A 226,475-nucleotide genomic window follows, 5' to 3' on the forward strand; every position below is an offset into this window, starting at 1 on the left:
GCCCCGGCCCAGTCGGATGATGCGACGACGGTCGATGAGGTTGTGGTCACCGGCATCCGCGCCCAGCTCCGCTCGGCCCAGGCCATCAAGAAGAACTCAGAGGTCATCGTCGATTCGGTGACCGCGGTGGATATCGGCGCCCTGCCGGACCGCTCGGTGTCGGAGGCCTTGCAGCGCATTCCCGGCGTCACCCTTCAGCGCACGAACGCCGCACGCGACCCGGCCCGTCTGGCGGCAGAGGGCGGCGGCGTCTTCATCCGCGGCCTGTCGTGGGTGCGTTCCGAAACCAACGGCCGCGACATCTTCTCGGCCTCGAACGGTCGCGGGCTCAGCTTCGAGGACGTGTCGGCCGACCTGCTCGCCGGCGTGGACGTCTATAAGAATGTCGCCGCCAACATGATCGAGGGCGGCATCGCCGGCACGACCAATCTGCGGACCCGCGTTCCCTTCGACAACAGCGACCCGCTGTTGGCGATCAACGCCGACTACAACTACGGCGACCTGTCCGAAAAAGGCTTCTGGTCTGGCAGCATCCTGGCGACCGATCGTTGGCAGACCGGCATCGGCGAGATTGGCCTGCTGGCCAACGTCAGCGTGTCCAACGTCGGCAACCGCACCGATTCGATTTCGGTCGACCGCTATGATCCCGTGACCCTCAACGCAGGCAACGCCAGCACCGACGGTTCGGGAACGGCCGGCGAGACTGTGTTCGTGCCCAAATATCTGGGCTGGCGTACGATCGACTGGGAGCAGAAGCGCACCGCTGTCGCCTTGGCCGCCCAATGGCGCCCGAACGATCAGTGGCTGTTCACCCTGCAGGGTCTGGCTTCGCAGGCAGACGCCTACAACGTCGAATATGCGCTGGGCACCGACAGCATCGTCTCACCCAACTCCAGCTATCGCTATGACGACCAGAACGTCTTCGTGAGCGGTAATATCCCGGCCGCGACCTGGAACACCGACACCCGCGTCGGCGACGACACCAAGAAGACCAGCGATGTTGCGCTGAACTTCCAGTACACGCCCGGCGGCGCCTGGTCGTTCTCAGGCGATCTGCAATATGTGAAGTCCTCGGCCGAAATCTATTCGCTGACGGCCTTTACCCAGCTTCAGAACCGTCCGGACCTGTCGATCACCATCGACGGCGATCTGCCGACCGTGACCTCCACCGGCGGCACGCCGGAAGACAAATCCGCCTACTGGTGGGCGGCGGCGATGGATCACATCGAGGACAACGAAGCCGACGAACTGGCGGGTCGTCTGGACGCCCGTTACGACTTCGACGAGAACTCGTCCTTCTTCAAGTCCGTCGCCTTCGGCGTTCGCGGCACAGAGAAGAACTACACCAACCGCCAGACCGGCTATAATTGGGGCCTGTTGTCCAATCAGTATTGGGGCAACGGCGGCGGCGCGGTCGTCTATCTGGACGACACGGGCTATCCGGGCGGCACGCAGGATCCGCGCCTGCCCAACTCATCGACCCTCTATCGTTTCGACAATTTCTTCCGGGGCGACGCGCCGGTGCCCGGCGTAGCGTGGTTCCCGGCTGAAAGCCTGCTGAACCAGGGCACCGCCTACGCCTACGATATCTTGCGCAACACAGAGAGCTCGGGCTGGGGTTGGACGCCGCTCAGCGACGACTATGAAAGCTATCGCCTGGGCGGCGGCAACGGCGGCATCACGGAGCTGACCGAAAAGACGCAGGCCGCCTACGTCTATGCCCGCTTCGGCAATGACACCGGCTTCTTCGGCCGCGCCTTCGACGGCAACATCGGCCTGCGCGCGGTGGACACCAAGACCACCTCCAACACGGTGACCACCCTGCCGTCCATCCAGGGCGCCTGTCCGCCGGCCAACGCGCCCGGCGCCAACTGCGCGGCCTTCAATCAGGCGGTTCAGTTCGTGAACGGCGGATCCCTTGACGGACAGCCGGTCGAAAGCAGCTACACAAACTGGCTGCCCAGCCTGAACCTGCGTGGGTTCCTCAACGACACCCTGCAGGCTCGCTTTGCGATCTCGCGCGCCATGGTGCGGCCCGAGATGTATCAACTCCAGCCGTTCACCAACCTGTCGATCAACTTCCAGCCCGACGGCTACACCCTGAACCCGACCACGCCCTTCACCGGCGTGGGCGGCAATCCAGCGCTGCGTCCGATCACGGCGACGAACTACGACGCCAGCCTGGAGTGGTATTTCGCGCCCACCGGAAGCCTGACGTTCGCGGCCTTCCATAAGGACATCAAGGACTACATCTTCACCGGCACGGAAACGCAGTCGATCACCAACGGCGGCGTCACCTACGACTTCCTGATCACGCGCTACACCAACGGCGCCGAGGGCACGGTGGACGGGTTCGAGCTGGCCTATTCGCAGTTCTTCGACTTCTTGCCTGGCGCTCTGAGTGGTCTCGGCTTCCAGGGCAACTTCACCTACATCAGCTCGGACGGCGGCAAGAACACCAGCCAGAATATCCTGGACACGACCCAGAACGGCGCCGCCTCGGACAGCACCCTGCCGCTCGAAGGCATGTCCCGCACCAGCTACAACGCCGCCATCCTGTATGAGAAGTACGGCATCTCCGCGCGCTTGGCCTACAACTGGCGCGAGGAATATCTGCTGACGACCTCGGCGGCGAACGTGAATGCGCCGGTATGGGCCAGCGACTACGGCCAACTGGATGGCTCGATCTTCTATAACCTGACCAAGGACATCAAGATCGGCGTCCAGTCGACCAATATCCTGAACGAACGGACGGTCTTGAAGGTGGGCAGCGAGACCCGCAAACCGCCTTACAACTGGGTCGATACCGATCGCCGGATCGCGGTGGTGCTGCGCGCCGCCTTCTGATCGGGCTTGGGCAACGGGGCGCCGGCGGTCGTCGGCGTCTCGATCTTTTTCTTGTCGACGTTGGGAGGCGGCGATGGGCTATTTCACACGCGGAATCGCCGTAGCCTTTTCGGCCGCGACCCTGGTCGCTGCAGCGTCCTCGCCAGTTCTGGCCCAGTCGCCCATTCCGCAACTGGTGGAACAGAACGGCCGTCACGCCCTGATGGTGGACGGCGCGCCCTTCACCGTTTTGGGCGGACAGGTCAACAACTCGTCCAATTATGCGGCGCCCCTGGCCCAGGCTTGGCCGGCGCTCCGTTACATCGGCGCAAATACGGTCCAGATCCCGCTGGGCTGGGAGCAGATCGAGCCGGAGGAGGGGCGTTTCGACTTTTCCTTCGTCGATCACGCCATCCAACAGGCCCGCGCCAACGACATGCGCGTGGTCTTTCTGTGGTTCGCCACCTGGAAGAACACGGCCCCCGCCTATGCCCCCGCCTGGGTCAAGCTGAACCCCGAGCGGTTCCCGCACCTGATCGAGAAGAGCGGCAAGGAAAGCTATGCCCTGTCGCCGTACGGCGCCGAGACCCTGGCCGCCGACGCCCGCGCCTTCGCCGCCCTGATGCGCCACATCCGCCAGGTGGATGAGCGCGAACGCACCGTCATCATGGTCCAGCCCGAAAACGAGGTCGGCACCTACGGCCCCGTGCGCGACTATTCCCCCGCCGCCCGCGTCGCATTCGACGGTCCCGTGCCCCAGGCCTTGCTGGACCGCACCGGCAAGGCCCCCGGAACGTGGGCCGCCGTCTTCGGCAAGGATGCGGACGAGTTCTTCCACGCCTGGTCCATCGGTCGCTACGTCGGTCAGGTCGCCGCCGCCGGCAAGGCGGAATATCCGCTGCCGATGTACGTCAACGCCGCCCTGCGCGACCCGACGAACGATCAGGATCCCGCCACCTATGCGTCCGGCGGTCCGACATGGAACGTGATCGAGATCTGGAAGGCGGCGGCCCCGTCCATCGATTTCCTGTCGCCCGACATCTACACGCGCAAGTCGGGCGAATACGAAGCCCACCTGGATCGTTACACCCGCCCCGACAACGCCCTGTTCGTCGCCGAGACCGGCAGCGACACCCAGTACGCCCGCTATCTGATGGAGACGCTGGGCCGGGGCGGCATCGGCTTTTCGCCCTTCGGCATCGATTACACCGGCTATTCCAACTATCCGCTGGGCGCCAAGGAGATCACCGAGAAGACGCTGGAGCCGTTCCGCGATCTCTACAGCCTGATCGGCCCGTGGCAGCGGACCTGGGCGCGCCTGGCCTTCGAGGGGAAGGTCTGGGGCGCCGCCGAACCCGACGACCGCAAGCCCGAGGTCATCGACCTGGGCGACTGGACCGCCACCACCGGCTATCAACGCTGGCAGTTCGGCACGACCAACCAGCCCATCGATCCGAACGACGTGCCCGCCGCCTCGGCCCAGCCCAACGGCGCCATCGCCATCGCCGAGATCGAGCCGGGCCAGTTCATCCTGGCCGGCCACCGCATCCGCATCGACTTCGCCGCCAAGCCTTCGACCGACGGCAAGCGCCGCATGGTCCTGCGCGTCGAGGAAGGCCATTTCGACGACGCTGGCAAATGGGTGTTCGAACGCATCTGGAACGGCGACCAGGTCGATTACGGCCTGAACTTCTCCACCGATCGACCGCAGCTGCTGCGCGTCGTCACGGCCACCTACTGAACCCTGCAAGAGTAACGCGAGCGCCCGCCATGATCCCGACCCTCGCCCGCCGCCTGTTCCTGGCCGCCCTGATGACCGCCCCTTTGGCCGCCTGCGCAGGGCAGGGGCTGATGAACGGCGCCTCCGCCGGGGCCATCCACCAGGCCGCGTTCGAACGCACGACCAGCGGCATCGTCGTCACACCGGCCGAGGGCGCCGCCCGCCGCGTCCGGCTTGAGGTCTATGGTCCCGAGACCATCCGCGTCACCGCGACCGAGAATGCGGACCTCGAACTGCCCGCCAGCCTGATGGTCACGGCCCAGGCCTCGACCACGACGCCGTTCCAGATCGAGACCCGCGGCGACCTGGTCGTGCTGAAGACCGCCGAGGCGACGGCGGAAGTCTCGCGCGAGACCGGCGCCGTTCGCTTCCTCGACGAAAACGGCCAGGAGGTGCTGAAGGAGCGGCCCGGCAGCCGCGAACTCAGCCCCGTCACGGTCGAGGACCAGAAGGGCGATCACCGCTTCCTGGCCACGCGTCAGGTCTGGGAAAGCCCCGACGACGAGGCCTTCTACGGCCTGGGTCAGCACCAGCAGGGCGTGATGAACTACAAGGGTCACGACGTTCAGCTGGCCCAGCACAACATCGATGTCGGCATTCCTTTGGTGGTGTCCAGCCGCAACTACGGCGTCCTGTGGGACAACAACTCGATCACGCGCTTCGGCGACCCGCGCCCCTACGGCATGATTGCGGACCAGTTCATCGTCCGCGACGCCACTGGCCGGTTTGGCGGCCTGACCGCCAGCTACTATCAGAATGACCAGCTCAAGGTTCAGCGTCAGGAAACCGAGGTGAACTACGAGTTCATCCGCGAATGGTCGCGCTGGCCCGAAGGCTTCAAGTCGCAGCCCGGCCAGCCGGTCCAGACCGGCGACATGGGCAAGCCCGGCCAGGCGGGCGTCAAGGTGGTCTGGGAAGGCACGCTGGAAACCGCGACCGCCGGCCTGCACAAGTTCCGTCTCTACTCCTCCGGCTATGCCAAGGTCTGGATCGACGGGCGGATGGTCGAGGACAACTGGCGCCAGAACTGGAATCCTTTCGATCACGACTTCCAGGTTCAGATGGCCGCCAATACGCGCGTGCCGATCAAGATCGAATGGATCCCCGAAGACGGCTATATCTCGCTGCGTCACCAGGATCCGCTGCCCGCCGCCGATCAAGGCGCGCTCAGCCTGGCGTCAGAGGTTGGGACCGCCATCGACTACTACTACATCGGCGGCGCTGATCTGGACGGGGTGATCTCGAACTATCGCGGTCTGACCGGCAAGTCGGTGATGCTGCCCCGCTGGGCCTACGGCTTCTGGCAGAGCCGCCAGCGCTACAACACCCAGACCGAGGTGGTGGACACGGTGCGTCGATACCGCGAGCTGGGCCTGCCGATCGACAACATCGTTCAGGACTGGTTCTACTGGCCTGAAAACGCTTGGGGCTCGCATCAGTTCGACCCCGCGCGCTTCCCCAACCCCACCCAGATGGTCAAGGACGTTCACGACATGAACGCCAACATCATCATTTCGGTCTGGCCGAAGTTCTATCCGACGACCGAGCACTACAAGCAGTTGGACGCGATCGGCGGCATGTATACCCGCAACGTCGATGTCGGTGCGCGCGACTGGGTGGGACCCGGCTACGCCAACAGCTTCTACGACCCCTATCTGCCCGCCGCCCGCGACCTTTACTGGAAGCAGATGTCCGACAGCTTCAAGGGCATGAACTTCGACGGCTGGTGGCTGGATTCGGTCGAGCCGGACATGCACTCCAACCTGGACATTCCCGAGCGCACCTTGCGGATGGGACCGACCGCCATCGGTCCGGGCGCCTATGTCTTCAACTCGTATCCGCTGGTGAACGCCGAGAACGTCTACAACAACTTCCGCCGTGAAAAGGGCGACGAGCGGACCTACATCCTGACCCGCTCCGCCTGGGGCGGCCTGCAACGCACCGGCTCGACCTTGTGGTCGGGCGACGTGGTGGCGCGCTGGGACAATCTGAAGGACCAGATCTCGGCGGGCGTGAACACCGGCCTGTCGGGCCTGGCCAACTGGACCCATGACATCGGCGGCTTCTCGGTTGAGGCGCGCTACTCCAATCCCGCCGGCATGAAGCCCGAGGACAAGGCCGAGTGGGACGAGCTGAACCTGCGCTGGTTCCAGTTCGGCGCCTGGTCGCCGATCTTCCGTTCGCACGGCGAGTTCCCGCTGCGTGAGGTCTATAACCTGGCCCAGCCCGGCACGCCGCTTTACGACGCCTACGCCGCCCAGCTGCGGACCCGCTACCGGCTGATGCCCTACATCTACAGTCTGGCCGGCGACGTCTATCAGCGTGACGCCACCATCATGCGCGGCCTGGTCATGGACTTCCCGTCCGACCTCAAGGCGCGCGACATCAACGACCAGTATTTGTTCGGCCACGCCCTGCTGGTCGCGCCGGTGACGGAATACAAGGCGCGCAGCCGTTCGGTCTATTTCCCGCAAGGGGCCGACTGGTACGACATGCTGACGGGCCAGAAATACACCGGCGGCCGGTCGGCGACGGTTCAGGCGCCCGAGGACAAGATCCCGGTCTTCGTGCGCGCCGGCTCCATCCTGCCCACTGGTCCGGCAATCCAGTACACGGCCGAAAAGCTGGACGGCCCACTGACGCTGATCGTCTACACCGGCGCCAACGGCTCCTTCTCCCTGTATGAGGATCAGGGCACGACCTACGCGTACGAGCGGGGCGAGTTCTCGAACATCCCCATGACCTGGAACGACGCGACCGGTGTCCTGACCATCGGTGCGCGGACGGGTTCGTATCCGACCATGCCGACCAATCGCACCATCAATGTGCGTTTCGTCAACGGGCCGGGCGCTGATGTCGGAAACTTCGATGCGGCTCCGGCCAGGACGATCCAATACAATGGCCAGGCTGTGGAGGTTCGGCGCTAGATCGAGACAGAGCATCGACATCGGACACGATGTCGATGCTCAACCTGTTGTCTTGACGAGACTTTGAAGAAAGATCGGGGCGCTTCCCATACAGGGTGTCCAGCGGCCTTATGATCGGGACCTGATCTTTGACATCCTCGGCCCCCGATCCCGACGGCGGCGAAGAATTCACTCGGCCTTCCGGCTGATGGTCGGACGGCCGGAAATTGCACTGTCTTGCACTTTGCACGCCATTTCGGGGTGCAGTGCAATTTCGAACCTTCCGCTGCGGCGGACAGACAGGAGGCGCGGATGCGCTCGTTCTTGCTTGCCGCCGCGGCTGTCGCCGCGCTCACAGGGGCTTCGCCCGTCCAGGCGCAGGTCCAGCCCCAGACGGTCGTCACGTCCGCTCTTTTCGACGCCATGTTCCAGGACCACGCCGTCCTGCAACGCGGCCGTCCGATCAAGGTGTGGGGCAGGGCCGCGCCCGGCGCCGCCGTCTCGATCAGCCTGGGTCAAGCGCAGATCCAGGCGACGGCCGGCGCCGACGGCGTCTGGCGTGCGACCCTTCCGACCCTGACCGCCGGCGGCCCCTATGTCCTGACGGCCCGGTCGGCCGGCGCGAGCCAGAGCGTCTCCGACATCATGATTGGGGATGTCTGGCTGTGTTCGGGCCAGTCGAACATGGAGTTCGCCGTCCGTCAGGCCACGAACGCAGAAAGCGAGATCGGCGGCGCGAACGACGCCAAGATACGCCTCTTCCTGGTCGGTCGTTCCAGCCTGCCGGCGCCGTCCGCCGCTCCGCGCGCCGTCGGCCAGTGGCGCGTCACCAGCCCGCAAAGCGTGCGCGACTTCTCGGCCGCCTGCTACTTCATGGGCCGCGACCTGCGTCGTGCCGAAGACCTGCCGGTCGGCCTGATCGCCGCCTCCTGGGGCGGGTCGATCATCGAGGACTGGCTGAGCCGCGACGCCGTCGAAAAGCTGGGCGGGCATCAGGAGGCGTTGAAGGCGTTGGACGCCTACGCCCGTGATCCGGGCCAAGGCGACGCGATCTGGCGTCGTGTGACCCAGGACTGGTGGCGGACCAACGATCCCGGCACGAAACAGGGCTGGCACCTGGCGCGCACGAACGATGCCGACTGGGCGCCGATCCTGGCCGAGGGTTTTTGGGAGTCCACCGTGCCGGGGCTGGCCACCTTCGACGGCATCGTCTGGCTGCGCAAGGAGGTCGAACTGACCGCCGCCCAGGCCCGTCAGGCCGCGACGCTGGAGCTGGGGCCCGTGGACGACGCCGACGTCACCTGGATCAACGGCCAATACATTGGCGGCCAGCAGGGCTGGGATACGCCGCGCACCTACGCCGTACCTGCCGGCACGCTGAAGGCCGGCCGTAACCTGATCGCGGTCGGCGTGCTGGACACGAACGGCGGAGGCGGCGCCTGGGGACCGGCGGCGAACAAGCGCCTGGTGCTCGCAGACGGCACGACCGTCAGCCTGTCGTCTGGCTGGCGTCACCGGGTCGCCGCCCCGCTGGGCGACCTGCCCAATCCCCCGCGCACGCCCTGGATCGGTGGCAGCGGGACGACGACCTTGTACAACGGTATGATCGAACCCCTGGGCGCCTATGGCCTGAAGGGCATGGCCTGGTACCAGGGCGAGTCGAACATCGGCGACTATGTCGGCTACCGCCGTCTGCTGCCCGCCCTGTTCGCCGACTGGCGCGCCCGGTTCGAAAACCCCGAGATGCGGATGCTGGTCGTGCAACTGGCGAACTTCGGCCCGATGGCCAGCCAGCCGACCAACTCCTATTGGGCGGCCCTGCGCGAAAGCCAGCGCACGGTCGTCAACGCCGATCCTAAGGCGGGCCTCGCCGTCGCTATCGACATCGGCGACCGCTACGACATCCATCCCACCAACAAGCTGGAAGTGGGGCGACGTCTGGCGCTGGAGGCCCGTCGTCTGGACGGCGAGACGCAGCCCGTCTCGCCGCAGCCGGTGTCTGTGACCCGCGCCGCCGATGGCGTCCACGTCCGCTACGCCGCCTCGGCTCAGCTGATCGCCTATGGCTCCAACCGCCCCCTCGGGTTCGAGCTGTGCGGGGCCGACAACGCCTGTCGCTTCGTCGACGCCACGCTTTTACAAGACGAAGTGGTGCTGCCGTCCGCCAGCGCGACCGACCTCAAGGTCCGCTTCTGCTGGGCTGACAGTCCAGTCTGCAACCTTTACGGCGCCGCCGGTCTCCCGGCGGTTCCGTTTGAGGCGGAGATCCGCTGATCAGGGATTTTGCGGCAACCGCGCCCGATCGTAGTCGGGCCCGAAGTCGAACAGCAGGGCCGGACCCAGCTCCAGCGTCTGCACGGCCTGGCCCATCTAGGATGATACTGCTCTCGCCTGGTGCGACGTCCTTCGGGGCCACGCCCGAGGCGTAGAGCATCGTCCAGCCCTCTCCGACGGCGACGTTCGACGCCTGGGCCAGCGCGACCTTCGGCTCACCCTGCGCCTCCAGCAGAACGACGGGCATGCGGGCCTCGCTCTGGCCTTCGGGCCGTTGGGTCGCCCGCACCCAGACGCCCAGCAGCAGCACGTCTCCGGCCTTGATCGCGCCTGAGTTCGTCATCACCGCCCCGACCGACCAGGGGTCGCCCGCCCGTTTGACATCGATGGTCAGGGCCTTGCCGCCCGTGACGCCCTGAACATCGTGCGGCGTCGGACTGGGCGTCAGGCCCCAGGTGTTCCAGTTCTGCACGAAGGGCGAGTTGATCAGCTTGTCGGCCATCGTAGACCGTTGCGCCTGTGGGGGCGCCGGTGGGGGCGCCGGTGCGGCTGCGGGCTCCGTCTGGGCCATGGCCGGCGCGCCCAGCAGCAGGGCCGCCGCCATCCCGGCCCGGGCGGCCTTCTTCAGCGTCTTCATGGCGTTTCTCCTCCCGTCGTCGCCGTTTTGAAGTTCAGATCAGTCCCGCGCCCCGCAGGCGCACCGCCGGCGCCGTGACCACGGGGCGTTGCGAAGGCAGGTCGATCGTTAGGCCTTGATCCGTCTGGCTGAACGACAGAGGCCCGCCGCCCAGCAGTTCGACCGCCTCGATGCGTCCGGCCCGTAGAGGAAGCGCCTGGATCGCCATCCGCCGATCCTCGGGCCAGTCCAGCGCGAAGGCGTAAAGCGTCTGGCCCTTGGTGGTGAAGCGGATGTCCTGACCCGTCCACGGCCGCGCCGCCCCCTCGCCATGCATCCCGGCGACCACGGCCGTCGGCCCCTCGCCATAGATGCGCCAGGGCCGGGTGTCGAAGATGGCCTCGCCGCTGACCGTCATCCAGGCGGCGATGTCCGTCAGGATCTGGCGCTCGTCGCTGTCGATCGATCCGTCCCCGCGCTGGGGGATGTTCAGCATCAGGTTGCCGTTCTTCGACACCACATCCACCAGCCGCTGCACGACGCTGCTGGCCGGGACGTAAGAGTGGCTCGTGAAGCGGGCGCGGTTGTAGTGCCAGTCGCCGATACAGGTGTCGGTCTGCCACGGTTCAGGCTTCAGACTGTCTGAGAAGCCGCGCTCGACCGTCTCGGTGATCGCCTTGCGCTGCCGGTCGTCCAGCCGCTTGCCGTTCACGACCGGCAGCTCGCCCCGCCAAGCCAGCGAAGCATTGTACAACTCGGCCGTCGCCTCCAATCCGAACTGCCCCAGCGGCAGGCCGTAGTTGTCGAAATAGACCATGTCCGGCTTGTATTTGGTGATCAGGTCGCGCTGCCGCGCCACCCAGGACCGCACGAAGGCCGGGTTGTTGGCGGGCGGCGTCTCGATCCACTGGCCGTCGCGCTCATCGTGCCAAGCGTTCATCTCGGCGATCGAGCCGATGCCGTCCGGCGGGGCGAAGGTCGGGCCGGTATAGAGCTCCTGTGGGTCCAGCCCATCCCACCATTTGCCGGCGCCGTCCGCCCTGGTCAGGCGCGCCGCGTCGTATCGCACGCCCTTCAGCGGCCCCTCGGCGTCATAGCCGTACGCCGTCTGCCACCAGTGCCAGGCGTGCGCCGCGTGGTTCGACACGGCGAACCGGAGGCCCCGCGCCCTGACGGCCTTCTCCCATGTGCCGACGATGTCGCGCTTGGGCCCCACCCGCATCGTGTTCCAGGCATGATGGCTGCTGTCGAACAGGTCCAGGTTGTCGTGATGGTTGGCCATTGACATGATGTAGCGGGCGCCCGCCGCCTGATAGAGGTCCAGCAGGCCCTCGGGGTCCCACTGGTCGCCCTTGAACTGGTCGATCAACTCCATGAAACCGAACCGGCTGGGGTGGCCGTAGGTCGCGACGTGGTGGTCGTAGAAGGAGTTGCCCTGGATATACATCTGGCGGCCGTACCAGTCGCCGAACTCCGGCACGCACTGCGGCCCCCAATGTGACCAGATGCCGAACTTGGCGTCCCGGAACCAGTCCGGCGTCCGATAGCCCGCCGCCAAACTGTCCCAAGTCGGCTTGAACGGACCGGCCGTCGCGGCGCTCGGCGTCGTCGCGCAGGCTCCCAGCATCGAAGCCGACGCCCCCGCGCCCAGCAGTCCACGTCGTGACAGGGTCATGCGGGTTCTCCATAGACGACGCCGCGTCCGTCGGTGGCGACATAGACCCGGCCGAAGACGCGCGGATCGCCGGCCACAGCCCTGAAGCGGCACCCATATTCATGGCGGTCGTCGTTGACGCGCATCCACGTCCGTCCCTTGTCGTCGGAACGGAACACGCCCCGCACCGGACCCTGCGTGCCAATGGCGAACAGGGCAGGGTAGGTCGAACCGGCGGGCGGCTTGCCGAAGTCCATCATCTCCACGCTCAGCCCGCCATCGATCCAGTCGAACCGCTGACCGCCGTCGCGGCTGTAGTAAAGGCCGCTGCGTGATACGACCCACAGATCGCCCTCATGATCGGGCGTCGCCTTCAGCGGGAAGGCGGTCTCGCGCCAGGTCGGGCGATCATCGGCGGTGTTCGCGGGCAGGCCGCGCGACGGCACGGCGGCGAAGCTCTCGGCGCCGTCCACGCTGACGAACCAGGCGCCGGTGCGGAAATCCAGGGCGTAGAACAGCATCGGATCCTTGCGGTCGGCCACCGGCCGCAGCAGAGGCGGCAGGCCCGCCGTGGGCTTCCACGTCCGTCCCCGATCCCGCGACCAGACGACCTGGGGCGTCGCCAGCACGAAGGTCGAACCGTCCGCCGACACCGTGATCGGGGCGTCGCGATACAGGTCCATGCGCGGATTGTCGGCGACGACCGGCGTCTCGCCCGAAGCCGGCCGGGGTCGGCCCAGCGGCTTCCAGGTCAGCCCGGCATCGTCGGACCAGGCCAGGGTCGAGCCGTCGTGCCCCTCCGAGGCGACGCCCTCGTGCGGCGTGCCGCTGCGCACCACGATGTCGGGCGCGGCGCCCGCATAGTCGATCTGATTGGTGTTGGCGAAGACGGGGGTGGTGAACTGGCGCTGGGGCGAGCGGTTCAGGTCTTCATGGGCGAAGCCGGATATGTCGCCGAACCCGGTCAGCAGTTGCGGTCCCTTCGGCGGACTGACCAAGGTGATGACGGCCGTCTGTTCGATTCCCTCGACCCATGGGGTCCAGTCTGTCGGCTGTTCGCGGTCGGCGGCAGACAGGTTGCGCGTCTCATAGACGGTGGCCCCTGTCGCATAGACCAGCCGGTCCCCGTCGAACGGATCCAGCGCCAGGGCCGCGATCCACCAGCCGAAGTCCGGCCGGTCGTTGCCCCAATTCAGATAGGGGGTCGCGCTGACGTCGTGGCGGGCCGCCTCTCGCAGGCTGATCCAGCTTCGGCCGTCGTCGGTGCTGCGCCAGATAGTGTCGCCGGGCTGCCAGCGGTTCAGGGTCGAGACCATGATCACGCCCGGCCGTTTGCGATCCAGCGCGATCCCCATGAAGCCGCCGGACGGTCGGGGCGGGCTGATGTCGGTCCAAGCGCCGGTATTCGTATCCAACCGCCAGACCGCGCCGTCCGTCACCCCGTTCGGTCCGATGCCCAGCGTACATGTCACATAGAGGATGCCCTGGTCGTCCAGTTCCGCCTTGGCCGCCGACAACTCGGGGCGCGGTCCGCCCTCCACTGGCCGCCACGTCCGACCGGCGTCGTCGGAGCGATACAGGGCGTGTTCGTGCGGATCGGCGACGCCGACGAGTAGGGTCTTCGACTGCTGGCCGCGCGTCCCGCTGCGCGCATCGAAGACGACGAAGCTCAGCCCGCCGTGGGTGGCGCGGTCGCTGGGCATTCCTAGGCCCTTGAGCGGAAACCCGTCCACCTTGCGCCAGCTTGCGCCGCCGTCGGTGGAACGCTGCAGGCCGTCGTGGCGCGATCCGAAATAGAGGATGCGGTTGTCGTTGGGATCGATCGCCAGCCGTTCGCCCAGGCCCCGGCCGTCCTCGTTGCCGCCCATGCGGAAGGGAACTTCGGTTCGCCGCCATGTCTCGCCACGATCGGTCGAGCGCAGCATCGCGCCGGGGTCGCCCCTGTGAACGCCCACTGCTGCATGGACGATTTTGGGATCAACCGGGTCGGCGGCGATGCTCTCGATCCCGAAATCGCCGGACCGGGGACTGGAGTCCATCAGCGGCGACCAGCGACCGTCGGCCGCATCGAACCGATAGGCTCCGCCCATGTCCGACCGCGCATAGGCCAGGCCTCGCTCGATCGGACTGAATACGATGCCGGGAATGAAGCCGCCTGCGCCCACGACGACATTGCGCCATACATAGGGCGCAGGTTCGCTCGCCAGCACCTGACCAGCTGTCGCCATGGCCCCGGCGATAAACGCCATTAAGCCGGCTGTTCGTCGTGTCACGCCTGTCGTCATGCGGCCGTTTCTCCCTCATCGGCGACGTTGCTCCATCGCTCAATGTTAGCGCTAACTTCAGTAGTTGACATCATTGTCATAGGTGCATCAAGTTGCGTCTGTAAAAATCAAGGCGTCGATCAACGACGTGTCGAGAGCGAACCTCGGGTTCAAACGGATTTCGCCGCTTTCGGCGCGGGGGGCGACGCCTGGATTTTTTCACACCCTGAGCGAACTTCCGGTGCGGCCTGAATGGTCGCGCCGGGTTTTTCGCCACATAGTTTCGCCGACAGCCCGACGGACCCGACATGACTCTCCGTATCCCGAACGCGCGCCGCAGCGCTGTTTCCGCCCTCGCACTGGGCGTCGCGCTCGCAACCGCCGCCTGCGCGGCAACGGGAGCGACCCGGACGTCGCCGGTTAAGGCCGTCACGCCCCAGGGCTCCATCGTGACCGACGCGACGCGCGCCCATCCGGCGCTTTGGCCCCGCGCAGCCTCGCCGGCTGCGATGATGGATGCGGCGACGGAAGCCTTCGTCACCGAACTGATGAGCAGGATGACGCTGGAGGAGAAGGTCGGCCAGACGATCCAGGCGGACATCGGCTCGATCAAGCCTGAAAACCTGCTGACCTATCCGCTCGGCTCGATCCTGGCGGGCGGCAACTCCTCGCCGGGCGGCGACGAGCGCGCCTCGGCCCAGAAGTGGGTCGAACTGGCTCAGGCCTTCCGCGCGGCGGCCGCCCAGCGGCCGGGCGCCAGGATCCCGCTGATCTACGGCATCGACGCCGTTCATGGTCACAACAACATCGTCGGCGCCACCATCTTTCCGCACAACATCGGCCTGGGCGCCGCGCGTGATCCCGACCTGATCCGCCGCATCGGCGAGGCGACGGCGCTGGAGGTGGCGGTGACGGGCGCCGACTGGACCTTCGGCCCGACCCTGGCCGTGCCCCAGGACGACCGCTGGGGCCGCGCCTATGAAGGCTATGCCGAGAACCCGGAAGTGGCGCAAAGCTACGCCGGCCCGATGACCCTGGGCCTTCAGGGCGCGCTGTCGGCCGATCATCCGCTGACGCCCGGCCATATCGCGGGATCGGCCAAACACTTCCTGGCCGACGGCGGCACCACGGGCGGCAAGGACCAGGGCGACTTCGCCGGGTCCGAACAGGAGATGATCCGCACCCATCTGTCCGGCTATCCCCAGGCCATCGACGCCGGCGTGCTGTCGATCATGGCCAGCTTCTCCAGCTGGAACGGCGTCAAACATTCGGGCAACGAGACCATTCTGACCGACGTGCTGCGCGGCCCGCTGGGCTTCGATGGCTTCGTGGTGTCGGACTGGAACGCCCATGGCCAGCTGCCGGGCTGTTCGAACGAAAGCTGCGCCCTGGCCTTCAACGCCGGCATCGACATGTTCATGGCCCCCGACAGCTGGAAGCCCCTTTACGAAAACACCCTGGCCCAGGCCAAGTCGGGCGAAATCCCGATGGCGCGCCTGGACGAGGCGGTGCGCCGCATCCTGCGCGTCAAGGTCAAGACCGGCCTGTTCAACGACAGCCGCCCGGTCGAGGGGCATCTGAACGAGCTGGGTTCGCCCGCCCACCGCGCCCTAGCGCGCGAGGCGGTGCGCAAGTCGCTGGTGCTGCTGAAGAACGAGGGCTCGGTCCTGCCGATCCGCTCGGGCGCGCGGGTGCTGGTCGCCGGTCACGCCGACGATATCGGCCAGGCCTCGGGCGGCTGGACCCTGACGTGGCAGGGCACGGGCAACTCGAACGCCGACTTCCCCAACGGCCAGTCGATTTGGAGCGGCATCCGCGAGGCGGTCGCCGCCGGCGGCGGCCAGGCGACGCTCAGCGCCAATGGCTCCTTCACCCAGAAACCTGACGTGGCCATCGTCGTCTTCGGCGAAACACCCTATGCCGAATTCCAGGGCGATGTGGACACGCTGGACTTCCTGCCGACCGAACCGCTGGAGACGTTGAAGCGCCTGAAGGCGGCGGGCGTTCCGACCGTGTCGGTCTTCCTGTCGGGCCGCCCGATGTGGACCAACCCTGAGATCAATGCATCCGACGCCTTCGTCGCCGCTTGGCTGCCGGGCACTGAGGGCGGCGGAATCGCCGATGTGCTGGTCGGCGATGCGGCGGGCAAGCCGCGCAACGACTTCACAGGAACCCTGTCCTTCAGCTGGCCCAAAACCGCCAAGGGCGAGCCGCTGAACGTGGGTCAGCCGGGTTACGACGCGCAGTTCGCCTATGGCTACGGCCTGACCTACGCCCGTCCGGCGCGGGTCGGCGCCCTGTCCGAAGACAGCGGCGTCGTCGGGTCCGGCAGCAATCTGGATCGCTATTTCGTCGATGGCCGCTTCGTCGCGCCCTGGTCGCTGATGCTGCGCGACGCGGGCGGCGAGTTCCGTCTGGGTTCTGAAAAGAGCGGCGCCAGTCCGCGCGGCGGCGTCTCGGTGCGCTCCACCGACGGCGCAGGCCAAGAATCGGCGCGCGCCCTGACCTTCTCGCACGGCGGGGGGCAGGCCATCATCGCGGCTCAAGCGGTCGATCTGACGCGCCAGTCGAACGGCGAGATGGCCATCGCCTTCCGCTATCGCGGGGACGCACGGCCCAAGGGGGCCGTCTTCCTGACCTTGGGCGCCGGTTCGGTCGACATCTCCAGCCTGATCGCCGCCGCTCCAGTGGGCGAATGGCGCACGCTAAAGGTGCGTCTGTCGTGCCTGCGTGACCGCGGCGCCGACATCGCCGCCGTCGATCAACCCTGGGGCCTGCGCACCAACGCCGACTTCGCGGTCACGGTCGAGGATATCCGCCTGGCGTCGAACGAGGGCGACGCCGTCTGTCCGACGCAGTAGGCTGGCGCTCGCCAAGGGGGAACCGGCCGCATGACCAATGCTGAACTGAGCGTGGCCTTCTTCCTGCAGATGGCGATCATCATCGCCGCCTGCCGCATCGTGGGCTGGCTGGCCAAGCGCTACTTCGGCCAACCGCAGGTGGTGGGCGAAATGATCGCCGGGGTGATCCTGGGCCCGTCGTTGTTCGGCCTGTTGGCACCGGACTTTCAGGCAGCCCTGTTCCCTAGGGAGTCGCGGTCGATTCTGTTCGTCGGCGCCCAGTTGGGCGTCGGCCTCTACATGTTCCTGATCGGGCTGGGCTTCCGTCGCGATCACTTCAGGGCCAATGCGAAAAGCGCGGCCGCCGTGTCGCTAGCGGGCATGGCGGCGCCCTTCCTGGTCGCCGTAGCCATTGCGCCCTGGCTGGTCGCTGAGGGTCTGTTCGGGCAGGGCGTCCAGACCTGGCAGGCCATGCTGTTCATGGGCGCGGCCATCTCGATCACCGCTTTCCCCATGCTGGCGCGCATCATCCATGAGCGGGGCCTCAGCGGCACGCGGCTAGGGTCGTTGTCTCTGGCGGCCGGCGCCATCGACGACGCCGGCGCCTGGTGCGTCTTGGCCATCGTTTTGGCCAGCTTCGGCGCCGGGCCGATGCTGGCCGTGACGGCCATCGCGGGGGCGGCGCCTTCGCCCTGTTCATGCTGACGCTGGGACCGAAGCTGCTGGCGCCGCTGGGCCGGATCGTCGAGCGGGAAGGGCGGCTCAGCCCGACCGTGCTTGGGATCGTGCTGATCCTGTTCATGCTCAGCGCCTGGGCTATGGACGCAGTCGGCATCCATGCCGTCTTCGGCGGCTTCATCCTGGGCGTCGCCATGCCGCGCGGTCTCTTGAGTGACGAAGTCAAGCGTCAGCTGGAGCCGTTCGCCGTGCTGGTGCTGCTGCCGATGTTCTTCACCTTCTCGGGGCTGAACACCCAGCTGACCATGGTCAATAGCCTGGGGCTGCTAGCCGTGACCGTCGTTATCCTGCTGGGCTCCATCCTCGCCAAGGGCGGCGCCTGCTGGGCCGCCGCGCGCCTGACGGGTCAGGACAACGCCACGGCCATGGGCATCGGCGCCCTGATGAACGCGCGCGGCCTGATGGAGCTGATCATCATCAACATCGGCCTGCAAAAGGGCGTCATCGGCCCGGCCCTGTTCTCCATCCTGGTGCTGATGGCGATCGTCACCACCCTAATGGCCTCCCCCCTGTTCGAGTGGGTTTACGGCAGGAAGGCGAGAGAGCGGGGCGAACTGGGGGCTGGAGATGATCCCGATGATACTGCGCCGATACACGCCCGAACAACCGGCTACGATCAAGGACTATACCCATGAAGCGCTCACACATCAGAAGCCTGGCGCTGGTCGCAGCGCTTGTCGGCGCCCCGTTGACTGCGAGCGCCCAGACGGCAGATCCGAGGGTGATCTCGGTCGATGTCGGCGGGCCGTCCACACCCCGCGACCGAATGGCCGATTTTTCGGTCGGCGCCGACTATCCGGGCACGACGATCCGTGAGGATGCCTTGGCGCAGTTGAAGACCGCGCGCGAAGAACTGGGCTTCCGCTACATCCGATTCCACGACATTTTCCACGACGACATGGGCGTCTACCGCGAAGTCGACGGCCGTCCGGTCTATGACTGGACGCGGATCGACCAGCTTTACGACCGCTTCCTGGCGATGGGGATCAAGCCCTTCGTCGAGCTGGGCTTCACCCCAGATGCGATGAAGACGTCGGATCAGACCATCTTCTACTGGAAGGGCAACACGTCCCATCCGCAGCCGGAGAAATGGACAGGTCTGATCGACACCTTTGTGCGGCATCTGATCGACCGCTATGGCGTCGAGGAAGTGCGGAGCTGGTATTTTGAGTTCTGGAACGAGCCGAACCTGGCCGGCTTCTGGGAGGGCGCGTATCAGGCGGCCTATTTTGACTACTATGGCCGCACGGTTCGGGCCATCAAGGCGATCGACCCCGCCTTGCGTGTGGGCGGGCCGTCCACCGCCGGTGCGGCGTGGGTTCTCGAGTTCCTGGCCTATGCCGACCAGCATGATGCGCCGGTCAGTTTTGTCACCACACACACCTATGGCGTCGAGGGCGGCTTCCTGGACGAGAAGGGCGAAGGGGACAACAGGCTGTCGCGCAATCCAGACGCCGTCGTCAGCGACGTGCGCAAGGTTCGGGCCGAGATCGAGGCCTCACCCACGCCCGGCCTGCCGCTGTTCTTCACGGAATGGAACACCAGCTATAATCCGCGTGATCCTATCCACGACGACTATTTCGGCGCGTCCTATATCCTGACCAAGCTGCGTCAGAGCGAGGGTCTGGCGCAGGGCATGAGCTATTGGGCCTACAGCGACCTGTTCGAAGAGCCAGGCCCGCAGACCAAACCATTCGATGGCGGCTTCGGACTGATGAATCCCCAGGGCGTGCGCAAGCCGACGTGGTTCGCCTACAAATATCTGAACAGCATGGGCGACCGCGAACTACCGACTGGCGACGAACAAAGCATCGCAGCGCTGAAAGACGACACGGTGCAGGTGCTGGCCTGGCGCTACGAACTGCCGGACCAGCCGATCAGCAACCGACCCTTTTTCCGCCAGGTGCGGGAGCCTGCGACGGCTGCGCCTTTGAGGATCGCATTGAGCGGCCTGCGCCCCGGCGTTCATGTCGCCACGATCCGCCGCGTCGGTTTCAAGTCGAATGACGCATACACCGCCTATCTGGAGATGGGATCGCCGGCGACGCTCAGTGAAGAACAGTTGGAGGCACTGCAAACGCTGACGCTGGACCAACCAGAGACCCTGACGGTCACCGCTCGTGCCGACGGTGAGGCCCAGATGGAGGTGCCTATGCGTGTCTACGACGTGGTCATGGTCGAGATCGCGGCCTCGCAGGGACGCTGAAGCTCAAAGGCGCGGCTGTGACTTCAAATCCCTCCAGCTCAATTCGCTAGCCGCCGTCTTGGCGAATGGGGCGAGCCGGGTGTCGTCCAGCCTATTTCCGCAGAGATAGTCAGCAGATGGGCGTCGTCCGTGGAGCCTGGACCGACGGGCATTGCAAATGGTGGACGTAACTGCGTGAGCGTGCTGCTGTCTCTGACGTGACTGATCAACAGAATCCCCGCCGCAACCACACCATGGGCGATATCGCGCGCCTAGCCGGCGTGTCGCCAATGACGGTGTCGCGCGTGGTCAATGGCGATGCGCGGGTGCGCGAGGCGACGCGTGAGCGCGTCGAGGCGATCATTCGAGAGACCGGCTACGTGCCCGATCCCGCGGCGCGAATCCTGGCGCGGGCCGGAGGTGGACGGATCGGCCTGCTCTACGCCAACCCGTCCAGCGCCTATCTGGCCGAACTTCTGTCGGGCGCCCTGGATGGGGCGCGATCGGTAGGTTTGCTGCTGCTGATCGAGCCATCGCGGCCCGGCGCGCCTGATGAAGAGCGCGAAGCGGTTCAGCGGCTGGCGGCCGGCGGAGCACAGGGTGTGATCGTTCCGCCGCCGCTGGGCGAATCGGACGCCACCCTGGACGCTATCGGCAAGAGCGGGATGAAGGCGGTGGTTCTGGCGGCGCCCGCGCTTCGGGACGGTCTGATCTCCCTGCGGGTGGACGACCAGGGTGCGGCCCACGAGATGATGCGGCATCTGCTGGGGTTGGGCCACCGCGCCGTCGGCTTCGTCGAAGGGCGTCGGGATCAGAGCGCCACTGCGGATCGTCGCCACGGCGCCCAAGTCGCGGTCGATGCGGTGAAGGGCGCGACGATGTGGGCCGAGGCGGGCGACTTCACTTATCGTTCCGGCTTCCAGGCGGGGCAGCGGCTGCTGGGGCGCTCACCCCGGCCGACGGCCATTTTCGCCAGTAACGATGACATGGCCGCAGGCGTTCTGGCGGCCGTTCACGCTGCGGGCCTGTCGACACCGGGCGACATATCGGTGGCCGGGTTCGATGATACCTATTTGGCCGCCAGCGTCTGGCCGACCCTGACCACCATCCGCCAGCCGGTCGCCGAAATGGCCCGATCGGCCGCGGTCATCCTGGGGCGTGGCGGCGAGGCGGACGGTCCAGTCCCCCACCAATTCATCGCCAGAGAAAGCACCGCGCCTCCATACGATTGACATCCATCCCTTGCTCAAAGATGTTAGCGCTAACACGTCCGAGAGCGTGGGGAGGATGAGATTGTTGCTTGCCGATTGCCTGCCGGCGGACTGGCGCAATGCGCGCCTGCTCGGACGGGTCCTTACCGAGGTCGGACCCTCGCCCGTTCTGGTGCGGGGCGGGCGGCTCTATGATCTTTCGAACCACGTCGCCACAACGGCCCAGGCAGTCGCGCGGGACGATCTGGACGCGGCCGGCATGGATATGGGGCCGCTGGACGAACTGACCGTCGCCTCGGCCTGGTCGGCGCAGGGCGTCCAGTTGCTGTCGCCGCTGGACCTGCAATGCATCAAGGCCTCGGGCGTGACCTTTGCGGTCTCGGCCTTGGAACGGGTGATCGAGGAGCGGGCGCGCGGTGACGCCGACGCCGCCAACGCCGTGCGCCAGTCCATCCTCAACCGGATCGGCGGCGACCTGAAGAATCTGCGGCCGGGTTCGGATCAAGCCGAGGCCGTCAAGGCGCAGCTGATCGCCGAGGGCTTGTGGTCGCAATATCTCGAAGTCGCCATCGGCCCCTATGCCGAAATCTTCACCAAGGCGCCGGTGCTGGCCTCGGTCGGCTGGGGCGCCGAGGTCGGGGTGCGGGCGGACTCAGCCTGGAACAACCCGGAGCCGGAGGTAGTCGTCGTCTGCGATCCGTCCGGCCGCCCGGTCGGCGCCAGCCTGGGCAACGACGTCAATCTGCGCGACATCGAGGGCCGGTCGGCCCTGCTGCTGGGCAAGGCCAAGGACAACAACGCCTCGGCCTCAATCGGCCCCTTCATCCGCCTGTTCGACGACGACTTCACGATGGACGACGTGCGCTCAGCGACGGTCCGGCTGGAGGTCGAGGGAGCGGACGGCTTCATGATGACGGGCGAAAGCTCGATGAGCCTGATCAGCCGCGATCCCGAGGAACTGGTGCGTCAGACCCTGAGCGCGCATCAGTATCCCGACGGTTTCGCCCTGTATCTCGGGACCATGTTCGCGCCGATCGACGACCGCGATGCGCCGGGCAAGGGCTTCACCCACAAGATGGGCGACCGGGTCCGCGTCTCGTCCGAGAAACTGGGCGTGCTGGAAAACATCGTCGCGACCTGCGACCAGGCCCCGCCCTGGAAGTTCGGGGTGCTGGAGCTGATGCGCAATCTGGCCGGTCGCGGCCTTCTCGGAGTTTCCGCATGAGCGGCGCCATCTATCCGTCGCTAAAGGGCCGTCTGGTCGTCGTCACCGGCGGCGGGTCCGGCATCGGCGCCGGTTTCACCGAGGCCTTTGCGCGTCAGGGCGCCCGTGTCGTCTTCTTCGACATCGCCGAGGCGGACTCGAAGGCGCTGGAGGCATCACTGGCCGAACTGTCGCCCGCCCCGACCTTCCGCCAATGCGATCTAATGGACGTGGCCGCCTTGCAGGCCTGCCTGGCCGAGATCGTCGCCGAACAGGGTCCCATCGATGTCCTGATCAATAACGCCGCCAACGACGACCGTCATACGCTGGCGGAGGTGACGCCCGACTACTGGGACAACCGGATCAACGTGAATCTGCGTCACCTCTATTTCGCGGCCCAGTCGGTCGCCGCCGGGATGCGCGAGCAGGGCAGGGGGGTCATCATCAACCTGGGCTCGATCAGCTGGCATCTGGGGCTGCCGGATCTGTCGCTTTACGAAACCGCCAAGGCGGGCATTGAGGGCATGACTCGCGCCCTGGCGCGCGAGCTGGGCGGTGACGGCGTGCGTGTCGTCTGCATCGTGCCGGGCAATGTCCAGACCCCGCGTCAGATGAAATGGTACACGCCGGAAGGAGAGGCCGAGATCGTGGCGGCGCAATGCCTGCCGGGCCGGCTTCAGCCCGACGACGTCGCGGCGCTCGGCCTGTTCCTCGCATCCGACGATGCACGTTTGATTACAGGCCACGAGTATTTCGTGGACGCTGGCTGGCGATAGGTTTTCTGAGTTTCACGCCCGCGTCAGACGGGCATTCGGAGGGAATATCGAGATGGCAGGACCGACGGGGGGCACAGGCCCCGACATCGCGGGTGACGACCGCGTCAACATGGCGTTCATCGCCCTGATCGTGGCGGTCGCCACCATCGGCGGCTTCATGTTCGGCTATGATTCCGGCGTCATCAACGGCACCCAAGACGGGCTGGAGGCGGCCTTCAACCTGTCGGCCTTGGGCACCGGTTTCAACGTCGGCGCCATCCTCTTGGGCTGCGCCGTCGGCGCCTTCATCGCGGGACGTTTGGCCGACGCTATCGGCCGTCGCACGGTGATGCAGATCGCCGCCGGCCTGTTCATCGTCTCGGCCTTCTGGGCGGGTGCGGCCGACAGTTCGGCCCACTTCATCATCGCCCGGTTCATAGGCGGCCTGGGCGTGGGCGCGGCCTCGGTCCTGTCGCCGGCCTATATCTCCGAAGTTACGCCGGCCTCAATCCGTGGTCGACTGTCGTCGGTGCAGCAGATCATGATCATCACCGGCCTGACCGGCGCCTTCGTGGCCAATTACGCCCTGGCCAAGACCGCCGGCGGATCGACGGCAGAGTTCTGGCTGGGCTTCCCCGCCTGGCGCTGGATGTTCTGGCTGCAGGTCATCCCCGCCGCCGTCTATCTGATCGCCCTCCTGGTCATCCCAGAAAGCCCGCGCTTTCTGGTCGTCAAGAAGAAGGACGCCCAGGCCGAGGCCGTGCTGTCCAAACTGTTCGGTGCGGGCGCCGGTGCGCGTAAGGTTCAGGAAATCCGCGCCTCGCTGGCGGCCGACCACAAGCCCAAGTTCGCCGATCTGCTGGACCCCGCGACCAAGAAGGTGCGCCCGATCGTCTGGGCCGGCTTGATCCTTGCCGTGTTCCAGCAACTCGTCGGTATCAACATCGTCTTCTACTACGGCGCGGTGCTGTGGCAGTCGGTCGGCTTCTCCGAGAACGACGCGCTGCAGATCAACATCCTGTCCGGCGTCCTGTCGATCGCCGCCTGCCTGGCCGCCATCGCCGTCATCGACAAGATCGGCAGAAAGCCTCTGCTGCTGATCGGTTCGGCCGGCATGTTTGTGACCCTGGCTGTCGTCGCCTGGTGCTTCTCCAAGGCCGCTCTGATCGACGGATCGCTGCACCTGGACGACCAGACCGGCCTGATCGCCCTGATTGCGGCCAATGCCTATGTGGTTTTCTTCAACTTCAGCTGGGGCCCGGTCATGTGGGTCATGCTGGGCGAGATGTTCCCCAACCAGATGCGCGGTTCGGCCCTGGCCGTCGCCGGCTTTGCACAGTGGATCGCCAACTTCGCCATCTCGGTCAGCTTCCCGTGGATGGCCGCCACCCTGGGGCTGGTCTTCACCTATGGCTTCTACGCGGTCAGCGCCCTGATCTCCTTCTTCCTGGTCCAGGCTTGGGTGAAGGAAACGCGCGGTCGCGAACTGGAAGACATGACGGGCTGATTTTCGCCTCCCATACCCATCTCCCCGAAACGGGCGGCGCTCCCCGCCGCCCGTCAGCCTTATGAAAAGGACGTCCCATGACCGACACGCTTGAACTTTCGCACTGGATCGGCGGCGAGAAGGTCGCGGGAGCCCTGGCGGGCGAGAGCCTGAACCCGTCGGATACGCGCGACGTCGTGGCCCGCACGCCCAAGGGCGGCGCCGCCGAGGTGGACCAGGCCGTTCAGGCCGCCCGCGCCGCCTTCCCCGGCTGGTCCGACGCCTCGCCCGAGGTCCGCTTCGACGTGCTGGACAAGGCCGGTTCGCTGATCATGGAGCGCGCGGCCCAGATCGGCCGCCTCTTGGCTCGTGAAGAGGGCAAGACCCTGCCCGAAGGCATCGGCGAGACCATGCGCGCCGCCCGCATCCTGAAATATTTCGCCGGCGAGGCTCTGCGCGTCCACGGTCAGAACCTGGCCTCGACCCGTCCGGGCGTGGAGATCCAAACCTATCGCCAGGCGGTCGGTGTGTTCGGCCTGATCACGCCTTGGAATTTCCCCATCGCCATTCCGGCCTGGAAGATCGCCCCGGCCATCGCCTTCGGCAACACCGTCGTCATCAAGCCCGCCGGCCCGACCCCGGCGACGGCCGAGGCCCTGATCGCCATCCTGCATGAGGCCGGCCTGCCCAAGGGCGTGGTCAATATGGTCATCGGCGACGGCGACGTCGGCCGCGCCATCGTCGCCCACCCAGGCATCGACGGCATCAGCTTCACCGGCTCGCAGGCCGTGGGCGCAGGCGTCGCCGAAGGCGCGGTGAAGCGTCAGGCGCGCGTTCAGCTGGAGATGGGCGGCAAGAACCCGCTGATCGTTCTGGACGACGCCGATCTGGACCGGGCGGTGAACATCGCCCTGGACGGCAGCTTCTTCGCCACCGGCCAGCGCTGCACCGCCTCCAGCCGCCTGATCATTCAGGACGGCATCCACGACCGCTTCGTCGCCGCCCTGGCCGAGAAGGTCGCCGCACTGCGCGTCGGCAACGCCCTGGATTCCAATACCCAGATGGGTCCGGCCGTGACCGAGGCTCAGCGCGAGGTCTCCTACAAATACATCGACATCGCCCGCGAAGCCGGCGGCCGCATCGTCACGGGCGGTGAGCGCCTGAGCTTCGACGCCCCCGGCTGGTACGTCCAGCCGACCCTAATCGCCGACACCGCCGCTGACGCGCGCATCAACAACGAAGAGGTCTTCGGCCCCGTTGCCTCGACCATCCGCGTCGCCAGCTATGAAGAGGCGCTCGCCGTCGCCAACGGCATCGAGTTCGGCCTGTCGGCGGGCATCGTCACCCAGTCGCTGAAACACGCCCGCGACTTCCAGAAGAACGCCAAGGCCGGCATGACCATGGTCAACCTCGCCACCGCCGGCGTCGACTATCATGTGCCCTTCGGCGGCTCCAAGAAGTCCTCCTACGGTTCGCGTGAACAGGGCTTTGCGGCTGTGGAATTCTATACCCAGATCAAAACCAGCTACTCGGCGAGCTGATTGATGAGCGAGCCGGAACTGATCTGGGACGTGCAGGCGGAGCTGGGCGAAGGCCCGGTCTGGGACGCTGCGCGCGGCGCGGTGTGGTTCGTCGACATCAAGGGTCGAAAGCTGCATCGCTACACCCCCGCGACCGGCGAGAAACGCTCGTGGGACACGCCCGATCAGACCGGCTTCGCCTTGCCCGCCGAGGACGGTTCGCTGGTCTGCGGCGTGAGGGGCGGTCTTTATCGTTTCGACCCGGAGGAGGGCGACTTCTCCCGCTTCCAGCCGGTCGAGGAGGACCGACTCCAGAACAGGCTGAACGACGGCTTCGTCGCGCCGGACGGCTCCCTGTGGTTCGGTTCGATGGACGACAGCGAACAGGTCGAGACCGGCGCTCTCTACCGCTGGTTCCGGGGCGAGCTGACGCGGCACGACGACGGTTACGGCGTCACCAACGGCCCGTGCCTCAGCCCCGACGGCCGCACCCTCTATCACCACGACACGCTGAAGAAGACGATCTTGGCTTTCGACCACCAAGACGGCGTGATCTCGAACCGGCGCGTCTTCGCCGTGACCGAGGACGGCTATGCCGACGGTCCCAGCATGGACGCGGAGGGCGTGCTGCACGTCGGCCTGTTCAACGGCTGGGGCGTCGCCCGTTTCGCCCCGGACGGCACGCGGATCGGCAAGATCGACGTGCCGGTCCAGACCGTGACCAAGGCGGCTTTCGGCGGCCCCGACCTGCGCGATCTCTATATGACCACGGCTTGGTTGGGGAACGCCGACAAGCGCGCGGAGCAGCCGACCCTGGGCGGCCTCTATCGCGTCCGCGTCGAGACGCCGGGCCTGCCGCAGAACCGGATCCGCCTATGATCGCCCTGACGGCCGGCGACTGGCGCGCTACCCTGGCCCCGGAGCAGGGCGGGGCGGTGCTGAGCCTGGACTGGCGCGGCCGGCCGGTGTTTCGCTCCACGCCCGAAGGCGCGACCGATATTCTGGAGACAGCCTGTTTCCCGCTGGTCCCCTATGCCAACCGGATTGCGGACGGGCGCTTCGTCTTCGAGGGGCGTGAGGTCCGCTTGCAGACACTGGATCGGTTCGCCCCCCACGCCCTGCACGGCGACGGCTGGCTCTTGCCCTGGACCGTCGAAAGCCAGACGACCAACCGCGTCGAGATGACGCTGGAATGGTCCCCCAAGGCCGACGCTGATGCACAGGGTTGGCCCTGGCCGTGGCGCGCTAGCCAGACTGTCGAATTAAGCGACCAGGGCCTGACGATCACCTTGTCCGTGACCAACTTCGGCGATGCGGTCATGCCTGCCGGGCTCGGCCTGCACCCCTATTTCCACCGCTACGCGGACAGCCGACTGGCTCTGTCCGCCGAGAGCGTCTGGATCACCGATGCGCGCGAGATTCCCGAACGCCTGGCACCGCCCACCGAGATTGTGGACTGGTCGAAGGGCCTGGCCCTCGCCGACGCTCCCTTTGTCGATTGCGCCTATGCCGGCTGGACGGGCGAGGCGGTCATCGACGGCGGCGGTCGCCGGGTGACGCTGAGCGCCGACGCACCTGCATGCTTGACCCAGGTCTATGCGCCGGTGGGCGTCGATTTCTTCTGCGTCGAACCCGTCACCCACCGCCCGGACGCTCACAATGCGCAGGCCGGCGAGGATCAAGGTCTGAAGCGCCTGCCGAAGGGGCAAACCCTTTCGGTGGCTATGAGGATCAGCGCGATCAGTTCTTGATCAGACAACAGAGGCTGCAGCCTCAAGCGAATCCGCAGCAGGACTGATGCCGCTTCTGCTTCGCTACAGCCATCGCCGGCTTCGCGGTTCAACTGGCGAACGACACCGAAGGCGACAGCGGGAACCGTACGCTTTCTACACCTGCTCAAGCCAAGTCAGCTTGTCAGCGGAGGGACGAGACGTTGACGAGGCCTGCCGCGAACGATTGCGGAACAGACTGTGAGCGATTTCGTAGCGCTGTCCCTCCCGATTGTGTCGCAAAGGCCCTGCTTGTTCGGCTTCTCAGGCCCTTGCCGGAACGGTGAAACATCCTTAGAAGGCCCCGTCCTACTCGATGCGGATGTGGCGGAACTGGTAGACGCACTGGATTTAGGTTTCTGCTCATCCAGCTCCCTCCGCCTTGTTTTCACTGATGATTTCCGAAATCTCCGCTTCGGTGGGGGGGCTACGGCCGCCAGCACGTCGGCATCTGAGACGTGGGCATAGCGAGCTGTCGAGGTGATGCTCTCGTGCCCGAGAAGTTGAGGATCTTAAGCAGCTTTCTGATCTGACGATCGGACACACCGGCCATCTCGCCGAGGGTGGCTTGGCTGGGCCAGGCATCGCCGGTTTCGCGGTTCAGGTGGCGCGCGATGCCGAACGCGACCGCGAAAACTGTGGCGCTCAGCTCACCATCGTCCTGCACCTGCTCCAGCCACGCGAGCTTGTCGGCGGTGAAACGGTCAGACATGAGCAAGTCGCACCGTGAACGCTTGCGGAACAGACTGTGGGGGATTTTGTGACGCGGTCCCTCCGGATTGTGTCGCACAGACCCTGTTTGTTCCGGTTCGTTGGCTCTTGCCGGAACGATGAAACGCCCCTAGAAGGCCCGTCCTACCTCAATGCGGATGTGGCGGAACTGGTAGACGCACTGGATTTAGGTTCCAGCGCCGAGAGGCGTGGAGGTTCGAGTCCTCTCATCCGCACCAAGACAAAAAAGGCCCTGGAGCGATCCGGGGCCTTTTTTTTTTATTCCTAGCCTATCGCCCTTGCGGGCTACTTGAGGCCGAACATGGGCCTGCCGCGATTGGTGCGACAGGCCCAGTTTGGTCTTAGCTGATCGGCGGTACGGGCGGCGGCGGAACGTCGCCATCCGTTTCGTGAACCTCGACCACGCCGCGACCCAAGTGGCTCTTGCGGTAGCCGTAGGCGAAGTAGATCAGCAGGCCGATGCCGCCCCAGATCGGCAGCACCATCTTGGCGTCGTGCGGCAGGTTCCAGAACAGGAAGGCGCAACCGAATGCCGACAGGGGCGCGAACACCCAGATCAGCGGCGTGCGGAACGGACGGCGACGGTTCGGATCCTTGACCCGCAGCACCAGCACCGCGATCGACACCATGAAGAAGGCGAACAGGGTGCCCGAGTTCGAGATGTCGGCCAGCTGACCGACCGGGAACAGGGCGCCGGCGATGGCGACCGCGATGCCGGTGGCGGCGGTCACGATATAGGGCGTCTTCCACTTGGGGTGGATCTTGGTCAGGCCTTCCGGCAGCAGGCCGTCGCGCGCCATCACGAAGAAGATGCGGGTCTGACCGAAGATCATCATCAGGATGACCGACGGCAGGGCCAAGAGGGCGGCGGTGCCCAGGGCGTTGCCGATCTGGGGGTGCCCGACGACGCGCAGAACGTGGGCCAGCGCCTCGTTGGAGCAGACCAGCATTTCGGCGTTGGCAGGCAGGGCGCAGGCGGCGACGAAGGCGGGCGAGCCCGGCTGTACCGCTTCACCGGCGGCGCCCAGAACCGGCTGGGCGCCGATCGCGCCGGCGGCGCCGAGCGCAACCAGCAAATAGAAGATCGTGCAGATGGCCAGCGAGCCGATCAGGCCGATGGGCACGTTACGCTGCGGATTCTTGGTTTCCTCGGCCGCCGTCGAAACGGCGTCGAAGCCGACATAGGCGAAGAAGATCGAGGCCGCGGCGCCGACGATGCCCATCCCCGAATATTGGCCGAACAGGCCATTGGGGGCGAACGGCGACAGGTTGGCCGACTTGATGACAGGCAGGGTGATGACGATGAAGACCGTCAGGGCGATGACCTTGATCGCGACCAGGATCGCATTGACCCGAGCCGATTCCGTGGTGCCGACCATCAGCAGAGCCGTCACCAGCAGGGCCACGACGATGGCGGGGATATTGACGATACCGGCCGAGAAGTCAGGCGTGGGGATGAAGCCGTTCATCGACCAGGTCGGCCCGGCGGATAGAAGATCAGGGAAGTCGAACTTGAACCCGTTCTCTATCAGCCCGAGCACATAGCCCGACCAACCGACCGACACGGCCGAGGCCGCCACGGCGTATTCCAGGATCAGCGCCCAGCCGACCGTCCAGGCCAGCAGTTCGCCCATCACGGCGTAGGTGTAGGTGTAGGCCGAGCCCGAAACCGGCGCCATCGACGCCAGTTCGGAGTAGCAGAGCGCCGCGACCGCGCAGACCGCGCCGGCGATGACGAAGCTGATCATCATGCCCGGTCCGGCCTTTTGGGCGGCCGAAGCAGTCAGGACGAAGATCCCGGTGCCGATGATGGCCCCGATCCCCAGAAGCGTCAGTTGAATAGGACCAAGCGACCGGTGAAGCGACTTCTTCTCGGCCGTGGCAAGGATCGCGTCGAGCGACTTAACGCGCCACATAAAATACCCCCACGTTTTGATGCAGCCCCTCGGCTGCTTGGGGCGGACGCTAGCGACGGATGAGGCGGCGCGCAACGCGCATGACGGGGTGGTTAAGGCGCGACGACGCTTTCGTGATCGCCCCTCGGCAGGCTAGAGGCGACGCATGCTGCCCATCCACGCCGTTCTGGAACCGCTGAAGGTCGCGCTGAGTGCGGGCAATACGGCCGTGCTGGCGGCGCCGCCGGGGGCGGGCAAGACGACGGTCGTGCCGCTGGCCCTGCTGGATCAGCCTTGGCTGGAGGGCAAGGTGCTGGTGCTGGAGCCGCGACGCCTGGCCGCACGGGCGGCGGCCGACCGGATGGCTGCGAGCCTGGGCGAACAGCCGGGCGGGACGGTGGGCTATCGCACCCGGCTGCAGAGCAGGATCGGGCCGAACACGCGGATCGAGGTGATCACCGAGGGCGTCTTCACGCGCATGATTCTGGACGACCCGGGCCTGGAGGGCGTGGGCGCAGTTCTGTTCGACGAGTTCCACGAACGCAGCTTGGACGCCGATCTCGGGCTGGCGTTGGCGAGAGATACGCAAGGGCTGCTGCGTGAGAATCTGCGACTGCTCGTTATGTCGGCGACGCTGGATGTGGTCGGGGTCTCGCGCCTGCTCGACGGCGCGCCAGTGATTGAGGCCGAAGGACGGGCCTGGCCGGTCGAGACACGGTATCTGGGCCGCAACCCATCCGAACGGTTCGAAGAGGCTGTCGCGCGAGCCTCTCTGACCGCCTTGGGCGAGGAGGCTGGGTCGGTGCTGGTCTTTCTGCCAGGGCAGGGCGAAATTCATCGGGTGGCCAAGCTGGTGAATGCGCGGCTGCGGCTGCCGAACGTCGATGTCGTGCCCCTGTACGGCGGACTGGACCGGGCCGAACAGGACCGAGCCATCGAACCGGCGGCTGTGGGGCGGCGCAAACTGGTGCTGGCGACCTCGGTTGCGGAAACCAGCCTGACCATCGAAGGCGTGCGGGTGGTGATCGACGGGGGGCTGTCGCGCGTGCCGCGGTTCGAACCCTCCAGCGGCCTGACCCGGCTGGCGACGGTCAAGGTCAGCCGATCCTCGGCCAAACAGCGGCGCGGCCGGGCCGGGCGCACCGAGCCGGGCGTCTGCTACCGCCTGTGGGATGAGGAACAGACGCGCGGGCTGGTTCCGCATCAGCGGCCGGAAATCCAGGAGGCGGATTTGACGGGCTTGGCGCTGGACTTGGCCCGATGGGGCGCCCGCTCGGTCGAGGGGCTCGCCTTGTTGGATCCACCGCCGGCCGGGGCGATGGCGGAGGCGCGCAAGGTGCTGACGCGGTTGGGGGCGCTGGATTCCGATGGGGGGCTGTCGAAACACGGGCTGCGCCTGACGAAGATTCCGCTGTCGCCGCGGCTGGCCCATATGGTGGCCGTGGCGTCCGACGCCGGCGACGCGGTGACGGGCGCACGGATCGCGGCGGTGCTGAGCGAGCCGGGTCTGGGCGGATCGAGCGTCGATCTGGCGGATCGCCTGACCGGGCTGGAGCGCGATCGGACGCAGAGAGCGCGCGATTCGATCAAGCTGGCGGAGCGCTGGGCGCGGGCGGCGGGCGGCGGATCGGGACGGACGATCGATCCGGGACTGCTGCTGGCCGAGGCCTTTCCCGAGCGGATCGCAAAGGCGCGGGGCAGAGCGGCTGAATACCTTCTCGCCAGCGGGAGAGGGGCCGTGCTGGAGGCGACTGACCATCTGGCGCGCGAGCCTTGGTTGGCGATCGCCGAACTCGGCGGCGGCGACACGCGCGACCGGGTGCGACTGGCGGCGGCGCTGGAGGCGGACCGGATCGACAGCGATCTGGCGCGCCTGATCTCAACGGAAGACCGGCTCGTGCGCGAACCGTCGGGGCGGTCGGTGATCCGGCGCTCGCGACGCATCGGGGCCATCGTGCTGGACGAAAAGATCGTCGGCGCGCCGGATGCGAAGACCTTGACCGCCGCCCTTCGGGCCGAGATCGAGGCGGATGGGGTGGGCGCGCTAAAATGGGGCGAGCAGGCGTCGGGACTGCGCGCCCGTCTGGCCTTCCTGCACGCGCACGACCCAGCTTGGCCTGATGTGTCGGACAATTCTCTGCTGGCCGCGCGTGAGGACTGGCTGTGGCCTTTGCTGGACGGGGCCAAGTCGCTGGAAGGGCTAGCTGACGGTCGTCTGGCCGAGGCTCTGCGTGGACTGATCCCTTGGGACCTACAGCGGCGGCTGGACGAGCTGGCGCCCCCGCGTCTGGTCACGCCGCTGGGCTCGGCGGCTATCGATTATGCCGCCGAGGGCGGGCCGCGCGTGGATATTCGCGTGCAGGAACTGTTCGGCGTCACGACGCATCCGACTGTCGGCGGCGTGCCGTTGACCCTGGCGCTGTTGTCGCCGGCGCGACGGCCGGTGCAGGTCACCAAGGACCTGCCCCGCTTCTGGTCCGGCTCATGGGCGGCGGTGCGTGCAGAGATGCGCGGCCGCTATCCCCGTCATCCGTGGCCGGAAAACCCGGCTGAGGCGCAAGCGACGAACCGGGCCAAGCCGCGCGGGACCTGATCACCTTGACGCGGCGTGCGGGAAACGGGCATCGCTGGGACAACCGGGAGAAGAAGATGTCCGACGTCCTGCCGAAGAACTCCACCGGCCGCGTGCTGTTCGCCAGCTTGATTGGCACGACGATCGAGTTCTTCGACTTCTATATCTATGCCACGGCGGCCGTCCTGGTGTTCCCGACGCTGTTCTTCCCCGGCGAAGATCCGGGCACGGCTCTGCTGTCCTCTTTCGCCACTTTCTCCATCGCCTTCTTCGCGCGGCCTATCGGCGCCCTGGCCTTCGGGCATTTTGGGGACCGGGTGGGGCGCAAGGCGACGCTGGTCGCGGCGCTGATGACCATGGGCCTGTCTACCGTGGCCATCGGCCTGTTGCCGACGCACCAGCAGGTCGGGCTGCTGGCGCCCCTGCTGCTGGCCCTGTGCCGGTTTGGTCAGGGGTTGGGTCTGGGCGGGGAATGGGGCGGGGCGGTGTTGCTGGCGACTGAGAACGCGCCGCCTGGAAAGAAGGCCTGGTTCGGCATGTTCCCTCAGCTGGGCGCGCCCATCGGCTTCATCCTGTCCACCACATCCTTCATCGTCCTGACCTCGACGATGAGCGAGACCGCGTTCGAGGGCTGGGGCTGGCGCATTCCGTTCCTGGCCAGCGCCGTGCTGGTGTTCGTCGGCCTGTGGGTGCGACTGAAGATCACCGAGACGCCCGAGTTTCAGAAGGCGGTCGACCGCGACGAACGGGTCAAGGCGCCGGCCGTGACCCTGTTCGCCCATCACAAGGCTGCGCTGGTTCTAGGGACGTTCAGCGGCGTGACGACCTTCACCCTGTTCTATTTGATGACCGTTTTCGCCCTGGGCTGGGCGACGACAGGAATGGGGCTGGCGCGGGCCGATGTGCTGCCCATCCAGTTGATCGGCGTGCTGTTCTTCGCCGCCTTCATACCGGTGACAGCCTTGCTGGCGGATCGATACGGGCAGGTCAGGGTGCTGATCGCCTCTTCGGTCGGGATCGGCCTGTTCGGCTTTCTGTTCGCACCGCTGTTCGGGGGCGGTCTCAGCGGCCTGCTGATCTTCTTTGCGCTGGGGTTCGCCCTGATGGGTTGCACCTATGGCCCCATCGGCGCGGCCATGGCGCGGCCGTTCCCGACGGCGGTGCGCTACACCGGCGCGTCGATGGCCTTCAATCTGGCGGGCATCCTGGGGGCGTCGCTTGCGCCCTACATCGCGCTGAAGCTGGCCGAGCGGTTCGGGCCGGGGGCCGTCGGCGGCTATCTGGCGATCTCGGCCCTGATCACCATCGCCGCGCTTTGGGGGATGGGACGGGTGGCGCCGGAGGAGCAGCGCTAGGCTTCGTCGGTCGCGGCATAGACCATGATGCCGGTGGCGATGGCCAGGTTCAGGCTGTCGGCGCGGCCGCGCATCGGGATCTTGACGTTGACGTCGCAGGCGGCGGCCAGGCCGTCGGTCAGGCCCGCCTGCTCATTGCCCATCAGGATCAGCGACGGCCGTTGCATGACCGCCGACCGATGACTGACCTTGGCGTCCAGTCGGGTGCCGACGACGCTGCCTGGCCAAGTCTTGCGCCAGGTCAGGAAAGCCTCGGGCGTCGTCTTGGTGATCGAGACGGCGAAGACCGAGCCCATGGTCGCGCGCACGGCCTCGACCGAATAGGGATCGACGCAATCGCCGATCAGGATGACGCCGCCGCAGCCCGCCGCGTCGGCCGTGCGGATGATGGTGCCCAGATTGCCGGGATCACGCACCTGCTCCAGCGCGACCCAGCAGGGCGCCGAGGCGGGGTTCAGGCTGTCGAGAGGCGCATAGGCCTGTTCGAACACGCCGAGCACGGTCTGCGGATTGTCGCGGCGGCTGATCTTTTCGAGGATGGCGTGGGTGACGACGATGATATCGCCGCCGGCCTTGAGCGTGGCCGCCTTGGCGCGGTCCAGCAACGGATGAGGACGCGCGTCCTCGCCGACCAGCAGCATCCGGGGCGCGCGCCCCTGGTCCAGCGCCTCGCCGATGAACTTCAGACCCTCGGCCAGGAAGGTGCCGGTCAGGTCGCGTTCCTTGCGCATATGAAGGGCGCGAACGCTCTTGACCGTGTCGTTGGTCAGGGAGGTGATGACACGTTCCGTCATTGGCTCCACCGCGCGAAAAAGGACAGGCCGATGGCGCGGGCGTTTGGACCGTCTTCGGACAGGGCCAGTTCGCCCCAGTCGATCCGGCCGCCGCGATTCTGGGTCGCCTCGACCATCAGATGCGCCAGGGACAGGCCGGACACGCGCGCTGCATAGGCGTTCAGCAGCAGGAAGTCGGCATTGTCCGCCAGAAGGGCGGCGCAGTCCTTGAGCAGGCCCGGCATGTCCTCGAACAGGCGCCAGACTTCGCCCGTAGGGCCGCGACCGTATTTGGGCGGATCCAGAATGACGCCATCGTATTTAGAGCCGCGACGAACTTCGCGCGCGACATATTTGCGGGCGTCCTCGACGATCCAACGGATTGGGTGCTGGGCCAAGCCCGACTGTTCGGCGTTCTCGCGGGCGTAGGCGACCGACTTCTTGGACGCGTCGACGTGAGTGACCTCTGCGCCTGCGGCGCCTGCGGCCAAGCTGGCGACGCCGGTATATCCGAACAGGTTCAGGACGTTCGGCGCGCGGCCGGCTGAACGTGTGAAGTCACGCACCCGTCCGTCCAGCCATTCCCAGTTGGCCGCCTGTTCAGGGAAGAAGGCGAGGTGGCGGAAGGGGGTGAAGCGGCCGGTGAACTTCACATCGCGCCATTTCAACGGGAAGGCGTCGATGGGGCCGTGCTTGTCGAACCGCCAGCGACCGCTGTCTTCCTCTTCCTGCTGCGGATCGAACGTCGCTGTCGCGTTGTCGAAGGCTTTCGGATCGCGGGGCGACCAGAAACACTGCGGTTCGGGCCGGACGACGGTGTAGCGGCCATAGCGTTCCAGCTTCTTGCCGTCGCCGCTGTCCAACAGGGCGTAGTCCGACCAGCCGGAGGTCACGAGGGTTTCGGGAGTTTTGGAAAGGACGGGCGCCATCGTCGGGCTGATAGGCGCTCAGGCCGCCTCGCGTCCAGCGTCCAGCGCCACGACGGTCAATTCCGGCATCTGATCGTCGCGATCGTGCGGGGTCTTGTCCCAGACGTACGGTTCGACCGCCAGCCGCCAGGCTGCATGGACGAAGGCCAGGCTGAGCAGCGCCCAGTACGCCGGCGCAGCCAGCACATCGCCCAGCCGATAATCGAGCCCTGCCCGCCGTGCTCCCACCGCACAGCTCATCCAGGCGGCGATGACGCCCAGCGCCAGCACGCCTAGCGAGCCTTCGGGCAGGGGCGGCAAGACGCCGGAAAGCGCCCAGACGGCGATAGCCAGAACCAGCCAGGCCAGCGTTGGCGCATGGGCGGCCGCCGAAAGGATCGCCGCGCCCAAGGTCATGACCAGCGACAAGATTCCGCGCCGGCCCAAGGCGTTGGGACGCCGCGTATGCACGCCCCAGGTTTGCATATAACCCTTCAGCCACCGGGTGCGCTGGGGCAGCCACCGGTCCATTGCGCCCGGCGGCGTCTCCCAGGTCGGACTGTCGATGACGCCGAGCTTCCAGCCCAGCGACCATAGCCGGAAGCCCAGGTCGGCGTCCTCGGTGACATTGTGCGCGTCCCAGCCGCCGGCGCCGCGCAGAGCCGTCATGCGGATGTGATTGCTGGTGCCGCCCAGCGGGAAGGGCAGGCCCAGCCGCGCCATGCCCGGCAAGGTCACTTCGAACAGGGCCGCATATTCAAAGGCGAACTGCCGATCCAGAAACCAGGAGCCAGGCTTGCCGGATGCTCGGATACGCAGCGGCGCCTGAAGACAACCCAGCCGGGGCTGGGCGACGAAGCGCGCCGCCGCCTGGCGGAGCTGTTGCGGATGCGGTCGGTCCTCTGCGTCATAGATGGTGACCAGATCGCCCCGCGCTTGACCCAGGGCGTAGTTCAAGGCGCGCGGCTTGGTCTGGGGGCTGCCCGGCGGCGCGATCAGGATCTTCAGCCACGGCGGTTTGGGCGTCGCCTGGGCTGCGGCCAGGGTGGCCTCATCATGCGCCTCCAACACGATGAAGGCCTCCAACCTGTGTGCCGGATAGTCGATCCGGCTGAGGTTCGCGATCAACTGCGACGCCACGGCCGCCTCGTCATAAAGCGCCGCCAGAATGGTGTAGCGCGGCCATTCGATCGGACGAGCAGCGGGCGAAGGGCGTCGCAGGCTGGCGATGCCGATGACGGCCTTCCACAACGCGCAGATCACGAAGGCGGCCTGAAATAGAACCAGCCCCAAGTCGATCGCGACGGCGGGCCAGCGGATCAGCGCTACGACGGATGTCAGGATAAGCAGGATCAAGGTCGTGATCTGGAAACCGCTCCACGTGCGTCGTGAGGCGCCGTTTCTGCGGGGCCTGATCCCCGGATGCGCCCAATCCTTCACCGCAACCGCCCCCAAAGCACCACAACCCCCAATCGCTATTTGAAGCAACCGTGTTCTGCAAGTCGGTTGGCGTCCGGTACGGATTGTCGCTATTCAGGGCGCCTCACCCGGAGCAGCGGCTTGTCTGAACTTTCGAACGCCTCGCGCACGACACGAAAGCCCAAGGGCGAAGGCCATTCGCGGAGGGGCGAAATCCTGGCGGCGGCCGAGCGCATCTTCGTCGAGCACGGCTATGAAGGCGCGACGATTCGCAAGATCGCGGACGAGGTCGGGTTGTCGTCGACGGCGCTCTACATGCATTTCCCGGACAAGGGCGCGATCCTGCAGGAAATCTGCCGTGACGCCTTTGCGCGGCTGATCGCATCAAACGCCGCCGTCGCCGATGAGGCCGCGCCGCCCGAGCAGCGGCTGCGGCGGATGATCGAGGGCTATATCGACTTCGGTTTCGCCCATCCCAACGCCTATCGCCTGATCTATCTGACGCGACCGGTGGAGGCGCGAGACGGCGCTCAGGACGCGGCGCGCGAACTGGGCTCCAGCCTGTTCACAACATTGGAGGCGACCGTCGGCGACGCCGTGAAGGTCGGACGCATGAAGGGCGATCCCGCAACGATCGCCCAGGCGATCTGGGCTGCGGCGCACGGCGTCGTGTCTCTCATAATCACCAAACCCTACTTCCCGTGGTCCGATCGGCAGGCGCTGGTTCGCACGACTTTGGACGCCCTGTTCGCCGGTCTGATCGAAGGATGAAGAGTATCTGCGTCGCCTTGGCGGCTCTGGCGTTCAGCAGCAGCGTGGCTGAGGCGCGGCCCTTGCGGATCATGGCGCTGGATCAATGCGCCGACCAATATGTTCTGGCCTTGGCACCCGATGCAGACATCGCGCTGTCGCCGCGCGCGGACGACCCGGACGCCTGGTTGCGTCAGCAGGCGGTCGGTCACAGGCGTTTGCGTCCGACACTTGAAGCCGCCGTGGGTTTTCAGCCTGACGTTGTGGTGCGCTACTGGGGCGGCGAGCTGCGCCTGCTGACGGCGCTAGCGCAGCGCGGGACTAAGGTTGTCACGATCGATGATGCGGTGGACCTAAACGGGGTGCGCCGAAATATCCAAACCGTTGCGCGCGATCTGGATCAAACGCGGCGCGGGCGGGCGTTAGAGCAACAGATGGACGCCAAGTTGGCGAAGGCGGCGCCGGTCCCGCGTAAGACCGAAGCGCCTGGCTCCGTCTATCTGACATCGGGGGGTTTCACTGCGGGGCCAGGCACGCTGATGGATGCGATGATGCGGGCGGCCGGATTTAGAAATCTGTGGGCCGCGCCCGGTTTTGGCGCACTCAGCGTCGAGCGGATCGCGATGAATCCGCCGGTGCGATTTGTGCTCGGCTTCTTCGATCAGTTGCGCGCCGACCTGCGCGGACCGGGGCGGCATCCGGTTGTCGCGCGAGCGGCCGAGGGCCGAACGGCTGCGCGCCTGCCTGCCGCGACCTTGACCTGCCCCGCGTGGTTCGCCGCCGACGCGGTCGAGATGATGGCAAAGGGGCGGCCGTGAACAGAACGGTTCGGCTGTGCCTGGTTCTGATCGGCTTGATCGTCGCGGCGCTGGCCCTGGCTGTGCTGGCCGGCGAGACGGCGTTCAGCGTCGATCAGTACGCGGCTGCATTCAGCGATCCGACATCCGGCCCGGCCGAGGTGCTGTGGCAGGTGCGGGCGCCGCGCGCGGTGTGCGCCCTGGTCGTCGGCGCGGCCCTGGGATTGGCAGGGGCGGTTATGCAGGGGCTGTTGCGTAATCCGCTAGCTGATCCCGGCGTGCTTGGCGTGTCGGCGACGGCGGCCCTGGGTGCGGCGCTGGCCATCGTGCTTGGTGCTGCGGCCGTGCCGGGACTCGTCGAGGTGTCGGCCTTGGCGGGCGCGGCGCTGGCGGGCGGACTGTTGATCGTGGCGTCCAGGGTCATGCGGGCCCCCGAGGCCCTGATCCTGTTCGGGGTGGCGCTGTCCAGTTTCGCAGGCGCGGCGACGGCCTTGATCTTCAACCTGTCGCCATCGCCCATCGCCTCGGCCGAGGTCATGTCCTGGCTGCTGGGATCTGTGCAGAACCGAAGCTGGGTCGATGTGGCCTGGGTGACGCCGGCCGTCATCGTCGCGGGGGGCTTTGCGGCCTTGTCGGGCGCCGGTCTGCGGATGCTGACCCTGGGCGACGAGAGTGCGGCGGCGTCGGGCTTGGATATGGGACGGTTGCGGGCCTTCGCCCTGATCGCGGCGGCCTTGGCCACAGGGGCGGCGGTGGCGGTGGCGGGCGTCATCGGGTTCGTGGGTCTGGCCGCACCACATCTGGTGCGCGAGGCGGTGCGCGGCGATTCGAAACGGATTCTGGCGCCCTCGGCGCTGGCCGGGGGGCTGATGCTGATCGTGGCGGACCTGTTGGCGCGACTGACGCCGACGGACCAGGAGCTGAAGCTGGGAGTGTTCACCGCCCTGATCGGCGCGCCCCTGTTCGCCCTGATCGCGTGGCGAGCGGCGCGGGAGTGGCGGCTGTGAGCCTGTTGTCGCTGGAGAAGGTTCAAGCACGCCTAGGCAAGGCCGTCGTGCTAAATGGGGTGAGCCTGTCGGTCGCGGCGGGCGAGGTCGTGGCCCTGTGCGGGCCGAACGGCGCGGGCAAGAGCAGCGCCATCCGCGCGGCTGCGGGCCTCTTGGCCACGACCGGCGGACAAATCAGGTTGGGCAACGCGGACATCGTCGATCTGTCCCATCGCCAGCGGGCGGAACGCGTCGCCTATCTGCCGCAGGAACGGCGCATCGCCTGGAATCTGCCGGCGGCAGAGGTGGCAGCCCTCGGCGCGCCGTTTCTGTCGGGCGCGGATGCGCTGGCGCGAGCGCGAGCCGCTCTGGAAGAAGTCGGAGCTGGTCATCTGGCGGACCGCGGCGTTGCAGAGATGTCAGGCGGCGAGCGTGCCCGGGTTCTGCTGGCCCGCGCCCTTGTCGTCGATGCGCCGCTGCTGCTGGCCGACGAGCCGATCGCGGGGCTGGACCCGGATGCGCAGCGTCTGGTGCTAGAGCGCCTGAGGGCGCGCGCTGACGATGGGGCAGGGGTGCTGGTCAGCCTTCACGACCTGACCCTGGCTGCAGCCGTGGCGGATCGCATCGTCGTGCTTGGTCAGGGCCGGGTCGTCGCCGACGCGCCACCGATCCAGGCCCTGTCGCCCGCCGTCCTGCGCGAGGTCTTCGGACTGAACGGCGCGTGGATCGAGGGGCCGAACGGGCCGCTGCTGGCGGCCCGCCGGGCTCAATAGGCGATATAGGGCCGCGCGCCCGCCGCCGATCCGCGCGAGATGTCGGCCGAGGGCGTCAGCGGGGCCGTGCCGCCGTTCAGGCGGGCCTTGTATACCGCCATGTTTTCCATCACCCGCATCATATAGTTGCGCGTCTCGGTGAAGGGCGCGCACTCGATGAAGTCGATGGTCTTGATCGCATCGCCGCGCGGGTCGCCGCAACGGGCGATCCACTGGCTGGGGCGTGCCGGTCCGGCGTTGTAGCCGACCGTCGCCAGCAGCATGGAGCCGTTGTTCGCGGCCATCAGCTCGCCCAGGTGATAGCTGCCCAGGGTCATGTTGTAGTCGGGATCCCACAACTGCTCGGCGGAATAGCTCATGCCCAGACGGCGGGCGACGCCGGAGGCGGTGGACGGCAGGAACTGCATCATGCCGCGCGCGTCGGCGCCGGAGCGGGCGCGGGGATCGAAGCTGGATTCCTGGCGCGTGATCGCCTGGGTGAACTCAAGCGGCGCGGCGCCGGCGACCTGGGGCGGGACGCGGACCGGATACATCCGCTCGGGCATGACGAAGCCCCGCTGGCTGGCGGCGCGGCCCACCATCATGGCGGTGAAACCCTCGCCATAGCCGCTCGACAGGTCCATCAGCAGGGCCAGGTCGTTGATGGTCGGCAGGTCATTGTCCAACTGATAGGCGAACACGCGCAGCAGGCTCATTTCGCCGGTCTCGCCAAGGATGCGCGTGGCGCGGACGATCTCATTGCCTTCGAAGCGGGCGATATCTGCTTGGGACGGCACAGGTTCGCTGGGCAGCTGAAGCGTGGTCATGCCCGCCTTCTCGGCCGCCAACTGACCATAGAAGGTCTGCCAGTGCTGGGCGCCGTTGCGATAGTAGGCGAGGGCTGCGTCGCGTTCGCCGCGCGCCTCGGCGGCGCGACCCAACCAGTAGAAGGCGCGGCCCTGCGTGATCGGCGTGGATGAGGCCGTGCGCAGGGCTTCGAAATGGCGGGCGGCGACTTCGGGCTGGTTCAGCTTGGTCAGGGCGACCCAACCGGCGAAGAACTCGGCGTCCACCATCCGGTCGCCCGAAGTGAAGCCGTGGCCGTTCATGGCGTCGTAGGCCGCGCGCCAGTTGCCCTGTTGCAGGGCGTCGAGGAAGTAGTTGCGGCGCTCGCTCCACAGGGTGTTGTCGCCGGTCGTGTGGCCCGGCGCCGGCGGAAGATTGGCGAGCAGCGCAAAGCCTTCGGATTGCCGGTTTTGTGATCGTAGCAGGCGAACGCGCTCCAGCACGACCGCCGGATCGGCGGCCTGGGCCGGCGTCAGATTGGCGATGACGGCGTCGGGGCTGTAGGCCGAGCGAAGGGTCATCACCGTGTTGGCGATGGCGGCGCGATCGGGCGAGACCAGATTGATCATGCTGCGCGTCGCCGGCCCGTGCGGACCGAGCAGCAGCATATTCAGCCGGGCCTCGTGATCGGCGGGCGTCAACCAGGAGCCCCATTGGCCGAGGATACGCGACTGCGGCGCGTCGTCGAACGAGCGGGTGCGCCACCAGTCGCGGACCAAGGCGCGGGCCTCATCCTGGCGGCCGCGCTGCTGCAGCGCGGAGGCGTAGGCGATGGCCCCCTCGACCGTCGTCGGCTTTCCGTCGGACATTAGGGCCAGGGCCGCGTCCGCGCCCATCCCGGAGCGGTCCAGCACCCTTTCGGCGGCGGCGCGTCGCGATTCGCCGCGCGGCCATCCCGCCAGATCGGACTTACCGCGCGCGAGGTCCGAGTAGGACAGCTGCTCGCCCGAGGTGTCGATCAGCGCCCATTCGACCAGTTTGCGAGCCGAGGCGTCCCTGATCTGCGACATGGCGGACTGGGCTCCGAACACATCGCGCGCACGAGCCGCCGCCAGCCCCTGACGAAACAGCGCCGTGTCCTGATCGTTCAGCACGCGGCCCTGATAGGTCGCCGAATAGCCGGGCACGGACGAGGACGCCGAGGCATAGGGCACAGGCTGGGTGGGCAGGACGTCCTGCGGGTTCGGCGCAAGGACGGCGAGGGCCGCCGCCAGACTGGTCGCGATCATGATCTGTCCTGTTCCCATTCAATCCCGGTTGCGGCGGAGCCGCTGGCGACCTAACGTCCCGCGCTCATTGCAAAGGCGATGAACATCCGTCCATCGTCACTCCCCACGCAGGCCAGCTTAGTCTCATGAACGCCCCCTTGTTCAAGGGCGTGATCACCGCCCTGATCACACCACTTCGTGACGGAAACGTGGACGAAGCCGCATTCGCCAAACTGCTCGAGCGTCAGATCGCCGCAGGGGTTCACGGCGTCGTCCCGATGGGCACGACGGGCGAGGGCGCCAGCATGGATTTGGATGAGCACAAGCACGTCATCGAACTGTGCGTGCGTCTGACGGCCGGGCGCGTCGCCGTCATCGCCGGTACCGGATCGCCCTATACCAAGGAGGCCATCGACCTGACCCGCCACGCCAAGACGGTGGGCGCGGATGGGGCTTTGATCGTGACGCCCTATTACATTCGCCCGTCCCAGGCGGGCATGGCGGCCCATTTCGAAGCGGTGGCCGACGCCGTGCAGCTTCCAATTCTGCTCTACAATGTGCCGGGACGGACGGGGGCAGATCTGTCCATTGAGACAGTGGCGCGGCTGGCGGCCCACCCTAATATCGTCGGCATCAAGGACGCCACGGGCGACATGAGCCGCGTCAGCTGGATGCGAGCGAACATCGATGGCCAGTTCGACCTCATCTCGGGCGACGACCCCAGCTATCTCGGCTACCACGCCCATGGCGGCGTCGGCCTGATCTCGGTGGCGTCCAATGTCGCGCCGGAGGCCATGGTCGCCTTGCACAATGCGATGACCGCCGGAGATTATGCGACAGCACGCGACTGGCAGGACCGACTGATTAGTTTGTGCAAGGCGCTGTTCCTGGACAACTCGCCCGCGCCGACGAAGTACGCCCTGGCCAAGCTTGGCTTGTGCAATGAGGAGGCGCGTCTGCCGCTGTCGCCGACCTCCGATGCGGTCAAACCTTTCATCGACCGCGCCATGGCGGCGGCGGGCGTCATCTGATGGCCCCCAAGCCGCAATCGAAATCCAAGGTCATCGCCGAAAATCGCCGCGCGCGGTTCGACTATTTCCTGGAAGACAGTATCGAGGCCGGGATCCAGCTGCTGGGCACCGAGATCAAGGCGCTGCGCGACGGCCGGGCCAATATCGCCGAAAGCTATGCGGCGGTGGAGGGGCGCGAGATCGTGCTGATCAACGCTGATATCCCGCCGTACAAACAGGCAAACCGCTTCAACCACGAGCCGCGCCGACCGCGTAAGCTGCTGCTGCACAGAAAGCAGATCGATAAGCTGATCGGCGCGGTCCAGCGCGACGGTCAGACCATCATTCCCCTGAAGCTCTACCTGAACGATGCAGGCAAGGCGAAGCTGGAGATCGCGCTGGCCAAGGGCAAGAAGCTACACGACAAGCGCGAGGCTTCTGCCGAACGCGACTGGCAGCGCGACAAGGCCCGCCTGATGCGTGACAAGGGCTGAGGTTCAGGCCTCGATCAGAATTCGGGCGCGCACGAAGATGTCCTCGAACATCTGCGGCGTCAGGCGACCGGTGTTCGTGTTCAACCGGGAGCAGTGATAGCTGTTCAGAATGACGTATCCGCCGGCTTCGCCCTGCGCCCCGTGACCCGCCGGCATCGCTGACGCAAGCCGCCCGAAGGCTTTCAGGATATTGCGGCGCGAGACGTCGCCCAGGGTCACGATCACCTTCAGATTCGGCAGCAGTTTGAGCCGGTCGATTAGGAAGGGACGGCAGGTCGTTTCCTCGATTGGCAGAGGCTTGTTCCCGGGCGGGGCGCACCGGACCGCATTGGTGATCATGCAGTCCGTCAGCGTCAGGTCATCGTCGCCGTTGGGATCGTAATGGCCGTGCGCAAAGCCGGCCTTCTTCAGGGTGTCGTACAGCAGCCAGCCGGCGTGATCGCCGGTGAAGGGACGTCCCGTCCGGTTGGCGCCGGTCCGGCCGGGCGCAAGGCCGGCGATCAGCAGACGCGCGTTCGGATCGCCGAACGAGGCGGCCGGCCCGTTCCACCAGTCTGGATTCTGACGCGCATTCTCCTGACGATAGGCGACCAGGCGCGGGCACAGCGGGCAGTCGCGGGGCGGTTCGGGCGTCAGGGTCATTGGGCGGCCTTCGGGCGGCCGAAGTCGGCCATCAGATCGTTCAGATCGACGAAGGCGTCGGCCTGACGACGCAGTTCGTCGGCGATATGCGGCGGCTGGGTCTTTTGGGTCGAGATGACCGTGACCCTCACGCCCCTAGCCTGGATCGCCTGAACCACCCGCCGGAAGTCGCCGTCGCCGGAGAACAGCACCGCATGGTCGATGTGCGGAGCCAGCTCCAGCATGTCCACCGCGATCTCGATGTCCATATTGCCCTTGATCCGGCTGTGGCCGCTATTGTCCGTGAACCGCTTGACCGGCTTGGTGACGACCGAAAAGCCGTTGTAGTCGAGCCAGTCGACCAGCGGCTTAACCGGCGAGAATTCTTCGCCCTCGACCACGGCCGTATAGTAGTATGCGCGGGTCAGGATGGACCTCTCGCGGAACCAGTCCAGCATCCGCCGGAAGTCCATGTCGTGCTGCAGGGCGCGGGCGGCGGAGTAGAGGTTCGAGCCGTCGATGAAGATCGCCAGCCGGTCGGTGGGATGGAACATGGTCGAAGCCGTCGAAAGAGATGAAAAATCGGATCGCGCGGTCGCCGTCGGAATCGATGATGGGTTCGACCTGAATGACGCAGTCATCGTGGCCCTGGGCTGCAATGACAAGGGGGCATGGTCTTCCTGCACCGAAGCGCTGGAGGCGGCGCTCGCACGTTTTCGCAGCGAAGGGATTGATGTCGTCGCACGCTCGTCGTGGTGGTCATCAATGGCCTGGCCCGATCCGCACGATCCCGCCTTTCTGAATGGCGTGGTGATCGTCCGCACCGACCATGATCCGCATTCGCTGATGGCGGCGCTCGGCCGGATCGAAGATGCGTTCGGCCGCGAGCGGGCGGTTCGCAATGCGCCGCGGACGCTGGATCTCGACCTGATCGCCTACGGACGATTGAGCGGTGATCTGCAGGGGTTGATCCTGCCCCATCCCCGCGCGGCCGAGCGCCAGTTCGTCATGGGCCCCATCGCCGAGATCGCGCCAAATTGGGTGCATCCTACCAAGCGCGCGAGCGCCGAAAATCTAGGCCAAGCCGCGTCGGTCGGTCGCGATGCGCACCCATTGAAGTAGGCAGCTGTTCGTGAGCTGATCCGGCTGACACCGGGAGACATATCATGCTCAGCCTCGCCTTCGCCGCCGTGCTTTTGTCAACGTCAGTTCAGGAGTTGCACCCTGAGCCAGCTTCACCGCCGATGGGCGTGGGTCTGGTGATTCATGAGGCGGACACAATGGTGCGCCAGCCGCCGCCGCACAACGGCACGGGAATGAGCACGGCCTATCGAATTTCGGGCATGGCGCCGAACCGATCGATGGAGTTCAGAAAGCGCATCATGCATCCAGGATCGTCTATCGGCCTGCACGTCATCGCGCACGACGAGGTCTATCATGTCGTCAGCGGGGAAGGAGATGTCACCACGGACGGCGTGACGACCCGGATAAAGGCCGGCGACACAGCCTATCTTTACGATGGCGGCAACGTCGGTATTCAGCAGGTGGGCGAGGACGATCTGGTGCTGATCATCGCCTACCCTTTGGCGCGTCGTACCGACTGACGCCCAACTTCCGCCCCTGTGGCGTTGCAAAAAGCCGTCCTCATCTGTATTTGACGCGGTTCTCCCCCGCGTTCGAGGAATTTCATGGCCCGCGTCACCGTCGAAGACTGCATCGAGAAAGTTCCGAACCGCTTTGGTCTGGTGCTGATGGCTGGCCACCGCGCCCGCAGCATCGCCAACGGTGCCGCCCTGACGATCGACCGCGACAACGACAAGAACCCTGTCGTCGCCCTGCGCGAGATCGCCGACGACACCGTCGTGCCCGACGAATTGCGCGAGACCATCATCACCACGCTGCAACGCGTCGATGAGCGGACGGAAGCCGAGGATGAGGCCGAAACGGTCGCTCTGCTGGCCTCGCCGCAGCACATGAACATGGCTGAGGCGGAACTGATCCGCGCTCTTCAAAGCGACCGCGACGGCGGTCAGGAGGAGCGGTACTGACGCCCGAAGGAGCCCCTGGCGTCACTATCCTGCCGGCGCTGACCGAGACGGTTCCGCCGGCGCCCCCAGCTGCAAACAAAAACGACCCCCAGACGGCGCTCGTCGATCCGGCGCCGCAGCCCAAGCGTGCGCCGATCCTGCGTCAGTTCGAGCTGATCGAGGCCGTCAAGGCCTACGATCCCACCGCCGACGAAGCGCTTCTCAACCGCGCCTACGTCTATGCGATGAAGATGCACGGCTCGCAGTTGCGAGCCTCTGGCGATCCCTATTTCGCCCACCCGATCCAGGTCGCGGGGATACTGACCGACTATAAGCTCGACACCGCCACCATCGTCACCGCCCTGCTGCATGACGTGGTAGAGGACACGACCGCGACGCGCGACGACATCGCCGGCATGTTCGGTGAAGAGGTCGCGGTTCTGGTCGAGGGCGTGACAAAGCTGTCGCGGCTGGAGCTTCAGGCTGAACACACGCGCCAGGCCGAGAACCTGCGCAAGTTCATCCTGGCCATCAGCCGTGACGTGCGGGTGCTGCTGGTCAAGCTGGCCGACCGCTTGCACAATATGCGCACGCTCCAGTTCGTGAAGCCGGAGAAGCGCGAGCGGATCAGCCGCGAAACGCTGGAAGTCTATGCGCCCCTGGGCCGGTCGATCGGTATCCACTCGATCGCGTCCGAGCTGGAAGAGCTGGCTTTCACCCATCTGAATCCAACGGCCAAGACCGCCATCGAGCGGCGGCTGGAGGCGTTGAAACTGGAGCACGGTCGCGCCATCGACGGCGTGGCGAGCGAGGTTGAGCGCGTTCTGTCCGAGGCGGGCCTGAAGGCCAATGTCTATGGCCGGCAGAAGACGCCCTATTCGATCTGGCGCAAACTTCAGCGCAAGTCGGTCGGCTTTTCGTCCCTGTCGGACATTTACGGCTTCCGCGTCATCGTCGAGGCGGAGGACGACTGCTACCGCGCGCTGGGTGTGATCCACCGCGAATGGCCGATGGTGCCCGAGCGGTTCAAGGATTTCATCTCGACGCCTAAGTCGAACAACTATCGCTCGTTGCACACGACCGTCGTCGGCCCCCGGGGCCTGCGGATCGAGATGCAAATCCGCACCGAGGACATGGACCGGATCGCCGAGGACGGGGTCGCCGCCCACTGGCGTTACAAGAACCAATCCTACGGCTTCGACCGCGAGGCGATGGAACAGGGCGGCGGGCGTGACCCGCTTCAGAACCTGCGACACTTGGTTCAGGTGATCGAGCACGGCGAGGGCGGCGAGGACTGGGTCGAGCACGCCAAGCTGGAAATGTATCTGGACCAGGTTTTCGTCTTCACGCCGAAGGGGCAACTGGTCACCCTGCCGCGCGGGGGAATGCCTCTGGACTTCGCCTATGCCGTCCACACCGAGGTCGGCGACACCGCCGTCGGCGTCAAGGTCAATGGCGAGTTGAAGCCCATGCGCACGCCACTCCAGAACGGCGACGTGGTCGAGATCATCCGCGGCTCGAAGCGCGAAGTGCCTGCCGACTGGCGCAGTCTGACGGTAACGGGCCGCGCGCGTTCCGCCATTCGCCGTCATATCCGCACCTCCGAGCGCGAAGAGTTCATCAAGCTGGGTCGCGTCGCGCTGGATCAAACCCTGGGCCGGGTCGACAAGACCCTGACCGACGTGTCGCTGAAGCCGGTTCTGGAACTGCTGGCGGTCGCGAGTGACGACGATCTGTTCGAAGGCTTGGGTCGCGGGCGGTTGTCGCCGACCACGGCGGCCGAAATCCTGTTCCCCGCACTGAAGGGACGGCTGAAGGCCGGGCCTGAGAAGCAGCGCATCGAGGGCGACAAGGCGCGGCTGTTCGTGCGCGGCGGGGGGCTGACGCCCGGCGTGTCGGTGCATTTCGGCCAATGCTGCACGCCCGTGCCGGGCGACCGGATCGTGGGCATTCTGGAGCCGGAATCCGGCCTGACGGTGCACACCATCGATTGCCAGACCCTGGCCGCCTTCGCCGATGACGATTCGGTCTGGCATGACCTGCAATGGACGCCTCAAGCCGAGACGGACGCGGTCGCCGCCGCGCGTATCCGTGCGACAATCCGCAATGCGCCGGGCGTGCTGGGTCAGGTCACGACTCTCATCGGCGAGGCCGGCGGCAACATCATCAACCTGTCGATGGCGCACCGGCAACAGGACTTCTTCGACGTGGACGTGGATGTTGAGGTCGAAGACGCCAAGCACGCCACCACGATCATGGCGGCGCTGAGGGCCAATCCGTCGGTCGACTCCGTCGAGCGCGCGCGGGGCGAATGAGCGATCCGATAAAGCCGAACGCGGCGCAGATGGCCTCGCCGTCCTATCGCATGGCGGCGATGGATCAGGACTTCCTGCTGGGCGATTCGATGCGCGGCGTGCGGTTCCTGATGGAATACGCCAAGCCTGAGGAGGCGTTGAGGGCCTGGGGCGTGCGCTCGACCCTCGTCGTCTTCGGCAGCGCGCGCATCCGCGAAGGGCACCGTTGGTATGAAGAGGCCCGCGCCTTTGGTCGATTGGCGTCCGAGCGCGGCGGAGCGCTGCGCGGTCGCGTCGGCGAACCCCGCGACAATGTCATCGCCACCGGCGGCGGCCCGGGCATCATGGAAGCCGCCAACCGCGGGGCCGTCGACGCGGGCGCGCCGTCCGTCGGTTTCAACATCACCCTGCCGCATGAGCAGGAGCCGAACGCCTATTCGACGCCGGAGCTGACGTTCCGCTTCCACTATTTCGCGATGCGGAAGATGCATCTGGCGATGCGCGCCAATGCGTTGGTGGTGTTTCCCGGCGGCTTCGGAACCTTCGACGAGATGTTCGAGATGCTGACCTTGCGCCAGACGAAGAAGGCGCCGCCGGTTCCGGTCGTTCTGGTGGACAAGGCCTACTGGACCTCGGTCATCGGTTTCGACGCCTTGGTCGAGCATGGGATGATCGCCGCGTCCGACCTGGACCTGATCGGTTTCGCCGAGGACGCGGAGGGCGTCTGGGCTGAACTGCTCTCGCGCGGGCTTCGGCCGAACGAAAACATCGAATGAAGCGTCGCCGCAGGGTTCATCCGCGCGCGATCCGGGTCTAGAACCCTGTCATGAACACTGAAGACGTCCTCAACGAGTTTCGCGACGCCGGCGCCCTGCGCGAAGGCCATTTCGTCCTGTCGTCGGGTCTGCACAGCCCGGTCTTCCTGCAGAAGAATCTGGTCTTCATGGACGGCGCGCGATGCGAGCGTTTGTGCAAGGCGCTGGCGGACAAGATCACGACCACGGTTGGCCCAGTCGATGTCGCCATCTCGCCGGCTGTGGGCGGCATCATCCCCGGTTACGAGACGGCCAAACATCTGAAGGTCCGTTCGATGTATGTCGAGCGCGAGGGCGGGGATTTCAAACTGCGTCGCGGCTTCTCGGTCGAGCCGGGCGAAAAGGTCGTCATGATCGAAGACATCGTCACGACAGGCCTGTCGTCACGCGAATGCATCGCCGCGATCCAGGCCGCCGGGGGTGAGGTGATCGCCGCCGCCTGTATCGTCGACCGGTCGGGCGGCAAGGCGGATGTGGGTGTGCCGCTGATCGCCCTGGCGTCGCTGGACGTGCCCGCTTACCCAGCCGACGCTCTTCCGCCGGAATTGGCCGCGCTTCCGGTGGAAGATCCCGGCAGCCGCAGATTGTCGAAGTAGAGCCATGCGCGAACGGGTCAGGCTGGGCGTCAACATCGACCACGTCGCCACAGTGCGAAATGCGCGGGGAGGGACGCATCCCGATCCTGCGCGTGCGGCCGAGGCGGCGCTGGCGGCCGGAGCAGACGGAATCACCGCTCACCTGCGCGAAGACCGCCGCCACATCACCGACGCCGACATCGACGTGCTGAGCGCCCTATGCGCGCGAGCCGGCAAGCCGCTGAACCTGGAAATGGCGGTGACGGATGAGATGCTGACGATCGCTCTGCGCCACCGGCCGCACGCCGCCTGTCTGGTGCCCGAGCGGCGCGAGGAGGTTACGACCGAAGGCGGTCTGGCGGTCGCCGGTCACGAAGGCCGGATCGCGCCTTTGGTGAAGGCGCTGGCGGACGCCGGCATCCGGGTCTCGCTCTTCATCGAACCGACCGAAGCGCAGGTCGAGGCCGCCGCTGCCGTCGGCGCCCAGGTGGTCGAATTCCACACCGGCCGCTACTGCCATCTGACAGATCCGGCAGAGCGAGAGGTCGAGTTCGAACGCCTCGCCGCCGCCGCCGCCCAGGCCGACATCTTGGGGCTGGAGGTCCATGCAGGCCACGGTCTGGATTACGACACGGCTCCGCGCATGCTGGCGATCCCGGAAATCCGTGAGCTGAACATCGGCCATTTCCTGATCGGCGACTCGATCTTCATCGGCTTGGATGGCGCGATCCGACGGATGCGAGCGGCGATGGATGCGGCCAAATGATCATTGGCGTCGGCGCGGATCTGTCGGACATCCGTCGCATCCAGGCGTCTCTTGATCGGTTCGGGGATCGCTTCAAGACCCGCTGCTTCACTCAACTGGAACGCGCCCGATCGGATCGGAAGCCGGACCCGGCCTGGAGCTACGCCAAACGCTTCGCCGCCAAGGAGGCTTGCGCTAAGGCACTGGGCACGGGAATGCGGGCCGATGTCTATTGGCGCGACATGGGGGTGGTGAACCTGCGTTCGGGCCAGCCGACGATGGCGCTCACCGGCCACGCAGCCGAGCATCTGGCGCGTCTGACGCCGCCCGGACACGAGGCGAAAATTCACCTGACGCTGAGCGACGAACATCCCTATGCGCTCGCCTTCGTGGTGATCGAAGCCTTGCCGCAGTCGTAATCAGGTTATAGGCGTGCGCGATGACCGCGCGGACGCGGCGAGGATGCTTGATCGCATGAGCGAAGACCAAAAGCCCGACGACGCCTATCGCGACGCCACCCCCGAAGAACGGTTTGCGGCCTCGGAAGCGGACGCTCCGATCAAGTCGGTGCAGGAGCCCACGACGGCGAACCAGAAGGTCTATGCCAAGACGCCCAAGGGCGGCGACAAGGCGACCTCGGCGGCCAGTGAAACCGGCGAAATCTTCAAGACCATCGTCTTCGCTCTTTTGATCGCGATGGTGCTGAGGATCTTCCTGTTCCAGCCCTTCACCATCCCTTCGGCCTCGATGGAGCCGAACCTGTATGAAGGCGACTATATCGTCGTCTCCAAGTGGTCGTACGGCTTCTCCAAGCACTCGATCCCGTTCAGCCCGCCGCTGTTCGACGGGCGCATCATGGGTTCGGCGCCCAAGCGCGGCGACATCGTCGTGTTCAAACTGCCGCGTGACAACAAGACCGACTTCATCAAGCGCGTGATCGGCCTGCCCGGCGACCGCATCCAGATGATCGCCAACAAGCTGTATATCAACGACAAGCCCGTCCAGGACGTCGTGGTCAGCGAGCAGGAGATCAACGACATCTTCGGTCCGCGTCCTGTGACCGAGGTCCGCGAGACCTTGCCGGAAGGCAAGAGCTTCATGACCCAGGACTTCGGTCCCGGAAACGATCTGGACGACACCCCGGTCTATGAAGTCCCGGCTGGCCACTACTTCATGATGGGCGACAACCGCGACAACTCGATCGACAGCCGTGTCGAACAGTCCAGCGGCGTGGGCATGGTCCCGGCCGAAAACCTGGTCGGCAAGGCGCAGATCATCCTGTTCTCGTGGAAGCCCGGTTCGTCGTTCGTGAAGCCTTGGACTTGGTTGAACGTGCGGCTCGACCGGTTCTTCAACGTCCTTCACTGATGGCCAATCTGAGAGCCGAAGCGGTCGCGGCGCTGGAAACGCGCCTGGGACACAGGTTCAAGGACAAGGCCCTGCTGGAGCGCGCCCTGACCCATGCCAGCGTGGGTGAGGGAGCGCCGGTCGGCATCCACGGTCCACGCGACAACGAGCGGCTGGAGTTCCTGGGCGACCGGGTGCTGGGTCTGCTGGTCGCCGAGCGCCTGTCGGCTCAGTTTCCGACGGCGGATGAAGGCCAACTCTCGTCCAGCTTGCACGCCCTGGTCGACAAGGGCGCCTGCGCCCGCGTTGGTGAAGCGCTGGGCGTGGGGCCTGCGCTGCGGCTTTCGCCCGGCGAGACCAAGACCGGCGGGCGCCGCAAGGCCGGCGTCATCGCCGATGCGGTCGAGGCCATACTGGCGGCGGTCTATCTGGACGGCGGGCTGGATGCCGCCAAGGCCGTGTTCGAACGGGCCTGGTCCGACGAACTGTCGGCGCCGCCATCCCGCACCGTGACCAATCCGAAATCGGCGCTTCAGGAATGGGCGCAAGGGTTGGGGCGGCCGCTGCCGACCTATCGCGTCGCCGATCGGACGGGTTCGGATCATGCGCCCACATTCACCGTCGAAGTGTCCGTACAGGATGTGCAGCCCTTGACCGCGCAAGGGCGTTCGCGTCAGGAGGCGGAGAAGGCGGCCGCAACGGCTCTCCTCAAACGTGAAGGCGTCATTTGACCGATATCGAAAACCAGCGCGCAGGCTTTGCCGCCATCATCGGCGCACCCAACGCCGGCAAGTCCACGCTGGTGAACCGGCTGACCGGGTCCAAGGTCTCGATCGTCACGCAAAAGGTGCAGACGACGCGCTTCCCCGTGCGCGGCATCGCCATGGAAGGCGACGCCCAGATCGTGCTGGTGGACACGCCCGGCATCTTCACACCACGTCGTCGCCTTGACCGGGCCATGGTCGCCTCGGCCTGGGGCGGCGCGGAAGATGCGGACATCGTCGTTCACCTGATCGACGCCCAGTCCCACATCAACGCCGAAGGCCGCGAGGGCACGGCGGCCGATCGCCGCTCGGCCGAGGACACCGAGACCATCATCGCCAACCTGCAGGCCACCGGGACCAAGGTCGTTCTGGCGCTGAACAAGATCGACGGTATGCGCCGCGACACCCTGCTGGCGCTGTCGCAGAAGCTGTTCGCAAGCGGCGTCTATTCCGAGGTTTATATGATTTCGGCGGCCAATGGCGACGGTGTCGAGGACCTGAAGCAGCGTCTGGCCCTGTCCATGCCCAAGGGGCCGTGGCTGTATCCCGAGGATCAGGCGGCCGACGTGCCGGTGCGGGTTCTGGCGGCCGAGATCACGCGCGAGAAGGTCTATCTGCGCGTCCATGAGGAGCTGCCCTATTCTGCGGCGGTGGAGACGACCAGTTTCGAGGATCGCGCCGACGGCTCGGCTCGGATCGAACAGACCATCTATGTCGAGCGCGAGAGCCAGCGGCCCATCGTGCTGGGAAAGGGCGGCCAGACACTGAAATGGATCGGCCAGAAGGCGCGCGAGGAGCTGAACGAAATCCTGGGCCGCCAGGTGCACCTGTTCCTGACCGTCAAGGTCGATCCGAAGTGGCAGGACAGCCGCGCCCTCTATGCCCAGTTCGGTCTGGATTTCGACGTCTGAGTTCCTGTGTTTGATGTGCCGCGTACCGCCGGGGGGCATCCCCGGCTCGTTCTGGGCGTCCTTGGGGCGCTGATCCTTGGCGGCGCGGTCTGGGGCGGCATCGCCACGGCCGTGGCGCCCAAGACCGATGTGGAACTGGCGACCGAGCGCGCCGATGCGCCGCCACGACCACCCGTGGTCGTGGTTCAGGACCTGCCGCAACTGGCGGCGCGCCTGGATCGCGAAGCCGCTTCAGGACGCTTCATGGGCGCGGTTCTGGTGGCCAAGGGCGACAAGGTCCTGTTCCGCCAAGTCTATGGCAAGGCGAACTACGAGCAGAATCAGCCGCTGGCGCTGGGCTCGCGCTTTCGCCTGGCCTCGATCTCCAAACAGTTCACGGCGACGGCGATCCTGAAGCTTCAGGACGAGGGCAAGCTCAACGTCTCCGACCCGGTCTGCAAATGGATCCAGCCCTGTCCGCAGGCCTGGGCGCCCATCCGCATCAGCCATCTGCTGTCGCATACGTCGGGCATTCCCGACCTGATGGCGCGGCCCGGTTGGGGCATGCGCCGCACGACCCCGGCGACGCTGGACGAACTGACCGAGGATTCACAGCGCTTCGGTCTTCAATTCGAGCCGGGCGCCAAGGTTCAGTACGACAACGCCGGTTTCAATCTGGCCGCCGCCATCGTCGAAAAGGCCAGCGGCAAGCCCTTCCAGACCTATATGCGCGAGACCTTCTTCAAGCCTCTCGGTATGAAGGATAGCGGGCTTGATCTCGATGGCGGCGATCACGGCGTCATCATGGGCTACGCCAACTTCCCCGGCGGCCTTGCGGCCCAGCCGAACGCCAACACCTCGATCGTGGCGGGCGCCGGCGCGGTCTATTCGACGCTGGACGATCTGCTGGTCTGGCAGAGGGCGCTACACCGCGGCGGCCTGCTGACCCCGGCCAGCTATCAGCAGATGCTGGCCGACCACGCGCCGGCCGACACCAAGCCGAACGAGCGCAGCCATCCGCGTCGCGACTGGGGCTTCGGCATCTTCGCCAACCGTCTGGGCGATCAGGTGCGACCCAGCTTCCAGGACCGCCAGATCTATCACACCGGCAGCTGGGGCGGGTTCCGCAACCTGATGCTCTATCAGCCGGACGCCGACGTGACGGTGATCGTCCTGTCCAACAACTATCACCTGCGTGACCAGGTCTTCCTGATCAGTCAGCAGGCGATGGCCGAGGCCTTGGGCCACGAGTTTCCGACGACGCTGGCGCGCTGAGGCGCCCGACTGTTTCCCGACGAGGAGAACAGGAGTAGAACGGGACCATGATCGCTCTTCTTACCGCTCTCGTCCTTTCCGCTTCGCCGACGCAGGCCGCAGGCGATCCCGTCGTTGAGGCGGGCGCCGTTCTCGACCGAATGCATGCGGCGGCCTCGCGTGCGGACGGCGACGCCTATTTCGATCTGTTCACGCCTGACGCCCGGTTCATCGGCACGGATGCGACCGAGCGCTGGTCGCTGGCTGAGTTTCGCGCCTACGCCACGCCCTATTTCTCGCAAGGGAAAGGCTGGACCTATCGCCCGCATGACCGGGTGGCGACCCTGGCGCCGGGCGATTGCCGCTGCATCGTCTGGTTCGATGAGTTGCTGGACAACGACGCCTACGGCCTGACGCGCGGCTCAGGCGTGCTGCGGCTGACCGACAATGGCTGGAAGATCGAGCAATATGTGCTGAGTTTCACCGTGCCGAACGACAAGGCCAAGAGCGTGGTCGGGGTGATCGCTCAAGGTCCGGCGGACTGATGGACTTCCACGAAGAGGCGTTCGTCCTGTCGGCGCGCAGCCACGGCGACACGGGCGCCGTGGTCGATTTGCTGACCGAGAACCACGGCCGGCGCTCGGCCTACGTGGCGGGCGGAGCGTCACGCAAGATGAAGCCATTCCTGCAGGCGGGCGCGCGGGTCGTGGCTGATTACCGCGCCCGCACTTCGGATCATCTCGGCGCGGTGCGGCTGGAGCCGGTAGGCGAGGGGCCCAGCGCCCTGTTCGACGACGCCCTGGCGCTGACCGGGCTGGCGGCGGCGGCGAGCGTGACACAAGGCGCGTTGCCGGAGCGTGAGCCGCATCCCGGCGTCTTTCTGGCTTTCGAGGCGCTGATGGCGGCGTTCGAGATGCCGGCGGTCTGGCCAGCGATCTTTGTGCGGTTCGAAGCTGGCCTGCTTGAAGATCTGGGCTTTGGCCTGGATCTGTCGAAATGCGCCGCAACCGGCACGGCCGACGACTTGATCTACGTCAGCCCGCGCACCGGCCGGGCGGTCAGTCGCGACGCCGGCGCGGCCTATGCCGACAAGATGCTGACCCTGCCGCCCTTCATGCTGGGCGCCCAATCCGGTCTGATCGAGGGCGACGTCCGGGCCGGGTTCGACCTCACGGGGCATTTCCTGGAGCAGTTCGTTTTCCACCCGCAGAACAAGCCCCTGCCGCCTGCGCGCGTGTGGATGCTGGACAAGCTGGGCGACGCCGGCCGCCTCTAGCCGAAGGTGAAGGCGAAGACCTGAACGCCGGGATCCAGGAACTCGATCTCGAACGTCCGTTCGCGCACCGCGCCCGTCTGCCGCACCAGTTGGTACAGCCGCTCGCCGTCCACCCGGCCAAGGCCTTGGGCATTGATGTCGCTGCCGGCGTTCGCGCCCGGCGCCGCGCCATCGATCCGGACACGGAAGCGGACGGGTGCGCCCGGCTTGCTGGGCCCCATGACCAGATGGAGATCACGCGCCTTGAAGCGGAAGGCGATACGGCCGCCAGCGGTCTGCAGGTCGGCATGCTCACGCGTCACACGCCAGCGGCCCGACAGGCTCCAGTCGTTCAGCTTCAGCGGCGCGGCGACATAGTCCTTGATCACGTCGTTGGCCAGGCCGCCGGGCGAGCGGAAGTTCTCTGCGCGGCCATATCCGACGTAGGTCTCCGGCGATTCGACCTGGGCCATGTCGGCGGCGGCCTCTGCGCCCACAGCCTGGACTGTGACGACGTTGCTGGCGACGTTCGCTGCGCCCGCTTCCTTCAGAAGTTGCTGGATCACGCGTTCGGAGCCCGCATAGTCGCCTTCGCCGAAGTGGTGATGACGGATCTGCCCTTTGGCGTCGATGAAGTAGTGGGCGGGCCAGTACTGGTTCTTGAACGCCCGCCAGATGGCGAACTCATTGTCCATGGCGACCGGATAGGTAATGCCAAGGCGCTGAATGTTCTGGCGGACGTTGGCCTCGGATTTCTCGAAGGCGAACTCGGGCGTGTGCACGCCGATCACCACCAGACCCTGGTCCTTATACTTCTCGGCCCAGGCGCGGACGTAGGGGATGGAGCGGATGCAGTTGATGCAGGAGTAGGTCCAGAAATCGACCACCACCACCTTGCCCCTCAGCTGCTCGGTCGTGAGCGGCGGGGTGTTGATCCAGGTCGTCGCCCCGGTCAGCGGCGGCATCACCCCTTCGACCGGCAGATTGGCCAGATCGGCCGGCGCCTGGTTCGTCGGCATTCCGCGCCCGATCCCGCCCAGCAGCGCCTGTTCGATCCGGCCCGTGCTGGCGGCCGAAATCCGGGTCAACAGTCCCGTGTCCGCACCCAGGCCAATCACGACCACGCCGATCAGCACCAGAACGCCCAGACCGCGCCGCACCCATTCGCCGACGCCCAACGCGCCCTTCATGGCCTTGAACACGCGACCACCGACCAGCAGGGCCAGACCCAGTGATGTCGCCGCGCCTGCTGCATAGGCCAGCAGCAGAACCGTCGTGCCGACGCCGGCGCCCTGAAGCGCTGCGCCTGTCAGGATCACGCCCAGAATGGGTCCGGCGCACGGCGCCCAGAGCAGCCCTGTCGCGACGCCGAGCAGCAGGGACGAGCGCACGTCGCCTTGATCGCCACCCTGGCGCTCGGCGCGATCGGTCAGCCAGGCCCCCGCCGCCACGAACGGCCGCATCAGGCGATCGCCCACGGCTGGAAACAGCAGGCTGACGCCCAGCACCGCCATGACGGCCAGGGCGATCCAGCGCCCGACCTCATTGGCCCGAACCGCCCAGCCGCCGCCCAGCGCCGCCAGCGTCGCCACCCCCGCAAAGGTCACGGCCATCCCGACCAACAACGGCAAACCGTTGCGGATGAACGGCCGATCCGCCCGTGCGAAAACGAAGGGCAGAACCGGCAGGATGCAGGGACTGACGATGGTCAGAACGCCGGCGAGATAGGACAGCAGGAAAAGGATCATGGCGCGGCCTGACGAGGGTGTGTCTCTCACATACGCACGGCGGAGCGGTTTGGTGACTCCCCAGCGCGCTTATCCCCCAATCTGGCGTCTTACGGGCTAGACTTCCCGTCTCCGATCCCCGATTCGCAGAGCCATGACGATCCACGCCCCGCCGCCGGAAGGCGGCCGCATCATCGACGAGCCGATGGAGACGGCGCTCAGCCGCCGCTATCTGGCCTACGCCCTGTCGACCATCACCAATCGCGCGCTGCCGGACGTGCGTGACGGTTTCAAACCCGTGCACCGACGCATCCTCTACGCCATGCATCAGATGCGGCTGAACCCGCAGGCGGCGGCGCGCAAATGCGCCAAGGTCGTCGGCGAGGTGATGGGCGGATACCACCCCCACGGCGACGCCTCGATCTATGAGGCCCTGGTGCGCCTGGCCCAGGACTTCGCTCAGCGTTACCCACTGGTCGACGGCCAAGGGAACTTCGGCAATATCGATGGCGATAGCGCCGCGGCCATGCGCTACACCGAGTGCAAGCTGACGCCGGCCGCCGTGCTCCTGCTGGACGGGATCGATCAGGATTCGGTCGATTTCCGCGCCACCTACGACGATCAGGACGAGGAGCCGATCGTCCTGCCAGCCGGTTTCCCCAATCTGCTGGCCAACGGCTCGTCAGGCATCGCCGTCGGTATGGCTACCTCGATCCCGCCCCACAATGTCGGCGAACTGATCGACGCCTGTCAGGCCTTGCTGGAGCGGCCCGAGACGACGACCGAGGAACTGGTGCGCCTGGTTCCCGGCCCGGATTTCCCGACCGGCGGCGTGGCCGTCGAAGGTCATGCCTCGATCCTGGACGCCTACGAGACGGGGCGGGGCGGGGTGCGACTGCGGGCGCGCTGGGAAACAGAGGATCTGGGTCGTGGCGTGTGGCGGATCATCGTCACCGAGATGCCGTACCAAGTGCAGAAGTCGCGCCTGATCGAGGCGCTGGCGGACCTGATCGAGCACAAGAAGGCGCCGCTGCTGGGCGACGTGCGCGACGAGTCGGCCGAGGACATTCGCCTGATCCTGGAGCCGAAGAACCGCACCATCGAGCCTGAAATGCTCATGGAAAGCCTGTTCAAGCTGTCCGATCTGGAGGTCCGCTTCCCGATCAACATGAACGTGCTGGACGCGAGCGGCACGCCGCGCGTCATGGGTCTGAAAGACTGCCTGCGCGCCTTCCTGGATCACCGACGCGAGGTGCTGAACCGTCGTTCGCAATGGCGGATCGCGCGGGTCGAGAAGCGTCTGCACCTGCTAGAAGGCCTGCGCATCGTCTTCCTCAACCTCGATGAGGTGATCCGTATCGTCCGCGAGGAAGAGCAGCCGAAGGCCGTCTTGATCGCGCGCTTCGGTCTGACGGAGGTTCAGGCCGACTTCATCCTCGACACCCGACTGCGTCAGTTGGCGCGTCTGGAAGAGATGACGATCGAGAAGGAATTCAACGCTCTGTCCGAAGAACTTGCCAACCTGAAGGCGCTGACGTCGTCAGAAGGCAAGCAGTGGAAGGCGATCTCCAAGGAACTGGAGGCCGTGCGCAAGGCGCTAATCTCGCCGCGCCGCACCACGATCGCCGAGGCGGTGGATACGTCCGCCTTCGTCGCGCCCGAGGCCTTTATTCCGCGCGAGGCGATCACCGTCATCCTGTCGGAACGCGGCTGGATCCGCGCCGCCAAGGGCAAGGTCGAGGATCCGTCGGAGCTGAAGTTCAAGGAAGGCGACCAACTCGCCTACCTCGTCCCGGCCTATACGACCGACAAGCTGCTGGTGGCGGCGTCGGACGGGCGCATCTTCACCATAGGCGCGGACAAGCTGGCGTCCGGACGCGGCCATGGCGAGCCGCTGCGCCTGATGATCGATCTGGACGAAAAGGCCGAGATCATCAACGTCCTGGCGCACCAGCCGGGCGGCAAGCTGCTGATCGCATCAAAGGCCGGATACGGCTTCATCGCACCGGAAGACGACACCCTGGCGCAGAAGCGCGGCGGCAAGCAGGTGCTGAACGGCGAAATGCTGGCGGTGCTGCGGGTGACCGGCGATCACGTTGCGACCATCGGCGAGAACATCAAGACTCTGATCTTCCCTGTTGCCGAACTGCCCGAGATGGGACGCGGCAAGGGCGTGAAGCTGCAAAGCTTCAAACAGGGCGGCCTCGCCGATATCGCAGTCTTCAACGCCGAAAACGGGCCGGAATGGGCCGACGGCGGCGGACGTCGTCGCAACTGGCCCGACTGGAAAGACTGGCTGGGCAAACGCGCCGGCGCCGGTCGCCAGGGCCCCAGAGGCCTGCGGAAGTTCAGATAGGCGGCCCGCCCGTCGGTTCTAGAACAGGACCGACGGGTTCATGATCCGCTTGGGATCGATGGCGCGGCGGATGGCGGCCATGGTTTCGATCTCGAGCGGGGACTTGTAGCGCTTGACCTCTTCGGTCTTCAGCCGGCCCAGCCCGTGTTCAGCCGAGATGGAGCCGTCGTAGGTTCCGACAACATCGTGAACCACTTGCGAGCCTTCCTTCCAGCGGCTGATGAAGGCGGGGATGTCCTGACCGACGCCCGGCAGAATGTCGTAGTGCAGATTGCCGTCACCGACATGGCCGAAGACCGAGATGCGGGCGCCGGGATGGAAGCGTTCGACGGCGGCCGAGGCTTCGTCGATGAAATCGGCGATGCGGCTAATGGGGACGGAGACGTCGTGTTTCCAGCCGCCGCCCTCGGGCTTCAGAGCCGCCGAATGTTCTTCACGCAGACGCCAGAAGGCGGCGCGCTGTGCGTCGTTCTGGGCGATGGCGGCGTCGGTGATCAGGCCTTCCTCGAAGGCGACCTCGAGCAACGCCTCCATCTGGGCCTCGGCGCCGCCGGGCGTGCCCGAAGCGATCTCGATCAGGACATACCACTCGGGCGTCGAGTCCAGCGGCTCGCGGGTGTCGGGGATGTTCTTTAGGACCAGTTCCATCCCGAGGCGCTTCATCAGTTCGAAGGCTTCGACCCCGCCGCCCGTCTCGGCCTTAGCGCGGGCGAGCATTTCGACGGAGGCGGCGGCGGTTTCCAGCCCGACCACCGCGACGGCGCGCGAGCGCATGATGGGGAAGAGTTTCAGCGTGGCGGCAGTGACGACGCCCAACGTACCCTCGGCGCCGATCAGCAGCTGTTTCAGGTCGTAGCCTGTGTTGTCCTTGCGCAGACGCTTCAGGCCCCGGAAGATTTTGCCGTTGGGCATGACCGCCTCAAGGCCCAGGACCAGGTCGCGCATCATGCCGTAGCGAAGAACCTGGGTGCCCCCGGCGTTGGTGGAGATGACGCCGCCAATGGTGGCTGAGCCCTCGGCTGCAAGACTGAGCGGGAAATAGCGGCCGGCCGCTGTCGCCGCCTGCTGCGCCTCCAGGAGGGTCAGGCCGGCTTCGACCGTCATGGCGTCGTCAAGCGGAGTCACATCGCGGACGGCGCGCATCTTGCGGGTCGACAGCAGGACCTCGCCGAATGGAATCTGGCCGCCGACCAAGCCGGTGCCGCCGCCTTGGGGCGTGATGGCGACGCCCTCTCGAGCGCAGATCGTCACAGCGCGCGCAACCTCTTCCGTCGAACGAGGTGTCAGCAGGATCGGCGTGTCGCCCGTCCAGCGATTGCGCCATTCGGTCAGCGACGGCGCGATGACCTCGGGATCCTGGGTCCAGCCGCCCGAACCGAGCGCGGCTTTCAGTTGGTCAAGCACGGCGGCGGAGGGGGCGGGCGTCTGCATGCCTCCCTTTTGTCAGGCGTCGCCGTGCGTTGGAAGGGCCGCGAGGCCGTTAGACGTCGAGTTCTTCTTTCACGAACTGGGCGTTTTCCTGAATGAACTGGAAGCGCGCGTCGGCGCGCTTGCCCATCAAGCGTTCGACCAGGTCTTCGATGCTGGCCTCAGCGTCGGGCACCGTAATGCGGGCCAGGGTGCGCTTCTTGGGATCCATGGTGGTCTCCTTGAGCTGGGAGGCCATCATTTCGCCAAGGCCCTTGAACCGGCCGATCTCGGTCTTTTTGCCTTTGAACACGGTCGCCAGCAGCTCGTCGCGGTGGGCGTCGTCGCGGGCGTATTCGCTCAAAGGACCGGCGCTGATGCGATAGAGCGGCGGAAGAGCCATGAACACCCGGCCCTGACGGATCGTTTCGGGCATCACGCGATAGAAGAAGGTAATCAGCAGGGCCGCGATGTGGGCGCCATCCACGTCGGCGTCGGTCATGATGACGATCCGCTCGTAGCGCAGGTCATCAATGTTGAATCGGTTACCGGGCTGAACGCCCAAGGCCAGGGCTAGGTCGGACAGTTCGACATTGGCGCGCAGCTTGTCGGCGGTGGCGGAAGCGACGTTCAGGATCTTGCCGCGCAGGGGCAGGATCGCCTGGGTGGTGCGGTCGCGCGCCTGTTTGGCCGAGCCGCCCGCCGAATCGCCTTCGACGATGAAGAGTTCGGTGCCTTGGGCCGACTGGCGGCTGCAGTCCGACAGCTTGCCGGGCAGGCGCAGCTTGCGGGTAGCGGCGGCGCGCTGGACCTCCTTGTCCTTACGGCGACGTAGCCGATCCTCGGCGCGATCGACGACGAAGCCCAGCAGGGCGTTGGCCTGTTTGGGGCTCTCGGTCAGCCAGTGGTCCAGCGGGTCGCGCAGCAGCTGCTCCACGATGCGCGCCCCCTCGGGCGAGGACAGACGGTCCTTGGTCTGGCCCTGGAACTCGGGATTGCGGATGAAGACGCTGATCAGGGCGCCGGCATTGGCGATGACGTCCTCGGCCGTGATGATCGCGGCGCGCTTTTCATTAGTCAGTTCGCCGTAGGATTTCAGACCCTTGACCAAGGCGGCGCGGAAGCCGGCCTCGTGCGTGCCGCCATCGGGCGTGGACACGGTGTTGCAGTAGGACTGGATGAAGCCGTCCGATTCACCAAAGCCGATCGGCGACCAGGTGACGGCCCATTCGAAGGCGCCCGCTTCGCCTTGGCGCTCGGCGCGGCCGGCGAAGGTCGGGGTGACGGTTTCCAACTGACCGATACGGTCGATCAGGGCGTCGGCCAGGCCGCCGGGGAAGTGCAGACTGGCCTGAGCGGGCGTGGCGTCGGTGATCCGCTCCGGCGCGCAGGTCCAGCGGATCTCAACACCGCGGAACAGATAGGCCTTGGACCGCGCCATGCGGAATAGACGAGCGGGCTTGAAGGCCGCGCCCATGCCGAAAATCTCATCGTCGGGCTTGAAGCGGATCAGGGTGCCGCGCTTCTTGGATGGGCCGATCTGCTGGATCGGGGCCAGGACGTGGCCGCGACTGAAGGCTTGTTTCCATTCGAAACCGTCACGCCAGACCGTGACCTCGACGCTTTCGCTCAGGGCGTTGACGACCGAGACGCCGACGCCGTGCAAACCGCCAGAGGTTTCATAGGCTTTTCCGGAAAACTTGCCGCCGGAGTGGAGGACGGTCATGACGACTTCCAGCGCAGACTTGCCGGGATGTTTGGGGTGAGGATCGACGGGGATGCCGCGTCCGTCGTCGCGAACCGACAGATATCCCTCGGCGTCCAGATCGACGGTGATCAGCTTGGCATGCTTCGCCACCGCTTCGTCCATGGCGTTGTCCAGGACTTCGGCGAACAGGTGGTGCAGGGCGCGCTCGTCGGTGCCGCCGATATACATGCCGGGGCGTTTGCGAACGGGTTCCAGCCCTTCCAACACCTCGATGGACGAGGCGGAATAGCCGGTGGCGGCCGCCGTCGTGGCCGTGGCCTGAACAGCAGGCGGCGCGGGCGTGGGGACGATAGACGGCGCAGCCGCAGGCGGAGCTGCCACAACAGGCTTGGGCGGCTCGGGTTTGCGAGCTTCGGGTTCGTCGTCAAAAGCGAAGAGGTCGGCGGCCATTCACATAGTCTGAGGCGATTCGGGACCGGGTCTGGTAGGCCCGTGACGCCTGTCGAGCAAGCGCTGCACGAACCGGCGCCGGATCAAAGGTCACGGCGCGGGCCATAATCGCCAGCATCAGGATCCACGGCAGGTTGGCGTGGGTTAGCAGGACGCTCTCGGACAGGCTTAGGGCCGTGAAGACCGCCAGATAAGCGACGCTCCAATAGCCTTCGCGCGCACCGAGCCCGTTCGTGCGCGCGACGACGAAGATCGCAGAGATCGCCATGACGGCGCCCACCGCCACCGCACCGGGCCAACCCAGTTGCACGAGAAGGTCGATCCAGCCGTTGTGAGCGGAAGGCACGGGCCATTGGGTCTCGATGCGGATTTCGCGTGCGGGGATCGAGTCCACGCCCCAGAAGGCGCTGAAGCCGTATCCGGTCCAAGGGCGCTCTGCGACCTTCCGCATCAAGGCTTCCCAGATGAGGGTGCGGCCTGTCAGCGACGGATCCTTGCCCAGCGCCGCCAGGATCGCAGCGGAATCGGAGTTCCACAGCCAAGTCGCGCCCGCCGCAATGATGACGGCAAGCCAGATGCCTATCACGGTGATGACCGCGCCGCCCTGTTTCAACGCCCACCACCCACCGATCATGCCCAGGCCCAGGCCCCAGCATAGAAGCGATGTCTTGGATTGGGTGGCGAGCACCAGGAGCGTGGTCAGGCCCAATGCTAGCAGGCAAATCCAGAACCGATGGTTGCGTCCGGCGATATGTTCGGCGGCCAGGGTCGCTGCGGCGGAGACGGCGCCCACCACCATGACCAGCCCCATCTGGTTCTTCTCGTACCAGAGCCCGCGCCACAGGCCGGCGTTGTCGAACTGGTGCACCCCGACCTTCGGATAGCCGAACACCATGATCAGGCTGCCGACCGCCATCACCAGACAGGTGTACATCAGGACGCGTGGCAGGGCGTCGTGACGGAAGCGGGCGCCCAGGTAGATGGCGAAGGCGCTGTTGATGGCCATGGCGATGACGCGGCGCTCAGTGACCTCGGGGTCGATCGACCAGTATTTCGAAACGAAACACAGGGTGACCAGGGCGAACATCATCAGCCAAGCGGGCCAGGCGCGGATGACCTTGTCGAAGCGAAAGACGATCAGGCCGGCGATGACGGCATAGACCGGCAACCAGATGAACCGCAGGATCGGCGTTTCGACCTGGGTCGGCGCGATCACGGGCGCGATCAGGGCGCCGGTCAGCATGAAGATGACGAAGCCGGCCGCCCACTGTTCCCACAGCGGCGGCGAATCATCCGGGGTCTGAACGGGCGGTTCGCGCACGGGCGCACAGTCCTTTGCGGCGCTTAAGGAACCGTGAGCGCGGCGGTGAAGGCGGCGAGACCTCGTTCCAGGTCGGCGATCAGTTCTGAGGGGTCTTCCAAACCGACATGCAGTCGGATCAGTTCGCCCTCAAGCACGGGCGGATGGCAGCGGTAGTCCATCTGATGGGTCTCGTGGGTGATCAGGCTTTCGAACCCGCCCCAGGAATAGCCGAGGCCGAACAGGGTCAGGGCGTTCAGCAACGCCTCGCCCGCCGCCTTGTCGCCGCCCTTCATAATCAAGCCCATCAGGGACGCCGCGCCGGTGAAATCACGCCGCCACAGGTCATGGCTGATCGAGTTGGTCAGGGGCGGGTAGAGCACGCGGGAGACCTCTGGCCGACCGTGCAGCCACTCCGCGACGATCAAAGCCGACCGCGCCTGTTCGGCATACCGCAGCGGCAGAGTCCGCAGGCCGCGCAGCGCCAGCCAGGCGTCGTCGGGCGACACATGCCAGCCGAGATCCTCGATCGTGTCGCCGATGGCTCTCAGACAGGCGGGATCGTTCGAAGCGATGCTGCCCATCAGCACGTCCGAATGACCGCCGACGTATTTGGTGACGGCCTGGACGCTGACGTCCACGTCATGGGTGAGCGGGCGATAGGCCATGCCAGCGGCCCAGGTATTATCGACCACCGTCAGAACGCCTCGCGCGCGGCAAGCCCGTGCCACGGCGGTGACATCGACCATCTCGAATGTGAGAGAGGCTGGCGACTCCATCAGCACCAACCGCGTGCGTTCGCCGATGGCGGCCAGAACAGCCTGCGCGTCTGCGTCTGCGGGCAAAAAGCGGGTCGTGACGCCGCGGGTCGATTGATACCGGCTCAGGAACCGGCGCGTCGGACCATAGACGGCGTCAGTTGTGATCACCTCATCGCCTGGTCTCAAAAGCGCCAGTAGCGGAACCGTGACGGCCGCAAGACCCGACGGAACCAGAAAGGCGTCCTTTGCCCCTTCCAGATCGGCCAGGGCGCGGCGAAGATCGCGGGCGGCGCTGCCGCCGCTGAGGCCATAGGTCGGCCCGTCGGTCTCGTCGCGCATGACGGCCGCGCTATCGCTCAACATCGTCGAGGCGCGTTCGATCGGCGGATTGACGCCGCGGCGGCCCTGGCCGCGTCGCGTGGCGGCGGCGATCAGGCGGGTGCGGTCCGAAAGCAGCGACATGGCCCCTCCCATGGGTTGCGGATCGGTCCCTAAAGGCCTCTAAAGCCACCGGGGCGCAAGCGGCGAGGGATAGGAACGCGATGCGGTGCTGGACGATCGGAGCGATGACCGTTGTGCTGATGACGACGGCTTGCGGGCGCCAGGACGCCAGCCCTGCGCCGGAAACCAGCCCCGCCACGCCCGCGCAAGCGTCTTCGACTGCGGTCGCAAAAAGCCCGACGCTGGCCGCCATCAAACGCCGCGGTCGCCTGAATTGCGGTGTGCATCAGGGTTTGGTCGGGTTTGCCTACACCGACAATCGCGGCCAGTGGCGCGGCTTCGACGTGGACTTCTGTCGCGCGACGGCGGCGGCAGTGCTGGGCGATGCCGATGCGGTGCGGTTCGTGCCTCTGTCGGCGTCGGATCGTTTCACGGCGCTGAACGACGGCCGCATCGATGTGCTTTGGCGCAACTCGTCCTGGACCATGAGCCGTGACGCGGGCGAGGGGTTCGTCTTCGCCGGCGTCAACTATTACGACGGCCAGGGCTTTCTGGTCCGGCGTTCGCTGAACCTGAATAGCGCGACTGAACTGACGGGCGCGCGGGTTTGCGTTCAGTCGGGTTCGACATCCCAGGCCAACGCCGCCGACTATTTCCGGTCTCGCGGCATCGAATATCGACCTGTCGTGTTCGAGACGGAGGAAGCGGCGCGCGACGCCTATGGCCGTGAAGATTGCGACGCGTTCAGCGCCGACATCTCTGCGCTAGCCGCCGCGCGGACCGTGCTGACCAATCCCAACGAGCATGTGATCCTGTCCGATGTGGCGTCCAAGGAGCCGCTGGGGCCGGTGATCAAGGCGGGCGACGAACGCTGGGCCTCTACCGTCCGCTGGACCCTGAACGCCCTGATGCTGGCCGAAGAACTCGGGGTCACCAAGGCCAATGCCAAAGATCAGTTCAAGACGACGACGGACCCACGCGTGCGACGTCTTTTGGGCGCCGAGGGCGAGTTCGGACCCATGCTGGGGCTGTCTAACGCCTGGGCCAAGGACGCCGTGGGTGCGGTTGGAAACTATGGCGAAATCTTCGAGCGGAATCTGGGGTCGCAATCGGCGCTCGACCTGGCGCGGGGTTTGAACGCACAATGGAACGCGCGCCCGGCCGGCTTGATCTATGGCCTGCCGATCCGATAAGCGCCGACGCTTGCATCGCTTCCTGGGGGACAGATGACCGAGACGAAACGCGGCGGCCTTGCGCTGCACTGGCTGATGTTGATCGGTTTCGCGGTCGGTCTGATCGGGGGATTGCTGGTCAATCTGACGCTGGGAGCGGATACGGCCTGGGTGGTCTGGCTGACGGACAACGTCACCGGACCGCTGGGCCAGATTTTCCTACGCCTGCTGTTCATGATGGTGATACCGCTGCTGTTCTCGGCCCTGGTGGTCGGCGTGGCCGAGATGGGCGATCTGAGCTCGCTTGGACGAGCGGGAATCAAGACCCTGTTGTTGACCATTCTGGTGTCCAGCATCGCGGTGGTTATCGGCCTGGTGATGGTCAATGTGTTCCAGCCCGGAAGGGGCGTGGACCCAGTCCTCGCTCAGCAACTGCTGGACCAGGGACGTGACGGCGCGGCCGGTATCGTCAGCGGCGCGCCCGAAACCATCCAGCTGGGTGATTTCTTCCTGGATCTGATTCCGTCGAACGTCTTCACCGCTGCATCCGAAAACCAGATCCTGCCGGTGATGGTGTTCGCTCTGTTCTTCGGCATCGGCCTGGTGATGGCCAAGTCGCCTGCGACCGACCGCTTGCAGCAGGTCATCGAGGGCATGTTCGAAGTGACGATGAAGCTGATCAACCTCTTCATCAAACTGGCCCCCATCGCCATCGCCTGCTTGATGTTCAACCTCGCGGCCCTGTTCGGCTGGGACCTTCTGGTGCGCCTCGCGGCCTATGTCGGCGTCGCGGTGGGCGCGATGGCGATCCACATGTTCGTCGTCTATCCGCTGGTGATCTGGATTCTTGGCGGCCGGTCGCCGATCGCCTTCTTCAAGGGCGTGCGCGAGCCGATGGTGGTGGCCTTCTCGACCGCTTCATCCAACGCGTCTCTGCCGGTGTCGCTGAAGGCGGCCGAGCAGGAGCTGAAGCTGCCGCGCAAGATCGCCCGCTTCGTCCTGACGGTCGGGGCCACCGCCAATCAGAACGGCACGGCCCTGTTCGAAGGCGTGACGGTGCTGTTTCTGGCTCAGTTCTTCGGCATCGACCTGACGATCACGCAGCAGATCATCGTCATGCTGGTCTGCATCCTTGGCGGCATCGGTACGGCAGGCGTGCCGGCCGGTTCGCTGCCGGTCGTGGCGATGATCCTGGTGATGGTGAAGGTGCCGCCGGAGGGCATCGGCCTGATCCTGGGCGTCGACCGCTTCCTGGACATGTGCCGCACGACGCTGAACGTCACGGGCGACCTGGTTCTGGCGACTGTCGTTTCGCGTGGCGAGGAAGACGAACCGATCGACGCCGATGATGTCGTCCCCGTGGCGCCGCCGGCCTGATCTCAGCCAGTTTCCACGGGGGTGTCCGTTCGGGCGCCCCATTCAGCCCAGGAACCGTCATAAAGCCGCGACGGACGACCGAGTTCGGCTAAGCCCAGCGTCAATATCGCGGCGGTCACTCCGGATCCGCAGGTCGTGATGATAGGTCGGTTGATATCCACGCCGGCGTCCGCAAAGGCCTGCTCCAAAGCTGAGCCACGCTTCATCGTGCCGTCGTTGCTTAGCAATCGGCCGTAGGGGAGGTTGCGTGCGCCGGGCATATGGCCGCTGCGAACGCCGGCGCGAGGTTCGGGCGCCGTGCCGTTGAATCGTGGTGTGCCTCGCGCATCCACGACCTGGACGTCCTGGGCCAAGGCCGCCCGCACGTCATCCAACGAGGCGACAGCATCGGGCGCCATCTTGGCATGAAAGTCTTTTGCATCTGCGACTGAAGGCCCGGAGACGGTTGGTAGGCCGTCGCCACACCAGCGCGGCAGGCCGCCGTCGAGCACCTGAACCCTCGTCGCGCCCATAGTCTTCAGCATCCACCAAACGCGCGCCGCAGAGAACAATCCGGCTGTATCATAAACGACGATCTGGTCATCGACGGAGAGGCCCAGCGTCCCGACCGCCGCCCCAAAGGCCTCTGGCGTGGGCATCATGTGGGGCAAAGCGCTGTCGCGATCCGATATCGCATCCAGATCGAAGAAGACTGCGCCAGGGATGTGGGCCTGTTCGAAATCGGCGCGCGCGTCGCGGCCGTCCAGATGCCAACTGCTATCGACGATCCGCAAATCGGGCGCGCCCAATCGCGCGGCAAGGTCCATTGTCGAAATTAGCGGGCTCATAGGCGAGACAGGCTCAGTTGGATGACGTCGGTGCGGCGAGAGCGGAATCCGGCCTCGCAATAGGCCAGATAAAAGTGCCAGAGCCGGCGGAATCTTTCGTCAAAGCCGGAAAGCTTGCTGATTTCGCCCCAGGACGCCTGGAAACGTTCATCCCAAAGCTTGAGCGTCGCAGCGTAGTCGAGGCCGAACCGTTCCACCGACTGCCATGACAGTCCGGCTTTCGACACGACCGGTGCCAGCCGGTCTTCGGAGGGCAGCATTCCGCCGGGGAAGACATACTTCTGGATGAAATCCGTCCGGGCATTGTATTCGTCGAACAGGTCGTCCTGGATCGTGATGATCTGCAGTCCGGCCTTGCCGCCAGGTTTAAGCACGTCGTGGACCTTGCCGAAGTAAGCGGGCCAGTACTCCATGCCCACAGCCTCGAACATCTCGATGGACGCCACCCGATCAAATCGACCCTGCACATCGCGGTAGTCGATCAGCTGAATATCGGCGCGGTCGCTCAAACCCGCGTTGAACATGCGCTGGCGAGCGAAATCGTGCTGCTCTTTGGAAATCGTGATCCCGGTGACCTTGGCGCCGATCTCGCGCGCCGCGAACTCGGCGAAGCCGCCCCAGCCGCAGCCGATTTCCAGCACTGACATGCTTGGCCGAAGATCCATCATTCGGGCCAGGGCGGCGTATTTCTCACGCTGCGCCACCTCCAACGCCTCACCATCGCGGCTGAAGCGGGCCGATGAATATGTCATCGTGCCGTCCAGCCACTGGGAATAGAAGGCGTTGCCCAGATCGTAGTGGGCGTGGATGTTTTTCTTCGATCCGGTCTTGCTGTTACGATTGGTGCGGTGGCTCAGCCAGTTGACCACCCACATGATCAGGTTGCCGTCGAACAGGCGCCGGATGTGATCGTAGTTGTCCACCAAGGTTTCGAGCAGACCGGCCAGGTGCGGACTGTCCCACTCGCCCGCGATATAGCCTTCGGCGAAGCCGATATCGCCGGCCGCCAGGACGCGGCGTGCAAACCGATAGTCGCGCACGGTCATCATGCCGCTGGGACCCGGCCGCTTGCCTTGAAGCACATGGGTCTCGCCATTGGGCAGTTGCACGGTCAAGCGGCCGAAGGTCCAGTTGGCGGCCAGAAGCCGCAGCAGCATGGCGAACACGCGCGGTGTTCGGCTGGCGACGGCTTCGATATCGGCGTGTGCGACGCTCATCTTTTGACTTTCAACGCGGAATACAAAGGGGGTCAATCACGGTCGCTGTGGTCGTCGCCGCGACCGGAAACGGTCTTCAGGGCAGCGAGCGCCCGGGCGCGGCCCTTCTCGTGTTCGACGATCGGTTTGGGGTAATCGCGCCCTAGAACGATTCCGGCGTCACGCAGCACTTCAGCGGGTGCGCTCCAGGGTGACTGTAGCCAGCGGTCCGGCAGGCGGCGAAGTTCAGGCACCCACCGACGGACATACCCGCCGTCGGGATCGAACTTTTCACCCTGCGTGATGGGATTGAAGATGCGGAAGAAGGGGGAAGCGTCTGCGCCAGAGCCTGCGACCCACTGCCAGTTCTGCGCATTGCTGGCCCGGTCGGCATCCACCAGCGTGTCCCAGAACCAGGCTTCACCTTCGCGCCAGTCGATCAGCAGATGTTTGATCAGGAAGGAAGCGACGACCATCCGGACCCGATTATGCATCCAGCCCGTCGTCCAGAGCTGGCGCATACCGGCGTCCACCAACGGGTATCCGGTCCGCCCCTGTCGCCACGCCCTGAGGCTCGCGTCGTCCTTACGCCAAGGCATGGCGTCATATTCGGGACGGAACGCGCGCTCGGTGATGTAGGGAAAATGGTGCAGCAGGTGCGCCGAGAACTCGCGCCAGCCGATCTCAGCAATGAATTTGTCGGCCTCCGATGATGACACCTTGCCGTCTTTGGCCTCCTGTCGGGCGCGGTCTATCGCCCGCCAAGGGCTGATCTCGCCCCAGTGAAGATGCGGCGACAGGCGGCTGTTGGCGCCTTGCCGGTCGGGAAAGTCGCGATCCTTCGCATAGGTCTTCAGGCCGGATGGTATGAACCTGGATAAGGCCTGCGAGGCCCCATCCTCCCCCGGCGTCCAGTCGAAGCTCTTGGACCAATCCGGACGGTGGGGGTGCAGCTTCCAGCCGTCGAGGTCGTCGGATTGAACCGTTTCGGGCGTCTGTATCTGGCGAGGTCCCGTTGTGTGAGCCGGCGCCTCGGCCGTGGCCAGCAGAGCTCTCAAGAACGGCGTGAAGACTTTGTACGGCTGGCCCGAACCGTTCAGCACCTCGCCCGGGCGGCAGAGCAGGGCGCCATTGAAGCCACGGCATTCGACGCCGTCCGCCTTGAGCGTATGGGCGATTTCGGCGTCATGCTCAAACGCCTCTGGTTCGAACAGGCGGTTCATAAAAACAACGTCGGCGCCGGTTTCGGCGATCAGCGCCTGAAGCTGGCTCAGCGCATTGCCCTTGCGCAGAATCAGGCGCGAACCGCGATATTGAAGCGCGGCATCCAGCGCCCTCAACGACTTGTCGAGCCACCAGCGCGACGCAGCGCCCATCGGCCGTTCGCTATGCACGTCCAGAATATAGACGGGCAGAATTGGCCGCCCCGTCTCCGTCGCGTGGTTCAGGGCGGGATTGTCATGCAGTCGCAGATCGCGGCGAAACCACAGGATGACAGGTTTGGTGGCCACGCGGGCGAACTCCGTGATAACTTGCGCTCATCCCTTCAGAGCGCCACCTGATGGCCCAATAGCTGCGGCAAAAGCCGCCTCCACAACACCGAACGTCGAAAGAGCCGCCTCGTGAGCCGACCCAACGCTGTCATTACGTTGTCCGAAGGTCTTCGGACGCCTGTCGTCATCGGCGGCGGCGCAAGAATCGCTTTCATCGCCGGTCCTTGCCAGATGGAGAGCCGCCAGCACGCGCTGGAGACGGCCCATGCCCTGAAGGAAATCGGCGAGCGGTTGAATGTCGGCATCATCTACAAGACCAGTTTCGACAAGGCGAACCGGACCAGCGCCAGCGCTGCGCGTGGCATCGGTCTGAAAGACGCCATGCCGATCTTCGCCGAGATTCGCGAGGTGACCGGCCTGCCAACCCTGACGGACGTCCACTCCGAGGTTCAGTGTGGTCCGGTCGGCGAGGTCGTCGATGTGTTGCAAATCCCGGCCTTCCTCAGCCGCCAGACCGACCTGCTGCTGGCCGCCGCCGCCACCGGCAAGGCGATCAACATCAAGAAGGGTCAGTTCCTGGCTCCTTGGGACATGAAGAACGTCATCGCCAAGGTCGTCGGCGCCGGCAATCCGAACGTCATGGCCTGCGAACGCGGCGCCAGCTTCGGCTACAACACTCTGGTCAGCGATATGCGGGCGCTTCCGGTGCTGCGAGAGATCGGCTGCCCCGTCGTCTTCGATGCGACCCACAGCGTTCAGCAGCCGGGCGGGCAGGGCGCGTCGTCGGGCGGTCAGCGCGAGTTCGTGCCGGTGCTGGGGCGCGCGGCGGTGGCCGTCGGCGTTGATGCAGTCTTCATGGAAACGCACCAGGACCCGGATAATGCGCCGTCGGATGGCCCAAACATGGTGCCGCTGAGCCAGTTCGAGGCCCTGGCCGCCGAACTGATCGCCTTCGACGACCTGGCCATCAAGATCGGGGCCAAGGCGCCGGTGGCGCAGGCCGCCTGAATCCTCTAGGTCGGACCCATGTCTGACACCCTGGACCTAGGTGCCCTGCAAAGCCTGCTGGAGCGCGTGCGCGGCTTGAAGATCGCCTGCGTCGGCGACTTGATGCTGGATCGCTACGTCTACGGCGAGGTCAGCCGCATCTCGCCCGAGGCGCCGATCCCTGTGCTCCGCACCAGCCGAACCGTCGCCATGCCGGGCGGCGTCGGCAACGTCGCGCGCAATATTGCGGCTCTGGGTGGGGTGGCGCGGCTGGGCGCCGTGATCGGCGACGACGCGGCTGGAGCGGAACTGACCGCTCTGATCGCCGCCGAGCCGCACATAGAAGACGTCGTGGCGAGGCCAGCAGGCGCGTCCACCATCGTGAAGACGCGCTTCGTTTCGGGAGGGCAACAGCTGTTGCGTTTGGATGACGAGGCTGCGCCTACCTCGATCCAACATTCGGCTGCCTTTATAAATGCGTCGGTCTATTTGCTCTCAGATTACGCCAAGGGTGTTGTCAGCGACGCGCTGCTGGCTTCCGCGCTGAACGCGGCGCAGACATCCGGGGCGCCGGTTGTCGTCGATCCAAAGGGGAGGGACTTCGCTCGCTACGGCGCCGTCGATGTCATCAAGCCCAATGCTTCGGAACTGGCCGGCGCTACCGGCCTGCCGGTTGGGACGGACGCCGAGGTCGAGACGGCGCTGGCTGCCTTGCTGGCCGCCACGACCGCCAAGGCGATCATCGTCACCCGTGCGGGCAAAGGGATGAGCCTGGCGCGGCGCGGCGAACCGGTAAAGCACTTCCCTGGCCGGGCGCGCGAGGTCTTCGACGTGTCTGGCGCAGGCGATACAGGCCTGGCCGCGATCGGGTTGGCGCTGGGCGCCGGCGCATCGCTGGAGATGGCGGTCGAGTTCGCCATCCTGGCCTCGGGCGTGGTCGTTGGGAAGGCCGGCACGGCAGTGGTTACTCCCGCCGAGCTGATCGAAGCCGAGCTGAGTCAGCACGCCACCGCTGCGTTATCCAAGGTGACGCCGCTCGACGAGCTGGCGACCGAGGTCGAAGGGTGGCGACGTCAAGGACTGAAGGTCGGATTCACCAACGGCTGTTTCGACATCCTGCACCGCGGCCATGTGGCCTATCTGGCGCAGGCCCGCAGCTGGTGCGATCGTCTGGTCGTGGCGCTGAATACCGACGCATCGGTCAAGCGATTGAAGGGCGAGGGGCGTCCGGTGAATGATCTGGATAGTCGCGCCGTCGTCATCGGCGGGCTGGCCAGCGTCGACCGCGTCACCAGCTTCGATGATCCGACGCCGATCGCCCTGATCGAACGGCTGCGTCCTGATGTTCTGATCAAAGGCTCGGACTATACGCGAGAGGGCGTCGTGGGCGGCGATCTGGTCGAAAGCTGGGGCGGCGAGGTCAAGCTGGCGGATTTCAAGGACGGCTATTCGACCACGCGAACGATCGAGAAGATGACAGGGAGCGCGCAGTGACGCCGAGAATGATCGTCGTGACCGGTGGCGCCGGTTTCATCGGTTCAAACATCGTTGCGCGGCTGACAGCCGAGACCGCCTATGATGTCGTCGTCTGTGATCGGTTGGAGACGGCCGACTTGGCCAAGTGGAAGAACCTGGCCAAACACGCGATCGCTGACTTCTGGTCGCCCGAAGAATTGTTCGAACAGCTGGAGCGTCATGCCGAGCGGATCGAGGCCGTGGTTCATATGGGCGCGATTTCTTCGACGACCGAGCCGGACGCTGACCTGATCCTGCGGACCAACTTCACCCTGTCTCGCGACCTATGGGACTGGTGCGCAATCCGAGGCTCGCGGATGTTCTACGCGTCTTCCGCTGCCACCTATGGCGACGGCGAAACGGGCTTCAACGACGATGACGATGCAGAATCATTGTCGCAGCTTCGCCCGCTAAATGCGTATGGCTATTCGAAAATGCTGTTTGACCAGTATGCTGTTCGGCAGGCGGATCGGGGTCAGGCGCCGCCCCAGTGGGCGGGGCTGAAGTTCTTCAACGTCTATGGCCCAAACGAAGGTCACAAGGGCGGAATGAAATCGGTCGTGGCTCAAATCTGGCCCCAGGTCGAGGCTGGCGAGACCGTGACCCTGTTTCGGTCGCACAATCCGAACTATGCGGACGGCGGCCAGATGCGCGACTTTGTCTACGTCGACGATGTGGTGGATATCATCGAGTTTCTGCTTCAGTCGCCGCAGGTCTCGGGCATCTTCAACGCCGGCTCGGGTCAGGCGCGGTCGTTCGCCGATCTTGCACGCGCCACTTTCGACGCCGCCGGCAAGACGCCCTCCATCGACTATGTCGATACGCCGTTGTCGATCCGCGACCGCTACCAATATTTCACTGAAGCCCGCATGGATCGTATCCGCGCCGCAGGCTTCGAGGGTCAATCCACGCCGCTGGAAGAGGGCGTGCGGCGCTATGTACAGGACTTCCTCGCCACGGCTGATCCGTACCGCTGATGCGTCGGCTGACCTTCAGGCAATGGGTCGGATATGCAGGCTTCGCCGCCGTCTTCGTGCTGACGGCCGCCGTTGCGGTGTGGAGCGGCGACATTCTGAGGGCAGGGCTGGACCCGCAGGTGCCGTTCCAGACCTACAAGCCGCCGCCCGCCCCCGACTATCGAAAGACATCCTCCTGGGCGCTGGTTGACCAGGGCACACTCAACCAGGCGGCGGTCTTCTTCGTCATGCCGACCACGTTTGACGGCGGGGCCGAGTGGAATGGGCCGATCGACGATGCGCGGGCCAACGCCTATATGCGGCGCGTCGTGCTGCCGAATTATGCGTCGCCCTTCGCCCGAGAAGGCCGGGTCAGCGCGCCGCTGTACCGCCAAGCCAGCCTTTACACACGGCTGACCTTACGCGATGACGCGCGCGAGGCGCGTGCCTTCGCTTATGAGGACGTAAAGGCCGCCTTCGAACTGTGGCTGCAACGGCATCCCGCCGGCCCCATCGTTATCGCCGGCGTCGAACAGGGCGGAGAGCTGACAGCGCGTCTGGTTCGCGACCAACTCCGCGCCAATCCGGCCCTGAAGGACAGGCTTGTTGCCGCTTATCTGATCGAGACCTTGGTCGGGCGCGAGATGTTCCGGCAGGCGATCTCGCCTTGCGACGCCGCCGATCAAACGGGGTGTATCGTGGCCTGGGCGTCGGTGCAGGACGGCGACGAAACGGGCGCGCGACGCAAGCTGAGACGCGCTCTGGAATGGGACGATCGCGGCGATCTGGTGAACCTGTCCACTGACCCCATCTGCGTGAATCCGGTAACGGGTGCTGCGAGTCAGCTGCGTGCCGCGGCGCGTCAGCACAGCGGTGCCACCAATGCGACCGGCCTGGAATGGGGCGCCCGACCGGCCCTGACTGGCCGGCTGATCTCCACCGAATGCCGTGGCGGCCTGTTGTGGCATAGCGCGCCGGACGCCGATTTCTTGACGGCTGGCGGGAGTTGGGCGGATCGGCGCAAGATCGTCCCCTACAATCTTTTCTACGGCGACATCGAGCGTGACGTCAGCGTGCGTCTCGCGGCCTGGCGGGCCAAGCACGGCCTTTAAGGCGGCCGTCCTCTCGGTTTGTCTGGCGCCGCTCGCGCGCAGCGGGTAGGCTTGCCGCGTCAGGGAGGGATCTGAATGGACGTGACCACCATCTTCGCCGGCGTCGTGCTGCTGCTGGCCATCGTGCTGTTGATCAGCGTGATCAAGATCGTGCCGCAAGGCCGTGAATTTACGGTCGAACGCTTCGGCAAGTACACCAAGACGCTGAGCCCTGGCATCGGCTTCCTGACGCCGTTCGTGGAACGCGTCGGCCGCCGCATGAACATGATGGAACAGGTGCTGGACGTGCCGACCCAGGAGGTCATCACCAAGGACAACGCCATGGTGAAGGTCGACGGCATCGTCTTCATCCAGGTGATGGATTCCGCCCGCGCCGCCTATCGCGTCGACGATCTGCCCTATGCGATTTCGCAGCTGTGCATGACCAATCTGCGGACCGTGGTCGGTTCGATGGAACTGGACGAGGTGCTGAGCCAGCGCGACAGCATCAACACGCGCCTGCTGCATGTCATTGACGCGGCCACCGAGCCGTGGGGCGTCAAGGTCAATCGGATCGAGATCAAGGACCTGACCCCGCCGACCGACATCACCAACGCCATGGCGCGCCAGATGAAGGCCGAGCGTGAACGTCGCGCCGTCATCACCGAGGCCGACGGCGAGAAATCCGCCGCCATCGCCCGCGCCGAGGGCGCCAAACAGGCCGCCATCCTTCAGGCCGAGGGTCGAAAGGAAGCCGCCTTCCGCGACGCCGAGGCGCGCGAGCGTGAGGCCGAGGCCGAGGCCCGCGCCACGGCTATGGTGTCGGAAGCCATCGCCCGCGGGGACGTCAACGCCATCAACTATTTCGTGGCTCAAAAATACGTCGAGGCTTTCGCGGAACTGGCCCGCAGCCCGCAGCAGCGCACCGTCATCGTGCCCGCCGAAATGGGCGCCTTGGTCGGCACGATCGCCGGCATCGGAGAGATGGTCGGCCTGGCCAAGGATCAAAACTCGGCTGCGACGCCGCCTGTGCGGCCCGCGCCGCCGCGCCGCCCCGTCGGGGGCTCCGTTCCACCCTCGGCATGATCCAAGGAGGCTGACCGATGATGTCGCTTGCTGATCTGTATGTCGCCCAGCCGTTCTGGATCTGGCTGGCGATCGGGGTTCTGCTGCTGGCGGTCGAAGCGATGTTCTCGACCGAATGGCTGCTATGGCCCGCCGTTTCGGCCGGGGTTGTCGCGGTCATGACGGCGGCGGGCGTGCGGTTAGGGCTACCGGGCGAGGTCGCCGTCTTCGCGGTTCTGACCGTCATCGCCACACTGCTGTCCCGCCGTCTGATCTCCAAAGCCAATCCCGACGGTCCCGACATCAATGACCGCGACAGCCGTCTGGTCGGTCAGCGTGCGCGGGTGGTCGAAACGTTCGTCTCGGGCCGCGGTCGCGTTTTCATCTCCGGCGCCGAGTGGCCGGCGGAGATCGTGGGCGAGGCGCCGGTCGAAGGACAAGATGTCGTCGTGATGCGCGTGAACGGCTCTTTGCTGACGGTGCAATCACCCGTCTGAACGCAACGGTCGCATCGGCGTTCGTCAGGCATGACAGACAGCCAGAACGCCGTCACAGACGGCTTGCCGACGCCTAGTCGCTACTGGGCCATCGTATCCATCGGCTTGGGCATCACGCTGGCCGTTCTGGATGGCGCAATCGCCAATGTCGCCCTGCCGTCGATTGCGCAGGATTTGCAGGCGTCATCGGCCGCCTCGATCTGGATCGTCAACGCCTATCAGATCGCCATCGTGGTCGCCCTTTTGCCGCTGGCGTCGCTGGGCGAGATCGTCGGCTATCGGCGTGTGTCACAGGCGGGTCTGGCCGTGTTCACCCTGGCCTCCATCGCGTGTGTGTTCGCCAACTCCATCGAAACGCTCAGCCTCGCGCGCGTTGTTCAGGGCTTCGGTGCAGCGGGCATCATGAGCGTCAACGGAGCCTTGGTCCGTTACACCTATCCGCAGCGACTGCTGGGTCGTGCAGTCGGAATCAATGCGGTGATCGTTTCGCTCGCGGCGGCGGCGGGGCCGACCATCGCAAGCGCCATCTTGGCTGTCGGACACTGGCGCTGGCTGTTTGCGATGAATGTGCCGATCGGCCTGCTGGCGGTGTCGCTGGCGGGTTTCACCCTGCCGCACAACCGACTTCAGCCGCGAAAGCTGAACTGGCTCGGCGCTGCGCTCAACGCTGCGGCATTCGGCCTGCTGATCACAGGCCTTCAGTCGCTAGCGCACGGTGAGGCGGCTGTTCTTGGCTTTGGTCTGACAGGAACAGGGCTGGCGGCCGGGTCTTGCTGATTCGCCACGAGCGCTCACGGACGTCGCCGCTAATCCCGCTCGACCTCCTGGCGCGACCGATGTTCAGCCTGTCGGTCGCAACATCGGTCATATCATTCACAGCCCAGATGATGGCGTTCGTGGCCTTGCCCTTTTTTCTCCAGGGCGCGTTGGGGCTTACGGCGGTCGAGACCGGCTTGCTTATGACGCCTTGGCCACTGGCGACCATGATCGCAGCGCCGCTGGCCGGCCATCTGTCTGATCGCTATTCGGCGGGCGTGCTGGGCGCCATCGGCCTTAGCCTGTTTGCTTGCGGCCTGATGGCGCTCAGTTTTCTCAATGCCGATTCGAGCCATTTCGACATCATCTGGCGCATGGCCCTATGCGGCGCGGGCTTCGGATTTTTCCAGTCGCCCAACAATCGCGCCATGTTGTCGGAGGCCCCGAAAGATCGCGCCGGCGCAGCGGGCGGCACCCTGGGCATGGCGCGGGTCGTCGGGCAATCCCTGGGCGCCGTGGTGGTGGCTTTCCTGCTATCGGCCGCGCCGATCAACGGCGTCGGTCACGGGTTTCAGATCGCGGCCGTCACGGCCCTGTTTGGCGCGGTGATGAGCGGATCGCGCGTGCGCCGACGTCCAGCCGAGCCGGACAAGGAGGTCGAGGCGGTCTAGCGCCGGGGCAGTTCCGCGACACCGCGATTCGCCAGTTGGTCGGCGCGTTCGTTCAGTTCATGGCCGGCATGGCCCTTCACCCATCGCCATTTCACGTCGTGACGCAGGCGCGCCGTGTCCAGCCGCTGCCACAGGTCCGCGTTTTTCACAGGCTTCTTGTCGGCCGTGAGCCAACCGCGCGCCTTCCAGCCGCGCATCCATTCGGTGATTCCCTGCATGACGTATTTGCTGTCGGTGTGCAGTTCGACCTTGCAGGGGCGTTTCAGGGCTTCCAGCGCCATGATGGCGGCCATCAGCTCCATGCGATTGTTGGTCGTGTTGGGCTCGCCGCCCCACAATTCCTTTTCATGACCGCCGCCGGCCTGAAGCACGGCGCCCCAGCCTCCGGGGCCCGGATTGCCCTTGCAGGCGCCGTCGGTGTGGATGATGACGTGATCGGAGGGACTCATGGTCGCGCAGACCTACAGCCTCACTTGGCGCGGGGCCATCACTGCGCCTATATGCGGGTCGAATAAGAGTGGATGGGATCGGATGACCGATCCCCGCGAGGAGATTAGCCATGGGCTCCATGAGCATCTGGCACTGGGCCATCGTCATCGTCGTCATCGCGCTGCTGTTCGGCGGCCGGGGCAAGCTGTCGGGCATCATGGGCGACGCCGCCAAGGGTATTCGCGCCTTCAAGGACGGCCTGAAGGACGAAGACAAGAAGGACGGCCCGCACGAGGGCGTCAGTTCGCTGCCGCGCACCGAGGCGGAAAAGGAAGAGCTGAAGCGCTAGTCGTCGTCTGTAAGGGCTGACGCATGGGCGGGCTCGGCCCCGGTATCGGGGGTTTCGAATTAGTGGTGATCGGTCTGGTGGCCCTGCTTGTCGTGGGGCCAAAGGACCTGCCTGTCCTGATGCGTCGCGTCGGTCAGATGGTGGCCAAGGCGCGCGCCATGGCCAACGAATTCCGATCAAGTTTCGACGAGATGGCGCGTCAGTCCGAACTGGACGACCTACGCAAGGAGGTCGAGGCGCTGCGGACGGGGCAGGGGGCTATGTATCCTCTGGGCGCCGAGGCGGACGCCGCCTTCAAGGACATAAACGCCGGATTGACCGGGCCGACTGCGGCGGCTGCCCTGCCTGCACCGGAGCCGGAGGCGCCAGTCATGACGCCTGCGGTCGACGAATGGCCGGACACGCCGGCGCCTGTTGAGCCCGTCACGGCGACGAAACCTAAACGAACAGCCCCCAAGGCAAAGACGGGGACGGCTGTCGCCGGATCGGCGACGGCCAAAACTCGCTCAGCCGCCAAACCCAAGGCCGCCGCGCCTGCGGCCAAGACCAAGCCTGTAACCGCCAAGTCCAAGACCTCGCGCAAGAAAGCCGCTGACCTGTGACGCCTTCCGATCGTGACGAGGCCGAGATCGAGGCGTCGCGCGCGCCTCTGATGGATCACCTGATCGAGCTGCGCGGGCGGCTGCTCATCTGTGTGGTGGCTTTCTTCCTGGCCTTCATCCTTTGCTTCGCCTTCGCCAATCAGATTCAGATTGCGCTGATCAAGCCGTATCAGGCCGCCGTGGCGATCCATGCCGCAGCTTTGGCGACCGGCGGGCACGCCAATCCCATCGAACTGATAGCGGTGATGACGGGAATCAGACCCTATCCGCCAGGGAGCGCCGCAGTTGTCCAACTGATCGCCACGGCGCCGCTGGAACAGCTCTTCACCAAGATGAAGATCGCGGCCTTCGGCGCGGCGGTCCTGACCTTCCCAGTCATGGCGTGGCAGATGTACCGGTTCGTGGCGCCGGGTCTCTATCGCAACGAGCGCGGGGCGTTTCTGCCGTTCCTGATCGCCGCGCCTGTGATGTTCTGCTTGGGCGGGGCGCTGGTCTATTACGTCATGCTGCCGTTCGTGATGCTGTTTTCGCTGAGCCAGCAGGTCGCCACCGACGGCATATCTGTGGCGCAAACCACCAAGATTTCCGACTACCTCAGCCTGGTGACCTCGCTGCTGCTCGCCTTCGGTCTTTGCTTCCAGCTTCCTGTGGTGACGACGCTGCTGGGCCTCGCCGGTCTGATCAGTTCCAAGGTCATGGCGGCCGGTCGGCGCTACGCCATCGTCGCTGTCGTCGTGGTCGCAGCCGTGGTCACGCCGCCCGATCCGATCAGCCAACTGATGCTGGCTGTGCCGCTGGTCATTCTCTACGAGATTTCTATCTGGTGCGTGCGACTGATCGAGCTGCGCCGCAAGAAGGCGGACGATCTGGAAGCCGAGATCGCTTAACGCCACGATGGCTTGTCGATCGCTGCTCGAAGCAGTCAGGCCATGCAAAAAGGGCCGGGGAGCGATTCCCGGCCCTTTGTCTTGACTGCGATCAGGTGATCAGCAGCTGTAGTACATGTCGAACTCGACCGGGTGCGGGTGCAGTTGCAGACGCATCACCTCTTCCATCTTCAGTTCGATGTAGCTGTCGATGAAGTCGTCATCCATGACGCCGCCCTTCTTGAGGAAGGCGCGGTCCTTGTCGAGGTTCTCGAGCGCTTCACGCAGCGAGCCGCAGACCTCGGGGATCGAGCCGCGCTCTTCCGGCGGCAGGTCGTAGAGGTTCTTGTCGGCGGGCGCGCCCGGATCGATCCGGTTCTCGATCCCGTCCAGGCCGGCCATGAGCAGGGCGACGAAGGTCAAATAGGGATTGCCCATCGGATCTGGGAAGCGGGCTTCCAGACGCTTGGCCTTGGGCGAGGAGACGTGAGGGATGCGGATCGAGGCCGAACGGTTGCGGGCCGAATAGGCCAGCTTCACCGGGGCTTCATAGCCGGGGACCAGACGCTTGTAGCTGTTGGTGGTCGAGTTGGCGAAGGCGTTGATGGCCTTGGCGTGTTTGATGATGCCGCCGATGTACCACAGACACTCCTGAGACAGACCGGCGTACTGGTCGCCGGCGAACTGGGGCTTGCCGTCCTTCCAGATCGACATGTGGACGTGCATGCCCGAACCGTTGTCCGCAAACATCGGCTTGGCCATGAAGGTCGCCGACTTGCCGTAGGCGTGGGCCACATTGTGGATCACGTACTTATAAAGCTGCAGGCGGTCGGCCATGGTCAGCAGGTCCGAGAACTTCAGGCCTAGTTCGTGCTGAGCCGGAGCCACCTCGTGGTGGTGCTTCTCGGGCTGAAGGCCCAGATCGCGCATGACGCCCAGCATTTCGCCGCGCAGGTCCTGGCCGGAATCGACCGGATTGACGGGGAAATAACCGCCCTTGGGCCCAGGGCGATGGCCCATGTTGCCTTCGGAATACTCAGCGCCGGTGTTGGCGGGCAACTCGGTCGAATCGTAGCTGTAGCCGGTGTCGTGCGGCTGGGTGGACCAGCGTACGTCGTCGAAGATGAAGAACTCGGCCTCCGGTCCGAAGAAGACCTGGTCGCCCACGCCCGACGACTGGACGTAGGATAGCGCCTTCTTGGCCATCGAGCGGCTGTCGCGGTTGTAGGGCTCGCCGGTGTCCGGGTTCAGCACGTCGCAGAACAGGAACATCGTCTTCTGCTGATAGAAGGGATCGATATAGGCCGTGGTCAGGTCCGGCTTCAGCAGCATGTCGGACTCGTTGATAGCCTTCCAGCCGGCGATCGACGAGCCGTCGAACATCGTGCCTTCGTTCAGGAAGTCCTCGTCGACCAAATCGACGTCGAAGGTGACGTGCTGCAGACGGCCGCGCGTGTCGGTGAAGCGGACGTCCACATATTGGACCTCCTCATCCTTGATCTCTTTGAGGATCTTGCTGGCGCTCATTCTCGGAAAGTCCTGTTCTTGTCGTTTGGGGAGGAGACCGGACAGCGACCCGAGGGCCGAGGGCCGGGGAGGGTAGTCAGGTCAGACGGCTTGGGCTCCGGTTTCGCCGGTGCGGATGCGGATCACCTCGGCGACATCGGACACGAAGATCTTGCCGTCGCCGATCTTGCCTGTGCGAGCCGAGGTCTGAATGGCCTCGACAACCGCGGGCGCGAGGTCGTCGGCGACGACTACCTCGATCTTGATCTTGGGCAGAAAGTCGATGACGTATTCCGCGCCGCGATACAGTTCGGAATGACCTTTCTGGCGACCATATCCCTTGGCCTCCAGCACAGTCATGCCTTGCACGCCCACGTCCTGGAGCGCCTCTTTGACGTCATCCAGCTTGAAGGGCTTGATGATGGCTTCGATTTTCTTCATGGCGACCCCGGAGCGGCGCACGGAATGCAGCGGCGCTCGGGCGCGAATGGGACACAGCAGGGCCGCTCAAAGCAAGCGATTTTCGCAGGCTGGCGAAGGATAATCGGAACGCGGATGATAGAAACCAACGACCCGGCGATCTGGCGCAATTTTCTGCCTTGGCCGAGCGCAGAAACGCACAAGCATACGCGCGGACGCTTGGCGGTCGTTTCAGGAAAGGCGCATCACACCGGCGCTGCGCGACTTGCAGCTCATGCGGGTCTCAGGATGGGCGCTGGAGTCGTGCGAATCCTCTGTCCGCCAGATGCGGCGTCGGTGATCGCGCCGGCTGTGCAAGCGGTGATGTTGAAGCCTTTTTCTTCACCCGAAAACTTAAGTCGGGAAGCCACCGGCAGTGACGCCATCGTGATCGGACCTGCCGCAGGGTTGGACGACGCGACGATCGCAAACATTCAGGCGCTTGGCTCGACCGGCGCCGTTTTGGTGATCGACGCGGATGGTCTGTCGGTCTTCAAAGGTCGGACTGCGGAACTATTCGCGGTGTTGGATCGTGACGATATCCTGACGCCGCATGAAGGTGAGTTTGAGCGACTTTTCCCAGGCCTGCTCGCCCAAGGTCGCGAAACGGCCGTTCAAGACGCGGCGCGAGAGGCACAAGCCACGATCGTCTTGAAGGGCGCCCAGACGCTGATCGCATCGCCTGATGGTCGCATCCGCCGAAATGAAAACGGCTCGCCGTGGCTGGCGACGGCCGGAACCGGCGACGTCCTGGCCGGCATGATCGGCGGATTGGCAGCCCAACGCATGGACAGCTTCGAGGCAGCCTGCGCCGCTGTTTGGCTTCATTCCGACGCCGCAGAGCGTTTCGGTCCGGGATTGACCTCGGATGACCTCTACGATGCCTTGCCGAAGGCATTGTTTGAGCAGTGGAGTGTCGGAAATCAAAAATGACCTTTCGAGTTTCGGTTCCGCATTTCTGGATTAATGAAAATCTCTAGATCCCGGCAGGATTCGCACATCACGGGGATGGCGATGGGGCGGATGGCGGGGTGTCTGGGGATGGGCGACGACGTCGGCGCGGGCGAGTTGGACCAAAGTATCGTGATCTTGAGATAGGCGTGACAGTTCGCTGGAGCGGTCGATGACGCGGCGGGCGACCAGGTGGACGACGCCTTCGGGGCTTTTCTCAACCACGCCCTCGACCGCCATCAGCTGGGCGGCCATGACCTCGCGGCGGAACTGTTCGAACATCCGCGCCCAGAGGACAACGTTGATGATGCCAGTCTCGTCTTCCAAGGTGACGAAGATGGTGTTGCCCTTGCCGGGACGTTGACGCACCAGAACCACGCCGGCGACCTGCACCAGGGCGCCGCCGTGACGGGCTTCGGTCCGGGCGCAGGTCAGCAGGCCTTCGGCGTCGAAGATGGTGCGCAGGATGGCCATGGGGTGCGCCTTCAGCGACAGGCGCAGGGTTTGGTAGTCGGCGGCGACATGCTCGCCTAAGGCCATGGTCGGCAATCGCGCGTCGGGTTCGGCGCCAAGCTCGCGCGCATGGGCGGCGGCGAACAACGGCAGGGGCGCGTCGTCAGGCAGGCGTCGCACGGCCCAAAGGGCTTCACGCCGGTCCAGCCCCAACGATCGGAAAGCGTCTGCGTCGGCCAGCTTGCGCATGGCGGCCGACGGCAAGGCGACGCGGCGGGCCAGAGTTTCGATGTTGGACAGAGAGAAGGCGCGGGCGGCGGCGAGCGCCTCTGCCCAGTCTTCGCGGAAGCCGTCGATCTGGCGCAGGCCGATCCGCAACGCCGGCGTCCTGTCCGAACCTTCCAGACTGTTGTCCCAACCGCTGTAAGAGACATCTACCGGCCGCACCTCGACGCCGTGTTCGCGGGCGTCGCGCACGATCTGGGCCGGGGCGTAGAAGCCCATCGGCTGGCTATTCAGCAGGGCGCAGGCGAAGGCCGCCGGATAGTGGCGTTTGATCCATGAGGAGACATAGACCAGTTGGGCGAAAGAGGCGGCATGGCTTTCCGGAAAGCCGTAAGAGCCGAAACCCTTGATCTGGTCAAAGCAACGCTGGGCGAAGGTCGGGTCATAGCCGCGTTCGATCATGCGGCCGACCATTCGATCCTCATAGGTGTGCAGGGTGCCGTCGCCCCGGAAGATGCCCATGGCCTTGCGCAGACCATTCGCTTCCTTCTCGTTGAACTCGGCCGCGACCATGGCGACCTTCATCGCCTGTTCCTGAAACAGGGGAACACCCAAGGTCTTTTCCAGAACCCGTTTTAGCTCGTCCTGAGGATACTGCAGTCGAGGCTTGGAATAGTCCGGCTCCTCCAGCCCGTTGCGGCGGCGCAGATAGGGGTGAACCATGTCGCCCTGGATCGGACCGGGTCGGACGATCGCCAGCTGAATCACCAAATCGTAGAGGCGGCGTGGCTTCAGACGGGGCAACATGTTGATCTGGGCGCGGCTCTCGACCTGGAAGACGCCGATGGAGTCGCCCTTGCACAGCATGTCGTAAACGGCCGGATCATCACGCGGAATCGTATGCAGCGCCCAATCGTCGCCGTGATGAGCGCGGATCAAGTCGAACGCCTTGCGGATGCAGGTCAGCATGCCGAGCGCCAGCACATCGACCTTCATCAGGCGGAGTGCATCAATGTCGTCCTTGTCCCATTCGATGAAGGTGCGATCCGGCATGGCGGCATTGCCGATAGGGACCAGTTCGTCCAGCCGGTCCTGGGTCAGGACGAAGCCTCCGACGTGCTGGGACAGGTGGCGGGGAAAGCTCAACAGCCGCATGGCCAGCTTCACCGCACGCTGGATCATGGGATTGGCGGGGTCCAGACCAGCCTGTTCGACATGGCGTTCGCCGATCTCACTGCCCCAACTGCCCCATTGGCTGGAGGCCAGACGTGCGGTCACGTCCTCGGTCAGGCCCAGCGCCTTGCCGACGTCACGGATGGCGCTCTTGGGACGATAGCGGATCACGGTGGCGGCGATACCGGCGCGCGCGCGGCCATAGCGTTCGTAGATGTGCTGGATGATCTCCTCGCGTCGCTCGTGCTCGAAATCGACGTCGATGTCGGGCGGCTCGCCACGGTCGGTGGAAAGGAAGCGTTCGAACAGCAGGTCGGATTCCGCCGGGTCCACCGCCGTGATGCCGAGTACGTAACAGACAGCCGAGTTGGCCGCCGAACCTCGACCCTGGCACAAAATCCGCTTGTCGTTCGCTACCCTCACGATGTCATAGATGGTTAGGAAGTACGGCGCGTAGCCGGCCTTTGCGATGAAGATCAGCTCTTTATCCAGCAGCGCCTTGACCTTGTCGGGCACGCCGTCGGGATAACGCATCTCGGCGTGTCGCCAGGTCAGCTGTTCCAGCCAGCCCTGCGGCATCTCATCAGGCGGGGTTGTCTCCTTCGGATACTGGTAACTGATATCGCCCAGATCGAAGCCGATGCGAGACAAGACGTGCTGGGTCTCGACCAGCGCCTCGGGCGCATCGCGGAACAGGCGGGCCATCTCGTCGGGCGGTTTCAGCCAGCGCTCGGCATTGGCGTTCAGACGTCGGCCTGCGTCCTCGATGGTCACGCCTTCGCGAATGCAGGTCATCACGTCCTGCAGATCGCGTTGGATCGGGTCGTGATAGAGGACATCATTGACGGCCAGAAGCGGTGCGCCGCTTCGCTCTGACAGTGTTTTCAGCCGGGCCAGTCTTCGACGGTCGTCGCCGTTGCGCCCCATCACCGCGCCCAGCCAGACTGCGCCGGGCGATGCATAGGTCAACTTTGCCAAGACCTGATCGATGCCGTTCAACCGTTCGCCCGGCATGAGGATCAGCAGCAGATCCTCGTGCGCGGCCAGCAGATCGCGCAGTCCGATCTCGCACTGCCCCTTCACCGCCCGGCGATTGCCCAAGGTCAGCAGCCGCGTCAGTCGCCCCAGCCGGCGCGCGTCTCGGGATAGGCGAGGATGTCGGGCGTCCCGTCGTTGAAGACCAGACGCGCGCCGGTCGCCAGTTTGAACGTCGCGGCCCGATCCTTGACCATCTGTGACAGGGCTGGATCGTTCAGCGGATCCTCGACATAGGTCACTTCGCCCGGCTCGCCGCCGTCGCGCACGACATCGGGCGGCGACAGGCCGTCCTCGCGGATGGTCCGCAGGGCGCTCCAGGCCCGCACAACGCCGGAGACCGTGTTGCGATCGGCCAGTCCCAGCCCCGTATGCCCTCTCAGGATCGCGGTCAGCACGAGATCTTTCGGATGCGACGCCCCGCGCAGGAAGGAAAAGTTGCTGGTCGCCGCCAGCTCGGCATAGGCGGGCGCGGTCAAGCGAACAGGCCGTGGACGAACCACCGCGGCTCGTCGGTCTCGCCATACAGGCCCTGACGGAACAGCCAGAAACGGCGGTCCTCGCGGTCCTCGACGCGGTAATAGTCGCGGGTCTTCTGATCCGGCGCGCGCCACCATTCGCCGCCGATCCGCTCTGGTCCCTCGGCCAAGGCCACCTCATGCAGAACCCGGCGCCATCGGAAACGCAGGGGCGAACCGTCCGGCACCTCCGCCAGGGTTTCCACCGGCTGGGGCGGGTCGAACATCTGCAAGGGCCGCAAGGGCGGATCGTCGGGATCGAGATCCGGCCAGTCATGAGCCGTTCGCAGCGCGTTCATCGTCGCCGGGACCAACCGTCCGGCGCGCTCGGGGATGTGCGACCCTAGAGGTTCGAAACTCAACACCGCCTCGGGGCCCAGCCGCGCCGTCAATCGGTCGATCAGACGACTGAAATCCTCGCCGTCGGGGCTGTCGCCGTCGAGGCCGCGCTGAACCGGTTTCAACGTCTGGGTTTCCAGAACCGATAGCCGCATCTGATCGAAACCGAAGCCGGGATCCAGCGGGCTTGCCAAGGCCGCCAACCGTTCGCGAAACAGACGCAGCACCGTGTCCACATCGCGTGTCGGACGGCCTGTCCTCGCGACGATGCGGCGAACTTGGCCATCAACGCGGTAGAAGCCGGCCTCGAACGCCCGCCCGCCCTGGCCCGCCCGGTCCAGGCGATCGGCGGTGTCGATCAGCAGGTCGGACAGGACGCGATCCACGTCCGCGTCGGTGAGAATGGGTTCGAAAAAGACTCGATCCACGATGATGGGGGGCGGCAGTCGGTGCGGGGTGATGCGGACATCTTCATCGCCGAGCACACGAGCCAGATGTGAAGGGAAGTCCGTCCCAAAGCGGGCCGCAAGAGGCGCGCGCGGCCGGTCGTCCAGATCGGCGATCCGCTTGAGGCCGGCGCGCTGCAGCGCCTGGGCGTCACGCTCCGGCAACTCTAGCGCCGTGATCGGCAGCCGACGCACCGCCTGTCGATCCTCGCCCGAAGCGAAAAGGCCACCCCGCCCGAAACGAGCGAGGGCGCGCGCCGCCTGGGGTGTGGACGCCAAGGCGCTGCGGGCCTCCAGGCCGATGCGCCCTGCACGCTGGTGCGCGGCGCGCACCAAGCCAGCCTCGCCGCCGAACAGATGGGCGCAGCCGGTGACGTCCAGCAACAGACCGTGCGGCGCATCCTCGGCGATCATGGGCGTGAAGCGGCCGAAATCCTCCAGCACCTGTAGCAGCAAGGCAGAATCCGCCACGGACCTATGGACGATGGTGCGCAGGGACGGCGTTCGCGCCCTCGCGTCGGCCAGAGTCAGTCCGGGCGTCAGCCCCGCCCTTGCCGCCGCCGGATCGACAGCCGCCAGACGCAGGGTGCCGCCGACCTTCTCGACCAAGACGACCGGCGCGGGATCAGACCCAGTCTCGAGCGACGCGTCGCCCGCTCTGGCCACACGCCTGAGCCGGTCGCTGGGCAGCCACGGGAACCAAAGCGCCAGATAGCGGCGCCGGTTCACGAAACGATCTGGCGTCACGATCCCACTCCAAGATCCAATTTTTCAGTTCGCCCCCGCCACGCCGCCGCAGCAGGGTAAGTGAGAAAGATGGATGACCAGGCGCGCCTCCAGCCAGAGAGGCGGAGGCTGTGGCCTTCACAGACCATCTTGTCTCTGCCGCACTGGGTGATGGCTCGGCTCCAGCACGCACACAGAAAAGCGTTGCGCCTCCCAACTTGGCCGCCAAAGCAAGGCGTCGACTCGAGTTCAACGAGAAGGCTTTAGAATTGCCCCAAGCGCTAATAACAATAGATCCGACAGGAGGCGATTTTAGTTATTCCTCACCAATAATGAGGAGACTTTTTATATTTTGGGCTTTGACTAGCAAAACTCTAGATGAATCAATCCCAATTTCTTCAACGCCAACGCCAACGCCATAGGGAGTCCCATGTTCTGAAGCCATCATTGCATCCAATGCCCAGACAACATGCTGTCCATTTGCGGAAAGCATTCCGACCGCCAAGGCAAAGGCGTTTACCGCAACTGCGTCTGCGGCACTGGCTGCATAGAGTTCGTGAATCGCTTCCCGCTTAAAAGCACCAGAAAGCAGTCCAGGCATCTGTTTTAAATGACGAACTTCTGGACAGCCTTTGTCTAAGGCCCTCAGTCGCTGCCGGACAAAGGGTATACGTTCAGCCCTGCACATGTTCTCCATTTGTTCTTTCTTGCACTGTGCAGAGAGCCTTCGTCAAGCCGCTATGTGGCGGCCAGATCGGGCATGACGCGCGCGCCAGACTAAATCTGAACCGATCGCGGGACACAAAACGTCATGCATCCGTTCAGCAACCGATGCCTCGATAAAGACCCATCTTCATGCCCACAAAACGCGTGAATTATGATCAACGGTGAGCAAGGACGGGGTTCTAACGCTGTCGCTTGCAGAGACTGTGCTGGATGATCCGGCATTCGACGAAATCATTGTCCGTGTCGAGGCGGCGCCCATCAATCCCAGCGATCTCGGTTTGCTGCTTGGTCCGGCGGATGCAGCTTCTGTCCGTAGGGATGTGTCGGACGGCGCCCCCCAGCTTAGCCTCGATATTCCACCAGCGCGGATGGGCGGCATGGCTGGCCGGATCAACCAGTCGCTTCCGGTCGGCAACGAAGGGGCAGGGACCGTCATCGCCGCCGGTGATCAAGCGAAGGACTGGATCGGGCGTCGGGTCGGCATTATCGGGGGCGGCATGTACGCCGATCTGAGAAAGATCAAAACACGCAATGCCCTGCCGCTTCCCGAAGGTGTGACGGCCGCCCAAGGCGCAGCCTTGACAGTCAATCCCATGACGGCGCTCGGATTTGTTGAAACCGCTCGGGCCGAGGGACATTCCGCGGGCGTCCCTACTGCGGCCGGATCCAGCCTGGGCCAGATGCTCCAGCGGATTTGCGCCCAAGACGGTGTGCCACTCGTCAATATCGTGCGTTCTGAAGATCAGTTGCGACTGCTGAAGGACGCGGGGGCGACCCATGTCCTGAACAGCCGCGAAGATGATTTTCGAACACAACTCACCGACGCGGTCACTGAAACCGGCGCCACTGTCGCGTTCGACGCCATAGGCGGCGGATCGCTGGGCGGCGAAATCATGCACGCGATGGAACGTGGCGCAGTCAACCATATGACCGAATACAGCCGATATGGCTCATCAACATTCAAACAGCTCTACGTCTACGGCGCGCTCGATACTTCGCCGATGATTCTGAATCGTCTTGCTTTTGGTTCCAGTGGAGCGTGTCCTGGTGGCTATTGACGCCTTTCATGCAGAAGGTTGGTCCCGATACCGTGTCGAGAATGCGCAAACGCCTCTTTGACGACCTGACCACCACATTCGCGACGCGCTACACACGCACAATAGGACTTGCTGAAGCGCTCGACCCAGAAACTCTGCTTGCTTACGAGCGGAAGGCGACGGGAGAGAAATTCCTGATCGATCCAACTACAAACTGAAGGCTAGAATTTCACATACCGCACAGTTTCGGAAGCTGTTGCATCAGTAACTCTCTGAATTGACGCCAAAATTATTGTAATTTGAGAGAAGGGTCCGTTGCATTCGGCGACGGCGCTTCTGTTGCAAACCCGAAGGCGCTCGGATGGCTGCAGAGGCGCGATGGCCACGAAAACCTGAGGTGTAGATAGGTTGTGGATAAACGCCAGAGCGAGACGGATGTCCGCTTCTGACTCTTGGTTGACCTTCCACCTGTCCGCTTTCGGGCTGCATCCGAACCAAACCCAGTGAGCCTCTTGCTGATTGAGGGTGGCGGTTCGGAAAGACTGGCCCCCCGGCTCGGAAGATGAAGGATCAAGCCACGTCTCAGGCTAATAATAGAGCCGCCTTCAACGCATCCTAGGTGATCGGCTTGGTCAGGGTGGCGTGGGCCCCCAGGCCGGAGGCCATCTGCAGGATCGGGCCGGGGCCCAGCCGGCCGCCGCCGGTGATGGCGACCACCCGCATGATCTCCCTCAGATGCCGGGTCTCGAGGATGAAGTTCAGGCCGTCGCGATCGGGCATCAGGATGTCGACAACGACCGCGTCAGGCTCCCAGGTCCGCACGATTTCCAGACCCTCATAGACCGAAGCGGCGGTCATGACCTGGTAACCCATGCGCTTCAGCATATCCTCCAGATGGCCCAGCATCAGGGGATCGTCCTCGATGACACACACTTTCACGGTCAACCTGCGGATGTATCTGCCTTTGCGGTTTAACCGATGACTCCCGTCGCGCGTCAATCCGAAAAACGGCGATACCAGCTGGTGGTCTCCCTTGCGGCCGCCATTTTCAGCGTTCTGCTGGTGTTGACCGGGGTAGAGCTCAGGCGAGAGTTCGCCAGCGCCGGGGCCTTGCGGGCGGCGGTGCAGCGGTCCTACGACACCCGCCTCCAGATTCAGTCGGTGTTCTCGCTGATGCAGGACGCGGAGACCGGCCAGCGGGGGTACATCATCACCGGCAACGCCAGTTTCCTCGAACCCTACGATCACGCGCTGGATCGTCTTGATAGCCAGATGACGGCGCTGGGCGGCCTCTACGAAGGCAATGCCGAGCAGACCGGGAACTATCGGAACCTGTCACGCCAGATCGCCCGGAAGCGGCAGGTCATGCAACGCTCGATCAGCCTGCGGCAAGGCGGTGACGCCGCGGCCGCCTCCGCGCAGGTCTCGACCGGCGAGGGCAAGGCCGCCATGGACGATATCCGCCGGGTGGTGGATCACATGACCCGATACGAGGCCAATCATCTGGCCCAGCTGTCCGACAGGGCCCAAGGCCGCACGGCGCGAACCGAAATCCTGGTGGTGGCCCTGTTCCTCGCGCTGGTGCTGACAGCAGCGGGCGCGGCGTTTCTGGTCTGGCGCTATCTGGCCACGCGCGGCGCACTGCTGGAACGCCTGGAGGCGGCCGCGGCGCGGCATGCCGCCACCCTGGACAGCGCCTTCGACACCATCATCACCCTGAACCCCAGCGGCAGCATCGAGACGCTCAATCCGGCGACCGAACGGATGTTCGGCTGGCGCGCGGAAGACCTGGTCCGGCGCGACGTTGGCGTCCTGATCGATCTGGCGAATAACGGCGAAGGCTCGTTCCTGGACCGTCTGGGCGCCAGCCAGGGCGCCTTGGGCGACGGTCTGCTGCGGGAGCTGAACGGCAAGCGGCGGGACGGGCAGACCTTCGCGGCCGATGTGGCGCTCGGCGCCATGGACCTGCCGACCGGGCGACATGTTGTGGCGGTGGTGCGCGACATCACCGAGCGGCGGCGGGTGGCCGAGATGAAGGACGCCTTCGTCTCGACGGTCAGTCACGAACTCCGGACGCCGCTGACCTCCATCGCCGGGTCGCTGGGCCTGCTGGCCGGTGGAGCCGGGGGGGAGCTTCCGGACAAGGCCGCGCGCCTGATCGGCATCGCCCATTCCAACAGCCAGCGGCTGGTGCGGCTGATCAACGACATCCTGGATGTCGAGAAGCTGGAGTCCGGCAAGCTGATCTTGGCCATGTCGCCGCTCGACCTGAGGGAGATCGCCGCGCGGTCGATCGACGGCGTTCGGGGTTACGCGGATCAGCTCGGCGTCTCGCTGAGTCTCGGCGAGGGTGATCCGGCCCCGGTGCGGGGCGATGCGGACCGGCTGATCCAGGTGGTGACCAACCTGCTGTCCAACGCGGCGAAATTCTCGCCCGCCGGCGGGGAGGTCGCGGTGACTGTCAATCCCGAGGCCCGGATCGCACGCCTCAGCGTCACCGACCACGGTCCAGGCATTCCGGAGGCCTTCCGCTCGCGCATCTTCGGCAAGTTCGCTCAAGCGGACTCGACGGACACCCGGGCCAAGGGCGGGACGGGGCTGGGCCTCGCCATCGCCCGTGAGATCGCCGAACGCCACGGCGGGCGGCTGTGGTTCGAGTCCGCCGAGGGAGACGGCGCCACCTTCCATCTGGACCTCCCGCTCGATCTGCCTGAACAGGCCAGCAGCCGGGGCGTGGGCCGCATCCTGATCTGCGAGGACGATCCGGACGCCGCCAGGATCCTTGCCGAGATGGTGGCGCAGGAGGGTTATGACGCCGACGTCGCCGCCACCGCCCGCGAGGCCCTGACCATGGCCCAGGCCGGGCGCTATGCGCTGGGGCTGGTCGACCTTCATCTGCCGGACGCGGACGGCGTCAGTCTGATCCGGGCTCTGAAGGCCGGCGAGGACACGCGCGCCATGCCCGTGATCGTGGTGTCCGGCGACGTCGCCCGCGGCAAGGTGAGGGGACGGTCGCTCGAGGTGGCGGACTGGATGGAGAAGCCGGTCGATCCATCGCGTCTGCGCCTGGCGGTGCAGGCCCTCGCCCGGGCGGACGCCAAGCCGGTCGTGCTGCATGTGGACGATGATCGCGACATTCTGGAGGTGACGCGACAGGCCCTGACCTCAGTCGAGGTTCGCGGCGTCGAGAGCCTCGCCGAGGCGCGTGAGGCCCTGCAGGACCGCCGTCCGGACCTCGTGATCCTCGATCTGGGGCTGCCGGACGGGCATGGTCTGGACCTGCTGCCGGAACTGACAGATAAGGAGGGGCGAACCATCCCCGTGGTCATCTATTCCGCGCAGGATACGGACCGTCAGGCGGCGCCGGCGGTTCAGGCGGTGCTGACCAAGTCTCGGATGTCCCTGACCCAGCTGGCGCGGACAGTTCGTCGCCTGACCCGTAGTTCCGGAGGCTGCTCATGAGCACCGCACTGACCGTTCTTCATGTCGACGACGAGGACGACATCCGCGAGGTGGCGGCGTTCGCGCTGGAGCTGGACCCGGGCATAAGCCTGACCTCGGCGGCCTCCGGACAGGCGGCGCTGTCGGTTCTGGACGGCGGCCTGCGCCCGGACGTCATCCTTCTGGACGTGATGATGCCTCACCTCGACGGGCCCGGCACGCTGGGGTGTCTGCGGGAGCGGCCCGAGCATGTGCAGACCCCGGTCATCTTCATGACCGCGCGGGCGCAATCAGGTGAGGTTGATCACTACCGGGCGCTTGGAGCGCTCGACGTCATCATCAAGCCGTTCGATCCGATGACCCTGGCCAAAGACGTGCGGGCCATTCTCGCGGCCCGGCGATGACGGACGTCCTCCCGGCCTTGCGGGCGCGCTTTCTGGAGCGTTGCGCCGGTGATGTGGTGCGGCTTGAGGACCTGCTGGCGCGCGATGACCTCGGCGCTGAAGCGCTAAGCAGTCTGGTGCACAGCTTGTCGGGCGCGGCGGGCACCTTCGGCTTTCCGGAGATCAGTCTGGCCGCCGGCGCGGCGGACGACGCGTTCGCCGCGGGCGGGACACCGTCACCCGACGAAATCCATCACCTGATCCGGACCTTGGAGGCGGCGCTGGTCACACCGGAGGGCTGAAGCCCCGGCGGGTCATCGTTCCCCACGATTGGCTACGGCGCAGGTACTGCCAGACGCCGCGCAGGCGCCAGAGGTTGTTCAGCTGGCGGTAGCCGAAATTCTCAAGCACCGCGATGCCGGTCAGCAGCAGGAGGTCCCGGGCGCGCGGGAACCTGCGCAACTCGGATTCCTCGAGCGCCAGCGCGCCGACCGAAATCACCACGCCGAAGGTGAAGCTGACCGCCAGGAAGGCCAGCAGGTACTCGAGCGACAGCAGGCCCAGCACCCAGAAGGCCGGAATCAAAATGTAGCCCAGCATCTCGACGATCGGGCCCAGCACATCCACGAGGAAGATGTAGCCGAAGCCGACGGGCCCCAGTCGGCCGTAACGGGGTCGGAACATCACATCCCAGTGCCGCTCGAAGGTTTCCAGCGCGCCGCGATGCCAGCGGGCGCGTTGACGGCCCAGCACCCTCAAGTCCTCGGGCGCCTCGGTCCAGCAGACAGGCTCCGGCACGAAGGCCACCCGGTACGGGCGGCCCTGGTTGCGCATCAGCCGGTGCAGCTTGACCACCAGCTCCATGTCCTCGCCGACCGTCCCGTGGGTATAGCCGCCCGCCTCGATTACGCGCGCCCGCCGGAACAGGCCGAAGGCGCCGGAGATGATGGTCAGGGTGTTGATCCGACTCCAGGCGAGCCGGGCCATCAGGAAGGCGCGCAGGTATTCCACCGTCTGCAGCAGGGCCAGCAGGTTGCGGGGCGGGCGCACCTCCAGAACTCGCCCGTCGCGAATGACGCAGCCGTTCGCGATCCGGACGGTGCCGCCGACGGCGACCGTACGCTCCGGGTCCTCCACAAAGGGACGGACGGCGCGCAGCAGGGCGTCAGGCTCCAGCAGAGAGTCGGCGTCCATCGAGCAGAAGATGGGCGCCCGGGACACGTTGATCCCGGCGTTCAGGGCGTCCGCCTTGCCGCCGTTTTCCTTGTCCACCACGATCAGGCGAGGCTGGTGCGTCGCCGCGTAGACGCCCCGGATCGGCTGATGGTCCAGCGCCTGGTCATAGTGCCGTTGGACGAGCTTCAGCTCATACGCGTCGATCAGCACCTGCAGGGTGGCGTCCTTCGACCCGTCGTTGATGACGATCACCTCGAAGCTGGGATAGCGGAGCGACAGCAGGGAGCGCACGCTCTGAACGATCGTCATCGCCTCGTTGTAGGCGGGCGCCAGCAAGGCGATCGGGGGCGAGGCTTCCGCATAGCGTCGCCACAGGACCGCGGGCTGGGGAATCGGGGGACGGGTCGCCAGCGCCCGGGCCGCCAGCAACAGCTGGAACATATAGATGAGGTTCTGGGCCACCCCCGTTCCGATGACGAACAGGGCGATGGAGCGGGCGAAACCGACCATCAGGACGGCGATCTCGTGGGTCACGACGTCGCCTCCGAGAGGCCGCGTTCCGCCAGAACCAGCGAGGCGGCGCGCCGCATGAGGTCCTGATCGGCTCGGGCGGCGATCCGCAGGCTGGCGACGCCCTTGTCGCCCAGCATGGTCAGTGCCTCGCCGGCCCGGAACCGCACCCACCAGGCGGGATCGGCCAGGGCCTGGACCAGAAGGGGCGCGGCCTCGAGCAGGCCGATGCGTCCGGCGGCCTCGCATGCGGCGGACCGGACTTCCCAGATCTCGTCTTCCAGCGCGGTCATCATCGCCGGCGCGGCTGCGGGATGGCCGAGCACGCCCAGCGCGCGGATGGAGGCGATCCGGAGTTCGAGCTCAGGCGCAGCCGCGTTGCGCATCAGGGGTTCGACGGCGCGGTAGTCGCCCGCTGCACCCAGAGCATCCGCCAGAAGGGCGCGGGTCGCCGCCGGCGCGGTCGACAGCATGAAGGCGTCCAGCGCCTGGGCCGGCGCGGCCTCGGCCGCGCGCCGGATGACCGGTTCGTACAGCAGCGAGTCCTGCAGCCCACCCGCGGCGATGTCGTTCAGCAGAGCGTTCAAAGGCGGGGCGGCATCCAGATCAAGCAGCGAGATCAGGATGGCGACCCTCAGGTCGCCGTCACGCGAGCGTTGAAGGACGCCTCGCAGGGCGTCCACCGTCGCCGTCTCGGGAAAGGCGCAGAGGGCCTCGGCCGATGCGATCCGGCCGGCCTTGCTGCCGCGATCCAGACGCGCCCGCAGCCGGTCGGGGACGCCCATCCCGACCAAAACCTCGATCAGCCGTTCCCGCTCCGCGCCACGGATTAGACCCAGCACATCCAGCACGGCCTCGGCCATTAACCGCGCGCGGCGCCGGTAGGGCTTCAGGCGCATGAGCGCTTCGAGGTCGCCGCCGAGGATATCGAGGAATGCGGTGCGTACGCGGGCCTGGTCCGCGGCGCGGCGGGCGTCGCCGCGTTCCCGGAACAACCGGGCGATGATCAGCCCGAACATCCACGCGACCGCCGCCAGCCCCATGACCAGCGAACCTGCCCACAGGAGACCCAGCAGGCTCACCAGAAGCGCCAGCCAAGCCCGAGGCTGATCGCCTCGCGGTCATAGGCCCCGCGGTCCTCCTTCAGGACGCCGAAACGCAGACTGGTCCGGTCCGTCAGATCGACTTCGCCGCCGAGGCTGATGGCGCTGACGTCGACGGTCACGCCTTCGCTGGTTTCCGGTGCATCAGCGTGATCCAGACGGAGCCGCACACGGTCGGTGGCCGCCCACTGGACGCTGACGGCATAACCGTCCCGCCGTTGATCGGTTTCGTCCCAGACATTGATCCAGCGCGCGGCCAGCCGTAGGCGGCCATCGGCCAGCTGGGCGGCCAGACCGGGCTGCAGGCTGTTCACCGTCCCGCTGGCGAAGCGCGCGGTGGAGGCGTCCAGCGTCGCGCTGATCCCGCCGCTCAGGGGGACGTCGGCGCCCGCCCGCAGCGAGGCTTCCGGCCGGTAATCGGCCTCCACCGCAGCGCCCAAGGCCACATAGACGCCGCCGGCTCCGATACGGTGGTCCAGGCGCCCCTCAAGGAAGACGTCGTCCTGACCGAACCGTTCGGTCCACTCGGCCGCGGCGCCGAAGCTCCACCGGTCATTCAGCGTCCGCACCGCGCCCAGGCGGGCCTCGCTCCAGTCCGGAAGGCCTGCGCCGAGGCGGCTGCGGGAGACGTCGAAATCCACTCTCCAGACGGCCGGCAGCCCGAGAGTCGGCCTCAGCGCGCGGACATCGGGACGGTCCGGCGCGGCGGCCAGCGCCCGTCCCGCCTCGACCCGGGCCTGTGCGAGATCGCCCCGGCGTTGCGCGGCACGGGCCAACCCGACGCGGGCGTCGACATAGTCCGGTGCGGCGTCCAGAACCGCGCGGAAATCCGCCTCGGCCTCGATGGACCGATGCAGCGCCAGCAGGGCGAGCGCGCGGTTCAGGCCGGCGTCCACATCTCCGGGACGGGACTGAAGGACGCGATCCAGTTTCTCCAGGGCCGCTTCGTTGCGTCCCGCCCGCCGATCCGCGACCGCCGCTTCATACAGCGCCGTCGGGTCGATGCGGACCTCAGCCGGGACGTCTTGAACGATCATGCCCCTGCTCCATCTGCGCCGTGGCCAGCAGGCGTCGGATACGCTGCACCAGTTCGTCGGGAATGAAGGGCTTGGCCAGATAGTCGGCGGCGCCCAGTTGCAGCCCGCCGACCACATCCTGTTCCCGCTTCAGGGCGGTCAGCATGATCACGGGGATGTCGCGCGTACCGGCGCCGGCCTTGAGCCTGCGCAGCACCTCGAACCCGTCCATCACCGGCATCATAGCGTCGAGAACGATCAGATCGGGCGCATGATCCCTGACCATGTCCAGAACCTCGCCGCCATGCTCGGCCGCGAAGATCTGGTGATCCTCCGCCGCCAGCTTGTGCTGCAGCAAGGCCCGCAGTAGCGGGTCATCGTCCGCGATCAGAATGCGCGCCATTACTCGCTCCATAACTGGCCCGCCCGAACCTGGCGGCATGATGCAGTTGAGAGTGTGAATCAAGCCCTAGGGAAGAGACCACAATGCCGGTCGTCTGAAACGCAGGACGTTTCGGGAAGCTCACGCGACAATGCATTTCTCAAGGCGCCCTATGCCGCTCCAGGGTTCGACCGGGGTCCCGATTACGTCCGATGTCCCGCGGGGAGCCAACGTCCGCTCATGGCGCATCAGCGCTGTCTGAAGCGTATGGTGAGGAGGGGGGCGTTGATCGTGGGAGGTGGCCATGAGCCAGCCCGATCTTTTTTGTCTACCTCGTAAGCCCTGGAATACTGATCGGATGACTGGAGCCGAGACTCCACTCAAGCCTAAGCACATCTGGGCAATCCGACAGCATCTCAAATCGGTTGGATCGATCCGGGATCTGGCGATGTTCAACATCGCGCTGGACGCGAAGCTCCGAGGCTGTGATCTGGTGAAGCTTCGGCTAGCGGATATCGCTCAAGGCGGAGCCATTCGCCAGCGCTCGACCATCATTCAGCAAAAGACAGGTCGCCTGGTCCCGTTCGAGATAACTGAGGCCGCGAGGGAGGCGCTAGCGCATTGGCTGGAGCGCCGGGGGCGCCGACGCGACGACTGGCTGTTTCCCAGCCGTAGCAAAGAGGGCGCGCACATAGGCACGCGCCAGTATGCTCGGCTGGTCGATACCTGGGCAAGAATGATCGACCTAAACCCAAGTGCGTATGGGACCCACAGCCTGCGACGGACAAAGGTAGCGTTGATTTACAAAAAGACCGCAAATCTGCGCGCGTGTCAGCTTCTGCTCGGTCACGGAAAGCTGGAAAGCACCGTTAGATACCTCGGCATCGAAGTCGATGACACATTGGAGATATCGGAACAGATCGACCTCTGAGCCGGCTTTCGGGCAGTTCTTTGGAGAGCGGACTGTCCAAAAGTCCGCTTAGGGTGGGGAGCAGACCTTATCATGCCGCTTGCCACAATCATTTCAAGGGCGTCTCAGCTATCACAACGGCGAGATCTTCTTCGATAAAAGGTGCGAGAAACGCTCTTACAGGCCGGTTGAAACAGTCGATCCACGGCAGATTGTTGAAGTAGAACGACCAGAAATCTCGGCCCTCCACACTTGCGGCGAAAGACTTTAGAGCTAGTAGATCGGGAACACTCAGCCGCTGCGCTAGCGGCTCAGCAACGCACTGGATCGCTTGGTCGATTAGCGCGTCAGGCGTTGCAATCGCCCTATCCGCCAACCGTTCCGACAGTCGGAAGTCGCGATCATACAGGTTCGCGCCACGCGCATTCAGCGTTTCCCCCGACAGGCGCGCAGCGGCCATTTTAATCCCGTGGCGGTATTCGGGTGTGTAAGCCTGTCTAGGAAATAAAGCGGCGGCAGCGGCGCGGCGCTCAGATCCAGGATCTTGCGGCAGGGCTGGCGGGATCGGAGCCACTTGAAGGCTCAGGGTGAAAATAAGGGCTGCAATCATTCTTTGGAACTACTGCGCGCTTTGACTGTCCGCAACGGGTGGATCTTGCCGTGGCATGTACTGACATTTGTCAAAGTCACTCGTCAGTCACTCCACTATCGAGCTTCTGAAGCATACCATCGCTATAGCAATCGTTGCGATGATGGTCGGAGCTGAGGTTGGGTCGTTAGAGTTGCTTGTGCAGTGTCCAACCTGTGATTACGGAAATCGAGATGCGGAATGGTTCGAGTATCGAAAGGCGCACTTCTGGCGATGGTGCTTTTACCCACGGCGGGTGCGATGACTGAGCAACGGGGTCGGATCACCGGCATCGGCGGTGTCTTTGTCAAAAGCGCCGACCCAACGGCCCTGGCTGCGTGGTATCGCGAGGTGCTGGGCCTTGACGTCGCTTCATGGGGTGGGGCGGCCCTGGCTTATGACGCGCCCGGCCATCCGCCTAAGGTGTCGTGGATGGCGTTTCCGCAGGCCAGCGATCACATGGCGCCGTCTTCACGTGAATTCATGGTCAACTTTTCCGTTGACGACATGGACGCGATGATTGCGCGGCTCAGGGCGAACGCTGTATCCGTTCTGGCGCACGATGAAGACAATCCGTTCGGCCGCTTCATATGGATCCAGGATCCAGACGGTACGAAGATCGAGTTGTGGCAGCCGAAATAGACTCGGCCGGTGGACAGGAGTCGGGCTAGGCGCTGCGCCAAGGCGTCAGCACCGTATAGCAGTTAACCTCCCGGGCGCCCGACCTTGCCGCGCGAATCAGGTTGCGATCGGCGAGGTGGCGCACCGCGTCCTGGACGCCGCGCTTGGAAAGGCCCGTTTGCTCTGCCAACTGGGCGTGACTGATGCCGACATCGCCAAGCGCCGACAGGCATAGATAGACCAGGAAAGCCGATGGCCGATGGTCATGACCGACCAGGTCTCGCATCAGCGTGTCCAGAACATAACCATCGATCTTGTACTGCTTATTGGTCATTTGCCTACGCCCGCGCGATTGACCTAGGCTGGGGGCATGCGATGCGCCGAGCCTACACTCACGTGATCAAAAAGCTCAACTACGTCGGAATTCCAACGGGCGATCAGGCGCGAGCCCTGGCTTTCTGGACAGATGTGATGGGGTTCACCATCACAACGGACCGGCCCGTCGGTGAGCGCCGATGGGTTGAGCTGAAAATTCCGGGCGCCCAGACAGGGTTGTTGCTGTTCACGCCAGAAGGCCAGGAGGACCGGATCGGCACCTTCTTCAATGGTTCGTTCGGGTGCGAGAACGTTCAGTATGAGTACGAACGCCTGTCGGCCAAGGGGGTCAAATTTCTGGGGCCGCCGGAGTTGAAACCGTTTCCCCACGTCTATTTTCGAGACCCTGACGGGAATACGTTTTTTCTGTCCAGCAGATAAGGCTGCAGCAATTCAGACGGTCTGTGGGTCTGCTACGGGTCGATTTCAGTCCTGGTCTTAGAGGCCGAAAGCGGACGTTGGCCCTCAGGCCGGAAAGCGATTGCGGTCGACGTCAGCCAGGGGTGGTCAGGCGACGTTGGCGATCTCAGTTGACCGAACTGCCGTGATCGCCCGACACACTTGGTCCAATAGACGTGTCGCCTCTATCGGCTTGGAGATATGCCCGTCGGCTCCAGCTGCCATAGACTTCGCGATATCTTCTGGCATGGCGTTCGCCGAAAGCACGTAGATCGGTGTGGTGAGAACCTCGCCCGTTGCCTCTAACGCCCTGATTTTGGTGATGGCAGTGAGGCCGTCCATGATCGGCATCTGCATATCCATAAGGATCAGGTCGAAGGTCTCGCATTTTGCTGTGTTGACGGCGTCGGCCCCATTCTCGACGGACGTCAGACTGGCCCCAGCCGCGCCCAGGATGAGCTCAACGACACGGCGATTGACGGGATGATCCTCGGCCAGAAGTATGCGGAAGCCTCTTAGTGGCGCAGCTTCGATTTGTTCTTCCTCGTTGGCCCGAACGGTCTGAGTATTTGAACGAGCCTTGGCTAAATCCAGGGTCAAGATGAACATCGCCCCCTGTCCGGGAGCGCCATCTGCGGTCAGCGTCCCTCCCATAGCACCCGCTAGTGCATGGGAAATCGACAGGCCCAGGCCTGACCCGCCAAAACTCCGAGTGATTGACCCATCAATCTGCTCGAACCTGGAAAACAGCTTTGCTTGGGCGGTCGCATCGAACCCGATGCCGCTGTCTCGAACCTTAATGGTGAAGCGGGTGTGAGAGGCGTCAGGTTTCGCAGCCACTGTCAGGTGGATGCTCCCGCTGCGTGTGAACTTGACGGCGTTGCTCAGCAGATTGGCAATGATCTGCCTGACCCTCACGGCGTCTCCTATGTAAGCGCCAGCAGCGTCGGGATGGACGACGACTTGAAGGTCCAGCCCCTTTGCCTGTGCCTGAGGGTCGAACAACGCCGCACAGGCATTGACGGCGTCAGCCACGTTGAAGGGCTCGGCCAATACAGTGAGCTTTCCCGCTTCGACCCTCGCAAGATCGAGAATATCCGTGAGAAGCGTCTCTAGAGTTTTCGCGGACCCCTCGATCAGTTGGACCATTTCACGCTGATTTGAATCAAGATTCGTACGCGTCAGTGCACCGGCCACCCCCATGACCCCGTTAAGGGGCGTGCGTATCTCATGGCTCATGTTCGCCAAGAATTCCGACTTGGCCTGGTTGGCAGCCCCCGCTTTTTCAGCTGCGGCCTTCAACGCTTCAGACGTCTTTTCCGCGAGATCCAGCGATGCAGATACGGCCCTGCTGTCCGCCAATCCCCGTCGCGTCGCCGCAGCGAGATGAGCCACATACATGAAATTGGCGAGACAGACGAAGGCAGCGGTCTGTTTGCCCGGCTCCGTCACCAGCGAAATCAGAGGCAACGCCAGAAGCAGCAGGCCAAACGGCGCCGTAGCAGCCCAAACCATTGCGGCGGAGGAACTGGCGTGCAACCGCACATTCATCACCCCACCTGCAAGCACAGTGACGGCGAGCACTCGCCCCTGCCAACCTTCCATGAACCATGCCAACGGCGCGACGCTCGCAAACACGGTGGTGCTGACAACGACAGACGCGACAAAAAGCTGTTTACGCCAGTGGGGTGCGACAAACCCCTCTCTACGCATCGGCGCGCTTACCCAAGACGTGGCGAGTTGGGCAGCGACTGTCGCAATCAACCAAATTACCGGCCATGCTGCCGCAGCATGTAGAAACACGGCTGCCGCGATTCCCACGCTAAAGAATAGCCGGATAGGAAACTCTCGGACGCGGCGGCGCGCAATGTCGGTCCAGTCTTGATCTCGCATCTCGGCAAGATCACAGCGTTTGGTTGAGAGGCCGTGAACTTGTCTGAAAAATGTCAAAAATGTTGGCTGCCATCAGGTGGCTGTCATCGGCTCGATGACCTGCCACCATCCGCACTGGGTCGGGAACCGTCATGGGCTGTCAGCTGGAATTACGACTTTCGATCACACTGAATGTCGTGTTTGCGGCAGCCGTCGAATGACCGCTTTTGGCGCAAAGCGGCTGTGTTGGCCGCTCAGGGTAGATCGGGAAAAATCCACTGAGCGAGCGGGCCCCTTGGCGTAGCGGGCCAAACGCGGTGAGCGGGTAGGGACCAAAGACGGCTTCTGACTCATCGCGGACCTTCGCTGCGGCCGCTTTCGGGAACGTCGTTGGCGGTTCGGATTTGTGACAATTCGCCATATCGCCTTCAGGGTCGCCGCGAACTTCCCCCGACGATATAGCTCAAAGCTACTTCTGTGACAGCGATCGATAGAAGGCTTTGGGTCGGGCCGGATCAGGTTGATGCATGAAGCAATCCTGCAGCGCATCAATCGCCGACATCACGGTCTGAAGAGCGACAGCTGAATAGGCGCTGGTGCTGCCTGTCGCCCAATGGGAAATGAAGTTGCTCGAGATCGTCATACCGCGCTGCTCGAGCGCGGCTTCCTGCCCCGGGTCGAGCACTAGATCGCCGGCCTTCTTGTGAAGTTTGACGGCCTCATGAATGGCGGCGAGGAGGCGTCCGACCATCTTCTGGTCGTCGTTAAAAGCCACGTCGAACGGCACGGGGATTTTGCAGCGGGTGATGATGTTGCCAAGTTGATATTCGAGGTACTGCCGGATGAACGGTGCCGCATCCGCCGCCCGCCCTTGGTTGAGCAGGTCGTTGGTCCCGTCCCGGACCTTGTTGATGGCGCCGGACTGAGGAAGTACCGCCATCTGCGGGGTACCCTCGAGGCGCCGGTGCTGCCACTCGGTGCTGCAATTGTGTGCGTTGAACAGTTTCTCCAGCATCGTCGTGTCATGGCTGAGGAGAATGATCTGGGGGCCATCGGCCACCCGGGGACGGGCGAACTGAAGGCGGATGACGTCGATAAGATTGAGCTGGTGTCCCGCGTCCAGGCTTGAGGTGACATCGTCGAGGATCATGAATTTGGGCGCACCCCCATAGAGAGAAGCGGCGGCCAAGTAGAGCCTGGTGGCGGGAAAGGGTGTCGCGAAACTCGTCGATCCAGCGCTTCTGGAACTCTATCGCTGAACTCTGTCCAATCGCAGTGATGATTGTAATCAATAAGTTTTTATGGTGGAGCGCCTGATAAACGTGCGAGAAGTTCACACGGTCGTCACCGATCCGAGCAGCTTCTCGCAGAGGTGAGCCCGCAAAAAATGATCAACCCACGGATCGCCAAAACTCAACGATAAGCTGGCTACCCCTCCGTTATTATGGAGGCGCCACTCGCCCGCCCCAGGCTGATGCAACGTAGCATCGCATCGTCTGAACTGATCTCTGTATCGGATCAGCGATGGCAGAGTGGGAAGTGAGGGCAGGGGGGCTGCCGGTTCCTCATGATGGAACAGATCGTACTGATCCATTAGCAACCTATCCCTTCGCGAAGGGCAGCCAGCGCATCGTCGAACGTTTCGTCCCACAACTTCGCGTAACGCGGCTCGAAAAACTTCCGAGCGTAGTGGAACGGCATTTCTGATCCAGGTGCCCAACTCATGAAAGGCCGGATTCTTCGGCTCATCTCCTCGTGATCCATCCCGCTCGAAGAAAACCTCTGATATCTAACGACGCTAGCGGTATGGCGCAGACTGTGCGGCGAAAGCTGATTGCCTGCGCGCGCAGCCAAGTTTTCGCGGGCCGAGGGACTGAGGTTGCGCTTGATCACCTGGAATATCTCTTCAACGGATTGTTCAGAGAGCGGCAACCGCTGAGAGGATGAAAAAAGGAAGCCGTGGTCCGCATCCTTCCTGTACTGTGACGTGTAAATATCAATCGCAGAGAGCAAGGTACGAGATAAAGGCAAATCTCGCACTGCCCACCCGTTCTTCAACCGTGGCGGGCTTGCTCGAGTATCCTCAAGATCGGGTTGAGTTATTCTAATCCAGTGAACTTGACACCCCAAACGAAAGTCGAACTCAGAATGAATGCTATCCGGCGTCAAGAGAAGCATTTCGCCACGCCGGAGACCTAGCTGAAAAAGCAGCAGGACCATCGTGTAATTTCGCCACCGAGCCGTCGCCGTTCTGAAAGGATTCCGACAGCTCGTGGGATCAACAAGCTCGAACATGTCTTCGAGAACGTCCGCCGGCAACGACCTCGCTGTCTGGCTGGTGGGCCTCGCAGCTGGCGCATTTCGCAGTTGAGAATATGACCTTTGGAGCGCTTTAAGCTGCCGCGACAACTCATGCGCCTGTCCGGCGTTAACCATGTCCAATATGCCGAAGACAAACCGCTTCTGAAGCGCCCAGCGCTTATCAACCGCCTGGCGCGACTGGTGGCCTAATAGCGCCGAGGAGAGGACTGCCCCTATATCCCGCAGGTTCGTCTCTATGAGCGCCTTATCGAGATCCACCGGTGGCTGCATAGCTTCTGCATCCCGATAGAGACTGGAGATCGCCCGCGCATACTTCTCACGTGTTGCATTCGCCGCATGCGCATTCACGAAGTCGAGCCAAATGGTGGCTGCGTACCTAGGGAAACCTAGTGCGTCGACACACGCAGGTCCGCATAGCGATGGCGGTATCAAACTGATTTTGGAGACAGCGGGAGAATGCATAGCTGGCGGAAGCTACAGCAGTTTTAGTTCAGCGCGATCAACCCCAATATGTGTCGATGCGGTCCGCTCAAACCCACGTCGCTGCGACGTTTGGATAGCTGCGCGCCGTGGGTTTGCGCTACAGCTGCAACAGAAATGAAACTGGCCGGCCTGCCGATAATATATCTTAGGCGATAAAACTATTTTTGCTGCTTTGGGTTACAGACGGTTCTCTTGAGCTTGGCGTTGAATGGTCACTGGATTGTTTGCCGGTTTGGGCTGCTGTGTGAGACGGACGCCCTTCAGCCACAGCTTCAGCGCCTCCCAGTGGATCGCCGCGACCACCTTAAACGTCATCAACGGTATCGTTGCTGTCGCGGCAGCGATGTTTCGATCATTCAAGTGTTCACGCTTGGCTGCCATTGCGGCCGTGATCAGCACGCCTTCGGCGTCCAGCCCATCGATCGTCATGTCCAACCGATCGCCCGGCGTATGGCCACGGAACTGGTAATCCATCTCCATGCCCATGAATGGCGACACATAGAGCGCCTTGGCCGCGCCCTGACGAATGACGCCTGCGGCCTGATCTTCGATCGGGATCGGAATGACATAGGCGTGGCGGATGCCGAAGGTGCTGGTCACCTCGTACACCATGGCGGCCAACCGTCCGTCGGGCCAATGGCAATAGTAGATGCTGATCGGGTTGAAAACGTAGCCGAGAACGCGCGGCATGGTTAACAGCCGGACAGACCCTCCCTCAAGATTGATGCCGGCTTGAGCCATCCACGCATCCACCTGAGGACGCAGCGCGCCAGAACCGTCTCCGTAATCCTTGTCGTGGAAAGACAAGAGATTGAACCGATTGCGTGAGAACAGGCGCAGGCGCGCGTCCACATCATCAATTTCCGACAGGTCGAGCATGAGCCAGAAGACGCGATAGTTCAGCTTATGGATCTTGGGGCGAAGGCGTCGGTGCATGACCCGGCCGCGATAAAGGGCCGAGCTGAGTGTCACGAGGCACGTTCCAGTTGTGCGCCCATAGGCGTCGTCAAATGAATGCGCCCGCTTTCGTTCGCGACGGACCAAGGGCGACGCACGCCGCCGAGTTGTTCGGCGACGGCGAGGCCGGATTGCAGGCCATCCTCGTGGAAGCCCGCGCCGAAGTGGGCCCCGCAGAACCAGACGCCCCCCTGCCCTTGCAGGCTCCACAACTGCTTTTGAGCCTGTATGGCGGCGGGATCGAAGATGGGGTGCTCGTACAGTTCGCTGCGTAAAATCGTGTCGGCCCGCGGCGGACGTGGCGGGTTGAGCGTCACGAAAAGGTCGTCGCCCGGCAGACCTTGCAGGCGGTTCATCCAATAGGTGACGCAGAGGCCGTCGTCCGCGCCGATATAATTCCAGCTGGCCCAGGCGCGACGACGATGCGGCATCAGGCTGGCGTCGGTATGCAGGACGGTCAGATTTCGGCTGTACCGGAAAGCGCCGAGCAGCGCCTTCTCCCGCGCCGTCGGTTCGGCCAGCATCGCCAGAGCCTGATCGGCATGGGACCCAATCACAACCTGGTCGTAGCGCTCGATCCCGCCTTGGCTGTCGTGAACGAAGACGCCTTGATCGCTACGCCGCACGGACGTGACGCCGTGGTCCAGCCGAATGTCCTGGATGGCGCGAGCGAGATGTTCGACATAGACACGGCCGCCACCCTCGACGGTGCGCCACAGCGGCCGCCCCACCAGTTTCAGCAGGCCGTGATTACCGCAGAAACGGATGAAGGACTCGGCCGGATAGTCCATCAGCGTGTGCGCCGGCGATGACCAGATCGCGGCGGCCATAGGCAACAGGTGATCGTCGCGGAACGCCTCGCTGAACCCTTCCCGCTTTAGATAGTCACCGAGCGTCAGCGAGGAATCGGACATCGCAGCCAAATCCTTTGGCGCGTCGCGATAAAAGCGCAGGATTTCGCTCAGCATAGACCAGAAGCGAGGACGCAGGGCATTGCGACGCTGAGCAAACAAGCCTGGCGCGGCATATTCGAACTGTCCGTCATCCAGTGAGACAGCGAACGACATATCCGTCGCGCGTGTCGGGATCCCCAAATGCTCGAACAGGGCGATCAGATTGGGATAGGTCGCGTCATTGAAGCAGATGAAGCCAGTGTCGACCGCAATGTCGCCGGAAGGCACGCTGGCCATCACCGTATTCGAATGCCCGCCCAGGCGGTCGCCCTTTTCGTAAAGCGTCACGTCATGGCGTTTCGACAGAAGCCAAGCCGAAGACAGCGCGGCGACGCCAGATCCGACCACAGCGATCTTTTGACGTTCGACAGAGGGCGTCGCGGACGACAGAGGCATGAAAACTCCGAAAGATACGCCGCAGCGCAATCGCTAGGGCATGACGGATTACGGGTCGCCGTCATGTTCGGATCGCGATTGATCCAGACATTTCCGCTGAGCGTATTAGTGTTCATGCATGCCGAGCCGTTATCCTTCGCATCAACGCCATGTCGGTCCAACCGCGTGAAGGCGCTCGACAGCTTGCCTGATCCGCTGCTGCACGATCGGCTGATCGAACAGATCGCCCTGAGGCGCGATCGTGACGCCTTCGCTGCGCTCTTCGCCTATTTTGCACCGCGGCTGAAGGCCTGGCTGATCAAGTCGGGCGCGACGCCCGGAGCGGCCGAAGACTTCGCGCAAGACGCCATGCTGACCGTGTGGCGCAAGGCGGATCTGTTTGATTCGTCCAAGGCGCGCGCCGCCACGTGGATTTTCACCATCGCTCGCAACCGTCGGCTGGACATGCTTCGTCGTGACGCGCGTCCCCTGCCGACGCCCGAAATCGAGCTGGCGGGGGACGATGTCCGCCGACCTGATGAACTGCTGTCGATGTCGCAAGACGCAGATCGCGTGCGCGACGCCCTGGCGCGGCTCAGCGCCGACCATGTCGAGGTCCTGCGTTTGGCCTTCTTCATGGACAACTCTCATTCCGAGATCGCCAAACACCTCGGCCTGCCGCTCGGCACCGTCAAATCCCGTATTCGTAATGCCATGACCAAGCTTCGTCTGATCCTCGCGCCATCCGAAGAGGCTGCGCGATGAAACCTCTGCGCAATCCCTCCGAGGAACGTTTGCTGGCCTATGCGGCCGGCACGCTCAGTCCGCCCGAGGCTGTGGTGATGGCGGCGCATCTGGCGATGCGGCCGGCCAATGACGCCTGGGTGCGCGACCTGCAATCCGTCGGCGGCGAGTTCTTGAACGAGACGCTCCCCTCCCCTTTGTCGAATGATGCGCTCGCCTTGGCGATGGCGCGGATTGAGACGGATACGGGCAAAGCCAACCACAGCGCGCCGTTGAACGACATGCCCGAACTGCCCGAGCCGTTGCGACGCTATGCGCTGGGTCCATGGCGCTGGGTCGGGCCCGGCATGCGCGTGCGCGACGTCCATGCGCCGCGAGATGGGGATTGCCGTGTCATTCTTCTGAAGATCGAATCGGGTCGTGAGACGCCAAAACACACGCATGGCGGCGTCGAGCTGACCTGCGTCATCTCGGGCGCCTATGCGACCGAAACCGAGCGGTTCGATGTGGGGGATTTCGAAGAGGCGGATCCGGAGGTGCTGCACCAGCCCCGTGTCGTGTCGGACGAGCCGTGCCTGTGCGTCGTCGCGCTTGACGGTCAGATTCAGCTGGATGGATGGGTCGGCAAACTGATCCAGCCCTTCGTTCGCCTGTGACCGCTTTTGCGACCATTTGGGGTGTCGCCGCCCTATTTCTCGTTCTCGTTATGTCTGCGGCCTGGCTGGTTCAGAAACGAACGGGCCAAGGCGGTTGGGCGGACGCCTTCTGGTCGCTTGGACTGGGAGCGGCTGGGGTCGGCGTCGCACTCTTCCCGATCGACGGCGCCGCTCCGTCATTGCGCCAGTATCTTGCAGCGCTTCTGATCGGCCTTTGGGGCTTGCGGCTGGGGTCCCACATCGCTGTTCGCGCCGCCCACGAGGAGCGCGAAGACGCTCGCTACGCGCGTCTGCGAGAGGACTGGGGCGCCGGTTTTCAGGTCAAGATGTTCGGCTTTCTGATGTTGCAAGCCGGAGCCGCCGCCTTCCTGGCGCTCAGCGTGATGGCGGCGGCGCGTAACCCGGCGCCCGGCCTGACGCTTCAGGATGGCGTGGCGACACTGATTTTTGTCGGAGCCCTGGTTGGAGAAGCCGTTTCCGATCGCCAGCTGGCGGCCTTCAAACGCAACCCGGCCAACAAGGGTGGAATCTGCGATGTCGGTCTGTGGGCCTGGTCACGCCACCCGAACTATTTCTTCGAATGGGTGAGTTGGTGCGCTTGGCCTGTGTTCGCCATCAATCTGAGCGGTGAATGGCCCTGGGGTTGGCTGGCGCTGACAGGGCCAGCCTATATGTACTGGCTTCTGACCCAGGTGTCCGGCGTGCCCTTGCTGGAAGAGCATATGCGACAGTCGCGACCCAAGGCGTTCGAGGCCTATGCCGCCCGCACCAGCGCCTTCTTCCCTCGCCCGCCCCGTCGATGAGGGGATCTTATTCTTTCTGAGCTGATCCCAGATGCGTTTCGCCGCGCTCACGGGCCATTTCCATCTGCCTATGACGCTCGGCATATCGCTGCCGCTGGACCTCGTCGCGGGCGTTGTGACAGCGCTCGCAGCATACGCCTTCGACATAGTGAGGCGAAGCACGACCCGCCTCATCCACAGGCAGACGACATCCCCGGCACAAGGTGTGGGGACCTTGGCTTAGGCTGTGCCCGACCGAGACGCGTTCGTCAAAGACGAAACACGCTCCATGCCATAGGCTCTGATCCTCATCCACTGTCTCAAGATATCGAAGGATGCCGCCTTCCAGATGGTGGACGTTCCGCACACCCTCGGCTTTCAGGAAGGCGGTCGATTTTTCACAGCGAATGCCGCCGGTGCAGTACATGGCCACGCGCTTGGCGCCGGTCTGCTCAATCAGCGCGCGACCTTCGCTCCGAAACCAGTCGGGAAAATCGCGAAAGCTGCGGGTATTGGGTTGGACGGCCCGTTCGAACGCGCCGATCTCACCCTCATAGTCGTTGCGCGTATCGATCACCAAGGTCTCGGGATCGGCGATCAGGGCGTTCCAGTCCGTGGGCGTAACGTAGACGCCCGCCTGATTCGCAGGGTCCAGATCCGGCTGTCCCATGGTGACGATCTCGCGTTTGACGCGCACCTTCATCCGGTGGAAAGGCAGGGTGTCGGTCCAGGCGTATTTGAGTTCGAGCGTCTCGAATCCTGGCATGGCGTGGATCGTGGACAGCACCGCTGCGATGGCCGCCTCGGATCCGGCGATGGTGCCGTTCAGACCCTCCGGCGCGACGAGCAGGGTTCCCCTCACCTGCCCAGCGTCGCAGACCGCCTGAAGCGTCTTGCATACGGCTTCGGGGTTGGCCACAGGCGCGAACCGGTAGAGTGCGGCGACACGGACGGCTTGATCGGACGAGGTAAGACGGTCGGTCATGGATCAGCCCCTCGAAGGCGCCGGAGGTGGCGCGCCCAGCAGGACTCGAACCTGCAACATCCCGCTTAGAAGGCGGGTGCTCTATCCGGTTGAGCTATGGGCGCTCTGGCAAGACGTCAGGCGTCAGTGCGTCCAAGACTGCTTGCGGTTGGTGGCGAAATTGTCGGCATAGGCCTTGATGATCACCGGCGGATCGTTCGGCTCGTGCAGACGGAAGGCGATGCCGTGACGCTCGGCGTATTCGATCGCCTCTTCCTTCGATTCGAAACTCAGACGGACCTGGCCGTTCATGTCGGTGGAGCTGGTCCAGCCCATCAGCGGATCGATGGTGCGCGCCGAAGCGGGTTCGAATTCCAGCCGCCAGTCGCGGCTCTTGGCCTTGCCCGACTGCATCGCAGTTTTGGCCGGGCGGTAGATGCGAGCCAACATGGCGAAATCCTTAGTGACGGCGGGGTCTGTGACCCTGCCATAACGCGCGCTGGACATATGATCCAGCGGCCTTCCGTTGGTCGGGGCGAGAGGATTCGAACCTCCGACCCTCTGGTCCCAAACCAGATGCGCTACCAGGCTGCGCTACACCCCGGACCGAACGGAGCGCTCTATTGGCACTTCGCGACGCGATCCGCAATCAAGGCTTGAAATAAGGATGTAAAACTTTGTCACCCGGCTTGGCGTTGATTTCGGCCGCCCGCCCTGCCCGCAGTTCCAAGACGCCGTTGGCGGCGCCGTTGGAAGGTATCGGCGCCTCGGAGAAGGGCGTGGCGTGCGAAGCGATCGAGACGATCCGGCCCTGCGGATCGATATACAGAATATCCAGGGAGCTCGGCGTGTTGCGCATCCAGAAGCTTTGCTCGCGCGGCGCTTCGCCCGGCCACTGGAACAGCATGCCGCGGTCGGCTTCGAGCGGCGGACGGAACATCAGTCCGCGTTGACGTGCGGGCTCTTCGTCGGCGATTTCGACCCAGAACTGATGCTCGCCCGACGTGGTCACGACGGCCAGCTTCTGCAGCGGTTCGCCATTGGGGCCGACAGGCGCCTTGGCCGCGCATCCGGCGAGAGCGAGCATAACCAAGCCCGCCATTGCAAAACGTCTCGTCGCTTTGATCATACGCCTCTCCTGGGCGCTCGATTAGTCGCCCGTTCTGATGTCTGCAACCACCAGACCTTTGGGCCCGTTGGCGAATCGCACCCGCACCGCATCGCCAGGAATCAGATCATCCAGGCCGCAACGACGCAGGGTTTCGATGTGGACGAAGATATCGCCCGGCTCACGATCACGCACGACGAATCCGTAGCCCTTGGTCCGATTGAACCATTTGACCAGGGCGGTCTCCAGCTGTTCGTCACTTTCGGCGACCGGCCGCGGCGGCGGCGAAGTCACGGGTCGACGCACGGCGGGCGTCGCTTCGCCCTCGCCCAGGTCATGGATCTCGATCGTCTGCCAACCCTTGGCGCGTTTGACGCAGTCGCAGGTGATGGTCGCACCTTCGTCGGCCGCATCACGGCCGAGATCCCGCAGGCTGCTGATATGCAGCAGGACATCTCTCGTTTCGGTCAGGGTCGGATCGTCAGGGACGATGAAACCGTAGCCCTTGACGGCGTCGAACCACTTCACGCGCCCAGTGACGCGAACGGTCTGCGCCGTTTCCGTCTCTCTAAAGTCAGACACTTAAAAACCCCCGCCCGCGCCTCCAGCGGACTCGTTTTATATTTAACACCGTTCCGCGAAATTTTGAAAAGCGGAAAATGCGCGTCTATGCAGAAGCTTGCGTTTGGGGGCATACAGACGCGCATCGTTGGCGCCGGCGAATGACCGCCAGTTTCGTCAGCAATCTGGGTTAGGCTGCTTGTCAGGAGCCTAAAAGGCTCAACCATAGTCCTGCCCGCGTGGCAGTCCCTAGGGGAGTCGAACCCCTCTTTTCAGGTTGAAAACCTGACGTCCTAACCGATAGACGAAGGGACCGCTGCGCGGGAGAGCCGGCGATATAGCCGCGCCCTCGGAGCGGTGCAAGCGTGGATTTTCAGTTTTTTGGAGCCGCCGTCAGATCATTCGAGGATCGGCGACATCCTCGATCTCGAACTGCACGCCCTTGCGCCCATTCCAGTCGTCAGCCTTCAGCCGGCCCACGATGCTCAGCCCGCCCTGCCCCGACAGCAAGGCTTGGCCCGTCGGCAGATCGGCGCAGCGCCAGGCGATGGCCTTGACCGAAGCGCCATCCGGACCGATCAGCCGGCACCGCACATGACCGCCGTTCATGGCGACGGGTTCGCGGGCTTGAACGCCGCTCAGGGCGAAGCTGGGTTCCGGGTTGGCGGGGCCGAATGGGGCCAGACGCTCAAACGATTCGAACAGATCGCGCGTCGCCGCCGCCGGGTCGATCAGCGCGTCGATCTCCAGCACGTCCTGTGCGACAGCTTCGACCCTTTCGATAGCGAGTCGCGCGTTCAGGAAGGCGGTCAGCTCGGACACGCGCGCACCGTCCATCGTCAGGCCTGCCGCCATGGCATGACCGCCGCCAGCGAGCAGGATTCCGCTCTCCCAGGCCGCCTGGATCGCGCGGCCCAGGTTCATGCCTGGCTGTGACCGGCCTGACCCTTTTCCGAGACCGGTCACGGGATCGACGCCAATGACGATCACCGGCTTGCGCCAGCGCTCGCGCAAACGGCCGGCGACGATCCCGACGACGCCCGGATGCCAGTCCTCGCCCGCGACCACGACGACCGCGCTCTCGTCGGCATGGGCGCCGGTCGCCTCGACACGTCGAACGGCCGCCTCGGTGACGGCCCGCTCGACATCGCGCCGCGATAGATTCAGTGCATCGAGTTCGATGGCCAGGGCCTCGGCCTCGGTCGGATCATCCGTCGACAGCAGCCTTGCGCCGAGGTCGGAGCGACCGATGCGTCCTCCCGCATTGATGCGCGGTCCCAGGATGAAACCGGCATGATTGCTCTTGGCCGGTCCCGGTTCGGCGCCCGCCGCCGCCAACAGCGCGCGCAGACCCGGATTGCGCCAGTCGCTCATGACCTTGAGACCAAGGCCGGTCAGCGCGCGATTGAAGCCGGTCAGACCGGTCACGTCGCAGATGGCGCCCAGGGCCGCCAGATCCAGCCACTGACGAATGTCCGGCTCGGGCCTCTCGGCAAACAGGCTACGACGCCGACCTTCACGATTCAGCGCCGCCAGAAGCACGAAGACGACGCCTGCCGCCGCCAGATTTCCCTGACCCGAGTTGCACCCCGGCCGGTTCGGATTGACGACCGCCAGCGCCGTCGGCGGCTCGGTGCGCATCAGGTGGTGATCGATAACGACGACGTTCAGGGCGATGGCGGCCGCATGGGCCAGGGCTTCGTTCGCCGCCGCCCCGCAATCCACCGTGATGACCAGGTCTGCGCCCGACGCCTTCAGCGTATCGAAGGCCTTGGCGCTGGGACCGTAACCTTCGGTCATCCGGTCTGGAACATAGATCGAAAGCGTATGCCCCATCGCCCGGAACCAACGCACCAGCAGCGCCGCGCTGGAGGCCCCGTCCACGTCGTAGTCGGCGAACACATGAATGTTCGCCTTGGCCTGAAGCGCGTTCAGGATCGCATCGGCCGCTGCGTCCATATCTATAAAGCTGGACGGGTCGGGAAACAGGGCACGCAGGGTCGGGGTAAGGAAATCTTGGCCCTGGTCTGCGCGAACGCCCCGCGAGGCCAAGGCCCGGGCCAGCGGTTCTTCCAGGTTCAGGGTCTGCATGTGCGCGCGCGTCGTTGCGGCATCGGCTGGACGTTGACGCCAGGCGCGCCCGGACAGGGACCGAGACACGCCGAGAAATGCGTTCAGTGTCTTTGCGCCGCCGTCGTCTGCCATCAGCGCATTATCGCGGGATTCTGCATCCCGCGCGACCGCTCATCGCGCCGGGCGGCGGTCGAGCGGCGGTGGAGCCTTGGCCTTGTCACGCAGGCTTTGGGCGAAGGCCTCGATATCCGCCTGGGTTCGGACGGCGTCGGGCGACACCGGAACGGCGTTCACGGCTGCGCGTGTTTCGGCGGCGAGCGCCTCGGCGTCGCCGAGCGTCCAGTCGATGCGTGCGATCTCGCTCGTCAGCATCGCGCTGTCGCCTTGGAGACGCTGCACATTCGATGCGACCTGAGTGACCGGCGGCAGATCGGTCGGCGCTGCCGGAAAGTCCTCCCAGCGCGGATAGCGCCGATTGGCGTCGACCAGTTCCTGGATACGCGGCGCCAACGGCGAGACAGCCTCCGTCTTCGAGGCGGATGCGCCGATACAGCCGCTCAATGGCGTCACGATCGCGGCTGCGGCGATCAGGATCATCTTTTTCGAGTGCGACGCGTTCATTTCCTTGATGGTCTTATGCCATCATCGCGGTGCGCGGAAGGGTGGATGAACCACCCTCTGGCGCCGGAAGCGCGAAGGACGATCATGGCCAAGACTCCCAGAACGCCGACAGACGCCCCCGACCGCCCCGCACGCAAGGCCGGACGTCCGACGTCCGCCAAGCCCCGCCCGCCTCGGCAGCCTCGGCAGCCTAAGTCGAAACCTGCCGAAACGCGGGAGGCCGTCTCTGAAACCCATGCAGAGCCGACTCTTGAGCCGACCGCAGCGACGTCCAACCAGGCCGAGGTGATCGAAACCCTGTCGATGAATCTGGCCAAGGCGGCCATGATGGCTCAGAGCGCGATCGCCGAGGCGGCGCTGACCCAGGCCGATCGGCCGGCCGCCCTTTCCGCCGATCCCTTCAACGTCGCGCCAGCCATGACGTCAGTCATGACCAGCTTGGCCGCCCAGCCCGACAAGATGATTCAGGCCCAGGCCGACCTGTTTGGCCGCTATATGCAGCTCTGGTCATCGACGGCGCGTCAGGCGGCCGGCGAGGCGCCCGATCCCGCCCCGGTCGACAAGCGGTTCAAGGACCCGGCTTGGTCCGAAAACCCCATGTTTGACATGATGCGGCGATCCTATCTGCTGACGTCAGACTGGATGAACGGCCTGATCGCCGGGGTCGAGGACGTCGATCCGACGCTCAAACGTCGCGCGCAATTCTTCACCCGCCTGCTGACAGACGCCTTCTCGCCGTCGAACTTTTTGGCCTCCAACCCCGTCGCGCTGAAAGCCTTGGCGGAGACCAGCGGCGAATCGCTGGTGAAGGGCATGCAGAACTTCGCCGCGGATCTTGAACGTGGCGGCGGATCGCTGCGCATCAGCCAGGCCGACTACGGCAAGTTCGTCGTCGGCGAGAACGTCGCCACGGCGCCGGGCCAGGTCGTCTGGCGCGATGAGTTGTTCGAACTGATCCAATACGCGCCGACGACCGAGACCCAGCACGAAATCCCGCTGCTGATCTTTCCGCCTTGGATCAACAAATTCTACATCATGGATCTGCAGCCGGCGAACTCGCTGATCCGCTGGCTGTCGGCTCAGGGCCTCACAGTCTTCGTCTGTTCCTGGGTCAATCCGGACAAGGACAAGGCCGGCTTCGGCTTTGACGACTATCTGGAAAAGGGCATCTATCGCGCGGTCGAGAAGACTCTGGAGCAGGCGGGAACCAAGCAACTGAATGCCGTGGGATATTGCATCGGCGGCACCCTGCTTGGCGCTGGTCTGGCGCATATGGCGGCCAAGGGCGACAAGCGCATCGCCGCCGCCACCTTCTTCGCCGCTCAACATGACTTCGCCGAGGCCGGCGACCTGTTGCTGTTCACCGACGAACACTGGATCGCCGAGATCGAGCGTCAGATGGATGCGGCGGGCGGAGTCCTGCCGGGCGCAGCCATGGCCGAAACGTTCAACGCCCTGCGGTCCAACGACCTGATCTGGTCCTTCTTCATCAGCAACTATCTGCTGGGCAAGGATCCGCCCGCCTTCGACCTGCTGTTCTGGAACGCCGACCAGACGCGCATGCCCAAGGCGCTGCATCTGGACTATCTGCGTCAGATGTATGGGGCCAACGCCCTGGCCAAGGGGCAGTTTGAGATCGGCGGCCTGACGGCGGATCTGTCGAAAGTCGAGATCCCGCTCTATTTTCAGGCCAGCCGCGAGGATCACATCGCGCCGATGAACTCCGTCTATCGGTCCGCCAAACTGTTCGGCGCCAAGGATGTGACCTTCACCCTGGCCGGGTCAGGTCACATCGCCGGCGTCATCAACGCCCCCGCCGCAAAGAAGTATCAGCACTGGACCAACCCCGCCCTGCCCGCGACCTTGGCCGAATGGCAGGCGGAAGCCGTCGAACATTCAGGCAGTTGGTGGGAGCATTGGTCGGCCTGGCTCGGCGCGCGTTCCGGCGCTCAAATCCCCGCCCGCGACCCCGCCAAAGGTCCGCTCAAGCCCATCGAGCCGGCGCCGGGCAGCTATGTGAAAGTGAAGTCTTGAACCGTCTCGAACCCAACGCCTTGCTCGCCCTCAGCACAGGCGTCGCCTTGATCCTGCTGATCATGACGGCCAGCCTGTTCGGAGAACCGGGCAATACGGTCAAATATGTGATCTCGGCCGTCATCTGCGCGGCCGCCTTTGTCCTGCTCAACGAACGGATGGCGCGCGCGATGAAACGACCGGTCGCTCAGCCGCTGATCCACGTCAGCACGCCGGGCACCGCAGTGTGGGCCGGACTGTTTCCATTGATCGTCATCGCCATGGCCTGCACGCCCGTTTTCTTCGCCGGTCACGACTATGGTCTGCTGGTGATCATCGCCTCGGTCATCTTCGGCCTGACCGTCGATTCAGCCGTGCGCGCCCGTCGCGCCTAGGCCGACACGAACTTCAGCGCCACGCCATTGTTGCAGTAGCGCAGCCCCGTCGGGCGCGGACCGTCATCGAACACATGCCCCTGGTGTCCCACGCAGCGGGCGCAATGGTATTCGGTGCGCGGAATGCCGATGGCCAAGTCACGCTTCTTGCCGATATTGGCGGCGATGACGTCATAGAAGCTGGGCCAGCCGGTGTGGGAATCGAATTTCCACTGCGATCGGAACAGCGGCAGATCGCAGCCCTTGCAGACGAACGTCCCGCGCGCATGCTGATCGTTCAACGGGCTGGAATAGGGACGCTCCGTCCCCTCGTGCCGCATCACGCGCCAAGACGCGTCGCCCAAGCGTCGTCGCCAATCCGCATCGGACACCCGACGATAGGGGGAGGCTGCGTATTGCCCCTCCCCGGCTTCGGATGTCTCAGGCGAACAGGCGGACAGGGCGAGCGCGCCGGCGCTCATCAGAAGGCCCCGGCGACTCAGAATCAGGGACTGGGTCATGTCCCTGATACGACGCATGCCGCCGAATGGTTTCAGACCTCAGATCAGACCGGTCGTCTCATCCAGATCCAGCATGATGTTCAGGTTCTGCACCGCCGCGCCCGACGCGCCCTTACCCAGATTGTCGAGCAAAGCGACCAGCCGCGCCTGCTCGCCATTGCGATCGCCGCAGACATGCAGACGCAGTCGGTTGGTGCCGTTCAGACCTTGGGGCTCGATGCCGGTCATGGCCTCGGTTTCCTCCAGGTCGGCGACCTCGACGAACCGCTGGCCGTCATAGGCCTCGACCAAGGCGCCGTGCAGCCGTTCGACAGAGGGGGTTTCCGGCAGGGCCGCCAGATGCAGCGGAACCTCGACCAGCATGCCCTGACGATAGTTTCCGACCGCCGGCGTAAACAGCACGTCTCGGCTCAGACCTGTGTGTTTGGTCATTTCGGGCACATGCTTGTGCCTCAGCGTCAGACCATAGGCGCGATAGGCGGTCGCGGCGCCTCCGCTGTCTTTTGGGGCCGCCTCGAATTCGGCGATCATGGTCTTGCCGCCGCCAGAATAGCCTGACACCGCATTGACCGTGACAGGATAGTTGGCTGGAACCAGACCCGCCTTCACCAGCGGCCGCACCAGAGCGATGAAGCCCGTGGGATAGCAGCCGGGGTTCGACACGAACTGAGAGCGCGCGATCAGCGCACGTTGCCCGGCATCCATTTCAGGAAAGCCATAGGCCCAGCCCGGCGCGACCCGATAGGCGGTCGAGGCGTCGATCACCTTGACCGACGGGTTGGCGATCATGGACACGGCTTCCCGCGCAGCATCGTCGGGCAGACACAGGATCACGGCGTCGGCGCCGTTCAGGGCCTCACGCCGTGCATCCGCATCCCGACGTCTGTCGCCCAGCAGGATCAGCTTCAGATCCGGGCGCGCTTCCAGCCGCTCGCGGATTTCCAGCCCCGTGGTGCCGGCTTCGCCGTCGATGAAGATGGTATGGGTCATTTGTCTCTCCCGTCCCTTCTCCGCTTAAGGAGCAAAGGCGCAAGAAAAAGGGCGCTCCGGGTCTCCCCGAAGCGCCCCAAATTCAAACCGCGTAAACGCGATTAGCGCTTCGAGAACTGGAAGCTGCGGCGAGCCTTGGCGCGGCCGTACTTCTTGCGCTCGACGACGCGGCTGTCGCGGGTCAGGAAGCCATGCGGCTTCAGGACCTTGCGCAGTTCCGGTTCGAAGTGCGTGAGGGCGTGCGACAGGCCGTGACGGATCGCGCCGGCCTGGCCCGACAGACCCGAACCTTCGACGGTGCAGATCACGTCATACTGGGTGGCGCGGTCCGAGACGGTCAGCGGCTGAGCGATCATCATGCGCAGCACGGGACGAGCGAAATACTGCTCCTGGTCCTTGCCGTTAATGGTGATCTTGCCGGTGCCGGGCTTCACCCAGACGCGAGCGATGGCGTTCTTGCGCTTGCCGGTCGAATAGGCGCGGCCTTGGGCGTCCAGCTTCTGGACATAGACGGGCGCGTCGTTCTCGACCGAAGAGCTCAGGCCCTTCAGGGCGTCGAAGCCGGTTGCGGTTTCGGTGTTGGTCACGTCGGTCATGCTCAGACGCTCCGGGTGTTCTTGGGCGACGCCGACTTGAAGTCGATCGTTTCCGGTTGCTGGGCTTCGTGGTCGTGCGCGGCGCCGGCGAACAGGCGCAGGTGCGTCATCTGCTTGCGGGCCAAGGGGCTTTCCTTGGGCAGCATGCGCTCGACAGCCTTTTCAAGCACGCGCTCGGGGAAGCGGCCGCCCAGAACCTTCTCAGGCGTGGTCGACTTGACGCCGCCCGGGTGACCGGTGTGGCGATAGTAGATCTTGTCGGTGTTCTTCTTGCCGGTGAACACCACCTTGTCGACGTTGGTGACGACGACATAGTCGCCGCAATCGACGTGCGGAGTGTAGTCGCCGCGGTGCTTGCCGCGCAGACGGTTGGCGATGAAGGTCGCAAGGCGGCCCACCACGACGCCTTCGGCGTCGATGTGGATCCACTTCTTCTCGACCTCGGCCGGCTTCAACGAAGCCGTAGTGCTCTTCAGCATGAGGGGGTTCCTGGAGACGAAAATCGGGTCCGGCCCCCGAGGGAACCGAATGAAGGCGCGCTGATACAGGAGACGATTGGTCGCGTCAACGCACACGACAACGCCGCATTTGCCACAACGCATTGTTTAAGCACGTTGTTTTAAATACGGTATTAAAATACCCGACGCGAAGAGGCGAGGTAGCGTTACGGCGTAACATAAAACGTCATCAAACCATGATTATAGGCAGGCATCGCAACGGCGACAGCTTTGGAGCCCCTTCATGATCGTTCATCGTCGTGGTCTGATCGCCACGGGCGCAGCCGCCGCCTTCTCAGGACTGGCGCGTCATGCCGGAGCTCAGACGGCGGGTGAAGAGACCTACGTCAACGAGGTCCATGGCTACGGACCTCTGCTACGCGATTCCAATCGTCTGCTCGATCTGCCCGAAGGCTTTTCCTATCAGGTCGTCGCCCAGAGCGGCGACACGATGGACGACGGCCTGTTCGCTCCGGGACAGCCCGACGGCATGGCCTGTTTCCCGCTGGAAGGATTTCGCGTGGCCTTGGTGGTCAATCACGAGCTGAAGGGCTCCAGCGGCCTGCATCGCAATCTCGGCCCCGGCGGCCTTCGTGAGGAGCGGCTTGACCTACTGGACGCCACCAAGGGCTACGACACCTACAAGAATGGCCGCCCCCTGCCCGGCGGCTGTTCCACCATCATCTATGATCTGGCGGCCCGCCGGATGGTCGGCCGACATCTGACGCTGGCCGGCACCTCGACCAACTGCTGCGGCGGGCCGACACCGTGGGGCAGTTGGCTGACCTGCGAGGAAACGCTGGAGACGCCGGCCGACGCCGATGTGACCAAGGCCCACGGGTGGGTCTTCGAAGTTCCGGCGACCGCGACCGGCCTGGTCGATCCCGTGCCGCTCAAGGCCATGGGCCGCTTCGATCACGAGGCTGTCTGCGTCGATCCCCGCACCGGCGTCGTCTATCTGACCGAAGACGACAACGCCGGCCTCTTCTATCGCTTCATTCCCAATGCGCCCGGCAAGCTGACCGAGGGCGGCCGGCTTCAGGCGATGGCCTGGAAAGGCGCGCCGTCGGCCGACACCCGCAATCAGGATGGGCGCACCTGGGCTGTCGGCGACTGGAAGGAGATCGAATGGATCGATCTGGACGACGTCGAATCTCCCAATGGCGACCTGGCCAAGCGCGGTCATGCCGCCGGCGCGGCCTGGGTTGCGCGGGGCGAAGGCCTCTGGTGGGGCGATGACGAACTGTATTTCACCGCAACCTCGGGCGGACCCATCCGCCGTGGTCAGGTCATGCGGCTGGTTCCCGGTCTGAACGGCGAGGCGGACCGGCTGCAGTTGTTCGTGGAAAGCACGGATCCAAAGACGATGAACATGGCCGACAACATCACCGTCGCGCCTTGGGGACACCTGATCCTGTGCGAGGACAACTATTCCTCGGACGTTCGCAACCACCTGAAAGGCGTTACGCCAGAGGGCAAGGTCTATACGATCGGCCGCAACGTCTTCACCGGCAACTCCGAGTTCGCCGGCGCCTGTTTTTCGCCGGATGGCGAGGTGCTGTTCGTCAACATCATGTACCCCGGCATGACCCTGGCGATCAGAGGCCCATGGTCCTCGGTCCGGACATGAAGATGCGCGGCTGAGCTCGCAACACCAGCCACAGATTCACGGTGGCCGTCGCCAGCACGATCGCGGCGCCTGCCTGGTGCAATACGCCAAGCCAGACCGGAACAGCGTGCACCAGGGTCACGATCCCCAGCAGAGCCTGGAACCAGATCACACCCGCAAGCGCGAAGGCGCCGAAGCCCATTCCCTCCGCTACGCGCCAGCGCCAGGCCTGGAAAGCATAAACGCTGACGGCGATCAGCAGACCATAGGCGACCAGTCGGTGATTGAACTGCGTGAGCGCCTGATCATGCAGGAAGGCGGCCGCGCCCAGGCTCCAGTCGGCCGGCGGCAAAACGGCGCCGTTCATCAGCGGCCAGTCGGTATAGACCAGCCCGGCATGACCGCCCGCAACCAGGGCGCCCAGCAGGCATTGCAGGAACACTGCGCCCAGCAGCAGGCCGGCGCCCCTCACCCAACCCGACGGCGGCCGGCCGTGATCCTCACCGTTCCAGGCCTCTAGCCCCGTCCAGATCAGGGCGGCGAACAGGACGAACGCCAGACCAAGGTGCGTCGCCAGACGCTCCGGAGCCACGCTGACACGCTCGGACAGGCCACTGGACACCATCCACCATCCGATCAGGCCCTGAAGGCCGCCCAGCGCCAGAAGCAGGACACAACGCCAGATCAGGCGGTTGGGCATGGCCCACTGGCGGAATACCGACCGGGCCGGCGCCAGACGGCACAGCAGGAAGGCGATCAGCGGCAGGGCGAACACCATACCCACCAGACGCCCGATCAGACGGTGCAGCCATTCCCACCAGAAGATGCCCTGAAACTCGCCCAGGCTCATGCCGGCGTTGACCTGCGCGTACTGCGGGATCTGCTTGTACTTCTCGAAGGCCTCGGCCCACTGCGCGTCGTTCAGAGGCGGAATGGCGCCCATGATGGGCTTCCACTCCGTGATCGACAGGCCAGAGCCCGTCAGCCGCGTGATGCCGCCGATCACCACCATCAGGAAGACGACGGCGGCCGTGGCGAACAGCCACACGGCGACGGCGCGGTTACGATCTGGATTTCCGAAACGGTTCATTCGACGCCTGACACTGACCCGGATATGGTGTCGCGTCGAACGAAGACCAGACGCGACCGGTGCGGTATGCCCGCCCCAAGCGACAAGATCGAGTCGGATTGAGTTAACGGCGCTGTCGCCGCAGGAGATCAGGGTTGCAATACGCGGATATCGCCGCCGCCATCGCAGGCGGCCTGCTGCTGGCCTGGATCGCGGACTTTCTGACAGGCCGGCGCGGCTTCGGCGGCACAAGCCTTGTGTCCGGGATCGGCCTGGCCTGTGGATGGTTCCTGGCGGTCCGGGTCTTCGTGGTCAGCACGATGGACAGCTGGGTCTGGGTGCCGTGGGCGCTCGTTGGATCGGGCATCTGTCTGGTCGCCTTCTTCCTGTTCCGGAACAAGCGCTGATGCCGCCCCGTCTGCGTCGCTTCGTCGCCGCGATCGGCGTGCTGCTCTTTCTCGTTTTCTGGGTCTGGGGCCTGATCGCCCTGCGCGGAATGCTGCCGACGTCGCAGTGGATCGACTTCCTGTTCTTCGGCATCGGCGGGACCGCCTGGGGCCTGCCTCTCATCCCGTTGCTGCGATGGGCCGAGCGCGGCTGAGCGCAGAACCTGCCCCCAGATACGGCGATGGGGTCGCCCGCAAGGACGACCCCACCATCATCATTCTTTTTCAAGAATGGTCGGAGCGACAGGATTCGAACCTGCGACCCCTTGACCCCCAGTCAAGTGCGCTACCAGGCTGCGCCACGCTCCGAAGGCGCTCCCTATAGACGGGGGGACCGCTGTCCGCAAACGCTAAAACGACTTTTCCACCTACCGTGAAAGAACGGCGTCCAGACGCGCTTTGGCCTGCTCCAGATCGGCCAGAACCTGCTGCAATTTCGAGGTTTCCGCCCGCGCGACATCGGACGTCAGCGCAGACATCGTGACATCGCCGTCGTCTATCAGTGCGGCGGCCTCCGCCCCGATCAGCTTTTTCAGCCCCTGTTCCCTGTGCAGACGCTGGACGCCGCGAATCGTCAGCCCGTCGTCGTGCAGAAGGCGTTTGACCGCCTTCAGCACCGCGATGTCCTGAGGCCGATAAAAGCGCCGACCGCCGGCTCGTTTGACCGGCGTGACGAAATCGAACTTCGTTTCCCAGAACCGCAGCACATGCTGCGGCGCACCGACCTCTTCGGCCGCTTCGGAAATGGTTCGGAAGGCGTCGGCGCTCTTGGCCACCGCGATCAGGCCTCGACGACGGCGTCGTGAACCCGGCTTTTCATGATCTGTGAGGCACGGAAGCTGATGACCCGGCGTGGATTGATCGCCGCCGGTTCGCCCGTCTTGGGATTGCGGCCCATCCGTGCACGCTTCTCACGCACCTGAAAGACGCCGAAGCCGGACAGTTTCACTGTCTCGCCGCGCTCGAGCGATTCGACGATCAGTTCCAGGGTGCGCTCGACCAGGCTGGAGCATTCCTGACGCGACAGGCCGACCTCTTCATGCACGGCTTCGCACAAGTCGGCGCGCGTCACGGTCTGTTGGCCTGCCATCGTATCCCCGCTGTCATGCGATCCGCTCGCATCCATAGGGGCGCAAAGCCCCCGAAAAATCAATGCCTCGATGTCGATTAGAGCCGAAGCGCGCAGGCGCCCCAGGTCAGGCCGCCGCCCATGGCCTCAAGCAGCACCATATCGCCCTTCTTGATCCGTCCATCCTGGATCGCAGCATCCAGCGCCAGCGGGATCGAGGCGGCCGAGGTGTTGGCATGGGTGGCGACGGTGGAGACCACCTTGTTCTCATCCAGACCCAACCGGTCGCCGACGCCCTTGATGATTCGTTGATTGGCCTGGTGCGGCACGAACCAGTCGACATCCGCGATCTGGATGTTGGCGGCGGCGCAAGCGGCGGTGATGCCCTCTGCGATATTCACGACGGCATGACGGAAGACCTGGTTTCCGGCCATGCGCAGATGGCCAACGGTCCCCGTCGTCGCCGGGCCGCCATCGACATAGAGAAGATCGGTCTTGGATCCGTCAGCGCGCAAGGCGAAACCCAACATGCCCTGGTCGTCCGATGTCCCCTGCCCTTCGCGCGGTTCCAGCACCACGGCACCGGCCCCGTCGCCGAACAGGACGCAGGTGGTCCGGTCGGTCCAGTCCATCAGCCGCGTCATCTCCTCGGCCCCGATCACCAGGGCGCATTTCGACAGACCGCGCGCCACGAAGCCGTCAGCGACGCTGAGCGCATAGACGAAACCGGAGCAGACAGCTTGAACATCGAAAGCAATGCCGACGCCCGCGCCCAGCTTGGCCTGGACGATCGACGCGACCGCCGGGAAGGTCATGTCGGGCGTGGTGGTGGCCACGATAATAAGGTCGACATCGGACGCCGCCTTGCCCGCGTCGGCGAGCGCCTTCCTGGCGGCCTCGACCGCCAGATCGCTGGTCGGCTGGTCATCACGCGCCTTGTGACGCTGCTTGATCCCGGTGCGCTCCTGAATCCATTCGTCGGATGTGTCGACGAACTTGGCCAGGTCGGCATTGGTGACGATCTCATCCGGCAGGTAAGAGCCGACGCCGGTCACGGCGCTGCGGGTGACGGTCACTGGAGGGGTTCTCCCACGGCTGCGGCGGGCTTGGCGGCATGGTCGAACACCGCGTCCAGCTTGCCCAGGTTGTCCCCCACCTTGCTCATATAGTCGCTGCGGGCCAGATCGACAGCGATGCGGATCGCATTGCCGAACCCCTTGGCGTCAGCGCCGCCATGGCTCTTCACCACGATACCGTTCAGGCCCAACAGGGGGCCGCCGTTGATGGCGCTGGGGTCGATCTTCTGGCGCATTTTCTTCAACGCCGGCATGGCGATGACGGCGCCCAGCTTGGATTGCAGATTGGAGGTCAAAGCCTCTTTCAACAGGGCGGAAATATAGCGCGCTGTGCCTTCGGCGGTCTTCAGCGCGATGTTTCCGGTGAAGCCGTCTGTCACGACCACATCCACCGTGCCCTTGGCGATATCGTCGCCCTCGACGAAGCCGTGATAGTTCAGATCGAACGGCCCGTCGCGCAGGATGGCGTGCGCCTCCTTGACCTGTTCGTTGCCCTTCATGTCCTCGGACCCGACGTTTAGGAGGCCGATTGTCGGGCGGGCGATGCCGCGCACTGCGGACTGGAAGGCTTCGCCCATGATGGCGAACTCGATCAGCTGCTCCGCATCGCTGCCGATGTTGGCGCCGACGTCCAGAACCGCCGTATGGCCCTTGAAGGTGGGCCAGCTGGCGACGATAGCCGGACGCTCAAGTCCGGGCGCAGACATCCGCAGAATCAGTTTCGAGATCGCCATCAGGGCGCCGGTATTGCCGGCCGAGACGACGCCACCGGCCTGACCCGTCTTCACCGCCTCGATGGCGTTCCACAGGCTGGAGCCCTTGCCGCGGCGCATGGCCTGGGCCGGCTTTTCGTCCATGGCCACGACCTTGTCGGTGTGGCGGATCTCGCAGACGTCCGCCGCCAGTCCGCAACGCGCCAGTTCCGGCGCGATCTTGGCTTCGTCGCCATGCAGCAGGAAGCGAACTCCCTCCCCGTCATGGGTCCGGATATAGCTGCGGATGCCGGGAACGACGACGGAGGGCCCGTGATCGCCGCCCATGGCGTCAAGCGAGATCGTAACTGGGGCTGGCAAATGGACCTCTTGTGGCCGCGTCGTCTTGTCGCGCGACGCTTGGCAGGATGCGCTGGACGATAGCGCCGACGCCGGGGGATGCAACCACCCGGCCCCTACGTCAACCTCAGCCTTGGTCGTCTTTGGACTTGAGCGCCTTCAGGGCCGCGAACGGAGAAATCTCCGTCGGCTCCTCAGGTTGCACGAACTCCGCGCCCGGCTTGCGCGGGAACGGATCAAGCGACAGCACCAATTGCTCGACCGCGTACTGGCCCAGGTCGATCTTGCCGTCCTCGATCACGTCGGCGTCTTCTTCATCCAGCGTGACCTCGATCTCGTCGGTTTCCTCTGGCTTGGCTTCGACAAGCTGAATGGAGAACCGGCGATTTACATCGACTGGCAAGGGCTCCAGCGTCAGGCCGCAGGTCTGCACCGCATGTGCGGTCACCCTGCCCTTCATCGTCCATTCGCTGGTTGACGGCGTCGGCTTGATTTCTAGATCGACGGCGAAATCGTCCAGCCCCTGAAGATCGAGGCTGCGGGCGATTCGCTTGCGAGTGTCTGCATCCGGCTCCAGCCGGCGGCTCAGGCCCGCGCCGATCTGATTGACCCGCACCGTTTCACTGTAGGGGAGCGTCGCGCTCATCTCGTTCAAACTTCCGCCCAGGCCGGCGTCGCCAGCACCTTGTTGAAATCCTGCGCCGCCAGGGCCGCGCGTGTCGTCAGCGCATAGCGCGCCAATGTGTCCGCATGGGGCGCTTGCGGATCCGCATAGACATTCTTCGCCATCGCCTCCGCCAGAGCCGCCGCATCGCCAGCGCGCAGCGGCTGCTCATAGGCGTTCATCCGGCCGTAGAGGGCCTCGCCCAGCTTACGCATCTTCTTGCCGACGGCGACGTCTCCCACGCCTTCTTCGCGCAGGACGTGATCCAGCGCCGAGACATAGACGTCGAAGACCGCCTGAGCCGCATCCTGGCCCTGAGCTGTGTTCTCATCGCGCAGCCGCAGCACCAGCAACAGCACATGCAGCGTGTAAAGTTCGAATCGCGCGTCGATGCGGTCATCGACCGCCAGGCGCGTGTAGAAGGCCGGATTGCGGGCCTGGCTGACGGCCTTGGCGTAAAGATCGTCGCCGAGACGGACGCCGGATCGGGGTTTGAACAGGTTTTTCAGCATGGGTTCCAACGGCCCCTTTTCCGCCGCGCCGTTGAACTAGGACGCAGGTCCGTCTAGGTCAAAGACCTTGTTCTCTCGCAGGCGCCCGACCATGTCCCGTTTCGTCCCGCTTTTCGTCGCTGTTTCGCTGGCCGGCCTGTCCGCCGCCTGCGCCCCGACCATCGGCTCCAACGGCTTCCAGGCCATCGACGCCAAGCCGCAAGACGTGGTCGCCGGTACGGACACCAAGGAAACCGTCCTCGCCAAGCTGGGTTCGCCTTCGACCACTTCGACGTTCGAGCCGGATCAGGTCTGGTACTACATCAGCCAGACGACCGAGAAATACACCTACAACCTGCCCAAGGTTTCGACCCGCACCGTGACGGAGATCACCTTCGTGCCTCAGGGCGATCAGGTCGCTTCGGTACGCACCCTGGGCCTGACGGACGGCGAGCAGATCGCCATGAACCGCAACGAGACGCCGACGCGCGGTCGTGAGCTGACGGTTCTGGAGCAACTGCTGGGCAACGTCGGTCGTGGCCAACTGCCACGCACCGAGGATGACACGCCCGGCCAACGCCGCCCCGACTGAGGCGGCTCATCTCCCCAAAGCAAAGACGCCCCGGAGATCGCTCTCCGGGGCGTTTTCATAAGGGCTGGGTATTTGAGCCTAGCCGATGGTCCCGCTCGCCAGCACCGCCAGCAGCAGCAGGGCGACGATATTGGTGATCTTGATCATCGGGTTCACCGCCGGACCCGACGTGTCCTTGTAGGGATCGCCCACCGTATCGCCGGTCACGGCCGCCTTGTGGGCTTCGGAGCCCTTGCCGTGGACGACGCCGTTCTTGTCGGTGAAGCCTTCCTCGATCACCTTCTTGGCGTTGTCCCAGGCGCCGCCGCCTGATGTCATCGAAATGGCGACGAACAGGCCGGTGACGATCACGCCCATCAGCATGGCGCCGAGAGCGGCAAAGGCGTTCGCCTTGTCCGAAATGGCCAGCACCGCGACGAACAGGACGATCGGCGACAGCACCGGCAACAGCGACGGCACGATCATCTCGCGGATCGCCGCCTTGGTCAGGATGTCGACCGCCCGGCCGTATTCCGGCTTCACCTCATAGGTCATGATGCCGGGGTTCTCGCGGAACTGGCGTCGGACCTCCGCGACGACCGATTCGGCGGCCCGTCCCACCGCCATCATCGACATGCCGCCGAACAGAAACGGCAGCAGTCCCCCGAACAGCAGCCCGACGACGACGTAGGGATTGGTCAGATCGAAGGCGATCGGACCCATGTCGGCGAAGAACGGATAGTCCGCCGGATTGGCCGAGAAATACTGCAGGTCCGACGTATAGGCGGCGAACAGCACCAGCGCGCCGAGGCCTGCCGAACCGATGGCGTAGCCCTTGGTCACGGCCTTGGTCGTGTTGCCCACGGCGTCCAGCGCATCCGTCGAATGCCGCACATCGCTGGGCAGACCCGCCATCTCGGCGATTCCGCCGGCGTTGTCGGTCACGGGTCCAAAGGCGTCCAGCGCCACAATCATTCCCGCCACACCCAGCATGGTCGTGGTGGCGATGGCGATGCCGAACAGGCCGGCCAGCTGGAAGCTGGCCACGATGCCGACGATGATCGTCAGCGCCGGAAGCGCCGTCGCCTCCAGCGAGACGGCCAGGCCCTGAATGACATTGGTGCCGTGCCCGGACACCGACGCGTTGGCGACCGATCTCACCGGACGGAAGCCTGACCCGGTGTAGTATTCGGTCACGACCACGATCGCCGCCGTCACCGCCAGACCGACCATGCCGGACCAGAACAACGCCATCGGCTGGATCTCCAGACCGCTGGCCGTCACGATCGGCCCCGTCACCATCTGGTCGATCACCCACCAGACCGCACCGATGGACAGGACGCCGGTGACGATCAACCCCTGATAGAGGGCGCCCATGATGTTGTCGGACTTGCCCAACCGCACGAAAAAGCTGCCGACGATGGAGGTCACGATGCACACCGCGCAGATCGCAAGCGGCAGCACCATCATCAGATCCACATAGGGCTGCCCCCTGAAGAAGATCGCGGCCAGCACCATGGTCGCAACCGTCGTCACGGCATAGGTTTCGAACAGGTCGGCCGCCATGCCGGCGCAGTCGCCGACGTTGTCGCCCACATTGTCGGCGATGGTCGCGGCGTTACGAGGATCGTCCTCAGGAATCCCCGCCTCGACCTTGCCCACCATGTCGCCGCCGACGTCGGCGCCCTTGGTGAAGATGCCGCCGCCCAGGCGCGCGAAGATCGAGATCAGCGAGGCGCCGAAGCCCAGCGCCACCAGCCCGTCGATCACCTCACGTCCCGTTGAGGGCAAGCCCAGATGCTGTGTCAGCACAATATAGTAGCCCGACACCCCGATAAGTGCGCCGCCTGCCACGAACATGCCCGTGATGGCGCCCGAGCGGAACGCCAGGTTCAACCCCTTGGATAGGCTTTCGGACGCAGCCTGTGCCGTGCGCACATTGGCCCGCACCGAGATCAGCATCCCGGCATAACCGGCCGCGCCAGACAGGACGGCGCCGATCAGGAACCCGATGGCGGCATAGATTCCGATCAGGAAGTAGGCGGCGATCAGGATCACGATCCCGACGATGCCGATGGTCAGATATTGCCGCTTCAGATAGGCCGAGGCGCCTTCCTGGATCGCGGCGGCGATCTCTCGCATCTTGTCGTTGCCAGTGCTCGCCTTCATCAGCACGGCGGTCTGCGCGGCGCCATACAGCACCGCCAGCACACCGGCCGCGAAGACCAGCGTAAGTGACTTCGTCATTGGCGTTTCCATGCCCTTGCAAACAGGCGCGCAGGCCTTGGCGCGGTCGGGCGTTATCGCCTCTGTCCGCCTTCCGGTCCCCCCGCACGCGGCGAACGCGTCAGTGCGTTCTTTGGGATTTGCAAAGGGAGCCTGTCATGGCAGGCGGAGTGACGCAACAGCGGTCGCTCAGCCCGTTCAGCGGGCGGTCTGCATGCCCGTGCGGCGGCGCGGCGACTGGCTGACGACCTCGACGCGTCGCACGGAGCCGCGACCCGAGATCGCCGCAGACGCCGCCACCAGCGAGGCGGACAGGGCCCGCTCGTCCAGCCGTGTCCAGTCGCCGGGCACGGTGAAGGGCGTCTTGTGGGCCGCGCGAACGACGGCGTCGCGGAAGAAAGCTTCCTTGGGCTTCATCTGCTCGACGGTCTTGCCGGCGCCCAGTTCGAGCCTGAGGGCGACAAACACGTAGTTCCGCAAACGCCCGCCCTCGATGACAGGCAGGCCGAGGCCTGCGATGCTCAGGGCCGCAGGCGCAGACTCGGTTTCGCTGCCGGAGGCGGCGGCGCGACTGGCGGCGGCGCCGGTCAGAGCAGCGGTTCCGGCGGCGATCAGGGTTCTACGGTCCATCACGACATCATGCCGGACGGGCGTTAGGATTCCCTTGCCGCCTCAGCCGTGGGTCCAGCCGTTTCTGGCCATCGGCACGGGCTGGCCGTCGTAAAGGACCGTCAGGCCCTGCCCAGCGGTGACCTCGCCGATGCGGGTCAGGCGAATCAGTCGGCGCTCGGCCTCGCGCCGCAGGGCGTCTTCGTGGCGCGGATGGGCGGTGAAGGCGATCTCATAGTCGTCACCACCGCTGGCCAGATCTTCCAGCGATAGCTGCGGATCGACCCGGTCGTCGAACCAGGCCTGGGCCGCCGCGGACAGGGGCAGGACGTTCAGGTTAAGCGCCACACCGACCCTGCTGGCCTGCGCGATATGGGCCAGGTCGGAGGCCAGGCCGTCCGACACGTCGACGGATGCGGTGGCGAACTCGCGCACGATGTCGGCGAAGTCGGTCCGTGGCGTCGGCATCCGGTAGTGGCTGACCAAAGCCTCCATCCGCTCAGGCGCCAGACCCAGCTGCCCTTGCGCCGCCTTGAGCCCCAATAGCCCGTCCCCGATGACGCCGGTCACGAAGACGAGGTCGCCGACCTGCGCGCCTGCGCGAGAAACGGCTTTACCCGTCGGCGCCCAGCCCAGGGCCGTCAGAGAGAAGGACAGCGGGCCGGGCGTCTTGACCGTGTCGCCGCCGAGCAGATGAACGCCGAACCGAGCCTGATCCTCGGCCAGCCCGGCCGCAAACGCCTCGCGCTCGGGCCAGCCGCAGCGTTCGGACCAGAAGCAGGCCAGCAGATAGCCGAACGGCTCAGCGCCCTTGGCGGCGAGGTCCGACAGGTTCACCCGCAACAGCTTCCTGGCCACGGTATCCATCGGATCGTCAGGCAGGAAATGCACGCCCTCGACGATGGCGTCCTTGGTCAGGACGAGGTCACAGCCGGGGCGTGACGGCAGCGCCGCCACATCGTCGGCCAGCCCCCTGCCCCACTCAGGGTGGGCCAGGGGCTTGAACAGCCGCTCGATCGTCTCGAACTCGCCCGCGACGTCGAGCGCCGGCATTATTTGCGGGTGTCTTTGGCCACGCCGTCCAGCGCCGCGTTGACGAAGCGCGCCTCGGCGTCGTCGAAGAAGGCCTTGGCCAGTTCAACATATTCATCGATCACGACCTCGCGCGGCGTCTCGGGATGCTTAATCAGCTCCCAAGCGCCCGAACGCAGCAAGGCGCGCAGGGTGGCGTCGATCCGCTCCAGCTTCCAGTTGGAGGCCAGGCGGGCCTTGATGGCCGTGTCGATGTCGCGCTGGCTTTCGATTACGCCGCGCACGATGTCGGCGAAATAGGCCTCGTCGGCCTCAGCCAGGGCTTCGCCCTCAATGTCGGCGTCGAAGCGGAAGTTGGAGAATTCGGTGATCACCGTCTCCACGCCCTCGCCCGCCAGTTCCATCTGATACAGGGCCTGGACGGCGGCGAGACGCGACACGGTGCGGGCGCGACGCTGTTTGGAGCTCAGATTGGGCTCGGCGCGCTGCTTTTCGGCTTCGGCGAGTTGTTCGAGGACGGCTTTGACGCTGTTCGGTTCAGTCATGCGCCGACGCCATGACGCAACCGCCTCTTCAATGCAATGAGGTCCAGGCACGCCTTGGCGGCGCCGCCGCCCTTATCCCCTTCCGAAAGACGGGCCCGATACCAGGCCTGATCTTCGTCCTCGGTCGTCAGTATGCCGTTGCCGATGATGACGCCCTTGACGCCAAGCGCCATGATGCCGGCCGCCGACTGATCGGAGACGATCTCGAAATGGTAGGTCTCGCCACGGATGACCGTGCCCAGAGCGACATAGCCATCATAGCGGGGCGCGGTCGGGAAGCGGCCGGCCTCCTCGGCCAGGGCGATGGCCGGCGGCACCTCCAGCGCGCCGGGTACGGTGATGACGTCGAAGTGGGCGCCGCGCGCCTTCAGCGTCTCCTTGGCCCCTTCCAGCAGGGCGTCGGCCAGGTCGTCGTAGAAGCGGGCCTCAACGATCAAAATACGGGGGGCTTCGGTCACGCCTTGGTTTCTCCATCCATGTCGCGCCAGCCGACGATGCGCAGGCCGTAGCCTTCCAGCGCCGTCGGCTCGGGTCGCGTCGAACTCATCACGATCATATCCCTGACACCCAGGTCCAGCAGGATCTGGGCCCCCACGCCATAGGCGCGCAGCGATCGATCCATCGCCGCCGGCTTGTCCGCGCCCGCCAGCCGTTCGGCCAGCGAGGTCAGCGACGGATCGCGCAGGAAGACGACGACGCCGGGTCCGTCATGGTCGGTGATCTGTTTCAGGGCGCTGGGCACATAGTCCTGGCGCGCCTCGACATGGCCCAAGAGGTCGCAGGCGAAGTCCACCTGGTGCATCCGCACCAAGGTCGGTTTGGCAGGATCGATGCGCCCCTTGACCAGCGCCACATGCTCGGCGCCCTCGATGGTGTTCTTGTACAGCATCAGGCGGAACGGTCCGCCGTGAACGCTTTCGAACGGCGTATCCATGATCCGCTCGACGAAGCGTTCGGTGCGGCGGCGATAGGCGATCAGGTCGGCGATGGTGCCGATCTTCAGCCCATGCAGCTGGGCGAAGGCGACCAGATCAGGCATCCGCGCCATCTCGCCGTCGTCCTTGATGATCTCGCAGATCACCCCGGCGGGGGTCAGGCCGGCCATGCGGCTGATGTCCACGGCCGCCTCAGTGTGGCCGGCGCGGACCAGAACGCCGCCGTCGCGCGCGACCAGCGGGAAGATGTGTCCCGGCGAGACGATGTCGTCCATGCCCTTTGACGCGTCGGTCGCTACATGAATGGTGCGCGAGCGGTCGGCGGCGGAAATGCCGGTCGTCACGCCGTCCTTGGCCTCGATCGAGACGGTGAAGGCGGTCTTCATGCTCTCGCGGTTGTCAGCGGCCATTGGCGGCAGGCGCAGTTGCTGGGCGCGCTCGGCGGTCAGGGCCAGGCACACCAGGCCACGCGCCTGGCGGATCATGAAGTTGATCTGGTCCGGCGTCGCGAACTGGGCGGGGATGATTATGTCCCCCTCGTTCTCGCGATCCTCGGCGTCCACCAGGATGTAGGGACGGCCGTTGCGGGCGTCCTCCAGAATGTCCTCGATGGGACTGATGGGGCTGTCGTTCATGTTTGCGGCCTGGGCTTGCATCACGCGGTCTCCTGCCACCGCGCAAGGTATCGCGCCAGCATATCGATCTCCAGATTGACGGGATCGCCCACTTTCAAGCGGCCCAGGGTCGTCATGTCCCAGGTGTGGGGGATAATGTTCAGCGAGAAGACCTGCCCCTCGACGGCGTTTACGGTCAAAGACACGCCGTCCACCGTGATCGACCCCTTTGCGGCGATGTAGCGATGCAGGGGTGCGGGGGCCTCGACCTCGATCCGGTGCGATCCGCCTTCGGGCGTGATCGAAACCACCCGCCCAAGACCATCGACGTGGCCGGATACGACGTGGCCGCCCATCTCATCGCCCAGCTTGGCGGCCCGCTCCAGATTGACGCCGTCGCCGGTCTTCCAGGCGCCCAGGGTGGTCTTGGACAGGGTCTCGTTCGACACCTCGACGGCGAACCAGCCCCCCCGTGCATCGTGGCCCTTTTCGGTCACCGTCAAGCAGCAGCCCGCGTGGCTGATGGAAGCGCCCAGGTCGATGCCGTCGGTGTTCCAGGCGGTCTCGATCTCGTAGCGCCGGTCACGATCGGTCTCGCGGACCTCGCGGACGCGGCCGATGTCGGTGACGATGCCGGTGAACATTTGGACTCTGGACCCCTTGGGAGAAAAATACCGTCTAATTCGTCTAATCGTCTAAATTGGACGGCGTCAGAGACGGACGTAGCGTTCCCACAGATCGTCCCCGACGGGCTCGACGCCTAGGCGACGGAACTTGGGGGCGTCGGCCAGCTTTGCAAGAGCCAGGGCGGCGACGCAGGGCCGCCCCTCACCGCCCAGCAGGACTGGGGCGCGGAACCATTCCAGCACATCGACGGCATCGGCGCGCAGGAAAGACGCCGCGATCTGGCCGCCGCCTTCGATCAGAAGCGAGGTTGCGCCGGCGGCTTCCAAGGCTTTCAGCACGGCTGGGATGGTCGGACGACCGTCCTCGGCGGCGACCTGCACCACCTTGGCGGCGCCGATCGTGCGCGGTTCTGCGGCGGTCAGGATCAGGGTGTTTTCGCCGGCGACCTTCGCCGCCTGCGGCGTGCGCAGCCGGCTGTCCAGCACGACGCGCAAGGGCTGATCCACGCTGCGGCCCGGAAGGCGGGCGGTCAGTTCGGGATCGTCGTGCAGAACCGTCTCGACACCGACCAGGATGGCGTCATGCCCCGCGCGCAGGCGGTGACCCTCCAGCCGCGCCGCTTCGCCGGTGATCCACTGGCTCTCGCCCGAGGCCGTGGCGATCCGCCCGTCCAAGGAGGTCGCCAGTTTCAGCGTGACCCGCATCAGGCCTTGCCGGACGGTTCGTCGAACCCTTCGTCGCCCAGGAATTTGGCGAAGTCGCCGGTGTGGCGGAAATCCTTGTAGACCGAGGCGTAGCGGACATAGGCCACCTCATCCACGCCCTTCAGCGCTTTCATAATGAAGTCGCCGACCGTGCTGGACGGGATTTCAGTCTCGCCCAGGCTTTCCAACTGGCGGACGATCCGGTTGACCATCTGCTCGACCTGATCGGCCTGGACCGGGCGTTTGCGCAGGGCCACGCCCAGCGAGCGTTCCAGCTTGTCGCGATCGAAGGGCGTGCGCCGTCCGTTGCGTTTCAGAATGACCAGCTCACGCAGTTGCACGCGTTCGAACGTCGTGAAGCGCCCGTTGCAGTTCGGGCAGGACCGACGGCGTCGAATGGCCGAGCCGTCGTCCGACGGCCGGCTGTCCTTCACCTGGGTGTCCTGATGACCGCAAAAAGGGCACTTCATCAGGCGGTTATCCGTAGATCGGGAAGCGGTGCGTCAACTCTCGCACCTGGGCCGCGACGCCTGCGACCACGGCCGGATCGGCTTCGTCGCCGCCGTTCATCGACGAGACGACGTCTGCGATCCAGTGACCGATCTGCTTGAACTCTTCCTCACCGAAGCCGCGCGTGGTGCCGGCCGGCGTGCCCAGGCGGACGCCCGAGGTGACGGTGAACGGAGCGGTGTCGAACGGCACGCCGTTCTTGTTGCAGGTCATCAGCGCCTTTTCGAGCTCGTGCTCGGTCGCCTTGCCGGTCACGCCCTTGGGCCGCAGGTCGACCAGCGCCAGGTGGCTGTCGGTGCCGCCCGAGACGATGGCCAGGCCGCGCTCGATCAGGACGCCGGACAGGACCTGGGCGTTCTTGACCACCTGTTGGGCATAGCCCTTGAACTCGGGCTTCAGCGCCTCGCCGAAGGCCACGGCCTTGGCCGCGATGACGTGTTCCAGCGGGCCGCCTTGCAGGCCGGGGAAGACGGCGGAGTTGATCTTCTTGCCCAGATCAACATCGTTGGACAGGATCATGCCGCCGCGCGGGCCGCGCAAGGTCTTGTGCGTCGTCGTGGTGACGACGTGGGCGTGCGGGATCGGGTCCGGATAGGCGCCGCCGGCGATCAGGCCGGCGTAGTGCGCCATGTCCACCATCAGATAGGCGCCGACGCTGTCGGCGATCTGGCGGAAGCGCTTGAAGTCGATGTGGCGGCTGTAGGCCGAGGCGCCGGCCAGAATCAGCTTGGGCTTCTCACGCTCGGCCATTTCGGCGACGTGATCGTAGTCGATCAGGTGAGTGTCTTCGCGCACCTTGTAGGTCACGGGGCGGAACCACTTGCCCGATTGGTTCGCCGGCGAACCGTGCGTCAGGTGCCCGCCGCAGGCCAGATCCATGCCCAGGAAGGTGTCGCCGGGTTGCAGTAGGGTGAAAAAGACCGCCTGGTTGGCCTGGGCGCCCGAGTGCGGCTGGACGTTGGCGAAGGCCGCGCCGAAGAGTTGCTTGGCCCGCTCACGCGCCAGGTCCTCGGTCACGTCGACGAACTCGCAGCCGCCGTAATAGCGACGACCGGGATAGCCTTCCGCGTATTTGTTGGTCAGGACAGAACCCTGCGCGTCCAGCACCGCCTGGGAGACGATATTCTCTGAAGCGATCAGCTCGATCTGCTCGCGTTGACGGCCCAGCTCGCCCTGAATGCCCTTGAAGACATCCGGATCGGCGTCAGCGAGCGTCTTGGTGAAATAGGCGTCGTGGGTGAAGGCCGTCACTCTGGAATCCCCGAAATCAGAAGCTGGCCTATCTATCCCCAGCCGGGCCCGACCACAACATCTTGTGGTCAGCCTTTGCCCAGTGCCCGCCTTAGCTTGGCGATCGCCACCCGTTCCACGGACTTGGGTTCATTGACCGGCCCCATGGCGCTGACCTCCCGGCCCGTCGCGACATGGATGGCCGAGCATTTGAGGTAGGGGCCGTTTCGGGTGAATTCGACGATGACCTCTCCGAGGTCGTCGCCCGTCGTCATGCGGCGACGGGTCGGCGCGCCACGTTGCAGTGGGCGAACAGCTTGTCCATCGCCTGGACCAGATGATCCATCATGGCGTCGGTGTGGTTCGGCGACGGCGTGAAACGCAGGCGCTCGGTCCCCTTGGGCACAGTCGGATAGTTGATCGGCTGAACATAGACGCCGTACTCGTCCAGCAGCATGTCCGAGATCATCTTGCAGTGGACCGGATCACCGACGTGCACCGGCACGATATGGCTCTCGCTTTCCATCACCGGGATACCGGCGGCGGCGAAACGGGCCTTCAGGGTCGCGGCCCGCTCCTGATGCTGGACGCGTAGTTCGGGGTGCGCCTTCAGGTGACGCACGGAAGCCAAGGCGCCGGCAGTCAGGGCCGGCGGCAGCGATGTGGTGAAGATGAAGCCCGAGGCCCAGCTGCGCACAGCATCGATGATCATGGCGTCGGCGGCGATATAGCCGCCCATCACGCCGATCGCCTTGCCCAGGGTGCATTCGATGATGTCGATCTGATCCAGCACGCCGTCGCGCTCGGCGACGCCCGCGCCGGTCTCGCCGTACAGGCCGACCGCATGGACCTCGTCCAGATAGGTCAGGGCGCCGTATTTCTTGGCGAGGGCAATAGTGCCGGCCAGATCGGCGATGTCGCCGTCCATCGAATAGACGCTCTCAAACGCGATCAGCTTGGGCGCATCGGCCGGCGCCGCCGCCAGCAGGGCCTCCAGATGCGCCAGATCGTTGTGCATGAAGACGTGACGCTCGCCGCCGCCGTGACGGATGCCGGCGATCATCGAGGCATGGTTCAGCGAATCGGAGAAGGTGATCAGGCCCGGCAGGATCTTCTGCAGGGTCGACAGCGTCGCCTCGTTGCCGACATAGCCCGAGGTGAACAGCAGCGCCGCTTCCTTCTGGTGCCAGTGGGCCAGCTCCGCTTCGAGATCGACGGCGGAGCGAGTCGTGCCGGAGATGTTGCGCGTGCCGCCCGCGCCGGCGCCCACCGCATCGATCTCGTTATGCATGGCGTCCAGCACGACGGGGTGCTGGCCCATGCCGAGATAGTCGTTGGAGCACCAGATGACGACGTCCTGTTCGGAGCCATCCTCGCGGCGACGCACAGCCTGCGGAAACTGACCGCGCACGCGCTTCAGATCGGCGAAGACGCGATAGCGTCCTTCGCTGCGAACCTGCTCCACCGAGCTATTAAAGGCGGCCTTATAGTCGAACAAACTACGCGTTCTTTCGCTTATGGCGATGTCTTTGCGTTGTTTGCTCTCCCGAAGCGGGCTTGTCCATGTCCGCCGCATGGACAAAACGCCCCAAACCCTTAATTGATAACGGTTCTCAGTATCGAGATCGATCAGCCCGGCTTGCGGAAGCGATAGACGAACTGGTCCGTCTTGCCGCGGATCTTCTCGTCGAAGACGCTCAGGCTGTGGTCGTCTGCGGGATTGGCGACGGCCTGGCTCTCGCCCTCGAAGACAAAGCCGGCCGCCTCGACCTCGCGCTTCAGATAGTCGCCTTCGATGCGGTGCAGGGTCTGGACCGCCGAGATGCCCGTGCCGGGCGCGGCTTCATGGTCGATCAGAATGTAGCGGCCGCCGGGCTTCAGCGCCGCGAACACCGCCGCGTTCATCTTGGCCACATCGGTGTTGAAACCGGGGATGTGGAAGTCGTGGTACTCTTGGCTCATGAAGATCATGTCCAGCGGCTCGGCGAAGGTCATGGAGTCCAGCAGGCCGTTGACCCGCGTCACGTTCGAATAGGCGGCGACAAGTGCATCGGCCCCAGCGTTCTCGCGCGCCATCGTCCGCTCAGGTACGAAGGCGTAGACGCGGCCGGTCGGGCCGACCACGTCGGAGAACAGACGTGTGAAATAGCCTGCGCCGGGGCGAATGTCGGCGACCTTGTCGCTCGGCTCGAGTTGGGCGAAGGCGAGAATGTCGGCCGGATGGCGCAGCGGATCACGCGCGACCTCTTCGGCCGGACGCTTGGGATCGGCGACCGCATCGGCATAGAGACTGGAATAGCCCGCCGGCTGCGCGTCGGCCGCCGGGGCGACGACGGTCTGCTCTCCGCCGTCCGAGTCGATGATGATGCAGCCGGACAGACCTGCCGCCAGAACCAGGGCCGTTGCACCCGCCGCCAATTTCCCGATCATCACCGTCTCCATCGATTTTTCGCGATAGGCTCGCATTTCGCCGATCCGCGCAAGCCGTCATCACGCACGAAACGATTCGACGCATCACGCGATTTGCGCACCGGTCGTTGCGGCGCTAGTCCGACGCTGGATTTTCCAAGGTCTCGCCATGCTTCCCTATCAGCCCGCCCCTTTCCCGCTTGCCCGTCCGCGCCGCCTGCGGTCCAGCCCGTGGGTGCGGCGGCTGGTGGCGGAAACGACCCTGACGCCGGCCGATCTGATCTGGCCGTTGATCGTCCATGACGGGGCCGAGGATCGCGTCCCTGTCGCCTCCATGCCCGCCGTGTTTCGGCTTTCCCCCAAGGCGGCGGCGACTGCGGCGGTCGAGGCGCGCGACCTCGGCATTCCGATGGTGGCCCTGTTCCCCAATGTCGATGGCGCGATCAAGGATGCGGTCGGCACCGGCGCGACCGATCCCGACGGCCTGATCCCCGACTGCATCAAGGCGATCAAAGACGCCGCGCCCGAGATCGGCGTCATGACCGACGTCGCCCTGGACTGCTACACCGACCATGGCCACGACGGGGTGATGGAGGGCGACCGCATCGCCAACGACGCCTCGCTGGACCGTCTGGCCGAACAGGCCTTCATCCACGCCCACGCCGGCGCCGATGTCGTGGCCCCGTCGGACATGATGGATGGCCGCATCCAGGCGGTGCGAGAGGCGCTGGAGGCCAACGGGTTTCAGGATACGCTGATCCTGTCCTACGCCGCCAAGTTCGCCTCGGCCTTCTATGGTCCCTATCGCGACGCCGTGGGCTCCTCTGCGATGCTGAAGGGCGACAAGAAGACCTATCAGATGGATTACGCCAACTCCGACGAGGCGCTGAAGGAGGTGGCGATGGACCTGTCGGAGGGCGCCGATGCGGTGATGGTCAAGCCGGGCATGCCGTATCTGGATATCGTTCGCCGCGTGTCCGAGACCTTCCGCGTGCCGACCTTCGCCTATCAGGTATCGGGCGAATATTCGATGATGCAGGCCTCCATCGCCAATGGCTGGCTGGATCAGGACCGTGCGATCCTGGAGACCCTGCATGGGTTCAAACGCGCGGGTTGCGCGGGCGTGCTGACCTATTTCGCACCACAGGCCGCACGGCTGCTGGGCTGATCGGCGTGAAGATCCGGCCGATCACGGAGGCCGACTGGCCGGGCCTTTGGCCGATCATCGAGACCGTCACCCGCGCGGGCGAGACCTATACCTATCCGTTGGACATGACCGAGGATCAAGCGCGCCTCCTGTGGACCCCGCCCGCGCCCGGCGGAACCTTGGTTGCGGTCGAGAACGGCCAGGTGCTGGGCGCCGCCAAGATCATTCCGAACCAGCAGGGAAACGGCGCCCACGTGGCCAATGGCAGCTTCATGGTCGCGCCCGAAGCGCGCGGGCGCGGCGTGGCCCGCAGTTTGGGCGAAGCTGCACTTGTGTTCGCGCGGGATGCGGGCTTCCGATCCATGCAGTTCAACGCCGTGGTCGAGACCAATACCGTGGCCGTCGCCCTTTGGAAGAAGCTGGGCTTCGAGATCGTGGGGACGGTTCCCGAAGCGTTCGATCACCCGACGCACGGCCCGGTCGGCCTGCACATCATGCACCGCCGGCTTTAGGCATCAGTCGCGGGGTTGCAGTCGCGCCGCCAGGCTGGAGGTGTCCCAGCGGTTTCCGCCCATGGCCTGAACCTCGGCGTAGAACTGATCGACCAGGGCCGTCAGAGACAGGCGCGCGCCGTTCGTGCGCGCCTCGTCCAGCACCAGACCCAGGTCCTTGCGCATCCAGTCTACGGCGAAGCCGAAGTCGAACTCGCCCTTGGCCGCCGTCTTCCAGCGATTGTCCATCTGCCAGCTTTGCGCGGCGCCCTTGGACACAGCCTCGTAGGCGGCGTCGGTGTTCAGCCCCGCGACCTGAGCGAAGTGGACCGCCTCGGCCAGACCCTGGACGACGCCGGCGATGGCGATCTGGTTGACCATCTTCGTCAGCTGGCCTGACCCGGCCGGTCCCATATGTTTGATCGCCTTGGAATAGGCCTTCAACACGGGCTCAACCTTCGCCAGGGCGGCGGCATCCCCGCCGGCCATGACGCTGAGTTGTCCGTTCTCGGCGCCCGCCTGGCCGCCGGACACCGGCGCGTCGATGAACGACCGCCCCTGCCCGTTCGCCAGTTCAGCCATTTCGCGCGCCACCTTGGCCGAGGTCGTGGTGTGATCGACGATCACGGCGGCCTCCGACAGATGCGGCAAGGCCTCGGTCACCACGGCCCGCACGTCGTCGTCATTGCCGACGCACAGGATGAACAGGTCGACGCCCCGGGCCGCCTCAGCCACCGTCGCCGCCGCCTTGCCGCGCGTCGCCGCAGCCCAGGCCTCGGCCTTTGCCACAGTACGATTGAAGCCGGTCACGTCGTGGCCCGTCTCGACCAGATGACGGGCCATCGGGGCGCCCATGACGCCCAGGCCGGCGAATGCGATCTTCATGACAGGCTCCTTGATCCTGCCGTCGGACTAGGCCGCGCCGCGCCGGGGTTCAAGGTCAACGCCCGGTTAACCTTGGCCAGCCCACAATGGGACACCATTCGTCGGGGTGCGCGTCCATGTCCGTGAGCGATCGTCCGATCCTCATCAAGAAGGTCAAGAAGGTCTCCGGCGGAGGCCACCATGGCGGTGCGTGGAAGGTGGCCTATGCGGACTTCGTGACCGCCATGATGGCCTTCTTCCTGCTGATGTGGCTGATCAACACGACCGACCCGGAGCAGAAGCGCGGCATTGCCGAGTATTTCGCGCCCGCCAGCGTGTCCGAGACGACCTCGGGCTCCGGCGGCATTCTGGGAGGCACATCGCTGGGCGACGATGGCGTCAAGAGCGCCGGCTCGCAGTCGGTTCTGGAAGAACTGGCGCCCGAGGCGCCCGCGACCGATCAGACGGGCTCCAGCCTGTCGTCCGCCAGCGACTCGGCTCTCCAGGCCGAAATCCAGAAGCGCGAGGCCGCCGAGTTCGCCAGCGCCGCCGAATCGCTGCGCCAGGCCATGCAGTCGATGCCGGAACTGGCCGAACTGTCGAAACAGCTGATCGTGGACCAGACCCCCGAGGGACTGCGCATCCAGCTGGTCGATCAGGAAGGCCGGTCGATGTTCGACAACAACTCTGCGCGCCCGAATGCCCGCGCCCAGGTGCTGCTGCGCGCCGTGGCCAAGGTGATCAACCAGTTGCCGAACCGCATCTCAATCACCGGACACACCAGCGCAGCGCCCGGCTCCAGCCGCGCCAGCGCCCCTGCGGACTGGACCCTGTCGTCCGAGCGCGCCAACGGTTCGCGTCTGGTGCTGCAAGGTTCGGGCGTCGATCCCGACCGGGTCTATTCGGTGGCGGGCAAGGCGGGGTCCGACCCGCTCTATCCGGACGATCCGACCCTGGCCGGCAACCGCCGCATCGCCATCGTCCTGTTGCGCGAGGCGCCGGTCCTGCCGTCGGACACCTCGCTGTGACCCGGCTCGGCTGCAACGCGAACAGGCTTGCAGCCGGAACACGGATGACGCCAAATCGCGCGATGAGCGTTGTGTCGTCGCAATATTGGCAAGATCGGATGCGGACCTGAGGCCGTGACCCAGCACGTACCGACCCGACAGCTTCGCTTCTTCATGACCTCGGTCGCGCCCTGCCCCTATCTGCCGGGCAAGACGGAGCGGAAGGTCTTCGCCAACCTCCCCTTCTCGGACGGCGCGCACGTCAATGATGAACTGACGCTGGCCGGTTTTCGCCGCAGCCAGAACATCGCCTATCGCCCGGCATGCGAGGCCTGTGACGCCTGCGTTTCGGTGCGGCTGCCGGTGCCGGAGTTCGCCTTCACCCGTTCGCAGCGCAAGGTTCTGGCCCGCAACGCCGACCTGTCGCGCGACCTGGTCGAAGCGGAGGCGACGACCGAGCAGTTCCAGCTTCTGCGCCGCTACCTAACCACGCGCCATCCGACCGGCGGCATGAGCGACATGGGCTGGCTGGATTACGTCGCCATGGTCGAGGATACGGCCGTGCGAACCCATCTGATCGAATACCGTCTGCCCTCCACCGACGGCGGACCGGGCGATCTGGTCGCCGTGACCCTGACGGACCTGCTGAAAGACGGTCTGTCGATGGTCTACAGCTTCTATGATCCGACGATAGAGCGGCGCAGCCTGGGCCGGTTCGCCATCCTGGATCATGTGCGCCAGGCCGCCATCGTCGGCCTGCCGTTCGTCTATCTCGGCTATTGGGTCCAGGGCTCGGCCAAGATGGATTACAAGGCCGACTTCCGCCCGATGGAAACTCTCGGCAAGCTCGGCTGGTCACGCCGGGACGCCTGACGCGCCCTTCGCAGCAGCCGGTTCAAATCGTCATCGAAGCATCCTATGTGGGCGGCGACATTACGGAGCCGCGTCTTGCTGATTGTTCTTTCCCCGGCCAAGCGCCTCGATTTCACCGAAGCCGATGCGGCTATTCCCGGCAGTGACCGCCGGTTCGTCGAAGATACAGCCAGCCTGTCCAAGACCGCCAAGCGTCAGACCAAGGCGGACCTGCGTCGGCTGATGGGGATTTCCGACGATCTGGCGACCCTGAACGCCGCGCGCTTCAAGGCTTTCGATCCTGAATCGACCGAGGGCGTTCAGGCGGCCTTCGCCTTTGCCGGCGATGTGTATGAGGGCTTGCGAGCGCGTGAACTGGACGCCGAGGCCTTGGTTTTTGCGCAGGATCATTTGCGCATCCTGTCCGGCTTCTATGGCCTACTGCGTCCATTGGACCGAATCCAGCCCTACCGCCTGGAGATGGGCACGCGGCTGAAGACGCGTCGCGGTGCCAGCCTGTACGACTTCTGGGGCGACCGGATTTCCAAACAACTGAACGAAGACGCCGAGGGCCAGTCGGATCCGACGCTGGTGAACCTGGCCAGCCAGGAATATTTCGGCGCCGTCGATGCAAAGGCTCTGAAACTGCCTGTCGTCACGCCCCAGTTCCGGGAAGAGAAGAACGGCGAGAGCCGCATCATCTCCTTCTTCGCCAAGAAGGCGCGCGGGGCCATGGCGCGGTTCGCGATCGACGAGCGCGTGGAACGGGTCGCGGACCTGAAGGCTTTCGACTGGGACGGTTATGCGTTCGACAAGGCCGCCTCGACCGACGCCGAGTGGATATTCATCAGATCGGGAAATTCTTGATCCCGACATCGACCTCCCGCTAATCTCGCCAAAACAAACGAAGGGGCGGATTCATGTCGCAAGAGCCTAAGGACTCCACGGGCGCCGACAGTCGGGCGGCACGCGGTATCGGTGATCTGAAAGGGCAGGTCGCGGTCATTACGGGCTCGACCTCCGGCATCGGACTGGCTCTGGCGCGGGCCGTGGCGGTGGCCGGCGGCGACGTCGTGCTGAACGGCCTGGGCGACCCGGCGGAGATCGAGCGCACCCGCGCCGATCTGGAGGCCTCATCCGGCGTTCGCGTCCTCTATCATCCGGCGGACATGACGCGTGGCGAAGAGATCGCCGACATGATCGCCTTCGCTGAACGCGAACTGGGACGCCTGGACATTCTGGTCAACAACGCGGGCATCCAGCACGTCGAATCCGTCGAGAACTTCCCTGTCCACCAGTGGGAGAAGATCATCGCCATCAACCTGTCCTCGGCCTTCTACGCCACGCGCGCGGCGATCCCGATCATGAAGGCGCAGGGACGCGGCCGGATCATCAACATGGCCTCGGCGCACGGTCTGGTGGCCAGTCCGTTCAAGTCCGCCTATGTCGCGGCAAAACATGGCGTCATCGGCTTCACCAAGACCGCAGCGCTGGAACTGGCGCGGGACAACATCACCTGCAACGCCATCTGCCCCGGCTTCGTCGAGACGCCGATCGTGACCAAGCAGATCGCGGATCAGGCGCGCACGCGAAACATGACCGAGGAGCAGGTGCTGACGGACGTGATCCTGGCGGCTCAGCCGACAAAGCGGTTCGTCACAACGGAGGAACTGACCGGCATCTTCCTCTACCTGGTCAGCGACCTCGGCGCCTCGGCCAACGGGGCCAGCTTCTCCATCGACGGCGGCTGGACCGCGCAGTAGCAAAGGAAGGCGGCGGTCATGGCGATTTTCAAGCGCAAGACCGCCGCAGCGGCGGACATCGTTTCCGCCGCTCCCGCCAGACGGCCCATATGCCTTGCGCTTCAGGGCGGCGGCGCACACGGCGCCTTTCAATGGGGCGTGCTGGATCGTCTGTTGGAAGACGATCGGCTTGATATTCGCGCGGTGTCCGGCGTCTCAGCGGGAGCGATGAACGGCACGGCCTTGGTGTCGGGCCTCGCGTCAGGGGATGGCCGCGCCGCGTTGGACAAGCTCTGGCGAGAGGTCAACCAGTCCGGCGGTCGCAACGTCTTCGGCGACAGCGCGATCTGGAATGCAGCGCGGACGCCCGACTGGATCAAGGACAACCCATTCTGGCGCGCGGGCGAGACTCTGGCGATGTCGATGAGTCCGTATGAATTCAATCCGCTGAACCATAACCCTCTGAAACGGGTTTTGCAGGCCTCGGTCGATTTCGGCGCCGTCCAGGCCTCGGACATCCGGCTTTTCGTCGCCGCCACCGCTGTGCGCCAGGCGAAAGCGCGCATCTTCCAGACGAATGAGATCAACGCCGATGTCCTGATGGCGTCGGCGTGCCTGCCCCATCTGTTTCAAGCCTTGGAGATCGACGGCGAGCCCTATTGGGACGGCGGCTATCTGACCAATCCGCCGCTGTGGCCGTTGACCGGAGACGACACGCCGGACGACGTCCTGCTGATCACGCTCAATCCGATGGTGCGCGACGAGACGCCTAAAAGCGCAGGCGACATCGTCGATCGGCTGAACGAGATCGTCTTCAACGCCCCGCTGGTCGCCGAACTGCGCGCCATCGCCCTGGCGGGTGAACTGATCGAACACGGGCAGTTGAAAGGCGGCGGCGCGGGACCTTATCGGCACGTCCGGTTGCACGCGATCGAGGCGGACGGCTGGCTCTCGGACCTGTCGCTGCGGTCCAAGTTCAACACCGAATGGGGTTTCCTCAACGATCTTAAGGCGCGGGGACGTGCGGCCGCCGACGATTGGTTGAATGCTTGCCTGAGCAGCGTGGGTCGCCAGTCGAGCGTCGATCTTCAGGCTCGCTTCGGCTAGCCGACGAAGCCTGCGGCACGACGCAGACGGTCGTTGATGGCTTCACCCAATCCCGTCGTCGGAATCGGCGACACGGCGATACCTGTCGGCCGTGTGCGGTCGGCTTCGCGCAGCAGTCGGAACAGATTGGCGGCGGCTTCGCGCAGGTCGCCCGACGGGCTCAGGCTCCAGCGCGGCTCGCCAGCTTCTGGGCCAAAGCCGAGCAGGATCTCGCCGTCACGCGCCTGCTCCGCGTCAATCCGGACCGGCGCATCCGGCGCATAGTGCAGGGTCAGTCGCCCGGGCGAACGATGCCCCTCCCCGCTCTCATGAAGGGGACCGACGACCGCCTCGATCTCGGATCGAGTGATGGCGCCGGGACGCAGCAGGGCGACCCGGCCGCCCAGCACCGACACGACCGTGCTTTCCAGACCGACCTGACAGGGCCCGCCATCGACAGCCGCTGAGACGGCAAAGCCCGTTTCCTCGACAGCATCCGTGAAGGTCGTCGGGCTCGGTCGGCCGGAACGATTGGCCGAGGGGGCCACGACCGGGCCGCCGAACGCCGCCAACACTTCCCTGGCCACGGAATGCGCCGGAACGCGGATCGCGACGCTGTCCAGCCCGGCGCGCGCCAAGTCGCAAACCCGACGGGCATCCAGGATTGGCGTGATCAGGGTGAAGGGCCCGGGCCAGAAGGCGTCCGCCAAGGCCTGTCCGAGCGGGCCCAAATCGCCGATTTCGGCGGCCGCATCGGCATCGACGACATGGGAAATCAGCGGATTGAACTTCGGCCGTCCTTTTGCGGCGAAGATGGCGGCGACCGCCTCTGCATTGCTGGCGTCGGCGCCCAGTCCGTAAACGGTCTCGGTCGGCAGCAGGATCAGATCGCCGTTCGCCAGCGCCTGGGCGGCTTGCAGCGGTGTTTGGCTCACGGTCGGCGCGGGATGATCGGGATCATCCGGTGCAGCACATTGTCCCGATCGATGAACTGGTGCTTCAGCGCCGCGATCACATGCAGGGCGATCAAGACATAGAGGCCCTTCACCGCCAGTTCGTGCAGGCCCATCAGGCTGCGCGCCGTTTCACGCCCGCCGCCGACGGGCAGCAAGGGCCAGGAGAAGAGGCCGAACCACTCGATCGCGCGCCCGCCCGCAGATGATGCGAGCCAACCGGTCATCGGAATAACGATCAGGGCCAGGTAGAACAGAACGTGCGTCGCGCGCGCGGCCACCTTCTGCCAGCGCGGCAAGGCCGACGGCAAGGGAATCGCCGGATGCGCCAGGCGCCATCCGATCCGCGCAAGGGTCAGCACCAGGATCGTCAGACCCAGCGACTTGTGCAGCATGACGAACTGGCCCGAAATCGCCCCTTCCGTATTCTCATGCGCGGTGATCAGCAGCACCTGCGCCAAGACGGCGGCGGCGATACCCCAGTGCATCAGCAGGGAAACGAGCGAATATCGATTGCGGGGCTCGCCCATGTCTTCCCTTCCGCGACGGCACGGCGTCACCATGCATTCAACCACTTTGCACTGAGACGGGGCGCGTCGCCAAGACGCTTGCAGCGACAAGCCCCGACGCGGCACTTAGGCCGCAAAGACGATTGAGGAAACCCATGACCTATCGCGCGCCCGTTCGAGACCTGGCCTTCACTCTGGAATCCGTCGCCGGCATGGCCGACGTAGCCGCAACCGGCGCCTTTCCCGACTATGACGCCGACGTCGCCGGCGCCGTTCTGGAGGCGGCGGGACAATTCTCCGAAGAGGTGCTGGCGCCGCTAAACCGGATTGGGGATCAGAAGGGCTCGACCTACGCTAACGGCGCCGTCACCGCCGCTCCCGGCTTCGCCGACGCCTATCGCCAGTTCGCGGCCGGCGGCTGGACCGGGCTGTCAGCCTCGACCGAAGCGGGCGGACAGGCCCTGCCCAAGGCGCTGGAACTGGCGGCCTATGAGACCGTCCATGCCGCCAACATGGCGTTCGGCCTGTGCCCCATGCTGTCGCTGGCCTCGATCGAGGCGCTGGAGCAGGTCGGTACGGAAGAGCAAAAAGCCAAATATCTGACCAAGTTGGTCAGCGGCGAATGGACCGGCGCCATGGTGCTGACCGAGCCGGGCGCCGGATCGGACCTGGGTTCGCTGATCACCACGGCGACGCCGAACGGCGACGGGACCTATGCGCTGAACGGGCAGAAGATCTACATCACCTGGGGCGACCACGACGCGACCGACAATATCGTGCATCTGGTGCTGGCCCGCCTGCCGGACGCGCCCAAGGGGCCCAAGGGCATCAGCCTGTTCCTTGCTTCGAAGTTTGCAGTGAAGGAAGACGGCACGCTCGGCGACCGCAACGCCTTCCGCCCGGTCGGTGTCGAGCACAAGCTGGGCATCCACGCCTCGCCAACCTGCGTCATGAGCTATGAGGGGGCGACCGCCGAACTGGTCGGTCAGCCGAACCAGGGCCTGGCCCATATGTTCGTGATGATGAACGCGGCGCGCCTGGCGGTCGGCGTCGAGGGCGTCGGCATCGCCGAACGCGCCTATCAGCACGCCCTCGCCTATGCCCTGGAGCGTCGTCAGGGGCGCTCGGTCTGGACGGGCGAGGCCAACGCCCCGATCTTCGACCACCCCGACGTGCGCCGCATGCTCAGCGTCATGAAGGCCAAGATTTCGGCGGCGCGCGCCGTGTGCCTGTCGACCGGCGTCGCCGCCGATCTCGCTCGCCATGCCGGGACCGATGAGGAACGTCGCCATTGGAAGGGGCGCGAGGACCTGTTCACCCCCATCGCCAAGGCCTGGTCCACCGATATCGGCTGCGAGGTCGCCTCGATGGGCGTCCAGATCCACGGCGGCATGGGCTTCATCGAAGAGACCGGCGCGGCGCAATACTATCGCGACGCCCGCATCGCCCCTATCTACGAAGGCACCAACGGCATTCAGGCCATGGATCTGGTGGGTCGCAAACTGTCGATGGACGGCGGCGATTCGGCCAAGGCGCTGATCGCGGACATGAAGGCGACGCTGGTCGATCTCGGAAAGCTCTATAGCGGCAAGCCCGTCGAACGGTTCGCCACCGCCATAGAGGCGGTCGAGGATGCGACCCTGTGGCTGCTGGATCAGAAGGCCGATCCGAATGCAGCGGCCGACGTGCTGGCGGCCGCCGACGCCTATCTGAAACTGCTGGGCGATGTGGCCGGCGGATGGATGCTGGCCAAGGGCGCGCTTGCGGCAAAGGCGAAGCTGGACGCCAATGACGGTGATCCGATTTGGCTGCAGGGCAAGCTGGACCTCTACGAAGTCTATGCCGCCAATGTCTTGGGCCACGTTTCCAGCCGTCTCGCTGCCGTGGGTCAGGGCGGCGACCTGCTGCGGCGGATGACGGTGGACGCGCTGGCCGGATGATCGGCTCGGCGTTTCTCCGTTTGACGTAGAGGGGGCCGGACCTTCAAGGTCCGCCCTTCAAACAAGCAGGGAGCGTCCGATGAATCGTCGGCAACTGATCATGTCCACGGCGGCGACCGCCCTCGCCGTTTCGGCTTCCCCCGCGCTCGCCCGTCAGTCCACCGGATCCCCCATGCCTCAACCGCCCGTCGCCAAGAAAATCCCCGTCGTCATCGAACAACTGGGCCGCACCCGGACCGACGACTATCAGTGGATGAAGGACGACAATTGGCAGGCGGTCCTGCGCGATCCGACCCTGATCAAGGCCGAGGTCAAGGAGCACCTGACCGCCGAGAACGCCTACCGCGAGGCCATGATGGCCTCCACCCTGCCCTTGCAAGAGACGATGTTCGCCGAGATGCGCGGCCGCATCAAGGAAGACGACAGCTCGGTTCCGGCGCCGGACGGCGGCTGGAACTACTACGTCGAATACCAGACAGGCGATCAGCACCCCCGCTACATGCGCGTCGAGCGTCAGGGCACGTGGATGGTCGATGGTCAGCCGGTGACGAAAAACTTTGTCATGGCCCCGACGCCCCAACTGCTGCTGGACGCCAACGAGCTAGCCAAAGGCAAGGCCTATTCGGAAGTGTCCGCCGCAAGCCACAGCCCGGATCACACGCTGTTCGCCTATGCCGAGGACGCCCAGGGTTCCGAGGTGCACAAGATCTACGTCAAGGATCTGGCGACCGGCGAGGTGCTGCCCGAGGTGATCGACAGCGCCACCGGCGACTTCGTCTTCTCGCCGGACAGCCAGTGGATCTTCTGGACCAATCGCGACGACAACGGCCGTCCGGACAAGATTTTCCGTCGCCCGGCGCGCGGCGGCGCGACCACCCTGGTCTATGAGGAAGCCGACGACGGCATGTTCATCGGCGTGGGCCGCACCGCCGACGACCAGTTCATCGTGATCGGCATTCAGAACCAGGAAACGTCGGAGGCGCGCTACATTCCCGCCGCCACGCCGACGGCCGAACCCGTCGTGCTGGAGCCGCGCGTGGTCGCGACCCGCTACGACGTCGATCACTGGGGCGACCGCTGGGTGATCCGCACCAATGCGGACGACGCCATCGATTTCAAGATCGTCCAGGCCCCGACCGCGACGCCGGCCAAGGCGAACTGGACCGATCTGGTGCCGCACACGCCGGGCCGCTTCGTCGAAGGCCTGGACCTGACCCACGCCCATCTGGCGCGTCAGGAACGCGCAGACGCCAACACCCGCATCATCATCCGCGACCGGGCCGGCGCCGAGCATGAGATCGCGGTGGACGAACCGGCCTTCGCCCTGTCGCTGGCCGGCGCCTCCGAATACGAGACGACGACCACACGCTACACCTACAACTCGCCGTCCACGCCGACGCAGACGTTCGACTACGACATGGCGTCGCGCGAGCGGACCCTGCGCAAGACGCAACAGATCCCGTCCGGTCACAATATCGAAGACTATGTGGTCGAGCGGCTGAACGCGCCTGCCTCGGACGGCCAGCTGGTGCCGGTCACGGTGCTGCGTCGCAAATCGACGCCGGTCGATGGTTCGGCGCCCCTGCTGCTCTACGGATACGGCTCCTACGGCATCCCCATGCCGGCCAGCTTCTCGACCAACCGGCTGTCGCTGGTGGATCGCGGCTGGATCTACGCCATCGCCCATATTCGCGGCGGATCGGACAAGGGCTGGGGCTGGTTCCTCGACGCCCGCAAGATGACCAAAAAAAACACCTTCACCGACTTCATCGCCTCCGCCGAACACCTGATCGACAAGAAATACGCCGCGGCCGGAAACATCGTGGCCCAGGGCGGATCGGCGGGCGGTCTGCTGATGGGCGCGGTCAACAATATGCGGCCCGACCTTTGGGCCGGGATCATCGGTCAGGTGCCGTTCGTGGACGTGATCAACACCATGTCGGACACCTCCCTGCCGCTGACGCCGCCCGAATGGCCCGAGTGGGGCAACCCGATCGAGGACCCGGCCGCCTACGACTATATGATGAGCTACAGTCCCTACGATCAGGTCGAGCCGAAAGCCTATCCGGCGGTCCTGGCGACGGGGGGCCTGTCCGATCCGCGCGTCACCTATTGGGAGCCGGAGAAGTGGGTCGCCAAGCTGCGACCCGCGACCACCTCGGGCAAGCCGGTGCTGCTGAAGATCAATATGGAGGCCGGTCACGGCGGCGCGGCTGGGCGGTTCGACTATCTGAAAGAAGTCGCCCACGATTACGCCTTCGCCGTCTGGGCCATCGACAAGGGCTGGGAGCACGCGTGAGCGCACTGACGGTTCGCGACGCCCGTCCCGACGACATCGCCGCGATCACGGCCATCTATGCCGAGAGCGTCGCCAATGGGCGCGGCACCTTCGAGCTGGAGGCGCCTGACGAGACCGAGATGGCGTCGCGTCTCGCCGCCGTCGCGGCCCTGGGCCTGCCGCGCCTTGTGATCGAGATCGACGGCGCGGTCGCGGGATACGCCTATGCCGGGCCGTTTCGCACGCGTCAGGCCTATCGCTATATGGTCGAGGACTCCATCTACGTCGCGCCCTGGGCCAGGGCGCGCGGCGTCGCCGGCGCCCTGCTCGATGCGCTGATCGTCCGCTGCGAAGCGATGGGTCTTCGTCAGATGGTCGCGGTCATCGGTGATGCGGCGAACGTCGGCTCAATCGCCCTGCACCGTACACGCGGCTTCACCGACGCCGGCGTGTTCAAGGCGGCCGGCTGGAAGCACGACGACTGGCGCGACGTGGTGTTCATGCAGCGGCCGCTGGGCGACGGCGGCGCCACAGCGCCCGACGCGCAGGGTCTGCCGCTTGTCGACAAGAAGCCGCCGCGCTGACGCATTGCGACGCCGTGACCCGACGCCTATCCTGACGCCGTGAAGATCGTTCAATCCCTGTTGCTGTTGTTCGGCGCCCTGTCGGTGCTGGCGCTCGGCGCGGTCGGCGCCTCGGCGTCGCCGGCGACCGCCGCGCCTTGCCATGAGACGGGCCATGAGACAGGCCAGTCTTCGCCGGACCAGATCCCGAACCATGCGCCCAAGGCCATGAAGGCTATGATCTGCTGCGTCGCCTGCGTTGCGGTACCGACGCTGGCCCCCGCGCCGGTTTCCGGTCCGACCCTGTCGCCGTCGCGCATCGCCGCGGTTCCGGCCGCCTTGCCAGTCGGGCAACTGCTGTCGCCCGAACCCGGACCGCCCCGCCTCCTGATCGTCTGACACACCTCGCGCCTCTCGCAGGGCGCACTCCGTCACGATCATCACAGGAGGCCTTGAATGGCTATCCGTACTCTCGTCGGCGCCTGCGCCGGCGCTTCCCTGCTCGCCCTGGCTCAGGCCGCGGCGGCGCAGGATCACGCGCACCACGCGTCGACCAAGCCCACTGCCGATCCGCACGCAGGTCACGACATGCCCATGTCATCGGCCGAGCCGATGACCGATCACGCCAGCATGGGTCACACGATGACCAGTCCCTACGGCCCCTGGCCCATCAACCGCGACGCCTCAGGCACCGGTTGGCAACCCGATGCGGGCGAGCACGGCGGCATCCACACCGTCCGTGGCGACTGGATGGTGATGACCCACGCCATGCTGAACCTGGTCTATGACACCCAGTCTGGGCCACGCGGCGGCGACAAGACCTTCGTCGCCGGCATGTTGATGACCTCGGCGCGCCGCGACTTCGACGACGGTTCGAAACTGAACCTGCGCGCTATGCTCAGCCCTGACCCGCTGATGGGCAAATCCGGCTATCCGCTGCTTCTCGCGGCGGGCGAGACAGCGGACGGGGTCAATCCTCTGGTCGATCGCCAGCATCCGCACGATCTGTTCATGGAGCTGTCGGCCAGCTATTCGAAGCGCCTGTCCGACAAGGACAGCGTCTATGGCTATATCGGCCTGCCTAGCGAGCCCGCCTTCGGTCCGCCCGCCTTCATGCACCGCATGAGCGCGATGGACAGTCCCGAGGCGCCGATCACCCACCATTGGCTGGACTCCACCCATATCGTCTTCGGCGTGACGACCCTGGGCTGGGCGCATGATCGCTTCAAGATCGAGACCTCGGCCTTCAAGGGACGCGAGCCGGACGAGGAACGCTGGGGCATCGATTCGCCACGGCTGGACAGTTGGTCGGTGCGGACCGCCTGGAATCCGAACGACGAATGGTCGCTGCAGGCGTCCTATGCCGATGTCTCCGCGCCGGAACAGCTGGAGCCCGACGAGGACGAGACGAAATGGTCGGCCAGCGTCATCCACACCCGCCGTCTGGGCGATGACGGCTGGTGGTCCTCGACCCTGGCTTGGGGCCGAAAGACCAACGATCACGGCGAATCGAAGGACGGCTGGTTGCTGGAAACGGCGGTCCATCCCAACGACCGCTGGACGGTCTTCGCCCGTGCCGAGCGGATCGAGACGGATGAACTGGTTCCCGGCGTCAGCGGCAGCCACGGCCCGCTCTACACGGTAGGCAAGGCCTCGGTCGGCGTGGTCCGCGACTGGCGGATCGCCGAACACGTCCGGTTCGGCCTCGGCGGTCTCTATGCCATGAATCGCGTGCCAACGGCGTTGGAGCCGCTGTACGGCGGCGATCCCGGCGGGGCTATGCTCTTCGTTCGGCTGAAGATCGACTAAGCGCTTAGGCCTGTCCGGCTTCGGCCGGGCGGGCCGGCGGCTGGTCCAGAAGCCGAAGCGCTTCATAGCCGACCAGGACCACGCCGAGCACGAGCATCAGCGCTCCGGCGATCAGCACCAGGCGCACGTGCCGGTGCAGGTGATAAAGCAACTCGCCGATCATCGACGGTCCCGCCGCATTCGGATCGTGCCAATTCGATCCGTTCCGGCCAGTTTACTGCAAAACGCGGACCTGATGGAGTCTGTGAGAACCGCGTTCCGTCAGACGAGGCGGCTCTGCACCACGGCTGCGCCGATGAAGCTGGCGAACAGCGGGTGCGGCGCGAACGGACGGCTCTTCAACTCGGGGTGATACTGAACGCCGATGAACCAGGGGTGGTCCGGGCGTTCAACCGTCTCGGGCAGGACGCCGTCAGGCGAGAGACCGGCGAAGACCAGCCCGCCCTTCTGCTCGATTGCCTCGCGATAGTTGATGTTGACCTCGTAGCGATGGCGGTGACGCTCGCTGATCGCGGTCGAGCCGTAGATCTCAGCGATCTTGGACCCGGCTGTCAGAGTCGAATCATAGGCGCCCAGCCGCATGGTGCCGCCTAGGTCGCCGCCCTGCTGACGCAGCACGCGTTGATTGCCTTGGGTCCATTCGGTCATCAGGCCGACGACCGGCTCGGCGGTCGGGCCGAACTCGGTGGACGAGGCCTTGGGATAGCCGGCCAGGTTCCGCGCCGCCTCGATCACCGCCATCTGCATGCCGAAGCAGATGCCGAAGTAAGGAATGTTGCGCTCACGGGCGAAGCGGGCCGCCTCGATCTTGCCTTCCGAGCCGCGCTCGCCGAAGCCGCCGGGCACCAGGACGGCGTGCGCACCCTGAAGACGCTCCTCGCAGGCTTCGGGATCGCCTTCGAAGGTGTCGGCCTCGACCCAGTCGATGTTGACCTTGACGTTGTTGGCCACGCCGCCGTGATGCAGCGCCTCGATCAGGGACTTATAGGCGTCCTTGAGGACGGTGTATTTGCCGACCACGGCGATGGTCACCTCGCCGTCGGGCTGCAGGCGGCGACGCGCGATCTCTTGCCAGCCGGTCAGATCCGGCTCGGGCGCGTCGTTTATGCCGAAGTGCGCCAGGACTTCGCGGTCCAGACCCTCGCGGTGATAGTCCAGCGGCACGGCGTAAATATCGGCGGAGTCCATCGCCTGGATGACGCCGCTTTCGCGCACGTTGCAGAACTGGCCGATCTTACGCTTTTCCTCGGCCGGGATCGGCTGCTCGCAGCGGCACAGCAGGATGTCCGGCTGAATGCCGATGGAGCGCAGTTCCTTGACCGAGTGCTGGGTCGGCTTGGTCTTCATCTCACCGGCCGTCTTGATGAACGGCAGCAGCGTCAGGTGAACGAAGCAGCTCTGGCCGCGCGGCAGGTCCTGGCCAAGCTGGCGGATCGCTTCGAAGAAAGGCAGCCCTTCAATGTCGCCGACCGTGCCGCCGATCTCGACCAGAACGAAATCGACGTCTTCGCCCGCGTCCGTCAGGGCAGGCGTCAGGCAGAAGGATTTGATCTGGTCGGTCACGTGCGGAATGACCTGGACGGTGGCGCCCAGATAGTCGCCGCGACGCTCTTTCTCCAGAATTGTCGAATAGATGCGGCCGGTCGTGATGTTGTCGGACTTGGCCGCCGACACGCCGGTGAACCGCTCGTAGTGGCCCAGGTCCAGGTCGGTCTCGGCGCCGTCGTCGGTCACGAAAACCTCGCCGTGCTGATACGGGCTCATCGTGCCCGGATCGACGTTCAGATAAGGGTCGAGCTTGCGCAGGCGGACCTTGTAGCCGCGCGCCTGCAAAAGAGCGCCGAGAGCGGCAGAGGCGAGGCCTTTTCCTAACGAGGAAACCACGCCGCCGGTGATGAACACATAGCGAGCCATGGGGGGACACCTTACTCCATGATTCGCGGCTCGGTCATGCCGCCGTCGAATCGAACTGTTGATCAAAAGAAGAAAGCGCGCCCTGCGGCGCGCTTTCGGAAACTCGGGTCTCTGTCGGAGCCCTATTGGGCGGGCTGTTGAGCCGGCGCCGGAGCGGTGGAGGCCGACGGCAGGCTGGCTTCCAGATCATCCAGCGAGGGCGTCGCCGGTTTGGCCGGCGCAGCGGGCTGCTGCTGGGCGGGTTGCTGCGTCTGGGTCTGCGGCGTCGTGGCCAACGAACCCACAGCGTCGGCGTCGATGCCGGACACCGAGGCGCGATCCATATTGCCGACGACCGTCAGAATGATGGTCAGGGCGAACAGCGCGGCCGCCAGCCACCAGGTGGTGACGGTCAGCAGATTGCCGGCGCCGCGCGCGGTCATGAAGCCCGACGGACCGCCGCCCATGCCCAGGGCGCCGCCCTCGGACTTCTGAAGCAGGACGATGCCCGTCAGCGCGATGGCGACGATGATGATGGCGACGAGCAGGATGGTCTGGAGCATGGCGTCATTCATGTGGGCGCGGATCTGCGCCGATCAAGCGGCGGCCTCTATCATCGAAGCGCGCCAGGGGCAAACGTCACGCGGCGGCGTTGACGATCGGCATGAAATCCTCGGCCTTCAAGGACGCGCCGCCGACCAGGGCGCCGCCGACTTCCGCCGTGGCCAGGATGTCGCGCGCATTCTCCGGTTTGACCGAACCGCCATACAGAATGGGCGCGGTGCGAGCGCCTTCTCCCAGCTTTGCGACGATGGCGGCGCGCACGGCGGCATGGACCTCAGCGATCTGATCCAGAGTGGGGGTCAGGCCCGTCCCGATGGCCCAAACGGGTTCATAGGCCACCGCGAAGTCGCGCTCGGCCAGGCTTGACGGCAGCGATCCCACGACCTGACCCGACACGACGGCGATAGCGTTGCCCGCCTCGCGCTGCTGCAAGGTTTCACCGACGCACACGATGGGCTCCAGCCCGGCGGCGACGGCGGCCTCGACCTTGGCGCCGACGTCCGCATCGGTCTCGCCGAAAGCGGAGCGGCGTTCGGAATGCCCGAGAATCACCACGGTCGCGCCGGCGTCGACCAGCATTTCGGCCGAGACAGAGCCGGTAAAGGCGCCGGCGGGTTTCTCATGGCAGTCCTGACCGCCCACGGCCACGCCGCTGCCCGCCAGGGCGGACTGCATACGCTCGATCAGCGTCGCCGGCGGGCACAGCACCACACGGCATCCTTGACCCGTCGTTCCGACGGCGTCCCTGATCGCCTCAGCCTGCGCCAAGGCGGCCGAGACGCCGTTCATCTTCCAATTGCCGACGATCATCTTCACGGATTGTTTCATGGCCGCCTGTCTAGAAGGCGAAAACCGCCAAGCCAAGAGGCGCCGCCGCAATCCGGACACGAAGCCATCCTTGCAGCGGCGGCCCCGCCCCGACTATACGCGACGATTGACGCCAATATCGGCCAGTCCCGGGTTTTCGAATGCTCACCGCCTTCCGCGCCTTCTCTCGATCCAAATGGGCGGCCGCCCTGCTTGTCCTGATCGCGATCAGCTTCGTGATCGTCGGCGCGCGGATGGACGTCTTCTCCAACCTTGGACCGAAACACGTCATCGACGCGGGCGACCGCTCGATGAACGAAGTCGAGTTCCGCACCGCCTTCGATCAGGTGCGTGAACGGTTGCAGCAGCAGGTCGGCCGTCCCCTGACGAACCAGGAGCTGGTTGCAGAAAACATCCACGTGCGCTTCCTGACCGAGCAGACGCAACAGCTGGGTTTCCTGAACTGGGCCTACAAGGCGGGCATCCGCCCGGGCAAGGAACTGATTGTCAAGCAAATCCGCCAGATTCCGGCCTTCTTCAACTCGGTCACCGGACAGTTCGACCAGCAGGCCTATGAGGCTGCGCTTGCGCAGCAGAACCTGACCCCCGCCATGCTGGAGCAGGACCTGCGCGACCAATACGCCACGGAGCATTTCGGCGCCGCCGTCTTCGCCGGCGCCCGCGTGCCGCGCATCTATGGCGCGCTGCTGGCCGGTTCCGCCTTCGAAAGCCGCGACGGTCGTTGGTTCGAGGTTACCCCCGCGATGGCCGGTCAGATTCCCGCCCCGACCGACGCCCAGTTAAACGCCTTCATCCAGGAGAACGCCGACCGCCTGCGCGCGCCCGAGTTCCGCATGGTGTCGGTGGTTCTGTTCACGCCTGAGGCTTCAGCCAATGCGCCGATCTCGGAAGACCGCATCCGCGAGCGCTTCGAGTTCAAGAAGGACACGCTGAGCAAGCCTGAGACGCGCTCGTTCGTCACCCTGACCGCGCCAAACCGCGAGACGGCCCAGAAGATCGCCGCCGCCCTGCGCGCGGGCCAATCGCCCGCCGACGTCGGCCGCGCCAACAACATCACGCCGGCCGCCTTCAACGAAACGCCCCGCTCGGCCATCGGCGACGCCGCAACCGCAGCCGCCGTCTTCGGCCTGCAAGCCAATCAGGTGTCCAACCCGGTCCAGGCCGGTGTCGGCTTCGCCGTCGCCAAGGTCACGGCCGTCCAACCCGCCGCGCCCGCGACGCTGGACAGCGCTCGCGAGGAACTGATCCAGGAACTGCGCGCCGAGGATGTGAAGACCCAGACCTACGCCAAGGTCGAGAAGTACGAAGCCGCCCGTACGGCGGGCAAGAACTTGGCTGACGCCGCGCGTGAGGCCGGCGGTCGCGTCGTCGATCTGCCGCCCTTCACCAAGGACGGCAAGCTGCCGAACGGTCAGGCGCTGAACGCCCCGCCACAAATCTTCGAGACGACCTGGAGCCTGACCAAGGGCGGCGAAAGCGACGTCATCGACGCCGGTCAGGGCCAGTATTTCGCCGTGCGCGTCAACGACATCCGCCCGTCGGCCCTGCCGACCCTGGCAGAGGTTCGCGAGCCGCTGGCGGCCCAATGGATCCAGCGGGAGACAATGCGTCGCCTGTCGGCCAAGGCTGAAGAGCTGACGACCCGCGTGCGCAATGGCGAAGACATCGCCGCGGTCGCCCGCTCGGTCAATGCGCCGCTGACCGTGCGCACCGGCGTCATCCGCAATCAGCAGACCCAGGAAGCCCTGGGTCAAGGCGTGCTTCAAGGTCTGTTCGGCCAATCCAAGGGCCAGGCCTTCTCGCAGCCGGCGTCGCAAACCGCCTATGTGGTCGGCCGCGTCGACAACGTCCGCGCCGCCAATCCGGCCGTAGCCGGTCCGCTGGCTGAGCAGGTCCGCCCGCGCCTGACCCAGGAGTTGGTGCAGGCGATGGTCGAATCGTCGGTCTCGGCGGGCGCTCAGCGCTCCAAGGCCAAGAACGACCCGGCCCAGGCGCTGTCGGCCCTGGGTCTGTCGGGTGGCGCAACGCCCGCCGCACCGGCGCAATGACCGACGACGCTTCGCGCGACATCACGCTCGACGCCTTCGCGGCCGGCCTTTCGGCTGGTCGGCCGCAGGTCCTGGTTCGCCGGATTATCGACGACCTGGAAACCCCGGTCTCGGCCTATCTAAAGCTGGGGCGCGATCGGCCGTACGCCTGTCTGCTGGAATCGGTCGAGGGCGGTGCCGTCAAGGGACGCTATTCCATCCTGACGCTGGATCCCGATGTGGTCTGGCGTTGTCGATCCAACGCGGCGGAACTGTCGCGCGGCTCAGCCATAGGCGAAGGTCGGTTCATGGCCGAACCCCTGCCGGCGCTGCAATCCCTGCGCGCACTGATCGCGGCGTCGAAGTTCGATCTGCCGGAGGGATTGCCGCCTATGGCCGCCGGCCTGTTCGGCGTCTTCGGCTATGACATGGTGCGACTGCTGGAGCCGCTGGGCGCGCCAAACCCTGATCCGCTCAATCTGCCCGACGCCGTGCTGACACGGCCGTCGCTGGTGGCCATCTTCGATTCGGTTCGCCATGAGATCGTTCTGGTATCGGCCGCCTATCCCGACGCCGGCATCTCCCCGCAAGAGGCGTTCGACACCGCGACGGCGCGGCTGGATGCGTTCGAGACGGCCTTGCGCGAACCCCTGCCCGTTCGCGCCGCTCCGCAGCAAACGCCGCCTCCCGTCTTCACCTCGCCGGTGGACCAGCCGGCCTTCGGCGAGATGGTCGCCAGGGCCAAGGACTACATCGGCGCCGGCGACATCTTCCAAGTCGTGCTCAGCCATCGGTTCTCAGCTCCGTGGACGGACGATCCCTTCGCCTTCTATCGCTCGCTGCGTCGCCAGAACCCCTCGCCCTATCTGTTCTATCTGAACTTCGAAGGCTTCCAGCTCGCCGGCTCCAGCCCCGAGATCCTGGTTCGGCTGAAGGACGGCGAGGTCACGATCCGGCCGCTGGCCGGCACCCGCATGCGCGGCGCGACGCCAGAGGCGGACAAGGCGCTGGAAGTCGAACTGCTGGCTGATCCCAAGGAGCTGGCCGAGCATCTGATGCTGCTGGACCTCGGCCGCAACGATGTGGGCCGCGTCGCGGCGCCCGGCACGGTCGAAGTCACCGAGAGCTTTGTCGTCGAGCGCTACAGCCAGGTCATGCACATCGTCTCCAACGTGCGCGGCAAGGCCGATCCCAGGCTGGATGCGGTGGACACGCTGCTGGCCGCTCTGCCCGCCGGGACCCTGTCGGGTGCGCCCAAGGTGCGCGCGATGGAGATCATCGACGAACTGGAAAGCGAAAAGCGCGGCGTCGGTTACGGCGGCGGCGTCGGCTATATTTCAGCCGGCGGCGAGGCGGACATCTGCATCACCCTGCGCACCGCCCTGTTCGCTGACGATCGGATCTTCGTTCAGGCCGGGGCGGGCGTCGTCGCCGACAGCGATCCTGCGGCCGAATATGCCGAGACCCAGCACAAGGCGCGGGCGCCGATGCGGGCGGCGGAAGACGCCTGGCGCTTTCGCACCGGCAATCGCTAGCGCGAAATCGTCATTGCCGGGTCGTTGAACTGCACGCCCGGCCCGATGATGACGACGCCTGCCATCAGAACCGCTGCGGTGGCCGCGAGCGCGGCTGCGCCAAGCGCGGCGACGGGGTTGGGCCGGGTTTCGACCACGACCAGCTTCGCCTTTGCGGCGGCGATCTTGGCGGCGATGTCTTTTTCAGCGGCGAGTTTCACCGGCCCAGTCCTAGTCCCGTCGAGTTAAAATGCGCTTTAAGGCCGCGCCCGCTTGGCGCGGACGCGCGTCACGCCTAGAAGCCAAGCCATGATCCTCGTCGTCGATAACTACGACAGCTTCACCTACAATCTCGTCCACTACCTCGCGGAGTTGGGCGCGCCGACGCATGTGGTGCGCAACGACGACCTGACGGTGGACGAGGCGTGGGCGCTGAACCCCGCCGCCGTTCTGCTGTCGCCCGGCCCTTGCGCGCCCGATCAGGCGGGCATCTGTTTGCCGTTGATCACGACCGCGCCAGCGTCGATGCCGATCCTGGGCGTGTGCCTGGGTCATCAGGCCATCGGCCAGGCCTTCGGCGGCGACGTCATCCGCGCCAAGACCCTGATGCACGGCAAGACCTCGCCGATCCTGCATGAGGGCCAGAGCGTCTTCGCAGGCCTGCCCTCGCCCTTCACCGCCACACGCTATCACTCGCTGGCGGTAAAGCGCGAAACCCTGCCCGATTGCCTGGAAGTCACCGCCTGGACCGCCGACGGCGAGATCATGGGTTTGCAGCATCGCACCCGCCCGATCCACGGCGTGCAGTTCCACCCCGAATCCATCGCCACCGAACACGGTCACGACATGCTGGCCAACTTCCTCGAGATCGCCGGCGTAAAGCGCCTCGCGGCCGCCTGACCGTGGGCGACGGATTCAAGCCGATCCTCGCCCGACTGGTCGAGGGCCATCCCCTGACGTCCCAGCAGGCGCACGACTTTTTCGCCGCCTGCCTGCGCGGCGAGCCGACCCCGTCGCAGGTCGCCGCCGCCGTCACCGCCATGCGGATGCGCGGCGAGACCGTGGACGAGATCGCCGCCTTCGCGGGCGCCATGCGCGAGGCCGCCCTGACGCTGGATCATCCCTATGAGGTGATCGACACCTGCGGCACCGGGGGCGACGGTCAGCACACCTATAATATCTCGACCGCCGCGGCCCTGGTTCTAGCCGGCGCGGGTCTGAAGGTCGCCAAGCACGGCAACCGCGCAATGTCATCGAAATCAGGATCTTCCGACGTTCTGTCGATTTTGGGCGTAAACCTGATGGCGTCGCAGGCGCAGCAGAAGAAGGCGCTGGACGAGGCCGGTATCTGCTTCCTGTTCGCGCCCGCCTATCATGGGGCGATGCGTCACGTCGGGCCGGTGCGTGCCGAGATCGGTTTTCGCACCGTCTTCAACCTGTTGGGACCGCTTTCGAACCCGGCGTCTGCAAGACGACAGGTCATGGGCGTCTATGATCCGCGCCTGCTGGAGCCGCTGGCCGAGGTGCTGGGCCGGCTTGGCGCCACCCGGGCCTGGACCGTTCACGGCCAAGGCCTGGACGAACTGGCGACTTCCGGCCCCACGGACGTCGCCGAATGGAAGGATGGCGCGGTTCGTCGCTTCCAGGTCACGCCCGAGGACGCCGGCTTGCCGCGCGCCTCTATTGCAGACATTCGCGGCGGCGACGCCGAGGAGAATGCCGTCGCCCTGCGCGCGCTTCTGGCTGGCGCGGCCGGACCCTACCGCGACATCGTGCTGCTGAACGCCGCCGCCGCCCTCGTGGTGTCCGATCGCGCGGCCGATCTGGCCGAGGGCGCCGCGCTCGCGGCTGGCGCCATCGACGACGGTCGAGCCGCCGAGGCGCTGGATCGTCTGGCCCGCATCACCTCCACGCCGCTGGAAAGCGAAGAGCCCGCATGACCGACGTTCTGGACCGCATCGCCGCCTACAAGCGCGAGGACGTCGCCGCCCGCAAAGCGGCGACCTCACAGGACACGATTGAAGCCCTGGCCCGCGCCGCATCGGTCCCGCGCGGCTTTCGCGCTGCGTTGGAGCGGGTCGGAGAGGAAACCGGTCGTCCCGCCCTGATCGCCGAGATCAAGAAGGCCAGCCCGTCCAAGGGCCTGATCCGGCCCGATTTCGATCCGCCGGCCCTGGCCCGCGCCTATGAGGCCGGTGGCGCGGCCTGTCTGTCGGTCCTGACCGATGGCCCCAGCTTCCAAGGCGACGACGCCTATCTGGGGCAGGCCCGCGAGGCCGTCGCCCTGCCCTGCCTGCGCAAGGATTTCCTGGTCGATCCCTGGCAGGTCGCCGAAAGCCGCGCCTTGGGCGCCGACTGCATCCTGATCATCTTGGCAATGGTCGATGACCGGTTGGCCGCCGAGCTGCTATCGGAAGCCGAACGGTTCGGCATGGATGCGCTGATAGAGACCCACGACGAGGAAGAAATGGCGCGCGCCTGTGCGCTCGGCGGCGATCTGGTGGGGGTCAATAATCGTTCGCTGCGCACGTTTGAGGTCGATCTGGAAACCACGGAGCGGCTGTCCATGCTCAGCCCGGTGCGCGCTCTGCTGGTCGCCGAGAGCGGCATCTTTACGCCCGACGACGTGGCGCGCGTCTCGGCTGCCCATGCCCAGGCGATCCTGGTCGGCGAGAGCCTGATGCGCCAGGCCGATGTTGAGGCGGCGACCCGTCAGTTGCTGTTCATCTGAGCCGAGATGCGGCGGCAAGCCTCGCCGTTAAGTTGACATTAGCAAGGAACACTTACAGAACATCGACAAATGTTCACGGCCCGTTCCGATTCGTCGGCGGGCGCATGAGGGCCTGGCGATGCTCACGCGCAAACAGCATGAACTGCTGATGTTCATCCATGAACGCATCCAGGAGACCGGCGTCTCCCCTTCGTTCGACGAGATGAAGGAGGCGCTCGATCTGGCTTCCAAGTCCGGCATTCACCGACTCATTACGGCGCTGGAGGAACGCGGCTTCATCCGCCGTCTCGCTCACCGCGCTCGCGCTTTGGAAGTCACGAAACTGCCCGAACAGGCGACGGCCGGCGCGCCGCGCGGTCGCGCCGGGTTCAAGCCCGACGTCATCGAGGGCGGCGGGGGTGTCCGACCTGCGGCCCCGATGGCGGCCAACGACACCCGCGAGTTGCCGCTGATGGGCAAGATCGCCGCCGGCACACCGATTGATGCGATCGAGCATGAAACGGCCCGGTATCCGGTTCCGGAGTCCATGCTGGGCTCGGGCGAGCACTACCTGCTGGAGATCGAAGGTGACTCCATGATCGAGGCAGGCATCCTGAACGGCGACATGGTGGTGATCAAATCGACCGACAACGCTGCCTCCGGCGAGATCGTGGTGGCTCTGGTCGAGGGCGAGCAGGCGACGCTGAAACGCCTTCGCAAGAAAGGCGCCTCGATCGCGCTTGAACCCGCCAACCGCAACTACGAGACCAAGATCTATGGCTCGGATCAGGTCGCGGTCCAAGGCAAGCTGGTCGGCCTTATGCGCCGCTATCACTGACCTCCGGATCGGGCTGACGCGCCCAGGGGCGGTCGCCACGAACGTCGGCCGTCCACACCGCTCGCCATCGATTCGGCTCGCCCGAACGGACGCGCCACAACTCCACCGCCCCACCCCGCGAGAAGTCTATGCCGTCCAAGACAAGGCGATCCTGACAGGCGCTTGGGATCGACGAGACGACGGCGCGGACGCTGACGACGGGCGCTGCGCGGCATAACGTCTCCATCTGATCTGAGCTTGGCGACTTTCGCCCCCACCAGATCGCCACGGGACCCGCCTCATTGGTGTCCGGTCGACAGGAGAAGCGGTCGCAGACCCAGCCCGTCTCCGACCGATCCATCATGGTCAGCCCTCGTCGCCGCGACCAGAGATCGACTGCAAACTCGCGCACGCCAGGCCGGACCACGACGGCCGCCTGATCACGGTGAAAGGCGGCGTTCGTCCCGCCATCGCCAATCCAGAGGTCTGGCGTCGGCGCACGTGGCCAGATCAGGACGGCGGCTGCGAAGGGCAGTCCCAACCATCGCAGCCGGCCCTGCCACAGACAGACGAACAATACGCCCAGAAAGGCGACCGGCAGGACATAGTTGGGCGCGCTGGCGACCGTTTTGACTGCGCCGGGCAATCCCGCCGTCCAGGCGCCGATCGCCAACATCAGGTCCACGCCCCATCCCGCGACCGTCAGGAACGGTCCCCCCAGCCCCAAGGGTTCCAGCGCTGCGCCCAAGGCCAGCGCGGGCATCAGGATGAAGTCCGCCACGGGCGACGTGCCGAGATTGGCGAGCAGTCCGTACATGGCGGTGCGGTTGAAATGCTGCATGGCGAACGGGCCCGTCGCCAATCCTGCGACGACGCTGGCCGCGACAGCCGCCGTCAACCAACCGCCCAGCCGCTGCATGGCCAGGATCGGCCAGGGCGCGGATATTTCGCGCGGGCGCTTCGGCCAGGCCTCGACCAGGGCGACCAAAGCCGCCGTCGCCGCGAACGACATCTGGAAGCCCGGCGTGACGATGGCTTCAGGCTGGATCGCCAGAACGATGAAGGCCGCCACAGCTAGGCCATGCATCGTCACCGCCTGTCGATCCAGCAGGATGGCGAGAAAGGCGATGGAGGCGGTGATCGCCGCCCGCTCGGCCGGCGGCGGCGCGCCCGACACCACCAGATAGACCCCGACCGCCGTGAGGCCCGCCAATGCTGCGACCTTCTTGCCGTGAACCCGCAGAGCCAACCAAGGCCAGGCCGCCACGCCCAGCCGCACGGCGAAGAAGACGAAACCGCCGACGATGGCCATATGCAGCCCTGACACCGACAGGATGTGCGCCAGGCCGGAATCGCGCATCACATCCATGTCCTCCTGACTGATCCAGGTTTCGTGACTGGTCGTCATGGCGGCGGCGATCCCGCCGGTCCGTTCGCCGAGTCTTGCCACGATCCGCTCGGCCAGTGCGAAACGGGCGCCGTTGACCGCCATTTCAAGTCGAAGTCGCCACGGCGGCGGGGCAAGCTCGGCCCCACGCGTTTCACCCAAGGCGAACGCCACGCCGCCCATACCTTGGAAGAAGGCGTTGCGGCCGAAGTCGTAGGCGCCGGGGCTGGCCGGCGCAGGCGGCGGATTCAGAATGCCAAACAAGCGGATCGCTTCGCCGGGCCGCGGCGGCTCGCCCCGCACCGTCGCCCGCAAGCGCACCGGCGTCTTTTCGGGCGCCAGTCCGCGAATCCAGACCGGCGCGATCACGACCCGCGCGCCTCGCTGCCCCGGGCTGTCGACATCGACGACCCAGGCTTCGATCAAGGTCGGTTCGCTGAGGGCGGGCGCGATCGGCGCGGCGACGGCTTCGGTGCGCACCTTGGCCGCCGCCAGCCCACCTGACGCGCAGGCCACCATCAACAGCAGCCAGGTCAGACGCCGCGACCCGCCGCGCCGGCGCGCCATCACCCAAAGCCCAAAGGCCAAGGCGGCGCCCAACAACAGGGGCCACAAGACTGGCTCGGCTCGCAGGGCGAAATAGACGCCTCCGCCCGCTCCGAATGCGACCGGCGCCCATAGCCGCCATCTCAGGGTCTGGGCGGCGACCTCGGCGTGCAGCCAGGCGCGCAATCGCGCAGCGGGGGTAGGTTTTGCCGCATCGGGGCGTATAAGGGCCTCGCTTACGGACCCCTCCCCCATGACCTCACCTTCCTCGACTGTCGTCACCCGCTTCGCCCCCTCGCCGACAGGCTATCTGCATATCGGCGGGGCGAGAACCGCTTTGTTCAACTGGCTGTACGCCAAGAGACACGCTGGACGTTTCCTGATCCGGGTCGAGGACACCGACCGTGAACGCTCGACGGATGAGGCGGTGAAGGCCATTTTCGACGGCCTGAGCTGGCTGGAGCTGTTCGCCGACGACGAGCCGGTGTTCCAGTTCAGCCGGGCCGACCGCCACCGCGAGGTGGTCGATCAACTGCTCGAAACCGGCCACGCCTACCGCGACTTCACCTCGGCCGAGGAGACCGGTCGTCTGCGCGATGAGGCCAAGGCCGAAAAGCGCACTTTCGAATCGCCCTGGCGCGACCGCGAGCCGACCGTAGATGATCTGGCCTCGCCGCACGTCGTGCGTTTCCGTCGGCCAAAGGCGACGACGGTCACGGTGGCCGATGAGGTCCAGGGCGACGTGAACTGGTCGACCGACGACCTGGACGATCTGGTTCTGCTGCGTTCGGACGGCGCGCCGACCTATAATCTCGCCGTCGTTGTGGACGACCACGACATGGGCGTGACCCACGTCATTCGCGGCGACGACCATCTGAACAACGCCGCGCGCCAGAGCCTGATCTACGATGCGTTGGGCTGGACGCGTCCGACCTTCGCCCACATCCCCCTGATCCACGGACCGGACGGCGCCAAGCTGTCGAAGCGTCACGGCGCCCAGGCGGTGCATGAATACGCCGAGCTGGGCTACTTGCCCGAGGCCATGCGCAACTATCTGGCTCGCCTGGGGTGGGCGCACGGCGACGACGAACTGTTCAGCGACGCTCAGGCCATCGAATGGTTCGATCTCGCCGGCATCGGCAAGGCGCCCGCCCGCTTGGACTTCGACAAGCTGGCCCACGTCAATTCGCACTGGCTGCGCCTCGCCGACGACGAACGTCTCGCCAAGCTGACGCTGGATGCGCATCTGCAGAAGGGTCACGCCCTGGCGGAGGCGGATGAAGCCCGCCTCCAGCGCGCCATGCCTTTCGTCAAGGACCGGGCCAAGACGATCCTCGATCTGGCCGACCAAACCGCCTTCGTTCTGAAATCCCGTCCGCTGATCCTGGACGACAAGGCGAAGGCGCTGCTGTCCTGTGAGACGCTGGATCGCCTCGCCCGCCTGCATGAGCGGCTGTCCCTGTTCCAATCCTGGGACGTCTTCGCGCTGGAAGCCGAGCTCAAGACCTTTGCGGAATCCGAGGGCGTCGGGTTCGGAAAGATCGGCCCGCCAATGCGCTCAGCGCTTACCGCAGGGTCAACATCACCTGATATTGCACGAACTTTGTCGGCTCTTGGGCGCGACGAAAGTCTCGGGCGCTTGGATGATGCGCTGCAACAGACTAAGTGATCACCCACAAACCAAAAAGCGGCCGACGCCTCCCCGCGCCTGGACGTGTGATGCAAAGGGGCATTCATGACTGAACAAGCCAAACCCGCCGGCTCGGCGACCCTGTCCTTCGAGGACAAGACGATCGAGTTGCCGGTCCTTTCGGGCTCCACCGGTCCGGACGTCATCGACATCCGCAAACTCTATGCGGGAACGGGCGCCTTCACCTTCGATCCCGGCTTTACCTCGACGGCGGCCTGTGAATCGGCGCTGACCTATATCGACGGCGACGCTGGCGTGCTGCTGCACCGCGGCTATCCGATCGACCAGCTGGCGTCGAAGTCGAACTTCGTCGAGGTCTGCCACCTGCTGCTACACGGCGAACTGCCGACCGCCGCCCAGTACGAGAAGTTCGAAAACAGCATCACCACCCACACGATGCTGCACAGCCAGTTCGATCGCTTCTTCGAAGGCTTCCGCCGCGACGCCCACCCGATGGCCATCATGGTCGGCACCGTCGGCGCCCTGTCGGCCTTCTATCACGACAGCCTGGACATCCACGATCCGATCCAGCGCGACATCTCAGCCATCCGCCTGATCGCCAAGATGCCCACGATCGCGGCCCGCGCCTATAAATACCACATCGGCCAGCCGTTCGTTTCGCCGCGCAACGACCTGTCCTACGCCGAAAACTTCCTGCGCATGTGCTTCGCCGTTCCGGCCGAGGACTATCATGTCGATCCGGCCCTGGTTCGCGCCATGGACCGCATCTTCACCCTGCACGCCGACCACGAACAGAACGCCTCGACCTCGACCGTGCGTCTGGCCGGTTCGTCGGGCGCCAATCCGTTCGCCTGTATCGCCGCCGGCATCGCCTGCCTGTGGGGCCCGTCGCACGGCGGCGCCAACGAAGAAGCGCTGACGATGCTGAAGGAAATCGGCACCCCGGACAAGATCCCGGAGTTCATCCAGGGCGTGAAGGACCGCAAGTACAAGCTGATGGGCTTTGGCCACCGCGTGTACAAGAACTACGATCCGCGCGCCAAGGTCATGCAGCAGTCGGCCTATGAAGTGCTGGCCGCCACGGGCCGCGAAAACGATCCGCTGTTCCTGGTCGCCAAGGAGCTGGAGAAGGTCGCCCTGTCGGACGAATACTTCACCTCGCGCAAGCTGTTCCCGAACGTCGACTTCTATTCGGGCATCACCCTGTCGGCGATGGGGTTCCCGACCACCATGTTCACCGTTCTGTTCGCCTTGGCCCGCACCGTGGGCTGGATCTCGCAGTGGCAGGAAATGATGGCCGATCCGTCGCAGAAGATCGGTCGCCCGCGTCAGCTCTACACGGGCCCGACCCAGCGCGATTATGTGCCGATCGAACAGCGCGGCTGATACGTAGGCTAAAAATACAAAACGCCGGGCAGACATCCCCGGCGTTTTTCTTTGTCGTCAGACCAGCTTCAGATCCGCGAACCGTGCAGCCAGGTCGTCCAGATCGCGGTGCATATGCGCCACGCCGATCGCAGCAGCGCCTAAAGCCACATCGTCGCCCTCGACGGCCATGGACAAGGCCAGGCTTTGGTCGATCGCGCCCATGGGCTGGGCGGCCTTGCCCTGAGACAGAGCCTTGAGTTGCTCCACCGCCCGCTCCGCGTCCTGCGACCAGGGATCCAGCCGGGCGCCAGCGCCCTCAGCCTGGAAACCGCGCCCCAGGATGACGATGTCGCTGCGCACGCGCCAGAAGGCGCGCACGAGCGCGGCTCGATCCGCCGTCTCACGTTGCGGGCCGGGCAGATCGATGACGTTCTTGGCGGCCTGACCCAACGCATCCAGCCGCCGCTTCAGATCGGCATGACGGCGCGAGATTTCGGAGGCATCCTCCGGAACGGCCTTTGAGACCAAGGCCAACAGCCTCGCCGCTTCGCCCGCCGCCTCGCGCGCCTGAAGCTTGAAGGACTGCCTGGCATGGCGCGGAAACAGGGCCAGGATCGCCAGAACCCCGACGCCGCTGCCGACCAGGATTTCCATCACCCGATCCATCGCCAGGGACGCCGGCCCTTCTGCACCCGTCCCACCGGCGATGACGATGGTCGCCGTCACGGGCGCGACCTTCAGCCATGGCCGCCCGGTTGCAAAGAAGGCCAGCAGCCCTGCGGAGACGGCGATGCTCAGGGCCATGCTCTCCAGGCCGGGCGGACGAAGGAAGGCGAAAACCGCCCCCGCCAGCGCTCCGGTCGCCGTACCGATGGCTCGGTCGCGCGCGACGGTCAGGACGCCGCCGCCGACGCTCGCCTGGATGACGACGATGGCGGAAATCACGCTCCAGTATGGGTGCGGCAGGTTCAGCCAGGTCGCGAGATAGAGCGCAGCCATCGCGCCGACCGCCATCTGAAGCGCGGCGCGGACCTCGGCCGCACGTCGCGGACTGAGCGCCCGCGCCATCGTCAGCTCGCCGACTTGTCGGCGATGACCTTGAGCACCGCATCGGCAGCCAGTTCGGAGGGGTCCGGTCCTCCGCGCCCCATCAGGTCCAATGCCTCCGTCTGGCGACGCGCCTGTTCGGCTGCCAAGGCCGGGTCGGCCAGCAGCCGCCCGACCGCCGCCGTCAGAATGGCCGGGGTCGCCTCGTGCTGAATGAACTCGGGCGCGATCCGGTCGTCAGCCGCGACATTGAACAGTGTGATGTGTTTGGCCGTCACGAACCGCTTCATCAGCTGATAGCTGAGCCCGTCGATCTTGTAGGCGATGACCATCGGCGCGCCTGCCAGCGCCAGTTCGGTCGACACGGTGCCGCTGGTGGCCAGGGCGACGGTCGCGGCTCGCATGACGTCATACTTTTCGGCTTCGTCGACCAGGTGAGCGCGGAAGGGCCAGGCGGCGACGCGGCCTGCAACATCGTGAGCCACCGTCCCCGCAGCGACCACGGCGACTTCCAGGCCGGGATTGGTGGTCTTCAGTTTTCTGACCGTCGCCTCATAGATGGGGGCCATTCGAGTGATCTCACTGGGCCGGCTGCCGGGCAGCACCAAGAGAAGCTGCGCATCGGCGGCGATCCCACGACGCGCGCGGAACGCTGCACCGTCCGCAGCATCCACGTTCATATGAAGCGCAGACGAACCGACCACAGTCGTCGGCAGGCCCTCGCGCTCGAACCAGGGCGCATCAAAGCCGTAGAGGGCCAGAAGATGGTCGACAGCGCCTGCCAAGGTCTTGGCCCGGCCCGGCCGCGAGGCCCAGACCTGAGGCCCGACGTATTTGATCAGCGGCAGGTCCGGGCGCGCGGCCCGGATCGCCTTGGCCACACGGATCGTGAAGCCCCAACTGTCGATCAGCACCACGGCGTCGGGCTTTTCCCGCTCGGCCAGCGCCGCCGTCTGCTCGACGCGCCGCTTGACCTTACCATAGGCGCGCAAACCCTCGATCCAGCCCAGGATCGAGAGTTCGGCGATGTCGAACGGGCTAACCACGCCTTCGGCCGCCATCTTGGGTCCGCCGACGCCGACAAAGGCCACACCGTCGCCTAACCGCACCTTCAACGCCCTGGCCAGACCGGCGCCCAGCGCATCGCCAGAAGCCTCCGCCGCCACGAGCATGATCTTCAGCGGACGGCTCACCGATCCACGCCCCAGACGAACAGGCCCAGACGGTTCGCCGTCTCGACGATGGCTGCGCGATCAATCAGGATCAAACGTCCCGCCACGCCGCCGATACCAGCCAAACCCGCCGCCGCCGCCATTTCGACGGTGCGCGGCCCGATCACGGGCATATCGACGCGCAGATCCTGAATGGGCTTGGGCGCCTTTCCGAGCGCGCCCTTGGGACTATCGGTGGTCCCGCGCAGATCGCTCGGCAGGTTGGCGACGCGGGTCAGCATCGCGTCCGTGCCTTCCTGCGCCTCAACCGCAAGGACCAGGCCGTCACAGACCACGGCGCCCTGACCGATGTCGAGTTCGCCTGACTTTTCTGCGACATGCAGCGCCTTCTTCAGATCGTCTAGCTGCTCCTCGGTCGGCGAGACGGCGCCCAGGGCGCCCGCGCCAAGCGTGTCGCCGCCCAGAATGTCATCGGCGCCCTCGACGGCGAAGCCTTCGGCCTCGAACACCGACAGGATTTTACGCAGCAGGGCGTCATCGCCTTTGGAGGCGGCGGCGACGATGCCCGGCAACAGGGTCGCCCCTTTGAAATCAGGCTTGAGCGTCTTGAAATCCGGCCGATTGACGATGCCCGCCAGACACACGGTCGTGCAGCGCTCGGCCTTCAACGCCTTCAGGATCGCGCCGATCTGCGCCATGCCGAACTCGGCGCCGGGCCAGCGCGCCAGATGTTCATCGGCAAACCCGGACAGTCGGATCACGAAAACAGGCCGCCCTAGCGCGTCGCAACGCGCCGCGACGGCCGCCGGCAGATCACCGCCGCCCGCGATCAGACCCAGCTTTTCAGCCGCGCTCATTCCGCGTTCGGCAGGCACAGCGGACGCCGCCCGCCGTCGCGGATGAAGGCGATGATCTGCGTGATCTCCGGCAGGTCGGCATAGCGTTCCGCCACGCCATCGATCCGACCGGCGAACTCGCCCTCTCCCTCGAACAGATCACGATAGGCCGCGAGCAGACGCCGCACCTGATCCTTGCCGTAGCCCTTACGCTTCAACCCGATCAGATTCAGCCCACGCAGACGCGCGTGATTGCCCCAGGCCGAGCCATAAGGGATGACGTCGCGCGTCACCGCCGCCAGACCGCCGATGATCGCGCCTTGCCCGACACGACCGTTCTGGTGCACCGCGCACAGTCCGCCCAGAAACACCTTGTCCCCGACCTGAGCATGACCGCCCAGGGTCGCGTTATTGGCCATGACGACATTGTCGCCGACAACGCAGTCGTGGCCGACGTGGGCGCCGGTCATGAACAGGTTGTTCGAACCCACGACCGTGACGCCCGTCCCCTGCGGCGTGCCCCGATTGAAGGTGCAGTGCTCGCGGATCACGTTGTTCTCGCCGATCTCCAGCCGGACCGTCTCGCCCTTGTAGCCATTGTGCTGCGGGTCGCCGCCAATGACGGCGAAGGGATGGATGACCGTCCCGGCCCCGACCGTCGTGTCCTGCTGGACCACGACATGGCTGACGAGACGCACATTGTCGCCCAGCACCACATTCGGCCCGACCGTGCACCAGGGGCCGACTTGAACCCCCTCGCCCAAGGTCGCCGTCGCGTCGATCAGAGCCGTGGGATGAACGGTCATCAGGCCGCCGGCCCAGGCGCTGGAGCAGGCACAGTCACCACCATCGCCATGAACTCGGCTTCGGCCGCCAGCTTGCCTTCGATGAAGGTCTCGCCCCGGAACTTGTAGGCGTCGCCCCGCGCGCGGATCACCTTGACCTCCATGCGCAGTTGGTCGCCGGGCCTCGCGGGCTTTCTAAAACGAACCCCGTCGATCGACATGAACATGATGACCTTGTCGGCCACGGCGACATCCAGCGTCTTGGACATCAACAGTGCGCCGGTCTGGGCCATGGCCTCGACGATCAGCACGCCGGGCATGACCGGATCGATCGGGAAATGCCCCGGGAAGAAGGGCTCGTTGTGGGTGACGTTCTTGATGCCGACGATCGACGTAGCAGGCACGAAGTCTTCGGCCTTGTCCACCAGCAGGAAGGGATAACGGTGCGGCAGCCGCCGCATCACCTCGGCGTAATCGATCTTGCCTTCAACGGCAGTCGCGTCGCTCATCCCTATGATTCCTTTGGAGCCTTCTTTGATGAGGCCTGTTTGGCGAGCCAGACCGTCTCGCGCAAGAACTGTCGGATCGGACGCGCCGGATAACCAGACCAGGTCTCGCCAGCGGGAACATCGGCCAGCACACCGGCTCCGGCCGCGACGCGCGCACCCTCGCCGATCGTGATGTGGTCTCCGATCCCCGCCTTGCCGCCGAAGATGACATTGTCGCCCACGGTCACCGAGCCCGAGATGCCGGTATTGGCGACCAGCAAGCAGTTGCGGCCGATGACGCAGTTGTGGCCGACCATCACCAGATTATCGATCTTGGTGTTCTCGCCGATGACCGTGTCGTCATAGGCGCCACGGTCGATGCACGAGTTGGCGCCCACCGTCACGCCGTCCTGAAGGATGACGCGACCGAGTTGGGGAATATCCATGACCCCCGCCGCTGTCCCCGTGGCGCCGAAGCCCGCTTCGCCGATCCGGGCGCCGGCATACAGCTTCACCCGGTCGCCGATCAGCGCGAAGGCCACGCTGACGTTGGCGCCGATCACGCAATCACGGCCGATTTGCACGCCGGGCGCGATGACGCTGTTGGCGCCAATGCGGGACCCTCGACCGATGCGGACGCCCTGCCCCAGGATCGCGCCCGGTTCGACCACGACGCTGTCGTCCTCGCCCGCCTCGTCGCGGGTTATCGCTTTGTCCAGAAGTATGGGCCGATGCAGCGCCAACGACGCCTTGGCCCAGGCGGCTTGAGGCGTGCGCGAGATGATGACAGCGGCGGACGACGGCGCGGCGTCCTTGGCCTCAGCCGGCACGATGACGCAGCCGGCCTGTGTCGTCGCCAGCGCGGCGGCGAACTTGCGGTCGCCTAAGAACGCGATCGCGCCCCCGTCCGCAGAGGACAAGGGCGCGACGTAGGCGATCATGCGATCCCCGCCCCGCTCGACCTCGCCCCCGATCTGCGCCGCCAAATCGGCGACGCTGAGGGGCGACAGGGTTTCGAAAAAGCGGGGATCGGGCATCGACGACTTAGTTGGCGGCGGCCGGTTGAGCCTGCGTCTGAGCCGGCACGGCCATACGGTTAAAGCTCAGGGTCGGCAGGGCCGTGTTCAGGCGCTGGATCGCCAGGTCAGTGACATCCATGGCCGGGTTCATCATGAAGACGCTCTCGCGGTCCAGCAGCAGGCCGCAGCCCTTCTCCTGATACAGGGCGGTCAGGATCGGCGAGACGGCCTCGGTAATGGCCTGGCGTTGCATACCCAGGGTGTAGCGCAGCTCGTTTTCACGCGTGGCTTCCAGCTGTTGGGCCTCTTGCGCGCGCTGCTGCAGGGCCTGACGGCGCTGTTGCAGTTGGTCGGCCGGCAGGCTCGAGCCCGAGGCTTGCAGTTGCTGAGCGTCCGACTGGATGGACGTGGCGTAAGGTTGCAGCTCGCCCTGAACTTCCTGAGCCAACTGTTGCATGCGGGCTTCGACGGCCTGACCGGCCGACGACTGGGCCAGCAGACGCGCGTTGTAATAGACGCAGACGCCGGGGATCACCGGGCCGGGGTTGGCCGGCGCGCCGGCCTGTTGCGCCGAAGCGGCGGTGGCGATGAGCGAAGCAGCGGCGGTCGCCGCGATGATCAGAGCTTTCATGGTGTTTCCTCGTGCGGTCGAAAAAGCCGCGATTAGAACTGAGTGGAGGTCGAGAAGCGGAAGGATTCCGTCTTGTCGTAATCTTCCTTGGAAAGGACCTTGGAGATGTCGAAGCGGATCGGACCCATTGGCGACTTCCAGTGGATGCTGACGCCAGCCGATGCGCGCAGCGACAGCTCATCGGCAATATTGGTGTTCACCGTTCCGGTGGACGTCAGCTTGTAGCGGTCATCCAGCACCCCCAGCGTACCGACATCGGCGAACAGCGAGGTCTTGATGCCGTATTGCTCGGGCAGATAGTTCGGCACGGTGAGCTCGACCGTGCCGATGGCGTAGAAGTTGCCGCCCAGGGCATCGGTCGTATTCAGATCGCGCGGCCCCATACCGGCTGTCTCGAAGCCGCGGAAGCTGTTGCCGCCCTTGAAGAAGCGGTCGTTGATGCGGATCGGGTCACCGTTCCAGCCGCTGACGTAGCCGGTCGAACCCTGAACGCTGACGACCCAGGCTGGCGTGATGCCATAGTACCAGCTCGCATCAGCCTCGGTCTTCACATAGTTCACGTCGCCGCCCAAACCCGCGAGGTCCTGACGCAGCGAACCGGCCCAGCCGCGTGTCGGACGGATCGGATCGTTGGTGTAGTTGACCTGAAGCGTGTAGCCCGCCGACGAGTTGATGAAGCTGCCGATCTGGTCACACAGCGCCGAAGATCCCTGCCCCACGCCCGAGCAGAAGCCCGTTGGCACGATGATCTCGTCGGACTTCAGGAAATAGCGCGTGCTCAGCAGCATATTTCCGTTCAGCGGATAGGACAGACGCAGGCCCGCGCCGGTCGAGCGATAGTCGTATGACGAGTACTGGCTCAGGTCATAGCGCGAGTGGAACAGGTCGAAGCCGGCGCGCAGGTCACGGCCGAGGAACTTCGGCTCGGTGAAGCGGAAGTCGACCTGCTGGCGCAGCGAGCCCCACTCCAGACGGGCGACCACGTTCTGGCCGCGCCCACGGAAGTTCCGCTCCGAGATGCCCAGATTGACGGTGAAGGAGTCGACGGAGCTAAAGCCCGCGCCGACGGACAGTTCGCCGGTGGGTTGCTCTTGTACATTGACGTTGATGATCGAGCGGTCCGGCGCGCTGCCACGCGTTTCCTCGACCGTCACGTCCTTGAAGAAGCCCAGGGCGCGCAGGTTGTTGCGCGAGCGCTCCATCAGGGCGCGGTTGAAGGCGTCGCCCTCGGTCAGCAGCAGTTCGCGGCGGATCACCGGGTCGATCGTGCGGGTGTTGCCGACCACATTGATGCGATCGATATAGACGCGCTGGCCCTCGGACACGTTGAAGGTCACATCGACCGTGTCGGTCTCGGGATTAGCCTTGTAGGTCGGATTGATCTCGACGAAGGCATAACCGGCCGAACCGGCCGCGAACGTCAGGGCGTCGACGGCCTGCTCGATCTTGTCGCTTTCGTACAGCTGGCCTTCCCGGATCGGCACCAGAGCCTTCAGGAAGTCGGCATTCAGGCGGTCATTCTGGGTGACGACCTTGATCTCACCGAAGTTGTACTTGTCGCCTTCGTTCAGCGTCAGGGTCAGCTGGAACGCCTGATCGTCCGGCTGCAGCTCGGCGACCGAGGACACCACGCGGAAGTCGTAATAGCCGCGGTTGGTGTAGAACTTCCGCAACTGCTCCTGATCGTATTCCAGGCGGTTGGGATCGTAGTTGTCGTTGTTGGAGAAGAACTTCCACCAGGTCGACTTCTCCGTGACCATCACGCCGCGCACGTCACGATCGGAAAACGCCTCGTTGCCCAGCACGTTGATGGCGCTGATGCCGGTCTGCGGTCCTTCGTTGATCTCGAAGATCACATCGACGCGGTTCTGCTCCAGCTGGACCAGTTTGGGCGTCACGGTCGCAGAGATGCGGCCCTGCAGGCGATACAGTTCGACGATGGCGCCGACGTCTTCCTGAACCTTGGCGCGGGTATAGATGCCGCGCGGCGCCAGGGTCACTTCCTTGGTCAGCTTGTCCTTCGACAGCGCCTTGTTTCCCTCGAACACCACTTGGTTGATGATCGGGTTCTCGACGATCTGGACGATCAGGTCGCCGTTCTGGATGCCCAGTTGCACATCGGCGAACAGGCCCGTCCGCGACAGGGTGCGCACCGCGACGTCCAGCACCGAGGCGTCGACCGCATCACCGGGACGGATCGGCAGATAGGAAAGGACCGTCGTCTGGTCGATCCGCTGCGCGCCCTGAACGATGATGCGGTTTATCGTGATCGTCTGCGGCGCAGCGATCTCGATGCGCGGTTCGGCGGCACTCGCCGCCGCCTGAGGCGCGGCCGTCGGAGCGGGGGTCTGGGCGGGCGTTTGAGCCGGCGCGGCAGGCGTCGTCGCCGGCGCGGTCTGCGCCAGCGCGGGTGCCCCCAGACCGGCGGCGACCGCCAGAGCCAGCAGGCTGGAGCGGGCGCTCAGTCGAAGGGCGGCGCGAGAGGTCATGTCATTCATTCGGGAAACCGTCGGGGGCTGGCGTCGGCTCACGAGACGAGCCCGCCGAGGAATTGGAAGATATTGAGCTTCTGTAGGTCGTTCCACGTTGCGAACAACATAAATCCCGCCAAAAGCGCAAGGCCTGCACGATAGCCCATCTCCTGGAATCGCGCCGACACAGGCTGTTTCGCCACAGCCTCATAGCCGTAGAAAAGCAGATGCCCGCCGTCGAGGACCGGAATGGGAAGCAGATTTAGAAAGCCGATTCCGATCGAAAGTATGGCGGCCAAGGTTGTCAGCGTCAGGATCAGGTTGATGGCCATGGCGCTAGGCGCTGGATTGGCCTCGACCGCAGCCGTGGTCAGCGAGCCCGTCGCCTTGGCCATGCCCAGCGGACCGCTGAACTGATCGCCCGACTCGCGGCCCGTCGCCAGGCGTCCGAGGTAGGTCAAGGTCGAGCCGATGACGTCGGCCGTTTGGCGCGCTCCCTCGGCGACAGCCTCGACGGGGCCATAGCGCACGTGGCGGACATCACCGGCCGACGAGCCCAGCCCCAGGCCGATGCGGCCGACCTTGACGCGTCCGGCGATGGGGTCGTTTTCCTCGCGGCGTTCCGGCGTGGCGACCAGTTCGACAGGACGCCCGGCGCGCTCGACCGTGAAGCGCACGGGATCACCGGTCGAAAGCATGACGGTGCGGGTGACCGCGCTGCCGTCCCTAATGGCCTTGCCGTTCACCTGGGTGATCAGGTCGCCGACCTGGAAACCGGCGGCGGCGGCCGGCGATCCCGCCTGCACCTGAGAGACACGCGCGGGGCGCAAGGACACGCCGACCGCCATGAAGACGAGGGCGAAGATGGTGATGGCCAGGATGAAGTTCGCGATGGGCCCGGCCGCGACGATCAGGGCGCGCTGCCACACCGGCTTGAAATGGAAATAATCGCGCTCGGCGCCCGGTCCACGCTCGGCGACCACGCGGCTGCGCAGTTCATCCAATCCGGCCCGGTCAGGCACGCTGGACGCATCCAGATCGCCCGAGAACTTCACATAGCCGCCCAGCGGCAGCCAACCGAGACGCCATTCGATGCCGTGACGATCGGTGCGGCTGGCCACGGCCTTGCCGAAGCCGACCGCGAACCGATCCACCTTCACGCCAAAGGCGCGCGCGACAAGGAAGTGACCCAGTTCGTGGATGGTGACGATAAAGGTCAGCACCAGCAGGAACGAGGCGATGGAGATCAGGACCTGACCCAGGACGCCCAGCATTCGAAAATCGTCTCCCCTGGCCTGCTGTCAGGCCGCATTCGCAAGGCTGGCGATGACGCTCTCGGCCATTCGACGCGTCTCGGCGTCGACCGAAAGGGCCGCGCCGCAGGCGTCTCCAGAACCGAAAGCCATCCCCGCTTTCGTCGCACGCTCAAGGGTTTCGGCGACGACTGCGGCAATATTGAGAAACGCCAGCTTGCGGTCAAGGAAGGCGAAGGCGGCGACCTCGTTGGCGGCGTTGAACACGGCGGGCGTCGCGCCGCCCGCCTTCAGGGCCTGACGCGCCAGATCGAGGGCGGGAAAGCGCGTCAGATCGGGCGCTTCGAACGTCAGCCGACCCAGCGCAGCCAGATCCAGCTTGGGCGCCGGCCACGCGATCCGATCCGGCCAGGCCATGGCGCAGGCGATCGGCGTGCGCATATCCGGCGGTCCCATCTGGGCCAGCGTCGAACCATCCACATATTCCACAAGGCTGTGGATGATCGATTCGGGGTGCACCACGACGTCGATCCGATCCTGCGGCGTATCGAACAGATAAGCCGCCTCGATCATCTCCAGGCCCTTGTTGGCCATGGTGGCGCTATCGACTGAAATCTTGGCGCCCATGCTCCAGTTAGGGTGGGCGACGGCCTGTTCCGGCGTGATGGCGACCATCTGCTCGCGCGGCGTCTTGCGAAAAGGCCCGCCCGATGCGGTGAGGATCAGCTTGGCCACCCGCTCAGGCGCTTCGGCCGGAAACACCTGGAAGATGGCGGAGTGCTCGGAATCGACGGGGATCAAGCGCCCCCCTGCCCGCTTGACCCGTTCGATCAGGGCGGGCCCGCAGCAGACCAAGCTTTCCTTGTTGGCCAGCGCCAGGGTCGCACCCGTTCCCGCGGCCGCCCACGCGGACTTCAAACCCGCCGCTCCGACGATGGACGCCATGATCCAGTCGGCGGGTCGCGTCGCCGCCTCGACGATGGCGGCGTCGCCGGCGGCGACAGCGACGTCCGTGCCGGACAAGGCGTCGCGCAGTTCGCCCAACCGCGCAGGATCCGCCGTCACGGCCAGCTTGGGCCGCCAGCGTTTGGCCTGCTCGGCCAGTTTGGCGATATTGGCGCCGCCCGTCAGGGCCTCGACCTCGAACGCGCCCGTGCCCGTCGCCTCGGCTTGAGCCATCAGGTCCAGCGTGGAAGCGCCGACCGATCCGGTCGCGCCAAGCACAGTGATGCGACGCCGGATCACGCCCCACGCTCCAGCATCAGGACGATCAGTCGGCCCGCCGCGACGACGACGACCGCGAACATCAAACCATCGACACGGTCCAGCAGGCCGCCGTGGCCGGGAATGGTGTTGCCCGCATCCTTGACCCCGAACCGTCGCTTCAGCGCCGATTCCCACAGATCGCCCGCCATGGTCGCCAAGGCCGCGGCAAAGCCCAGCACCGCCCCCCAGACGACGCTCAAGGCGCCCATATTGACCCAGGCCGTCATTACGGCGCCCGCAACCGCGCCGGCCGCAACGCCGCCGATGAACCCCGACCAGGTCTTGTTCGGCGAAAAGCGCGGCCACAGCTTGGGTCCGCCAAAGGTGGATCCTGCCAGGTAGGCCACGATGTCGGCCGACCAGGCGACGGCGAAGACCAGCACGGTCCAGTGCAGCCCTATCAAACTGTCGACGTCGCGCAGCCAGATCAGCAGGACCGAAGGCCAGCCGAGATAGAGCACGCCATAGGCGGCATCCAGCGCCTCCTGCCCTCGACTACGGGCATAGACTCCGGCCGCGACCGCGCCGAACACCAGCATGATGAAGGCGACGGACATGGCGCCGAAATGAGCGCTGATTACAGCAGCCACGACGCCGAAGCTGACCGCGCCGCCCATGACGCGGCGCGCATGGGGCGCACTCATCGCCGCCCATTCGAAAGCCAGGACGACGCTGGCGACGATCATCAGCGCCAGGAACCACACGCCGCCGCCCCACGTCGCAGCGACGGCTGCGGGCGCCAGCACGACGGCGGACGCAGCCCTGAGGGCGATATCCCGACCCTTGACCGCCATCAGGCTGTCGCGCGCTCAGGCGCGATCACGCGTCCGCCGAAACGGCGATCGCGCTGACCAAAGGCCGAGATCGCCTCAGCCAGCGCCTTGGGGCCATAGTCGGGCCACAGAATGTCTTGGAAGACGAGCTCGGCGTAGGCGGCCTCCCACAACAGGAAGTTCGACAGTCGCTGCTCGCCCGACGTGCGCACGATCAGATCAAGCGGCGGCGAGCCCGCCGTGGCCAGGCCCGAGGTCAGGATCGCCTCGTTGAAAGGCTCGACCGTCTCGCCCGCCAGCACCCGCTCCATATGGCGACGCGCCGCGTCCACCAAATCCGCACGACCGCCGTAGTTGAAGGCGACCTGCAACAGGAATCGATCGTTATGGGCGGTCTGGGCCTCGGCCCGTTCGATGATGGCGGCGATGTCGGCCGGCAGACCTTCGCGTCGCCCCAGGATCTTCAGCCGGACGCCGGCCTTGGTGAGGCGGGCCAGATCGCTGGCGACGTAGGACCGCACCAGCCCCATCAGATCCGATACCTCGTCTTCGGGCCGGCTCCAGTTTTCGGTGGAGAAGCCGAACACCGTCAGGCAATCGATGCCGAGATCCGGCGCCGCCTGGATCGTACGCTTCAGCGCCTGGACGCCTTCGCGGTGGCCAAGGGCGCGCGGCAGACCGCGCGCCTTCGCCCAGCGTCCATTGCCGTCCATGATGATGGCGACGTGGCGCGGGCCGTCCTGACCCTGCTTGTCTGGGCTTTGGCCTGAAGGCGCGGCGCGGTCTGCCGTCATCTGTCGTGCGATCCCTTCCGGACCCAGCCGTTTCGCCTCAGACCTGCATGATCTCTTGTTCCTTGGTCTTCAAGGTCTCGTCGATGCGCTTGATGGCCGCGTCGGTGTCCTTCTGGACCTCGGTCTCCATCTTCTTTTGTTCGTCCTGGCTGATCTCGCCGGCCTTCTCGGCCTTCTTCAGGTCGTCGTTGGCGTCGCGGCGGACGTTGCGAACCGAGATTTTCTGCTGCTCGGCATATTTGCCGGCCAGCTTGACCAGGTCCTTGCGGCGTTCCTCGGTCAGAGGCGGCACCGGAATGCGCAGGGTCTGGCCGTCCACGATCGGGTTCAGGCCCAGGTTGGCGTTGCGGATCGCCTTTTCGACGGCGACCACCATGCCCTTGTCCCAGACGCTGACGCTGATCATGCGCGGCTCGGGCACGCTGATGGCGGCGACGGCGGTCAGGGGTGAGGCCGAGCCGTAGGCTTCGACCCGCACGGGCTCCAGCAGGCCGGCGTTGGCGCGACCGGTGCGCAGACCGCTGAACTCTTCCTTCAGCGCGGCGACGGAGCGATCCATGCGGTCGCGATAAGTCTTCAGTTCAGGCTTTGCCATGGTCTTGGTCTCTCTTGTCTTTCCTGGTCAGGCGAACGTTCAGGCGACGTCCTGAATGACCGTGAACGTGCCTTCGCCGGTCAGGGTCCGGCGCAGCGAATTGTCTTCTCGAATGGAGAAGACCACGATCGGTATGCCCGTGTCGCGCATCATGGCGATGGCCGAGGCGTCCATGACGCGCAGATCCTTGGCCAGCACATCCTGATAGGACAGCGTCTCATACCGCGTCGCGTCAGGATCCTTCTTCGGGTCGGCGGTATAGACCCCGTCAACACTGGTGCCCTTCAGAAGGGCGTCACAGCCCATCTCCGCCGCACGCAACGCTGCGCCCGAGTCCGTGGTGAAGAACGGTGCGCCCACGCCGGCGGCGAAGATCACGACCCGGCCCTTTTCCAGGTGCCGCAGGGCGCGACGACGAATGTAGGGTTCGGCGATGGCCGCCATCGGAATGGCGCTCTGCACGCGGGTCGAGACGCCGATCTTCTCCAGCGCGGATTGCATGGCCAGGGCGTTCATGATCGTCGCCAGCATGCCCATATAGTCGGCCTGGGCTCGCTCCATGCCAGCGGCCGCCTTGGACAGACCGCGGAAGATGTTGCCGCCACCGATGACCAGACAGATTTCCACGCCCTCGGCCGCTACGTCCGCGACGGCCTTGGCTACAGCATCGACCGTCTTCATATCGACGCCGAACGACTGGTCGCCCATCAGCACCTCGCCCGACACCTTCAGCAGGACGCGTTTGTAGCGGAAGGTCGAGGGGGCGTCGGGCATGCGGGAAGGTCCGTTTGACTGCGGCGCCATTGAATCAGGCGGCTTCTTATAGACGAAAGGCGCGCCGGCCATCAAAGCCGAACGCGCCCTTCTGATACAAAACCCTCACGAATGAGGGGAATGTTTTTAGTTGCCGCCCATCATGGAGGCGACTTCCGACGCGAAGTCGGGGCCTTCGACCTTCTCGACGCCTTCACCCAGCGCCAGGCGGACGAAGCCCGCCAGGTGCAGGTTGGAGGAGCCCAGTTCCTTGGCCGAGTTGGCGACCAGTTGTTCGATGGTCACGTCCGGATCCATGACGAACGGCTGCTTGGACAGCACCACGTCCTTCTGGAACTTGTTGATCTGGCCTTCCACGATCTTGGCGATCATGGCTTCCGGGCGACCTTCTTCCTTGGCCTTTTCGGTCAGAACGGTGCGTTCCTTCTCGATGGCGGCGGGGTCCAGGTCGTCGGTGTTCAGCGAAAGCGGCGCGGTGGCGGCGACGTGCATGGCGATCTTGCGGCCCAGTTCGCGAAGCGCGGTCTTGTCGCCCTCGCCTTCCAGAGCGACCAGCACGCCGATACGGCCGACGCCCGGCGAAACCGCGTTGTGGACGTAGGTCGAGACGACGCCTTCCGACACCGACAGGCGGGCGGCGCGGCGCAGTTGCATGTTTTCGCCGATGGTGGCGATCATGTTGGTCACTTCGTCCTGGACCGTCTTGCCGGCTTCCAGTTCGGCGCCGTGCAGGGCCTCGACCGAGTGGTGCTCCAGACCCAGTTGGGCGAACGACTTGGCGGCGTTCTGGAACAGCTCGTTGCGGGCGACGAAGTCGGTTTCGGCGTTGAACTCGATGGCGGCGGCGACTTCGCCCTTGCCGTCTTCCTTCGACGCGACGGCGACCAGACCCTCAGCGGCGACGCGGTCGGCCTTCTTGGCGGCCTTGGACAGGCCCTTGGCGCGCAGCCAGTCGATTGCTGCTTCGATGTTGCCGTCGTTTTCGACCAGCGCCTTCTTGCAGTCCATCATGCCGACGCCCGAACGCTCGCGAAGCTCCTTCACGAGGGCGGCAGTGATCTCGGCCATGTTCTTCTCCTTGGGGGATTTCGTATGTGGGAACGGCCGGACTGATTTAGCCCGGCCGTGTGTCAGTTCGTCAGGCGGCGCTCAAGAACGCGAACGCCGCCCGGCGGGCGATTAGCCCTCGGCCTTCTCGGTTTCGGCAGCCGGCTCAGCAGCGGCTTCCAGTTCGGCGGCGGCGCCTTCCGTGCCGGCCGGCGCGGCTTCGGCTTCAGCCTTGGGGGCCGAGGCTTCACGCAGCATCGGCTCGACCGGAGCTTCCGAAGCGCCCAGGTCGATGCCCGAGGCCGAAGCGCCGGCGGCCAGGCCGTCCAGAACGGCGTCGGCGATCAGGTCGCAGTAGGTCTGGATGGCGCGGGCGGCGTCGTCGTTGCCGGGGACCGGATAGGTGATGCCGTCCGGATCCGAGTTGGTGTCCAGGATGGCGATGATCGGGATGTTCAGCTTGCGGGCTTCCTGGATCGCGATCGCTTCCTTGTTGGTGTCGATCACGAACATGATGTCCGGGATCGAACCCATGTCCTTGATGCCGCCCAGCGACAGCTCAAGCTTGTCCTTCTCGCGCTGCAGGTTCAGCAGCTCTTTCTTGACGCGGCCTTCGCCGCCGTTTTCCAGAATGCCTTCCAGCTCACGCAGACGAGCGATCGAGCCCGAAACGGTGCGCCAGTTGGTCAGCGTGCCGCCGAGCCAACGGTTGTTCATGTAGTACTGGGCGCAGCGCTTGGCGGCTTCGGCGACCGGCTCTGCGGCCTGGCGCTTGGTGCCGACGAACAGAACGCGACCGCCCTTTGCGGCGACTTCACGCACGGCCACCAGAGCCTGGTGGAACAGCGGCATCGTCTGCGACAGGTCGATGATGTGGATGTTCGAGCGCGAGCCGAAGATGTAGCGGTCCATCTTCGGGTTCCAGCGGTGCGTCTGGTGGCCGAAGTGGGCGCCTGCTTCAAGCAGGGTGCGCATCGAGAATTCAGGCAGAGCCATGATCGTTCAGTCCTTTTTCCGATCAAACGTGGCGCGGGGGATTAAAGGTCTGAAAGACCCTCGGAATGGTGCGGATCGGGATGTCTCCCCGAAGCGCGCCTCTCCCGCGTTGCGAAATGCGGGGGCCATGTAGGCCGGATGGGCCCCAATAGCAAGCGCAGCCCTGCAAATGCGGAAAAGGCGGCCCCTTTCGGGACCGCCTTTGGTCAGCAACGCGACGGCTGCCTTTACTTGATCGCGTCCAGCAGAGTGCGGGCGCGGTCGCGGTGTGCAGTGACGGGCGTCACCAGTTCGCGTGCGAGCGTGGCCAGGGCGGGCGCTTCGGTGTTGTCGGCAAAGCCGTTCAGCAGCGTCAGCGTCTCGTTGTGGGCGGCAACCTGCTGGTCCAGATAGACCTTGTCGAAGTCGTCCGGCGTCGCGGCGTTCAGATTGTCGATCAGGCCCTTGCGGCGTTCGTCCAACGTCGTGGGGATGGCGACGTTCGGCGCAGCGGTCGCCTGAGCGGCGGCCAGCTTCTCGCCGGCTGCGGTGTGATCCTTGGTGATCATGGCGGCCAGGGCCTTCACGTCCGCATTCTTGGACTTGGCTGCGGCGATCTTGGCGGCTTCCAGCTCATACATGTTGCCGGTGCCCAGGCCGGTGACGAAACCGTCGACGGTGTTGGCGCCCATGGTCATGGCCGAGGTCTGGCCCACGACGCCGGACGTGGCGTCTTGGGTGGCGTTGACCGCTTCGCCGGTGTTCTGGGCGGCGCTGTCGCCACCCTGGTTGCAGGCGGCGAGAAGGGCCAGCGAGGCGACGCTGGCGATGGCGAGATATTTCATTGGAACAGTCTCCCTATGGACTGATCAAACCCATCACGCGTCCGTGAGGTTCCGAAAAATCAAAAGCTTGACCATATCCGCGAAGGCTCAGGCGTCCTCCAGCATGACGACGCCCGGCGCTGACTTCAATGCGCCGCGCAACGCGCCGTCGAGGCGGTAGCGACCGGGAATCTTGACCTCGACCTCGCGCCCCTGCTCGAGGCCCGCAATCATCAGCGACACTTCCCCGCCCTTGCCGATCGCGCCCGATCGCGCGCGTTCCAGCCGCGCCTTCAGCGCCTCGGCGTCCGCGCTGCGGGCCGAGACATGGATACGAAGGCCGATGTTGGCGTCGTCCAGCAGATTATCCATTTGCGAGGCGTCGTCGCCGAAGAAGCGCACCTCCCCTTCCGACGACTTGGCGCGCACACGCACCATGACCGAGGCGCCGGGCTCCAGCACCTCGCGGCATTTGCGCAGTTGTTCGGGCGGGAACAGGCATTCGAACTCGCCGGTCGGATCCGAGAAGGTCACGAAGGCGAACTTCTCGCCCGTCCGCGCGCTGGCCCGCTCCTGCTTGCGACGCACGACGCCGGCCATCTGGAAGGCCTCGTGGCCGGACTCCGCCAGCGGAATCGCTTCCGCGACGAAGGTGACGCGCTTGCGCTTCAGGGCTGAGGTCATCTCGTCCAGCGGGTGACCCGACAGATAGAAGCCGACCGCCGACAGTTCATGATCCAGCCGCTCCGGCCCGACCCAGGGCTCAACGCTCTTCAGACGCGGCCGAGCGGCATGGGCTTGGTCGCCGCCGAACAGCGACACCTGCGACGAGGCGCGTTCGGCCGCCACGCTCTGGCAATAGGCCATCAGAACGTCGGCCTGTTCCAGCAACTGACGCCGGTTCGGGTGGATGCTGTCGAAGGCGCCGGCCTTGGCCAGACCTTCCAGCGCGCGCTTGTTCACGCTGCGCGGATCGACGCGCTCAAGGAAGTCGAAGATGTCGGCGAACCGCCCCCCCGTCTCGCGTACCTCGATGACGTGTTTCATCGCCTCGAGACCCACGTTTCGGATCGCGCCCAAAGCGTAGAGCACCGCCCCCTTGTCGTCGTCCCAGGCTACGTCGAAGTCGGCCGATGAGCGATTGATGTCGGGCGCCAAGACCGGCACGTCGAACCGTTTGGCGTCCTGATAGAAGACCGCCAGCTTGTCGGTGTTCGACAAGTCCAGGCTCATGGACGCCGCGAAAAACTCGACCGGCTGATTGGCCTTCAGCCAACCCGTCTGGAACGAGATCAGGGCGTAGGCGGCAGCGTGGGACTTGTTGAAGCCGTATCCGGCGAACTTGGCGACTAGGTCGAAGATGAAGCCGGACTGCACCTCCGGCACGGCCTTTTCGGCGGCGCCCTTGACGAAGCGGAGGCGCTGGAAATCCATCTCCTCCTTCTTCTTCTTGCCCATGGCCCGGCGCAGCAGGTCGGCCTCGCCCAGGCTGTAGCCCGCCAGGATCTGGGCGATCTTCATCACCTGCTCCTGGTAGATGATGACGCCGTAGGTCTCGGTCAGCACCTCTTTCAGGCTGGGGTGCAGGTAATCGACCTCGGCGCGCCCGAACTTACGGTCGATATAGGTGTCGATCATCTCCATCGGCCCCGGCCGATAAAGCGAAATCAGGGCGGTGATCTCTTCGATGGAGCCGCAGCGCATCTTGCGCAGGGTGTCGCGCATGCCCTGAGATTCCAGCTGGAACACCCCTACCGTCTGGCCAGAGGCCATCAGCTCATAGGTGCGCGCATCGTCCAGCGGCAGACTGTTCCAGTCCCTGGCTGCGCCGCGCCGTTCGAGATAGCCGCGCGCCCGATCCAGCACCGTCAGCGTCTTCAGGCCCAGGAAGTCGAACTTCACCAGGCCCGCCGGCTCGACCCATTTCATGTTGAACTGGGACGCCGGAATGGTGGAGCGCGGATCCTGATACAACGGCACTAGTTCCGTCAGCGGCCGGTCGCCGATGACGATGCCGGCGGCGTGGGTCGAGGCGTTGCGGTATAGCCCCTCCAGCTCCAGCGCGGTTTCCAGCAAGGTCTTCACCGCCGGCTCGGCGTCGCGCGCCTCCTTCAGGCGCGGCTCGATGTCGATGGCCTGGGCCAGGGTGACGGGCGCAGCCGGATTGTTCGGCACCATCTTGCAGAGCCGGTCGACTTGGCCCAGCGGCATCTGCAGCACACGGCCCACGTCGCGCAGCACGGCGCGCGCCTGCAAGGTGCCGAAGGTGATGATCTGGGCCACCCGGTCCTTGCCGTAGCGGTCCTGCACATAGTCGATCACCTCTTCCCGCCGCTCCTGGCAGAAGTCGATGTCGAAGTCGGGCATGGAGACGCGTTCGGGGTTCAGGAATCGCTCGAACAGCAGGCCGAACCGCAGCGGGTCCAGATCGGTAATGGTCAGAGACCAGGCGACCAGCGAGCCGGCGCCGGAGCCACGCCCCGGCCCCACGGGAATGCCGTGGGTCTTGGCCCATTTGATGAAGTCCGACACGATCAGGAAGTAGCCGGGGAAGCCCATCTGCTGGATGATCCCCACCTCCCATTCCAGGCGGGTCCAGTATTCCTCTTCGGGAACGGCCGGCGTGACCTCGGTCAGGCGGACCTTCAGCCCCTCGCGCGCCTGGTGGGCCAGTTCATCGGCCTCGGAGCGCCCGGCACCGGTATCGAAACGCGGCAGGATGGGCGCGTGAGTATTGACCAGGAAGGCGCAGCGCCGCGCGATGTCGATGGTGTTGTCGCAAGCCTCGGGCAGGTCGGCGAACAGCTCGCGCATGACGGCGGCCGGCTTGAACCAGTGTTCGCCGGTGATGCGGCGGCGATCCTCCTGGCCGGTGAAGGCGCCGTCGGCGATGCACAGCAGGGCGTCGTGCGATTTCGCCTGCGCCGCCTTGGCGTAATAGACGTCGTTGGTGGCGACCAGCGGCACATCGTTGGCATAGGCCCATTCGACCAGTCCCAGCTCGGCGCGCTTTTCGTCCTCCAGCCCGTGGCGTTGCAGCTCGACGTAGAAGCGGTCGCCGAACGCCGCCTTCATCGCCGCCAGAGCAGCGGCGCCTTCGGCCTTCTTGCCTTGGGCGAACAGCGGATCGACCGGGCCGTCCGGGCCTCCGGACAGCAGGATCAGGCCTTCGGAGCGGGCGACCACCTGCTCCCAGGCCACGCCCGGCTCGGCCATTTCTCCGGCGTCCAGATAGGCGGATGACGACAGGGCGCACAGGTTCAGCCACCCGGCCGTATCCTGGGCCAGCAGAACCACGGTCGGAACCTTGGCCCAGCGAGCGTTGATCTGGCCGCCGATGCCGAAGACCGGGAGGGCGCAGGCCACGAGCGGCTGAACGCCTGCATCCTTCGCGGTCTGGCTGAACTCCAGCGCGCCGAACAAATTGGCCCGGTCCGCCACCCCGACCGCCGGCATTCCGGCGTCGGCCGCCAGCTTGCCGACCTTGGCCGCCTTGATCGCGCCTTCCAGCAGCGAATAGGCCGAGCGGACCCGCAGATGGACAAAACCCTGACTGTTCACCGGCTCGTTCACGCCTTCTTCGACCCTGGCCCGCTGAAGAGCCCTACTCTACCCTGAGTCTCATATCGGGCGGCGCGCGGCCATCGCAAACCGGTCGCCCCACGGATCGGCTGTGGATCGCTGGCTTCGGACGATCCTCAAAAAAGACCGTCTAAAGTGTCTAATTCGTCTGACCTCAGGCGGTGACGCTGATCGCCACGGTCCAGACCATCCAGACGAAACCGCCGCACGACGCCAGCGACAGCATATCCCTCATCAAACGCGGCATGACCTTGGCTCCGACACATCCAATATGTTCTGCTAATGTTCTATGTTGGCATTTTGTTCCGGTCAAGTCGTTCTCGGTGAAACCGTTTGCGCGTCGCCGTCGTAGTCATTGCAACAGGAGATGAGACCATGTCCCTTCGCGCGACCGCCCTCGCCGCCGTTGCATCCTTGACCGTCGCTGCACTGGCGTTCGGCGCGCCCCTGGCGCGTCAGGCCGAGGCGCAGACGGCGCTTCAGACCGCGATCTTCGCCGGCGGCTGCTTCTGGTCAGAGGAGAAGGCCTTCGACGACGTGCAGGGAGTGCGCTCGGCCGTGTCCGGCTTCGTCGGCGGCCATACCGCCAACCCGACCTATGAGCAGGTGGTGCGCGGCGGCACCGGCCATATGGAGGCGGTGCAGGTGACCTTCGATCCGCGCGTGGTCAGCTATCGCACCCTGGTCGACCGCTATTGGCGCACCATCGACCCGACCGATCCTAACGGTCAATTCTGCGACCAGGGCCCGTCCTATCGATCCGCCGTCTTTGCGACAGCGGCCCAACGCGCGGACGCCATCGCCTCGCGCGATGCGGCGATGCGCATGCTGAGAAAGAGCTTCACCACGCCGGTCGTCGGCGCCCAGCGGTTCTGGCCGGCCGGCGAGGAACACCAGAACTACGCCAAACGCCACGCCGCCAGCTATCAGGCCTACCGGATCGGATGCCGCCGCCCCGAACGCCTGCGAGCGATCTGGGGCGACGCCGCCGTCAGCTGATCGATAGGCGTGGCTCAGTAGGCGTGACTCTGGGCCTCGCGCTGTTCCAGATGACCATCCTTCAGGGCGAAGACGCGGTCCATATGGCCAGCCAACTCCATATTGTGGGTGGCGATCAGGGCGGCGACGCCCGTGGTCTTGGCCAGGTCGCGCAGGGATTCGAACACCGACTGGCTGGTGGTCGGATCCAGATTGCCGGTCGGCTCGTCGGCGAGCAGCAGGCGTGGGCCGTTGGCGAGCGCGCGGCCGATCGCGACGCGCTGCTGTTCACCGCCGGACAGCTGGGCCGGCTGGTGCGTCAGGCGTTCGCCTAGCCCCAGGGCCGTCAGCGTGACCTCGGCGCGTTTGCGCGCCTCGTCCTGGGACACGCCGGCGATCCGCATCGGCAGGGCGACATTGTCGCGCGCATCGAACTCGGGCAGCAGGTGGTGAAACTGATAGACGAAGCCGATCCGGCCCAGGCGCAGGCGCGTGCGGGCGCGCTCGTCCAGATCGCCGACCTGTTCGCCGTCGATGGCGACCGTGCCGCTGGTGGGTTTCTCCAACAGGCCGGCGGCGTGCAGCAGCGACGACTTGCCCGAGCCCGACGGTCCGATCAGTCCGACCAGTTCGCCCGGATAGACGTCCAGATCCACGCCCTTCAGCACGGTCAGGCCGCCTTGGGCGGTGTCATAGGTGCGGGTCAAGCCGCGCACCGAAAGGATGGGGGCCTTACTCATAGCGGAGCGCCTCTACGGGATCGATGCGAGACGCGTTCCAGGACGGCGGCAGGCTGGCGATACAGCTCATCAACAGGGACCAGAAGGCCACCCAGGTCACGTCCACCGGATCGACCAGGGCCGGGATGGCGTCCAGCATATAGACGTCGGAATCGAACAGCTTGGTCTGCAGGACGAACTCTAGGAAATGCTGGATCGAACCGATGTTCCAGCAGAACAGCAGACCCAGGATCAGCCCCGCGATGGTGCCCGCGACCCCGATCATGGCGCCGGCCATGAAGAAGACGCGCAGGATCGCCGAGGGGCTGGCGCCGATGGTGCGAAGGATGGCGATGTCGCGGCCCTTGTTCTTCACCAGCATGACGATGCCGGAGATGATGTTCATGGCGGCGATGGCGACGACGAGGCCCAGGATGATGCTCATGGCCACTCGTTCGACCTTCAGCGCGCCATAGAAGGCGGCGAGCCGCTCGCGCCAGTCGCTGACGACCGAGCCGGGACCGGCCGCGTCGCGGATGGCGGCGGTCAGGGCGCCGACCTGATCGGGATCGTCGACCTTGATCTCGATCGCGTCCCAGACCCCTTCCTTGCCGAAGAAGAGCTGCTGCTGCTCCAGAGGCATGAAGATGAAGGCGCGGTCATAGTCGGCGGCGCCCGAGCGGAACAGGCCGCCGACGAAATAGGTCTTCTCAAGTCCGCCGAGATTGCCGAAGGCGCTGTCGGCCCCGGTCGGCGAATACAGGGTCACAGGATCGCCGACGCGCAGACCCATGGAATTGGCCAAGGCCGCGCCGACCAGAATGCGGTCGCCGCCATAAGGGCCCTTGCCGAAGCTGGCGCGTTCCTGCGGGCTTAAGCTGTCGAAGACATACTGGGTCTTGGCCAGATCCTCAGGGCGGATGCCCTTGGCGATGGCGCCGGTCGTATAGCTGCCGACGCGGATCAGGCTTTGCGCCTCGTTCAGCGGACTGGCGCTGGCGACGCCCGGCACGGCCTGAATGCGCTTCAGCGCGGCTTCGCGATCCGGCGAGGTCAGGACCTGCCCCTGCACATACATATGTCCGTTGAAGGCCAGCATGCGGCCCAGCAGTTCGCTGCGGAAGCCGGACATGATGCTCATCACGCTGATCAGCACAGCGACGGCCAGCATGATGCCGATGAAGCTGATTACAGCGATGGTGGCGACGCCGCCTTCCTTGCGCTTGGCGCGCAAGTAGCGCAGGGCCAGGCCGATCTCCCACGAGGAGAAGGCGCCGGACGGACGAGACGGCAGGCTCAAGCGGTCAGCCTTTCGATAGCGTCGGCGAGCGGCACGGACACCTTCTCGCCGGTGGCGCGACGTTTCAGTTCGACCACGCCGTCCGCCAGCCCCTTGGGACCGACGGTCAGCTGCCATGGCACGCCGATCAGGTCAGCGGTGGCGAACTTGCCGCCGGGACGTTCGTCGGTGTCGTCGTAGAGGACGTCCTTGCCGAGCTTTTCAAGCTGGGCCACCGCGTCTTCGCAGGCGGCCGAGACGGCCTCGTCATTGGCGCGCAGATTGATCACGACCACGTCGAAAGGCGCGACCGCGTCAGGCCAGATGATGCCGCCGGCGTCGTGGCTGGCCTCGATGATGGCCCCCATCAGGCGCGACACGCCGACGCCATAGCTGCCCATGTGGACCTCGGCGTCCTGACCGTCGGGCCCGGCGACCTTGGCCTTCATCGGGGCGGAGTATTTGGTGCCGAAGTAGAAGATGTGGCCAACCTCGATGCCGCGCGCCGACAGGCGGTCGCCCTCGGCGGTCTTGGCCTCGAACTGCGCCGGATCGTGCATCTCTTCGGTGGCGGCGTAGAGGGCGGTGCGTTCGTCGAAGACGGCCTGGACGGCTTCGGGGCTGAAGTCGTCGCCGGGCGCGGGCATCTCGACCAGCTTGCGGTCGCAGAAGACCTCGCTCTCGCCGGTTTCGGCCAGGACGATGAACTCGTGGCTCAGATCGCCGCCGATGGGGCCGGTGTCGGCACGCATCGGCACGGCCTTCAGGCCCATGCGGGCGAAGGTGTTCAGATAGGCGACGAACATGCGGTTGTAGGCGACGCGGGCCGCGGCCTCGTCCACGTCGAAGGAATAGGCGTCCTTCATCAGGAACTCGCGCCCCCGCATCACGCCAAAGCGCGGACGGCGCTCGTCACGGAACTTCCACTGGATGTGAAACAGGTTCAGCGGCAGCGACTTGTAGGACTTCACATAGGCCCGGAAGATGTCGGTGATCATCTCCTCGTTGGTCGGTCCGTACAGCAGCTCGCGCTCATGCCGGTCGGTGATGCGCAGCATCTCGGGGCCGTAGGCGTCATAGCGGCCGCTCTCGCGCCACAGGTCGGCCAGTTGCAGCGTCGGCATCAACAGTTCGACCGCCCCGGCCCGCATCTGCTCCTCGCGCACGATCTGCTCGATCTTGCGCAGAACTTTCAAACCCAGCGGCAGCCAGGCGTAGATGCCGGCGGCCTCCTGCTTGATCATGCCGGCGCGCAGCATCAGCTGGTGCGAGACGATCTGGGCGTCCGAAGGAGCTTCCTTCAGCGTGGGCAGGAAAAAGCGCGACAGGCGCATGGTCGGGAATCCTAGGCGTAGAGACGGAACAAGGCTTTAGCCGCTCGGACGGGGCGAAAGCTAGGCCGATGCGTCGTTTAGACAGCCGGGCCGCTGGCGAAGTTCGGCAGGGGCAGCCAGCCCGTGAAGATCAGCACCATCACGAACACCCAGACCAAGGCTGAGACCCAGGTGGTCGTCAGGAACTTCTTCTTCAAATTGGGCGTCTTGGGCGCGCCCCATTGTGAGCCGTCGGTCGGCGGCTCGTGCGTCTCGCTGGCCGTGCCCAGCGGCAGCACGGCGAACAGCACCGTCCACCAGGCGATGATGTAGATGCCGACCATGGTGAAGACGCCGATAGGCATGACGGACCTCTAGGGATGGGGCCGGCCGACGCCGTAGCGGGCCGCCAGATAGGGAGCGATGGCGTGATCCTGAAGGAAGCGCCGGCCGGTCGTTTCGCTGACCTCGGCCTCGGGCCAATCCAGTTCGCCGTCCAGGATCAGAATGGGGCAGCTCTGATGGGCCTCGCCGACCTGGTCGATGACCGGCTGGCGCGGGCGCGGATGGTCCAGATAGACGACGTCCAGCGCATCGCGAAGCTGAGGATAGAAGGCCAGGACACCCTCGATATAGGCGCCGGGCGGGCAGAACCACGGACCGCCCTGATCGTCGTGCCAGTCGGGGTTCAGCAGGAAGAGTCGCTCGGTCATCGGCATGGATATATCCGAGTTGAGGTCGTCGGCGCGACCGCTATTCGCACGATGCGCCAAACCCCGGCGCCCTCAGCGCCAGAAGGATCGAAGAGCGCGCCTGCTGCGTGATCGCCCCGGCGCCTTGCAGCACGCAACCGACCGCCGTGTTCGAGTTCGGCGCCAGAAGGCCGTAGGTCAGGCCTTCCTGCGCCAGGCGAGCCTGGGCGCCCTTCAGCGTTTCGACGGCCGTCGCGACGCGCGCCCGGTCATTGGTGATGCGGGTCATCTCGTGCAGCGCCTCGCCCGAACTGGGAAAGTCATAGGCGTTCGGATCGAACGACGCGATCTCGGCCGACAGTCGTTCGGGATGAATGTCGATGCCGAACTTGGCGTTCTGACTGGCGGAGAAGGCGATGGCCGGCCCGTTCTCAGGCACGACCAGAATATAGGCATGGCGCGGAAACAGCAGATATTGCGCCATGAATTTGGTCACCGGCACCAGCGGCATCCCGTCCGGTCCCAAGGCATGGGCGCCGACATAGACGCCCGACGGCACGCTGCGCGCATCGATCCGACCGTTCAGCTTCAGGATACGATCGACCATGACGTGGTCGAGCAGAAAGACGCCGTCATCCGCCTCGCGCTCCAGATAGGCATGGATGGCGGCGGTGTCGGGCGCTGGTCCCAGATCGCGACCATAGACGGTCGGAAAGGCGGTCGGCGACATCGGTTGGCCGTCGGGCGGGCTGAACCACAGCACGCGCAGTTCGTGAACCGTCCGCGCCAGGGGGTCTTCGCCCCGGAACGTCGACAGGCTGAGCACCAGATTGACGACGGCGAACAGGGCCACGAAGCCGACCAGCCCCTGCCCTGCAATCACCGCCCACCGCCGCCAACCGCGCAGCGGATGACGGGCGTGCCGAATCCGCTCCAGCAGGCGGCGCGCACGGGCAGGCTTTTTCGACATGCGTTTCCCCGACCGTTCAGGCGCATGACCAATGCGCCCAAACGGTCAAGGTTGCATCAGACGCGCAGGACGACCGTCTCGACGATGGGACGACGATCCCAGATTTGCTGGCTGGCCTTTTTCAGCACGCGGGCGACAGCCTGTTCGATGACCATTTCATCGTCCAGAGCATCGCCCTTCAGGCCCTTGACCACCTGTTCGACGCGCTCTGCCAGCTTGTCCAGCGCATCGCCGAGCGGCGTGGCGGTATCGCCTGGCAGGCCAACGCTGCGGATGTCGATGTCGCTGGCGATGCGACCGCGCTTGTCCAGGGCGAAGCTGACGATCAGCACGCCGTTGGTCGAGGCGTGACGACGTTCCTTCAAGGCCTCGCCTTGCTCGGTCACCAGCATGCCGCCGTCGACATAGAGGCGGCCGTTCGGCACCTCGTCGATGATTTTGGCTGGGCCAGGGGCCAGGCGGACCATGTCGCCGTTGCGCGGCGTCACCGTTTCGGGAACGCCCATATCCTTGGCCAGGTTGGCGTGTTCCAGAAGAAAGCGACGCACGCCGTGGGTCGGCACCGCGATCTGCGGCCGAGCCCATTCGTACATCTGCTTCAGCTCGTCACGGCAGGGGTGGCCCGAGACGTGGATGCCCGGGTGATCCTTCTCGGTATAGAGACGCACACCGCGATCCGCGAGGCGGTCCTGCAGATTGCCGATCGCCAGTTCGTTGCCGGGGATCTGGCGCGACGAGAAGATGCAGTGGTCGCCCAGACCCAATTTCACGACCGGATGGGTGCCGTCAGCGACGCGCGACAGGGCCGCCCTCGCCTCGCCTTGGCTGCCGGTGCACAGATACAGGATCTGATCGGCGGGCCAGACGCGGGCCTCCTCGTCCGAAAGGAAGGGCTTCACGTCATTCAGCATGCCGACGTGTTTCGCCGCCGCCGTGATCCGGTGCATCGAACGACCGGCCAGGGCCACGCGACGCCCGCAGGCCTCGGCCGCACGGATCACGCTGTCCATACGGGCGACGTTGGAGGCGAAACAGCCGACCGCGACGCGCCCCTTCAAGCTGGCGATCAGTTTGGAGATGGCGACGGCGACATCGCCTTCGGACCCAGCGACACCCGGTACGAAGACATTGGTCGAATCGCAGACCATGGCCAGCACGCCTTCGTCGCCCAGGGCGCGGATGACGGCGGCGTCGGTCTTGGTCCCGATCACCGGCTGGTCGTCGATCTTCCAGTCGCCGGTGTGGAACACCATTCCCAGCGGCGTATCGATGGCCAGGCCGCTGGGCTCGGCGATCGAGTGGGTCATGTTGACGAAGGTCACGCCGAACGTGCCGATATCGACGGTCCCGCCCAGCGGCACCTCGATCAGTTCGACCTCATCCAGAACGCCACGCTCGCGCAGCTTGTCGCGGATCAGATAGGCGGTGAAGGGCGTGGCGTAGATCGGCGCCTTGATGCGCGGCCACAGCCAGCCCAGGGCGCCGATGTGATCCTCGTGCGCGTGGGTCAGCACGATGCCCTTGATGTTCTCACCCTCCAGGAAGGTGGGATCGGGCACGATCACGTCCACGCCGGGCGTAGACAGGTCACCGAAGGTGACGCCGACATCGACGATCAGCCATTCACGGTTCGCCTCTGGGCCGAAGCCATAGGCGTTCAGGTTCATACCGACCTCGTCCGAGCCGCCCAGCGGCAGGAAAACGAGTTCGTCTTGGGTTTGCTTTTTCATTCAATCAGTCAAATGGGCGTTACGACGCCAGATTTCGAGGAGGCCGCGAATAGTCAGGTCGGGATCGAAGTGATCGATGCTGTCGGTCGCGCCTTCGAACAGGCTGGCGACTCCGCCGGTGCCGACGACGGTCATAGGCTTGCCCCACTCCGCCTTGATGCGCCCGACCAGGCCTTCGATCAACGAGATATAGCCCCAGAAGACGCCGGACTGCATGGCCTCGACCGTGCCCTTGCCGATGACGTGTTCGGGTTTCTGAATGGCGATGCGCGGCAGTTTGGCGGCCGCTTCGTGCAGGGCCTGAAGCGACAAATTGATGCCGGGCGCGATCAGACCGCCCTCGAAGGCGCCGTCGCCCGAAACGATATCAAAGGTCGTCGCCGTGCCGCTGTCGATCAGCAGAAGGTCGCCGGGATACATCAGCGAGGCGCCCACGGCGTTCACGAGACGATCGGCGCCCGCCTCGCTGGGCTTGGCGATCCGCACCTCGATGCCCAGCGCGGCGTTCTCACCGATGACCAGAGGTTCGATGTTCAGATAGCGCCGCGCCAGGTTGCGCAGGTTGAAGATCGACTGCGGCACGACGCTGGAGATGATGCAGCCGCCGAGGGCGTCGAACTTCAGCCCCTTCATCACCATCAGCTGGTTCAGCCAGACGGCGTATTCGTCGGCTGTGCGGCTGGCCTCGGTCGCGGCGCGCCACTGGGCGATCCAATCCGTGCCGTCGTGAACCGCGAACAGCGTATTGGTGTTGCCCTGCTCGATGGCCAGAAGCATCAGGCGGCTTTCCCGAAGAAGACGTCGCCGGCGGAAATCAAACGTACCGATCCGTCGGCCAGACGCAGGCGCAGAGCGCCATCCGGCTCCACCCCCTCGGCCAGGCCCTCGATCGTCTCGTTATCTAGCCGCGCGACGCACGGTCCGTTGAGGCCCGTCAGGCGGCTGGTCCAGGCGTCCAGCACGGGCTCGAAGCCCATCGTCTGCCAACGCCCCCACCAGACGGCGAAGGTCTCGGCCAGGATTTCGGCAGCGGCCTCGATCGGCGGGACATAGGCCAGGTCGGCGCGCAGACGCTCGGCAACCGAGGTCGCCCCCCGTTCGGTGCCCTCGGGCGCATGGGCTAGGTTCACGCCGATGCCGACCGCCAGCCAGAGGTCGCCGTTCGCATGCCGGCCGGATTCGACCAGGATGCCCGAAACCTTGACCCCGTCTAGCAGGACGTCGTTGGGCCATTTGATCGAAACGAGCGCGGGCGAAACGAAAACGTCCAGCAGGTCTGCGACGGCCAGGGCCGCGATGAAGGTGGCCTGGGCCGCCTCCGCCGCCGACTTGGGCGTAGTGATCAGAAGGGTGGCCGCCAGATTGCCCTGATCGGTGTCCCACTTGCGACCCCGCCGACCGCGGCCAGCGGTCTGGCGGCGCGCCACGATCCAGCGCGGGCCCGCCTCTCCGGCCTCGGCAAGACGGCGCGCCTCGGCGTTGGTCGAGTCGATCTCGTCGAGGATGACCAGAGGGACGGGCGCCAACGCCCTACCCGTTCCCGAAGCCGGCGCTCGCAGCCTTGGTTAGCGGCTCCAGCCAGGTCAGACCGACGATCACCAACGGGAAGGCGAAGGCGGCGCAAGCCCACCCGATCCACTTCGCCTCGACCGGCGCGGCGTCGGTGGCGATGTCGTCCACCGGCGCATCGAACCACATCAGCTTGATGATGCGCAGATAGTAGAAGGCGGCGACGACCGAGGCGACAAGACCGGCGGCCGCAACGGGCCACAGTCCCGCATCGGCGGCGGCACCGAACACATAGTATTTGCCCCAGAAGCCCGAGAACGGCGGCATGCCCAGGACCGACAGCGACAGAATGGTCAGGGCGACGGCCGTCAGCGGACGATCCTTCTTCAATCCGGCCAGATCGGCGATGCGGCGGATCGGACGGCCCGACTTGGACAGGCTGAGCAGGATGGCGAAGAAGCCCAGCTGGTCGATGACATACAGCGTCATGAACATCAGCATGGCCTGCAGGCCCTCGGCCGTGCCCGCCGCAATACCCAGCAGCGCGTAACCGATGTTGGCGATCGAGGAATAGGCCAGCAGGCGCTGGATGTCCTTCTGCGCCAGACCGCCGAAGGCACCGACGACGAAGCTGATCAGCGAGATGGCGATCAGGACCTGCGACCACTGGGCGTGGGCGTCGCCGAAACCGTTTTCCAGCGCGCGAGCGATCAGCACCATGGCCGCCACCTTGGGCGCCGTGGCGAACAGGGCCACGACCGGCGTCGGCGCGCCTTCATAAACGTCGGGCGTCCACATGTGGAACGGCGCGGCCGATACCTTGAACGCCAGGCCGCAGATCAGGAAGACCAGGCCGAAGACCAGGCCCGGGCCGGGATTGTCGGCGGCGACTGCGGCGATGTCCTCGAACCGCATCGAGCCGGCGAAGCCGTAGATGAGGCTGGCGCCATACAGCAGCAGGCCCGACGACAGCGCGCCCAGGACGAAATACTTAAGGCCCGCTTCCGACGCCTTGACGTCGTTGCGGTGAAAGGCCGCCAGAACATACAGGGCAAGCGAGTGCAACTCGATCCCGACATACATGGAGATCAGGTCGCCCGAGGACGCCATCATCCCCATGCCGGCCGAGGCCAGCACGATCAGGACCGGATATTCGAACTTGGCGATGCGGGTGCGCTTCATCCAGCCGTCGCCCAGCACGACCGCCACGGCGGCCGACAGATAGATCAAGCTCTTGGCGTAGATGGCCAGAGGATCGGCGACATAGGCGCCGTTGAAGGCGACGCCCCACGGTCCGACGATCGAGATGACCGACGCGGCGATCAGCAGCAGGACCGACAGGATCGAGACCAGACGGGCGCTCTTGTCGCCGATGAAGGCGCCGACCATCAGCAGGACCAAGGCGCCGACCGCGAGGGTGACTTCCGAGGCGGCGAGATGCAGGGCGGAGGATAGATCAGGCATCTGTAAGTCTCACCCGCCGATCGCGGCGCGATACGCGCTGGTCAGGGCCTCGATGGCAGGCCCGGTGTAATCGAGGACAGAGGCCGGATGGACCCCCAGCCAGATGGTGCCGACGATCAGGGGCACGAACAGCAGCAGTTCGCGCTTGTCGATGTCGGTGATGGTCTCAAGCTTCGGATTGGTGATCTCGCCGAACATGACCGCGCGGTACAGGGTCAGGGCATAGACCGCCGAGAAGATGACGCCCGAGGCCGCGACCAGCGCCGCCCAGGTCGAGGCGTTGTAGGCGCCCGTCATGGTCAGAACTTCGCCGATGAAGCCCGAGGTGCCCGGCAGGCCGACGTTGGCCATGGTGAACATCAGGAAGATGGCGGCGTACCACGGCATCTTGGACGTCAGACCGCCGTAGAAGGCGATCTCGCGAGTGTGCATCCGGTCATAGACGACGCCAACGCACAGGAACAGCGCGCCCGAGATCAGGCCGTGGCTGATCATCTGGAAGATGGCGCCCTGCATGCCGATGTCGTTGCCGGCGAAGATGCCCAGGGTCACAAAGCCCATGTGGGCCACGGACGAATAGGCGATCAGCTTCTTGATGTCCGTCTGACGCCAGGCGACCAGCGACGTATAGACGATGGCGATCACCGACAGGGTGAAGACCAGCGGCCGGAACATCTCCGACGCCATCGGGAACATCGGCACGTTGAACAGGATGAAGCCGTATCCGCCCAGCTTCAGCAGAATGCCCGCCAGGATGACCGAACCGGCTGTCGGCGCCTGAACGTGGGCGTCGGGCAGCCAGGTGTGGACCGGCCACATCGGCATCTTGACCGCGAACGAAGCGAAGAAGGCCAGCCACAGGATCGGCTGGACAGCCGGATCGAAGGCGAAACGCTTCAGCTCGGGAATGCTGGTGGTGCCCGCCTCATGCGCCATCCACAGCATGGCCAGCAGCATCAGGACGGACCCCAGCAGGGTGTACAGGAAGAACTTGTAGGCCGCATAGATGCGGTTCTGACCGCCCCAGATGCCGATGATCAGGAACATAGGCACCAGGGTGCCTTCGAAGAAGATGTAGAAGAGGAACAGGTCCAGCGAGGTGAACACCCCGATGACCAGCGTCTCCAGCACCAGGAAGGCGATCATGTATTCGACGACGCGCGTTTCGACCGACTTCCAGCTGGCCAGGATGCAGATCGGCATCAGGAAGGCCGTCAACAGCACGAACAGGATCGAAATCCCGTCGACGCCCAGGTGATAGCTGGCGCCCGCGAACCACGGGACCATCTCCACGAACTGATAGCTGGTGTTGGCCGGATCGAAGCCGGCGACCAGCACGACAGAGACCGCCAGGGTGATCAGGGTGCTGATCAGCGCGATCCAGCGCGCGGCCGGCCCGGCCGCATCGGCCGACTTGGACGTCAGCCGGGCGACGAAGATCGCCAGGGCCCCGACCAGGGGCAGGAATGTAACGAGGCTCAGGATGTAGGGCACGAGATCAGGCTCCCCACGCGAGGATGGCGAAGGTGAGCAGACCGGCCACTCCGAGCAGCATCACGAAGGCGTAGTGATAGACATAGCCGGACTGGATCTTGCCCAGTCGAGCGGCGGATTTCAGCGACACCCAGGCGGCGCCGTTCGGACCGAGACCATCGATGATCTTCACGTCGCAGATCTTCCAGAAGAAGTTTCCGATGGCGCGGAAGCCGCGCACGAAGACGAAGTCGTACAGCTCGTCGAAATACCACTTGTTGTAGAGGAAGCGGTAGATGACGCCGTTCCGCTCGGCCATGCGACGGCCCATGCCCTCGCGAGCGACGTAGATCCAATAGGCGAAGGCGGTGCCGATCAGCGTCAGGATCAGCGGCGACCATTTCACCCAGGTCGGGACGTCGTGGCTTTCGTGCAGGACGTGGTTGTTCGCGCCGGTGAAGATCGCGCCGCGCCAGAACTCGCCCTCGTGGTGGCCGATGAAGTGCGGCGCGAAGACAAAGCCGGCCGCGACGGCCCCGACCGACAGCAGGATCAGCGGAACCAGCATGACCAGCGGGCTCTCATGCGGCTTCAGCGGGCCATGATGACCGTGGTCGTCATGCGCATGATCGTCGTGATGATCGCCGACGGGTTCAGAATGGGTTTCCAGCTGGGCGTGGGAAGCGTGGTCGTCAGCATGATGGGCGTCGCCCTCTTCCTTCCACACCGGCTTGTTGTGGAAGGTCATGAAGACCAGGCGCCACGAATAGTAGGCCGTCAGACCGGCGGCGATGATGCCGACGAAGAAGGCGAACAGGCCGATGGCCGAGTGACCCGAGGCCGCCGAGGCATAGGCGCTCTCGATGATCGAATCCTTGGAGTAGAAGCCGGCGAAGCCGCCGACGCCGGGGATGCCCAGGCCGGTGATGGCGATGGTGCCGATGGTCATCACCGCATAGGTGACCGGCAGCAGCTTCCACAGGCCGCCCATCTTCCGCATGTCCTGCTCGTGGTGCATGCCGTGGATCACCGAACCGGCGCCCAGGAACAGCAAGGCCTTGAAGAAGGCGTGCGTGAACAGGTGGAACATGGCCGCCTGATAGGCGCCGACGCCCGCCGCGAAGAACATGTAGCCCAGCTGCGAACAAGTCGAATAGGCGATGACCCGCTTGATGTCGTTCTGGGTCAGGCCGACCGTAGCGGCGAACAGGGCCGTGATGGCGCCGATAATGGCGATGATCTGCGACGCGCCCGGCGCATACTCATAGATCGGGCTCAGCAGGCAGACCATATAGACGCCGGCGGTGACCATGGTCGCGGCGTGGATCAGCGCCGAAACTGGGGTCGGGCCTTCCATCGCGTCCGGCAACCAGGTGTGCAGGAAGAACTGGGCCGACTTGCCCATGGCGCCGATGAACAGCAGGAAACCGGCCAGATCCAGCGCGGACCACTGGACGCCCAGGAACTCCCACGTCGTGCCGGCCTTGGTGGCGATCAGCGGGAACAGCTCGGCGAAGTTGATGGTGCCGTACATCCAGAAGATCGTCATGATCCCCAGCACGAAACCGAAGTCGCCGACGCGGTTGACGACGAAGGCCTTGATGGCGGCGGCGCTGGCCGTCGGCTTCTTGAACCAGAATCCGATCAGCAGATAGGACGCCAGGCCCACGCCTTCCCAGCCGAAGAAGATCTGCATGAAGTCGGCCGCCGTCACCAGCGCCAGCATCATGAAGGTGAACAGCGACAGATAGGCGAAGAAGCGCGGCCGGCTGTCGTCCTCGGCCATGTAGCCCCAGGAATACAGGTGAACGAGCGACGACACGCTGGTGACCACGATCAGCATGGTCGCCGATAGGGCGTCGATGCGGATCGACCAGGCCGACTGGAAGTCGCCGACATTGATGAAGGGCGCCAGGCGGATGGTGAAGGGCTCCAGATGGCCCCAGGTCCATTGGCCGAACACCGTCCAGGCCACAGCGCAGGAGAAGAACAGCAGGCCGGTCGTGACGGCCTGCGACGGGATGTTGCCGATCCGGCGTCCGAAGAAGCCGGCGATGGCCGCGCCCAGCAGCGGGGCGAAGATCCCGAGAATGACGAGGGTATGGAAGGTCACGCTCAGCCCTTCATCACGGAGGCGTCGTCCACGGCGATGTCGCCGCGGTTACGGAAGAAGGTCACCAGGATCGCCAGGCCGACGGCGGCCTCGGCCGCGGCGACGGTCAGGACGAACATCGCCATGATCTGCCCGCTGATCTCGTTCAGATAGGCCGAGAAGGCGACGAAGTTGATGTTTACGGCCAGCAGGATCAGCTCGATCGACATCAGGATGATGATGACGTTCTTGCGGTTCACGAAGATGCCGAACACGCCGATGGTGAACAGGATCGCGGCGACCGTCAGATAGTGGGTCAGACCGATCATCAGAGAAGCTCCTCGGCGCTGACGCCTTCGCCCGTGGCGGCGGACTTGATCTCGACCGACTTGCGACGGTCGCGGTTCACCTGGTCGCCGGGGTTCTGGCGTTTGATGTGCGGCTTGTGGCGCAGGGTCAGGGTGATGGCGCCGATCATCGCGATCAGCAGCACGATCCCGGCCGCCTGGAAGAAGTAGACATAGTCTGTGTAGAGCACGCGGCCGATTGCCTCGACGTTGGTCACGCTGGCGTCCGGCGCACCCGGCGCCGGCAGGCCCGCAGCGGCGCCGCCCTGAACCACGGCGACCGAGACGATGATCATCTCCACCAGAAGCACGGCGGCGATGATGGCGCCCAGCGGCAGATAGCGCGCGTAACCTTCGCGCAGCTTCAGGAAGTCCACGTCCAGCATCATGACGACGAACAGGAACAGCACCGCGACCGCGCCCACATAGACGACGACCAGCAGCATCGCCAGGAACTCGGCGCCCAGCAGCACGAACAGACCCGCCGACGAGAAGAAGGCCAGGATCAACCACAGCACGCTGTGCACCGGGTTGCGCGCGGTCACGACCAGAAGGCCGGAAACCGTGGCGACCGCCGCCAGCAGATAGAAGGCTATGCCTTGCAGCATGTCGGGACGAAGCCCCTTTCGTATCGGCCGCGACCCCCGTTCAGGAATCGCCGACCCGTTTAGCGAGATGCGCCTTAGCGGTAAGGCGCGTCGAGTTCCAGATTCTTGGCGATCTGCCGTTCCCAGCGGTCGCCGTTATCGAGCAGGCGTTGCTTGTCGTAGAGCAGCTCTTCGCGCGTCTCGACGGCGAACTCCGAGTTCGGCCCTTCCACGATGGCGTCCACCGGGCAGGCCTCCTGGCACAGACCGCAGTAGATGCACTTGACCATGTCGATGTCGTAGCGGGTCGTGCGGCGGCTGCCGTCGGCGCGCGGCTCGGCCTCGATGGTGATGGCCTGGGCCGGGCAGATGGCCTCGCACAGCTTGCAGGCGATGCAGCGTTCCTCGCCGTTCGCATAGCGACGCAGCGCATGCTCGCCGCGGAAGCGCGGCGACTGCGGATTGCGCTCGAACGGATAGTTCACCGTCATCTTGGGACGGGCCATATATTTCAGCGACAGACCGATGGCGCCGATGACGTCCAGCATCATCGCGCCCTTGGTCGCCTGGACGATACGGGTGAACATCAGGGCTTATCCTTGGAGGCGGGCGTCGTCTGGGAAGCGGTCTGGCTGGCGCGCCAGTCCTGTTCGATGCGGTCCTGGCGTTGCTGCCATTGATAGCTCGACTCGGGCATGCGCGACGCGTCGGGCGCGCAGGCGGCGGTCATCGTCAGAAGACCGAAGCCGATGATGACGCCGCGCATCACGAACCCACCACGAAGACGCGCCAGGCCGACACGATCACGACCGCGACCAGCGATGTCGGCAGGAAGATTTTCCAGCCCAGACGCATCAGCTGGTCATAGCGATAGCGCGGCACGAAGGCCTTCACCATCGATATCATGATGAACCAGAAGACCGTCTTTGCCATGAAGGTCAGCAGATAGATCGTATAGGCAATCCAGGCCGGCAGCCCACCCATCCAGGCCTGCGGCACGCCAGGGTTCCAGCCGCCGAAGAACAGCAGGCTGATCATCGCCGACATGAAGACGATGTTGACGTACTCGCCCATCATGAACAGCAGATACGGTGTCGAGCTGTATTCGACCTGATAACCGGCGACCAATTCGGACTCGGCCTCGGGCAGGTCGAACGGCGGGCGGTTGGTCTCGGCCAGGGCCGAGATGAAGAAGATGATCGACATCGGGAACAGGATCACGACCAGCGGCCAGGTGTCAGCGCCGCCGCCGAAGCCGTACCAGTTCCAGAACATGCCCTTCTGGCTGTCGACGATCGCCGACAGGTTCATGGTGCCGGCCAGCAGGATCACATTGATGATGATCAGGCCCAGCGAGACTTCATAGGACACCATCTGCGCCGCCGAACGCAGCGAACCCAGGAACGGATACTTCGAGTTCGAAGCCCAGCCGCCCATGATGATGCCGTATACGCCCAGCGACGACACCGCGAAGATGTACAGGATGCCGACGTTCAGGTCCGACACGACCCAACCGGGCGCGAACGGAATGACCGCCCAAGCCATGAAGGCCAGGATCACGGTGATGATCGGGGCGATGATGAAGACCGCCTTGTCCGCGCCGGCCGGGATCACGACCTCCTTCAGCACGAACTTGATCATGTCGGCGAAGGATTGAAGCAGGCCGAAGGGGCCGACGACGTTCGGGCCCTTGCGCATCTGCACCCCGGCCCAGACCTTGCGGTCGGCCAGCAGCAGGAAGGCGACGGCGATCAGCACGCCGACCGTGATCAGCAGGACCTGGCCGACCGTGATCAGCGTCCAGCCCAGAGGCGTGGCCCAGAAGGAAACGGGGTCCATGGCTTACTCCGCCGCCATTGCGACCGGCTGGGTCCGCAGGGCGGACAGCTCGGCCATCGTCGCGCTGGCGCGCGCTATCGGATTGGAAAGATACGGGTCGGTCACGGCCGAGACGAAGGCGCGGTCGCCCAGATCGCCCTTGGCGCCCAGGGCCGCCACGTCGAACGTCGCCGGCGCGGGCAGATAGTCGATCCGGCCGAAGGTCGGATGATCGCCCATCAGCTTGGCGCGCAGTTGCTCCAGCGTGTCGTAAGGCAGGGTCTTGTCGACGCGCGCCGACAGGGCGCGGATGATGGCCCAGTCTTCCTTGGCCTCGCCCTTGGGGAAGACGACGCGTTCGGCCATTTGCACCCGGCCCTCGGTGTTGACGTACAGGCCGGCCTTCTCGGTGTAGGCCGCGCCCGGCAGGATCACATCCGCGCCGTGCGCGCCGCGGTCGCCGTGGCTGCCCAGATAGACGCGGAAGGCGTTCGAGCCGGTCGGATCGACCTCATCGGCGCCCAGCAGGAACAAAACGTCCAGCGCATCCGGCTTCAGCATCTCAGAGACCGTCAGGCCGCCGTCAGCCGGCACGAAGCCCATGTCCAGACCGGCGACGCGCGACGCGGCGTGGTGCAGGACGTTGAAGCCGTTCCAGCCGTCAGCGACCACGCCGACCTTCTTGGCCAGGGCGCCGAGTGCGTTCAGGACGGCCGGACCGCCCTCCCCGCCCAGCGCGCCGGAGCCGACGATGATCGCCGGACGCTCGGCTTTGGTCAGGAAGTCCAGCGCCGACTTCGGCAGCTTGGCCAGGGTCTGCGTGCCTGCGCCCAGATAGGCGTAATCGAACGTCAGGTCGGCCTGTTCGCCGATCAGACCGATCTGCATGTCGCCCTTCAGCCAGGCCTTGCGCAGGCGGGCGTTCAGCAGCGGCGCCTCGGTGCGCGGATTGGCGCCGACGATCAGAACGGCGTCAGCCTTTTCAATGCCTTCCAGACCGGAGTTAAACAGCCATCCCTCACGCGGGCCGTAGCCCACGGCGGCGCCGTCCTGGCGGCAGTCGGTGTTGTTGGAGCCGAGCGCGCGGAACAGGTCCAGCGTCGCCTTCATCGACTCGGCGTCCTGCAGATCACCGGTGATCACGCCGATGCGGTCGGCCGGCGCGGCCTTCAGCTTGGCGGCGACGGCGTCCAGCGCCTCGTTCCACGAGGCGGCGCGCAGCTTGCCATTCTCACGGATCCACGGACGGTCCAGACGACGCGCGGTCAGGCCGTCGACGACGTAGCGGCTCTTGTCCGACAGCCACTCCTCGTTGATGCCCTCGTTGACGCGCGGCAGTACGCGCATAACTTCGGACCCGCGATAATCGGCGCGGATGTTCGAGCCCAGGGCGTCCATGACGTCGATGGTCTCGGTCTTCTTCAGTTCCCACGGACGATAGTGGTACTGCCACGGACGGTGCGTCAGGGCGCCGACCGGGCACAGGTCATTGACGTTGCCCGACAATTCCGAGGCGACCGACTTCTCCAGATAGGTCGTGATCTCGGCGTCCTCGCCGCGCGAGATCATGCCGATGTCCGGCACGCCCGCGACTTCGGTGATGAAGCGGACGCAGCGCGTGCACTGGATGCAGCGCGTCATGAAGGTCTTGATGGTCGGACCCATCGCCTTTTCTTCGACCGCGCGCTTGTTCTCTGAATAGCGCGAGCCGTCGCGGCCGTAGCCGACCGACTGGTCCTGCAGGTCGCACTCACCGCCCTGGTCGCAGATCGGGCAATCCAGCGGGTGGTTGATGAGCAGGAACTCCATCACCCCTTCGCGAGCCTTCTTGACCATCGGCGTGTCAGTGAAGATTTCCTGACCGTCGGCGGCCGGAAGCGCGCACGAAGCCTGCGGCTTCGGCGGTCCAGGCTTCACCTCGACCAGGCACATGCGGCAGTTGCCGGCGATGGACAGGCGCTCATGATAGCAGAAGCGCGGGATTTCTTGTCCGGCGCGTTCGGCGACCTGGAGCACGGTCATGCCGGGCTCGAACTCGGTTTCGACGCCGTTGACCTTGGCGATAGGCATCAGCGGGCCTCTTGCTTGGCGGCGGGAGCCGCCATTTGTACATCCACGGACATCCGCTGACCGTCGCGGAACAGGTCCGCACCGTCGGCTTCCGCCCGGCATTCGAATTCCAGCCTGCCGCCATCGACCGGCGCGCGCCACGACACCTGGGCCGTGCGTTCGCCGGTGGCGGTGAAGACGACGGCGTCGCCTTCCTGGCCATACATGCGGTTCACCACGTCGCGGCAAGCCGTCTCGAGGTTCGCCGGAGCCGCCGTCGCGGCAGGAGCCACTTCAGCAGGAGCCGCCGTCGCGGGCGCGGTCGACGCTTCAGGCGCAGCCTTTTCCCCCTCACCGCAAGCGGCGAGGATCGGAAGCGTCAGCAACAGGGCGACGGCGAGGCGCATCTCTACTCCGCCGCGATCGCGTGGCCGGCGAAGTTCGCACGGCGGCTGCGGTAGTTGGCGATCCGCTCTTCGATCTCGTGACGGAAGTGACGGATCAGGCCCTGAACCGGCCAGGCGGCGGCGTCGCCCAGGGCGCAGATGGTGTGTCCCTCGACCTGTCCGGCGACGTCCAGCAGCAGGTCGATTTCCGACGGATCGGCCTCACCCACGGCCATCCGCTCCAGCACGCGCCACATCCAGCCAGTGCCTTCGCGGCACGGCGTGCACTGACCGCAGCTCTCGTGTTTGAAGAAGTAGCTGATGCGGGCGATCGCCTTCACGATGTCGGTGGACTCGTCCATCACCGTCACGCCGGCGGTGCCCAGCGAAGAGCGAACCTCGCGCATGGAATCGAAGTCCATCAGGACCGTCTCGGCCTGTTCGCGTGTGATGACCGGGCAGGACGCGCCGCCGGGGATGATGGCCTTCAGATTGCTCCAGCCGCCACGCACGCCGCCGCCGTGATCCTCGATCAGCTGACGCAGCGGGATCGACATGGCCTCTTCGACCACGCAGGGGGTGTTCACGTGGCCGGACAGCGACATCAGTTTGGTGCCGGTGTTGTTCGGACGGCCGAAGCCGGCGAACCAGTCGGCGCCGCGACGCAGGATCGTGCCGACGACGGCGATCGACTCGACGTTGTTCACCGTGGTCGGGCAGCCGTAGAGACCCGCGCCGGCCGGGAACGGCGGCTTCAGGCGCGGCTGGCCCTTCTTGCCTTCCAGCGATTCCAGCAGCGCCGTCTCTTCGCCGCAGATGTAGGCGCCCGCGCCGTGGTGGATATAGACGTGGAAGTCCCAGCCGTGGACGTTGCCGTCGCCGATCAGCTTGGCCTCATAGGCCTGCTTGACCGCGGCTTCCATGCGCTCGCGTTCCAGCACGTATTCGCCGCGCAGATAGATGTAGCAGGCATGGGCCTGCATCGCGAAGCTGGCGATCAGCGCGCCTTCGATCAGCAGGTGCGGATCATGGCGCATGATCTCGCGGTCCTTGCAGGTCGCGGGCTCGGATTCGTCGGCGTTGATGACCAGGTAGTGAGGACGATCCTTCACTTCCTTGGGCATGAACGACCACTTCAGGCCGGTCGAGAAGCCCGCGCCGCCCCGGCCGCGCAGACCCGAGGCCTTGACGTTGTTGATGATCCAGTCGCGGCCAAGGTCCAGCATGTCCTTGGTGGCGTTCCAGGCGCCGCGGTTCTTCGCCCCATCCAGCGTCCAGTCGTGGAAGCCGTACAGGTTGGTGAAGATGCGATCCTTGTCTTCGAGAATGCCGACCATGGCCCTCAGAGTCCTTCCGCCAGACGGCGCTTGTGGTGGCGCGTGCGCATCCAGATGGCCGCGATGACCATCACCCAGCCCGCCGCCAGCATGAAGTAGGAGAGATTGACCGCCCACGGCCCGACTGCGCCCTGACGCGAGATCAGGATCAGAACGGCCGCGCCGACGACCATGGCCAGGCCGCCCGCGCGCAGCGGACGCCCGACGTTGCGCAGTTCCTTGCGGTAGGCTGCGCGGCCCTCCTCGGTGTTCAGATCCGGCGGCGACATCAGGCCGGCGCCTTCTCGACCGGCGCGGGGTCGCTGTTCGGCAGCTTCTTGATCGGCTTGGCGGCCGAGCCGTCATACAGCGTCGCATCGAGCAGGGTCTTGGGCCCGCCTTCCGGCGCCGCATTGGTGCGACCGATGTAGGAGCCCGGCTCGGGCGTCTTGCCGGCGGCGAAGTCGTCGATGATCCGGCCGATCGTCTCGGGCGTCAGGTCCTCGAAATAGTAGTCGTTGATCTGGGCCATCGGCGCGTTGGAGCAGGCGCCCAGGCACTCGACTTCCTGCCAGGTGAAGCGGCCGTCGGCGGACAGATGATCCTTGGGACCGATCTTCTCCTTGCAGACGCGCATCAGCTCATTGGCGCCGCGCAGCATGCACGGGGTTGTGCCGCACACCTGGATCAGCGCCGTCTTGCCGACCGGCTCCAGCATGAACATGGTGTAGAAGGTCGCGACCTCCAGCACCCGGATATAGGCCATGTCCAGCAGTTCGGCGATCGCGCGGATGGCGGGTTCGGACACCCAGCCTTCCTGCTTCTGCACCAGCCACAGGATCGGGATCGCCGCCGACTGACGACGGCCTTCCGGATACTTCTTGATCCACCATTCGGCCTTGGCCGTCGTATCGGCCGAGAAGGCGAACGAGGCCGGCTGTTCCTTGGCGAGACGACGAACGCTCATCGGTCCACTTCTCCGAAAACGATGTCGAGCGAGCCCAGGATGGCGGACACGTCGGCCAGCTGGTGGCCGCGGTTCATCCAGTCCATCGCCTGCAGCGAGCGGAAGCCCGGCGCCGAGATCTTCACGCGATAGGGTTTGTTGGTGCCGTCCGACACCAGATAGATGCCGAACTCGCCCTTGGGCGCCTCGACCGAAGCATAGACCTCGCCCTCGGGCGTCTTGAAGCCCTCGGTGTAGAGCTTGAAGTGGTGGATCAGCGACTCCATCGAGCGCTTCATCTCGCCACGGCGCGGCGGGACGATCTTGTTGTCCTCGACCATCACCGGCTCGCCGGGGCAGTTGCGCAGCTTGTGGATGCACTGCTCCATGATCCGCACCGACTGCTTCATCTCCTCGATGCGCACCAGATAGCGGTCCCAGCAGTCGCCGTTCTTGCCGACGACCACGTCGAAGTCGAGCTCGGCATAGCACTCGTAGGGCTGCGACTTGCGCAGGTCCCAGGCGATGTTCGAGCCGCGCAGCATCACGCCGCTGAAGCCCCATTCCAGGGCTTCCTGCTTGGACACCACGCCGATGTCGACGTTGCGCTGCTTGAAGATGCGGTTCTCGGTGACCAGGCTTTCGATGTCCTTCAGCGCCGGCGGGAACTCGTGGCACCAGCGGCCGATGTCGTCGATCAGGTCCATCGGCAGGTCCTGGTGGACGCCGCCGGGACGGAAGTAGTTGGCGTGCAAACGGGCGCCGCAAGCGCGCTCGTAGAACACCATCAGCTTTTCGCGTTCCTCGAAGCCCCAGAGCGGCGGCGTCAGGGCGCCGACGTCCATGGCCTGGGTCGTCACGTTCAGCATGTGCGACAGGATGCGGCCGATTTCCGAATACAGGACGCGGATCAGCTGCGCCCGATACGGAACCTCGATCCCCAGCAGCTTCTCGATGGCCAGGCAGAAGGCGTGCTCCTGGTTCATCGGCGAGACGTAGTCCAACCGGTCCAGATACGGCACATTCTGAAGATAGGTGCGCGCCTCCATCAGCTTTTCGGTGCCGCGGTGCAGCAGGCCGATGTGCGGATCGACGCGCTCGACGATCTCGCCGTCCAGCTCCAGCACCAGGCGCAGCACGCCGTGCGCGGCCGGATGTTGCGGACCGAAGTTGATGGTGAACTTGCGATCTTCCATCTCACGCGCATGGGCGGTGCGCGTGTCGAGATCGTCCTCGAACACATCGACGCCCAACGGCGGCAGGGTGGGGTTTCCGTCAGCCATTACGCCTGGCCTCCCGCCTTCTCGTCGCCGGGCAGGACCGGCGCGGGGTATTCGGCGCCCTCCCAGGGCGACAGGAAATCGAAGGTGCGGAACTCTTGGGTCAGCTTGACCGGCTCATAGACCACGCGGCGCTGTTCCTCGTCGTAGCGGACCTCGACATAGCCTGTCATCGGGAAGTCCTTGCGTAGCGGATGGCCCTCGAAACCATAGTCCGTCAGCAGGCGACGCATGTCCGGGTGGCCCGAGAACAGCATGCCGTACATGTCGTAGGCTTCACGCTCGAACCAGTTGGCGGCCGGATAGGCCGAGATGACCGAAGGCACCGGCTGGTTTTCGTCGGTCGAGACCTTGACCCGCAGGCGCGCGTTCCGCGTCATCGACAGCAGGTGATAGACCACCTCGAACCGCTCCTTGCGATCCGGATAGTCCACGCCGCACAGATCGAGCAGTTGCTGGAAGCCGAATTGATCGCGCAGCGTCGTCAGCACCTCGACGATCCGCTCGCGCGGCGCGACCAGCGTCAGCTCGCCGAACGCCACCTGGGCCTCGACACCCAAGGCGCCGACCATCTCGGCGCCCAGCGGCGTCAGGGCGGCTTCGTGTTGCGCTTGAACAGCCAGAGAGGTCATCGGTCGATGGTCCCCGTGCGACGGATCTTCTTCTGCAGTTGCAGCAGGCCGTACAGCAGCGCCTCGGCCGTCGGCGGGCAGCCGGGCACATAGACGTCCACCGGCACCACGCGGTCGCAACCGCGCACGACGCTGTAACTATAGTGGTAGTAGCCGCCGCCGTTGGCGCAGCTGCCCATCGACACGACATAACGCGGATCGGGCATCTGGTCGTAGACCTTGCGGATGGCCGGGGCCATCTTGTTGGTCAGGGTGCCGGCGACGATCATCAGGTCCGACTGACGCGGGCTGGCCCGCGGCGCCATGCCGAAGCGCTCGACATCGAAGCGCGGCATCGACATCTGGATCATCTCGACCGCGCAGCAGGCCAGGCCGAAGGTCATCCACATCAGCGAGCCCGTGCGGGCCCAGTTGATGACGTCGTCGGCGGCAGCGACCAGATAGCCGCGCTCGCCGAGCTCCATGTTCACGGCCTCGAAGAACTTGTCGTGGACCTTGGGGTCATAACCCTCGACGGTCGAACGCGCGCCGGCGCCGGCCGGAACCAGCGGCGCGCCCGATGCAGACACCAGGCCTGCGGGCTTGGAAGCGGCGACTACTCCCATTCCAGGGCTCCCTTCTTCCATTCGTAGATGAAGCCGATGGTCAGCACGCCCAGGAAGACCATCATCGACCAGAAGGCGAAGACCATGCCGGCGTGCGACAGATCGAACATCGACACCGCCCACGGGAACAGGAAGGCGACTTCCAGGTCGAAGATGATGAACAGGATCGACACCAGATAGAAGCGGATGTCGAACTTCATCCGGGCATCATCGAAGGCGTTGAAGCCGCACTCATAGGCCGACAGCTTCTCGCTATCGGGGCTCTTCGGCGCCAGCAGCAGCGGCAGCACGATGAAAAGAATGCCGATGAAGGCGGCCACGCCGGCGAAGACCAGGACCGGAAGATATTCGAGAAGGAATGCGTTCATTCGAAGAACCTCGTCCGCCGGGGAGAGGCGGGATTCGGCGCTTCTTAGACCCAAGACCGCCGCCGTTCAAACCCCTGCGGCCATTGGATTTTCATTGAGAACGGCTCGCAACTTTGCGCGCCATATGTCGCAGGGCCGACGCTTGCGCGTCGCCGGGCTGCAAAGGCCTATTGGCGAGCCGATCGCGTAACCGAAAGTCATCCGAATGAGCCTAGCCAGCCGCGCCCTGAACGCTGTCGAGCGGATCGGCAATCGACTGCCCGATCCCGTCTTCCTGTTCCTGTGGCTGATCGGCGGTCTGATCGTCCTCAGCATGGTCGGCGCCGGCCTGGGCTGGTCCGCCGTCAATCCGGTCACCGGCGATCAACTGGTCGCCAAGAGCCTGCTGTCGGCCGAGAATCTGGAACAATTGATCATCGGCATGCCCCGCACCCTGGCGGACTTCCCGCCTCTCGGCATCGTCATCACCATCATCTATGGCGCTTCGGTCGCCGAACGCACAGGGATGTTCGCGACCGCCATTCGCGGCGCCCTGCTCAACGCTCCGCGTTCCATACTGACGCCCGTCGTCGTGATCACCGGCATGGTGTCCCATCACGCGTCGGACGCCTCCTATGTCGTGGTCATCCCGCTGGCGGCCGTCATCTTCGCCGCAGCGGGCCGACATCCGCTGGCGGGTCTGGCCGCAGGCTTCGCCGCCGTGTCGGGCGGATACGCTGGCAACCTGTTCCCTGGCGCCAGCGACGCCTTGATCCTGGGCATCACTGAGCCGGCCGCCCGCCTGATCGATCCGTCCTATTCAGTGAACATCGCGGGCAACTGGTTCTTCATCGTCGGCGTCGTCTTCGTCTTCACCCCCATCGTCTGGTTCCTGACCGACCGGGTGATCGAGCCGCGCCTCGGCGTCTGGAAGCCGTCAGAGGGCGTCGCCGCACCGAACGCTTCGGAAAAACAGCCCCTGACCGCCGCCGAAAAGCGCGGCCTGAAGTTCGCCGGCCTGGCGCTTCTCGGCATGATCGCGCTTTGGGCCCTGCTAACCTTCATACCGGGCTCGCCGTTCGTCGATCCCGCGGTGGACCCGGAGCAGAAGTTCAATCCGCTCTACAAGTCCCTGGTCGCCTTCTTCGCCATCACATTCTTCGTCACCGGCGGGGTCTATGGGGCCGGAGCCGGCACGATCCAGTCGCACCGCGACATGGTCACGATGATGCGCGACGGCATCGCCCAGCTGGCGCCCTATATCGTGCTGGCCTTCTTCGCCGCCCACTTCGTGGCCATGTTCAACTGGTCGGGCCTGGGGCCCATCCTGGCGGTCAATGCGGCGGCGGGTCTGAAGACCCTGGCCCTGCCCGCCCCGCTGCTGCTGATCTGCGTGGTCTTCGTCTCGTGCTTCTTCGACCTGTTCATCGGCTCGGCCTCGGCCAAGTGGTCGGCCTTGGCGCCCATCGTTGTGCCGATGTTCATGCTGCTGGGCATTTCGCCGGAGATGACGACCGCCGCCTATCGCATGGGCGATTCCGTCACCAACATCGCCACGCCGTTGATGAGCTACTTCCCGCTGATCCTGACCTTCGCCCAGCGCTGGGATCCACGATTCGGTTTGGGATCGCTGATGGCGACCATGCTGCCCTACGCCGGGGCCTTCCTGGTCGCCGGTCTGGCCATGGTTGCGGCCTGGGTCGCCTTCGACCTGCCGCTGGGGCCGGGCGTCGGCGTCCACTACGAGCCGCCGCCTCCCGCCGTGGCGGCCCATGAACCTGCCGACGGCGGCGTCGCGGGGCCGCATAGCCCGCCCCAGGCGGCGATGGTCGCACCGTCCATAGCCCCTTCGCGTTGAGGGGCGCGTTTCTCCGAAAAGGTCGCTTGACGCGATGTGTCAGCCCGCCTAAACGACGCCCCTCGCCGGGGCGCACAGCCGCTTCGGCCGGGAAACGCGGGTGTAGCTCAGTTGGTTAGAGTGCCGGCCTGTCACGCCGGAGGTCGCGGGTTCGAGCCCCGTCACTCGCGCCACTCTTTCTAGAAATAGAAGAGTGGCGCACACCGCCTTCCCAAAAAGCTTTCGAAACAGCTCAAAAGTTTCGACCTGATACGCGGGTGTAGCTCAGTTGGTTAGAGTGCCGGCCTGTCACGCCGGAGGTCGCGGGTTCGAGCCCCGTCACTCGCGCCACTTCTTTTCAAGACATCGATAAAAGAAGTGGCGCGCCCCCGTTGTCGGAAACGCGCCACCAAACTCACAGTCGGATTGTCCGCCTCAGTGCAGCGGCAGCGCCGTATCCGGGTTCACGAACGCCGTTTCGCCCGTCAGCTCGCCATAGACCATGCACAGGTCCTCGAACACGCGGTTCCAGGCAAACTGGCTGACCGCCTTCTCGCGCGCCGCCCGGCCGATCGCTTCGATATCGCGCGCGAACAGGGCCTCGACCGCCTGGGCATAGTCGTCGGCATCCGCGCTGGCGGCCAGTTGCCCCACGCTCTCGTCGACCGTCTCGGCGACGCCGCCCGCATTGACCCCGACCACGGGCCGTCCGCAGGCCATGGCCTCCAGCACAATCAGCCCGAACGGCTCTTTATCATTGGCGTGAACGAAGGCGTCGCAGCTGGCGATGATCTTGGCGACGGCCTTCGGATCGCTTTCATAGGGCATGGAGATGACGCGATCTTCCTCGGGCATCCCCGCGCCTGCGCCGACCAGCACCAGGTGATAGGGGGCGCCCAGCTTCTGGACCGCCTCGATCAGCACATCGACGTTCTTTTCCTTGGCTGGACGACCGGCGAAGCACAGCAGCCGCGCGTCATCGCCCAGACCCAGCTGTTTCAGCAGCCACTGCCGGTCACGACGTTCCGGACGGAAGGTGTCGATCTCCACGCCCAAAGGCCGAATGACGATGTTGTTCACACCGGCCTCTTCAAGGCGCCGCGCGATAAAGCGGCTGGGCGAAACGACTCGGTCGAACTGTGAAAACAGCTTCGCCCAGCGCTTCTCCACCGGCTTCTTGGCCCATTCGCCGAAATGCAACGCCGCCAGCCCGGCCGGATCAGAGTGGCAGAAGCCGACGACCGGGCATCCGACCCGCTGGCCGGCCTCCAAAGCCCCCTGCCCCGGCGTGTAAGGGTCGCCGGCCTCGATGATCGACGGCTTCATCGCCGCCACCCAGGCGCTCCAGCGCTTCACCGAACTGGGCCAACGATAGCCGTCGCCGAACGGCAGCTTGGTCGCCCGCAGTTGCACGATGCCGTCGGCGCGCGCCTTGTGACGCGCGCCGGGGACGATCAGCGAATGACTGATCCCCGGCCGATTGGCCTCGATCCATGCCTTCTTGGACAGGATATAGCGCTTCACCCCGCCTGAGCGCGGCGCATAGAGCATTGTGGTGTCCACCAGCCGGGGCCGCTCGTCCATCGCCGCCGCCTTTAGGGCCCGCAGCGTTTCGGCGACTTCCACGTCCAGCCCCGGAATCAGTCGGAGTTCGCTTTCCTGGACGTCGAGGTCTGTCATGCTCATGGAGTGTTCTCGCCTGGTCTGGGCTGTCGAACGCCGGAGGGGTTCGATGGATGCGTCCACGGGACGCAGCCTCTAAGACCGTTCGACGCCCGTAAACCCGGGCGCGGCAAAGCTCAAGTGCGCGCCTTCGCGATTTCCTCCGCATTCGGCCTATCGGGGGTCGACGAGCGAACGCGGGTCGCTTTGCAGGATCGCCTCAGGATCACCTGCCTTGCATTCGCCTCAAATTCGATAAACTTGGAACGCTGGCGCGGACCCTGCTAAGGGGTCTCCCGTAACGTGACGCGTGACCACCAGGGGTTTCTACCGAATGCGTATTTTGCTTGCGACCGCCGTGGCGATCGCCCCCTTGATGGTCGCCACAGGATCCCAGGCCGAGATCGTCATCTCGAACGCCCGGACCACGCCGATCCAGACGTCCAATGCGACGGGCACGGCCGCCGACAACATCCGCATCGCTAGCGGCGGCAGTGTCGCCGTCACATCGGGCGCGGCGGTGACCCTGAACAGCAACAACACGGTCGATCTGGACAGCGGCGGCTCGATCACGATGGACAAGTCGGCCGACGGCTCGACCGGCCTGTTGGTCAACGGCGGCAACACCGGCTCGGTGATCGTCGGCGGCTCCATCACCGTCAACGACACGCTTGAAACAGCGGACATCAAGGACACGGACGGCGACGGCGATCTGGACGGCCCGTTCGCCACCGGAACTGGCCGCTACGGCGTGCGGGTCACCGGCGCCTCGCCCTTCACCGGCAACATCCTGGTCGAGGGCACGGGCGCGATCGCGGTCGAGGGCAATAACTCCTACGGCCTGTCCGTCGAATCCGCCCTGAACGGCAAGCTTCAGAGCCTGGGAACGGTCCGTGTGACCGGTAACGACAGCGCCGCCATCCGCACCACGGGGCCGATTTCCGGCAATGTCGATCTTGCCGGTTCGATCTCGGCCCTCGGCGCCAATGCGACGGGCGTTTCCATCGAAGGTAACGTCGGCGGCGCACTCAAGATTCACTCTTCCGTGGTGGCCACGGGCTATCGCTACACCACCCCGCCGCCCGCCCGTCCGACGACCGGCACCTTCGACAACGCGACGACCCTGTTCCTGGACGAACTCGACGCAGACGATCTGCTGCAAGGCGGACCGGCCGTGCGCGTCGGCGCCAATGTCGCCGGCGGCGTGCTGCTGGACAAGGCGCTCGCCTATTCCGAGGCCGGCATCGAGGGCGACGACGACAAGGACGGCGTCAAGAACGGCGACGAGGACGATGACGGCGACGGCATCAAGAACCGCGACGATCCGGACCGTGACGGCGACGGCATCCCGGACGCCAGCGAGACAGCCGCCTCCATCACATCGCTGGGCGGCGCGCCTGCTCTGCTGATCGGTTCGACGACACAGGCGGTGACCCTCGGCGCCGTCGGTACAGGCGATGCGGCCTATGGCCTGATCAACCGCGGTACGATCATCGGATCCGGCCTTTACTCCGGCGTGGAGTCGCGCGCCGTGCAACTCGGCGTGACCGGCGGCCAGGCCGTGAATGTTACTGGCGGCGTCCGCAACGAGGGCGGCATCTCGTCCACGGCCGTTGATGCCAACGCCACCGGTCTCTGGATCGGCTCGGGCGTGACCGCTCCCACAATCAACAACTCGGGCGCCATTCAGGCCGTCGCCTCGGGCAAGCAGACCCAGAGCGCGACCGGCATTCTGATTGGTGCAGGCGCCAACGTCGGCTCCCTGACCAACACAGGCAATCTGGTAGCCTCTTTCGGCGGCAATCAGGGTTCGGCCACCGTTATTCGTGACCAGTCCGGCAGCCTGACCCAGCTGAACAACGCCGGTTCGATCATCGGCTCGCTCACCCCTAACACCGACGATACAAATCCTGTCACCGGCAAGGTGACCGCCATCGACGTCTCGGCCAACACGACCGGCGTCACCCTGCGGCAGTACGGCATTCCCGCCGCTGCCGGCAGCACGGCGACGGATACGGACAAGGACGGCGTGCCGGACGCGAACGAACCGGCCATTGTCGGCGCGATCAAGCTGGGATCGGGCGCCGACACCCTCAATATCGAGAACGGCGTCGTCAACGGCGACATCGATTTCGGCGCCGGCGCCGACCGGCTGAACATCAGCGGCGGCGCGGTTGTGACCGGCGCCATCGCCAACAGCGACGGCCTGCTGGACATCAATGTGTCCAAGGGCACCCTGGCCGCCACCCAGACGGGCGCCACGGCGATCTCCAACCTGAACATCGGCGCCGAAGGGACATTGCTGGTCAATCTTGACCCCGCCAACGACCGCGCCGGCGGCTTCAATGTCAGCGGCAATGCGACCCTGGCGACAGGCTCCACTCTGGGCGTCCGCTTCTCGTCGCTGATCGATCAGCCTGAGCGGTTCAACGTCATCACGGCCGGCACGCTGAATGTGGGTCAGATCAACCAGACCCTGCTGTCGGACAACTCGCCCTATCTTTACGTCGTGCAGGGCGGCGTGGCCGGCAACACCGTCTATGTCGACGCGCGTCGCCGTACGGCCTCCGAGGCCGGGTTGATCCCGGTCGAGGCGTCCGCCTACGACGCCGTCTATGGCGCGCTGGGGTCCAATGAGGCCCTGCGCAACCTGTTCCTGTCGCAGACGTCGCGCGACGGCTTCATCGACGCCTACGAGCAGATGCTGCCCGACCACTCCGGCGGACCGCTGATGTCGCTGTCGGCCGGCGTCGATGCGGTCACCCGCGCGCTGACCGGCCGCAACGCCGCCGCTGCGCCGGGTGAAACCAGCGCCTGGGTCCAGGAGATCAACTTCTACGCCGACAAGGACAAGACCGACTCCTACGGTTTCCGGTCCGAAGGCTTCGGCGTCGCCGGCGGCGTCGAAAAGGGCACCAGCCTGGGCGCCATCGGGATCTCGGCCGCCTTCACTTCGTCCGACATCAAGGACCCCGAGGCCGAAGCCGAAGAGGTCCTGTCCGCCAATCTGCTGGAGTTGGGCCTCTACTGGCGCGCTCAGGGTCAATACTGGACGACCTGGGCCCGTGCGGCGGGGGGCTACGCCTCCTTCAGCGCCGATCGCTCGCTGGTCGCCACCGGCGTCTATCTGAACAACAAGTCCGACTGGCATGGCTGGACGGCGGCGGTCGCCGGCGGCGCCTCGTATGAGCGCAACTTCGGCCGCCTGAACATCCGCCCCGAAATCTACGGTGAATATTTCAGCCTGTCGGAAGGCTCGCGCAGCGAGAAGGGCGGCGGCGACGGCTTCGATCTCGACATCGATTCGCGCGACAGCCACATCTTCTCGGCCGTGGCGGCGATGAACGTCGGCTATGGCTTCGGCCGCAACGGCTGGATCCGTCCGGAACTGCGCGTCGGCTATCGTCAGAACATCTCGGTCGACGCTGGCGAAACCATCGCCCGCTTCGCCAGCGGCGGCCCGGACTTCATCCTGTCGCCGGACGCCATCGAAGGCGGCGGACCGATCCTGGGCTTCCGCCTGAACTTCGGCAACGAACTGGGCATGCTGTCGCTGACCGGCGACGCCGAGCTGCTGGAAGACTACGTCCGCTACTCGCTGCTGCTGCGGGCCAGCTTCCGCTTCTGATCGCAGCCCGATCCAGACAAACGAAAGGCCGCCGGTGCGATCCGGCGGCCTTTTTGTTTGGTAGGCGGCGACGGGTTCGAACCGCCGACCCTCTCGGTGTAAACGAGATGCTCTGACCAGCTGAGCTAGCCGCCCCCAAGGGCAGAGACGGGCTTATGCCCGTCGCGCCTCAACCGTTCAAGGCACTTTTCAAACCTTCGCCCGGGCGAAAGCGCGCGGTGCGCGAGGCCGGGCGCGCGACCGCCGCGCCGGTCTGCGGATTGCGCGCAACGCCAGCCTTGCGGTCTACGGCGACGAAACTGCCGAAACCGATCAGCTTCACATCCGCACCCCGCGTCAGCGACTCGGTCACGCCGTCGGTAAACGCCTCCAGCGCCGTCTTGGCCTGGTCGCGGCTGATGTTCGCCGCGCTGGCCATCCGGCCGATCAGTTCCGCCTTGGTCATCCGTCCCCCTCCAGAACGAATCACTAAAGGACAGATCGGCGGTTGCGTCAAAAACGAAAACGCCGCCGGTGGGGTCACCGGCGGCGTTCGCTGTTCAACTCGGCGTTAGTGGCTGACCGCCGCCGCCGGTCCTTCCGGAGCCGCGACCGGGGCAGGCAGGGGTTCGGCCGCCTCGTCCCACTCCACCGGCGTCAGGGTGCCGACAAGCGCCCACTTCAGCGCCTCGTCCGCCGTGGAGATCGGCACGATCTCCAGCGCCGACTTCACATTGTCCGGCACGTCGGCGAGATCCTTCTCGTTCTCCTGCGGGATCAGCACCGTCTTGACGCCGGAGCGCAGGGCCGCGAGCAGCTTCTCCTTCAGGCCGCCGATGGCGGTGACCCGGCCGCGCAGGGTGATCTCGCCGGTCATGGCGATATCCTTGCGGATCGGAATGCCGGTCAATACCGAGACCATGGCCACCGTCATGGCGACGCCGGCGGACGGGCCGTCCTTGGGCGTGGCGCCATCTGGCACGTGGACGTGGATGTCGGTCTTCTCGAACACCGGCGGCTTGACGCCGAAGGCCAGGGCCCGCGACCGCACATAGGACGCCGCAGCCGAGATCGACTCCTTCATCACGTCCTTCAGATTGCCGGTCACGGTCATGCGCCCGCGGCCCGGCATCTTGATCGCCTCGATGGTCAGGATGTCGCCGCCGAACTCGGTCCAGGCCAGACCGGTGACGATGCCGACCTGATCCTCCTCGTCCGTCTCGCCATAGCGGAACTTCTTCACGCCCGCATAGTCGGCCAGCTTGGCCTCATCGACCGTGATCGACTTGGCGCCCGTCTTGGCCATCTCGCGCACGGCCTTGCGCGCCAGACCGCCCAGAACGCGCTCCAGCGAACGGAC

General features: G+C 65.3%; 213 protein-coding genes, 8 tRNA genes and 1 pseudogene (2 of these 222 only partly in view). 94 read left to right on the forward strand and 128 right to left on the reverse strand.

Annotation, left to right across the window (positions count from 1 at the left end; all coding sequences use genetic code 11):
- From PFY01_RS09775 to PFY01_RS09790, 4 genes are all read left to right on the forward strand, one after another.
- A protein-coding gene (locus tag PFY01_RS09775) for a TonB-dependent receptor (RefSeq protein ID WP_271041131.1) crosses the window boundary here: on the forward strand, window positions 1–2,847 show its 3' portion. The gene continues 48 nt to the left of window position 1, outside the view; the window shows 2,847 of its 2,895 coding nt (coding positions 49–2,895); its start codon lies beyond the left edge, outside the window; its stop codon occupies window positions 2,845–2,847.
- A gap of 73 nt (window positions 2,848–2,920) precedes the next feature.
- Complete coding sequence (locus PFY01_RS09780) at window positions 2,921–4,567, forward strand: DUF5597 domain-containing protein (RefSeq protein ID WP_271041132.1); 1,647 nt, start codon at window positions 2,921–2,923, stop codon at window positions 4,565–4,567.
- Between the two features lie 29 nt (window positions 4,568–4,596).
- Window positions 4,597–7,533, forward strand: a complete 2,937-nt coding sequence (locus tag PFY01_RS09785; RefSeq protein WP_271041133.1) for a TIM-barrel domain-containing protein — start codon at window positions 4,597–4,599, stop codon at window positions 7,531–7,533.
- 291 nt (window positions 7,534–7,824) lie between these two features.
- On the forward strand, window positions 7,825–9,786 hold the full coding sequence (locus PFY01_RS09790) for a sialate O-acetylesterase (RefSeq protein WP_271041134.1): 1,962 nt from the start codon (window positions 7,825–7,827) through the stop codon (window positions 9,784–9,786).
- On the opposite strand, the gene PFY01_RS09795 is transcribed toward PFY01_RS09790, so the two are convergent.
- Genes PFY01_RS09795 through PFY01_RS09805 form a run of 3 tightly spaced genes read right to left on the reverse strand, consistent with a single transcriptional unit; the run spans window position 9,692 to window position 14,329 of the window.
- Window positions 9,692–10,423 carry a hypothetical protein gene (locus PFY01_RS09795; RefSeq protein ID WP_271041135.1) on the reverse strand — a complete coding sequence of 244 codons (732 nt, stop codon included), beginning with the start codon at window positions 10,421–10,423 and terminating at the stop codon, window positions 9,692–9,694. The two genes, PFY01_RS09790 and PFY01_RS09795, sit on opposite strands and share 95 nt — an antisense overlap.
- Before the next feature lie 34 nt (window positions 10,424–10,457).
- Entirely contained in the window at window positions 10,458–12,077 is a 1,620-nt protein-coding gene (locus PFY01_RS09800) for an alpha-L-fucosidase (RefSeq protein ID WP_271041136.1), read from the reverse strand.
- Window positions 12,074–14,329, reverse strand: coding sequence for a WD40/YVTN/BNR-like repeat-containing protein (locus PFY01_RS09805; protein WP_271041137.1), 2,256 nt, complete (start codon window positions 14,327–14,329; stop codon window positions 12,074–12,076). Before PFY01_RS09805 ends, PFY01_RS09800 begins: the two co-directional genes overlap by 4 nt.
- A 299-nt stretch (window positions 14,330–14,628) precedes the next feature.
- Between PFY01_RS09805 and PFY01_RS09810 the strand changes: the two genes are divergently transcribed.
- The 11 genes from PFY01_RS09810 to PFY01_RS09855 all read left to right on the forward strand — a co-directional run bounded on the left by PFY01_RS09810 (window position 14,629) and on the right by PFY01_RS09855 (window position 28,010).
- A complete protein-coding gene (locus PFY01_RS09810) occupies window positions 14,629–17,181 on the forward strand; it encodes a glycoside hydrolase family 3 protein (protein WP_271041138.1) in 2,553 nt (850 codons plus the stop codon).
- Window positions 17,182–17,211: 30 nt separating this feature from the next.
- Window positions 17,212–17,865 (forward strand): cation:proton antiporter, encoded by a 654-nt coding sequence (locus tag PFY01_RS15630; protein ID WP_420197015.1) that lies wholly within the window; start codon window positions 17,212–17,214, stop codon window positions 17,863–17,865.
- Window positions 17,859–18,533, forward strand: coding sequence for a cation:proton antiporter (locus PFY01_RS15635; protein WP_420197016.1), 675 nt, complete (start codon window positions 17,859–17,861; stop codon window positions 18,531–18,533). The genes PFY01_RS15630 and PFY01_RS15635 overlap by 7 nt, the downstream gene beginning before the upstream one ends.
- A complete protein-coding gene (locus tag PFY01_RS09820; protein ID WP_271041139.1) occupies window positions 18,530–20,104 on the forward strand; it encodes a GH39 family glycosyl hydrolase in 1,575 nt (524 codons plus the stop codon). Before PFY01_RS15635 ends, PFY01_RS09820 begins: the two co-directional genes overlap by 4 nt.
- Before the next feature lie 197 nt (window positions 20,105–20,301).
- Window positions 20,302–21,315: a LacI family DNA-binding transcriptional regulator gene (locus PFY01_RS09825; protein ID WP_271041140.1), complete on the forward strand. Its 1,014-nt coding sequence runs from the start codon at window positions 20,302–20,304 to the stop codon at window positions 21,313–21,315.
- Window positions 21,316–21,376: 61 nt separating this feature from the next.
- Window positions 21,377–22,519, forward strand: coding sequence for a fumarylacetoacetate hydrolase family protein (locus PFY01_RS09830; RefSeq protein WP_271041141.1), 1,143 nt, complete (start codon window positions 21,377–21,379; stop codon window positions 22,517–22,519).
- Entirely contained in the window at window positions 22,516–23,274 is a 759-nt protein-coding gene (locus PFY01_RS09835) for an SDR family NAD(P)-dependent oxidoreductase (protein ID WP_271041142.1), read from the forward strand. Before PFY01_RS09830 ends, PFY01_RS09835 begins: the two co-directional genes overlap by 4 nt.
- Before the next feature lie 52 nt (window positions 23,275–23,326).
- The gene (locus tag PFY01_RS09840; RefSeq protein ID WP_271041143.1) at window positions 23,327–24,760 is read left to right on the forward strand and encodes a sugar porter family MFS transporter; all 1,434 of its coding nucleotides are present in this window, start codon (window positions 23,327–23,329) and stop codon (window positions 24,758–24,760) included.
- 77 nt (window positions 24,761–24,837) lie between these two features.
- Window positions 24,838–26,280 carry an aldehyde dehydrogenase family protein gene (locus PFY01_RS09845; protein ID WP_271041144.1) on the forward strand — a complete coding sequence of 481 codons (1,443 nt, stop codon included), beginning with the start codon at window positions 24,838–24,840 and terminating at the stop codon, window positions 26,278–26,280.
- Window positions 26,281–26,283: 3 nt separating this feature from the next.
- Window positions 26,284–27,138: an SMP-30/gluconolactonase/LRE family protein gene (locus PFY01_RS09850; RefSeq protein WP_271041145.1), complete on the forward strand. Its 855-nt coding sequence runs from the start codon at window positions 26,284–26,286 to the stop codon at window positions 27,136–27,138.
- Window positions 27,135–28,010, forward strand: a complete 876-nt coding sequence (locus PFY01_RS09855) for an aldose 1-epimerase (protein ID WP_271041146.1) — start codon at window positions 27,135–27,137, stop codon at window positions 28,008–28,010. The genes PFY01_RS09850 and PFY01_RS09855 overlap by 4 nt, the downstream gene beginning before the upstream one ends.
- A 445-nt stretch (window positions 28,011–28,455) precedes the next feature.
- Here PFY01_RS09855 and PFY01_RS09860 read toward each other — a convergent pair whose 3' ends face one another.
- Entirely contained in the window at window positions 28,456–28,740 is a 285-nt protein-coding gene (locus PFY01_RS09860) for a helix-turn-helix domain-containing protein (RefSeq protein ID WP_271041147.1), read from the reverse strand.
- 153 nt (window positions 28,741–28,893) lie between these two features.
- Between PFY01_RS09860 and PFY01_RS09865 the strand changes: the two genes are divergently transcribed.
- Window positions 28,894–28,978: transfer RNA gene (locus tag PFY01_RS09865), tRNA-Leu, on the forward strand.
- Window positions 28,979–29,101: 123 nt separating this feature from the next.
- Here the strand turns inward: PFY01_RS09865 and PFY01_RS09870 are convergent.
- Window positions 29,102–30,676: an amino acid permease gene (locus tag PFY01_RS09870; protein ID WP_271041148.1), complete on the reverse strand. Its 1,575-nt coding sequence runs from the start codon at window positions 30,674–30,676 to the stop codon at window positions 29,102–29,104.
- A gap of 145 nt (window positions 30,677–30,821) precedes the next feature.
- Here PFY01_RS09870 and hrpB point away from each other — a divergent pair, with 145 nt between their 5' ends.
- Both hrpB and PFY01_RS09880 read left to right on the forward strand, forming a co-directional pair.
- Complete coding sequence (hrpB, locus tag PFY01_RS09875) at window positions 30,822–33,248, forward strand: ATP-dependent helicase HrpB (RefSeq protein ID WP_271041149.1); 2,427 nt, start codon at window positions 30,822–30,824, stop codon at window positions 33,246–33,248.
- Window positions 33,249–33,304: 56 nt separating this feature from the next.
- Window positions 33,305–34,582: an MFS transporter gene (locus tag PFY01_RS09880; RefSeq protein ID WP_271041150.1), complete on the forward strand. Its 1,278-nt coding sequence runs from the start codon at window positions 33,305–33,307 to the stop codon at window positions 34,580–34,582.
- Here the strand turns inward: PFY01_RS09880 and PFY01_RS09885 are convergent.
- Genes PFY01_RS09885 through PFY01_RS09895 form a run of 3 tightly spaced genes read right to left on the reverse strand, consistent with a single transcriptional unit; the run spans window position 34,579 to window position 37,619 of the window.
- Window positions 34,579–35,376: a TrmH family RNA methyltransferase gene (locus PFY01_RS09885; protein ID WP_271041151.1), complete on the reverse strand. Its 798-nt coding sequence runs from the start codon at window positions 35,374–35,376 to the stop codon at window positions 34,579–34,581. The two genes, PFY01_RS09880 and PFY01_RS09885, sit on opposite strands and share 4 nt — an antisense overlap.
- A complete protein-coding gene (locus PFY01_RS09890; protein WP_271041152.1) occupies window positions 35,373–36,284 on the reverse strand; it encodes a class I SAM-dependent methyltransferase in 912 nt (303 codons plus the stop codon). Before PFY01_RS09890 ends, PFY01_RS09885 begins: the two co-directional genes overlap by 4 nt.
- 18 nt (window positions 36,285–36,302) lie before the next feature.
- Window positions 36,303–37,619 carry a glycosyltransferase family 2 protein gene (locus PFY01_RS09895; protein ID WP_271041153.1) on the reverse strand — a complete coding sequence of 439 codons (1,317 nt, stop codon included), beginning with the start codon at window positions 37,617–37,619 and terminating at the stop codon, window positions 36,303–36,305.
- Window positions 37,620–37,823: 204 nt separating this feature from the next.
- Between PFY01_RS09895 and PFY01_RS09900 the strand changes: the two genes are divergently transcribed.
- From PFY01_RS09900 to PFY01_RS09915, 4 genes are read left to right on the forward strand one after another with little or no spacing between them, the layout of a single operon-like run.
- Complete coding sequence (locus PFY01_RS09900; protein WP_271041154.1) at window positions 37,824–38,453, forward strand: TetR/AcrR family transcriptional regulator; 630 nt, start codon at window positions 37,824–37,826, stop codon at window positions 38,451–38,453.
- A complete protein-coding gene (locus tag PFY01_RS09905) occupies window positions 38,450–39,250 on the forward strand; it encodes an ABC transporter substrate-binding protein (RefSeq protein WP_271041155.1) in 801 nt (266 codons plus the stop codon). The genes PFY01_RS09900 and PFY01_RS09905 overlap by 4 nt, the downstream gene beginning before the upstream one ends.
- Complete coding sequence (locus PFY01_RS09910) at window positions 39,247–40,236, forward strand: FecCD family ABC transporter permease (RefSeq protein ID WP_271041156.1); 990 nt, start codon at window positions 39,247–39,249, stop codon at window positions 40,234–40,236. Before PFY01_RS09905 ends, PFY01_RS09910 begins: the two co-directional genes overlap by 4 nt.
- On the forward strand, window positions 40,233–40,988 hold the full coding sequence (locus PFY01_RS09915; protein WP_271041157.1) for an ABC transporter ATP-binding protein: 756 nt from the start codon (window positions 40,233–40,235) through the stop codon (window positions 40,986–40,988). The genes PFY01_RS09910 and PFY01_RS09915 overlap by 4 nt, the downstream gene beginning before the upstream one ends.
- On the opposite strand, the gene PFY01_RS09920 is transcribed toward PFY01_RS09915, so the two are convergent.
- Entirely contained in the window at window positions 40,982–43,042 is a 2,061-nt protein-coding gene (locus PFY01_RS09920) for a lytic transglycosylase domain-containing protein (protein ID WP_271041158.1), read from the reverse strand. The two genes, PFY01_RS09915 and PFY01_RS09920, sit on opposite strands and share 7 nt — an antisense overlap.
- Before the next feature lie 125 nt (window positions 43,043–43,167).
- On the opposite strand from PFY01_RS09920, the gene dapA reads away from it, so the two are divergent.
- Entirely contained in the window at window positions 43,168–44,052 is an 885-nt protein-coding gene (gene dapA / locus PFY01_RS09925) for a 4-hydroxy-tetrahydrodipicolinate synthase (protein ID WP_271041159.1), read from the forward strand.
- Complete coding sequence (gene smpB / locus PFY01_RS09930) at window positions 44,052–44,525, forward strand: SsrA-binding protein SmpB (protein WP_271041160.1); 474 nt, start codon at window positions 44,052–44,054, stop codon at window positions 44,523–44,525. The genes dapA and smpB overlap by 1 nt, the downstream gene beginning before the upstream one ends.
- A gap of 3 nt (window positions 44,526–44,528) precedes the next feature.
- Here the strand turns inward: smpB and PFY01_RS09935 are convergent, their stop codons facing one another.
- Window positions 44,529–45,167, reverse strand: a complete 639-nt coding sequence (locus PFY01_RS09935; protein WP_271041161.1) for a uracil-DNA glycosylase — start codon at window positions 45,165–45,167, stop codon at window positions 44,529–44,531.
- Window positions 45,164–45,700, reverse strand: a complete 537-nt coding sequence (locus PFY01_RS09940; RefSeq protein WP_271041162.1) for an NYN domain-containing protein — start codon at window positions 45,698–45,700, stop codon at window positions 45,164–45,166. The genes PFY01_RS09935 and PFY01_RS09940 overlap by 4 nt, the downstream gene beginning before the upstream one ends.
- Here PFY01_RS09940 and folK point away from each other — a divergent pair.
- The 14 genes from folK to recO all read left to right on the forward strand — a co-directional run bounded on the left by folK (window position 45,666) and on the right by recO (window position 57,133).
- Window positions 45,666–46,268, forward strand: a complete 603-nt coding sequence (folK, locus tag PFY01_RS09945) for a 2-amino-4-hydroxy-6-hydroxymethyldihydropteridine diphosphokinase (RefSeq protein WP_333780213.1) — start codon at window positions 45,666–45,668, stop codon at window positions 46,266–46,268. The genes PFY01_RS09940 and folK overlap by 35 nt on opposite strands.
- 44 nt (window positions 46,269–46,312) lie before the next feature.
- The gene (locus tag PFY01_RS09950; RefSeq protein WP_271041163.1) at window positions 46,313–46,750 is read left to right on the forward strand and encodes a cupin domain-containing protein; all 438 of its coding nucleotides are present in this window, start codon (window positions 46,313–46,315) and stop codon (window positions 46,748–46,750) included.
- Window positions 46,751–46,834: 84 nt separating this feature from the next.
- Window positions 46,835–47,194 carry a DNA-directed RNA polymerase subunit omega gene (rpoZ, locus tag PFY01_RS09955; protein WP_017504892.1) on the forward strand — a complete coding sequence of 120 codons (360 nt, stop codon included), beginning with the start codon at window positions 46,835–46,837 and terminating at the stop codon, window positions 47,192–47,194.
- 134 nt (window positions 47,195–47,328) lie between these two features.
- On the forward strand, window positions 47,329–49,488 hold the full coding sequence (locus PFY01_RS09960; protein ID WP_271043049.1) for a RelA/SpoT family protein: 2,160 nt from the start codon (window positions 47,329–47,331) through the stop codon (window positions 49,486–49,488).
- Window positions 49,485–50,243 (forward strand): TIGR00730 family Rossman fold protein, encoded by a 759-nt coding sequence (locus PFY01_RS09965; protein WP_271041164.1) that lies wholly within the window; start codon window positions 49,485–49,487, stop codon window positions 50,241–50,243. Before PFY01_RS09960 ends, PFY01_RS09965 begins: the two co-directional genes overlap by 4 nt.
- A 50-nt stretch (window positions 50,244–50,293) precedes the next feature.
- On the forward strand, window positions 50,294–50,878 hold the full coding sequence (pyrE, locus tag PFY01_RS09970; RefSeq protein ID WP_271041165.1) for an orotate phosphoribosyltransferase: 585 nt from the start codon (window positions 50,294–50,296) through the stop codon (window positions 50,876–50,878).
- A 4-nt stretch (window positions 50,879–50,882) separates the two neighbouring features.
- Entirely contained in the window at window positions 50,883–51,623 is a 741-nt protein-coding gene (locus PFY01_RS09975) for a pyridoxine 5'-phosphate synthase (protein ID WP_271041166.1), read from the forward strand.
- The gene (gene acpS, locus PFY01_RS09980; RefSeq protein WP_271041167.1) at window positions 51,620–52,021 is read left to right on the forward strand and encodes a holo-ACP synthase; all 402 of its coding nucleotides are present in this window, start codon (window positions 51,620–51,622) and stop codon (window positions 52,019–52,021) included. Before PFY01_RS09975 ends, acpS begins: the two co-directional genes overlap by 4 nt.
- 55 nt (window positions 52,022–52,076) lie before the next feature.
- The gene (gene lepB, locus PFY01_RS09985; RefSeq protein WP_271041168.1) at window positions 52,077–52,970 is read left to right on the forward strand and encodes a signal peptidase I; all 894 of its coding nucleotides are present in this window, start codon (window positions 52,077–52,079) and stop codon (window positions 52,968–52,970) included.
- On the forward strand, window positions 52,970–53,680 hold the full coding sequence (rnc, locus tag PFY01_RS09990; RefSeq protein WP_112861980.1) for a ribonuclease III: 711 nt from the start codon (window positions 52,970–52,972) through the stop codon (window positions 53,678–53,680). The genes lepB and rnc overlap by 1 nt, the downstream gene beginning before the upstream one ends.
- Window positions 53,677–54,624 (forward strand): GTPase Era, encoded by a 948-nt coding sequence (gene era, locus PFY01_RS09995; protein ID WP_271041169.1) that lies wholly within the window; start codon window positions 53,677–53,679, stop codon window positions 54,622–54,624. The genes rnc and era overlap by 4 nt, the downstream gene beginning before the upstream one ends.
- A 15-nt stretch (window positions 54,625–54,639) precedes the next feature.
- Complete coding sequence (locus PFY01_RS10000; protein ID WP_271041170.1) at window positions 54,640–55,878, forward strand: serine hydrolase domain-containing protein; 1,239 nt, start codon at window positions 54,640–54,642, stop codon at window positions 55,876–55,878.
- 47 nt (window positions 55,879–55,925) lie between these two features.
- Window positions 55,926–56,402: a nuclear transport factor 2 family protein gene (locus PFY01_RS10005; RefSeq protein WP_271041171.1), complete on the forward strand. Its 477-nt coding sequence runs from the start codon at window positions 55,926–55,928 to the stop codon at window positions 56,400–56,402.
- On the forward strand, window positions 56,402–57,133 hold the full coding sequence (gene recO, locus PFY01_RS10010) for a DNA repair protein RecO (protein WP_271041172.1): 732 nt from the start codon (window positions 56,402–56,404) through the stop codon (window positions 57,131–57,133). Before PFY01_RS10005 ends, recO begins: the two co-directional genes overlap by 1 nt.
- Here the strand turns inward: recO and PFY01_RS10015 are convergent.
- Window positions 57,130–58,860, reverse strand: a complete 1,731-nt coding sequence (locus tag PFY01_RS10015) for a cytochrome c biogenesis protein DipZ (protein WP_271041173.1) — start codon at window positions 58,858–58,860, stop codon at window positions 57,130–57,132. The genes recO and PFY01_RS10015 overlap by 4 nt on opposite strands.
- Before the next feature lie 133 nt (window positions 58,861–58,993).
- Between PFY01_RS10015 and parC the strand changes: the two genes are divergently transcribed.
- Window positions 58,994–61,195 (forward strand): DNA topoisomerase IV subunit A, encoded by a 2,202-nt coding sequence (gene parC, locus PFY01_RS10020; protein ID WP_066551509.1) that lies wholly within the window; start codon window positions 58,994–58,996, stop codon window positions 61,193–61,195.
- Between the two features lie 18 nt (window positions 61,196–61,213).
- Here parC and PFY01_RS10025 read toward each other — a convergent pair whose 3' ends face one another.
- Genes PFY01_RS10025 through metC form a run of 4 tightly spaced genes read right to left on the reverse strand, consistent with a single transcriptional unit; the run spans window position 61,214 to window position 67,283 of the window.
- Window positions 61,214–62,626 carry an FAD-binding oxidoreductase gene (locus PFY01_RS10025; protein WP_271041174.1) on the reverse strand — a complete coding sequence of 471 codons (1,413 nt, stop codon included), beginning with the start codon at window positions 62,624–62,626 and terminating at the stop codon, window positions 61,214–61,216.
- A gap of 49 nt (window positions 62,627–62,675) precedes the next feature.
- A complete protein-coding gene (locus tag PFY01_RS10030; RefSeq protein WP_271041175.1) occupies window positions 62,676–64,760 on the reverse strand; it encodes a DNA topoisomerase IV subunit B in 2,085 nt (694 codons plus the stop codon).
- Window positions 64,735–66,081, reverse strand: a complete 1,347-nt coding sequence (locus PFY01_RS10035) for an O-antigen ligase family protein (RefSeq protein WP_271041176.1) — start codon at window positions 66,079–66,081, stop codon at window positions 64,735–64,737. The genes PFY01_RS10030 and PFY01_RS10035 overlap by 26 nt, the downstream gene beginning before the upstream one ends.
- Window positions 66,082–66,104: 23 nt before the next feature.
- Window positions 66,105–67,283, reverse strand: coding sequence for a cystathionine beta-lyase (metC, locus tag PFY01_RS10040; RefSeq protein ID WP_271041177.1), 1,179 nt, complete (start codon window positions 67,281–67,283; stop codon window positions 66,105–66,107).
- 104 nt (window positions 67,284–67,387) lie between these two features.
- Between metC and PFY01_RS10045 the strand changes: the two genes are divergently transcribed.
- Together PFY01_RS10045 and PFY01_RS10050 are read left to right on the forward strand one after the other, a co-directional pair.
- Window positions 67,388–68,455, forward strand: a complete 1,068-nt coding sequence (locus PFY01_RS10045; protein WP_271041178.1) for an amino acid ABC transporter substrate-binding protein — start codon at window positions 67,388–67,390, stop codon at window positions 68,453–68,455.
- A gap of 33 nt (window positions 68,456–68,488) precedes the next feature.
- A complete protein-coding gene (locus tag PFY01_RS10050; RefSeq protein WP_066628371.1) occupies window positions 68,489–69,811 on the forward strand; it encodes a dicarboxylate/amino acid:cation symporter in 1,323 nt (440 codons plus the stop codon).
- 2 nt (window positions 69,812–69,813) lie between these two features.
- Here PFY01_RS10050 and sseA read toward each other — a convergent pair whose 3' ends face one another.
- The 3 genes from sseA to PFY01_RS10065 form a co-directional block, all read right to left on the reverse strand.
- On the reverse strand, window positions 69,814–70,599 hold the full coding sequence (gene sseA, locus PFY01_RS10055) for a 3-mercaptopyruvate sulfurtransferase (protein WP_420197017.1): 786 nt from the start codon (window positions 70,597–70,599) through the stop codon (window positions 69,814–69,816).
- Window positions 70,600–70,634: 35 nt separating this feature from the next.
- Window positions 70,635–71,795: an SAM-dependent methyltransferase gene (locus PFY01_RS10060; protein WP_271043050.1), complete on the reverse strand. Its 1,161-nt coding sequence runs from the start codon at window positions 71,793–71,795 to the stop codon at window positions 70,635–70,637.
- Between the two features lie 92 nt (window positions 71,796–71,887).
- Window positions 71,888–73,345, reverse strand: coding sequence for a cryptochrome/photolyase family protein (locus PFY01_RS10065; RefSeq protein WP_271041180.1), 1,458 nt, complete (start codon window positions 73,343–73,345; stop codon window positions 71,888–71,890).
- 111 nt (window positions 73,346–73,456) lie between these two features.
- On the opposite strand from PFY01_RS10065, the gene kdsA reads away from it, so the two are divergent.
- The 8 genes from kdsA (at window position 73,457) to PFY01_RS10105 (ending at window position 80,865) form a co-directional block, all read left to right on the forward strand.
- Window positions 73,457–74,335, forward strand: coding sequence for a 3-deoxy-8-phosphooctulonate synthase (gene kdsA, locus PFY01_RS10070; RefSeq protein WP_026108227.1), 879 nt, complete (start codon window positions 73,457–73,459; stop codon window positions 74,333–74,335).
- Between the two features lie 18 nt (window positions 74,336–74,353).
- A complete protein-coding gene (gene rfaE2, locus PFY01_RS10075; RefSeq protein ID WP_271041181.1) occupies window positions 74,354–75,808 on the forward strand; it encodes a D-glycero-beta-D-manno-heptose 1-phosphate adenylyltransferase in 1,455 nt (484 codons plus the stop codon).
- Between the two features lie 8 nt (window positions 75,809–75,816).
- Complete coding sequence (gene rfaD, locus PFY01_RS10080; protein ID WP_271041182.1) at window positions 75,817–76,806, forward strand: ADP-glyceromanno-heptose 6-epimerase; 990 nt, start codon at window positions 75,817–75,819, stop codon at window positions 76,804–76,806.
- The gene (locus tag PFY01_RS10085; RefSeq protein WP_271041183.1) at window positions 76,806–77,897 is read left to right on the forward strand and encodes a DUF3089 domain-containing protein; all 1,092 of its coding nucleotides are present in this window, start codon (window positions 76,806–76,808) and stop codon (window positions 77,895–77,897) included. The genes rfaD and PFY01_RS10085 overlap by 1 nt, the downstream gene beginning before the upstream one ends.
- Window positions 77,898–77,972: 75 nt before the next feature.
- On the forward strand, window positions 77,973–78,962 hold the full coding sequence (locus PFY01_RS10090; protein WP_271041184.1) for an SPFH domain-containing protein: 990 nt from the start codon (window positions 77,973–77,975) through the stop codon (window positions 78,960–78,962).
- A 17-nt stretch (window positions 78,963–78,979) separates the two neighbouring features.
- Window positions 78,980–79,438, forward strand: a complete 459-nt coding sequence (locus tag PFY01_RS10095; protein ID WP_055753552.1) for an NfeD family protein — start codon at window positions 78,980–78,982, stop codon at window positions 79,436–79,438.
- Between the two features lie 30 nt (window positions 79,439–79,468).
- Window positions 79,469–80,215, forward strand: coding sequence for an MFS transporter (locus PFY01_RS10100; protein ID WP_271041185.1), 747 nt, complete (start codon window positions 79,469–79,471; stop codon window positions 80,213–80,215).
- A 59-nt stretch (window positions 80,216–80,274) separates the two neighbouring features.
- Window positions 80,275–80,865, forward strand: coding sequence for an MFS transporter (locus tag PFY01_RS10105; RefSeq protein WP_271041186.1), 591 nt, complete (start codon window positions 80,275–80,277; stop codon window positions 80,863–80,865).
- On the opposite strand, the gene rnhA is transcribed toward PFY01_RS10105, so the two are convergent.
- Window positions 80,862–81,314 (reverse strand): ribonuclease HI, encoded by a 453-nt coding sequence (gene rnhA, locus PFY01_RS10110; protein WP_271041187.1) that lies wholly within the window; start codon window positions 81,312–81,314, stop codon window positions 80,862–80,864. The two genes, PFY01_RS10105 and rnhA, sit on opposite strands and share 4 nt — an antisense overlap.
- Before the next feature lie 110 nt (window positions 81,315–81,424).
- On the opposite strand from rnhA, the gene PFY01_RS10115 reads away from it, so the two are divergent.
- The 3 genes from PFY01_RS10115 to tatC are packed head-to-tail and all read left to right on the forward strand — an operon-like array spanning window position 81,425 to window position 83,132.
- On the forward strand, window positions 81,425–81,643 hold the full coding sequence (locus PFY01_RS10115; RefSeq protein WP_017503863.1) for a twin-arginine translocase TatA/TatE family subunit: 219 nt from the start codon (window positions 81,425–81,427) through the stop codon (window positions 81,641–81,643).
- 23 nt (window positions 81,644–81,666) lie between these two features.
- The gene (gene tatB / locus PFY01_RS10120) at window positions 81,667–82,245 is read left to right on the forward strand and encodes a Sec-independent protein translocase protein TatB (protein ID WP_271041188.1); all 579 of its coding nucleotides are present in this window, start codon (window positions 81,667–81,669) and stop codon (window positions 82,243–82,245) included.
- Window positions 82,242–83,132, forward strand: a complete 891-nt coding sequence (gene tatC / locus PFY01_RS10125) for a twin-arginine translocase subunit TatC (protein WP_055753556.1) — start codon at window positions 82,242–82,244, stop codon at window positions 83,130–83,132. The genes tatB and tatC overlap by 4 nt, the downstream gene beginning before the upstream one ends.
- A gap of 99 nt (window positions 83,133–83,231) precedes the next feature.
- Here tatC and glnA read toward each other — a convergent pair whose 3' ends face one another.
- Together glnA and PFY01_RS10135 are read right to left on the reverse strand one after the other, a co-directional pair.
- Window positions 83,232–84,638, reverse strand: coding sequence for a type I glutamate--ammonia ligase (gene glnA, locus PFY01_RS10130; protein WP_066551526.1), 1,407 nt, complete (start codon window positions 84,636–84,638; stop codon window positions 83,232–83,234).
- Between the two features lie 81 nt (window positions 84,639–84,719).
- Window positions 84,720–85,058 (reverse strand): P-II family nitrogen regulator, encoded by a 339-nt coding sequence (locus PFY01_RS10135; protein WP_008261682.1) that lies wholly within the window; start codon window positions 85,056–85,058, stop codon window positions 84,720–84,722.
- Between the two features lie 114 nt (window positions 85,059–85,172).
- On the opposite strand from PFY01_RS10135, the gene PFY01_RS10140 reads away from it, so the two are divergent.
- On the forward strand, window positions 85,173–86,009 hold the full coding sequence (locus tag PFY01_RS10140; protein ID WP_271041189.1) for an NAD(P)H-hydrate dehydratase: 837 nt from the start codon (window positions 85,173–85,175) through the stop codon (window positions 86,007–86,009).
- A 30-nt stretch (window positions 86,010–86,039) separates the two neighbouring features.
- Here the strand turns inward: PFY01_RS10140 and PFY01_RS10145 are convergent.
- The 3 genes and pseudogenes from PFY01_RS10145 to PFY01_RS10160 form a co-directional block, all read right to left on the reverse strand.
- A pseudogene (locus tag PFY01_RS10145) lies at window positions 86,040–89,392 on the reverse strand (error-prone DNA polymerase).
- Window positions 89,389–90,945, reverse strand: coding sequence for a Y-family DNA polymerase (locus PFY01_RS10155; RefSeq protein WP_271041192.1), 1,557 nt, complete (start codon window positions 90,943–90,945; stop codon window positions 89,389–89,391). The pseudogene PFY01_RS10145 and the gene PFY01_RS10155 overlap by 4 nt, the downstream one beginning before the upstream one ends.
- 313 nt (window positions 90,946–91,258) lie before the next feature.
- On the reverse strand, window positions 91,259–91,639 hold the full coding sequence (locus tag PFY01_RS10160; RefSeq protein ID WP_271041193.1) for a hypothetical protein: 381 nt from the start codon (window positions 91,637–91,639) through the stop codon (window positions 91,259–91,261).
- Window positions 91,640–91,829: 190 nt separating this feature from the next.
- Here PFY01_RS10160 and PFY01_RS10165 point away from each other — a divergent pair, with 190 nt between their 5' ends.
- Window positions 91,830–92,726, forward strand: a complete 897-nt coding sequence (locus PFY01_RS10165) for a zinc-binding dehydrogenase (RefSeq protein ID WP_271041194.1) — start codon at window positions 91,830–91,832, stop codon at window positions 92,724–92,726.
- 594 nt (window positions 92,727–93,320) lie between these two features.
- Here PFY01_RS10165 and PFY01_RS10170 read toward each other — a convergent pair.
- A complete protein-coding gene (locus tag PFY01_RS10170) occupies window positions 93,321–93,644 on the reverse strand; it encodes a response regulator (protein WP_271041195.1) in 324 nt (107 codons plus the stop codon).
- Between the two features lie 39 nt (window positions 93,645–93,683).
- Here PFY01_RS10170 and PFY01_RS10175 point away from each other — a divergent pair, with 39 nt between their 5' ends.
- Genes PFY01_RS10175 through PFY01_RS10185 form a run of 3 tightly spaced genes read left to right on the forward strand, consistent with a single transcriptional unit; the run spans window position 93,684 to window position 96,831 of the window.
- Window positions 93,684–96,167, forward strand: a complete 2,484-nt coding sequence (locus PFY01_RS10175) for a CHASE3 domain-containing protein (RefSeq protein WP_271041196.1) — start codon at window positions 93,684–93,686, stop codon at window positions 96,165–96,167.
- Complete coding sequence (locus tag PFY01_RS10180) at window positions 96,164–96,550, forward strand: response regulator (RefSeq protein WP_271041197.1); 387 nt, start codon at window positions 96,164–96,166, stop codon at window positions 96,548–96,550. Before PFY01_RS10175 ends, PFY01_RS10180 begins: the two co-directional genes overlap by 4 nt.
- A complete protein-coding gene (locus tag PFY01_RS10185; protein WP_055805187.1) occupies window positions 96,547–96,831 on the forward strand; it encodes an Hpt domain-containing protein in 285 nt (94 codons plus the stop codon). Before PFY01_RS10180 ends, PFY01_RS10185 begins: the two co-directional genes overlap by 4 nt.
- On the opposite strand, the gene PFY01_RS10190 is transcribed toward PFY01_RS10185, so the two are convergent.
- From PFY01_RS10190 to PFY01_RS10205, 4 genes are read right to left on the reverse strand one after another with little or no spacing between them, the layout of a single operon-like run.
- The gene (locus PFY01_RS10190; RefSeq protein ID WP_200932861.1) at window positions 96,815–98,239 is read right to left on the reverse strand and encodes a glycosyltransferase family 2 protein; all 1,425 of its coding nucleotides are present in this window, start codon (window positions 98,237–98,239) and stop codon (window positions 96,815–96,817) included. The two genes, PFY01_RS10185 and PFY01_RS10190, sit on opposite strands and share 17 nt — an antisense overlap.
- On the reverse strand, window positions 98,236–99,297 hold the full coding sequence (locus PFY01_RS10195; protein WP_271041198.1) for a HEAT repeat domain-containing protein: 1,062 nt from the start codon (window positions 99,295–99,297) through the stop codon (window positions 98,236–98,238). Before PFY01_RS10195 ends, PFY01_RS10190 begins: the two co-directional genes overlap by 4 nt.
- Window positions 99,294–100,355 (reverse strand): YaiO family outer membrane beta-barrel protein, encoded by a 1,062-nt coding sequence (locus PFY01_RS10200; protein WP_271041199.1) that lies wholly within the window; start codon window positions 100,353–100,355, stop codon window positions 99,294–99,296. Before PFY01_RS10200 ends, PFY01_RS10195 begins: the two co-directional genes overlap by 4 nt.
- A complete protein-coding gene (locus PFY01_RS10205; protein ID WP_271041200.1) occupies window positions 100,330–100,737 on the reverse strand; it encodes a response regulator transcription factor in 408 nt (135 codons plus the stop codon). Before PFY01_RS10205 ends, PFY01_RS10200 begins: the two co-directional genes overlap by 26 nt.
- A gap of 283 nt (window positions 100,738–101,020) precedes the next feature.
- Here PFY01_RS10205 and PFY01_RS10210 point away from each other — a divergent pair, with 283 nt between their 5' ends.
- Window positions 101,021–101,647 carry a tyrosine-type recombinase/integrase gene (locus PFY01_RS10210; protein ID WP_271041201.1) on the forward strand — a complete coding sequence of 209 codons (627 nt, stop codon included), beginning with the start codon at window positions 101,021–101,023 and terminating at the stop codon, window positions 101,645–101,647.
- An 88-nt stretch (window positions 101,648–101,735) separates the two neighbouring features.
- Here the strand turns inward: PFY01_RS10210 and PFY01_RS10215 are convergent, their stop codons facing one another.
- Window positions 101,736–102,236 carry a hypothetical protein gene (locus PFY01_RS10215; protein ID WP_271041202.1) on the reverse strand — a complete coding sequence of 167 codons (501 nt, stop codon included), beginning with the start codon at window positions 102,234–102,236 and terminating at the stop codon, window positions 101,736–101,738.
- 279 nt (window positions 102,237–102,515) lie between these two features.
- Here PFY01_RS10215 and PFY01_RS10220 point away from each other — a divergent pair, with 279 nt between their 5' ends.
- Window positions 102,516–102,896 (forward strand): VOC family protein, encoded by a 381-nt coding sequence (locus PFY01_RS10220; protein ID WP_271041203.1) that lies wholly within the window; start codon window positions 102,516–102,518, stop codon window positions 102,894–102,896.
- Window positions 102,897–102,921: 25 nt separating this feature from the next.
- Here PFY01_RS10220 and PFY01_RS10225 read toward each other — a convergent pair whose 3' ends face one another.
- Window positions 102,922–103,209, reverse strand: coding sequence for a MarR family transcriptional regulator (locus PFY01_RS10225; protein WP_271041204.1), 288 nt, complete (start codon window positions 103,207–103,209; stop codon window positions 102,922–102,924).
- A 41-nt stretch (window positions 103,210–103,250) separates the two neighbouring features.
- On the opposite strand from PFY01_RS10225, the gene PFY01_RS10230 reads away from it, so the two are divergent.
- Window positions 103,251–103,631 (forward strand): VOC family protein, encoded by a 381-nt coding sequence (locus PFY01_RS10230; protein WP_271041205.1) that lies wholly within the window; start codon window positions 103,251–103,253, stop codon window positions 103,629–103,631.
- A 126-nt stretch (window positions 103,632–103,757) separates the two neighbouring features.
- Here the strand turns inward: PFY01_RS10230 and PFY01_RS10235 are convergent, their stop codons facing one another.
- The 5 genes from PFY01_RS10235 to PFY01_RS10255 form a co-directional block, all read right to left on the reverse strand.
- On the reverse strand, window positions 103,758–105,599 hold the full coding sequence (locus PFY01_RS10235; protein ID WP_271041206.1) for an ATP-binding protein: 1,842 nt from the start codon (window positions 105,597–105,599) through the stop codon (window positions 103,758–103,760).
- 391 nt (window positions 105,600–105,990) lie between these two features.
- A complete protein-coding gene (locus tag PFY01_RS10240) occupies window positions 105,991–106,671 on the reverse strand; it encodes a hypothetical protein (protein WP_271041207.1) in 681 nt (226 codons plus the stop codon).
- Between the two features lie 443 nt (window positions 106,672–107,114).
- Window positions 107,115–108,191, reverse strand: a complete 1,077-nt coding sequence (locus PFY01_RS10245) for a site-specific integrase (protein ID WP_271041208.1) — start codon at window positions 108,189–108,191, stop codon at window positions 107,115–107,117.
- Window positions 108,192–108,503: 312 nt separating this feature from the next.
- Window positions 108,504–109,298 carry a DUF1365 domain-containing protein gene (locus PFY01_RS10250; RefSeq protein WP_271041209.1) on the reverse strand — a complete coding sequence of 265 codons (795 nt, stop codon included), beginning with the start codon at window positions 109,296–109,298 and terminating at the stop codon, window positions 108,504–108,506.
- Window positions 109,295–110,632, reverse strand: coding sequence for an NAD(P)/FAD-dependent oxidoreductase (locus PFY01_RS10255; protein ID WP_271041210.1), 1,338 nt, complete (start codon window positions 110,630–110,632; stop codon window positions 109,295–109,297). The genes PFY01_RS10250 and PFY01_RS10255 overlap by 4 nt, the downstream gene beginning before the upstream one ends.
- A 78-nt stretch (window positions 110,633–110,710) precedes the next feature.
- Here PFY01_RS10255 and PFY01_RS10260 point away from each other — a divergent pair, with 78 nt between their 5' ends.
- The 3 genes from PFY01_RS10260 to PFY01_RS10270 are packed head-to-tail and all read left to right on the forward strand — an operon-like array spanning window position 110,711 to window position 112,814.
- Window positions 110,711–111,376: a sigma-70 family RNA polymerase sigma factor gene (locus tag PFY01_RS10260; protein WP_271041211.1), complete on the forward strand. Its 666-nt coding sequence runs from the start codon at window positions 110,711–110,713 to the stop codon at window positions 111,374–111,376.
- The gene (locus PFY01_RS10265; protein ID WP_271041212.1) at window positions 111,373–112,011 is read left to right on the forward strand and encodes a ChrR family anti-sigma-E factor; all 639 of its coding nucleotides are present in this window, start codon (window positions 111,373–111,375) and stop codon (window positions 112,009–112,011) included. The genes PFY01_RS10260 and PFY01_RS10265 overlap by 4 nt, the downstream gene beginning before the upstream one ends.
- Window positions 112,012–112,061: 50 nt before the next feature.
- Window positions 112,062–112,814 carry a DUF1295 domain-containing protein gene (locus PFY01_RS10270; protein ID WP_271041213.1) on the forward strand — a complete coding sequence of 251 codons (753 nt, stop codon included), beginning with the start codon at window positions 112,062–112,064 and terminating at the stop codon, window positions 112,812–112,814.
- A gap of 7 nt (window positions 112,815–112,821) precedes the next feature.
- Here PFY01_RS10270 and PFY01_RS10275 read toward each other — a convergent pair whose 3' ends face one another.
- The 9 genes from PFY01_RS10275 to PFY01_RS10315 all read right to left on the reverse strand — a co-directional run bounded on the left by PFY01_RS10275 (window position 112,822) and on the right by PFY01_RS10315 (window position 118,096).
- Window positions 112,822–113,778 carry a rhodanese-related sulfurtransferase gene (locus PFY01_RS10275; RefSeq protein ID WP_271041214.1) on the reverse strand — a complete coding sequence of 319 codons (957 nt, stop codon included), beginning with the start codon at window positions 113,776–113,778 and terminating at the stop codon, window positions 112,822–112,824.
- A 27-nt stretch (window positions 113,779–113,805) separates the two neighbouring features.
- Window positions 113,806–113,882 (reverse strand) — tRNA-Arg (locus PFY01_RS10280).
- 19 nt (window positions 113,883–113,901) lie between these two features.
- Window positions 113,902–114,207 (reverse strand): ETC complex I subunit, encoded by a 306-nt coding sequence (locus PFY01_RS10285; protein ID WP_039245189.1) that lies wholly within the window; start codon window positions 114,205–114,207, stop codon window positions 113,902–113,904.
- Between the two features lie 77 nt (window positions 114,208–114,284).
- Window positions 114,285–114,361: transfer RNA gene (locus PFY01_RS10290), tRNA-Pro, on the reverse strand.
- Between the two features lie 45 nt (window positions 114,362–114,406).
- Window positions 114,407–114,886 (reverse strand): DUF192 domain-containing protein, encoded by a 480-nt coding sequence (locus PFY01_RS10295; RefSeq protein ID WP_271041215.1) that lies wholly within the window; start codon window positions 114,884–114,886, stop codon window positions 114,407–114,409.
- Window positions 114,887–114,907: 21 nt separating this feature from the next.
- Entirely contained in the window at window positions 114,908–115,447 is a 540-nt protein-coding gene (locus PFY01_RS10300; protein ID WP_045811719.1) for a cold-shock protein, read from the reverse strand.
- Window positions 115,448–115,666: 219 nt separating this feature from the next.
- Window positions 115,667–115,741: transfer RNA gene (locus tag PFY01_RS10305), tRNA-Glu, on the reverse strand.
- Between the two features lie 78 nt (window positions 115,742–115,819).
- Window positions 115,820–117,631 (reverse strand): single-stranded-DNA-specific exonuclease RecJ, encoded by a 1,812-nt coding sequence (gene recJ, locus PFY01_RS10310; protein ID WP_271041216.1) that lies wholly within the window; start codon window positions 117,629–117,631, stop codon window positions 115,820–115,822.
- Window positions 117,632–117,670: 39 nt separating this feature from the next.
- Window positions 117,671–118,096, reverse strand: coding sequence for a hypothetical protein (locus PFY01_RS10315; RefSeq protein ID WP_271041217.1), 426 nt, complete (start codon window positions 118,094–118,096; stop codon window positions 117,671–117,673).
- A 108-nt stretch (window positions 118,097–118,204) separates the two neighbouring features.
- On the opposite strand from PFY01_RS10315, the gene phaC reads away from it, so the two are divergent.
- Both phaC and PFY01_RS10325 read left to right on the forward strand, forming a co-directional pair.
- On the forward strand, window positions 118,205–120,154 hold the full coding sequence (gene phaC / locus PFY01_RS10320) for a class I poly(R)-hydroxyalkanoic acid synthase (protein ID WP_271041218.1): 1,950 nt from the start codon (window positions 118,205–118,207) through the stop codon (window positions 120,152–120,154).
- Entirely contained in the window at window positions 120,151–120,528 is a 378-nt protein-coding gene (locus PFY01_RS10325; protein WP_271041219.1) for a hypothetical protein, read from the forward strand. Before phaC ends, PFY01_RS10325 begins: the two co-directional genes overlap by 4 nt.
- Here PFY01_RS10325 and msrB read toward each other — a convergent pair.
- The 4 genes from msrB to rplM form a co-directional block, all read right to left on the reverse strand.
- Window positions 120,525–121,028 carry a peptide-methionine (R)-S-oxide reductase MsrB gene (gene msrB / locus PFY01_RS10330; protein WP_271041220.1) on the reverse strand — a complete coding sequence of 168 codons (504 nt, stop codon included), beginning with the start codon at window positions 121,026–121,028 and terminating at the stop codon, window positions 120,525–120,527. The genes PFY01_RS10325 and msrB overlap by 4 nt on opposite strands.
- 39 nt (window positions 121,029–121,067) lie before the next feature.
- Entirely contained in the window at window positions 121,068–122,018 is a 951-nt protein-coding gene (gene argC, locus PFY01_RS10335) for an N-acetyl-gamma-glutamyl-phosphate reductase (RefSeq protein ID WP_271041221.1), read from the reverse strand.
- 101 nt (window positions 122,019–122,119) lie between these two features.
- The gene (gene rpsI, locus PFY01_RS10340) at window positions 122,120–122,614 is read right to left on the reverse strand and encodes a 30S ribosomal protein S9 (protein WP_017503896.1); all 495 of its coding nucleotides are present in this window, start codon (window positions 122,612–122,614) and stop codon (window positions 122,120–122,122) included.
- Between the two features lie 2 nt (window positions 122,615–122,616).
- Window positions 122,617–123,093 (reverse strand): 50S ribosomal protein L13, encoded by a 477-nt coding sequence (gene rplM / locus PFY01_RS10345; RefSeq protein ID WP_017503897.1) that lies wholly within the window; start codon window positions 123,091–123,093, stop codon window positions 122,617–122,619.
- Window positions 123,094–123,355: 262 nt separating this feature from the next.
- Between rplM and PFY01_RS10350 the strand changes: the two genes are divergently transcribed.
- Window positions 123,356–124,741, forward strand: a complete 1,386-nt coding sequence (locus PFY01_RS10350; RefSeq protein ID WP_271041222.1) for an alkaline phosphatase PhoX — start codon at window positions 123,356–123,358, stop codon at window positions 124,739–124,741.
- Here PFY01_RS10350 and PFY01_RS10355 read toward each other — a convergent pair.
- Window positions 124,710–125,810, reverse strand: coding sequence for a COX15/CtaA family protein (locus PFY01_RS10355; protein WP_271041223.1), 1,101 nt, complete (start codon window positions 125,808–125,810; stop codon window positions 124,710–124,712). The two genes, PFY01_RS10350 and PFY01_RS10355, sit on opposite strands and share 32 nt — an antisense overlap.
- A 134-nt stretch (window positions 125,811–125,944) precedes the next feature.
- Between PFY01_RS10355 and PFY01_RS10360 the strand changes: the two genes are divergently transcribed.
- Entirely contained in the window at window positions 125,945–126,196 is a 252-nt protein-coding gene (locus PFY01_RS10360; RefSeq protein ID WP_271041224.1) for a transglycosylase, read from the forward strand.
- Window positions 126,196–126,390, forward strand: coding sequence for a DUF2842 domain-containing protein (locus tag PFY01_RS10365; protein ID WP_271041225.1), 195 nt, complete (start codon window positions 126,196–126,198; stop codon window positions 126,388–126,390). The genes PFY01_RS10360 and PFY01_RS10365 overlap by 1 nt, the downstream gene beginning before the upstream one ends.
- A 77-nt stretch (window positions 126,391–126,467) precedes the next feature.
- Here the strand turns inward: PFY01_RS10365 and PFY01_RS10370 are convergent.
- The 7 genes from PFY01_RS10370 to PFY01_RS10400 all read right to left on the reverse strand — a co-directional run bounded on the left by PFY01_RS10370 (window position 126,468) and on the right by PFY01_RS10400 (window position 130,608).
- Window positions 126,468–126,544 (reverse strand) — tRNA-Pro (locus tag PFY01_RS10370).
- Between the two features lie 59 nt (window positions 126,545–126,603).
- Entirely contained in the window at window positions 126,604–127,011 is a 408-nt protein-coding gene (locus PFY01_RS10375; RefSeq protein ID WP_271041226.1) for a MerR family transcriptional regulator, read from the reverse strand.
- A 5-nt stretch (window positions 127,012–127,016) separates the two neighbouring features.
- Entirely contained in the window at window positions 127,017–127,325 is a 309-nt protein-coding gene (locus PFY01_RS10380) for an integration host factor subunit alpha (RefSeq protein ID WP_026108237.1), read from the reverse strand.
- A gap of 77 nt (window positions 127,326–127,402) precedes the next feature.
- On the reverse strand, window positions 127,403–128,380 hold the full coding sequence (locus PFY01_RS10385; protein ID WP_066551567.1) for a beta-ketoacyl-ACP synthase III: 978 nt from the start codon (window positions 128,378–128,380) through the stop codon (window positions 127,403–127,405).
- Window positions 128,377–129,420, reverse strand: a complete 1,044-nt coding sequence (plsX, locus tag PFY01_RS10390; RefSeq protein WP_240893665.1) for a phosphate acyltransferase PlsX — start codon at window positions 129,418–129,420, stop codon at window positions 128,377–128,379. Before plsX ends, PFY01_RS10385 begins: the two co-directional genes overlap by 4 nt.
- A 139-nt stretch (window positions 129,421–129,559) precedes the next feature.
- The gene (locus PFY01_RS10395; protein ID WP_165116717.1) at window positions 129,560–130,078 is read right to left on the reverse strand and encodes a YceD family protein; all 519 of its coding nucleotides are present in this window, start codon (window positions 130,076–130,078) and stop codon (window positions 129,560–129,562) included.
- Between the two features lie 5 nt (window positions 130,079–130,083).
- Entirely contained in the window at window positions 130,084–130,608 is a 525-nt protein-coding gene (locus PFY01_RS10400; protein ID WP_017503907.1) for a ubiquinol-cytochrome C chaperone family protein, read from the reverse strand.
- 91 nt (window positions 130,609–130,699) lie between these two features.
- Between PFY01_RS10400 and PFY01_RS10405 the strand changes: the two genes are divergently transcribed.
- Window positions 130,700–131,179, forward strand: coding sequence for an outer membrane protein assembly factor BamE (locus PFY01_RS10405; RefSeq protein ID WP_017503908.1), 480 nt, complete (start codon window positions 130,700–130,702; stop codon window positions 131,177–131,179).
- Window positions 131,180–131,257: 78 nt separating this feature from the next.
- On the opposite strand, the gene PFY01_RS10410 is transcribed toward PFY01_RS10405, so the two are convergent.
- The 13 genes from PFY01_RS10410 to PFY01_RS10470 all read right to left on the reverse strand — a co-directional run bounded on the left by PFY01_RS10410 (window position 131,258) and on the right by PFY01_RS10470 (window position 142,620).
- A complete protein-coding gene (locus PFY01_RS10410; protein ID WP_271041227.1) occupies window positions 131,258–133,405 on the reverse strand; it encodes a sodium-translocating pyrophosphatase in 2,148 nt (715 codons plus the stop codon).
- 177 nt (window positions 133,406–133,582) lie between these two features.
- Entirely contained in the window at window positions 133,583–134,014 is a 432-nt protein-coding gene (locus PFY01_RS10415; RefSeq protein WP_045811165.1) for a hypothetical protein, read from the reverse strand.
- 42 nt (window positions 134,015–134,056) lie between these two features.
- Window positions 134,057–135,046, reverse strand: coding sequence for a thiamine-phosphate kinase (gene thiL / locus PFY01_RS10420; RefSeq protein WP_271041228.1), 990 nt, complete (start codon window positions 135,044–135,046; stop codon window positions 134,057–134,059).
- The gene (gene nusB / locus PFY01_RS10425; protein ID WP_017503912.1) at window positions 135,046–135,570 is read right to left on the reverse strand and encodes a transcription antitermination factor NusB; all 525 of its coding nucleotides are present in this window, start codon (window positions 135,568–135,570) and stop codon (window positions 135,046–135,048) included. Before nusB ends, thiL begins: the two co-directional genes overlap by 1 nt.
- Window positions 135,567–136,028: a 6,7-dimethyl-8-ribityllumazine synthase gene (gene ribH, locus PFY01_RS10430; protein ID WP_271041229.1), complete on the reverse strand. Its 462-nt coding sequence runs from the start codon at window positions 136,026–136,028 to the stop codon at window positions 135,567–135,569. Before ribH ends, nusB begins: the two co-directional genes overlap by 4 nt.
- Window positions 136,025–137,161: a 3,4-dihydroxy-2-butanone-4-phosphate synthase gene (gene ribB, locus PFY01_RS10435; protein WP_112862040.1), complete on the reverse strand. Its 1,137-nt coding sequence runs from the start codon at window positions 137,159–137,161 to the stop codon at window positions 136,025–136,027. The genes ribH and ribB overlap by 4 nt, the downstream gene beginning before the upstream one ends.
- Window positions 137,161–137,763 carry a riboflavin synthase gene (locus tag PFY01_RS10440; RefSeq protein WP_271041230.1) on the reverse strand — a complete coding sequence of 201 codons (603 nt, stop codon included), beginning with the start codon at window positions 137,761–137,763 and terminating at the stop codon, window positions 137,161–137,163. The genes ribB and PFY01_RS10440 overlap by 1 nt, the downstream gene beginning before the upstream one ends.
- 66 nt (window positions 137,764–137,829) lie before the next feature.
- Window positions 137,830–138,450 (reverse strand): RibD family protein, encoded by a 621-nt coding sequence (locus tag PFY01_RS10445; protein ID WP_271041231.1) that lies wholly within the window; start codon window positions 138,448–138,450, stop codon window positions 137,830–137,832.
- On the reverse strand, window positions 138,450–138,920 hold the full coding sequence (gene nrdR, locus PFY01_RS10450) for a transcriptional regulator NrdR (RefSeq protein ID WP_039245113.1): 471 nt from the start codon (window positions 138,918–138,920) through the stop codon (window positions 138,450–138,452). Before nrdR ends, PFY01_RS10445 begins: the two co-directional genes overlap by 1 nt.
- Window positions 138,921–138,927: 7 nt before the next feature.
- On the reverse strand, window positions 138,928–140,211 hold the full coding sequence (glyA, locus tag PFY01_RS10455) for a serine hydroxymethyltransferase (RefSeq protein WP_271041232.1): 1,284 nt from the start codon (window positions 140,209–140,211) through the stop codon (window positions 138,928–138,930).
- Between the two features lie 68 nt (window positions 140,212–140,279).
- The gene (locus PFY01_RS10460; protein WP_055753617.1) at window positions 140,280–140,465 is read right to left on the reverse strand and encodes a DUF6898 family protein; all 186 of its coding nucleotides are present in this window, start codon (window positions 140,463–140,465) and stop codon (window positions 140,280–140,282) included.
- The gene (gene hemA, locus PFY01_RS10465) at window positions 140,462–141,688 is read right to left on the reverse strand and encodes a 5-aminolevulinate synthase (RefSeq protein ID WP_271041233.1); all 1,227 of its coding nucleotides are present in this window, start codon (window positions 141,686–141,688) and stop codon (window positions 140,462–140,464) included. Before hemA ends, PFY01_RS10460 begins: the two co-directional genes overlap by 4 nt.
- A 131-nt stretch (window positions 141,689–141,819) precedes the next feature.
- A complete protein-coding gene (locus PFY01_RS10470) occupies window positions 141,820–142,620 on the reverse strand; it encodes a class I SAM-dependent methyltransferase (RefSeq protein WP_271041234.1) in 801 nt (266 codons plus the stop codon).
- Window positions 142,621–142,768: 148 nt separating this feature from the next.
- On the opposite strand from PFY01_RS10470, the gene hemB reads away from it, so the two are divergent.
- Both hemB and PFY01_RS10480 read left to right on the forward strand, forming a co-directional pair.
- Entirely contained in the window at window positions 142,769–143,767 is a 999-nt protein-coding gene (gene hemB / locus PFY01_RS10475; protein WP_271041235.1) for a porphobilinogen synthase, read from the forward strand.
- Window positions 143,768–143,772: 5 nt separating this feature from the next.
- On the forward strand, window positions 143,773–144,258 hold the full coding sequence (locus tag PFY01_RS10480; RefSeq protein ID WP_271041236.1) for a GNAT family N-acetyltransferase: 486 nt from the start codon (window positions 143,773–143,775) through the stop codon (window positions 144,256–144,258).
- A 3-nt stretch (window positions 144,259–144,261) separates the two neighbouring features.
- On the opposite strand, the gene PFY01_RS10485 is transcribed toward PFY01_RS10480, so the two are convergent.
- A complete protein-coding gene (locus PFY01_RS10485) occupies window positions 144,262–145,122 on the reverse strand; it encodes an NAD(P)-dependent oxidoreductase (RefSeq protein ID WP_271041237.1) in 861 nt (286 codons plus the stop codon).
- A 116-nt stretch (window positions 145,123–145,238) separates the two neighbouring features.
- On the opposite strand from PFY01_RS10485, the gene PFY01_RS10490 reads away from it, so the two are divergent.
- The 5 genes from PFY01_RS10490 (at window position 145,239) to PFY01_RS10510 (ending at window position 149,809) form a co-directional block, all read left to right on the forward strand.
- Complete coding sequence (locus PFY01_RS10490) at window positions 145,239–146,129, forward strand: flagellar motor protein MotB (protein ID WP_055753623.1); 891 nt, start codon at window positions 145,239–145,241, stop codon at window positions 146,127–146,129.
- Window positions 146,130–146,243: 114 nt separating this feature from the next.
- Window positions 146,244–146,981, forward strand: coding sequence for an arginyltransferase (locus tag PFY01_RS10495; protein ID WP_271041238.1), 738 nt, complete (start codon window positions 146,244–146,246; stop codon window positions 146,979–146,981).
- A gap of 75 nt (window positions 146,982–147,056) precedes the next feature.
- Complete coding sequence (gene yaaA / locus PFY01_RS10500; RefSeq protein WP_271041239.1) at window positions 147,057–147,827, forward strand: peroxide stress protein YaaA; 771 nt, start codon at window positions 147,057–147,059, stop codon at window positions 147,825–147,827.
- A 53-nt stretch (window positions 147,828–147,880) separates the two neighbouring features.
- Window positions 147,881–148,723: a 3-hydroxybutyrate dehydrogenase gene (locus tag PFY01_RS10505; protein ID WP_271041240.1), complete on the forward strand. Its 843-nt coding sequence runs from the start codon at window positions 147,881–147,883 to the stop codon at window positions 148,721–148,723.
- 18 nt (window positions 148,724–148,741) lie between these two features.
- On the forward strand, window positions 148,742–149,809 hold the full coding sequence (locus tag PFY01_RS10510) for a patatin-like phospholipase family protein (RefSeq protein ID WP_271041241.1): 1,068 nt from the start codon (window positions 148,742–148,744) through the stop codon (window positions 149,807–149,809).
- Here PFY01_RS10510 and PFY01_RS10515 read toward each other — a convergent pair.
- Complete coding sequence (locus PFY01_RS10515) at window positions 149,806–150,723, reverse strand: L-threonylcarbamoyladenylate synthase (protein ID WP_271041242.1); 918 nt, start codon at window positions 150,721–150,723, stop codon at window positions 149,806–149,808. The genes PFY01_RS10510 and PFY01_RS10515 overlap by 4 nt on opposite strands.
- On the reverse strand, window positions 150,720–151,271 hold the full coding sequence (locus tag PFY01_RS10520) for a cytochrome b (RefSeq protein WP_271041243.1): 552 nt from the start codon (window positions 151,269–151,271) through the stop codon (window positions 150,720–150,722). Before PFY01_RS10520 ends, PFY01_RS10515 begins: the two co-directional genes overlap by 4 nt.
- Window positions 151,272–151,405: 134 nt before the next feature.
- Here PFY01_RS10520 and PFY01_RS10525 point away from each other — a divergent pair, with 134 nt between their 5' ends.
- The 5 genes from PFY01_RS10525 (at window position 151,406) to PFY01_RS10545 (ending at window position 157,840) form a co-directional block, all read left to right on the forward strand.
- The gene (locus PFY01_RS10525) at window positions 151,406–153,190 is read left to right on the forward strand and encodes an acyl-CoA dehydrogenase (RefSeq protein ID WP_271041244.1); all 1,785 of its coding nucleotides are present in this window, start codon (window positions 151,406–151,408) and stop codon (window positions 153,188–153,190) included.
- A 79-nt stretch (window positions 153,191–153,269) separates the two neighbouring features.
- Complete coding sequence (locus PFY01_RS10530) at window positions 153,270–155,489, forward strand: S9 family peptidase (protein ID WP_271041245.1); 2,220 nt, start codon at window positions 153,270–153,272, stop codon at window positions 155,487–155,489.
- Between the two features lie 5 nt (window positions 155,490–155,494).
- Window positions 155,495–156,052 carry a GNAT family N-acetyltransferase gene (locus PFY01_RS10535; RefSeq protein ID WP_420197071.1) on the forward strand — a complete coding sequence of 186 codons (558 nt, stop codon included), beginning with the start codon at window positions 155,495–155,497 and terminating at the stop codon, window positions 156,050–156,052.
- A 39-nt stretch (window positions 156,053–156,091) separates the two neighbouring features.
- On the forward strand, window positions 156,092–156,430 hold the full coding sequence (locus PFY01_RS10540) for a hypothetical protein (RefSeq protein WP_271041247.1): 339 nt from the start codon (window positions 156,092–156,094) through the stop codon (window positions 156,428–156,430).
- A 57-nt stretch (window positions 156,431–156,487) separates the two neighbouring features.
- Window positions 156,488–157,840, forward strand: a complete 1,353-nt coding sequence (locus tag PFY01_RS10545) for a hypothetical protein (RefSeq protein WP_271041248.1) — start codon at window positions 156,488–156,490, stop codon at window positions 157,838–157,840.
- A 4-nt stretch (window positions 157,841–157,844) separates the two neighbouring features.
- Here the strand turns inward: PFY01_RS10545 and PFY01_RS10550 are convergent, their stop codons facing one another.
- The 4 genes from PFY01_RS10550 to tpiA all read right to left on the reverse strand — a co-directional run bounded on the left by PFY01_RS10550 (window position 157,845) and on the right by tpiA (window position 161,125).
- A complete protein-coding gene (locus PFY01_RS10550; RefSeq protein WP_271041249.1) occupies window positions 157,845–158,003 on the reverse strand; it encodes a hypothetical protein in 159 nt (52 codons plus the stop codon).
- Between the two features lie 98 nt (window positions 158,004–158,101).
- Window positions 158,102–159,754 (reverse strand): CTP synthase, encoded by a 1,653-nt coding sequence (locus tag PFY01_RS10555; RefSeq protein ID WP_066551592.1) that lies wholly within the window; start codon window positions 159,752–159,754, stop codon window positions 158,102–158,104.
- A 122-nt stretch (window positions 159,755–159,876) separates the two neighbouring features.
- Window positions 159,877–160,308 carry a preprotein translocase subunit SecG gene (gene secG / locus PFY01_RS10560; RefSeq protein WP_017503940.1) on the reverse strand — a complete coding sequence of 144 codons (432 nt, stop codon included), beginning with the start codon at window positions 160,306–160,308 and terminating at the stop codon, window positions 159,877–159,879.
- 64 nt (window positions 160,309–160,372) lie between these two features.
- Window positions 160,373–161,125 carry a triose-phosphate isomerase gene (gene tpiA / locus PFY01_RS10565; protein ID WP_271041250.1) on the reverse strand — a complete coding sequence of 251 codons (753 nt, stop codon included), beginning with the start codon at window positions 161,123–161,125 and terminating at the stop codon, window positions 160,373–160,375.
- A 140-nt stretch (window positions 161,126–161,265) separates the two neighbouring features.
- Between tpiA and PFY01_RS10570 the strand changes: the two genes are divergently transcribed.
- Both PFY01_RS10570 and trpE read left to right on the forward strand, forming a co-directional pair.
- Window positions 161,266–163,173, forward strand: a complete 1,908-nt coding sequence (locus PFY01_RS10570) for a peptidylprolyl isomerase (protein WP_271041251.1) — start codon at window positions 161,266–161,268, stop codon at window positions 163,171–163,173.
- The gene (gene trpE, locus PFY01_RS10575; protein ID WP_271041252.1) at window positions 163,170–164,687 is read left to right on the forward strand and encodes an anthranilate synthase component I; all 1,518 of its coding nucleotides are present in this window, start codon (window positions 163,170–163,172) and stop codon (window positions 164,685–164,687) included. Before PFY01_RS10570 ends, trpE begins: the two co-directional genes overlap by 4 nt.
- On the opposite strand, the gene PFY01_RS10580 is transcribed toward trpE, so the two are convergent.
- Window positions 164,684–164,887 (reverse strand): hypothetical protein, encoded by a 204-nt coding sequence (locus PFY01_RS10580; protein WP_055809137.1) that lies wholly within the window; start codon window positions 164,885–164,887, stop codon window positions 164,684–164,686. The two genes, trpE and PFY01_RS10580, sit on opposite strands and share 4 nt — an antisense overlap.
- An 88-nt stretch (window positions 164,888–164,975) precedes the next feature.
- On the opposite strand from PFY01_RS10580, the gene PFY01_RS10585 reads away from it, so the two are divergent.
- The 4 genes from PFY01_RS10585 to lexA all read left to right on the forward strand — a co-directional run bounded on the left by PFY01_RS10585 (window position 164,976) and on the right by lexA (window position 168,214).
- Entirely contained in the window at window positions 164,976–165,566 is a 591-nt protein-coding gene (locus PFY01_RS10585) for an anthranilate synthase component II (RefSeq protein WP_271041253.1), read from the forward strand.
- A 2-nt stretch (window positions 165,567–165,568) separates the two neighbouring features.
- Window positions 165,569–166,606 (forward strand): anthranilate phosphoribosyltransferase, encoded by a 1,038-nt coding sequence (gene trpD / locus PFY01_RS10590; RefSeq protein ID WP_271041254.1) that lies wholly within the window; start codon window positions 165,569–165,571, stop codon window positions 166,604–166,606.
- Window positions 166,603–167,397: an indole-3-glycerol phosphate synthase TrpC gene (trpC, locus tag PFY01_RS10595; protein WP_271041255.1), complete on the forward strand. Its 795-nt coding sequence runs from the start codon at window positions 166,603–166,605 to the stop codon at window positions 167,395–167,397. The genes trpD and trpC overlap by 4 nt, the downstream gene beginning before the upstream one ends.
- A 118-nt stretch (window positions 167,398–167,515) precedes the next feature.
- Entirely contained in the window at window positions 167,516–168,214 is a 699-nt protein-coding gene (gene lexA / locus PFY01_RS10600) for a transcriptional repressor LexA (RefSeq protein WP_039247444.1), read from the forward strand.
- On the opposite strand, the gene PFY01_RS10605 is transcribed toward lexA, so the two are convergent.
- Entirely contained in the window at window positions 168,195–170,312 is a 2,118-nt protein-coding gene (locus tag PFY01_RS10605; protein WP_333780214.1) for a ComEC/Rec2 family competence protein, read from the reverse strand. The genes lexA and PFY01_RS10605 overlap by 20 nt on opposite strands.
- 67 nt (window positions 170,313–170,379) lie before the next feature.
- Here PFY01_RS10605 and gltX point away from each other — a divergent pair, with 67 nt between their 5' ends.
- Together gltX and gltA are read left to right on the forward strand one after the other, a co-directional pair.
- The gene (gltX, locus tag PFY01_RS10610; RefSeq protein ID WP_271041257.1) at window positions 170,380–171,795 is read left to right on the forward strand and encodes a glutamate--tRNA ligase; all 1,416 of its coding nucleotides are present in this window, start codon (window positions 170,380–170,382) and stop codon (window positions 171,793–171,795) included.
- Window positions 171,796–171,861: 66 nt separating this feature from the next.
- The gene (gltA, locus tag PFY01_RS10615; RefSeq protein WP_045811199.1) at window positions 171,862–173,163 is read left to right on the forward strand and encodes a citrate synthase; all 1,302 of its coding nucleotides are present in this window, start codon (window positions 171,862–171,864) and stop codon (window positions 173,161–173,163) included.
- A 57-nt stretch (window positions 173,164–173,220) separates the two neighbouring features.
- Here gltA and PFY01_RS10620 read toward each other — a convergent pair whose 3' ends face one another.
- The 18 genes from PFY01_RS10620 to dnaE all read right to left on the reverse strand — a co-directional run bounded on the left by PFY01_RS10620 (window position 173,221) and on the right by dnaE (window position 193,468).
- Window positions 173,221–174,213, reverse strand: coding sequence for an FUSC family protein (locus PFY01_RS10620; RefSeq protein WP_271041258.1), 993 nt, complete (start codon window positions 174,211–174,213; stop codon window positions 173,221–173,223).
- A 2-nt stretch (window positions 174,214–174,215) separates the two neighbouring features.
- On the reverse strand, window positions 174,216–175,385 hold the full coding sequence (gene lpxB, locus PFY01_RS10625; RefSeq protein ID WP_271041259.1) for a lipid-A-disaccharide synthase: 1,170 nt from the start codon (window positions 175,383–175,385) through the stop codon (window positions 174,216–174,218).
- The gene (lpxI, locus tag PFY01_RS10630; RefSeq protein WP_271041260.1) at window positions 175,382–176,221 is read right to left on the reverse strand and encodes a UDP-2,3-diacylglucosamine diphosphatase; all 840 of its coding nucleotides are present in this window, start codon (window positions 176,219–176,221) and stop codon (window positions 175,382–175,384) included. Before lpxI ends, lpxB begins: the two co-directional genes overlap by 4 nt.
- Window positions 176,218–177,006 carry an acyl-ACP--UDP-N-acetylglucosamine O-acyltransferase gene (gene lpxA, locus PFY01_RS10635; protein ID WP_271041261.1) on the reverse strand — a complete coding sequence of 263 codons (789 nt, stop codon included), beginning with the start codon at window positions 177,004–177,006 and terminating at the stop codon, window positions 176,218–176,220. Before lpxA ends, lpxI begins: the two co-directional genes overlap by 4 nt.
- Window positions 177,006–177,500, reverse strand: coding sequence for a 3-hydroxyacyl-ACP dehydratase FabZ (fabZ, locus tag PFY01_RS10640; RefSeq protein ID WP_420197072.1), 495 nt, complete (start codon window positions 177,498–177,500; stop codon window positions 177,006–177,008). Before fabZ ends, lpxA begins: the two co-directional genes overlap by 1 nt.
- A complete protein-coding gene (gene lpxD, locus PFY01_RS10645; RefSeq protein WP_091747011.1) occupies window positions 177,497–178,510 on the reverse strand; it encodes a UDP-3-O-(3-hydroxymyristoyl)glucosamine N-acyltransferase in 1,014 nt (337 codons plus the stop codon). The genes fabZ and lpxD overlap by 4 nt, the downstream gene beginning before the upstream one ends.
- Window positions 178,511–178,517: 7 nt before the next feature.
- A complete protein-coding gene (locus tag PFY01_RS10650; RefSeq protein ID WP_055753512.1) occupies window positions 178,518–179,123 on the reverse strand; it encodes an OmpH family outer membrane protein in 606 nt (201 codons plus the stop codon).
- Between the two features lie 32 nt (window positions 179,124–179,155).
- On the reverse strand, window positions 179,156–181,621 hold the full coding sequence (bamA, locus tag PFY01_RS10655; RefSeq protein WP_271041263.1) for an outer membrane protein assembly factor BamA: 2,466 nt from the start codon (window positions 181,619–181,621) through the stop codon (window positions 179,156–179,158).
- A gap of 29 nt (window positions 181,622–181,650) precedes the next feature.
- A complete protein-coding gene (locus PFY01_RS10660; protein WP_271041264.1) occupies window positions 181,651–182,868 on the reverse strand; it encodes a M50 family metallopeptidase in 1,218 nt (405 codons plus the stop codon).
- Window positions 182,869–182,895: 27 nt separating this feature from the next.
- Window positions 182,896–184,092, reverse strand: a complete 1,197-nt coding sequence (dxr, locus tag PFY01_RS10665; protein WP_271041265.1) for a 1-deoxy-D-xylulose-5-phosphate reductoisomerase — start codon at window positions 184,090–184,092, stop codon at window positions 182,896–182,898.
- Window positions 184,089–184,907 (reverse strand): phosphatidate cytidylyltransferase, encoded by an 819-nt coding sequence (locus PFY01_RS10670; RefSeq protein ID WP_039247425.1) that lies wholly within the window; start codon window positions 184,905–184,907, stop codon window positions 184,089–184,091. The genes dxr and PFY01_RS10670 overlap by 4 nt, the downstream gene beginning before the upstream one ends.
- Window positions 184,907–185,599, reverse strand: coding sequence for a polyprenyl diphosphate synthase (gene uppS / locus PFY01_RS10675; protein WP_231868805.1), 693 nt, complete (start codon window positions 185,597–185,599; stop codon window positions 184,907–184,909). The genes PFY01_RS10670 and uppS overlap by 1 nt, the downstream gene beginning before the upstream one ends.
- Window positions 185,600–185,717: 118 nt before the next feature.
- Window positions 185,718–186,275 carry a ribosome recycling factor gene (gene frr, locus PFY01_RS10680; protein ID WP_055753507.1) on the reverse strand — a complete coding sequence of 186 codons (558 nt, stop codon included), beginning with the start codon at window positions 186,273–186,275 and terminating at the stop codon, window positions 185,718–185,720.
- A 39-nt stretch (window positions 186,276–186,314) separates the two neighbouring features.
- A complete protein-coding gene (pyrH, locus tag PFY01_RS10685; protein WP_045811327.1) occupies window positions 186,315–187,049 on the reverse strand; it encodes a UMP kinase in 735 nt (244 codons plus the stop codon).
- 126 nt (window positions 187,050–187,175) lie between these two features.
- Window positions 187,176–188,117, reverse strand: a complete 942-nt coding sequence (tsf, locus tag PFY01_RS10690; protein WP_055753506.1) for a translation elongation factor Ts — start codon at window positions 188,115–188,117, stop codon at window positions 187,176–187,178.
- Between the two features lie 111 nt (window positions 188,118–188,228).
- Window positions 188,229–189,092: a 30S ribosomal protein S2 gene (gene rpsB / locus PFY01_RS10695; protein ID WP_017503967.1), complete on the reverse strand. Its 864-nt coding sequence runs from the start codon at window positions 189,090–189,092 to the stop codon at window positions 188,229–188,231.
- Window positions 189,093–189,319: 227 nt separating this feature from the next.
- Entirely contained in the window at window positions 189,320–189,916 is a 597-nt protein-coding gene (locus PFY01_RS10700; RefSeq protein ID WP_271041266.1) for a DUF4142 domain-containing protein, read from the reverse strand.
- 87 nt (window positions 189,917–190,003) lie between these two features.
- The gene (dnaE, locus tag PFY01_RS10705; protein WP_271041267.1) at window positions 190,004–193,468 is read right to left on the reverse strand and encodes a DNA polymerase III subunit alpha; all 3,465 of its coding nucleotides are present in this window, start codon (window positions 193,466–193,468) and stop codon (window positions 190,004–190,006) included.
- A 384-nt stretch (window positions 193,469–193,852) separates the two neighbouring features.
- Between dnaE and msrA the strand changes: the two genes are divergently transcribed.
- Window positions 193,853–194,476 (forward strand): peptide-methionine (S)-S-oxide reductase MsrA, encoded by a 624-nt coding sequence (gene msrA / locus PFY01_RS10710; RefSeq protein WP_271041268.1) that lies wholly within the window; start codon window positions 193,853–193,855, stop codon window positions 194,474–194,476.
- A gap of 14 nt (window positions 194,477–194,490) precedes the next feature.
- On the opposite strand, the gene PFY01_RS10715 is transcribed toward msrA, so the two are convergent.
- From PFY01_RS10715 to PFY01_RS10840, 26 genes are all read right to left on the reverse strand, one after another.
- Window positions 194,491–195,195: an ABC transporter ATP-binding protein gene (locus PFY01_RS10715; RefSeq protein ID WP_269219168.1), complete on the reverse strand. Its 705-nt coding sequence runs from the start codon at window positions 195,193–195,195 to the stop codon at window positions 194,491–194,493.
- A complete protein-coding gene (locus PFY01_RS10720; RefSeq protein ID WP_082465008.1) occupies window positions 195,188–196,474 on the reverse strand; it encodes a lipoprotein-releasing ABC transporter permease subunit in 1,287 nt (428 codons plus the stop codon). Before PFY01_RS10720 ends, PFY01_RS10715 begins: the two co-directional genes overlap by 8 nt.
- The gene (gene proS, locus PFY01_RS10725) at window positions 196,471–197,787 is read right to left on the reverse strand and encodes a proline--tRNA ligase (protein ID WP_271041269.1); all 1,317 of its coding nucleotides are present in this window, start codon (window positions 197,785–197,787) and stop codon (window positions 196,471–196,473) included. The genes PFY01_RS10720 and proS overlap by 4 nt, the downstream gene beginning before the upstream one ends.
- Window positions 197,788–197,864: 77 nt before the next feature.
- On the reverse strand, window positions 197,865–198,131 hold the full coding sequence (locus PFY01_RS10730) for a DUF1467 family protein (RefSeq protein ID WP_055753501.1): 267 nt from the start codon (window positions 198,129–198,131) through the stop codon (window positions 197,865–197,867).
- A 9-nt stretch (window positions 198,132–198,140) separates the two neighbouring features.
- On the reverse strand, window positions 198,141–198,485 hold the full coding sequence (locus PFY01_RS10735; protein WP_228763565.1) for a DUF3088 family protein: 345 nt from the start codon (window positions 198,483–198,485) through the stop codon (window positions 198,141–198,143).
- 34 nt (window positions 198,486–198,519) lie between these two features.
- Window positions 198,520–199,428 (reverse strand): hypothetical protein, encoded by a 909-nt coding sequence (locus tag PFY01_RS10740; RefSeq protein ID WP_271041270.1) that lies wholly within the window; start codon window positions 199,426–199,428, stop codon window positions 198,520–198,522.
- 56 nt (window positions 199,429–199,484) lie between these two features.
- Entirely contained in the window at window positions 199,485–201,158 is a 1,674-nt protein-coding gene (locus PFY01_RS10745) for a ribonuclease J (RefSeq protein WP_271041271.1), read from the reverse strand.
- A complete protein-coding gene (locus tag PFY01_RS10750; RefSeq protein WP_271043051.1) occupies window positions 201,159–201,938 on the reverse strand; it encodes a type III pantothenate kinase in 780 nt (259 codons plus the stop codon).
- Complete coding sequence (locus PFY01_RS10755) at window positions 201,935–202,684, reverse strand: biotin--[acetyl-CoA-carboxylase] ligase (protein ID WP_184278358.1); 750 nt, start codon at window positions 202,682–202,684, stop codon at window positions 201,935–201,937. Before PFY01_RS10755 ends, PFY01_RS10750 begins: the two co-directional genes overlap by 4 nt.
- Before the next feature lie 4 nt (window positions 202,685–202,688).
- Window positions 202,689–204,131: an NADH-quinone oxidoreductase subunit NuoN gene (gene nuoN, locus PFY01_RS10760; protein WP_271041272.1), complete on the reverse strand. Its 1,443-nt coding sequence runs from the start codon at window positions 204,129–204,131 to the stop codon at window positions 202,689–202,691.
- Between the two features lie 9 nt (window positions 204,132–204,140).
- On the reverse strand, window positions 204,141–205,625 hold the full coding sequence (locus PFY01_RS10765; protein ID WP_271041273.1) for an NADH-quinone oxidoreductase subunit M: 1,485 nt from the start codon (window positions 205,623–205,625) through the stop codon (window positions 204,141–204,143).
- Between the two features lie 4 nt (window positions 205,626–205,629).
- A complete protein-coding gene (gene nuoL, locus PFY01_RS10770) occupies window positions 205,630–207,717 on the reverse strand; it encodes an NADH-quinone oxidoreductase subunit L (protein WP_066627607.1) in 2,088 nt (695 codons plus the stop codon).
- A 2-nt stretch (window positions 207,718–207,719) separates the two neighbouring features.
- A complete protein-coding gene (gene nuoK, locus PFY01_RS10775; RefSeq protein WP_039247409.1) occupies window positions 207,720–208,025 on the reverse strand; it encodes an NADH-quinone oxidoreductase subunit NuoK in 306 nt (101 codons plus the stop codon).
- Window positions 208,025–208,651, reverse strand: a complete 627-nt coding sequence (locus PFY01_RS10780; protein ID WP_017503986.1) for an NADH-quinone oxidoreductase subunit J — start codon at window positions 208,649–208,651, stop codon at window positions 208,025–208,027. Before PFY01_RS10780 ends, nuoK begins: the two co-directional genes overlap by 1 nt.
- A 74-nt stretch (window positions 208,652–208,725) precedes the next feature.
- Window positions 208,726–209,217: an NADH-quinone oxidoreductase subunit NuoI gene (nuoI, locus tag PFY01_RS10785; protein ID WP_017503987.1), complete on the reverse strand. Its 492-nt coding sequence runs from the start codon at window positions 209,215–209,217 to the stop codon at window positions 208,726–208,728.
- Window positions 209,217–209,396: a hypothetical protein gene (locus tag PFY01_RS10790; RefSeq protein WP_271041274.1), complete on the reverse strand. Its 180-nt coding sequence runs from the start codon at window positions 209,394–209,396 to the stop codon at window positions 209,217–209,219. Before PFY01_RS10790 ends, nuoI begins: the two co-directional genes overlap by 1 nt.
- Window positions 209,396–210,469: an NADH-quinone oxidoreductase subunit NuoH gene (nuoH, locus tag PFY01_RS10795; protein ID WP_271041275.1), complete on the reverse strand. Its 1,074-nt coding sequence runs from the start codon at window positions 210,467–210,469 to the stop codon at window positions 209,396–209,398. Before nuoH ends, PFY01_RS10790 begins: the two co-directional genes overlap by 1 nt.
- Before the next feature lie 3 nt (window positions 210,470–210,472).
- Window positions 210,473–212,518, reverse strand: coding sequence for an NADH-quinone oxidoreductase subunit NuoG (nuoG, locus tag PFY01_RS10800; RefSeq protein WP_271041276.1), 2,046 nt, complete (start codon window positions 212,516–212,518; stop codon window positions 210,473–210,475).
- Entirely contained in the window at window positions 212,518–212,904 is a 387-nt protein-coding gene (locus PFY01_RS10805; protein WP_271041277.1) for a hypothetical protein, read from the reverse strand. Before PFY01_RS10805 ends, nuoG begins: the two co-directional genes overlap by 1 nt.
- 2 nt (window positions 212,905–212,906) lie before the next feature.
- Entirely contained in the window at window positions 212,907–214,220 is a 1,314-nt protein-coding gene (gene nuoF, locus PFY01_RS10810) for an NADH-quinone oxidoreductase subunit NuoF (RefSeq protein ID WP_055753489.1), read from the reverse strand.
- 5 nt (window positions 214,221–214,225) lie between these two features.
- A complete protein-coding gene (locus PFY01_RS10815) occupies window positions 214,226–214,489 on the reverse strand; it encodes a hypothetical protein (RefSeq protein WP_017503994.1) in 264 nt (87 codons plus the stop codon).
- The gene (nuoE, locus tag PFY01_RS10820; RefSeq protein ID WP_271041278.1) at window positions 214,489–215,166 is read right to left on the reverse strand and encodes an NADH-quinone oxidoreductase subunit NuoE; all 678 of its coding nucleotides are present in this window, start codon (window positions 215,164–215,166) and stop codon (window positions 214,489–214,491) included. Before nuoE ends, PFY01_RS10815 begins: the two co-directional genes overlap by 1 nt.
- On the reverse strand, window positions 215,163–216,341 hold the full coding sequence (locus PFY01_RS10825) for an NADH-quinone oxidoreductase subunit D (protein ID WP_271043052.1): 1,179 nt from the start codon (window positions 216,339–216,341) through the stop codon (window positions 215,163–215,165). Before PFY01_RS10825 ends, nuoE begins: the two co-directional genes overlap by 4 nt.
- An 86-nt stretch (window positions 216,342–216,427) precedes the next feature.
- Entirely contained in the window at window positions 216,428–217,057 is a 630-nt protein-coding gene (locus tag PFY01_RS10830; protein WP_271041279.1) for an NADH-quinone oxidoreductase subunit C, read from the reverse strand.
- Window positions 217,054–217,683: a NuoB/complex I 20 kDa subunit family protein gene (locus tag PFY01_RS10835; RefSeq protein ID WP_087119131.1), complete on the reverse strand. Its 630-nt coding sequence runs from the start codon at window positions 217,681–217,683 to the stop codon at window positions 217,054–217,056. Before PFY01_RS10835 ends, PFY01_RS10830 begins: the two co-directional genes overlap by 4 nt.
- Window positions 217,653–218,030: an NADH-quinone oxidoreductase subunit A gene (locus PFY01_RS10840; protein ID WP_017503999.1), complete on the reverse strand. Its 378-nt coding sequence runs from the start codon at window positions 218,028–218,030 to the stop codon at window positions 217,653–217,655. Before PFY01_RS10840 ends, PFY01_RS10835 begins: the two co-directional genes overlap by 31 nt.
- A 205-nt stretch (window positions 218,031–218,235) precedes the next feature.
- Between PFY01_RS10840 and PFY01_RS10845 the strand changes: the two genes are divergently transcribed.
- The 3 genes from PFY01_RS10845 to PFY01_RS10855 all read left to right on the forward strand — a co-directional run bounded on the left by PFY01_RS10845 (window position 218,236) and on the right by PFY01_RS10855 (window position 220,197).
- The gene (locus PFY01_RS10845) at window positions 218,236–219,867 is read left to right on the forward strand and encodes an AbgT family transporter (protein WP_271041280.1); all 1,632 of its coding nucleotides are present in this window, start codon (window positions 218,236–218,238) and stop codon (window positions 219,865–219,867) included.
- 96 nt (window positions 219,868–219,963) lie between these two features.
- A tRNA-Asp gene (locus tag PFY01_RS10850) sits at window positions 219,964–220,040 on the forward strand.
- 80 nt (window positions 220,041–220,120) lie between these two features.
- A tRNA-Asp gene (locus tag PFY01_RS10855) sits at window positions 220,121–220,197 on the forward strand.
- A gap of 84 nt (window positions 220,198–220,281) precedes the next feature.
- Here the strand turns inward: PFY01_RS10855 and PFY01_RS10860 are convergent.
- Window positions 220,282–221,532 (reverse strand): glycosyltransferase, encoded by a 1,251-nt coding sequence (locus tag PFY01_RS10860; protein ID WP_271041281.1) that lies wholly within the window; start codon window positions 221,530–221,532, stop codon window positions 220,282–220,284.
- Window positions 221,533–221,842: 310 nt separating this feature from the next.
- Here PFY01_RS10860 and PFY01_RS10865 point away from each other — a divergent pair, with 310 nt between their 5' ends.
- The gene (locus tag PFY01_RS10865; protein WP_271041282.1) at window positions 221,843–225,136 is read left to right on the forward strand and encodes an autotransporter outer membrane beta-barrel domain-containing protein; all 3,294 of its coding nucleotides are present in this window, start codon (window positions 221,843–221,845) and stop codon (window positions 225,134–225,136) included.
- A gap of 58 nt (window positions 225,137–225,194) precedes the next feature.
- Here PFY01_RS10865 and PFY01_RS10870 read toward each other — a convergent pair.
- The 3 genes from PFY01_RS10870 to lon form a co-directional block, all read right to left on the reverse strand.
- Window positions 225,195–225,271: transfer RNA gene (locus PFY01_RS10870), tRNA-Val, on the reverse strand.
- Between the two features lie 34 nt (window positions 225,272–225,305).
- A complete protein-coding gene (locus PFY01_RS10875) occupies window positions 225,306–225,581 on the reverse strand; it encodes an HU family DNA-binding protein (RefSeq protein WP_017504003.1) in 276 nt (91 codons plus the stop codon).
- Between the two features lie 105 nt (window positions 225,582–225,686).
- A protein-coding gene (gene lon, locus PFY01_RS10880; protein ID WP_271041283.1) for an endopeptidase La crosses the window boundary here: on the reverse strand, window positions 225,687–226,475 show its 3' portion. Its footprint extends 1,608 nt past the window's final position; 789 of the gene's 2,397 nt are visible here — the last part of the coding sequence; the start codon falls outside the window, past its right edge — the gene reads right to left on this strand; the stop codon is at window positions 225,687–225,689.

Source organism: Brevundimonas vesicularis (assembly GCF_027886425.1).
Classification (GTDB): Bacteria; Pseudomonadota; Alphaproteobacteria; order Caulobacterales; family Caulobacteraceae; genus Brevundimonas; species Brevundimonas vesicularis_C.

Bases quoted from the DNA above. Each gene is read 5' to 3' on its own strand.
- folK (WP_333780213.1), top strand. From the start codon at position 45,666: ATGAAGATCGCCAGCCGGTCGGTGGGATGGAACATGGTCGAAGCCGTC.
- PFY01_RS09855 (WP_271041146.1), top strand. From the start codon at position 27,135: ATGATCGCCCTGACGGCCGGCGACTGGCGCGCTACCCTGGCCCCGGAG.
- PFY01_RS10860 (WP_271041281.1), bottom strand. From the start codon at position 221,532: ATGAGCATGACAGACCTCGACGTCCAGGAAAGCGAACTCCGACTGATT.
- PFY01_RS10485 (WP_271041237.1), bottom strand. From the start codon at position 145,122: ATGAAGATCGCATTCGCCGGCCTGGGCGTCATGGGCGCCCCGATGGCC.
- recO (WP_271041172.1), top strand. From the start codon at position 56,402: ATGGACTTCCACGAAGAGGCGTTCGTCCTGTCGGCGCGCAGCCACGGC.
- PFY01_RS09835 (WP_271041142.1), top strand. From the start codon at position 22,516: ATGAGCGGCGCCATCTATCCGTCGCTAAAGGGCCGTCTGGTCGTCGTC.
- PFY01_RS09850 (WP_271041145.1), top strand. From the start codon at position 26,284: ATGAGCGAGCCGGAACTGATCTGGGACGTGCAGGCGGAGCTGGGCGAA.
- PFY01_RS10395 (WP_165116717.1), bottom strand. From the start codon at position 130,078: ATGAGCGCGACGCTCCCCTACAGTGAAACGGTGCGGGTCAATCAGATC.
- nusB (WP_017503912.1), bottom strand. From the start codon at position 135,570: ATGACTGAACCGAACAGCGTCAAAGCCGTCCTCGAACAACTCGCCGAA.
- nuoE (WP_271041278.1), bottom strand. From the start codon at position 215,166: ATGAGCGTTCGTCGTCTCGCCAAGGAACAGCCGGCCTCGTTCGCCTTC.
- PFY01_RS10525 (WP_271041244.1), top strand. From the start codon at position 151,406: ATGACCTATCGCGCGCCCGTTCGAGACCTGGCCTTCACTCTGGAATCC.
- PFY01_RS10740 (WP_271041270.1), bottom strand. From the start codon at position 199,428: ATGTCGAAAAAGCCTGCCCGTGCGCGCCGCCTGCTGGAGCGGATTCGG.
- nuoK (WP_039247409.1), bottom strand. From the start codon at position 208,025: ATGATCGGTCTGACCCACTATCTGACGGTCGCCGCGATCCTGTTCACC.
- nuoF (WP_055753489.1), bottom strand. From the start codon at position 214,220: ATGGTCGGCATTCTCGAAGACAAGGATCGCATCTTCACCAACCTGTAC.
- PFY01_RS10830 (WP_271041279.1), bottom strand. From the start codon at position 217,057: ATGACCTCTCTGGCTGTTCAAGCGCAACACGAAGCCGCCCTGACGCCG.
- PFY01_RS10095 (WP_055753552.1), top strand. From the start codon at position 78,980: ATGATGTCGCTTGCTGATCTGTATGTCGCCCAGCCGTTCTGGATCTGG.
- rplM (WP_017503897.1), bottom strand. From the start codon at position 123,093: ATGCTGAAGAGCACTACGGCTTCGTTGAAGCCGGCCGAGGTCGAGAAG.
- PFY01_RS10255 (WP_271041210.1), bottom strand. From the start codon at position 110,632: ATGCCTCTGTCGTCCGCGACGCCCTCTGTCGAACGTCAAAAGATCGCT.
- bamA (WP_271041263.1), bottom strand. From the start codon at position 181,621: ATGAATGACATGACCTCTCGCGCCGCCCTTCGACTGAGCGCCCGCTCC.
- PFY01_RS09885 (WP_271041151.1), bottom strand. From the start codon at position 35,376: ATGACGGAACGTGTCATCACCTCCCTGACCAACGACACGGTCAAGAGC.
- hrpB (WP_271041149.1), top strand. From the start codon at position 30,822: ATGCTGCCCATCCACGCCGTTCTGGAACCGCTGAAGGTCGCGCTGAGT.
- PFY01_RS10295 (WP_271041215.1), bottom strand. From the start codon at position 114,886: ATGATCAAAGCGACGAGACGTTTTGCAATGGCGGGCTTGGTTATGCTC.
- PFY01_RS10840 (WP_017503999.1), bottom strand. From the start codon at position 218,030: ATGAACGCATTCCTTCTCGAATATCTTCCGGTCCTGGTCTTCGCCGGC.
- rfaD (WP_271041182.1), top strand. From the start codon at position 75,817: ATGATCGTCGTGACCGGTGGCGCCGGTTTCATCGGTTCAAACATCGTT.
- PFY01_RS10005 (WP_271041171.1), top strand. From the start codon at position 55,926: ATGATCGCTCTTCTTACCGCTCTCGTCCTTTCCGCTTCGCCGACGCAG.
- PFY01_RS10415 (WP_045811165.1), bottom strand. From the start codon at position 134,014: ATGGACCGTAGAACCCTGATCGCCGCCGGAACCGCTGCTCTGACCGGC.
- PFY01_RS10225 (WP_271041204.1), bottom strand. From the start codon at position 103,209: ATGACCAATAAGCAGTACAAGATCGATGGTTATGTTCTGGACACGCTG.
- PFY01_RS09965 (WP_271041164.1), top strand. From the start codon at position 49,485: ATGAGCGATCCGATAAAGCCGAACGCGGCGCAGATGGCCTCGCCGTCC.
- PFY01_RS10660 (WP_271041264.1), bottom strand. From the start codon at position 182,868: ATGCTGGGCGTCCTGGGTCAGGTCCTGATCTCCATCGCCTCGTTCCTG.
- smpB (WP_271041160.1), top strand. From the start codon at position 44,052: ATGGCCCCCAAGCCGCAATCGAAATCCAAGGTCATCGCCGAAAATCGC.
- PFY01_RS10670 (WP_039247425.1), bottom strand. From the start codon at position 184,907: ATGGCGGTCAAGGGTCGGGATATCGCCCTCAGGGCTGCGTCCGCCGTC.
- PFY01_RS10265 (WP_271041212.1), top strand. From the start codon at position 111,373: ATGAAACCTCTGCGCAATCCCTCCGAGGAACGTTTGCTGGCCTATGCG.
- PFY01_RS10185 (WP_055805187.1), top strand. From the start codon at position 96,547: ATGACGGACGTCCTCCCGGCCTTGCGGGCGCGCTTTCTGGAGCGTTGC.
- nrdR (WP_039245113.1), bottom strand. From the start codon at position 138,920: ATGAAGTGCCCTTTTTGCGGTCATCAGGACACCCAGGTGAAGGACAGC.
- pyrE (WP_271041165.1), top strand. From the start codon at position 50,294: ATGAACACTGAAGACGTCCTCAACGAGTTTCGCGACGCCGGCGCCCTG.
- glnA (WP_066551526.1), bottom strand. From the start codon at position 84,638: ATGAGCGCCAGCAAGATCCTCAAAGAGATCAAGGATGAGGAGGTCCAA.
- PFY01_RS10875 (WP_017504003.1), bottom strand. From the start codon at position 225,581: ATGACCAAGGCGGAACTGATCGGCCGGATGGCCAGCGCGGCGAACATC.
- lpxD (WP_091747011.1), bottom strand. From the start codon at position 178,510: ATGCCCGATCCCCGCTTTTTCGAAACCCTGTCGCCCCTCAGCGTCGCC.
- parC (WP_066551509.1), top strand. From the start codon at position 58,994: ATGACGATCCACGCCCCGCCGCCGGAAGGCGGCCGCATCATCGACGAG.
- lpxI (WP_271041260.1), bottom strand. From the start codon at position 176,221: ATGAGCGCGGCTGAAAAGCTGGGTCTGATCGCGGGCGGCGGTGATCTG.
- uppS (WP_231868805.1), bottom strand. From the start codon at position 185,599: ATGGACGGCAATGGACGCTGGGCGAAGGCGCGCGGTCTGCCGCGCGCC.
- nuoH (WP_271041275.1), bottom strand. From the start codon at position 210,469: ATGGACCCCGTTTCCTTCTGGGCCACGCCTCTGGGCTGGACGCTGATC.
- PFY01_RS10025 (WP_271041174.1), bottom strand. From the start codon at position 62,626: ATGCAGACGCCCGCCCCCTCCGCCGCCGTGCTTGACCAACTGAAAGCC.
- PFY01_RS09785 (WP_271041133.1), top strand. From the start codon at position 4,597: ATGATCCCGACCCTCGCCCGCCGCCTGTTCCTGGCCGCCCTGATGACC.
- PFY01_RS10380 (WP_026108237.1), bottom strand. From the start codon at position 127,325: ATGGCAGGCCAACAGACCGTGACGCGCGCCGACTTGTGCGAAGCCGTG.
- PFY01_RS10730 (WP_055753501.1), bottom strand. From the start codon at position 198,131: ATGCCTATCGGCGTCTTCACCATGGTCGGCATCTACATCATCGCCTGG.
- PFY01_RS10405 (WP_017503908.1), top strand. From the start codon at position 130,700: ATGTCCCGTTTCGTCCCGCTTTTCGTCGCTGTTTCGCTGGCCGGCCTG.
- PFY01_RS10805 (WP_271041277.1), bottom strand. From the start codon at position 212,904: ATGCGCCTCGCCGTCGCCCTGTTGCTGACGCTTCCGATCCTCGCCGCT.
- ribB (WP_112862040.1), bottom strand. From the start codon at position 137,161: ATGCAAGCCCAGGCCGCAAACATGAACGACAGCCCCATCAGTCCCATC.
- PFY01_RS09935 (WP_271041161.1), bottom strand. From the start codon at position 45,167: ATGACCCTGACGCCCGAACCGCCCCGCGACTGCCCGCTGTGCCCGCGC.
- PFY01_RS10350 (WP_271041222.1), top strand. From the start codon at position 123,356: ATGATCGTTCATCGTCGTGGTCTGATCGCCACGGGCGCAGCCGCCGCC.
- PFY01_RS10780 (WP_017503986.1), bottom strand. From the start codon at position 208,651: ATGCTGCAAGGCATAGCCTTCTATCTGCTGGCGGCGGTCGCCACGGTT.
- PFY01_RS10115 (WP_017503863.1), top strand. From the start codon at position 81,425: ATGGGCTCCATGAGCATCTGGCACTGGGCCATCGTCATCGTCGTCATC.
- trpC (WP_271041255.1), top strand. From the start codon at position 166,603: ATGACCGACGTTCTGGACCGCATCGCCGCCTACAAGCGCGAGGACGTC.
- PFY01_RS10585 (WP_271041253.1), top strand. From the start codon at position 164,976: ATGATCCTCGTCGTCGATAACTACGACAGCTTCACCTACAATCTCGTC.
- PFY01_RS09880 (WP_271041150.1), top strand. From the start codon at position 33,305: ATGTCCGACGTCCTGCCGAAGAACTCCACCGGCCGCGTGCTGTTCGCC.
- PFY01_RS10275 (WP_271041214.1), bottom strand. From the start codon at position 113,778: ATGACCGACCGTCTTACCTCGTCCGATCAAGCCGTCCGTGTCGCCGCA.
- trpE (WP_271041252.1), top strand. From the start codon at position 163,170: ATGACCGACGACGCTTCGCGCGACATCACGCTCGACGCCTTCGCGGCC.
- PFY01_RS15635 (WP_420197016.1), top strand. From the start codon at position 17,859: ATGCTGACGCTGGGACCGAAGCTGCTGGCGCCGCTGGGCCGGATCGTC.
- lepB (WP_271041168.1), top strand. From the start codon at position 52,077: ATGAGCGAAGACCAAAAGCCCGACGACGCCTATCGCGACGCCACCCCC.
- PFY01_RS10790 (WP_271041274.1), bottom strand. From the start codon at position 209,396: ATGCGCGGCGTCATCATCGGCTTCGGTCTTCTGACGATGACCGCCGCC.
- PFY01_RS09905 (WP_271041155.1), top strand. From the start codon at position 38,450: ATGAAGAGTATCTGCGTCGCCTTGGCGGCTCTGGCGTTCAGCAGCAGC.
- nuoG (WP_271041276.1), bottom strand. From the start codon at position 212,518: ATGCCTATCGCCAAGGTCAACGGCGTCGAAACCGAGTTCGAGCCCGGC.
- PFY01_RS10550 (WP_271041249.1), bottom strand. From the start codon at position 158,003: ATGATCGGCGAGTTGCTTTATCACCTGCACCGGCACGTGCGCCTGGTG.
- PFY01_RS10505 (WP_271041240.1), top strand. From the start codon at position 147,881: ATGTCGCAAGAGCCTAAGGACTCCACGGGCGCCGACAGTCGGGCGGCA.
- hemB (WP_271041235.1), top strand. From the start codon at position 142,769: ATGCTTCCCTATCAGCCCGCCCCTTTCCCGCTTGCCCGTCCGCGCCGC.
- PFY01_RS10315 (WP_271041217.1), bottom strand. From the start codon at position 118,096: ATGATCCTGATCGCCGCAGCCGCGATCGTGACGCCATTGAGCGGCTGT.
- PFY01_RS10460 (WP_055753617.1), bottom strand. From the start codon at position 140,465: ATGACGACGGGCGACGACCTCGGAGAGGTCATCGTCGAATTCACCCGA.
- argC (WP_271041221.1), bottom strand. From the start codon at position 122,018: ATGACCCATACCATCTTCATCGACGGCGAAGCCGGCACCACGGGGCTG.
- PFY01_RS10270 (WP_271041213.1), top strand. From the start codon at position 112,062: ATGTCTGCGGCCTGGCTGGTTCAGAAACGAACGGGCCAAGGCGGTTGG.
- PFY01_RS09845 (WP_271041144.1), top strand. From the start codon at position 24,838: ATGACCGACACGCTTGAACTTTCGCACTGGATCGGCGGCGAGAAGGTC.
- PFY01_RS10825 (WP_271043052.1), bottom strand. From the start codon at position 216,341: ATGGAAGATCGCAAGTTCACCATCAACTTCGGTCCGCAACATCCGGCC.
- PFY01_RS10045 (WP_271041178.1), top strand. From the start codon at position 67,388: ATGACCGTTGTGCTGATGACGACGGCTTGCGGGCGCCAGGACGCCAGC.
- PFY01_RS10240 (WP_271041207.1), bottom strand. From the start codon at position 106,671: ATGATCCTCGACGATGTCACCTCAAGCCTGGACGCGGGACACCAGCTC.
- PFY01_RS09920 (WP_271041158.1), bottom strand. From the start codon at position 43,042: ATGATCGCGACCAGTCTGGCGGCGGCCCTCGCCGTCCTTGCGCCGAAC.
- rnc (WP_112861980.1), top strand. From the start codon at position 52,970: ATGGCCAATCTGAGAGCCGAAGCGGTCGCGGCGCTGGAAACGCGCCTG.
- PFY01_RS10735 (WP_228763565.1), bottom strand. From the start codon at position 198,485: ATGCCGATGACCGAGCGACTCTTCCTGCTGAACCCCGACTGGCACGAC.
- rnhA (WP_271041187.1), bottom strand. From the start codon at position 81,314: ATGAGTCCCTCCGATCACGTCATCATCCACACCGACGGCGCCTGCAAG.
- PFY01_RS10410 (WP_271041227.1), bottom strand. From the start codon at position 133,405: ATGACGAAGTCACTTACGCTGGTCTTCGCGGCCGGTGTGCTGGCGGTG.
- msrA (WP_271041268.1), top strand. From the start codon at position 193,853: ATGTCCCTTCGCGCGACCGCCCTCGCCGCCGTTGCATCCTTGACCGTC.
- PFY01_RS09940 (WP_271041162.1), bottom strand. From the start codon at position 45,700: ATGTTCCATCCCACCGACCGGCTGGCGATCTTCATCGACGGCTCGAAC.
- PFY01_RS10135 (WP_008261682.1), bottom strand. From the start codon at position 85,058: ATGAAGAAAATCGAAGCCATCATCAAGCCCTTCAAGCTGGATGACGTC.
- PFY01_RS10835 (WP_087119131.1), bottom strand. From the start codon at position 217,683: ATGGAAGAAGGGAGCCCTGGAATGGGAGTAGTCGCCGCTTCCAAGCCC.
- PFY01_RS10215 (WP_271041202.1), bottom strand. From the start codon at position 102,236: ATGATTGCAGCCCTTATTTTCACCCTGAGCCTTCAAGTGGCTCCGATC.
- msrB (WP_271041220.1), bottom strand. From the start codon at position 121,028: ATGACCCAGTCCCTGATTCTGAGTCGCCGGGGCCTTCTGATGAGCGCC.
- metC (WP_271041177.1), bottom strand. From the start codon at position 67,283: ATGTCGCTGCTTTCGGACCGCACCCGCCTGATCGCCGCCGCCACGCGA.
- PFY01_RS10865 (WP_271041282.1), top strand. From the start codon at position 221,843: ATGCGTATTTTGCTTGCGACCGCCGTGGCGATCGCCCCCTTGATGGTC.
- PFY01_RS10090 (WP_271041184.1), top strand. From the start codon at position 77,973: ATGGACGTGACCACCATCTTCGCCGGCGTCGTGCTGCTGCTGGCCATC.
- PFY01_RS10160 (WP_271041193.1), bottom strand. From the start codon at position 91,639: ATGGAGAACATGTGCAGGGCTGAACGTATACCCTTTGTCCGGCAGCGA.
- gltX (WP_271041257.1), top strand. From the start codon at position 170,380: ATGACCTCACCTTCCTCGACTGTCGTCACCCGCTTCGCCCCCTCGCCG.
- PFY01_RS10445 (WP_271041231.1), bottom strand. From the start codon at position 138,450: ATGCGGGTCACGCTGAAACTGGCGACCTCCTTGGACGGGCGGATCGCC.
- PFY01_RS10490 (WP_055753623.1), top strand. From the start codon at position 145,239: ATGTCCGTGAGCGATCGTCCGATCCTCATCAAGAAGGTCAAGAAGGTC.
- lexA (WP_039247444.1), top strand. From the start codon at position 167,516: ATGCTCACGCGCAAACAGCATGAACTGCTGATGTTCATCCATGAACGC.
- PFY01_RS09810 (WP_271041138.1), top strand. From the start codon at position 14,629: ATGACTCTCCGTATCCCGAACGCGCGCCGCAGCGCTGTTTCCGCCCTC.
- acpS (WP_271041167.1), top strand. From the start codon at position 51,620: ATGATCATTGGCGTCGGCGCGGATCTGTCGGACATCCGTCGCATCCAG.
- PFY01_RS10105 (WP_271041186.1), top strand. From the start codon at position 80,275: ATGTTCAGCCTGTCGGTCGCAACATCGGTCATATCATTCACAGCCCAG.
- PFY01_RS10545 (WP_271041248.1), top strand. From the start codon at position 156,488: ATGGCTATCCGTACTCTCGTCGGCGCCTGCGCCGGCGCTTCCCTGCTC.
- PFY01_RS10220 (WP_271041203.1), top strand. From the start codon at position 102,516: ATGACTGAGCAACGGGGTCGGATCACCGGCATCGGCGGTGTCTTTGTC.
- PFY01_RS09800 (WP_271041136.1), bottom strand. From the start codon at position 12,077: ATGACCCTGTCACGACGTGGACTGCTGGGCGCGGGGGCGTCGGCTTCG.
- PFY01_RS10570 (WP_271041251.1), top strand. From the start codon at position 161,266: ATGCTCACCGCCTTCCGCGCCTTCTCTCGATCCAAATGGGCGGCCGCC.
- PFY01_RS10745 (WP_271041271.1), bottom strand. From the start codon at position 201,158: ATGAAAAAGCAAACCCAAGACGAACTCGTTTTCCTGCCGCTGGGCGGC.
- PFY01_RS09780 (WP_271041132.1), top strand. From the start codon at position 2,921: ATGGGCTATTTCACACGCGGAATCGCCGTAGCCTTTTCGGCCGCGACC.
- PFY01_RS09890 (WP_271041152.1), bottom strand. From the start codon at position 36,284: ATGGCGCCCGTCCTTTCCAAAACTCCCGAAACCCTCGTGACCTCCGGC.
- PFY01_RS10050 (WP_066628371.1), top strand. From the start codon at position 68,489: ATGACCGAGACGAAACGCGGCGGCCTTGCGCTGCACTGGCTGATGTTG.
- PFY01_RS10440 (WP_271041230.1), bottom strand. From the start codon at position 137,763: ATGTTCACCGGCATCGTCACCGACATCGGCCGCGTCCGCGAGGTCCGC.
- PFY01_RS10060 (WP_271043050.1), bottom strand. From the start codon at position 71,795: ATGCTGCTGCGGCTTCTGGCCGCCAACTGGACCTTCGGCCGCTTGACC.
- PFY01_RS10355 (WP_271041223.1), bottom strand. From the start codon at position 125,810: ATGAACCGTTTCGGAAATCCAGATCGTAACCGCGCCGTCGCCGTGTGG.
- PFY01_RS09950 (WP_271041163.1), top strand. From the start codon at position 46,313: ATGCTCAGCCTCGCCTTCGCCGCCGTGCTTTTGTCAACGTCAGTTCAG.
- PFY01_RS10085 (WP_271041183.1), top strand. From the start codon at position 76,806: ATGCGTCGGCTGACCTTCAGGCAATGGGTCGGATATGCAGGCTTCGCC.
- PFY01_RS10715 (WP_269219168.1), bottom strand. From the start codon at position 195,195: ATGAGTAAGGCCCCCATCCTTTCGGTGCGCGGCTTGACCCGCACCTAT.
- gltA (WP_045811199.1), top strand. From the start codon at position 171,862: ATGACTGAACAAGCCAAACCCGCCGGCTCGGCGACCCTGTCCTTCGAG.
- rpsI (WP_017503896.1), bottom strand. From the start codon at position 122,614: ATGACCGACGTGACCAACACCGAAACCGCAACCGGCTTCGACGCCCTG.
- PFY01_RS10030 (WP_271041175.1), bottom strand. From the start codon at position 64,760: ATGGCCGCCGACCTCTTCGCTTTTGACGACGAACCCGAAGCTCGCAAA.
- tpiA (WP_271041250.1), bottom strand. From the start codon at position 161,125: ATGAAACAATCCGTGAAGATGATCGTCGGCAATTGGAAGATGAACGGC.
- PFY01_RS10845 (WP_271041280.1), top strand. From the start codon at position 218,236: ATGAGCCTAGCCAGCCGCGCCCTGAACGCTGTCGAGCGGATCGGCAAT.
- PFY01_RS10470 (WP_271041234.1), bottom strand. From the start codon at position 142,620: ATGATCGGGAAATTGGCGGCGGGTGCAACGGCCCTGGTTCTGGCGGCA.
- PFY01_RS10365 (WP_271041225.1), top strand. From the start codon at position 126,196: ATGCCGCCCCGTCTGCGTCGCTTCGTCGCCGCGATCGGCGTGCTGCTC.
- tsf (WP_055753506.1), bottom strand. From the start codon at position 188,117: ATGGCCGAGATCACTGCCGCCCTCGTGAAGGAGCTTCGCGAGCGTTCG.
- PFY01_RS09870 (WP_271041148.1), bottom strand. From the start codon at position 30,676: ATGTGGCGCGTTAAGTCGCTCGACGCGATCCTTGCCACGGCCGAGAAG.
- rfaE2 (WP_271041181.1), top strand. From the start codon at position 74,354: ATGTCTGACACCCTGGACCTAGGTGCCCTGCAAAGCCTGCTGGAGCGC.
- thiL (WP_271041228.1), bottom strand. From the start codon at position 135,046: ATGCCGGCGCTCGACGTCGCGGGCGAGTTCGAGACGATCGAGCGGCTG.
- tatB (WP_271041188.1), top strand. From the start codon at position 81,667: ATGGGCGGGCTCGGCCCCGGTATCGGGGGTTTCGAATTAGTGGTGATC.
- PFY01_RS10180 (WP_271041197.1), top strand. From the start codon at position 96,164: ATGAGCACCGCACTGACCGTTCTTCATGTCGACGACGAGGACGACATC.
- PFY01_RS15630 (WP_420197015.1), top strand. From the start codon at position 17,212: ATGACCAATGCTGAACTGAGCGTGGCCTTCTTCCTGCAGATGGCGATC.
- phaC (WP_271041218.1), top strand. From the start codon at position 118,205: ATGGCCAAGACTCCCAGAACGCCGACAGACGCCCCCGACCGCCCCGCA.
- PFY01_RS09790 (WP_271041134.1), top strand. From the start codon at position 7,825: ATGCGCTCGTTCTTGCTTGCCGCCGCGGCTGTCGCCGCGCTCACAGGG.
- PFY01_RS09795 (WP_271041135.1), bottom strand. From the start codon at position 10,423: ATGAAGACGCTGAAGAAGGCCGCCCGGGCCGGGATGGCGGCGGCCCTG.
- PFY01_RS10620 (WP_271041258.1), bottom strand. From the start codon at position 174,213: ATGGCGCGGGCGCTCAGTCCGCGACGTGCGGCCGAGGTCCGCGCCGCG.
- nuoN (WP_271041272.1), bottom strand. From the start codon at position 204,131: ATGCCTGATCTATCCTCCGCCCTGCATCTCGCCGCCTCGGAAGTCACC.
- PFY01_RS10205 (WP_271041200.1), bottom strand. From the start codon at position 100,737: ATGGCGCGCATTCTGATCGCGGACGATGACCCGCTACTGCGGGCCTTG.
- PFY01_RS10230 (WP_271041205.1), top strand. From the start codon at position 103,251: ATGCGCCGAGCCTACACTCACGTGATCAAAAAGCTCAACTACGTCGGA.
- PFY01_RS09820 (WP_271041139.1), top strand. From the start codon at position 18,530: ATGAAGCGCTCACACATCAGAAGCCTGGCGCTGGTCGCAGCGCTTGTC.
- PFY01_RS10530 (WP_271041245.1), top strand. From the start codon at position 153,270: ATGAATCGTCGGCAACTGATCATGTCCACGGCGGCGACCGCCCTCGCC.
- secG (WP_017503940.1), bottom strand. From the start codon at position 160,308: ATGAATGACGCCATGCTCCAGACCATCCTGCTCGTCGCCATCATCATC.
- lpxA (WP_271041261.1), bottom strand. From the start codon at position 177,006: ATGACCGTTCATCCCACGGCTCTGATCGACGCGACGGCGACCTTGGGC.
- dapA (WP_271041159.1), top strand. From the start codon at position 43,168: ATGAACGCCCCCTTGTTCAAGGGCGTGATCACCGCCCTGATCACACCA.
- rpoZ (WP_017504892.1), top strand. From the start codon at position 46,835: ATGGCCCGCGTCACCGTCGAAGACTGCATCGAGAAAGTTCCGAACCGC.
- PFY01_RS10400 (WP_017503907.1), bottom strand. From the start codon at position 130,608: ATGCTGAAAAACCTGTTCAAACCCCGATCCGGCGTCCGTCTCGGCGAC.
- rpsB (WP_017503967.1), bottom strand. From the start codon at position 189,092: ATGGCTCTGCCTGAATTCTCGATGCGCACCCTGCTTGAAGCAGGCGCC.
- PFY01_RS10510 (WP_271041241.1), top strand. From the start codon at position 148,742: ATGGCGATTTTCAAGCGCAAGACCGCCGCAGCGGCGGACATCGTTTCC.
- PFY01_RS09860 (WP_271041147.1), bottom strand. From the start codon at position 28,740: ATGTCTGACCGTTTCACCGCCGACAAGCTCGCGTGGCTGGAGCAGGTG.
- frr (WP_055753507.1), bottom strand. From the start codon at position 186,275: ATGGCAAAGCCTGAACTGAAGACTTATCGCGACCGCATGGATCGCTCC.
- pyrH (WP_045811327.1), bottom strand. From the start codon at position 187,049: ATGCCCGACGCCCCCTCGACCTTCCGCTACAAACGCGTCCTGCTGAAG.
- PFY01_RS10815 (WP_017503994.1), bottom strand. From the start codon at position 214,489: ATGTCGCCGCCGGATCTGAACACCGAGGAGGGCCGCGCAGCCTACCGC.
- PFY01_RS09840 (WP_271041143.1), top strand. From the start codon at position 23,327: ATGGCAGGACCGACGGGGGGCACAGGCCCCGACATCGCGGGTGACGAC.
- PFY01_RS10100 (WP_271041185.1), top strand. From the start codon at position 79,469: ATGACAGACAGCCAGAACGCCGTCACAGACGGCTTGCCGACGCCTAGT.
- PFY01_RS10650 (WP_055753512.1), bottom strand. From the start codon at position 179,123: ATGAAAGCTCTGATCATCGCGGCGACCGCCGCTGCTTCGCTCATCGCC.
- plsX (WP_240893665.1), bottom strand. From the start codon at position 129,420: ATGGGCGGCGATCACGGGCCCTCCGTCGTCGTTCCCGGCATCCGCAGC.
- PFY01_RS10210 (WP_271041201.1), top strand. From the start codon at position 101,021: ATGAGCCAGCCCGATCTTTTTTGTCTACCTCGTAAGCCCTGGAATACT.
- PFY01_RS10200 (WP_271041199.1), bottom strand. From the start codon at position 100,355: ATGATCGTTCAAGACGTCCCGGCTGAGGTCCGCATCGACCCGACGGCG.
- PFY01_RS10285 (WP_039245189.1), bottom strand. From the start codon at position 114,207: ATGTTGGCTCGCATCTACCGCCCGGCCAAAACTGCGATGCAGTCGGGC.
- recJ (WP_271041216.1), bottom strand. From the start codon at position 117,631: ATGGCAGACGACGGCGGCGCAAAGACACTGAACGCATTTCTCGGCGTG.
- PFY01_RS10700 (WP_271041266.1), bottom strand. From the start codon at position 189,916: ATGAAATATCTCGCCATCGCCAGCGTCGCCTCGCTGGCCCTTCTCGCC.
- nuoI (WP_017503987.1), bottom strand. From the start codon at position 209,217: ATGTTCACCCGTATCGTCCAGGCGACCAAGGGCGCGATGATGCTGGAC.
- proS (WP_271041269.1), bottom strand. From the start codon at position 197,787: ATGCGCCTGTCGCGCTTTTTCCTGCCCACGCTGAAGGAAGCTCCTTCG.
- PFY01_RS10015 (WP_271041173.1), bottom strand. From the start codon at position 58,860: ATGATCCTTTTCCTGCTGTCCTATCTCGCCGGCGTTCTGACCATCGTC.
- PFY01_RS10175 (WP_271041196.1), top strand. From the start codon at position 93,684: ATGACTCCCGTCGCGCGTCAATCCGAAAAACGGCGATACCAGCTGGTG.
- PFY01_RS10520 (WP_271041243.1), bottom strand. From the start codon at position 151,271: ATGGGCGAGCCCCGCAATCGATATTCGCTCGTTTCCCTGCTGATGCAC.
- PFY01_RS10555 (WP_066551592.1), bottom strand. From the start codon at position 159,754: ATGGCTCGCTATGTGTTCATCACCGGCGGCGTGGTTTCCTCGTTAGGA.
- PFY01_RS10140 (WP_271041189.1), top strand. From the start codon at position 85,173: ATGATAGAAACCAACGACCCGGCGATCTGGCGCAATTTTCTGCCTTGG.
- PFY01_RS09975 (WP_271041166.1), top strand. From the start codon at position 50,883: ATGCGCGAACGGGTCAGGCTGGGCGTCAACATCGACCACGTCGCCACA.